Genomic DNA, 166,795 nt, shown 5'->3' on the forward strand with positions numbered 1-166,795 from the left:
TACCCCCTATAACAACACACATTAAAACCCACTCTTTCCCTACACTCCGCTCGCCCCTTGCCCGCTGGTCCCCCCTCCGGGGGCCCGGGGGCCGCGAGGCCCGGGGGGGGGGCCCGGGGGCCGGGTCGGGGCCCGGTACAGCGGAAGTCCGGGCGGATCTACGCGCCTACGCCGCAACGGCCGCCGTGGCGCGGCGGGTCAGCGCGAGCGACCTCCCATCCGATCCGGCAGGGCATGGACGGCACTTCAGGCCGCGAGGCCCAGCGCCGCCATCCGCTTGGTGTGGGCCTCGGTGATCCGCGAGAACATCTTGCCGACCTCGGCCAGGTCGAAGCCGTCGGCGACCCCGCCCACGAGCATCGTCGACAGCGCGTCGCGGTCCGCCACGACCCGCTGCGCCTGGCTGAGCGCCTCGCCCATCAGCCGCCGCGCCCAGAGTGCCAGCCGTCCTCCGACCCGCGGCTCCGCCTCGATGGCGGCGCGCACCTTCTCGACGGCGAAGGAGGCATGGCCGGTGTCGTCGAGGACGCGGAGCACCAGGTCACGGGTGTCGGTGTCCAGGCGGGCCGCCACTTCCCGGTAGAAGTCGCTCGCGATCGAGTCCCCGACATACGCCTTGACCAGGCCCTCGAGCCAGTCCGATGGAGCGGTCTGGCGGTGGAACTCGTCCAGTGCGGCCGCGAAGGGCGCCATGGCTTCGGTCGGGGAGGTCTCGATCGCCGCGAGACGGTCCCGCAACTGCTCGAAGTGGTGGAATTCCGCGGAGGCCATCTTCGCCAACTCCGCCTTGTCCTCCAGGCTGGGCGCCAGCTTGGCGTCCTCGGCGAGCCGCTCGAATGCCGCCAGCTCGCCGTACGCCAGGGCGCCGAGAAGGTCGACGACGGCCGCCCGGTACTGCGGGTCGGCGGATGCCTGCGCCCAGTTCCGGGCGGCGATTCCCGTGTGATTCCCTTCACTCCCGGTCTCGATTCCGGCGGGGGCGGTGGTCTCGTCAGGCGTCTCCATGAAGCGCACAATAGCCCGCTCGTGGCCGTGCGGAAGTCCCTGGTCAGGCAAGTGCGACACGGCGGGCTACACGAATGACCCAACACGTGTGCGCGAATCCGGGGTATGGTGGTAAAGAACCCACCGCGCATACGGTGGGTGCTCTGATGAATGCGGATGCCCGGTCGGTGGCCCGATCGGCTCCGACCGACAGCCCTCCCCGCGGGACGTGCACCGTGCGCGTACCGCTGAGCGAGGGGCCCGCTCGCGGTGCGAGTGGATGTGCGAGAGCCAGTGGTCCTGCGCCAATGACGGCCACCCACGGCCGACTGAATTCCGGGCGCGGTACGACCCTCCTCGCCTTCTGCCGCCGCGTTTCACAGAAGAGGCAAAATCCTGACTACGTTCCGAGAACTCGGGATCCTTTCCGAGACAGCCGAAGCCCTCGAGGCAGTCGGCATCACGACTCCCTTCCCCATCCAGGAGATGACGCTCCCCGTCGCGCTTTCCGGCAGCGACGTCATCGGCCAGGCCAAGACCGGAACCGGCAAGACGCTCGGTTTCGGCCTTCCGCTGCTGGAGCGCGTCGTCGTTCCCGCGGACGTCGAGGCGGGCCGGGCCGAGCCAGGCGCGGCCGGCGAGAGCCCGCAGGCGCTCGTGGTCGTCCCGACCCGCGAGCTGTGCCAGCAGGTGACCAACGACCTCCAGACCGCGGGCAAGGTCCGTAACGTCCGTGTGCTGTCGATCTACGGCGGCCGGGCCTACGAGCCCCAGATCGAGGCCCTGAAGAAGGGCGTCGACGTGGTCGTCGGCACTCCGGGCCGGCTGCTGGACCTGGCCGGTCAGAAGAAGCTGCGGCTCTCCGACGTCAAGGTGCTCGTCCTCGACGAGGCCGACGAGATGCTCGACCTGGGCTTCCTGCCGGACGTCGAGAAGATCATCCAGCAGCTCCCCGTCAAACGTCAGACGATGCTGTTCTCCGCGACGATGCCGGGCCAGGTCATCTCGCTGGCGCGGCGTTACATGTCGCAGCCCACGCACATCCGGGCCACCGCCCCGGACGACGAGGGCGCCACCGTCGCGAACATCACGCAGCACGTCTTCCGCGCGCATTCGCTCGACAAGCCGGAGCTGGTGACCCGCGTCCTCCAGGCCGAGGGCCGCGGGCTGTCGATGATCTTCTGCCGTACCAAGCGCACGGCGGCCGACATCGCCGAGCAGCTCTCGCGGCGGGGCTTCGCTGCCGGCGCCGTCCACGGCGACCTCGGCCAGGGGGCGCGCGAGCAGGCGCTGCGCGCGTTCCGCAACGGCAAGGTGGACGTCCTGGTGTGCACCGATGTCGCCGCACGTGGCATCGATGTCGACGGCGTCACGCACGTCATCAACTACCAGTCGCCCGAGGACGAGAAGATCTACCTGCACCGCATCGGCCGTACGGGCCGTGCGGGCCGGTCGGGTACGGCCGTCACTCTGGTCGACTGGGACGACGTCCCGCGCTGGAAGCTGATCAACAAGGCGCTGGACCTGCCGTTCGACGAGCCGGAGGAGACGTACTCCACCTCCGAGCACCTGTACGAGATGCTGAGCATCCCCCAGGGCATCACGGGCGTCCTGCCCAGGGCCGAGCGGACCCGCGCGGGTCTTGCGGCCGAGGAGATCGAGGACCTGGGCGAGACCGGCGGCCGCGGCCGGCGCGGCGGACGGGGCTCCGCCGCCGTGGAGGAGCGGCCGAAGCGCACGCGGACGCCACGGGCGCGCCGCCGTACGCGCGGCGGGCTCCCTGTGGGCGATGACACGGCGGCCGCCGTCCTCGATGCCGCGCATTTCGCCGCGCCGAAGGCCGAGGGCCCGGAGACCGGGTCCGCCGACTCACCGGACGACGCGCCCAAGCGTCCGCGACGCCGCCGTCGTACGCGCGGTGGTGCGGCCGCTGCCGAGGGCGCGGCCCCGGCCGCGGGGACGGCACCCGCGAAGGCGCCGGAGGCGAACGCGGAGGGCTCGGACGGCGAGGAGGCACCGAAGCCCCGTCGTCGCCGCCGGACCCGCTCCCGTGCCGCCACTTCGGAGAGCTGACCGCGCCGAAGTCGCATGTGTCGTCGGCCCGCACCCCGCCAAGGGGGTGCGGGCCGACGGCTGCCATGGCCCGTCACGGCCTTCACGGCCCTTCAAGGCCCGGCCGATCGCAACACGCCTTGGGACGAGCTTTCGGTGCCGCGCCCGCCCCGCACGGGCGCGGACGCCGGGGCGGACGCGGACGCGGCACGCAGCGACGTCGACGTCCCGGTGACGCCCTGCCGTCACATGAGCCGGATAGCCTCATCCGCATGAGCAGGCCGCCCTCTCTCGCCCTCCCCCCGTGCGCCCGCGCACACCGGCTCCGCACCTCCCGCGGCGACTTCGCCGTGCACGAGGCCATGCCCCCCGCCGGAACGCCCCCGCGCGGCCATGCGCTGCTCGTGCCCGGCTTCACCGGCAGCAAGGAGGACTTCATTGCGCTGCTGGAGCCGCTGGCGGTGCGCGGCTTCCACGTCGTCGCCGTGGACGGCCGCGGCCAGCACGAGTCCGAGGGGCCGCACGACGAGAGCGCCTACGCCCAGGAGGAGCTGGCGCAGGACGTCCTCGCGCAGACGGCGGCAGCATTCGACGGCGAGGAGCCGGTGCATCTGCTCGGGCACTCCCTCGGGGGCCTGATCACCCGGGCCGCACTGATCAAGGACCCGTCCCCGTACGCCTCGTTCACGATCATGAGCTCAGGCCCCGGGGCCATCGCACAGGACCAGCAGCAGCGCACCCGCATGCTCATCGGCGCCCTCGTCGATCCGAAGACAGACATGGAGTGGATCTGGCGCGCGATGCGTGCACTGGACCCGCCGGAGGCTCCCGAGGCGTCGACGCCGCGGGAGGTCGCCGAATTCCTCCACCGCCGCTGGCTGAACACCGTGCCCGAGCAGCTCGTCGCGACCGGCCGGCAGCTCATCGGCGAGCCGGACCGGGTGGTGGAGCTGGCCGCCGTCCCGCTGCCGAAGCACGTGCTGTCCGGGTCGGTCGACTACGCGTGGCCCATCGCGTGGATGGACGACATGGCGGTACGCCTGGGAGCCCGCCGCACTGTGATCGAGGGCGCCGAGCACTCCCCCGGCGCCGAGCGCCCGGAGCCCACGGCTCGCGCGCTCGCCGACTTCTGGGAGCGGCCCGGCCCTGCGGGAGCATCTTGAGGACCCCGCATCCTGGTGCCGCCCCGCCAGGCCCCGCTCGCCGCCCTGGCGCGGCCGTCCGCTGCGTTGCCGGACCCTCCGGGTAGGCCCACTGCGAGAACGATCCGGCGCCTGCATCCGACCGCCGCACCAGGACACCTCGCTACCGGGCGAACCTCGTCGGGGCGCCCTAGAGCTGAGCCTGCAGGTGCTCCCAAAAGCCGTCCCGCAGCGCCCGCCGCAGATCGGCATGGCCGCGCAGTGAGCGCTGGAGCAGCCCTTCGGCCTCGATCAGCAGCTCCTGGTCGGTCGTGCCGGGCAGGTACGGGTGGCCGGGGAGGAGTTCGGCGAGTGTGTCCCGGCCGCGCTCGAGCAGCCACTGGGCGGCGATCCGCGCCCCGACGAACCGCATGTCCTTGACGCCCGGCCGCGGCCCCGCCGCGCCCCCGGCCGCCGCCTCGTCGTACGGGGCGGTCCGCCGCGTCACGTACGGCTTGCAGAAGTCGAGATCGAACATCCGCTGACTGTCGACCTCCCAGAGCAGGGGGTCGGCCTGGTTGCGGCCGGTCAGCGCCTCGATGCCCCACAGATGCACCCGGGCGCCGTAGGCCTGCGCAGCCTCGACCGCCGACACCAGGTCCTCGTCACCGCCTATGAGGACGGCATCGCTGATGGCGCGATTGCGGGCGAGGGTCTCCAGGTCCGTACGGATCAGGGAGTCGACGCCCTTCTGCTGGTTGTTGGCGTTGAGGTTGCCCAGCCTGACCTTGACGTCGGGGAGCTCGGCGATCCGCTGCTGCTCGGTGGTGTGGAGGCGGCGCCGTGCACCGTCGTACCAGTACACGCGCAGCAGCCGGCTGTCGGGGAAGATCGTCCGGGCCTTGTCGATGAACGCCTCGATGAGTCCTTCGGCGTCGAGCTCGAACCCCCGCCGGTCCTCGTCCCCGGCGACGAGCCTGCCGATCGCCGCGTAGAGATAGCCGGCGTCCACGAAGATCGCGTGGATGGACGGGGTGGTCGACACCTTGGCGAGCACGCGCTGGAGCAGCTCGTTGGTCCGCTCGATTCCCGCAGCAACCGCGGAGAGGTCGGCATGGGGCCCCAGGGGCTCTGCGTTCGTCATGACGAGGCTCATTGTTCGGGCGGCCCGCCGATGACACAACCTGTCGCCCTACCGAAGGGTAGTTATACGGCTGAAAATTTTCGTTAGCGTAGGGAATTTTTGCATGGTGCATCTCGGTTGACACCTGCAGAACCTGCAACACAGATGTATGCAATCCATCCTTAACAGTCGGATAGCCACCCGACTCGGCGGAACTCACCGCGGACAACCGCCCAGCAGTTCTCCTGCAGGAGGAACGGACGAAGGGAAAAGCCATGCGCTTCGAGATCATGCGCCTCGACGACATCGACGGTGCCGCCGTCGACAGCACGGTCGTGGATGCCGCCTCCGTCGACCGGATCGTGCAGCAGGCCGCTGCGTCCGGCCAGCGCATCTACATCCGCCCGGCCGAGACCGTGGTCCGGTAACTCTCGAGTGATCAGCGCCGCAGCTCCATCGCACGACGACGCACGACGGGCCCGCGAACACGCAGCGACGAGCCCGGTGACGCACGACGACAGCGCCCCCGTACGACGGTGTACGGGGGCGCTCGCGGGTCTCCGCGGGCCCGGGGACCCGCCGGGCGGTGGCGGGTCAGGCGCCGCTTTCCGCGGGCCCGCGACCGCGCGGGCAGCGGCGGTCAGGTGCCGTTGATCACCTGTGTGACGCCGTTGATGATCTGCTGCACCGCCAGGGCCGACAGCATCATTCCGGCCAACCGCGTCACCAGCACCACACCGCCGTCCTTGATCACTCGGATGATCAGCAGCGAGTAACGCATCGTCAGCCACAGCACGATGTGCATCGCCACGATGGCCAGCCAGACAGACACCTGTTCCGCCGCACCGTCCGCGCGCTGCACCGCGAGGATCACCGACACGATCGCGCCGGGCCCGGCCAGCAGCGGCATGCCGAGCGGCACCAGCGCGGCGTTCACGTCCTTGGTCTGGGCGGGCTCCTCCGACTTCCCCGTCAGCAGGTCGAGCGCGATGAGCAGAAGCAGCAGACCGCCCGCGATCATCAGCGCGGGCACCGACACATGCAGATAGTCGAGGATCTGCTGCCCGCAGAGACCGAAGACCGTGATGACACCGAAGGCGACGGCCGCCGCCTGCAGCGCCATCCCGCGCTGGATCTTGGCCGGGCGGCCCGAGGTCAGGGCCAGGAAGATCGGGGTGATCCCCGGCGGGTCCATGATGACGAAGAGCGTGACGAAGAGGGATCCGAAGACGGCGAAGTCGAACACGATGATGTGGCCTTGCGATAACGGGGGTTCGCGGCACGCGCGCACCGCGGGCGGACAGATCGGGGGCAGAAGCGAGGAAGAAGCCGGGGGAGCAGCCGTTCAGGCCCTGCCGCCCGCGCCGGGTACGGGGAAGGCACCCGTCGCGCGGCGCACGATCTCGGCGTAGACCTCGGGGTCCGTCGTGAACTCCCCGAGGCGGCAGGCCTTGCGTTCGCCGTGGTAGTCGCTGGAGCCGGTGGGCAGCAGACCCAGGTCGGCCGCGAGGCCGTGCAGTCGCTCGCGCGTCGCAGCGTCGTGGTCCATGTGGTCGGCCTCGATGCCGTCGAGTCCGGCGGCGGCCAACTCCGCCATGGCGCGCTCGGGCACACACGCGCCGCGTTGGGCGGCGAGCGGGTGGGCGAAGACGGTGACCCCGCCCGCGGCCTTCACCAAGCGGATCGCCTCGAACGGGTCGAGCTCGTGCTTCTCCACGTACGCGCGGCCGCCCCCCGCCAGCCAGTCCGGCGTGAAGGCGTCGGAGACGCTGTCGACGACGCCCAGTTCGACCAGCGCGGTGGCCACGTGAGGGCGTCCGACGGCGCCGTCCCTCGCGATCTCGGCGACCCGCTCCCAGGTGACGGGCACCCCGAGGTCGCGCAGCTTGCCGACCATGGCCTGTGCGCGGGGCACGCGGTCGTCCCGTACGAGTTCGCGCTCGCGCGCCAGCTCCGGCTCCTCGGGGTCGAAGAGGTACGCCAGCATGTGCAGCGACACCCCGTCCAGGCGGCAGGACAGCTCCGCGCCCGTGACCAGCGTCAGCCCCTCGGGCAGCGCGGCAGCCGCCTCCGCGTGCCCGCCCACGGTGTCGTGGTCGGTGAGCGCGACGACGTCGAGCCCGGCCCCGGCAGCATGCCGTACGAGCTGGGCGGGGGTGTCCGTGCCGTCCGAGGCAGTGGAGTGGGTGTGCAGGTCGATGCGCACGGCACGGCTCCAAACTGCGAGGGACGGACGGGGACGCTCCAGGATAACCGCGCCGGGCCCGCCCCCGGCCGGCCGGTCCCAGCCCCTGACGCACGCGGGGACCGGGCAGGGCAAGCAGGCTGCGCGCGGCACCCCCGCGCGCTCGGTGGTCAGGAGTGGTCAGGAAAGGATGCGGGGCGAGAGCGCCCCACAGGGCACCATCTCGACCTCCGCACCGGCGTCGCGCAGATCGGTGAGAACCAGCTCGTCGTACAGCAGCAGGCCGGACTGCTCCGGCCAGAGGATCGCCCACAGCCACAGCCCCCTGGCCTCGCCCGCGAACACCGCACGGTTCGAGGGCGCGCTCTCGACGTGCCAGAGCGGCGTGGGGCGGCCGGCCGCGTGCACCTTCACATGGGGCGACCGGTCCACGGCAATGTGGGGTCCCGGGTCGGGACCCGGGATGCCGGCATAGCGCGCCCCGAGCCCGACACCCAACTCCTCGGCGACCAGCAGCATTTCACCCATGCCCCCGACCGGGCCGGGGCCGGAGCAGGCGACCGCGGTCGCACGGCCGCCGGTGCGGTCGTCGCCCGCGGTGGCCACACCGGTGAACAGCCAGCCGAGCGGCAGCGGCCAGGGCATCCAGACCGGCACCTCGGCCCGGTTCACGACGACGCCGAGCGCTTCGACGCTCGGCGGGATGACCGGCTGCAGCGGGTGCACCGTGCCGTGCACATCACACTGCCATGAATCGGAGAAGAGGCCGGGCGCGCGGACCCGGCCACCGCACTTCGGGCAACTGGGTTCGCCCCTCATAGGCCCCAACGGTCCTACCCCTCCGTGCTCGCGTCAAGGACGACCAGCGGTTCCGTCTCCGCGTCAAGAACGATCACCCGTCCGGAGCCCGGGGGCCGCCGGGACGCCCGTGGATTCAGTCCAGCGGCACCCCGGCGCGCAGCGGATCGCGCAGGTCTGTGCCGTACGTCAGCCAGCGCTTCTCCAGCGCGCCCGCCCCGTGGATCCGTTTCCAGGCAGCCTCGTTGGGAGTCATGGGCAGCAGCGGCAGGAAGCGGACGGGGTCCACCGGCGCGGGCATCTCCAGGTCCTCGACCAGGCCGCCGGATTCGGCCACGAGCACCGAGGTGAACTGCGCCTGCGGCCACAGCGGCTCACCCAGGTCGAGCGAGGCGCCGGGCGCCACGACGACCGCCTCGACCTGAGGCGAGGCGGCGAGGACGGCGAGGGGCCGGAGCACCTGGTCGGTGTCGACGCGACCGGCCCGTACGGACAGAAGCAACTCGGCGCGCGGGCCGCGGAGGGGGTCCGCGAGGGCGGCCGCGGGATCGGTCATCGGCTGGGCGGACATGCCGAGTGTGGCGTAGCGCACCACCCCGCCGTCGCCGGAGACATCCGTGAAGCGGAGGATCTCGATGCGATCGGTGCCGAGGAAGGTGACGGCCGCCCGCCCGTCCGGCTCGCCGAGTGCGGTGAGCAGCCGGGCCTCGACCAGTCCAAGAACATCTGACATGGCGTGAGCATAGAACGCGTATACAGGAGGCAAAGGAGCGACTGGGCGCCCGGTGGGCTGATACTGTTGACCGCTGGTTCAGGGCAGCACGCAGCGCATCGCTGACGGTCCTGCCGACCAGTCAGTCTCGCGGCGCGTCGCCGCGATCGGTGCTTCCCCTACGGGGGACCGGCCGGAGGAGGTGGGACTGCGGTGGATCCGAGTCGACCGTGCAGTACCAGCAGCCCTTCCGTGCCCTGCACCGTCACCGCACCCGCGGCCTGACCTACCCCGCAGCCCCGCGGCGAAACCACTGAGTTTCCACCGGGGCGCATCGGGATTCGCGGACGCCGGAAGAGCCATTCACGTCTCACACCGAACCAGCGTCACGCCGTCACCGCGGCGCAGCGGTGTCGTCCGCTTTGCCGACGTACGATGCCGTACGTCCGCATTCCGGGCGGCAGTGCCCGTCCGCCGCCGACGGCCGGCCCGTGAAGGAGCCAGCCATGTCGATGATCCGCGAACTGCGCGCAGTCGTCCGTCCCGCCCTGCGCCGGGGCCACACCGGCTACGGACCGGGCGCCGGCGACCCCGCCGGAGTCCTCTCCTCGGTGGTGGACTGCGCGGTCTACCGGGACGGTGCCCGCGTCAAGGACCACCTCACCCCGCACGAGGCGCTGGAGCGCGCGCGCTCGGACGGCGGCTTCGTCTGGATCGGTCTGCACGAGCCGAACGAGCAGGAATTCTCCGGTATCGCCGCCGAGTTCGGCCTGCACCCGCTCGCCGTCGAGGACGCGGTGCACGCCCATCAGCGGCCGAAGCTGGAGCGTTACGACGACTCTCTTTTCACCGTCTTCAAGACCATTCACTATGTGGAGCACACCGAGCTCACCGCGACCAGCGAGGTCGTCGAAACGGGCGAGGTGATGTGCTTCACCGGACGGAACTTCATCATCACCGTCCGGCACGGCGGGCAGGGCTCGCTGCGCGCCCTGCGCCACCGGCTCGAGGACGACCCCGAACTCCTCGCCAAGGGCCCCTCCGCGGTGCTGCACGCCATCGCCGACCAGGTCGTCGACGGCTACATCGCGGTCGCCGACGCCGTGCAGGACGACATCGACGAGGTGGAGATCGCGGTCTTCAGCTCGACGCCCGGCCGCGGTGCGGCGCGCGGTGCCGACGCGGGGCGCATCTACCAGCTCAAGCGGGAGGTCCTGGAGTTCAAGCGGGCCGTCTCCCCGCTGCTGCGTCCGATGCAGCTGCTGAGCGAGCGGCCCATGCGGCTGGTCGACCCGGACATCCAGACGTACTTCCGCGATGTCGCCGACCACCTCGCGCGGGTCAACGAACAGGTGGTGGCCTTCGACGACCTGCTCAACTCGATCCTCCAGGCCAACCTGGCGCAGGCGACGGTCGCGCAGAACGAGGACATGCGCAAGATCACCGCCTGGGCGGCGATCATCGCCGTCCCCACGATGATCTGCGGGGTCTACGGCATGAACTTCGACTACATGCCGGAGCTCAAGTGGAAGTACGGCTACCCGCTGGTGATGGCCCTGATCTTCACCATCTGCTTCTCGATCCACCGCGGCTTCAAGCGCAACGGCTGGCTGTAGTCGGCGAGTTCGTCCCGTGCGTGTGACGTGGTCGGTCCCTCACCTCTCCGTGCGAGGGACCGGCGGCGGGGTGCGGCGGCGGTCTCCCCTGATCACCAGCGCCAGCCCGGCGAGGATCACGGCGAGCGCGGGGTAGGCGGCGGCCTGCGGCATCTGGCCGAGCCACACCGCCGCGATCAGGGCCGCGCCCGGGGTCTCCAGCAGTACGGCCGTCGAAGTGACCGACGGACCGAGGCAACGGACAACCCGGTTGAGCAGCGAGTGGCCGAGGAACTGCGCGGCGACGGTGAGCAGGGCGAGTTTCAGCCATGCCCCGCCGCTGTACCCGGCGACGGCGGACCCGGACACCAGACAGGTCACCAGCAGCAGCGCGGCCGTCGTGGCGTAGCAAACGTAGGTGTACGCCGTGGTGCTGACGCTGCGCCGGACCGCGGACCCGATCAGGACGTATCCGGCCGCCGCCATGCCGCCGCCCAGCGCGAGCGCGTCGCCCCCGAGCGCGCGCGGGGACAGCGACAGATCGATACCGGTCAGGAGCACGACACCGAGGAACGCGACGGCCGTGCCCGCCCAGACGAGACGGGGCAGCCGGTGCCCGCGCATGCGCAGCAGGAGCGTGGTCCAGATCGGTGTCGTCGTCACCAGCGCGGTCGAGGAGGCCACCGAGGTGAGGTGGAGGCTGGGCAGCCACAGCCCGAAATGCACCGCGAGCAGGGCGCCCGAGGTTGCGGACAGCAGCAGCGTCCTGCCGCCCATGCCCCTCAGCTCGGCCCGGTGCCGCAGCAGCGCGACGGGCGACAGCGCGCCGACCGCCATCGCGTTTCGCCAGAACGCGATGGCCAGGGCGGGTGCCGCGGTCGCGGCGATGAGTGGCGCGGAGAACGAGATCCCGGAGACAGCGACCGCGAGGAGCAGCAGATCGAGCCGTGCCGGCGAGGAGAGGACGCCGGGCGTGGACAGGGTCGCGGGCGGCGCCTGATCACGCTGCTGGGCTGGGCTGCGGCGCACGGGCTCCTCGCGTGGGATCAGGGACGGAACCCCACCAGCGTAAGGGGCATGCCCGGGCCACGGAACTGACTGTCGGCCGCCTGGACGGCCCCCTGAGCCGTACCGCCCACGGGATGAGGGGCACACGTCCGGCGGGGCGGAGGCGAACACCCCGTCAGGGGCGGGGGTTTACGGCAGGGGCGGGGGTTTACGGCAGGGGCGGGGGTGTACGGCAGGGGCGGGGGTGTACGGCAGGGCCTTCCCGGGCGCGGCACCCCAGAAGCGCGAGCCCCGCCGGGCGGCCGGGCTCTCCGGGCGGCGGGCTCTTTGGACGGCGGGCGGCCGGGCTCTCCGGGCAGCGGGCAGCGGTCGGCCGGCCATCCGGGCGGCGGGCGGCGGGCGGCCCGCTCTCCGGGCAAGGCAGCGGGCAGCGGTCGGCCGGCTCTCCGGACGGCGGGCGGCGGGCGGCGGGCGGCGGGCGGCCGGGCTCTCCGGGCGGCGCGGCATAAGCTGAGCGCCATGACGCAGACGACCCTCATGGACCGTGCCCTCATCGAGGAGGCCACCAAGAAGTCCGGCCTCATCTGGGTCCAGGGCGACGGCGCCGAAGCGCCGCCGCGCGCCCTGTGGCACGTATGGCACGAGGGCGCCGCCTGCCTCGTGGGCGACGGCCCAGGCGAGCAGCCGTTCACCGGTCTCGCCCTCACCGACGGCGGGTCCGCCACCGTGACCGTGCGCAGCAAGGACAAGGGCGGCCGTCTGATTGCCTGGCACGCGCGCGTCAGCGAACTCGCCTCCGGTAGCGAGCGGTGGGAGGCCGCCGTGGCGGAACTCAAGGGGAAGCGGCTCAACACCCCGGACGCCGAGCAGGTGACCGAGCGCTGGGCCCGGGAGTGCCGCGTTCTGTGCCTGGAGCCGGACGGCTCCACCGCAGGACTGCCCGACGGCTCGCTGGCGGCCGCACCGGCCACAACCCCGGCGACCACGCGCAGGCCCATCCCGGCTGCCCTGCCCAGGCTGCTGCGCCGCGGGCGGGGGAAGCGCGCCTGAGGACCGGGCGCAGGGCGCGCCGCGCCGCCGAACGGCCCCCGCCCGCCGGTCAGTTGCCCGTCGTGATCTGCTTGCCGTAGTCGACGATGTGGTCCTTGTTCGGCGCCTTGAGGGTGAAGTCCCTGTTCCAGTCGGTGAGTTCGAGAACGCCGGCACCTCCCGCCCGCTGCAGCCGCAGGGGATACGGCGTCCCCTTCAGTGACACGTCGAGCGCACCGCCGTCCCCGTCCCCGTCCCCGTCCCCGACGGTGATGCGGACCGTACGGTACCCGGCGACCGTGCCGCGCTCGCCCGTCTCCAGGCCGCCGCGCAGCTCGAGCAGCCCGTCCATCAGCAACTCCATGTCGGTGAAGCCGCTGAGCTGCTTGTACGCGGGGTCGCCCGGGGGCACCTTGACGTACTTGTCGCCGAGCTTGCTGGCCGCCGCCTCGTCCGACTTGGAGGGCTGTCCGCCCCCCTCCTGACTGGCCCAGAAGTCGGCGTCGGCCTTCAGATAGAGATCGTTGCCGACCCGCAGCATCTCGAAGGTCTTGCCCTTGGTGGAGACCTGGCCTATGCCGCCGCCCTGCTCGCCCCGCTTCAGCCGCATGTCGAGCTTGTACGTGCGCCCCTGCGTGACGACGCTGCCCGAGAGCCGTACCGAACCCGCCCTCCCGGCCGCGGTGAGAGCCCTGTGCTCGATCTTCTGCGGCGACAGCTTCCCGACGCCGTTCGTCCCGGCGTCGGGGTCCTCCTCCGCACACCCCACGACCCCCACGGCGAGCGCCGTGCACACCGCTCCCACGAGCGCGGCGGTCCGTGTGCGGGGCAATGCAGTCACGTCGGTCATGCCTCCTGGTCGGCGGGGCCTCGGCAGCAGACGCAGCGTACCGGGGCAGTCGGAGCCGCACGGGGGCGACCGCCCCTCCGCCCGTTCCAGGTGCGTGACACTCGCCATATTCGGACCGACGATCACCCATCGCGCTTTCCGGAGGCCGCCTCCCGAGCCGTACCATCGGGGCATGGCTACCGACACACCCACAGGCTCCGCGCCCGCCGAGGACGCGGTCCGCGCCGCGCTCGCCACGGTGAACGACCCGGAGATCCACCGCCCCATCACCGACCTGGGGATGGTCAAATCGGTGGAGATCGCGGCGGACGGGGCGGTGGCTGTCGGCATCTATCTGACGGTGTCCGGCTGCCCTCTGCGCGAGACCATCACGCGCGAGGTCACCGACGCGGTCTCGAACGTCGAGGGCGTGACCGGGGTCAGCGTCGACCTGGACGTGATGAGCGACGAGCAGCGCCGCGAGCTGGCGGCCTCGCTGCGCGGCGGCCAGGCCGAGCGCGAGGTGCCCTTCGCCAAGCCGGGTTCGCTGACCCGGGTCTACGCGGTGGCCTCCGGCAAGGGCGGTGTCGGCAAGTCCTCGGTGACGGTCAACCTCGCGGCGGCCATGGCACGGGACGGGCTGAAGGTCGGCGTCGTCGACGCGGACATCTACGGCCACTCGGTGCCGCGCATGCTGGGTGTGGAGGGCCGTCCCACCCAGGTCGAGAACATGATCATGCCTCCGTCCGCGAACGGCGTGAGCGTCATCTCCATCGGCATGTTCACCCCCGGCAACACACCCGTCGTCTGGCGCGGTCCGATGCTGCACCGCGCCCTCCAGCAGTTCCTGGCCGATGTGTGGTGGGGCGACCTGGACGTCCTGCTGCTCGATCTGCCGCCGGGTACGGGCGACATCGCGATCTCGGTGGCCCAGCTCGTACCGAACGCCGAGATCCTGGTGGTGACGACACCTCAGCAGGCGGCGGCCGAGGTCGCCGAGCGCGCGGGTTCGATCGCCGTCCAGACCCACCAGAAGATCGTCGGTGTCGTCGAGAACATGTCGGGCATGCCCTGCCCGCACTGCGACGAAATCGTCGATGTCTTCGGCACGGGCGGCGGTCAGCGCGTCGCCGAGGGGCTGACGCGGACCATGGGCGCCGAGGTGCCGGTACTGGGCGCCATTCCGATCGATGTCCGGCTGCGAGAGGGCGGCGACGAGGGCAAGCCGGTCGTCATCACCGACCCGGACTCCCCGGCCGGCAGTGCGCTGCGCTCGATCGCGGGCAAGCTGGGCGGGAGGCAGCGCGGGCTGGCGGGCCTCTCCCTGGGCATCACGCCGCGCAACAAGTTCTGACCGCTGCTCCGGCGCTCGCGCCGGTCGGACGGAGGACGCACACACGAAGGGCCCGGTCCTGGGGAGGTTCCGGGCCCATCGTGGAGGTGCACGAGCGCTGGGGCGCGTGACTGCGCGGAGCACCCCCGCGTGCGCGTGCGGAGCGCAATGACGGCGGGGCGCGGGTGCACGCGGTGACCGCCCCCGCCCGGCGACCCGATCAGTGGTCGTACGCGGACAGGTCCTTGATCACCGAGAAACCCAAGCCGTATGCGCTCATCCCCCGCCCGTACACGCCGATGTGCACCCCGGTATTGCCGCCGCTCACCGAGCGGCCGTCGGCCGCGTCCGTCGAACCCGCAAGCAACCAGCCGAACTCGGACTCGCGGTAGTGGAATCGCGTCGGAACGCCGTCCACCGGCAGCGACAGGGTCGTCCAGTCGGACCCGTCGATGTCGTCGGCCAGCTCCCAGGCGGCCGCCAGCTGCTGCTCCAGCCATTTGTCCCGCAGATGGCGCTCGATCTGCGCGGGCCAGGTGCACGCGAGCAGTCCGGATCCCGCGAGCCAGGCCGCGGAGGAGACCGAGGTGGCGTCCATGACGCCCGTGCCGTCCGCGCTCTCGCGCACCGGACGCCCGGCGACCGTGACCACCACGGCGAAGCGCTGCTTGTCCTGCTCGCCGTCGGCGCGCAGGGCCGGCTCCTCACCGTGTCCGGTGGAACCGTGTTCGACCGTGCCGTCGGAGGCCGTGCCCACCTGCATCAGCCAGCGCGGCCCCGAGAACGCCTCGTCCAACCCGTACCAAGGGAAATCCGCGAGCAGATAGCCGTCAAGGCTTCGGCGAACGCCCGCCAGATCCTCCTGGGGCGTTCTTCCGGCCTCCACATCGTCGGACGTGCTGGGCGCACTGAGCGCGCCCCGCGCCCCTACCCGACCCGTCGTGTCCATGTGCGTGGTGCCTCCTCGTTGCCCCTCCGTCTGAGGGCGGACCGCACAGGCGGCGTCACCCCGGACACTGGGAGGATAGCCACACTGGTCGGTTCAGTCGGACATACGGTGGGATCAGGTGGCGTCGGCGTCGAAGGGCGGACGTTCGCCCGGATCGAGGTCCTGATGCTTACGCAGCAGGTCGGAACCGCCCGCCGACCCGCCCGACGATGACCCGCCTGCCGCAGAACGATCGCTCTCCCGGCCGTGCACCGCATCCGTCACCTCCGAGACCTCCTTGCGGAAGTCGAAGCCGTTCCGGATCTCCTTGAGGCCGAGGTCGTCGTTGTCCATGAGCTGCTTGCGGACGAACGTCCTGGGGTTGAGGTCCTCGAACTCGAAGTCCTTGAACTCGGGGCCGAGCTCGGAGCGGATGTCCGCCTTGGCGTTCTCGGAGAAGTGACGGATCTTGCGGATGAAGCCGGAGACGTCCTGGATCACCTTGGGCAGCTTGTCCGGGCCGAAGACCAGCACAGCAAGGATCACGAGCGCGACCAGCTCGAGTGTGCCTATGTCATTGAACACCGTGCAGCTCCTTGAGATGTCCGCGGCCTGCAGGTCGGTGAGGGCCCGGGCCCCGTCCACGGTACCCGGACCGGCGCGCCTGCCGGTACCACGGTGGATGGTACGGACACCGATACCACCGCATCAGCCTCCGCTCGCCGAGCCGAGGGTCAGCTCGAGCGAGCGCTTCCCGCCGTCCCGTTCCAGCGTCAGCTTCAGCCGGTCGCCGGGGCGGTGGCTGCGGATCTTCACGATCAGCTCCTCACCGCTGTGCACCCGGTCCCCGTCCACCTCCGTGATGACGTCCCCGGGTTCGACCCCGGCCCTGTCCCCCGGTCCGCCGCGCTTGACCGGGGTACCGCCGCTGCGCTCGGTCCGGACACGCGCGCCGTCGCCCGCGTACTCCAGGTCCAGCGTCACGCCGATGACGGGGTGAGCGGCCCGGCCCTCGTTGATCAGCTCCTCGGCAACGCGCTTGCCCTGGTTGACCGGGATCGCGAAGCCGAGGCCGATACTGCCGCCCTGGGCGCCGTCCAGATTGCCCGAGCCGCCGTCCGCGCCCCGGATGGCGCTGTTGATGCCGATGACGCGGCCCTTGGAGTCGACCAGCGGACCGCCGGAGTTGCCGGGGTTGATCGGGGCGTCGGTCTGCAGCGCGTCGACGTAGGCGATGTCGCTGCCGTCGCCCTTGTCGCCGCCCGCGGTGATCGGACGCTCCTTCGCGCTGATGATGCCGGTGGTGACGGTGCCCGCCAGGTCGAACGGAGCTCCGATCGCGACGACCGGATCGCCGACGCGTACGGCGTCGGAGTTCCCGAGCGGCAGCGGCTTGAGGCCCGAGACACCGCGAACCCTGACAACCGCGAGGTCGTAGCCGGAATCGCGGCCGACGATCTCGCCGCGGGCCACCTCGCCGCCGCTGAAGGTCACCGATATCTCGCCGCTCCGCGAGGCGGGCTCCACGACGTGGTTGTTGGTGAGGATGTGGCCTCGCTCGTCGAGCACGAAGCCGGTCCCCGTCCCCTGCCGGCCCGCCCCTTCGACATGGAGCGTGACGACACCGGGCAGCGCGGCCCCGGCGATCCCGGCGACACTCTGCGGATCGCGGTCGCGGTCACCCGGTTCGGCGGCGGCCTGCGGCAGTTCGACCTCGGCGATGCCGCCGTTGCGCTCGATGTACGCACCGATCCCGCCGCCGATGCCCCCGGCGACGAGCGCGAGCAGGACCGCGCCGATGAGGAGGCTGCCCCTGCGCGATGCCGGGCGAGGCGGCTCCGGCAGGCCGGGCCGGGTGGCGGAGATGATGCCGCCCGTACGGACGGGCGAGGCCGCCCACGGGTCGTAACTCTGCGACTGGTGCGGGCTGTTGGCGGCACCCGATATGACCTGCGGGGCGGGCGCGGGCAGTTGGGTGCCGTGGGCCGGGGTCCGCGAAGGAGCGGTGGGCGGGGGAAGCTGGACGTCGCCGCCCCGGGTGGCATGGGGCGCCTGGTTCTGATGATGCACCGGGGGCTTCCGGTCCTCGGGCCCCGGCGCCGGGCCCGAAGGGGGCAGGGGAGCCGTGGCGACGGGTGGTGCCTGCGTCCCCAGGGCGGGCGGCGGCAGTTGGTCGGGCACGGCTTGCGCGCCCACCATCGGGACCGGCGGGATCGGCGTCCCGTGGGCGGGTGTGGTGGCCGGGTGCTGCACGGGCGGCGCCGGTGCCCAGGGGCCTGGCTGTCCGTACGGCGGAGTTCCGTACGGGTCCGGTGCGTCGCGCGGCTGCGGTACGTCGGGGGCGGACGCGGGGGCACCACGCGCCGCGAAGGCCCCGGCTGTGGTGGCACCTGCCCCCGTCGGGGCATCCGCCTGCATCGAGGTTGCCTGCATCGGGGCGTCCCGCTGCATCGAGGCGTCTGCCGTGGAAGCGTCTGCCTCCGGAGCACCTGCTGTGGTGCCGTCGGCTGCCGGGTCACCTGCTGTGGTGGCATCTGCCGTGGGGCGCCCGGCAGTCGGGGAGTCGGTCGGTACCGCACCCGCAGCCGCCTCGGCGCTGCCGTCTGCGGGGTCCTGCGCCTGCGCGAGCCCGGTAGTGCCGGGCGAAGGGACGTCCGAGATGGAGCAGGTATCGCCGTTCCGCGGGGCCATGCTCCCGACGGCACGCGTCTCATCCGCGGCAGGCGCGGCCGGCACGCCGTCACCGCCCTCGTCAGGCACCTGCGCCTCGCCCGCTGCCGCCGCGCCGGCACCGCACTCCTGCGGGGTTGCGGCACCGGAGCCCTGAGCCGCCCTGGCACCCGGGGTACGCCGGGGCCGGCTCCACCACTTCGGCTTCGGTTCGGTGGCCTTCCCCTCGTCCGCGGCGCGGGCCGTCTCGCCAACTGGTCCGCACCAGCGGCACCGTGGCGATTCAATCAGGTCGCGCCGCGCCGGCGCAGGCACCCTGCACCGGAACGCACATGACCCGTACCGGGGAAACCCAGCTTCCGGTTGCTCGGCGCGTCGGTCAGTGCTCCGGAGTGGAGGACGGCAGCGCCACATGATCGTGTGCCGGCGCCGCGGGCGTGCCCGCCGGGGAGATCTGGAGGGCGGCGCTCCCCACGTCGCCGGCCGTCGGGGCGGCCAGTGGTGACAGGGCGGTCGTCATCGGCAGCATCGGCGGGAAGTAGTGGTGCACGCCGAAGAGCGGTTGGCCGGAGACCCGGGCACCAGACTCCATCGCGGGGGCGGACAGCAGAGAAGGGCGGCCGTCCGAAGCGGACGCCGCTAGCAGTGCGTCACCGCCCTGTACGGAGGCGGTGCCGTCCGCCCCCGCAGCGGCCGTACGCGCCGGAGTCGCGGTCGCGCCGGATCCCTCCCCCCGCCCCGAGGCGGACTCGACCGCCGCCTCCAGCGGCAGGGCACCACCGAGCGCGAGTGCGGCGAGCGACACCGCGCCGGCCGCGGCGAAAGCGAACCGCCTGCCGCGCGAAGCCGAGCGCTCGACGTCATGGAAACGGAAGGCACTGGCCCTGGCGCGTCCGTGGTCTCCCGCGGGCACATAGGCGAACCCGCCCGCGCGGACCCCGAAGACTCCACCGGAGCCGAACGAGCCCTCCGTCCCCGGACCACCCGGACCACCCGGAGGGCCCGGACCGTCGTCACCGGTGCCGGGAAGGCCCTGCAGCCGGGCGAGCAACCCCTCCGAGGGCGGCGGCGGAGCGGTCTGTGCGAAGACACTCTTCAACCGCCGCTGGGCGTCGGCCTCCGCTTTGCATTTCGCGCAGGTCGCCAGATGCGCAAGCACCCGCTCGCGCGCATCGTGCTCGAGCTCTCCGTCGACCAGCGCGGCCAGGCGGTCGCCCAGATGCTGCTCGGCGTGGCTCGTGCCGCCGGATCCGGTCACGCCGTCCCGCCCTCCTCGGTGACCCCCGGGACGACGGTGGCAAGAGAGCGCTGCTGCTCCGCACGAGCCTCGGGGGACCGGTGCTTGAGCGCCTTGCGCAGATGGGAGCGTCCGCGGTGGATCCGGCTGCGGACCGTGCCGAGCTTGACGCCCAGCGTCGCGGCGATCTCCTCGTAGGACAGCCCCTCGATGTCGCAGAGAACCACGGCGGCGCGGAACTCCGGCGCGAGGGTGTCGAGCGCCTGCTGCACATCGGCGTCGAAGTGACTGTCGTGGAAGTGCTGCTGGGGCGAGGGCTCGCGGCTGGCGAGCCGCTCGGCGGCGTCGTCGGCGAGAGCGTCGAAGCGGATGCGCTGGCGGCGCCTGACCATGTCCAGAAAGAGATTGGTGGTGATGCGGTGCAGCCAGCCCTCGAACGTGCCGGGCGTGTACGTGGACAGCGAGCGGAAGACCCGGACGAAGACCTCCTGGGTGAGGTCCTCGGCATCGTGCTGGTTCCCGGTCAGGCGGTAGGCGAGGCGGTAGACCCGTGCGCTGTGCGTACTGACGATCTCCTCCCAGGTGGGAGGCGTCCACGCCTGCGCAGCCGCCTCGTCACCGAAAGACGCTGCAGTGGAGAAAGTCGCGGTCGTCGGTGCGGAGTCGGTGGTGGCGCCGGAACGCTCAGCGGTGTTGGTCACGGATTTCGGCTCGCCGGCCGACCTGCGAAAGCGCCTCAGCACCCCTCGGTCACCCGCCGCAGCCGCACCTCCCCTGTCGGCTCTGGTGGTGTCCAGTAGAGCCCCTACCATATCCGCCTCGCCCGTTAGCTCCGGATAAGGATCTTTGACCCTCATTTTGGCCACTGCTCCCCCGTCCCTTTTCTTTTCCCCCGCCTCCTGTAACGCCCGGTGCCATCAGCGGGTTCCCGTGCCAGCGGATACAGTCACGGGTGCGTCAACTACGGGGACAGGAGAGGGTCATTACCGGCAACCGGCAGACGAGCTGGGCGTTCGCCGATGCGTTCGTCGCCGAGGACGAGGCTCTGCGCTGGGCCCGCGACCGGGCCAGGGAGGCAGGCCTGCGCTCGGTGTCGGCCGGCACCGGCGCTGCGCTGCGCCTGCTCGCCGCCGCCGCGGACGCCAAGGCCGTCGCCGAGATCGGGACCGGCACCGGGGTGTCCGGCATCCACCTTCTGCACGGCATGCGCCCCGATGGGGTGCTGACCACGGTCGACACCGAGCCCGAGCGGCAGCAGTTCGCGCGGCAGGCGTTCCGTGCCGCGGGCTTCGCCGGGAACCGCGCGCGCTTCATCCCCGGCCGTGCGCTCGACGTCCTCCCCCGCCTCGCGGACGGCGGTTACGATCTCGTCTTCTGCGACGGCGACCGGATGGAATGCCTCGACTATCTCGCGGAATCCCTGCGCCTGCTGCGGCCGGGCGGACTGGTGATCTTCGAGGGCGTCTTCGCCGACGGCCGGACCGTGGACTCCGCCGCCCAGCCCGCCGAGATCCAGCGGCTGCGCGAACTGCTCCGCGCCGTACGGGAGAGCACGGCTCTGCTGCCGTCGCTGCTGCCGGTCGGCGACGGCCTGCTCTGCGCGGTCAAGCGCGGCTGACGCCCCGCGCCGAATCGCGGGCGCGCACGCCGGGCAGCCGCCACCTGCGACCGGCCCGGCCCCGTAACCAGCCGACCGCACGAACGGCACGAACGTACGACGGGCCCGCCGCATACCGGACCGGGAGCACGGATGATTCCGCCGGGCAGGGACGACGCTGCCCCGGCGGACGCCGCACGTGTTTGCTCGGCATCCGCCGGGGCAGCGGAAGGTGGTGTGGCCCTGCGCCCTAGCCGACGACCTTCTTCAGGGCGTCGCCGAGCGCATCGGCCTCGTCCGGTGTCAGCTCGACGACGAGCCGACCGCCGCCTTCGAGCGGAACGCGCATGACGATGCCCCGCCCCTCCTTGGTCACCTCGAGCGGGCCGTCACCCGTCCGCGGCTTCATGGCCGCCATGCTCGTTCCCCTTCCTGAAACCAGCTCATCCCAGCCGACGGCCCCATGACAGGCAGCGTCACCGGCATCGAACAGATTGCTTCCAGGCCATTATCCCGCATGGCGGGACCCGATGACCAACATCGGTATGCATCCCTTCTGCAACGCGCTTTCACAAAACCACTCAATTCGGGGATCGAGCTGCGATACTTCGCGCCCCCGCCGCCCGCGTGCACCCCCGGCCGGTTTGACGGAGGTCACATGTCCGCCGCCGACGATCTCCGTCATGCTGTCCGTGACCGACCGCTCACGCCGTACGCCGCCCGAGCCGCAGGGGGCGGCACCACCGCTACGAAGGGGACTGACTCCATGGCCGACTCCGTGCTGTACGAGGTGACCGACGGGCTCGCGACGATCACGCTGAACCGTCCGGACGCCATGAACGCCCTGAACATCGAGACCAAGGTCGCCCTCCGCGACAGCCTGCGGCAGGCCGCGGACGACCCTGCCGTACGGGCAGTCCTGCTGATCGGGACGGGGCGCGCGTTCTGCGTCGGCCAGGACCTCAAGGAGCACATCGGCCTGCTGGCGACCGCTCACGAGACCGGTACCGGCGACACGATGACGACCGTGCGCGAGCACTACAACCCCATCGTCAGGGCGATCGCGGAGATGCCGAAACCGGTGGTGGCCGGGGTCAACGGAGTGGCGGCCGGCGCCGGGGCGGGCTTCGCCTTCGCCGCGGATCACCGGGTGGTCGCGGACACCGCCGCTTTCAACACCTCGTTCGCCGGGGTCGCCCTGACCGCCGACTCCGGAGTCTCGTGGACGCTGCCGCGGCTGATCGGCGCGAGCCGGGCGGCGGACCTGCTGCTCTTCCCCCGCAATGTGTCCGCCCGGGAAGCGCTGGAGATTGGCATCGCCAACAAGCTGGTGCCGGCGGACGACCTCGCCGCCGAGGCCACCGCCGTCGCCCGGCGCCTCGCCGAGGGACCGACCGCCGCCTACGCCGCGATCAAGGCCTCCCTCGCCTACGGTGCCGCGCACTCGCTGAGCGAGACGCTGGAGAAGGAGGACGAACTTCAGACGCGGGCCGGTGCGTCGGAGGACCACCGGATCGCCGTGGAGGCCTTCGTGAAGAAGGAGAAGCCGGTCTATCTGGGGCGCTGAACCACCGTCTGCGCGAAGGGGCTTGCGTCTGCTACGGGAGTCCCTTCGCGCATGAGATCCCCCTGTACGGCACCCGTGTGCGGCAGTGCGCGTCTCTCATGCGCTGCCGCCGCTGCCGCGTCGTGCCACGCAGTCCACGAGGTGATCGTCGACGAGCCCGCACGCCTGCATCAGTGCATACGCCGTGGTCGGTCCGACGAAGCGGAACCCGCGCTTCTTGAGGTCCTTGGACAGCGCGGTGGACTCGGGCGTGGTCGCCGGGACGTCCGCGAGCTTGCGGGGCGCCGGGCGCTTCGCCTGGTCGGGGGCGTACGACCAGATCAGGGCGTCGAGTTCGCCCGCGCCGAGCTCGGCCGCAACCCGGGCGTTGGCGACCGACGCCTCGATCTTGGCACGGTTGCGGATGATCGAGGCGTCACCGAGCAGCCGCTCGACATCGGCCTCGGTGAAGGCGGCGACGGCCGGGATCGAGAATCCCTTGAAGGCGGTGCGGAAGCCCTCGCGGCGGCGCAGGATCGTCAGCCAGGACAGGCCGGACTGGAACGCCTCCAGGCACAGCCGCTCGAACAGCGCGTCGTCCCCGTGCAGCGGACGGCCCCATTCCGTGTCGTGGTAGGCCACGTAGTCCTCGGTCGACAGACCCCAAGGGCAGCGCAGCCGGCCATCGGGTCCCGGGACGGCACCGGAGGGCGTGCTCACGCGTGGTTCCCCCCGTCGCCGCGGCGCTCGTCGGGCGTCGGACCGCCCCGGCCGAAGCCGCCGTGCTCATCCCGGCCGTACTCGTCACGGCCGTACTCGTCCTGCCCGTACACGTCCGGCCCCCCGTACTCGTCGTGGCCGCCGCGGGCGCCGTAGCCGCCCGCGCTGCCGTACCCGCCGTACTCGTCCCCTCCGTCGTGGTCCTTCAGCAGCGAGGTGCCGCCCATCGCGGAGGCCTGGGCGCCGGCGAGCGAGGCCTCCAGTTCGGCGATCCGCGCGTCGCGTTCGGCCAGTTCGGCGCCGAGCCGGCCGAGGACGTCGTCGACACTCGTCATGCGGTACCCGCGTACGGTCGTGGGCAGGCGCAGCGCCTCCAGGTCGGCGCGGGCGACGGGCCGGTCCTTGGGCAGTGTGTCGTCGAGCCGGTCCGGCTCCGCCTCGGGCAGCGCCACCCCGTCGTCACCTCCCACCACGACGAGCGTGACCGTGGCGACCACCGCGACCAGCGCGATGAGCAGGAACCAGAACACGACGATCTCCCCGCAGCAATCCGTACCGAACCTGTAGGGACGATCGTGCCACGCCGACCGGCCCCGCGGTCCTGCCGGGCGACGCGCCGGGGCAGGCGTTAGGGTCTCTCGCGGGCCGGGTCCCGAGCGTCGGGCGGCCCGAGGAGGTTGACGCGTGGTGCTGCGGCTGGGGACGCGCGAGTTCGGTGAGCACGATCCGGTGATCATGGCGATCGTCAACCGGACCCCGGACTCGTTCTACGACCAGGGCTCGACCTTCCGCGACGAGCCCGCGCTCGCGCGCGTCGAGCAGGCGGTGTCCGAGGGCGCGGCGATCATCGACATCGGCGGGGTCAAGGCCGGCCCGGGGGACGAGGTGTCCGTGGAGGAGGAGACGCGGCGCACGGTCGGCTTCGTAGCCGAGGTCCGCCGGCGCCACCCGGACGTCGTGATCAGCATCGACACCTGGCGTCATGAGGTCGGCGATGCCGCCTGCGAGGCTGGCGCGCATCTGCTCAACGACGCCTGGGGCGGGGTGGACCCGAAGCTCGCGGAGGTCGCCGCCCGCCATGGCGCGGGCCTGGTGTGCACGCACGCGGGCGGTGTCCGGCCGCGCACCCGCCCGCACCGCATCCGCTACGACGACGTGATGGCCGACATCCTCGAGGTCACGACCGGGCTCGCCGAGCGCGCGGCCGGTCTGGGGGTTCGGCGTGACGGAATTCTCATCGACCCCGGGCACGACTTCGGGAAGAACACCCGGCACTCGCTGGAGGCGACCCGCAGGCTCGGGGAGATGACGGCGACCGGCTGGCCTGTGCTGGTGTCGCTGTCGAACAAGGACTTCGTGGGCGAGACCCTGGACCGCCCCGTCAAGGAGCGGCTGACGGGCACCCTGGCGACCACCGCGGTCTCGGCCTGGCTCGGTGCGCGGGTCTACCGGGTGCACGAGGTGGCCGAGACCCGGCAGGTGCTCGACATGGTCGCCTCGATCCAGGGCCACCGACCACCGGCGGTCGCCCGCCGGGGTCTCGCCTGAGGCGCGCCGACCGCGCCCGCGGCGGAGGCGGCCGAGACGCCGAGCCCGGATTCGGAGCGGGGCGGGACCGGAAGCGGATCGGGGTTCAGAGGACCCCGGACTCCTTGGTCACCAGTGTGACGGCCTCGTCCACGTCGTCGGTGAGGTGGAACAGCTCCAGATCCCTCTCCGACGCCTTGCCCTCGGCGACCACGGTCCTGCGCACCCAGTCGACCAGGCCCTTCCAGTAGTCCGTGCCGAACAGGACGATCGGGAAGCGGGTCACCTTCTTGGTCTGGACGAGGGTCAGCGCCTCGAAGAGCTCGTCCAGCGTGCCGAAGCCGCCCGGGAGCACCACGAAGCCCTGCGCGTACTTCACGAACATCGTCTTGCGGACGAAGAAGTAGCGGAAGTTCACCCCGATGTCGACGAAGCGGTTGAACCCCTGCTCGTACGGCAGCTCGATGCCGAGCCCGACGGAGACGCCGCCCGCCTCGCAGGCCCCGCGGTTCGCCGCCTCCATCGCGCCGGGGCCACCGCCGGTGATCACCCCGAAACCGGCGCCGACGAGGGCCTTGCCCAGGCGGACCCCGGCCTCGTAGTCGGGCGAGCCGTCACGGGTGCGGGCGGAGCCGAACACGCTGATGGCGGGCCCGAGTTCGGCGAGTGCGCCGAAGCCCTCGACGAACTCCGACTGAATCCGCATGACCCGCCAGGGATCCTGGTGCACCCAGTCCGAGGGGCCCTGGGTGTCCAGGAGCCGCTGGTCCGTCGTGGTGGGCTGCATCTGGCCGCGGCGGCGCACCACGGGACCGAGGCGCTGCTCGTGCCAGGCCGCCTGCTGATCCGCCTCTTGCCGGCCCGGCTCCGGCCGCTCCTGCCGCGCCTTCTGCTGGAGGGCATCCTGCTCGCGGGCCTCACGGGCTCCCTCGGCGTTGTTCATGGTGTGCTCCCTCCGCATCGTGCCTCCTCGCCCTAGCGAGGTCGTTCAGTGCAGGGTACGCACCCGGACGTGACCTGCAGCGGAACTCAAGCGGTCAGCCAGGCGCGCAGCTTTCCCTCCGCTTCGAGTACGGCCGAGGTCGCCACGTGCTCCTCGCGGGTGTGGGCGAGCTTGGGGTCGCCGGGCCCGTAGTTCACCGCGGGCACCCCGAGCGCCGAGAAGCGGGCCACATCGGTCCAGCCGTACTTCGGGGCCGGGTCCGTGCCGATGGCCTGGACGAACGCCGCCGCGGCCGGGTCGGAGAGACCGGGCAGGGCGCCGGGGGCGGAGTCGGTGAGGACGACGCTGTAGCCGTCGAACACCTCCTGGACGTGGGCGAGTGCGTCCTTCTCGCTGCGGTCCGGCGCGAAGCGGAAGTTGACGGTCACGGCGCAGGAGTCGGGGATGACGTTCCCGGCGTGGCCGCCCTCGATCAGCACCGCGTTCAGGCCCTCGCGGTAGACGAGGCCGTCGATGTCCACGTGCCGGGGCTCGTAGGAGGAGAGGCGCGCGAGGATGGGCGCGGCCTGGTGGATCGCGTTCTCGCCGAGCCAGCTCCGGGCGGAGTGGGCGCGACGGCCGGTCGTCTCGACGCGGGCCCGCAGGGTGCCCTGGCAGCCGCCCTCGACCTTGGTGTCGGTGGGCTCCAGCAGGACGGCGAAGTCGGCGGCGAGCCACTCGGGGTGGTTGTCGGCGAGCCGCTTCAGGCCGTTGAGCTCGGCCGCGACCTCCTCGTTGTCGTAGAAGACGAAGGTCAGGTCACGGTTGGGCTCCGGGACCGTGGCGGCCGTGCGGAGCTGGACTGCGACACCGGACTTCATGTCGGAGGTGCCGCAGCCCCACAGCACACCGTTCGCGTCCAGCCGCGAGGGGACGTTGTACGCGATGGGCACGGTGTCGATGTGGCCGGCGAGCAGGACGCGCTCCGGGCGCCCCAGATCCGTACGGGCCACGATCGCGTCCCCGTCCCTGTCGACGGTCAGGTGCGGAAGCGCACGCAGCGCCGACTCGATCGCGTCGGCGAGTTCCTTCTCGTCGCCGCTCTCCGAGCGGAAGTCGACGAGCTGCGCGGTCAGGGCGGCGGCGTCCAGGGACAGGTCGAGCATCGGTCGGTCCATGCGCCGACCATAGTCCGTCGGCGGCGACCGTCACGGCACGGTATGTTCCCTGCCGGTACCGTGGGCCCGTGTCCCATCCGACCTCGACCGCCCGCCGCTCACGCCTCCTGCGTATCGGCGCGGCGTGTGCCGTCCTGCTGGCGTTGGCGGGCTATCTGATCGTGCAGCTCACCACCGGCGGACCGGGAGCGCCGCGCTGCACCGTCACGGGGCCGGGCAAGGACGGCGGCACGTACAGCATGCAGCCCGAGCAGGCGGTGAACGCGGCGACGATCGAGGCCGTGGGCTCCTCGCGCCGCCTCCCGGAGAGGGCGATCACGATCGCCCTCGCCACGGCGATGCAGGAGTCGGGACTGCGCAACATCGGCTACGGCGACCGGGACTCGCTCGGTCTCTTCCAGCAGCGCCCGTCCCAGGGATGGGGCAGCGCGCGGCAGATCCGGGACCCCGTCTACGCGGCGGGGAAGTTCTACGACCACCTGCTGAAGGTGGACGGTTACGCCGCACTTCCGCTGACCGAGGCCGCGCAGCGGGTGCAGCGCAGCGGCTACCCGCGGGCGTACGCCAAGCACGAGCCGGACGCCGCACTGGTCTCCTCCGCGCTGACCGGGCGTACGGCGGCGGCCTTCACCTGTACGACGGCCTCGGGCGGCACGCGCCCGGGCGACCCGGCGCGCGTACGGGCCGAGCTCGTCCGGGAGTTCGGCCCCGGTGTGCTCCCCGGCGCGCAGGCGGCGGCCGCGGAGCGGGCCGGCGGGTCGGGCCGCGCCACGAGCCGGGCGGGTGCCGACCCTGTGATCGCCGTTCCCGTCGGTGCCACCGTGGCCCGGGGCGGACCCGAGCGGCGCGGCTGGGAACTGGCCCACTGGGCGGTCGCCAACGCGTCCGAGCTGCGTATCGCACAGGTTTCCTACGCGGACCGGGTGTGGAAGGCACGGGAATCCGGAAAGGGCTGGCACGAGGCGGACGGAAACGCCGCCGGGGAAAAGCTCCGGAGTCCGGACGCGGCGGTACTCATCCGTACCGCGCAATAGTGCGACCGGGCCCCCGATGGCAGTACGGGCTTCTGGTTTCCGTTGAGGGAATTGCGGCCCGCTCCGCCGAATATCCCGCCTCTCCCAATTCCCTTGCACAGCAAGCGAAGTGACGATTCATCAACGCTCTCTCCGGCTTCGTTTTTGCCCGTTTTTATCCACAGCGGATAATGCGACCCATTGCCAACTCTTTACCCCTTGGCGCCGCAACCTTCGTGCTCCTCACGCGGTAGTCACTGCGTCCGCACCGCGGACACGCACCACCCGACAGAAGCGCAAGCCTCTCTCCGCCGAAGGAGCACCATGTCCCTCCCCCTCACGCGTCGGATCGCCCGAGCCGCGCTGCTGGTCGCAGCGGGCGCCGCTCCCCTCGTCGGCGCTGCCGGCTCGGCGAGCGCCGCCGACCTCGCGAGCACTCCCAACGTCGCGGGCGGGCTCACCAAGCTCGACGGTGCCAACGCGACCGCGGTCGTCGACGGCGCCACCGACAAGATCGGCAAGAAGGCGGACGCCGGTTCCAAGACCATGAAGACCCAGCTCCCCAAGGCGGGCAAGACCGTTGGCGGAATCGGCAAGGCCGCCGTCCCGGCGGTGAAGCAGGCGGCCGGCGAGGCGACCGGCTCCTCCACCCCGCTTCTCGGGGGCGCCACCAAGAGCACCAAGGGCACCCTCCCCAGCGGTGCCGCCACCCAGGGGCTGCCGCTCCAGGGCGGGCTGCCGCTCGGCGGCTGAGCCTCGCAAGCCCTGTTCCGCGTACGCGCGGACGAAGGGGCCCGGGGAGAGTCCGGCTCCCCCCGGGCCCCTTCGTGCGCCTCACGCCTTCGTAGGCTTCGGTCCCCCTCACCGCCTCCGGTTGAGCGATGGTCAGGTGAGGCGGCGGACCGCCTCCGCCACCCGCTCGTCGGTCGCCGTGAAGGCCACCCGCACGAACCGCTCGCCCGCCGCGCCGTAGAAGTCACCCGGCGCCACGAGGATGCCGCGCTTCGACAGATCGCCGACGGTGTCCCAGCACGGCTCGTCCCGCGTCGCCCACAGGTAGAGGCTCGCCTCGCTGTGCTCGATACGGAAGCCGTTGCCCTCCAGCGCCGTGCGCAGCGCAGTACGGCGGGCTGCGTAGCGGGCCCGCTGCTCGGCGACGTGTGCGTCGTCGCCGAGCGCCGCGACCGTGGCTGCCTGCACCGGGGCGGGGATCATCATGCCGCCGTGCTTGCGGATCTGGAGCAGTTCGCCGAGCACTGCCGCGTCACCGACGAGGAACGCCGCCCGGTAGCCCGCCAGGTTGGAGCGCTTCGACAGCGAGTGCACCGCGACGATGCCGTCGTACGAGCCTCCGCAGACGTCCGGATGCAGCACGGACACCGGTTCGCTGTCCCAGCCCAGTTCCAGGTAGCACTCGTCGCTGAAGACCAGCACCCCGTGCTCGCGCGCCCACGCCACCACCGCCCGCAGTTCGTCCTTCGCGAGGACCCGTCCCGTGGGATTGGAGGGCGAGTTGAGCCACAGCAGCTTCAGGCCCGCCGGCTCGACGGCCACCGGGTCGTCGTACACGATGGGTTCCGTACCGGCCAGCCGCGCGCCCACCTCGTACGTCGGGTAGGCCAGCCGCGGGTACGCGACGCGGTCGCCGGAGCCGAGGCCGAGTTGTGTCGGCAGCCAGGCGACCAGTTCCTTCGAGCCGACCACCGGCAGCACATTCGCATGCCCGAGGCCGTCGGCGCCGAGCCGCCGCCCCGCCCAGCCCGTGATCGCGTCACGCAGCTGCGGGGTGCCCCAGACGGTCGGGTAGCCGGGGCTGTCCGACGCGGCGGCCAGTGCCGAACGGATCCGCTCGGGGACCGGGTCGACCGGGGTGCCCACGGAGAGATCCACGATGCCGTCGGGGTGGGCGGTGGCGGTCGCCTTGTACGGCTCGAGCCGGTCCCACGGAAAGACGGGGAGACGGGCGGAGACTGCGGGCACGGTCCTCACTTCTCTCGGACTGCGGGTGGTGCGGGCGCGGACCGGAGGGACAAACACCTCGGTCCCGCACGGCCGGGAGCCGTACGGGACCGAGGCGGCGCTGCGCCGGCCCTGGGCTCCCAGCGGATGCCGGGGAGCCTTACTGGTTCTGCGGCGGCAGCGCGGCGATGAAGGGGTGGTCGCGCTCGATCAGGCCGAGCTTCGACGCACCACCGGGCGAGCCGAGCTCGTCGAAGAACTCGACGTTGGCCTTGTAGTAGTCCTTCCACTCCTCCGGGGTGTCATCTTCGTAGAAGATCGCCTCGACGGGGCAGACCGGTTCGCAGGCCCCGCAGTCGACGCACTCGTCCGGGTGGATGTACAAGGACCGGGAGCCCTCGTAGATGCAGTCGACGGGGCACTCCTCGATGCACGCCTTGTCCTTGACGTCGACACAAGGCTGCGCGATGACGTAGGTCACGCTGTCGTTCCTCCTCAGTAGGGCTGGCGGGCCCATCGCGGCTCCGCCATGGGCGCGCGGGAGCGCGGCGTCGTCGATGCCCGCACCTAGTATCTCCGTTCCGGGGCGCGAGACGAACAGGAGGGGCTGACTGAGCTGTGGATTTCACCACTGGCGGACGGTTCGAGGTCCGGATCACCAGCGCTGACGTGGGCAAAAGGGTATCGGTGCGGCGCTTGACGGAGGCTGGAGCCCCGAGTGAGAAATTCACCGACACGGTCGGCGTGCTCACATCCTGGGACAGTGGTGTGCTGTCCATCACACGCAGGAGCGGAGAGATCGTCCGGATCCCGGAATCCGTTCTCGTCGCGGGCAAGGTCGTCCCCGGCGCACCTGCGCGCAGACGGGGGCCCGCCGCGCGATGGGACGAACTCGACCGGGTCGCGGCCCGTGCCTGGCCAGCTGCCCTGAGCGCACGGCTCGGCGACTGGGAGCTGCGCTGGGCCGGTGGTTTCACCCGCCGGGCGAACTCCGTCCTGGCCGTCGGCGACCCCGGGGTCCCGCTGGACCGGGCACTGAAGACCGTCACCGCCTGGTACACCCAGCGGGGCGGGCCCGCCTACATCCAGGTGAGCACGGGCGGCGCGGGCGGAGCGCAGGAGCACCTCGCCGCCGAACTCGCCGCCCGCGGCTGGATCCGGGAGGTCTCCGCGCTCATCCGCACCGCCGCCCTATCGCCCCTCGCCGACGCGGCGGCGGACAGCGACGAGGAGGGCGCGCGCGTGGTGCTCACTCGCGCGATCGACGGGGCGTGGCTCTCCCGCTACCGCCGGTTCGAGGAGACGGCGCCCGAGGTGCTGAAGGTGCTGGGCGGAGGCCCTTCCGTATGGTTCGCCACCGTGCCCGCCGCGGAGGAAGGCGCACCACCCGCGGCGATCGGGCGGTGCGTGATCGACGGGCGCTGGGCGGGGTTCACGGCCATCGAGGTCGCACCGGGGCAGCGCCGGCAGGGCCTTGCCACCGCCGTGATGGCCGCGCTCGCCCGTAAGGCACAGGAGGAGGGCGCCTCTGCCGCCTACCTCCAGGTCGAGTCGGACAACGGCCCGGCCGGAGCGCTCTACGACGGCATGGGTTTCACCACGCACCACCAGTACCACCACTACCGAGGCCCGGAGGATGACGCCCGTTGAAGGGGTACGAGGCAGATATGCACGACATCACCGGCAGACGGCAGCGGTTCGCGGAGGCGGCGCGCGCCGAGCGCCCCGATCTCGCGCTGCTCTGCCTGCTCGTCGCCGCAGAAGCCGACCCTGCGGAGGGCGAGGCCGCCATCGACGAGGCGCAGATCGAACTCGACCGGCTGGCCGGACAGATGACGTTCCGGCCCGCGAGAGGCGCGCACGGCTGGGCCGGCGCCACGGCGGAACTGCTCGGCGTGCGCCACGGCTTCCACGGCACGTCCGCCGACTACCGCCGTCTGGAGTCCTCGCTGCTGCCGCACGTACTGCGCAGGCGGCGGGGACTGCCGATCCTTCTGTCGGTGGTGTGGATGGAGGTCGCCCGGCGGGCCGGCGGTCCGGTGTACGGGGTGGCGCTGCCGGGCCACTTCGTCGTCGGCTTCGGCGATCCGGCCGCCCCCGAAGGGCCGGTGCTCGCCGACCCCTTCGACCAGGGCCGCCTCATGACCGGTACGGACGCCGAGCTGCTCGTCACGAGCGGCACCGGCGCCCGGGTGACGCCCGACATGCTGGAGCCCGCGCCCCCGCTGGAGATCGTCCTGCGGATCCTCAACAACATCCGGGCGTGGGCCGCCGCCCGCCCGGAGCGTTCCGATGTCCAGCTCTGGGCACTGGACTTGTCGTTGCTGCTGCCGAGCCATCCGGCCAGGCTGCGCTACGACCGGGCCCAACTGCTCGTTCAGCGCGGGGACTTCACTCGCGGTGCGGCGGAGCTGGAGGCGTACGCGGAGGTGATCGCGCCGGTGGATCCCGGGGCGGCGGAGACGGTGCAGAGCCAGGCACTGGCCGCACGGGCGAAGCTCAACTGACGCTCGTGGAGGGCGCGTCGTGGGTCGCGTCGGGGAGGGCGCGTCGTAGCGGGCGCGTCGGGGAGGGCGCGTCGGGGCCCGTGCCCGGCGACCGACTCGCCGGCGCCGTTATCCGGGGTGAGTGCGAGCCGGAGCGTTCACGGCCCCGGTGTCTGTACCGGAGTCGGCCCGTGGCAGGCCGGGAAGCGCGCACGGCGAAGGCGCACGGCGAAGGCGCGTCCTCGCCGTGCGCCCGTCCGGTTTCCGAGCCCTGCCGATCCGCTTCCCCCTCAGAGCCAGCCCTTCTCCCGCGCCGCGCGGGCCGCCTCCGCGCGATTGCGCGTGCCCGTCTTCTGAATGGCGGTCGAGAGGTAGTTGCGGACCGTGCCCTGTGAGAGGTGCAGGGCTGCCGCCACCTCCGCGTTCGTCGAACCGTCCGCCGCCGCCCGCAGGACCTCCCGCTCGCGGTCCGTCAGCGGGCTGGCGCCCTCGGCGAGTGCCGCGGCCGCGAGCGTCGGGTCGATGACCCGCTCGCCGCGCAGCACCCGCCGTACGGCGTCCGCGAGTCGGGCCGCCGGTGCGTCCTTGACGAGAAAGGCGCCGGCCCCGGACTCCATGGCCCGGCGCAGGTAGCCCGGGCGTCCGAACGTCGTGAGGATGACGACCTTCACCGAAGGCAGTTGCTCGTTCAGGGCGGCGGCCGCGTCGAGGCCCGACAGGCCGGGCATCTCGATGTCGAGCAGCGCAACGTCCACCTCCTCCGCGCGGGCCGTCGCGACGACGTCGTCACCACTCGCCACCTGCGCCACCACCGCCATGTCGCCCTCCAGGCCGAGCAGTGCGGCCAGCGCCTCGCGCACCATGGACTGGTCCTCGGCCAGCAGGATTCTGATCACGCCGCGTCCCTCCCCGTAGCGCCGAGGGGCACTCGGGCCAGCAGGCTGAACCCGCGCCGTTGGCCCGGCCCCGTCCGGAGTGCGCCGCCTACGCTCTCCAGGCGTTCGGCGATGCCGGCGAGCCCGTTGCCGCGCACGGCCGCCCCCGGCCCGTTCCCGTCGTCCTCGACGGAGAGTTCGAGGACGGGCCCGTCGAGGGTGTTGCGCTCGGTCAGGGCGACCGTGCAGCGGGCGGCCGCGCTGTGCCGTACGACGTTGGTTACCGCCTCGCGCAAGGCCCAGGCCAGTGCGCCCTCCGCATCCGCGGGCGGCCGGGCCCCGTCCGGGGCGGTCTCGCCGGGCAGATCGGCCTCGATGCCCGCGGCGGTCAGGGCCGTGCGTGCCCCCGCGATCTCCACGGGGAGCGTGGGCATCCGGTAGCCGGACACCGCCTCCCGTACGTCCACGAGCGCCTGCCTGCTGACCCGTTCGATGTCCGCGACCTGCCGGGCCGCGTCGTCGGGGCGTGCCGGCAGCATCCGTCCCGCCAGCTCGCTCTTGAGCGTGATGAGCGAGAGCGAATGACCGAGCAGGTCGTGCAGGTCGCGGGCCAGGCGGAGGCGCTCCTCGTTCGCGGCGAGGTGCGCCACCGTCGCCCGCGCTTCGCGCAGTTCCCGCGTGGTCACGAGCAGATGGCGGATGCCGATCATCGCGAACCCGCCCAGCAGGCAGGGAACGACGAGCGAGGGCACCAGATGGTCCACCGCGTGCGTCACCTCGCCCATGCCGATCAGCAGCGCCGTGGCGATCGGGACGGCCCAGCGCGCCAGGGCGGCGGGCAGCGCGGCGCCGCAGGCTATCGCCGTGTAGACGAACAGCACCAGCCAGTCCGGGCCGAGGAAGTACGGAAGGACCAGGCAGAGGACTCCGGCCGACGCCAGCAGCGCGTACACCCGGGGCGGCGGGATGCCGCGGGTCGGCCGGACGACCAGGGCGAGGTACGCCCCGACGAACACCGCGAGTCCCGCCCAGCCGAGCACCGACGCCGCCGTGCTGTGGTCCCCGTCGAGCAGGTCGTCGACCGGCGCGCTCATATAGAACATCCACACCGAGATCCACAGCAGCTTCACGCCCGCCTGCCGGCGGTTATCGGGCGACCGGCCGTCGGGGGCCGGGCGGGGGTAGGTGCTCATGCCTTCCGGGTGTCCTTGCGGTAGAGCCAGGCCGCGCCGCCCGCGAAGAGGACGAAGTACGCGGCGAGGAGGGCCACATCCCGGGCGCGCGGTGCGCCGCCCAACTCGATGGCCTGGCCCAGCCCAGCGTACGCGTGCGTCGGCAGCCAGTCGCCGATGGTGCGCAGCCACTCCGGGTACACGGTCGTGGGCATCCACAGGCCGCCCAGGATCGACAGACCGAAGTAGAGGATCATGGTGACCGGCCGTACGGCGTCGCCGGAGACGAGGTAGCCGAGGGCGACGCCCAGCGCGGCGAAGACCAGGCTGCCCGCCCAGACCGTGCCGATGAGCGCGACCCACTGCCACGCCTCCATCCGTACGTCCTTCGCGGCCGCGGCGACAGCAAGGACGACGACGATGGACGGCAGGGTCACCACCGCCGACGACGCGATCTTCGCCAGCACATAGCCGCGGCCCGGCAAGGGAGTCAGGCGGAGCTGGCGCACCCAGCCCTTCTCCCGCTCCTTGGCGATCCGTTCGCTGTTGCCCATGAGGACGGCCGTCAGCGCACCGAAGGAGGCCATCGCGACGGTGTAGTAGAGCTGGAGGGTGAGACTGGTGTGCGGAACCTTCTCGCTGCTGCTCCGCGGCCCCGCGATCATCAGAAAGAGCGCGGAAGGATAGATCACCGAGAAGAACATGAACTTTTTGTTGCGCAGGGTGCGTACTATCTCGAGCCTGATGAGGGTGGTCATCGTCCGGCCTCCTCTGTGATGGCGATGAAGGCCTGCTCCAGACCGAGTCCGGTGACCTCCAGATTCCGCGGGTAGAACCCGAGCCCGTACAGCGCGTGCACCGTGGCGTCGGCGTCGCGGGACCTGAGGCGGACGGTGCGGCCGGAGACTTCCAGGTCGGTCAGGTGCGGGAGGGAGCGCAGGGCGGCGGAGGCGGCACGGATCGGTACGGAGCGGGCGGACGCATCCGGCCGGTCGAGCGCCGGGGCCCCGTCAGGGGTGTCCGGTCCATTGAGCGCGGGGTACTCCTCAGGGGTGTCCGGCCCGTCGGGCGCGTCGAGTTCAAAGGTGACGCGGCGCAGCCCGGCCTTCGCCTTGATCTCGGCGGCGGTGCCATCCGCGAGCACCCGCCCGCGATGCAGCACGATCACGCGGTCGGCGATCTCGTCCGCCTCCTCCAGGTAGTGGGTGGCGAACAGCACGGTGCGACCCGCTTGCGCCTCCTCGCGCATGGTGGCCCAGAAGCTCTGCCGGGAAGCGACGTCCATGCCGGTCGTGGGCTCGTCGAGGACGACGAGGTCGCAGGCGCCCGCAGTGGCGAGCGCGAACCGTACGCGCTGTTCCTGGCCGCCGGAGAGCCGGTCCACGCGGCGGTCGGCGATGGCGGTGAGTCCGGCGTGGGAGAGCACCCGGCTCACCGGGTGGGGGCGGGGGTGCAGATCGCAGGCAAGCGAGACGAGTTCGGTGACCGTCACCTCCTCCATGAGGCCGCCGCTCTGCAGCATCGCCCCCACCCGCCCGGAGACGATCGCCTCGCGCGGGCTCGTGCCGAAGACCCGGACGGTGCCGGTGTCCGGGGCGCGGAGCCCCAGCAGGAGGTCCAGAGTGGTGGACTTGCCCGCGCCGTTGGGGCCGAGAAGGGCGACGGTCTCGCCGGGGTGGAGGGCGAGGGACAGGTCCGTCACGGCGTGGACGTTCCCATAGGACTTGCCGACGTGCTCGAAGACGACGGCGGAGGGCCGGAGTTGTGTTGCGGTCATGGGGGAAGCCTGCCGCGGACGGATCGCCCCCCGGCAGTGTCGCCGGTCGTCAGTACGTCATGACGGATGTCATGCGGAGGCGCCGCGACGGGCACGGACAGGGCTGACCGGAACGTGGGGAGCCCCCTGCCCGGAGGCTCCTTCGGGAGGGGCGGGGCTCGGTCGGCGTGCGCGGCAACCGAGGGTTCACCGAGACTCCTCGGCGTGCCCCCGGCCGCGGCCGTACTCTGGCCGTCTACGCGTCGTAGAGCAGGGGGCAGGATGAGCAACGACCACATCGGCCGACGGATCCGACAGCTCCGCAAGGTACGGCAGTTGTCCGTAAGGCAGCTCGCCGACCGCGCCGCGGTTTCCGTGAGTGCGCTGGAGAAGTACGAGAGCGGCGATCGCAACCCGCCGCCCGGCGTTATCGCCCAGCTCGCACGGGCGCTGAAGGTCGGCCCGGACCGGATCACGGGACAGCCGTACGTCAACGGGGCCGAGAGCGAGGAGCAAGCCCAGGCAGTCATCCCCGAACTGCGCCGGATCCTCCTGACCTACGACAACCCCGACGATCTCGTGGTCGCTGCGCGTCCGTTGCCCGTACTGGCCGCCGAGATGGACCACGTCGCCCAGATGCGGCAGGACGGCAAGTACGTCCCTATGGGCCCGCTGCTCCCAGGTCTGCTCACCGAGCTCACGCACGTCGCCCTCTCGACGTCCGGCCGGGACCAGCAACAGGCGTATTGGTGGCTCGCTCGCGGCTACCGGGCGACGAACAGCCTCGCCCACAAGCTGGGATACCACGACCTCAGCCTCACCGCCGTTGAGCGTGTCCGCTGGGCAGCCGACCGGTCCGGCGACCCGCTCATGCAGGTCACCGCGGCCTACCTCAAGGCCGGCGCGATGGTGCGCATGGGCACCTTCTCCTCGGCCCGCCGGGTCCTGGAAGCACTCGAGGGGGAGATCGAACGCCTCGCCCCGGAGCACTCCATGACGGACGCCCAGCTCGCCCTTCACGGCGCGGTGCTGCTGAAGTTGGCGATCCTCGAGGCACGGGACGGCAACGGCGACCGCGCTCGGCAGCGACTCGACGAGGCCCGCCAGGCCGCCGCCCTGCTGCGCGCCGACACCACGCACTATGAGATGTCCTTCGGACCGACCAACGTCCGGATCCACGAAGTGGCCGCGCTCATCGACTCCGGCGACGCGGAGCAGGCGCTCGCCCGGCTCCGTGAGTGGGGCACCGAACAGGACCGGGACGAGTGGGAGTTGCCCGCAGGGATCGTCGCCGAGCGCGCGAGCCACCACCACATCGACGTCGCCGCGGCCAGGCTCGCCGAGGGCGATCGGACGGGCGCTCACCGGGACCTGATGGAGGCCCGACGGCTGTCGCCCAACCACGTCCGGTATCACCCCACGGTGAGGTCAACAGCGGCGACGCTGGTCCGTCTGGACCGCTCCTCGGACGACAGCCTCGCCGGATTTGCTCGCTGGGCCGGAGCCTGACGGCCTGTCAAGCGCATTCGGCAGAATTCATCCCCACACATTGTGGGGGCACCTGCACTACCTCGCGGCACGATCTCCTCACTGACAGCAACGTCGAGGAGATCGTGCCGTGTTCACTACCAGCGGCGTCGAAGCAGCCCGCGAACGGCTCGCCGCAGCAGACCCAGACCTCCCACACGCCGAGCGCTGGTTCGCCAACGTCGGCGTCGCACTGCTCCCCGTTGGCCGGTCCTGGGACGCCGTTCGCGTGGACGGCCCCCTCGCCAACACCGTGCTCAGTTCAGGCATCGCAGGCCCCGTCATCCGGGACCACGACAGCATGTACTTCCTCGTCCCCTCCGGCACCTCCGCCGCATGGGCCGTAAGAGGGAGCGCAGCCCTTGGGCCCGCCTGCTACGTCGCCGTGCCCTCACCGGAACGAACCACTGGCCCTGGCGTCCACTGGGCGCAGGCACCGGACGGTAGCGGCGCTCTCGTGAATGCCGCCGCCCTGAGGCTCGCCCTCGAGGGAGCCGCCCTGTGAGCCCCACGATCATCCGCGCCGCGGACTGGACTCTCAGCACGGAGACCGCCGAGGGGGCACCCCGCGAGCCGCTGTACGAGGCCGAGTGCACGATGTGCGGTGAGTCGTCGGCCGCGACCGAGGGCGACCGAGTCGGCCCTGAAATGTGGGCGCTCAAGCACACCGGCGCAAACCCCGAGCACCGCACGTACCGCGCACTCATCACCTCGTTCTGGCGCGTCGCCCCCGCCCCCGGCAACCCGCTGCGCGAAGAGGAGACCGCAACATGCTGAGGAACTGGTGCTCGTGGCACGGGGCTTCGGCCGGGACATGCGCCTCGTGAAGATCGTCGAGACCGGCTCCGGCCCTGGCGGCATGCTCTACGCCTGCGGCGACTGCCGCGGAAGCCACTCGCTCCCCGTGCTCGACGAGGAGGCGGCCGCAACCTCACCCACGCGGTGCACCTGAGACCGGGTGGCCGACGTGGCGGCGGATCCAATACACCGTCGGCCGCCCTGCACAAACCCACCCCGGAACCCGCGCCCCTGGCAGATCGGACGCCCCGGGGCAGGCCCACCGCACGCCAAATGCCCACACCATTCAGGGGGACCGTGTACTCGATCACTACACCGCCGGCCACGCCCGCCACCGACTGGACCGCGTTCCGCAACTTCGCGATGCTCAGAGGCCAGCTGCGGGTCTCGCTGACGCCTCGCTGCAACCTGAAGTGCTGGTTCTGCCACAACGAAGGCGACATCCCGCCACCCCTGCACCGCGCCGAACAGCCGCGCACGCGGGAGCTGTCCGCCGACGACTACGTGAACATCCTGCGCACACTCATCGAACGCGGGGGTCTCAAGCGTGTGTACTTCACAGGCGGAGAGCCGCTGGCATCGCCGCTCGCCCGCCCGGTTCTCACCCAGCTCCCCGTGCTGGCACCGGATGTGAACCACACCCTGATCACCAACGGCACGCTCGTGAGGGCCCATAAGGACTGGCTCAGCAAAACCCACCTGGACAAGGTGAAGGTCAGCCTGCACTACTTCTCGGACGAGTCGCTGCGCGCCATCGCCCGCACGCGGGTGAGTATCGGAGCCATCCTCGACGGCATCGAGGTTGCGAGGGAGATCTTCGATCGAGTCGAGCTGAACTGCCTACTGCAACGCGAGAACGCGCATGAGTGGCAGGACATCCTGACCTACGCCCTGAACCGGCGCATGTCGCTCCAATTCATCGAGCTGGTGGACACCGATTTCAACCTCGACCGTCAGTCGAGCGCAGTACCTGCACAAAGGATCACCGATCACCTTCGGACACTGACCAGCGAAGAAGAGGTCGAGATCTCGGGTGTCGGCCAAGGCCGACGTGTCTTCCGCGTGGACGGTGTCGAGATCGACGTCATCGAACGCGGTCTCGGCCGCCACCACGTCGGCCAGTGCGGCTCATGCCGCCTGCGGTCCAGTTGCGTGGAGGGCTTCTGGGCTCTGCGCCTGGATCACGCCGGCGGAATCCAGCCGTGCCTACTGCGGGATGACCTGCGTGTGGGCATCCGGCCGCTACTGTCCGACCCGGACAGCATTCCGGCGGCCGTTGCACAGCACGTGACCGCTTTCACGGAGGGAACTCTATGAGCTGGCTGACTGGTCCGTACAAGCCGGAAGAGGGGCAATGCAGCGGCCCGTTCATCGTCGTGGAAGGAGTGTCCGGCGTCGGCAAGTCCACGCTGACGCGGATCCTCGGTGAGAAGCTGAACGCGGCTACCCTCCACACACTGCCGGAGCCGCTGAGCCGGTTCGCCTCAGCGACGAACCGCGAGCTGCGCCCGCTACCACAGTTCGCTTTCTACCTTGCAGGAGCGCTGCACGCCTCGGACGTGATCCGCGAAGGCGGGGAGAAGGGGCCAGTTGTCGCCGACCGGTACGTGTCTTCCGTTATCGCCTGCCACGCGGCCGCGCACGGCGCGAGCATCGACCAAGTCACCCAGCTGCTGGAGCCGTTCCGGCCCTACCTCGTGACGCCGGACCGGACGTTCTACCTGCGCTGCTCGGAGGAGTTACTGCGGACGCGCATGAAGAGCAAGACGGATCTCAAGGCGGACGACACCGAGCTGTTCGACGTGCCCGGCCGACTGCCGACGCTGCTGGACAACTTCGAGGCTGTGGCCGCCGCGGACCCCACTGCGGTGGTCATGGACACCGACGGCCGCAGCCCCGATCAGCTCGCCGAAAACATCCTCGCCACCCTGGAGGCCGACCGTGCTTAACTCGATCAAGGTAGACGCGGTGATCCGCGACGACCGGGCCACCGGCACCTTCCCCAGCGAGATCCACGAAGGCGTGGGCTGGTGGGTAGCCTCCTGCTTCGTCATCGTGGCCAGGACCAGCGCCCTGGTCCTCGCGCACGACGGCAGCCCGGCCGGTGAGCTGTTCGTCGACCGGATGGGCAACGGCGCCACCAACGCGCAGCACTACGCCTGCCAGGTCTCCGTGCTCGGCCAGGCCGACGAGACGCAACTACTCGATGCGGCGCGCCAACTGGGCGGAGTGCCGGCCGCACGGGTGTCCGCCGACGGCACCACGGTGACGATCGATCTGTACGCGGAGGATGGCTCACGGATCACCGAAGAGACCGGCTGGGCGAAGATCCGTGATCAGATCCGGAACGACCAGGTGCCGCGGCCGGTCAACGACCAGGCCAAAGGCTGCGTGATCAATCGGGCGGACCTGCTGACGACGGCGACGGCAGCATGACGATCAACGCGCATCAGGTCATCGGCGAAGAGGGTCGCAGCATCCTGTTCGTCACCCTCGACTCGCTGCGCTACGACGTGGCCTGCGAGGCCCTGGCGGCCGGGCGGACTCCGCGCCGGGCCGGTTGGCTGCCCGGCGGGCAGTGGGAGGAGCGCACCACTCCGGGCACGTTCACCCTCCCGCGCATATGGCGTTCTTCGCCGGGTTCCTGCCGAAGCTGAAGCAGCCGGTGCAACCACCGCGGCTGTGGGAATGCCGGCCCCCGGCGATCAAGACGCCGCACCCGGACACGTTCGTCTTCGACGCGCCGAACCTCCTCGAAGGACTGGTGCAGCACGACTACCGCACGGTCTGCGTGGGCGGGGTCACGTACTTCTCCCGAGAACCCCCCCTGGGCAGCGTGCTGCCGGACCTGTTCCAGGAGGACCACTGGCGGCCGGAGTTCGTCTCCACCGAGTCCGACTCGACCCGGCATCAGGTAGACCAGGCGCTCGAGCTGGCCGTGAAGTACCAGGACCAGCCGTTGTACCTGTTCGTCAATGTGAGCGCGACTCACGTCCCCCACGGCCACTACATCGGGGAGTCGGAGGACACCGTGATGTCGCAGGCGGCGGCGCTCTCCTACGCGGATGCCCACCTGGGGCGGCTCCTGGACGGACTTGCCGTACAAGGCCGGTGGCTGGTGATCCTGTGTGCGGACCACGGCGACGCCTACGGCGATGACGGGTACGTCGGGCGGGGCATTGCACACCCGGCGGTTTGGACTGTCCCCTACGCCTCGATGACCGTTGGGTGACACCTGTCCCCGGGCCCGGTCGTCCGCTTCCCCGCTCTTGGTTGACCACCGCTCCTCGCGATGCCACCGGGCCGTGCGGCCGACGGGAGCGGCGCTGCTCGACGAGCCCAGTCGGCGGGGGTCGGGCGGCGTCCTCTCAGGGTCGGTGCTTCATGATCGTTCGTAGCATCGAGCTTGAGCCGACTGCCTGCTTGAGGCAGGAATGGAGGCTGCGGCGGACTTTTCCCGCGTCCGGGTTCCCACCGCTCCGCTCCATCCCTACCGTCAGCCGGGGTCGAGCGGGATGACGCCGATACGTTCCTCCGGGGTCTTGCCCCGCAGCGCCTTCGCCAGCGCCGCGGCGACGTCCTCCGGCGAAACGGGCTTCTTGCTGCCGTCGCCCTTGGTGATGAGGACGCCTTCGAAGGTGCTGCCGTACAGCTTCTTCAGCGCCGCGCGGTCGTAGACCTCCACCAGCCTGCCGTTGACCGGCTTCACCGACAGGATCTTGGGCAGCGACTTGTCGGGCCCGAAGGGGATCGACTTGCCGCCGGCCTTGATCGTGACCAGATCGGACATCGCCGGTTCGGCGAACTCCTTCATCTTCCGGTCGATCTCGGCTTTGCTGATCGACGGCTTCTGCATGCTGACGGGCAGGGCGAGCGCCGCGTTCCTCCCGGTCTCGGCCCGCTCGCGGTACGCCTCCTCGACGGCATCGACCGCCTGGTTCACGTCCAGCGCCTTGTGCGTCTTGCCCGGTACGGCAACGGCCTTGCCCGGCACGAACTTGATGGTCCCGTCCTGGCTGCCCGCGGCCTGGCCGGAGAGCGTCTTCAGGGCCGCGGCGAGCTTCTCCTCGTCGATCTCGATCGCGGGCGTGCCTTCGCGGGCGCCCCCGAAGAGCGAGCCGATCACGGAGACCGGGTTGTAGTCGCGTCCGGCGACATCGCGCACGGTCTTACGGGTGTCGAGGGCCAGGCCCGCGGCGGACGGCTTGAGCTGCCGCTCCTTGCCGTCGATGGTCACGGTCATGGGCCCGTTGATCCGGTCACCGAGGGCGCCGTCCAGCTTGGCGACGGCGTCCTCCTTCGTCATGCCGCCGATGTCGACGCCGAGGACGGTTGTCCCGTTCGGCACGTCCGCATGGTCGAGCACCAGGCCCGCCCCGTACGCGACGACGGCCAGGCCGGCGAGGCCCGCCCCGGCCAGAACGAGCTTGGAGCGGCCCTTCTTCGCGGGTGCGGACAGCGGTGCGCTCGGGACGTCGACCGGTGCCGGCGCCGGGGAGTCGTGCCCATCGGGTGCCGAGGGGCCGGAGGGGAAGGCCCGCTCGCCGGCGGCGGGGCTCCCGGGGAAGGGTGCCGCGGGACTCCCGGGAAACGGGGCAGCGGGGCTCCCGGGGAACGGGAATTCGTTGGACGACGGCACCCGCGGGATGCCACTCACCAGGGTGTCGCCCGAAATGCGCTCCGGTCCGCGCGGACCGCCCTCGCCTCCGGGGCCTCCTGGCCCTTCCTGTCCGCCCGGCACCTGGCCATTGCCAGGGCCCGCAACACCAGGACCGGGAGCAGCCGTACCGGGAACACCCGGGCCGGGACCACCAGGGCCGGGGCCGACCGCACCGATCCCGGGAGCCGGCGGGAGCTGCCCGGTGTCACCGAGCGCGGGAGTCTGCCGGGTGAGCCGGGCGGTGTCATCGCTCGCGCCCTGGCCCGGAGGATGCTGGAACCCGGGGGGCAGCAGAGGCATGTCACCGGTCATCGGCCCGGACGTCGGCCCCGCGGGACCGGCGGATCCGGGGTGACCGGGCCGACCCGGCGGGCCGCCGGAAGGCGGTGCACCGGCGGAGCCAGACCCGTACACGGGCAGGGGCCCGGTGCCGCTGTCACCGCTCCGGCCTCCGCCGTACGGGCCGGAGCCGTCGGCGCCGTACACAGGTGTGCTGCCGGTGTCACCCGGCCTGGGCACCTGCCCGGGACCATGACCCGGTCCCTGCCCGGGGCCTTGGCCCGCGCCGGGCCCGGGACCTGCCCCGGGCGCACCGGCTCCGGTGCCCGATCCGCCGGAGAAATACGGAAGGTCGGAACGCTGCCGCTCGCCCGAGGGCGGCGGGGTGGGCTCCGCCGGTACCGGCGGGGTGGCCGACGGTGGCTTGCGCGGCGCGAACCAGTCGCTCGTCTTCGCCTCTTCCCTGCCCTCTGCGCTGCCGCCGGGACGCGGCGCAGGCGTCTCGCTCCGCGGAGCGAGGGCGGGGAGACCGGCCGGCGGCGTGGGCGACGTGCCGGTGACGGAGGAGGTGGGTCCCGCGGCGGCGGGGTCCGAGTCCCCGTCCTCGACCGGCTTGCGCACGACGACCGGCGGAATGGGCCGGGAGCCCGGGATGTTGATCCGGATCCGGGTCGTCAGCGTCGTCTCGGTCCTCGGCTCCTCGGGCTTGCGCGCCTCGCCGTCGTTCGCGGCGGCGTCATCGCGCCCGGCATCCTGCGTGGGGTGCAGGGACGGGTACTGGCGGGTGCCGTACGGCGGGGTCCCCGACGGGTACGCGGCTCCGCCGCGGCCCTGGGGCCCGGAGGACGAACTGTCAGTTTCTCGGCTCAAGGCTGGTTCTCCCGGTTAGCTCCGCCACCCATGACCGTGCTCGGGCGGCTCGGCGGCGCGCTCCACCATACTGGGCAGCGCCGACGCCGACCCCTGGACGGCCGCAACGCCCACCCCGAAGGTGGTCCGGGCGCCCTGGGGGTTTGCCACGTCACTTGCCAAGTCGGGGGGCTTGCACGGCCGGTGGCGGCACATGGGGCAGGGTGGCACACATCACAGCCACAAAGAGCCCGCCCAGCAGGAACACGTACGACCCGGCACCCGCACCGAAAACGAAGTCGCCCTCGGGACGCGTGGCCGTGAGCAGCATGACGGTGATCAGCCAGCCGCCCGCCGGTACCGCAGCACCGACCCGGGAGTCGAGCACCTTCACACCGCCGTAGCAGACACCGGCGACGCCCAGCAGAGCGAGCACCAAACCGGCGGGAAACCAGGCCGCTTGGACGAGCGCGCCCGTCCCGCCGACGAGCGCGCCCAGCACGAACACGACGACGTACGCCGTAAGACGCCCGACGGTCACCGGTCCGCTCCCTTCACGTCCGCCGCGGAGGAGACACCGGCGAACAGGTCGGACTCGGGCGGCTTTCCGCCCGGTTCGCCCCGGACGAGCCGGTAATGCTCCTCGGTGAAGAGGGGCTGGCCGAGGTCGTTGGAGAGCGCGAAGAAGGGGCCGTCGACGGCGATCTGCGTGGCGTGCGCCCGCATGGCCGCCGCCTTCGCCGCCGAGTACGCCCGCCCGTCGATCCGGGCCGAGACCTCCCTGTCGTCGACCACACCCGGTACGTCCTCGGCCGTGGCGATGCCGTCGAAGCTCACGTCCGCCTCGCGCAGCCGGGCAAGTCCGGCTTCGGCGGCGGAGCGTGACAAGCAGTTCCAGTAGATCTTGGCGATCGTGTGCGCGGCGCCGAGGTCGGGGCGGAAGGCGGGATCGGCGGCCAGGTCGGCGGCGCGCATGGCGACGCGGTGGGCCTGGATGTGGTCCGGGTGGCCGTAGCCGCCGTTCTCGTCGTAGGTGACCAGCACCTGCGGCCCGATCTCCCGGATCACCGCGACCAGATGGGCCGCGGCCTCGTCCGGGTCGGCCTGCCAGAAGGCGTCGGGGCGGTCGTTCTGCGCCAGCCCCATCATCCCGGAGTCGCGGTAGCGTCCCGGACCGCCGAGGAAGCGGTGGTCCGTGACCCCCAGCTCGGCCATGGCCGCGGCCAGTTCGCCGATGCGGTGCGTGCCGAGGGTGTCGTCCCGGTCGGCGGCGAGATGGGCGAGGTCGGCGGGGATCACCTCGCCCTCCTCGCCGAGCGTGCACGTCACCAGAGTGACGTGGGCTCCTTCGGCCGCGTACTTGGCCATGGTGGCGCCGTTGTTGATCGTCTCGTCGTCCGGGTGTGCATGGACCAGCAGGAGACGGCGGCCGGGGAGATCGGTCATGCGTACAGCGTACGAGCCGGGCGCCGGCGTACGGGCCGGGCGCCCGGAGCGGTCAGAACTTGATGCCGCCGATCATGCCCGCGACATTCGTGGTCAGCTCGCTGATCGTCGGGGCGACGGACGAACTCGCCAGGTAGAAGCCCAACAGCATGCAGACCACCGCATGTCCTGCTTTGAGCCCGGCTTTCCGGACGAGCAGGAAGACGATGATCGCCAGCAGCACTACCGCCGAGATCGAGAGTGCCACGGCGGTTCACCTCCAAAGACGGGGCCGAATCAACGAGCGGATGATTTCGCACTGCCGCAGGCTTCTCGCCCACTGTGCGCAACTGATCATAACTTTCCGCTCCTGAGCATGGATCGGTGCACGGGTGCAGAGAAGGGGCGCACGGATCCGCCGCCGGGGGGCGCCCAGCGCAGGGCGGAAGCGCCCCGCCGCGGACGGCCCCGCCGCGGACGGTTCCGGGTCGGCCCGGGGGCGCCCGCCCCGCCCGTCGGAGCGACAGGAGATCGATGCGGTGTCCCGGGGGCGGGGCCGCGCATAGGGTCTGGGGGCATGACGGGACAGATCTCCTTTCCGCGCCAGCACGCCCGGACTCAGCGCTTCACGCTCGGTGCCCCCCGAGCCTTCACCGTTTCCCCGGACGGCGAGCGCGTCGCCTTCCTGCGCTCCAGGAGCGGCACCGACCGGGCGAACCTGCTCTGGGTGCACGATCCCGGCTCCGGCGAGGAGCGGATCGCCGCCGATCCCGAGGCCCTGCTGGGCGGCGCGTCCGAGGAGTTGTCCGCCGAGGAGCGGGCCCGGCGGGAGCGCAGCCGGGAGGGGGCCGCGGGGGTGGTCGGTTACGCGGTGGACGAGGCAGCCGAGTTGGCCGCGTTCGCGCTCTCCGGCCGGCTGTTCACCGCGGAGCTGCGCGCCGGTACCGCACGTGAACTCCCCGTCCCCGGACCGGTCGTGGACCCGCGGCCCTCGCCGGACGGGCGCCGCGTCGCCTACGTCGCGGGCGGTGCGCTGAGGGTCGTGGACGCCGACGGCGCAGCGGACCGCGCGCTCGCCGCTCCCGGTGACGGCGAGACCGATGTCACATACGGGCTGGCCGAGTTCATCGCCGCCGAGGAGATGGACCGGGCCCGGGGCTTCTGGTGGTGCCCGGACAGCGAGAGCCTGCTGATCGCCCGGGTCGACGAGTCGCCGGTGCAGCGCTTTTGGATCTCCGACCCGACCCACCCGAACCGGGCGCCGCAGGAGGTCGCGTATCCGGCGGCGGGGACGGCCAACGCCGACGTCCGCCTGCTGCTCGTCGGCCTCGACGGCTCCCGTACGGAGGTGGAGTGGGACCGCGCCGCTTATCCGTACCTCGCGCGCGTGCACTGGTCGCCGGCCGGCCCCCCGCTGCTGCTGGTGCAGGCCAGGAACCAGCGCGACCAGCTCTACCTCACGGTCGACACGGGGACCGGCGGGACGCGGATGCTGCACGCCGACGAGGATCCGGTCTGGCTGGATCTGTTCCCCGGTGTGCCCGCGTGGACCCCGGACGGACGGCTGGTTCGGATCGCGGACGAGGGAGGGGCGCGCGTGCTCGTCGTGGGCGCCCGCCCGCTCACAGGGCCGCAGTTGCACGTCCGGGCGGTGCTGGACGTCTCGGCCGACGACGTGCTGATCTCGGCGTCCGCGGGGCCGGAGGCGGACGACCCCGGCACCGGCGAGATCCATGTCTACCGCATCAACGAGCTGGGCATCGAGCGCCTCTCGGAGGGCCGCGGTGTGCACTCGGCCGTGCGCTGCGGATCCGTCCTGGTGCTCTCCTCGGCCTCGCTGGAGACGAGCGGCGCCACGGCCCGGGTGCTGAACGACAGCAAGGCCGTGACGGTCATCCCGTCGTACGCCGAGAAGCCGGTGCTCACGGCCGCGCCCCGGCTGGTCCGGGCCGGCGCGCGCCACATCCCGTGCGCCGTGCTGATGCCGACCGGCTACCGCGAGGAGGACGGTCCGCTTCCGGTCCTCATGGATCCGTACGGCGGGCCGCACGGCCAGCGCGTCGTGGCCGCCCACAACGCCCACCTCACCTCGCAGTGGTTCGCCGACCAGGGCTTCGCCGTGGTCGTCGCCGACGGCCGCGGAACGCCCGGTCAGTCACCGGGATGGGAGAAGGCAGTCGCGCACAACCTCGCGGGCGTGACACTCGACGACCAGGTGGAGGCGCTGCAGTCACTGGCCGGGAACCATCCCCTCGACGTCACCCGGGTCGCCATCCGCGGCTGGTCGTACGGCGGTTATCTCGCCGCGCTGGCTGTGCTGCGCCGGCCCGACGTCTTCCATGCCGGCGTGGTGGGGGCGCCCGTCACCGACCAACGGCTGTACGACACCCACTACACGGAGCGGTACCTCGGCCACCCGGACGAGCAGGGCGAGGTCTACGACGCGAACTCGGTCGTCACGTTCGGGGGCCTCTCGGGCGCCGCGGAGACCCACCGCCCGATGATGATCATCCACGGGCTCGCCGACGACAACGTCCTCGCCGCGCACACCCTGCGCCTGTCCTCCGCGCTGCTCGATGCGGGCCGGCCGCACGAGGTGCTGCCGCTGTCCGGGGTGACCCATATGACGCCGCAGGAGCAGGTGGCCGAAAATCTGCTGCTGCTTCAGGTCGACTTCCTCAAGCGGTCCTTGGGTCTGGACTGAGCCCGCGACGCTCCACGCCGACGCTCCCGCCCGCCGCGTGTGGCCCAGCTCCCGCCCGCAGCCGGCGTGGCAGACGCCCGCGCCCGCAGCCGGCGTGGCAGACGCCGGCGCCTGCCCCACTGGACGCGCCTGACTTCACCGGACGCGCGCCGCCCGCCCGCCCTTCGGGAGGGGGTGGGCGGACGCGTGCCGGGCGCCCCCGGCGGCTGTCACCAGTGCGGCGGACGGGCGGCGTACGGCTCGTCCTCCCGGTAGCCGTACTCGGCTGTGTCCGCTCCCGGCACCGGCCGCTCTCCGCGCCGCGCCAGCACCGCGAGCACCACGAATCCGGCGAAGGTCTCCAGGAGCGCTGTGCCCACGCTCAACTGCTCCTGGAGGGAGAGCTCGCCGAACTGCGCGAGCATCCGGCCGCGTTGCTGCGCGGAGATGCCGGTGAGCCCGCGGGCGAGCAGGACCACGGCCGCTGTCGAGCCGAGCGCCCGCGCGAACCCCGTGCGCCGGAGCGCGGCGACCGCGCCCGCGAGGCTCAGTGCGACGACCGTCCAGCCGAGCCATCCGTACGGCGGCTGGAGAAGTGCGTAGACATTCTGCGGACCGTCACCGAGGAGCACCTTCCGGTACGTGGTCCAGCCCCACTCGCCGGCCCTGTTGATCTGCCAGGCGGCTCCGCACACCGCGGCCGCGGCCAGCAGGACAGCGGCGGCGAGCGAGGCGCCCCTGCCCGGCCGGGGCGAAGGCGGTTCACCGGGCGCAGGGCGGCGCCCGGCTGCCACGGTCAGCAGCAGTAGGACCCCGATCACGACGCCCGCCGCGGCCGTCAGTGTTGCCCGTGACCGGAGTTCGTCGTCGATCACCCGCATCCAGTCGGAGCGGAGCATCCACAGGCTGGGGAGACGCAGGACCATCGTGGCGACCGCGGCGGATGCGAGTGCTCCGGCGGCGGCGGCCGCCGACTGGAGCGCGATGAACGCGGCCACGGCGTGAACGCAGAGGAGCACGGGATCGACCAGTGAAGTGCCCCAAATGCCCCCTTCCGCACGGGAGGGCATACCGGCCCAGAGCCACCACACGTCCACGGGCTCGGCGGCCGCCGTGAAGTCCTGGATGATCCACATCAGTTCGATCAACGCGAGCAGGGCACAGGCGAATGCCCCGAATAGGCGTGCTCCGCGCACGAGTGTGCGCCCCTGTCCCATGCCTGCGGTTCTACCCCGCAAGGCGGCCTTTCGACAAGCGACCGGCCGGGGAGGGCCCCAGCCCGCCCCGGCCGGTCTACGGCACCCGCACGGCCGTACGGTCTCCACGGTGGTGCGTCCGTATATCGGAGTTGCGTCAATGAAGTTGCTAGTACGTTAACGAAGTTGGTCAGGATTTATCCGCCATGTCCTGGCACGACGGACCGGTGTCAAGCACGCCGGGACGTCGATCTGCGAAATCTTCGCTCAAGAAGCGAAGAGTCGGACGTTCCCCACCGCTTTGCCTCTTGACGCGCGTTGATTAGCTCGTAAGAGTTCCGGTCAATCAACAGCGCGACCCGCTGCTCTTCTGTGTCAAACAATTTTCGCCTCCGGGGGCATGAAGCCAATGACGAGCCCAACCCAAGCTGCTGGTACGACCGCCGACGCAGCGACGGTTCCGACGACTCCCGAGAAAAGCTCGGGCAAGGACCCGTCCCTCACGGGCCGTTCCCCCGGCCAGTTGATGTGGCTGCGCTTCAAGCGGGACCGCACGGGCGTCATATCGGCGCTCGTGGTGCTCTTCTTCTTCGCCATCTCAGCCCTGGCCCCGGTCATCTCGATGCTCTACGGCAAGGACCCGTACACGTTCTACGGGCAGGAGCAGGCGGGCCTGCTGGACGAGTTCGGCGACCCGACGGGCGCCAACGGCGGTATCTCGAGCGAGTTCTGGTTCGGCCTCGAGCCGAACCTCGGACGTGACGTCTTCACCCAGCTCCTGTACGGGATGCGGACCTCTCTCTACACCTCCATCGTCGTGACGATCCTGATGGTGATCACCGGCGTGATCATCGGCCTGGTGGGGGGCTTCTACGGCGGCAAGGTCGACTACTGGCTCGGCCGGCTCACCGACTTCCTCCTGGCCTTCCCGGGCCAGCTCTTCTTCATCGCCACCATGCCGGTGATCACCGCGGTCTTCGTGGACCCGCAGGACGAGACGCCGACCTACATCCGGGCGCTGGCGATCATCATCGTGCTGTGGTTCCTCGGCTGGATGGGCATGAGCCGCCTGGTCCGCAGCTCCACCCTGTCGCTGCGGGAGCGGGAGTTCGTGGAGGCCGCCAAGGTGTCCGGCGCATCGCCGTGGCGGATCATCCGCAAGGAGCTGCTGCCGAACCTGGTCACGCCGATCCTCGTTCAGGCCACGTACCTGCTGCCCTCCACGATCCTCTCGGTCGCGTTCCTGTCGTACGTCGGCGTCGGTTTCCTGGAGCCGACACCGGACTGGGGCCGGATGTTCGCCATCGCCGGACGCATCTACGAGACCAACCCGACCTACATGTTCTTCCCGGGCATCGCCATGGTGATCTTCGTGGTCGCCTTCAACCTCCTCGGCGACTCCGTCCGGGATGCCTTCGACCCGAAGTCCGGACGGTAACCGTCCATTCGAGGGGGGTGGCTGCCGACCCTTCGCCGGGACCCTTCCGGACACGGCAGCGCAAATGGATCACAACCGACAGGAGCACCAGACGCCATGAACATTGGCTCTACGCGCAGAGCACGCGCTCTCGTGGTCGCACTCGCGGCAGGCTCGCTTGCGCTGGCCGGATGCAGCGGCGGCAGCAACAGCGGCAAGGACAAGTCCAGCACCCAGGAAGACGCGAAGGCCCAGTCCGAGGCCGTTGAACTCGGGGACGCCGCGGCGTCCGAGGGACCGGCCTCCGAGGTCAAGGGCGCCAAATCCGGTGGCACCGTCACCGTGTGGCAGACCGCCGACTTCTCGCACCTGGACCCCGGCCAGATCTACGTCAGTGACGCCGGTCTGCTGGGCCGCCTGATCCACCGCGGGCTCACGCAGCTCAACGAGGACGAGAACGGCAAGAAGACCGTGGTCGGCGACCTCGCCACCGACTCCGGCAAGTCCTCGGACGGCGGCAAGACCTGGACGTACACCCTCAAGGACGGCATCAAGGACTCCGAGGGCAACAAGATCACGTCCAAGGACGTCCGCCACACCGTGGAGCGTCTGTACGCGCCGTTCATCACCGACGGCCCGATCTACCTGCAGCAGTGGCTGTCCGGCTCCGGCACCACCTACCGCAAGGCGCTGCCCGACGGTCCGTACAAGGGCAAGCACCTGCCGGACTCCGTCCTGGAGACTCCGGACAAGAAGACGATTGTCTTCCACTTCAAGGAGGCCCAGCCCGACGTCCCGCAGATGCTGGCGATGCGCGGCTACTCCATCGTGCCGGAGAAGGCGGACACGAAGGAGAAGTACGACAACAAGCCGGTCGCCCTGGGCCCGTACAAGATCAGCGACTTCAAGCCCGGCAAGAGCATGCAGCTGGTCAAGAACCCCAACTGGGACCCGAAGACCGACTCGGTCCGCAACCAGTACCCGGACGGGTTCGACATCTCGTTCAACGTCCAGGACGCCGAGCAGACCAAGCGCATCCTCGCAGACCGCGGCGAGGCCAAGAACGCCGTCATGTTCACCGGCGCGGTGGACGTCAGCCAGGCGAAGAAGGTCGTCAACGACAAGAAGGCCTTCGCGCGCACGATCCGCGGTTACCAGCCGTACGTGTGGCAGCTCAACATGAACATGGACCGCATCAAGGACAAGAGGGTCCGTGACGCGATCACCTACGCGCTGCCGAACCTCCAGATCATCCGCCCCGACGGTGGCGCCTACGCCGGTGAGCCGGCCGGTGGTCTGCTCGCCCCGACCGTCCCGGGTTACGAGAAGGGCTACGACCCGTACGGCAAGATCGCCAAGCCGAACGGTGACCCGGAGAAGGCGAAGAAGCTTCTGAAGGAAGCCGGCAAGGACGGCATGAAGCTCGTCTACGCCTACGCCAACAACGACATCCGCGGCCAGCAGGCAGTGATCATCACCAACGCGCTGGAGAAGGCCGGCTTCGACGTCCAGAAGAAGGACATCGACGACGCCACCTGGTACGAGCAGGTCGGCAAGGTCAAGAACGGCTACGACGTCTACATGACCGGCTGGGGCCAGGACTGGGCGTCCGCCTCGACCGTCATCCCGCCGTCCTTCGACGGTTCGCAGATCCAGGACGGTGCGTCGAACTACACGCACCTGAACAACAAGCACGTCAACTCCGAGATCGCACGCATCGCGAAGATCACCGACCCGGAGAAGGCGACGGCCGAGTGGACCAAGCTCCACAAGTACATCGTGGAGAAGATCAACCCGGCGGCGCCGATCTACTTCACCAAGCAGTTCCAGATCTACGGCTCGAACATCGGTGGTGCCCGCTACAACTCGGACACCAGCTACACCGACATCAACCGGATCTTCCTCAAGAAGTAACCGCAGTACGTAGCTAGGAACCAGGGGGCGCCCGCCCCGGCGGAGCGGGCGCCCCCCTGGCAAGCCCACCTCCCAGCAGCCGCCGTCCCGAGAGCAGCGAACCGATGCTTCAATTCCTCGTACGCCGGACGTTCGGCGCCGTCGTGATCCTCATCCTGATCAGCGCGTTCACGTTCTTCCTCTTCTTCGCCATCCCACAGGACCCGGCCATGCTGGCATGCGGGAAGAACTGCACCCCGGGGGCGCTGAAGATCATCCACCAGAACCTGGGCCTCGACCAGCCCGTCCCGGTCCAGTACTGGGAGTTCATGAAGGGCATCGTCGCGGGGCGCGACTTCGCCGTCGGCCACTGCAGCGCCCCCTGCTTCGGCGTCTCCTTCAACAACAACCTGATGATCTGGGACACGATCATCGACCGCTTCCCGATGACCCTCTCCCTGACCGTCGGCGGCCTCGCGGTCTTCCTGACGGTCGGCCTCGGCGCCGGCATCATCGCCGCCCGCCGCAAGGGCACCATGACCGACAAGACGGTCAGTTCGGTCTCGCTCGTCCTGAGCTCGATGCAGATCTACTTCCTCGGCCCGATCGTGCTGGGCCTCCTCGTCTACAGCACGGGCTGGCTGGACAACCCCAAGTACGTACCCATCTCCGAGGATCCCGGCGGCTGGTTCATCGGGCTGCTGATCCCGTGGTGCGTGATGGCGGCGATCTTCACCGCGCAGTACACGCGTATGTCGCGCTCCACCCTGATCGAGCAGATGCAGGAGGAGCACGTCCGTACGGCGCGCGCCAAGGGCATGTCGAAGAACTACGTGTTCTACCGGTACACCTGGCGCGGCTCGCTCACCCCGATCGTCACCATCCTCGGCATGGACCTCGGCGCGCTCTTCGGTGGCGCCATCGTCACGGAGACGACCTTCAGCCTCGCCGGCATCGGACGCCTCGCGGTGCAGTCGGTGCAGAACAAGGATCTGCCGCTGACGATGGGCGTGATGCTCTTCAGCGCCGCGTTCATCCTTCTGTTCAACATCATCGTGGACGCCGTGTACGCCTACATCGACCCGCGCGTGCGCCTGTCCTAGGAGACCGACCCGTGACCACACTCACCAAGACCGAGGGCGAGCCCGTACCGACCGGGTCGGACGCCTTCCTGTCCGTGCGCGACCTTCACGTGCGGTTCTCCACCGAGGACGGCATCGTCAAGGCGGTCGACGGCCTCTCCTTCGACCTCGAGCGGGGCCAGACGCTCGGCATCGTCGGCGAGTCCGGCTCCGGCAAGTCCGTCACCAACCTGACGGTGCTGGGCCTGCACAACCCGGCCTCCACGACGGTCACCGGCGAAATCGTGCTCGACGGCCAGGAGCTGACGGGGGCGCCGGAGAAGACGCTGGAGAAGCTCCGCGGCAACAAGATGGCGATGGTCTTCCAGGACCCGCTGACGGCGCTGTCCCCGTACTACACGGTGGGCCGCCAGATCGCCGAGCCGTATATGAAGCACACCGGCGCCTCCAAGCGCGAGGCGAAGCGGCGTGCGATCGAGATGCTCGACAAGGTCGGCATCCCGCAACCGAAGCTGCGAGTGGACGACTACCCGCACCAGTTCTCGGGCGGTATGCGGCAGCGCGCGATGATCGCGATGTCGCTCGTCTGCAATCCGCAGCTCCTGATCGCGGACGAGCCGACCACCGCGCTGGACGTCACCGTGCAGGCGCAGATCCTCGACCTGCTCAAGGATCTGCAGCAGGAGTTCGGTTCGGCGATCATCTTCATCACCCACGACCTGGGTGTCATCGCCAACATGGCCGACGACATCCTGGTGATGTACGCGGGCCGCGCCGTGGAACGCGGCACGGTCAAGGAGGTGCTGCGCACGCCGCGGCACCCGTACACCTGGGGTCTCCTCGGCTCGATGCCCCGGCTGTCCTCCGGAACGGAGGAGCAGTTGCTCTCCATCCCCGGCAGCCCGCCGAGCCTGCTGAACCCGCCCAGCGGGTGCCCCTTCCACCCGCGCTGCGCGTTCGCCTCCGAGGTCGGCGGCGGACGGTGCTCCGGTGAGCGCCCCGTGCTGCCCGCGGGCCGCGGATCGGCCTGCCACCTGACGGGCGAGCAGAAGGAGACCATCTTCGTCGAGCAGATCAAGCCCCGGCTGGGCTAGGGAGATTCACCGTGACCGACAAACTCACCCTGCCCACCCCCCGCGGCGCCGCTCAGGCGCCGGGTGAGCCCCTGATGACGGTGGAGGGCCTGACCAAGCACTTCCCCATCAAGGGCGGATTCCCGATCAAGCGCACCGTCGGTGCGGTCAAGGCCGTGGACGGCGTCGACCTGATTGTGCACCAGGGCGAGAGCTTCGGCCTGGTGGGCGAGTCCGGCTGCGGCAAGTCCACCACCGGCCGGCTGCTGACCCGGCTGCTGGAGCCGACCGGCGGGAAGATCACCTACCGTGGGCGGGACATCACGCGGGCGGACCGCAAGAAGCTCGCCCCGATCCGCTCCGAGATACAGATGATCTTCCAGGACCCGTACTCGTCGCTGAACCCGCGGCAGACGGTCGGCACGATCATCAAGAGCCCCATGGAGGTCAACGGGATCAACCCGCCCGGGGGCCTTGAGAACCGGGTGCGCGAACTGCTGGAGACCGTGGGTCTGAACCCCGAGCACTACAACCGCTTCCCGCACGAGTTCTCCGGCGGTCAGCGGCAGCGCATCGGGGTGGCCCGCGCGCTGGCGCTGGAGCCGAAGCTGATCGTCGCGGACGAGCCGGTCTCCGCGCTGGACGTCTCCATCCAGGCGCAGGTCGTCAATCTGCTCCAGGAACTCCAGCGGGAGCTGGGCATCGCGTTCCTCTTCATCGCCCACGACCTCGCGGTGGTCCGCCACTTCTCGCAGCGGGTCGCCGTGATGTACCTGGGCAAGATCGTGGAGGTCGGGGACCGGGACTCGATCTACAACCAGCCCCGCCACCCGTACACGCACGCGCTCCTCTCGGCCGTGCCCGAGATCGAGTTGGACGACGAGACGCCCACGCGCGAGCGCATCCGCCTCGCCGGTGACGTCCCCTCGCCCATCAACCCGCCCTCGGGCTGCCGCTTCCGTACGCGGTGCTGGAAGGCGCAGGACAAGTGCGCGACGCAGGAGCCGCCGCTCGTGCAGATCGGTGGCAACAAGGAAGGGCATCTGACCGCCTGCCACTTCCCCGAGGACCCGACGATCGCGGCACGCGGCGAGGACGTCGTCCTCGACCCGGCGCTGGCGGCTCTGGAGGAGGAAGCGTAGGAGCCCCTCCCGCGATCCCGAGCAGCAGTGGGGCCCGTGCCACCCATGGCACGGGCCCCGGTGTTTCGCGGGCCTACGCAGGGTCAGCGGAGTCGGTCTTGTTGCCCGTGCTCGCCTCACGCCTCCGCGGGCCCCGCCACCACCCCCGTGACCGCCCGCTCCTCCGCGAAGTGGCAGGCGGAGGCGTGCGCCACCGGGCCCTCCGCCTTACGGAACGCCGGCGGTACGGCCAACCGCGGTGTCTCCCGCGCGCAGCGCTCCTCCGCCTTCCAGCAGCGCGTACGGAAGCGGCAGCCCGAGGGCGGGTCGGCCGGTGAGGGCACGTCGCCCTGCAGGAGGATCCGCTCGCGCCCTTCGCGTCCCTCCGGGTCGGGGACGGGTACGGCGGAGAGCAGGGCCTGGGTGTACGGGTGGGTGGGGTGGTCGTAGATCTCCTCGTCGGTGCCCGTCTCCACGACCCGGCCGAGGTACATCACCGCCACCCGGTCCGAGATGTGCCGGACGACCGACAAGTCGTGCGCGATGACGACGTAGGAGAGCCCGAACTCGTCCTGCAGCCGCTCCATGAGGTTGACGACCTGGGCCTGGACGGAGACGTCCAACGCGGAGACCGGCTCGTCCGCGACGATGATCTCCGGGCGCAGGGCCAGCCCGCGGGCGATGCCGATGCGCTGCCGCTGGCCGCCGGAGAACTGGTGCGGATAGCGGTTGATGTACTCCGGGTTGAGCCCGACGACGTCCAGCAGCTCCTGCACCCGCCGGTGCCGGTCCCCCTTGGGCGCCACTTCGGGATGGATGTCGAAGGGCTCGCCGATGATGTCGCCGACCGTCATCCGCGGGTTGAGTGAGGTGTACGGGTCCTGGAAGACCATCTGGATGTTGCGGCGTACGGCCTTCAGCGCGCGTCGCGACAGCCGGGTGACGTCCTCCCCGCGGTAGCGGATCTCGCCCGCCGTCGGACGCTCCAGGTTCACCAGCAGCTTGGCGAGCGTGGACTTGCCGCAGCCGGACTCGCCCACGATGCCCAGCGTCTCGCCCCGGTGGAGGTCGAAGGAGATCCCGTCGACGGCCTTCACCGCGCCGATCCTGCGCCTGACCACGACGCCTTGGGTGAGCGGGTAGTGCTTGACCAGGCCGCGCGCCTGGAGGATCGCCTCGGGCGCCTCAGGCATCGAGCGTCTCCTTCCAGAAGTGGCAGGCGCTCCACCGGTTTTCGGCGACCACCTGGAGCGCCGGTACGTCCTGGCGGCACATGTCGCGGGCACGGGGGCAGCGCGGGTTGAACGGACAGCCGGGCGGGATGCCCAGCAGGCTCGGCGGCATCCCCTTGATCGCGGAGAGTTCCCGACCCTTGCGGTCCAGGCGCGGGATCGAGTCCAGCAGGCCCCGGGTGTACGGGTGGGCGGGCCGCTTGTAGAGATCGTGGACCGGGGCGGTCTCCACGATCCGGCCCGCGTACATCACCGCGATCCTGTCGGCGACGTCCGCGACCACGCCCAGATCGTGGGTGATCAGGATGAGTCCCATCTTGTACTCGTCCTGCAACTCGGCGAGCAGATCCATGACTTGGGCCTGGACGGTCACATCCAGCGCGGTCGTCGGCTCGTCCGCGATGATCAGGTCGGGCTCCAGGGCCAGCGCCATCGCGATCATGATCCGCTGCCGCATACCGCCCGAGAACTGGTGCGGATAGTCGCCCGCCCGCTGCCGCGCCGCCGGGATGCGCACCCGCTCCATCAGCTCCACGGCCCGATCCCTGGCCTCTTTCCGGGGCGCCCCGTCGTGGACGCGGAACATCTCCGCGAGCTGATACCCCACGCTCAGCACCGGGTTCAGGGCCGAGAGCGCATCCTGGAAGATCATCGCCATCCGGGCGCCACGCAGTCTGCGCCGCTCCTCCCGGTCCATCGTCAGCAGATCACGCCCCTGGAACAGCACCTGTCCGCCCGTCACCCGGCCCGGCGGGCTGTCGAGGATCCCCATGATCGCCTGTGCGGTCACCGACTTGCCGGAGCCCGACTCCCCGAGCACGGCCAGCGTCTCTCCTGCGTCGACGCTGTACGAGACACCGTTGACGGCACGAGCCACCCCGTCGCGCGTACGGAACTCCACCCGCAGATCGCGTACGTCGAGCAGCGTCGTCATCTCCGGTCTCCTCAGCGCAGCTTGGGGTCGAGGGCGTCGCGCACCGCGTCGCCGAGCATGATGAACGCGAGCACGGTCACGCTCAGCGCGCCCGCGGGCCACAGCAGCATGTGCGGGGCGTTGCGGATCTGGGGCGCGGCGTTGGAGATGTCGATGCCCCAGGAGACGGTCGGCGGGCGCAGGCCCACGCCGAGGTACGAGAGCGTGGCCTCCAGCGCGATGTACGTGCCGAGCGCGATGGTGGCGACGACGATCACCGGCGCGACGGCGTTGGGTGCCACATGCCGCAGCAGCAGCCGGGTGTGGCTGGCGCCGAGCGCGCGGGCGGCCTGCACGTAGTCGTTCTCCTTGGCCGTGATGACCGCGCCGCGCGCGATCCGTGAGACCTGCGGCCAGCCCAGCAGCACGATGAAGCCGACCACCGGCCACACCGTGGAGCTGGTGACCACGGACAGCAGGACCAGTCCTCCGAGCACGACCGGGATGCCGAAGAAGATGTCGGCCGTACGGGAGAGCAGGGCATCGCCCCAACGGCCGAAGTACCCGCCGAGCCCGCCGAGCAGCCCGCCGAGCAGGGCGGCGCCGGCGGTGGCGCAGAGGCCGACGACGAGGGAGGCGCGGGCTCCGTGGACGGTCCGGGTGTAGACGTCGCAGCCCTGGGTGTCGTAGCCGAAGGGATGGCCGGGCGCGGAGCCCGCCTGCGATTTGGACAGATCGCACTGGAGCGGGTTGCCGCTCGCGATCGCCTGCGGCCACAGGGCGATGAACACCAGGAAGAGGATCAGCAGCCCCGAGACGAGGAAGACGGGGTTGCGGCGCAGGTCGCGCCAGGCGTCGGACCACAGGCTGCGCGCGGGCACGTTGGCGGAAGGGCACGGAACGGCGGTCCCGGGACCGCCGGGAGCCGGGGCCGGGCCGGTGGGACGCTCGATCGTCTCCTCAGACATAGCGGATCCTCGGGTCGAGTACGGCGTAGAGGACGTCGACGAGCAGGTTCGCCAGCAGGAAGACGATCACGAGGATGGTGACGAAGCCGACGACGGTCGGCGCGTTGTTGCGCAGGATGCCCTGGTAGAGCTGGAAGCCGACGCCGTGGATGTTGAAGATCCGCTCGGTGACGATGGCGCCGCCCATCAGGGTGCCGATGTCGGTGCCGATGAAGGTGACCACCGGGATCAGCGAATTGCGCAGCAGATGGCGGGTGATGACGCGGCGCCGCGGAAGTCCCTTGGCCACGGCGGTCCGTACGTAGTCGGCGGCCCTGTTCTCGGCGATCGAGGTGCGGGTGAGGCGCGTGACGTAGGCGAGCGAGACCAGGGCGAGCACGATCCCCGGCAGCAGCAGCTCGCCGACCGGTGCCTCGGGAGAAACGGACGGCCTGATGAGCCCCCACTTGACTCCGAAGAGGAACTGCAGCAGATAGCCGGTCACAAAGGTCGGTACGGAGATGACGACGAGGGTGAGGAAGAGAACGCCGGTGTCCACGGTGCGGCCCCGCCGCAGCCCTCCGAGGACACCGAGGACGACGCCGATGGCCAGCTCGATGGCCACAGCGACGAGCGTGAGCCGAAGGGTGACGGGCCAGGACTCGGCGATCAGTTCCGTGACCGGCTGGCCGTTGAACGCGGTACCGAACTCGCCCCGGAAGATCTGGCCCATGTAGTGCCCGTACTGCCGCCAGAGCGGCTGGTCGAGGTAGAGCTCGTGGCGGATACGGGCCGCGGTGGCGGGATCCGGTGCCCGGTCGCCGAAGAGGGCCGCGACCGGGTCGCCGAGCGCGTAGACCATGAAGAAGATCAGGAAGGTGCTGCCGATGAACACCGGGATCATCTGCAGCAGCCGCCGGATGACGTAGCGCCCCATGCGCTCAGCCGACCTCGATCTCTTCGTAGACGGGGACGCTGAACGGGTTGAGGACGACGCCGGAGAGCCGCTCGGTGTAGCCGGCGCTGCCGTTCTGGTACCAGAGCGGGATGGCGGGCATCTTCTCGGCGAGGATCTTCTCCGCGTCCTGGAAGGTGGCGACGGCACGGTCCTGCACGCCGTGTGCGTTGGCGTCGTTGACGAGCTGGTCGAACTTCTGGTCGCTCCACTTGCCGTCGTTGGACGAGGCGTCGGTGTAGTAGAGCGGCTGGAGGAAGTTCTGGATGAGCGGGTAGTCCATCTGCCAGCCGGTCCGGAAGGGGCCGGACATCTTGCCGCTGTGGATCCGGTTGCGGTAGTCGGCGAAGGTGCCCACCGGATCGACCGTGCAGGCCCGGTCGTTGCCCAGCACGTTGTTGATGCTGTTGCAGACGGCGTCCATCCAGGTGCGGTGCGAGCCGGTGTCGACATTGGAGGTGAGGGTCATCCGTCCGCCGGGGAGGCCGCCCGCCTCCTTGATGAGCCGTTTCGCCCCGGCCGGGTCGTATTCGCACGCCTCCCCGCACAGGCCCGCCTTGTACCCGCCCTGCCCGCCGAGGACGGGCGAGGTCCAGTCGCTGGCCGGGGTCCGGGTCTTCTGGAAGATCTGCTCGGTGATCTGTTTGCGGTCGATCGCCTTGGAGATGCCGATGCGCAGCTTCTCCTTCCCCGCGCCCCAGTTCTTGTCGTAGAAGGGGAAGGACAAGGTCTGGATGATGCCGGCCGGCTGGTTGATGTAGCGGTCGCCGAGGTCGCGCCGGACGTTCTTGAGCTGGGAGGCCGGGATGTCGTCGGCGAGGTCGAGGTTGCCGGCGAGCAGATCGGTGTACGCGGCGTTGTTGTCGGTGTAGACCCTCAGGTCCACTCCCGCGTTCTGCGCCTTGTCCTCACCCGGATAGTCCGCCCACTTCCGCAGGCGCATCGCGGAACCCTTGGTGTAGGACTCGATCGTGTACGGGCCGTTGCCGACGGGCTTGTCGAGCCAGGCGTCGTGGTCGTCGAAGAAGGCGCGGGGCAGCGGCGCGAAGGCCGGGTAGCCGAGGGTCTCGGGCCAGGTCGAGAACTTCTGGGTGAGCTTGACGGTGAAGGTCCGGTCGTCCTTCACACGCAGCCCCGACAGTGTCCTGGCGGTCGCCTTCCCGGATTCCGGATGGACCTTGTCGTAGCCGTCGATGTACTCGAAGAAGTACGCGTTCTTCTGCTGGTTGTCGATCAGCGCGCCGTAGTTCCAGGCGTCGACGAACGAACGGGCCGTGACCTTCTCGCCGTTGCTGAAGGTCCAGCCGTCCTTGACGGTGACGGTGAAGTTCCGCGCGTCGGAGGACTCGATGCGTTCGGCGAGCATGTTCTTCGCCTCGCCGGTCGTCGGGTCGTACCGCTTGAGCCCGCGGAAGACCATGTCGAGGACCTTGCCACCCTGCACCTCATTGGTGTTGGCCGGTTCGAGCGGGTTCTGCGGGTCGCCCCAGGAAGAACTCAGGACCGCCGGGCCGCCCGTGGAGCCGGCGCCGCCGCAGGCGGTCGCGGTGAGCGCGAGGGCCATCGCACCGGCGGCCCGTGTGGCAAAGGTGGCTCGGCGCATGGTGGTGCCTCCTCGTGCTCGGAGAACCGCAGTCACTGATAACGAAATAACACCCCAAGATGGCTCATACCGACCTTGGTCGGGGCTGCCCGCGCGGGTCGCGGCCCAGAACCCCCCGGATGCGTGAGCGGCCCTCCCTCACACAGGCCACGGGGAGCGGAAGGGACCAGGTCTCGTGCCGCCCCCGGCCGCCGTCACGACCGCGTGCCGTGCAACCGCCGAACGGCCAGCACCGCGATGTCGTCCCGCTGCTTTCCCGCCGAGTACCGGAGCACATCCGCGCGCAGCGCTTCGGCCAGCCGGTCGGGCCCGAGCCCCCGCCAGCCGTCCAGGCGCTCGCCGACGGGGTAGAAGACGCCGTCCCGATCGCGCGCCTCGGTGATGCCGTCCGTGAACAGCACCAGGCTCGCGTCGTCGGGGAACGCGAACCACTGGACCGTACGGGGGCGCTGGGACAGCGAGTCCAGTCCCAACGGCACCCCGGCTGCCTCGTCGAGCGCGACCGGCCCGGAGCCGTCGCGCAGCACCAGATACGGCTCCCCGTGGCCGCAGTTGACCACGTGTGCCGCCGCACCGGAGTCGATGCCGATGACGAGCGCGGTGACGAAGCGCTCGGCCTCGCCGGTCCCGGTGGCGAACGCGTTGTGCCGTACGACCGCGCTCTCCATGGCGGCGACGACCGCCGTGAGCGTCGGCTCGCGGTGCGCCGCCTCCCGGAACGCGCCGAGCACGGCGAACCCCGCCCCGATCGCGGGCAGCCCCTTGCCCTGCACGTCACCGATGAGCAACCGGGTCCCGTACGGCGAGGAGACGGCTTCGTAGATGTCGCCGCCCACCAGCTTGTCCTCCTCCAGCGGTGCGTAGAGCCCGTACACCACCACCTGGTCGGTGCGCAGCGGCAGGGGCCGCAGGAGCTGCTGCTGGAGCGCGACGGCGGCCGTGCGGACGCGCGACAGCTCGGTCTCCCGCCGCACGCGCTCGGCGGCGGTCGCGACGGCCAGCGCCCCGAGTCCGCCGGTGACGACGAACGCGGTGACGGAGTTGTTCTCGCCCCCGTGCGGGCCGACGAAGGAGCCCGAGACCAGCAGCGTCACCCAGACTGCGGCGATGGCCGTCTGGCGTACGGTGCCGACCCCGGCGGCATACGCGGGCAGGAAGACGAGCACGGTGGCCAGCCGCGAGACATGCCCGAGCGCCAGGCCCACGAGCATGATGACGGCGCTCAGCCCCACCATCCACAGGAGGAATGTGCGCGGGCTCGGCAAGTACGACCGCGTCCCCCGCGGAGTGCTCGCGCTCTCGGCCACCGCCCCAGTCCACCGCAGCACCCGTGCGCCTGCATTCGGAGGGCGCCCGACCGGATGGGCGGCCACGACCGCCGGCCCGCCCGATGCGATGCCGAAGAGGCCCGATCGAGGACCACTCCTTCTCACACGCCAGGCCTGCTCGGCTGATCCGGCAACGCGGCGGACGGCCGAGCCGGGGCGCGCGGCGGGGTCAGGCGTGCTTGGCGCGGGAGGCGGCCCGGGCCCGCTCCCGCTGGTCGAGAGCGACCTTGCGGATACGGACGGTCTCCGGCGTCACCTCGACGCACTCGTCGTCCCGGCAGAACTCCAGCGACTGCTCCAGCGAGAGCTTGCGCGGCGGGACGATCGACTCGGTCACATCGGCCGTCGAGGACCGCATGTTGGTGAGCTTCTTCTCCTTGGTGATGTTCACGTCCATGTCGTCCGAGCGGGAGTTCTCACCGACGACCATGCCCTCGTACACCTCGGTGCCCGGCTCGACGAAGAGCGTGCCGCGCTCCTGGAGATTGGTCATGGCGAACGCCGTGACCGCACCGGAGCGGTCGGCGACCAGCGAGCCGGACGCGCGGGTGCGCAGATCGCCGAACCACGGCTCGTGGCCCTCGTGAATGGAGTGCGCGATGCCGGTGCCGCGGGTCTGGGTGAGGAACTCGGTGCGGAAACCGATCAGCCCGCGGGAGGGCACGACGAACTCCATACGGACCCAGCCGGAGCCGTGGTTGGACATGTTGTCCATCCGGCCCTTGCGGGTGCCCATGAGCTGGGTGACCGCGCCCATGTGCTCCTCGGGCACATCGATGGTGATGCGCTCCACCGGCTCGTACGTCTTGCCCTCGACGTCCTTGGTGACCACCTGCGGCTTGCCGATGGTGAGTTCGAAGCCCTCGCGGCGCATGGTCTCGACGAGGATCGCCAGCGCCAGTTCACCGCGGCCCTGGACCTCCCAGGCGTCGGGGCGCTCGGTGGGCAGGACGCGCAGCGAGACATTGCCGACGAGCTCGCGCTCCAGGCGGTCCTTGACCAGGCGGGCGGTGACCTTGCGGTCCTTGACGGCGGCCTTGGCGTCGGCACCCTTGCCGGTGCCCCCGCGGCCGACGAGCGGTGAGGTGTTGGTGCCGATGGTCATGGAGATCGCCGGCTCGTCGACCGTGATGAGCGGCAGCGCGACCGGGTTCTCAGGGTCGGCCAGGGTCTCGCCGATCATGATGTCCGGGATGCCCGCGACCGCGCAGATGTCGCCCGGGCCCGCCTTCTCGGCCGGCTTGCGGGTCAGCGCCTCGGTCATCATCAGCTCGGTAATACGAACGCTCTGGACGGAGCCGTCACGCTTGATCCAGGCGACGGTCTGGCCCTTCTGCAGCTCGCCCTGCTCGACGCGGAGGAGGGCGATACGGCCGAGGAAGTTGTCCGCGTCCAGGTTGGTGACGTGCGCCTGGAGCGGGGCGGCCTCGTCGTACCGCGGCGCGGGAACGGTCTCCAGCAGCGTCGTGAAGAACGGCTCCAGGCTGGTGCTGTCGGCGGGGACGCTCCCGTCGTCGGGCTTGGTCAGCGAGGCGATCCCGTCGCGTGCGCAGGCATAGACGATCGGGAACTCGATCTGGTCCTCGTTGGCGTCCAGGTCCAGGAACAGGTCGTACGTCTCGTTGACGACCTCGTCGATCCGGGAGTCCGGGCGGTCGGTCTTGTTGATGCAGAGGATGACCGGCAGACGAGCCTGGAGCGCCTTGCGCAGCACGAAGCGGGTCTGCGGGAGCGGGCCCTCGGAGGCGTCCACGAGCAGCACGACCGCGTCGACCATCGAAAGGCCGCGCTCGACCTCACCGCCGAAGTCGGCGTGGCCGGGGGTGTCGATGATGTTGATCGTGACCGGGTCACCGCCCTCCTTGGGGTGGTACTTGACCGCGGTGTTCTTCGCGAGAATGGTGATGCCCTTCTCGCGCTCGAGGTCGCCTGTGTCCATCACCCGGTCGTCCACCTGCTGGTGGGCGGCGAACGCGCCGGCCTGCTTGAGCATGGCGTCGACGAGGGTCGTCTTGCCGTGGTCGACGTGGGCGACGATGGCGACGTTGCGGATGTCGTCCCGGGTGGATACGGCCTGCGCGGAGCGCTGTCCTTGAGGCATGGGTGGAGTGCGCTTCTCTCGGATCGTGGGATGCGGCGTCTGGATTCCTCGTACGCCCCGCCGGGCGGACCAGCCTCGGCTCGTCCCATGGTACGGGCCCCGCGCGAAACCCCGTTCGGCAGCCATGTGCAGCAGCGCTCCCGGCAGGTCCGTGGACCTGCCGGGAGCGCTCCTGTTCTCCGTCCTCCCGGCGGTGGACGGCGGGGAAGGCAGGCGGAAGGGTTTACTTCTTGAAGCCGATGTCCTCGTACCGCGGGGTGGCGAAGCCGAAGGCGCCCACGTTCACCAGGTCCGACTTGACCGCCACGAGCTGCGGCCGCTGGTAGAGCGGGATCGAGCCGGCCGCGGCCCAGATGCGGGCGTCGGCGCGGCGGATCAGCGATCGGGAGGCCGCCGCGTCCAGCTCGGTGACGGCCTGGTCGAAGAGCTGGTCGATGTGGTCGGTGCCGACACGCGTGTAGTTCTGCTCGACGATCAGGGAGCCGTCGGGCGCGGGCTGCGGCTTGGCGAAGATGGGGCGTGCGTCGGTGGCCGGGTAGGCGCTGGCGGGCCAGGTCCAGAGGGCGAGGTCGTAGTCGCCGGAGGCGATGTGGTCCTTGAAGTAGCTCTCGTCGGCGACCTTGGTCATCTCCGTACGGATACCGATCTTCTCCAGCATCGTGGAGATGCGGTTCCCGGCGGTGCGCAGCGGCTCGGTGCCGGGGCCGGTCGGCAGGACGAAGCGCAGCGTCAGGGGCTTGCCGTCCTTCTGCAGAGTGCGGACGTCGGCGGGCCCGGCGTTGTCGGCGCCCTTCTCCCCCGTGTCCCCCTTCTCGTCCTTCTTCCGGTCCTTCTCACTGCCGTTGTGCCCGGCGAGCCCGCCGCGGGTCTCGTGCCAGCCCGCCGAGGTGAGCAGCGCCTGGGCGGCGGCGGTGTCCCGGCTGCCGAGCGCCGCGCTGTTGTCCCGGTAGCCCTGCTGCCCGGCCATCATCACGTGGCTGCCGAGCGTCTGGACGGGCAGTCCGAGCGGCTGTAGCACGGCCTTGGCGATGGCCTGGCGGTCGATGGTACGGGCGATCGCGCGCCGTACCCGCTCGTCGGCGAGGGGGCCGGTGGAGCCGTTCAGCGCGAGCTGCGTGTAGGCGGGTTCGAGCGACCGCCGGACCGCGTAGCCGCTGAGAGCCGCGGCACGGGCCCGGCGGGCCCGGTCCTTGCGCTTGCCCTCCGCCCGCCGCTCGGTCCGCTCCCCTTCCTCTTCCTCCGCCTTGCCGTCCGTGCGCCCGTGCCGCGCGTCGTGGGCCCGCTCCTCGGAACCGGCCGCGCCTTGCTCGCTCTTCGGGAGGTGCTGGCCGCCGCCCTTGGGTTCGGAGTCCCCTTCGATCTGCTTCACGACGGGCCGGTCGACCTCGGCGACGTCCAGCCGCCCCTTGGCGAGCTCCTCGGCCCGCTTGTCGCGCGGGACGGCGGCGAAGACGAGCTTGTCGAGCTTGGCCTCGTCGCCCCACCAGTCCGGGTTCTTCACGAGCGTGACCGAGCCCTTCGCCTTGCTCTTCAGCTCGAAGGGGCCGGCGGTCGCCTCCAGCTTCTTGCGGGCACCGTCGTTGAAGGCGTCCGGGCTGCCCATGACGGCCTTCGGGTAGAGCGGTGTGAAGAGCGAGCGCCAGTCGGTGTAGGGCTTGGCGAAGGTGACCCGCACCTCCTGCGGGCTCTTGCCCTGCTCGATCCTCTCGATTCGGTCGTATCCGGCGTTGCGCGCGGTCCAGTAGGCGCGGTCCTTGCCGCTGAGCGCCTTCCACTGCGCCACGAAGTCGGCGGCGCCGAGCTTCCGTCCGTCGCTCCAGGTGGCCGCGGGGTTGAGGTTGTAGGTCACGATCTGCTTCGGCTCGCGCTCGGTGACCTCGGCGGCGGTGAGGTAGTTCTCGTTGCGCGTCGGCTTGCCGTGCTCGTCCAGGGTGAAGAGCGCGGGCAGCACCGCGCCCGCGATGCGGTCGCTGGCGGCGTCGGCGTCCGACTGGAAGGTGTTGAGCGTCGCGGGCACCGCGTCGATGGCCCAGCGCACCGTCCCGCCCTCATCGACCCTGCCGCGCCCGGTGACGGCGACGTCCTTCGGCACGGCCGTGGCGGTCGGCGTGCTGGGCGAGCTGCTGCACCCGGCCAGGACGGGGAGCGGGAGCAGCGCTCCCACGGCGAGCAGCGCGGTGGTACGGCGCCGGAACCGTGCGTCCGGTTCCCCTCGCGATGCGCGTGGTGCACGTGGGGTACGTGATGCCGCCCGGCCGCTGACGCCGTAGATGGACATGACCTGAAAACCTCCGTGCCGCACACTTTTGGGCGCTTATGCCGCTCATCACATCTATTCCTGGACCACTGAAATCGACTGGTTCCACTCGGGCACGGCGACACGTCACGGAACCCTGGATTCCCACCCGTACGGCGGCAGGCGGCACATGTGTCGCAACGGCTCACAGGGGGCGCACGGCAGCGCGGGGCCCCGACACGAAGGGCCAATGTTTGTGGATCCCTAGCCAAGGTAGGATGTGACGCGCGACACTCACAGGCGCATCAGCGTTGGCAAGCGTTGGCCCGCAAGCGCGGAAGTGAGGGCAAGCCATGTCCGTATCGGACGATCTGACAGCCGCACAGCGCTCGCTCGACGAGCTGACCCGATCTCTGGGACGGCTGGAGCAGCAAGTCGGCGGCAGCCTCGAAGTCCGCCGCGTGCGCACCGACGCGGACCACCTGCGCGAGAGCCTCGCCCTGCTGCGTGACAGCACAGGGCAAGGGCGGACCCAGGCGCCGGCCCGCCACCCGGAGATGGTGACCATCCCGGACACCCCGTACAACAGCGCCCTGTGGACCGATGCCGAGGACGAGGGCCTCGGCGCACGCGACCGTCACGCGCCCTAGCGCGTCCCGTGCGGTGCGACGGGCCCGCGCCGGGCCCTCGCACCGCCGTCACCCTCCGTCGTACGCGTTCACAGCCGACCCTCACTCCTACTCGGAGTCATCGAATTGGCCACTGGTACCGAACCCCGACCGGGCACCGACGAACCCAGTGACGCGCGCGGCGGAGTGCACTTCGCCACGCGCGCCGCCATCCCCGCGCGCCATCTGCGGACCGACCGCTGGTGGCTGACACCGGCCGTCACCGCCGCCGGGCTGCTGGCGTTCGTCGTCTACTCGACCTGGCGGGCATTCGCAAACGCCGACTATTACGCGGCGCCGTATGTCTCGCCCTTCTACTCGCCCTGCCTCGCGGAGAATTGCGAGACGATGCGCGGCGGACCGAACTGGGAGATTTTCGGGAGCTGGTGGGGCATTTCGCCCGCCCTGCTGATCCTGATCTTCCCGCTCGGCTTCCGCCTGACCTGCTATTACTACCGGAAGGCGTACTACCGCGGCTTCTGGGCGTCACCCCCGGCCTGCGCGGTGGCCGAGCCGCACCGGAAGTACTCCGGCGAGACCCGGTTCCCGCTCATTCTCCAGAACATCCACCGGTACTTCTTCTACGCGGCGCTGCCGGTGGCCGGGATCCTCACGTACGACACCGTGCTGGCCTTCCGGAACTCCGACTACGAGTGGGGCCACATGGGCCTCGGCACGCTGGTCTTCCTGATCAACATCGTGCTGATCTGGGCGTACACGCTGTCCTGCCACTCATGCCGGCACATCGTCGGCGGCCGTCTGAAGCACTTCTCGAAGCACCCGGTGCGCTACCGGCTGTGGGGCTTGGTCGGCCGGCTCAACGAGCGGCACATGCAGCTCGCCTGGGCCTCGCTGATCAGCGTGGCAATCGCCGACTTCTACGTCTATCTGCTCGCCACCGGCGCCTTCGCCGACCCGCAGATCTTCTGACCGCTTCTGAGAGGGATGCAAAAACGATGACGCAAGTCGACCGGCAGGCGTGGGACGTGGTCGTGGTCGGCGCCGGCGGCGCCGGCCTGCGCGCCGCCATCGAGGCCCGCGAGCAGGGCATGCGCACAGCGGTCATCTGCAAGTCGCTGTTCGGCAAGGCCCATACGGTCATGGCCGAAGGCGGTATCGCCGCGAGCATGGGCAATGTCAACGAGGGCGACAACTGGCAGGTGCACTTCCGCGACACGATGCGCGGCGGCAAGTTCCTCAACCACTGGCGCATGGCCGAGCTGCACGCGCGCGAGGCGCCGGACCGGGTGTGGGAACTGGAGACCTGGGGCGCGCTCTTCGACCGTACGGCCGACGGTAGGATCTCGCAGCGCAACTTCGGCGGTCACGAGTACCCGCGCCTGGCGCATGTTGGCGACCGTACGGGTCTGGAGCTGATCCGCACCCTGCAGCAGAAGATCGTGTCGCTGCAGCAGGAGGACTTCAAGGAGCACGGCGACTACGAGGCTCGCCTCAAGGTCTTCCAGGAGTGCACGGTCACCCGCGTTCTGAAGACCGACGGCAAGGTCTCCGGAGTCTTCGGCTACGAGAGGGAGTCCGGCCGCTTCTTCGTCATCGAGGCTCCCGCGGTCGTGCTCGCCACCGGCGGCATCGGCAAGTCCTTCAAGGTGACGTCGAACTCCTGGGAGTACACCGGCGACGGGCACGCACTCGCACTGCTGGCCGGAGCGCCGCTGATCAACATGGAGTTCGTGCAGTTCCACCCCACCGGGATGGTCTGGCCGCCGTCGGTGAAGGGCATCCTCGTCACCGAGTCGGTGCGCGGCGACGGCGGGGTGCTGCGCAACAGCGACGGCAAGCGCTTCATGTTCGACTACATCCCAGACGTCTTCAAGGAGAAGTACGCGCAGACGGAGGAGGAGGGCGACCGCTGGTACGAGGACCCGGACAACAACCGGCGTCCTCCCGAGCTGCTCCCCCGCGACGAAGTCGCGCGCGCCATCAACTCCGAGGTGAAGGCGGGCCGGGGCTCCCCGCACGGCGGGGTGTTCCTGGACGTTTCGACGCGTATGCCCGCCGAGGTCATCAAACGCCGACTGCCGTCGATGCACCACCAGTTCAAGGAACTGGCGGACGTCGACATCACCGCCGAGGCGATGGAGGTCGGCCCGACCTGCCACTACGTCATGGGCGGTGTCGACGTCGACCCCGACACGGCCGCCGCGCACGGCGTGCCCGGCCTCTTCGCCGCGGGCGAGGTCGCCGGCGGCATGCACGGCTCGAACCGGCTGGGCGGCAACTCGCTCTCCGACCTCCTGGTGTTCGGCCGCCGGGCCGGGCTCTACGCGGCGGAGTACGCGGCCGCACTCAGCGGCGGCGAGCGGCCCGCACCGTCCGCCCCGGACATCGAGGTGGCCGAGGCGGAGGCACTGCGCCCGTTCAGCGCGGAGGGCCCGGACGCCGAGCACCCGGACGGACGCCCGGCCGAGAACCCGTACACCCTGCACCAGGAACTCCAGCAGGCGATGAACAACCTCGTCGGGATCATCCGGCGGGAGAGCGAGATGAGCGAGGCGCTGCACCGGCTGGGCGGACTGCGCGCCCGGGCGCGCAATGCCGGCGTCGAAGGCCACCGGCAGTTCAACCCGGGTTGGCATCTGGCCATCGACCTGCGGAACATGCTGCTGGTCAGCGAGTGCGTGGCGCGCGCCGCCATGGAGCGCACCGAGAGCCGCGGCGGCCACACCCGTGACGACCACCCGCAGATGGACCGTGAGTGGCGGCGGATCAACCTGGTCTGCTCGCTCGCCGATCCGACCGGTTCGGTCGCCGCCTCCGACCCGGAGCGCGGCCAGATCCGGCTCGAACGGCGCGAAATGCCGCCCATCAGGGCCGACTTGCTGGGCCTCTTCGAGAAGGAAGAGCTGGTGAAGTACCTGACGGACGAGGAGCTGACCCAGTGAGTACGGACACCACCCCCCAGCAGACCGCCACCGGCGCGTACCAGGCGCACTTCAAGGTCTGGCGGGGCGACGCTGACGGCGGCGGTCTGGAGGACTTCCGCATCGAGGTGAACGAGGGCGAGGTCGTCCTCGACATCATCCACCGGCTCCAGGCCACCCAGGCCCCCGACCTCGCGGTCCGCTGGAACTGCAAGGCGGGCAAGTGCGGTTCGTGCAGCGCCGAGATCAACGGGCGGCCGCGACTGATGTGCATGACGCGCATGTCGGTCTTCGACCGCGACGAGACGATCACGGTCACACCGCTGCGGGCCTTCCCGGTCGTACGCGACCTGGTGACGGACGTGAACTTCAACTACGAGAAGGCGCGCGAGGTTCCGTCGTTCGTCCCGCCGCCGGACCTGGCGCCGGGCGAGTACCGGATGCAGCAGGAGGACGTGGGGCGCTCGCAGGAGTTCAGGAAGTGCATCGAGTGCTTCCTGTGCCAGGACACCTGCCATGTGGTGCGCGACCACGAGGAGAACAAGACCGCGTTCGCCGGTCCGCGCTTCCTGATGCGGATCGCGGAACTGGACATGCATCCGCTGGACGCGGCGGCGGAGTCCGGTCTCGACCGCAAGGCCACGGCCCAGGAGGACCACGGACTGGGCTACTGCAACATCACGAAGTGCTGCACGGAGGTGTGCCCGGAAGGGATCAAGATCACGGACAACGCCCTGATCCCGCTGAAGGAGCGGGCCGTGGACCGCAAGTACGACCCACTGGTCTGGCTGGGCAACAAGATCCGGCGACGGACCTGACCGCAGGCGGCGGAACGCGACCAACAGCAGTACGGATCGGCGGTGTCCGACCGGGCGGAAGCCCGGGAGGGCACCGCCGATCCGTACTGGCGTTGTTGGTGGATGCTGTTGCTCCGCTGCCCGTCCCGGAGCTTCACCATTGCCGAGGACCGCGCTCGGGCCAGGCACGGGTTCACGGAGTCGTGGGAAGAACCGCTCGAGAGGCTCGGGTTCGGCCGGATCGAGGTGGCCTCCCTGAGCGTCGACCACCGGACGCCGGAAGAGGTCAGGGCGGAGGCCGAGCCGGTCATCGGGGCCGTGCTCCCGGACGCCGATGTGCCGAGGTCGATCCGCAGCAGCGAGGTCCCCCTCGCTCCTGGCTCCGGCAGAGGCCGGCCCTAGTAGAGGCTCAGCAGGGCCTCGACCGGGTCCGCCGCCGGGGTTTCGCCGTCGGGTAGGACGAGTTCGAACCAGACAGTCTTGCCGCGCGGGGTGCGGCGGCTGCCCCAGCCCGCGCTGAGCAGTCCGACCAGTTGCAGCCCGCGGCCGCCCTCGTCCGTGTCGCGGGCGCGTCGGCGGCGAGGCTGGACCAGACCGCCGTCCCACACCTCACACACCAGCGTGGTGTCGAGCAGGAGCCGCAGACGGATCTCTCCGCCCGGCTCGCCGAGGGGGATTCCGGCGCCGTACCGCAGGGCGTTGGTGACCAGTTCGCTGACGAGCAGCTCGGCGGTGTCGACGAGTTGCTCCAGCCCCCAGGCGGTGAGCTGCTCCCGCGTCAGTTCTCGGGCGCGGGCGACCGACTTGGGTTCGGTGGGTAGTTTCCAATCGCCGACCGACTCCTCGGGCAGGCCCTGGACGCGGGCCATGAGGAGCGCGATGTCGTCCTCGCCGTGACGGGTGTCGAGGCTGGCGAGCACCCGGTCGCAGAGGCCCTCCAGCGGGCTGGAGTCCTGTCTTCCGGCGGACGGGGGCCGGTCGGTGAGGGCCGTACGGAACGCCTGCAGCCCCTCGTCCAGCGGGTGGTCGCGGGACTCGACGAGTCCGTCGGTGTAGAGCGCGAGGAGCGCGCCGTCCGGCAGGTCGACCTCGATCTCCTCGAACGGCTCGCCGCCGACGCCCAGGGGCATGCCGGTCGGCACTTCGAGCATCAGCGCGGACTCGCCGGGTTCGACGAGGACGGGCGGCAGATGGCCGGCGTTGGCGAATGTGCAGCGCCGGGTGACCGGGTCGTAGACCGCGTACACGCACGTGGCGAGGTAGACCTCGGAGAGGTCGGAGGAGCGAGAGGCGGCGGTGCCGCTGCGGCTGGTGCGGTGGTCCCCGTAGGCCCCGGCCGGGGAGCCCAGGCCGCGTGCGATCTCGTCGAGCTGCGAGAGCACCTCCGCGGGCTCCAGATCCAGGAGGGCCAACGTCCTTACGGCCGTGCGCAGTTCGCCCATGGCCACGGCCGCGCGAAGGCCCCGGCCCATCACATCGCCGACGACCAGAGCGGTGCGGTGCCCTGGGAGCTGGATGACGTCGAACCAGTCGCCGCCCACCTCGGTGGCGGTGTTGCCCGGCAGATAGCGGCAGGCGATGTCCAGCCCCGCGGCTTCGGGGTCGCCCGGTGGCAGCAGGCTGCGCTGGAGGATCAGCGCGCGCTCGTGCTCGCGGCGGTAGAGGCGCGCGTTGTCGATGCACACCGCGGCGCGGGCCGCCAGTTCGACGGCGAGTGCGGTGTCGCGCTCCCCGAACGGCTCGCTGCCCTTCGTACGGGAGAACTGGGCCAGCCCGACGACGGTGTCGTGGGCAACCATCGGTACGGCGAGGGTCGACTGCACGACAGCGGCGCCCAGTTCGGGCGCCTCGTCGCCGTGGCCGGGGACGACCTTGGGATGAGCGGTGCGCAGGGCGTCGGCCCAGGCGGAGTTGAAGGGGAAGCGGTGGACCGCTCCGACCTCGATGGCGTGCGGCTCGCAGTTCTCGTCGCCGACGCGAGCGGGGAGGGAGACGGGGGCATCGGCCACCGCGCTCGCGAAGGCCACGCGCCGCAACTCCGCGCTGCCGTCGGCGAGTCCCGACGGGGTCTCGTCGCCGGTGAGCAGCCCTTGGTAGAGGTCGACCGAGGCGAGATCGCAGAACTGCGGTACGGCGACGTCGAGGAGCTCGCGCGCGGTGGTCTCCAGGTCGAGGGAGTTGCCGATCCGGGCACCGGCGGCGTTGAGGAGGGCGAGGTTGCGGCGAGCGCTGGCGGCCTCGCGCTCGGCGTTGCGGCGCCGAGTGACGTCTGTGGCGAGACCGGCGACCCCGATCGGGCGCCCGCTGCCGCTGTGCAGCCGGTAGAGATTGACGGACCATCGGCGGCGTTCGGATTCGCCGGGGATGGTGCCCATGAGCTGAAGATCCGTCACCGGGCTTCCGGTGTCGAGGACTTTGCGGAGTGCGGCGTTGAGGCGGTCGGCCTCGACCGGTGTGAGGTAGTCCTTCGGGGCCCGGCCGCGGTGGGATTCCGCGGTGCCGCCGAACACGGCCGCGAAGCGTTCGTTGGCACGGAGGATCCGCAGGTCCGTGCCGAACAGCAGGAAACCCATGGGAGATTGGCCGAAAACGGCCTGCGAGGCCGCCAGGTCGGTCTCGATGCCGCGCAGGACCCGGGCGTCCACGACGATGCAGACCGCGCCGCGGCCGCCGCCCTCGGCCTCGGCGGGCATCACGTAGACCTCGGCGAGACGGGGGCGGGTGCCCTCGCTCGTACGGAAAGGGAGGAGGCCGACCCACTCACGGCCGTCGAGGATCTCGGCCACCTTGCGCTGGCCCTGATCGCTCAGTTCGGGAGGGACGAAGGCTTCGATCGGGTCCTTGCCGATGGCTTCGGAGGCGGGGATCCGCAGGAGCTCGGCTGCGCGCTCGCTCCACTGGTCGATGCGGCCGTCGGCGCCGAGAGAGAAGGAGGCGACCCTGATGTAGTCGTATATCGACCCGGGCGGGCTGCTCTGCCACACAGGGGCATCTGCCGTCTCATCGGGCGTCCCCGCCCCGGCTGGTATGTCGCTCACGCGCCCGTCCCCTCCAGCTCACCTTGCCCGGACCGGCCTCCGCCGAGTATCCAGCACCTCAGCCATCCGGAACACGGCCTTCACGATCACAGCACTGTCTCATTGGAGGGTCCGCGGTGAGCCCCCGGAAGGTCACAGCCACGCATCACGTCGGGAATCTGCGGCCCGGATCAGTCCCGTGATCAGCACTACTCCTTTCTTCTAACCGGGCAGGCCGAGCTCGAACCACACCGTCTTACCCGTGCTTTCCCGCCGCGTTCCCCAGCGGCGGGACGTACGCGACACAAGCTGAAGCCCGCGCCCCCCTTCGTCGTCGGGCCTCACGTCCCGTTCCCTCGGCAGATCGGGCATCGGGTCGGACACCTCGACGAGCAGTGCGTCGCTGCGGATGCGCCGGATACGGACACCGATCGGGCCGGTGGCATGGCGCAGCGCATTGGTGACGAGTTCACTGACCAGCAATACGGTCACGTCGCTGACTGCGTTCAGACCCCACTCATTGAGGGTCGAACGGACCAGGGCGCGGGCGGCCCGGACGGACCCCGCCTCGGCCGGGAAGCTCCACGAGGTCTCGGGCTCGGTCGCGGTGTGGGCGACAGGAGGTCTCGCGCGGGGAACCCCTGCAGAGTCGCTCACGCCGACCACTTCCAGATCACTGGCGGACCCCGGTGTCCGGTTTCGGGCGATTTCGGTGTCGCTACTGACGGCATACCCGATATCGATGTCCGCTATAGGCTCATTTGGCGCGCTGTGGCATGAAACGACTTATCGGACTAGCCTGTCGCCCGGCCGAGCAGTCGCACCGCTTCCGCGACCGCGGGCCGGTCCTCGTCCAGCCAGTCCACCTCGTGCACCCGGCCGGGTGTGAGCCACCGGAGCTCGTCGTGGTCCTCGAGCGGCCGCGGCTCGCCCGCGACCAGCCGGGCGGTCCAGACCCACAGCACGAGGCCCGGCTTGAGCGGCCACTCGCCGGGAATCCGTGCGAGCGGCTCCACTTCGACGCCCAGCTCCTCGCGCAGCTCGCGGACCAGGCCCGCCTCGGGCGTCTCACCGTGTTCCAGCTTGCCGCCGGGCAGTTCCCAGCGGCCGGCCAGCGCGGGCGGGGCATTGCGGCGGGCGGCCAGCAGCCGTCCGCCGTCCAGTACGGCGCCGCCGACCACGATCCGCGTCTCGTCTCCCGTCACCCGGGAACCCTACGACGGGTGCATGCCCCTCCCGCCCGGGCCGGCCCCGCGGGCACGGCGATCAGTCACCGCGCGGTCGTCGTACGGAAGCCCTGGGGCGGCGGGCGGAACCGCGCACGGGGGATGGGGGCCGAGGCACCATCAGGGGCTGGCGGTTGCGGAGGAGGAACGGGGTCCTCGCACGGTGCGCGGGGTCCCCGCACGGTGCACGGGGTCCTCGCACGGTGCGCGGGGCGCGGCCGTGGGCCCGCGTCGCGCGGCGGAGGCGAACTCGGCCCGGCGGAGGCTGGACCTCAGCCCGGCGGAGGTTGGACCTCAGCCCGGCGGAGTGATGCGCTCCGATATGCGAGTGCGACGCCCCGGGGGCGGGCCGCACGCGGGTCACGACGGGGTGCGGCGGCCTATCCGCTCCACCGAGTAGAGCTGCTTGCGGCCCCTCGACTCCAGACGCGCGGCGACCCGCTCGGCCTCCGCCCTGGTGGCATAGCGACCGACGCGATAGCGATTGCCGTTCTCGTCCTGACGTATGACGAGCCATGGCTGCACGGCGCCGCTGTCGGTCATCGCCTCGCCCCTCGCGCCGTCGCACATTTCCGCGCGCGCAGCGTCCTGGCCTGTGAGGAAATCGCGATCCGCATATGCCGAGCGTACGCCCGACCTTCACGCAACGGATACGGCTTTTCACAAAGAGGTACCGTTCCGGCCACGAGTTCGGGCCGACCGCTCCGCTCATCGCCGGATCCGGCCATGACCGGGCCCCGCAACCCGCCCCATTGCGGCAGCTGCCACGCCGGGGTGATCGCGAGCGCGGGAAACGGTACCGGTAGCCGCGGAACCGTCAGGGCGGGGGTCGACTCACCCCGCCCCGTGAGCCGACGTGACGCGGCGACGCCTACGGGCCGGGCGCGGCCCGCGGCGCACGGCCGCGCGTACGCGTACGGACGCCATTGCCGGAGCCCCGGATGCGGCAGCGGCCTCACTTGACCGGATTCCACCGCCCCTGCCCCTGCGCCACCTTGACCGCCTCGGACGGTACCCGGAAGCGCGCATGACGGCCTGTCACGATCAATGCTCAGGCGCCCGTCAGCGCCTCCTGACGGCCGCTCAGCCGTCCGGCGGTCGCGGGCCGCGGAGGCCTCGCCCCCGCACCCCGTCACCTCACGGGCAAGTGGTACGCGATGCGGTACCGATCCGCCGGAGCGACCACGTCCGCCGTCTCGACCGGTCTCCCGGAGGCGTAGAACGTACGGGCCACCACCAGCACCGGATGCCCCGGCACGCCCCCCAGCGCAAGCGTTTCCTCAGCAAGTCCGGGCCGGGCGCCGATCTCCTCCAGCACGTTGTCCACGATCACGTCGATCGCGGCCATCCGCTCCACCACCCCGCGCCCGGCCAGCGGTCCCTCCTCGGGGAGCATCACGGGCGTACGGCCGGTCACCGCCAGCGGTTCCCACGACGTGGAGAGCATGGCCGGCTCCCCCTCGGCCCGGAAGAGGTAGCGGGTGCGCATGACCCGCTCCCCCGGCTCGATGCCCAGCCGGGCGGCGATCGACGGGCTCGCGGCCTCCTGCTCACTGCTGGACTCCCACGTGCCTTTGACCCGCTCGTCGGCCTGCTCCTGACGGAACGGGGTGGAGTCGGCGGCGCACTGATAGCCGGAGCGGGCGATCCGGCGGGGCACGGGCCGCTCCCGCACATACGTCCCCGAACCCGAGCGGCCCTCGACGAGGCCCTCGGCCATGAGCACCTTGCGGGCCTCCAGCGCGACCGTGTCCGAGACGCCGTACTCCTGGCGGATGCGGGCTTGGGACGGGAGCCTCGTGTGCGGCGGCAGTGAGCCGTCGACGATCTTCTGCCGCAGGTCACCGGCGACCCGAAGGTACGCAGGCTGCTCACCGAAAGGCACGTGCCCCTCCCACAGTTTGACAGACTGCAACACCCTGGCAACCGAGGGTTGTCGATCGCAAGTGGGGGCCAAAGTTTCACCCGAAGTGCTGATCTTGATCAGTGCCCGGCATGAAGCCGCAGGAAGCGGGCCAGAACCGGCCGCGCGATCTGGGTGCCCCAGTTGCCCCAGTTGTAGTCGAACGCGTGGTCCGCCCAAGGAATCTCGACGTACTCGTGCACCGCACCGGCCCGCGCCAGCCGCGTGCTCAGCTCGCGCGCCTGCCTCACCGGTACGAGCCGGTCGTGGCTGCCGTGGAGCAGCAGGGTCGGCGGCACATCGCCCCGTACGAGCCGGACCGGCGAGCCGAGCCGGAAGCCCGCGGACGCCGTCATCAGCGAACCGCCCATGAAGCGGCGGACTCTGGGGTCGGCCCGGTTCGCGCCGCCCGCGATCATCCCGGCCATGTCGGTGGGCCCGTAGAACGACACCACCGCGCGGACGGAGGTGTCGCCGCGCGTCTCGCAGGAGGGGCGGGGCCGGTTGTCGCGGGCGGTGTAGGCGGCGGACAGGGCGAGGTTGCCGCCCGCCGAAGTGCCCGCGAGAACGATCCGGGAGGGGTCGACGGCGTACCGCGCCGCATTGCCCCGCACCCAGCCGATGGCGCACTTCACATCGCCGATCTGCTGGAGCTGGGTGGCGCGGGGCGCGAGCCGGTACTCGATGTCGAAGACGGCGTACCCGCGGTCGTTGAGCCACTCGTTCCAGCGCGGGGTCTGGCTGCGGTGACCCGACTCCCAGCCACCCCCGTGCACCCATACGACCGCGGGGCGCGTGGTCCGCGGTCGGCGGCCCCCCGGCAGCCACACGTCCATCTTCATCCGGTGCTTGCCCACGCGCGCGTACACCAGGGTGCGGTCGCGCGCCGGCTCCCGCGCGTAGTTGAGACCGGCGAACTGCGCTGCCAGGGACAGCCCTTCACCGTGCACGCGGGCGGTCGCCAGGGCGGCGGCGTACGGTGCCAGCGCGCTCGCCAGGGCGACGGCCGATGCGGAAAGAGCGACCCAGGCCGCCCAGCGGGTGGTGCGGACCGCCCGGGTACGCCACAGCGCGCGGACGAGGACCAGGCCGAGCAGAGCGGGGACACCGAGGACCGCCGTGCACCAGGACGTGGCGAGCACGGAGGCGGCGGCGACGAGCGGGCGCCGGGGCAGCGGCACGAACACCAGCACCAGGAGCAGGACTTCCAGGGCGGCGAGCAGGAGCAGCAGCGCGACGGTCAGCCACCGTCCGATCCCGCGCGCCACTGGCATGACCGACCTCCTCGCACAGGCCCACCACGGCCCAGCACTTCCCGGGCGGACCGAAGTCGTCCCGCCGGATGGTCCGTTCGGCGCAGCGGAGCGGCGTCGGAGGGGGGACACCCCGGCCCGGGGGGCCGGGCGCCGGGGCGCTTACGGCCGGCCGTTGCGGCCGCGCACACCAGGAGGGACGCTGAAGGGGGGCGCGATCGAGGCCCACCCTGAGCGCGTACGGGATGCGCAAGACCCCGGTCGGCCCGGAGTCGGAAGAGGTGAGTGGCATGCGCATGCTCATGAAGGCCCGGATGAACACCGAACGGGCGAACCAGGCGATCAAGAACGGCACTCTGGAGAAGACACTGCTCTCGGCGCTGGAGGGGCTGAAGCCGGAGGCGGCCTACTTCACGAACGAGGACGGCGTCCGGTGCGCCGTCGTGGTGTTCGACATGCAGGAGTCCTCGCAGCTCCCGACCGTCTGCGAACCGTTCTTCCTCGAACTCGGCGCAACGATCGACATCATGCCCGCGATGAACGTCGATGACGTGCAGAAAGGCCTCACGGACTTCATGGCGCACCGCTGAGGGGCGCGGGGAAAGGTTTCGGCCGCCCGCCGTCCGGCGTGGTCAACCACCGGTGCCTCCGGTGCCGTCGCCCAGGGCTGCGCCACCGGCGGCGTCGGGGCTCACGGACGTTTCCTCGGCCCGTGATGCATGATCGGCCGGCGGGGTCCCGCCGACGTACGCGGTGAGCAGCAGCGCCACGTCGTCGGGCCGCTCCGCGGCACCGCGGGCCTGCTGGACGACGCGCTCCGCCATGTCCTCCAGGGCGTCGGCCCCGGTACCGGAGAGGACGGTCCGTATCCGGTCCACACCCGCGTCGATGTCGTGGCCCGGCTGTTCGACGAGGCCGTCGGTGTAGAGGGCGAGGACGCCCCCGGCCGGCAGCCGGAACCGTGTCACCGGATACGCGGCGCCCGGATCGACGCCGAGCATCGTTCCGCCCGGCAGGTCCAGCACCTCGGTCGAGCCGTCGGGGTGGCGCAGCACGGGCGGCGGGTGGCCGGCGCGTACGGCACTGGCCACGCCCGTACGGGGGTCCAGTTCGATGTAGCAGCAGGTCGCGAAGACGCCGGCTTCGAGTTGGGCGAGCATCCGGTTCGTGCGGCTGACGACCTCCTGGGGGGAGCTGTCGCTGGAGGCGAACGCGTTCACCGCGCTGCGGAGCTGTCCCATGACCGCGGCCGCCGCCACGCTGTGGCCTTCCACGTCGCCGATGACGAGCGCGACGCCCCGGCTCGTCTCGATCACGTCGTACCAGTCGCCGCCGATCTCCATGCCCTGGGTGCCTGGGAGGTAGCGGCCGGCCGTGCGCAGCCCGTCGACCGGAGGGAGACGGTGCGGCAGGAGCGCGTCCTGCAGACCGCGGGCGAGGGTGAACTCGACGTCGTAGAGCCGGGCCCGCTCCAGCGCCTGCGCTGCCAGGCCGCCGAGGGCGGTCAGCGCGGCGCGCTCGTCCGCGGTGAAGCCGTGCGGGGCGTCGTAGCCGAGGATGAGCGAGCCGACGGCGTGGCTGGAGGCGATCAGCGGGAGGAACGCCCAGGCGTGCATCCGGTCCAGGGCTATGCCGGGGTACGCGGCGGACAGGTGGCCGGGGGACTCGAAGAAGATGGGGACCCCGGTGGTGAGCGCTTCGACGCCGGGGAGGTGGGCGTCGAGGGACACGCCCTCGAACCGGTCGAGGAAACCCTCGGGGTAGCCGGACTCCCAGGCGAGATACAGACGCCGGTCGCGTACGACGTAGAGCGCGAGTTCCTGACCGCCGAACGCGGGCAGCAGCTGCTCGGCGACCGCGACGCACACCTCGCGTACGGTCACGGCCTCGGTGAGAACGCTGGCCATCTGGACGACGTGGTAGAGGACGCCGGGGCGGGTGATGGCGACGGGCGTCTCGGGCGGGATGCGGATCCGGGGTTCCGGGGTGGCCTCCTCCACCCCCTCGGCGGCGCGGGGCGGCGGGTCGCTGGGGAAGATCCGGCCGGTCAGGCCGTGCACATCGGGATAGAGGACGAACCCCAGCCATTCGCCCGCGGGGTGGTGCACGAGGAACGACGTGGGCTCCTGCGACAGCATGGCGGCGCGGTAGCGGTCCTCGTACGCGGGGTCCGACAGCCAGGTCAGGACGTGCCAGGGGTGGCGGCCGAGCAGATCCTCACGGTCGCAGCGCAGCAACTCCTCGCAGTGGTGATTGACATAGGTGACGCGGCCGTCCTGGTCGAGCGAGAAGACCCCGTCGGGCAGGCGCTCGGCGGCCTCGGCGGCGGTGCTGCCGGACGCGGCGTCGAAGACGACGCCGACGAGGCGGATGGTGGGAGCGGGCAGGCCGCCGGGCTCTGACGGGGTGGCCGGCGCGGCCGGGCGCGGGGGCACGGTGCCCGGTCCGGCGGCGGGGTGGGGCACACCGAGGACAGCGGGCGGCCGGGGCGTGGCACCGGGGGGCTGGGCGACCGCGGGGGGGCGCCGGGGGAGGACGGCCCGGGGGTGCCGGGGCGGGGTGCGCCCGGTTGCGTGTCAGGGGGCCGGACAGGGGCGGCCGTACCGGGTGCGGGTCCTTCCACGATGCGGCCCCACAGCTCGACGGGCCGGTAGCGGACCTCGTTCTCCGTGACGTCCTGCACATCGCGCACATCGCGGACCCGGAACCTCCGCGCCCGGACCCAGCCTTTCTCGTCGGCCTCCACGGCGCTGGAACGCAGCTCGTGCAGATCATCGGGAATGATCAGGTCCTCGACGTCGGCGATCGTGCCGCCGAAGGTCTCCGGGGTGGTGCCGAGCACGGCGCAGGCGTCGTCGTCCGCGGAGAAGGCGCCGGTGCCGAGATCCCAGTCGACGAGCCCGACGCGTATGCCGGTGGTGATGGCCGCCGGGGGCCGTACGCTCACCGGCTCGTCGTCGTACTCCACCCGGCGGTCGTGGACGTCCAGCTCTCCCAGGGCGGCGCTGATCGACTCGACGGCCGCGAGGAGTTGCTCGCGGCACTCGGCGAAGGCGCCGGTGACCTGATCGCTCGTATCCGGGGCGACCGCGCCGCTCGTGCCGGCCGTTCCCGCGTCCGCCGCGTCGGCCGTTCCCGCGCCCGCCGCCTCGCGGTCCCCCAGGGGCTTCAGGACGACCAGCACGCCGACGACCTCGCCCTGGGCGCGCACGGGAAGGTAGGCGGAGGCGAAGGCGTACGGCAGTCCGGCCGCCATCTGCGGAAACCGGCGCATGGTCTCGCCCTCGTCCGACAGGTGGACGGGCTTCTCGGTGCGGTACGCCTCGGAGGTCGGGAGGGCACCGCTGACCGGCATCCGCCACCACGATTTGATCAGCGAGCGCGGCACCCCGGCGACCAGGGCGAGCACAAGGGAACGACGGTCCCGCGAGCGCAGGTAGATCCCGCCCCCGTAGCCGCCACCGGCCCGGATGGCCTCGGTCAGGACGGGTGCCAGGGGGGCGGCAAGGGCGCTCTCGCTGCCGGCCCCGCGATCAGGGGTCCCGGTGTCGAGCCTCGTCGCCCTCACCCCGGCCCCCGTCGGGGCTTCCTCGCCCACCATGTCGCGTCCTCCCGCTACGGACGCCCTCCACGTCGTATCACCAGGATGTGCCAACCCGGGCCCGACGGCGCGCCGGACGGAGTGCCCAATTCGCCGGCCGTCCCGGCGATGACGTACGGCCTGGGACTGGCGCGGCCGCCGACGTCACCTCGTCGCGCCGCGAGCGGTCTCGCTCACGACGCCGCGATCCATCGGACCTGTGAAGCTTCCGCCCCATCTGTCTCACTCGACTCCCACACCGCTTCGATAACCTGATCGAACTCACGATGAGCGCCCTCATCGTCCGTCGTTCACCGCAAAACCATGCCATTCAGCACGAAGAGTGACCAAAAGTGACCTATCCGGCCAACATCTAACAAATCGACCAAACAATTGATACCTATCTCATCACGAATATTTTCGCGAATAAACAGCAGAATTATGTCCTCCGCATGGCCTCGACCACGGGCGACGCTGTGGGCCGCGGCGGCCGTGGCGACCCTCGGATTCCTCATCACGCTGGAGATCGCCGCGCGTCACTACGGCCAACCGGGGCCGATCACCAACCAGGCGCAAGAGGTGCTGTTCGCCCCGAAATCGGGGCCCCTTTTGTACGCCGGTATGGCGTTGATGATGGTGGTGCTCACCTGGCGGCAGCGGTTCATCGCGGCTGGTGCCGCGATCGGCATTGATGCCGTCTTCTTGCTGGTTCGGTGGGCGGTCGACGCAAGGCTGACCGCCGGCCACCCCTTCGGCAACGGCGCGTTGTGGGTGATCCTGGGCTGTGCGGTCATCGCCGTCACGCGCCGCACAGGGCAGGAACGGGTCCTGCTGCTGAAGGGGGTCGGGCTGGGCCTGCTGCTGGTGGCCGGCCGCAAGACGGGCGACACCTGGCTGCTCATCACGTCGAAGACCCGCCCGGCGGTGCTCGACCAGTACCTGGCGACCGCCGATCAGGCGCTGGGCAACCCGTCGTGGCTGGCAGGCCGGATTGTCATGGCCACCGGCCCGATCGGCGCCCACGTTCTCGACTACGTCTACATTCAGCTTGCGGTGGCCGCGGTCGTGGTCACGCTGTACCAACTGCGCAACGTGGCGGCCGAGCACCGTTTCCCGGGCCATCACCTGGTGCGCACTTTCCTGGTCATCGGCCTCCTCGGGCCGGGCATCTACATGATCTTTCCGGTGGTCGGACCGATCTTCGCCTACGGCGCCGACGGCGGGCACTGGGCGGTGGCCGACGTGTGGCCGGACACGGCGCCACCGATCAGTACCCCGCACGAGATGCCATTCGACGGGATCACCCCACGCAACTGCATGCCCAGCCTGCACACGGCGTGGGCCACCGCGATCTTCATCCATTCCCGCAAAGCCCCACGGATTCTGCGCTTCGCAGGCTCGTTCTGGCTCATCGCCACGCTCGGCGCAACGCTGGGATTCGGCTACCACTATGGCGTGGATCTCCTTGCCGGCGTGGTGTTCGCCCTCACGATCGAGGCGGCATTGCGCTGCCTCGATCGCGGCTGGGACCGGGCGGGAATCCAGCTGGTCATCCACGGCGCAACGGTCTTCGTGGCGCTTCTGGTGTCGTATCGCTTTCTGTCGGTTGAGATGGGCGGACATCCGTGGGTGTCCGGACCAGTTCTCCTTCTGGCCATGACATCGGTGGTGCATGGCTATGTACGGACCACCAAACTGTGGGAACCGAAGCCCGCGCCGGCGCCGCAACCCGAACCACAACCTCAACCGGCCTGAATCGCGCTGCCTGCAGGCTTCCCACTCACTGCTGCGCGAGGATGTCGCCGGCCCAGGGCTCCCGTCTGCCCCACCATCACCCCCTGCACCGACGGGCGGCTTTACGGCGTCCTTCGCCCTGATCACCGCCGAAGGGTGTGGCGCGCCGCATTTATCACCTACGTCGTGGCGGTTCGGCGGGCGTGCGCTCTGCCGCGGGCGTGGCCCGCCGTGCCGGGCGCCCCATTCCACGGCCTACCTATTTGTGCGGTAATCGCTGGTCGGGGACGGGCTCGGGAAGACCCTCTATATGCCACATTGAGGTACGGTTTTTTCCTCGTCGGCCATTGACTCGACTTCTCCGGGCTACATAACATGTATGCACAACAGTGGCCCGACGGGATCCAGCGGCTCCCCCTCAGCGACTGCATCGCGTCGGACAAGGTCACGAGAGGCCGTCAGCGGCGCCCGTGACGCGTACCGCCGGGCGCGCGGATTGCAGCATCTGCTGAGTCGGACTTCGCCCGGGCCGCTGACAAGACCAGCGAGGCTTTCCATGGCTCCGGCACCTACCAGCTCCCCGATCGCATCACGTGCGCACCACCGCCCCGTCCCCCAGCGCGCCACCGCTCTGCCCCTGGCCCGGTGCGCGCCCGGTGAAGCGGTGTCACGTCACGTCGTGATTGCCGTCCGGGCCGAGGAATGCCAGGTCCGTACGGTCCGCCGATTCGCCTCGGCCCACATGTCCCGCTGGGGGCTGTCCCAGCAGGACCAGGACTGCATCGTCCTCATCATCGGTGAACTGGCCGGCAACGCAGCGCGCCACGGTGGTGCGGACATGGCCTTGAGCCTCTCCCTCAACGGCCGGGAGATCTGCATCGACGTCGTCGACACCGGCCATGCCGACCGGACTCCCCTCCCCCGCCTCACCGACACCGAGGACGAATGCGGCCGCGGCCTGGGCATCGTCGACCATCTGGCCAGCTGGACCGACTTCCGCGCCGAACGGGGCGGTTGGAGGAGCCGCGCCGGTCTGCGCGTGGCCCCGCCCGTCCCCGCCACGGCGTAGGCGTTCCGGCCCCTCAGTCCCCCGACGATCACAGCGAGTCGCTCAAGGTGTCCGCGAGGCGCTGCCGTACGGCACGAGCTGCCGGCAGTACGGAAACGGCGACCGCGCCCGCCACCGCGGCCGCACCGATCCCGAGCAGAACGGCCGGTGGGGGGTTCTGGGCGATCCCCGCGCCGATTCCGCTGGTACGGCCCTGGAGATCGATCAGCCAGTCCGCCGCCAGCACGCCGAGGACGGTTCCCACCACACCGGCCGCCAGCGCGATGAAGCCGGTGCCGGCCACGATCACGGCCATGATCTGGCGTGGAGTGAGCCCGATCGCCTTCAGGGCGAGCAGGTCGCGGCGCCCCTCCCGTACACCCGAGGCGATGGTCGTGGACAGCTCCGCGAGACCGATCAGCGCGAGCACGAAGATCAGACCGACGATCACGCTGCGCACCGACGAGAGCGCGTCGGCCGGATCCCCGATCTCCCGGATGTCGAGCCGGCCGTCCCCGATTCCGGCCAGATCGCTTCTCACCGCGCCGGGATCGGCACCCTCATCGAGCCTCAGCTGGTAGAAGTCGGGCCGCAGGGAGGGGTCGTCCTCGCGCAGCGTCTCGAGGGACGTGGAGATGACCCGTCCGCCGTCGTCCGTCTCGATGCTGCGCCCGACGATGTGCAGGACCTGCGGGTTTCCCTGGACCGTCATGCGCACCCAGTCGCCGACCCCGACATCGAGCAGATCCAGCATGCCCTGGCCCGCCACCGCCTCGTCCGGGCCGCGCGGCTCCTGTCCCTCCGCGACGGCGAACGGGTACGGGTCGCTCTCCGTGCCCAGGCCACGGAGCCTGATCGTGCCGGTCTGGCCCGGGACCAGGGCCGCCACCTCGGCGCCCGGATAGGCGGCCTCCACGTCGGGGTGATCGGTCAGCTGGCGTCGCGCGGACGCCTCGCCGACGGCGTCGCCCCGCACCGTGAGCGCGGCGGCGAGCCCCACCTTCTGCGGCCGGTGCTCGAAACCGTCGAGGGTGGTCCAGGCGCCCATCGCCACCGTGATCAGCAGCAGCGGCACGGCCAGTCGGCCGACGGCGGCAAGGGACCGCACCGGGCGGCTGAACGCACCGCGCCAGCCGAGCACGAGAGCGGGCGGCAGCCGCAGTCCGAGGGCTCGCCGTACGGTTCCGGAGATCCTGCGGCCCACCGGTGCCACGGCCCGGGCGGCGGGGACCGATGGCACACGCCCGGCCCGCCAGGCCGCCGACCCGGTCGTGACGGCGATCAGCAGCAGCGCGGCGGCCGAGATCGCCGCAGGCACCCAGGCGTGCTCGGGGAGGGCCTGCCACAACTCCATCGCCTCGCCGACCCGGCCGGGCAGACGCGGAGCCAGCAGCTCGGTGAGGACGGCCCCGCAGGCCACGCCGACGATCGCCAGGGCGAGGTGCTCCAACAGATACATCCGGACGAGGTGAGCCGGGGTGAAGCCGATGGCCTTCAGTACGGAGATGTCCCGCAGATGACCTCGGATCCTGGTGCTGATGGCGCCCGCCACGGCAAGGGCCGCGGCCAGCAACGCCCCGAGTCCGAACACTGCGAGGAGGAGTCCGAGGAGCCGGTCACCGCCCTCCGCGTCGGCCCGGGCCTGCTGCCAGGTGGAGACCTCGGTGACCTGGTCGGCGCCGAGTTCGGTCACCGCCCGCTGTACGGCGAAGTCGGTGTCCTCGGGGTTGTTCAGCTGCAGGCCGATGGCCTGTCCCTGGCGCGCGGGGTCGGGCGCGACGTGCCGGAGGGTCCCCGGCAGCACCCATGCGACGCCCGGATTCTCCCCTGCCCGGTAGCGCGGCTCCGCGGTGTCGGCGATGCCCGCGACGCGCAGCGTGCGTACCGTCCCGTCGACTCTGGTGCGCAGGGTGTCGCCGGGCTCGGCCCACAGTGCGCGGGCGACCGAGCTCTCCAGAACCACGGAGTCGCGGGCGTCACGGGTCAGCCAGTGACCGGAGGCGATGAGCGGGCGAGCGACGTCGGGCGGCCGCGGCCCGGTGGCGCGCAGCTCCAGCGTCGCGTCACTGCCCCCGTGCTCGGCGCCGGCCACGGCTGTGCGGAACGGCCCGGAGGATGCGTCGACCCCGTCGAGATCGGCCAGCGCCCCGGCGTCCGCGTTCGCCTTGGTGTGAATCCACACATGGGCGCCGGAGGACTGGGTGAAGACCCGCTGCCAGGGGTTCGCCGCATAGGTGAGGAAGGCTCCGGCGAGCAGCAGCGAGATGATGATCCCGGCCGTGGCGAGGACCATGAACAGCGCTTCGCCCCGCTGCACTTTGAGATCGGCGCGCACCCAGCGCACCGTGGCCCGCATCCTTCTCAGCCCTTCAACTCGATGGTGCCGGACACGCCGTCCGCACGCCGGGCACCCTCGCCGAGCGCGGCATCGTCGACGATCCGGCCGTCGAAGAGGTGAATCACCCGGTCCGCGGCACTGGCCATCCGGGCGTCGTGGGTCACCAGCACGATGGTCTGGCCGCGCTGGTGGAAGCGGCCGAGCAGACGCAGCACTTCCCGCGTGCCCTTGCTGTCGAGGCTCCCGGCGGGTTCGTCCGCGAGCAGCAGCGCGGGATGGTTGACCAGTGCCCGGGCCAGCGCCACCCGCTGCTGCTCACCACCGGACAGCTCGCCCGGCATGCTGCGCTCCTTGCCCTCCAGCCCGAGGTCGGCAAGGAGCTCGGTACGGCTCTCCCGCGCCCCCTTGGGCGTGGCCCCGGCGAGCAGCGCGGGCAGCTCGACATTATCGGCCACGGTCAGGGTGGAGACGAGGTTGAAGAACTGGAAGACGATGCCGATGCTGCGCCGGCGCAACACGGCCCAGCGGGCCTCGCTGTAGGAGTCGACCTCACGGCCCCCGAGCCAGATCCGGCCGCTGTCCGGCCGGTCGAGGCCCCCGAGCAGGTGGAGCAGCGTGGACTTGCCGGCGCCCGAGGGTCCGGTGACGGCGAGAAACTCGCCGCGTGCGACGCTCAGGTCGACGCCGCGTACGGCCTTGACGGGGCTGCCGTCGGCCTGGTGGGTCTTGACCAGGCCCTCGGCCCGCACGATGGGTTCGGCGTCGGCGGCAGTGGTACCGCCGGCCGCGGCGGAAGGGGCCTCACGGCTCATTCCAGCTCCTCCTGGCAACGCTCCAACCAGTCGAGGTCCGCCTGGAGATGGAGCATCGCGCCCTCGATCAGCAGCTGCGCGACGTGGTTGTCCCGGTCCTCGGTCGCAGCCAGCTTCGACAGGTCACGCATGGTGTTGAGATAGTGCCGCCGCTGGTTGTTGATCAGAGCGATCTGATCCCCAGGGGTGGGTGCGAGGGCGAGCTTCATGAAGAACTCGTCCCGTACCCGCGGCTCGTCCGTGGGCTCCTCGAACCACGCGGCCACCGTTTCGCGGCCCGCGGGGGTCAGCTGGTAGATGCGTTTGTTCGGCCGGGCCGACTGGCTGATGTCCTGGCCCTCGATCAGCCCGGCTTTCTCCAGCCTACCGAGGGTGACGTAGATCTGTCCGATGTTCGGCTGGGGGTACGCTGCACCCAGGAGGTTTTCCAGGGTCTGCTTGAGTTCGTACCCGTGAGCGGGTTCCTTCGCGAGCAGCGCCAGGAGGGGCAGACGCACGGTGCCGCCTCCTTCCCGACATGCCTTCTCGTTAGGTGAACGCTACGGGCAGCGGCCCGGACGTCATATGGGGCATACCGCGACATCAAGTATCCCGCATGCCTAACGCGTAGCCAGGGGCTCACACCGGGCAGTCGTCGGCGCCGAGGTGCCAGGAGGAACGTATGCGGTGGAGACTCGCCGCGAGCAGAGGGCTCCTGGCAGCCGCGCTGATCTTCACGGGCGTCGCAGGCGCGTGTTCCTCGACCGATGGGGGCTCGGACGACTCCGACGGCCGCGGTCAGCTCACTCTGGTGACGGGCGGGGACATCACCGGCTATCTGCGCAACATCCTCGAGGACTGGAACCGTGCGCGGCCCGCCGAGAAGGTGACGCTGGTCGAGCTGCCCGAGGCAGCGGACGAGGTCCGCGCGCAGATGTCCACGAGCCTGCGGTCGGGCAGCGACCGCTACGACGTCCTCAACCTCGATGTGGCCTGGACGTCCGAGTTCGCAGCAGCGGGCTGGCTCGCCCCGCTGAACGCCGACCGCTTCCCGACCAAGCGGTTCCTGCCGCCGGTGGTGAACACCGCTACCTTCGGCGGTCGGCTGTACGCCCTGCCCTACGTGACGAACGCGGGCCTGCTGTACTACCGCAAGGACATCCTGGACCGGGAGGGCGAGAAGCCTCCGCGCACCTGGGCGGACCTCGAGCGGTTGGCGAAAACGGTCGCACCGAAGTACGGCCTGGACGGATACGCCGGGCAGTTCCTTCCCTACGAGGGGCTGACGGTGAACGCCGCCGAGGCCGTGCAGTCGGCCGGCGGCTCGATCCTCGCCGGCGAGGGGTCCCGGGTCACCATCGACTCACCCGAGGCCAGGAAGGGGGTGGCCTTCCTGGCGAACGGCGTGCGGGACGGGTGGATCCCCGAGAAAGCCCTCGCATACAAGGAGGAGGAGTCCCGGAAGTCCTTCCAGGACGGGCGGCTGCTCTTCCTCCGCAACTGGCCTTACGTGCACACGCTGGCGAGCGGGAAGGACTCGAAGGTCGCGGGGAAGTTCGGGATCGTTCCGCTGCCCGGGCCGGACGGGCCCGCCGCGGGCATCCTCGGCGGCTCCAACCTCGCGATCAATGCGCACTCCCGGCACAAGCAGTCGGCGTCCGACCTCCTCACCTTCCTGACGAGCGAGAAGGTCCAGCGGCGGGTGCTCACCGAGGGCGCGCTGCCTCCCGTGCGGGCCGATCTGTACGGCGATCCCGCACTGGTGCGTCGCCTCCCGTATCTGCCGACACTGCGGGAGAGCGTGCTCGCCGCCAAGCCGCGGCCCAAGAGCCCGCGATACGAGCAGGTGAACCTGGCCATCCAAGCCGTCGTGCACGACGCCATGGCACAGCGGGAGACACCGGAACAGGCCGTCGCGCGTCTGGCGCGTGAGCTGGAGGCCATCGTCCGCCAGAACTGATGTGCCGCAATACGAGCAACCGGCAACTGCGCGGCACTCGCACGAATTGAGCCCTCGGCGGAAGCGTGAATCATTGCCCGCTGTCCTTATGCGATGGGCCAACTGAGCCCCGGACAGCGGTGGATGACTCTTTCCGTCACTGACCATTGCGGTCGGCGATGACGCACGCCACCTCTCTCGATGCACGAACGCCCATGCCGACCGGGCTGCTGACGCCCGAGCGTACGGGCGTCACCGGCCCGGTTCGCTCCCCGCCCGATCACGCGTTGATCATGCGAAAGAGCCTGCGGCGCCGTGCCGCGTGAGGAATCTTGGCGGCGGCAAAAGGCCCTTGCAAAGGGGCGATGTACTACGACGCCTCGTGGGTGCAGTCGGATCGGGGCCACGTTGAAAAGCTTTGCCGAGCGCCCGAACAGCGACTTCAAACCCACTAGGACGAGTCGTAAGTGATGTGCGTTACAGGGTTGCAGGCAATGAAGGAGAGGCGACTTACCCTATGAATTCGCGAGTGTGCACAGCGTACCGACCGGGTCAACTCACAGAGAATTGGCGGAAATTCAGGTTCTTCGTCTCGACTCTGTGAATTGGCAACCCACGCTGCTACGGTACCCGCGCAGGCGGCCCCCACCCGCGGCATGCGGCCCCACCCGCGACATTGAGCGAGCTATGCGGCAACGTTGCCGCTTCGGCGGTCGCCAGGTCTCCCGTACCCGAGGACATGCGATGGCACCACGGAAACATCGGTCGCACCGGCGCAGATCCCTGCTGACCTCACTACTCATGCTCGGCCTGATCCCCAGCCTGGCGCTGGTTCTCGTCTGGGCCTCGAATGCGTACAGCCTGCTTGCCGACGGTATGGAACTGAACCGTCAGGCGGAGCTGGGGCGTTCCCTCGACCCGAAGCTCGACGCCGTCCGCTGGAATGTCGAAAAAGAGATGCGGGTGAGCTCGGCCTGGCTGGCCGATTCCGAAGCGTCGCATGGGTCCCTGAAATCTCAGCGGAACAGGACCGACAGCTCCATCGAGGCGCTCGGCGACCTGCGGCAGAAACTCGAGGATGCCCCGGAAAACGTCCGCGCCGCACAAATTCCATTCGCGGACGTGCTGCGGAAGTTTCCGCTGTCGCAGCTTCGCACGCAGATCGATCGACGGGCGGTCGAGCCCCTCGAAGTCATGCAGAGTTTCAACAGTCTGATCGGCGCCGAGATAACCGCCCTGTTCGAGGCCCGCCAGGTGCCGCAGGGGTCGCTGGTGTCCAAGGCACAGCCGCTCTCGATGCTCACCATCACCTCGCAGGCAATCCACCTGGAGGACACCGTGATGGCCCAGGCGCTGGTCTCCGGGACCATGCGACCGGCGGAGCGGGTGGCATTCATGACACCGCTGGGACTGCAGAGGTCCATGCTGGCCGACTTGGAAGGCATCCAGTCGCCCTCGGAACAGGCCGCGCTGGACCGGCTGACCAAGAGCGCCGCCTGGAAGAGGATGGCGGCCACGGAAGATGCCGTCCTGGCTGCTCGCACGGATGAACGCGGGCGTATGAAGCTGCCCCCCACGGCTGCCCAATGGCGTTCCGACCTCGACACATTGGAACGGGGGCTGGAAGACCTGATCCGGGAGAGAACCGACAGGTTGCTGGCGTCGCAGACCGACACAGCACACGACACGTTGCGTCACGAAGGCGTGGTGACCCTTGCCGGGCTGGCTGCCGTCATCGTCTCCGCCACTCTCTCCTGGCGCGTGGCCCGCTCGTTGCTGCGCCGCATGGCCGGACTCCGAGCGGCCACGCTGGAGCTCGCGCAGAAGCGACTGCCGGCCATCGTCGAACGGCTGAACCGCGGCGAGAAGGTCGAGGTCGAATCCGAGGCCCTCGATCTTGATTACGGCAGCGACCAGGTCGGCCAGGTCGCCCAGGCGTTCAACGCGGTACAACGCACCGGGATCCACAGCGCCGTGGCACTCGCCGACGCCCGCCGCGGTTTCCAGAAGGCGATCCTGATCAGCGCTCGCCGCAGCCAGAACCTGGTCAACGGCCAGCTCGCGTTCCTGGACGACCTCGAGCGCAAGTACGAGAATCCGGGCGTCCTCAAGGATCTGTACCAGCTGGACTCCCAGGCCACGCAGCTGCGCCGGTACGAGGACAACCTGCTGATCATCAGCGACAGCCGGCCTGCACGCCACTGGAATGAGCCCGTCCCCCTCGCGGATGTGCTGCGCAGTGCCGTTGGCGAGGTCGCCGAGTACCAGCGGATCACCGTGAGCGCCGAGGACCAGGTCAGCCTGGTCGGCCGTGCCGTCGGCGACGTCGTTCACCTGCTGGCCGAGCTGACGGAGAACGCCACCAGGTTCTCGCCGCCAGTCTGCCCGGTCCTCGTCAGGGGCGACACCGTGGGCAAGGGGGTGGCTGTCGAGATCGAGGACCGCGGCGTCGGGATGAGCGAGGCGGAATACGCGTCGGCCAACCTCCGGCTTGCCGACCCTCCGCCACTGGACGTGCTGTCGTTGGGAGACGACGCCCGGCTCGGCCTGTTCGTCATCGCGCGGCTCGCCAACCGTCTGGGAATCACCGTCACCCTGCGGCCGTCGGTCTTCGGCGGGACATCCGCGGTGGTGCTCATTCCCGAGGCTCTGCTCGTCCGTCAACCGGAGCAGAAGGACGACCGGAGCGAGGCACCGGCGAACGGCGAAGCACGGGGCACCGGCCTGTCGCCCTCCCCGCGGGGCGGCTCGTCAGGCAAGCAGACCCCGGCGTCCGTCCCAACCGCGCCGGTAGCCCTCGCCTCGGCCGCCACTGCAGTACGGGCCGCGTCCAAGAACCCGGACGCGTCGGGCGGACCGCCGCCCCCGCTCCCGGAACGCGTTCCCCAGGCCAGCCTGGCACAGGAGCTGCGCCAGACCCCGGAGACCGAGACGCGCGAGGGCCCGGCGCAGCAGCCGCCGGCCACGGCCCAACGGGCCGCGCATTCCCTGTCGGCATTTCAGCGCGGTTCCACGCAGGCCAGGAAATCCGGCCCGGCAGGAGACCACGGCCCCGGTCGCTGAGCCCCGTCCCGTCCGCACCCCGGCACAACCGACGCTCCGGAGACCAGCACCCTCATGGACACGCCCCGCACAACCGACACTCACACCCCGCTCGACCTGCTCCTGACGGGCCTGGTCGACAAGGTCGCCAACGTGCGCCAGGCCGTCGTCGTCTCGAAGGACGGTCTGGTCGTCAGCAAGTCCACTTCCATCACCAGGCCCAATGCGGAGCGCCTCGCGGCCACGGCATCGGGCTTGATGAGCCTGGGACGCGGCGTCTGCGCCGACTTCGAGGGAGGAGCGGTCGTCCAGGCACTGATCGAGATGCAGAAGGGATACCTCATTCTCAGCTCGGCCGGCCTCGGCGCCTATCTGGCCGTCCTGTGCACGGCCGAAGCGGACGTCGGGGTCGTCGCATTCGAGATGAATCTCCTCGTCAAGAGGATCGGGGAGCATCTCAGCGTCCGACCGCGCAACCATGCGACCTCCGCCGATCCGCCCAACGGTGCAGCCACAGCATGAGCTGCGCACCCGGCTCACCCGCCCGCGACCGCGCGGGCGGGGGATGCCCTGCGAGGAGCCCCCGTGGGAGAAGGGGGCCGGCCCCGTGAGCGAGTACGGCCGCTTCGTACGGCTCTTCGCACTCACGGGGGGCCGGACCCAGCCCAGCCGCGATGTCTTCACCCTGATCACCTTGGTAACGGCGGTGGAACAGCCGGCGGCCGCGGCACCCGCCCACCTGCAGCCCGAACACCGGCGCGTCCTGCGTCTTTGCGAGCGCCCCACGGCCGTCGTCGAGATCGCCGGCCGCATGGATCTACCCGTATCGGTGGTCACGATCATGCTCTCCGACCTGCTGGAAGCGGGGAGGATCACCGCCCGACCGCCTGTCCAAGCGACCCCTGCTCCGACCGTCAGCCCGGACGTCGCACTTCTGCAGAGAGTGAGGGATGGCCTTGCCAGTCTCTGACACTGCCCCCGACCTCGTGAAGATCCTCATTGCCGGCGGCTTCGGCGTCGGCAAGACCACCATGGTGGCCTCCATCAGCGAGATCGTGCCGCTCCGCACCGAGGAAGTGCTCTCCTCGCTGCGTTCGGGCGTGGACGACCTCACCGGTGTCGAGCGGAAGACCACCACCACCGTCGCGCTGGACTTCGGGCGGATCACCCTCACCACGGACCTGGTTCTCTACCTCTTCGGGACACCGGGCCAGCAACGCTTCTGGTTCATGTGGAACGACCTCGCCCACGGGGCCCTGGGCGGTGTCGTCCTGGTCGACACCCGACGGCTGGAGACCAGTTTCGCGGCGATCGACTTCTTCGAGAACCGCGGGATTCCCTTCGTGGTGGCTGTCAACTGCTTCGACGGTGTCCAGCCCTACGCTTCCGAGCAGATCCGCGCCGCCCTTTCCCTCCGGCCCACAACCCACCTCTGCTTGTTCGACGCACGTGACCGCACTTCCTGCCGAGACGTCCTGATAGACCTCGTGGATCACGCGATCAACGCGGCGAACGCATCCACCGGGGCCAACGCATCCACCGGAGCCAACCCATCCACCGGGACCAACCCATCCACCGGAGCCAACCCATCCACCGGGACCAACCCATCCACCGGGACCAACCCATCCACCGGAGCCAACCCATCCACCGGAGCCAACCCATCCACCGGGACCAACGCATCCGCCGCGACCTGTGAGCAGGGGAAGACCTCACCCAGGACGGGGTGACCTGCGAGATTGCCCGGACGGCCGTCAGCCTCCGGTCAGCCCCTGGAGTCCTCCATGACCGGGCGGCGTCAGCGGCGTACCCGACTGCCGCGCAATCACCCCCGGCAGACCTGCCGGGTCCGAGCCGACCTTGCGGTAGACACCCGACAGCAAGCGGGCCACGGCCCTGTCATGCGTGCCCAGCGCATCGGCGATGCGTGTGTTCGGCCAGCCGCGGGCCGCCCACTCGGCCACGGTCCGCTCCTGTTCGGTGAGTGACTCCGTATCGCCTGTGCGCGGCTTGAGCAACGGCAGCCCGGCGACGTCGAGTTCGTCGCGGGCTCGCGTCGCAAGGCCGTCGGCCCCGCAGTGCACGGCACCCTCCAGACCACGGTGGAGCTGTTCGGCGGCTTCCTGCAGCAGTCCGGCACGGCGCAGGGCAGCGCCGTGGTCGACCAGGGCGCAGGCCAGGTCGTACCCGGACGGGGAGCGCTCCAAGTGCTGGGTGGCCTCCGCGAGCAACCTGATCCGCTCCTCACCGCGCACCAACGCCGCCGCCGCGCGCAAGGACTGTCCGATCGCCGACGGCGTACCGAACCGGCGGGCTCTCCGCACACTCTCGGAGGCGTACTCGAAGGCCCGCGCCGGGTCCGACTGTTCCAGGGCCTGGGCCAGATGAAGCTGCCAGGGGCACCACGCGGGGTTGCGCATCCCACGGGGCTCCAGCCGGTTGCCGACCTGCGTGAGCTGCTCCTCGGCCTCCCGCCGCATGCCGAGAGCGAGGAGCAACTCGCTGTACACCGTCTGGGAGTCGGGGTAGACGACGGCCCCGGGCACCACATCGCCGTAGCTGTACGTGGAGGCGAGCTCCTGGGCCTCCCCGGGCCGGCCGCGTGCGAGCAGAATCTCGATCAGGATGCCGATGGCGAACCACTGCGCGGGCACCTGGTGCCCCACACGATCGGCGATCCGAAGTCCACCGCGTACGAGCATCTCGGCATCGTCGAGGCGTCCGCGGCGATAGCGGATATACCCCAGAAGAGTGAATCCGAACGACAGATGGGCGCCGCGCCAGCCCTTGCTCTCGCATTCGGCGATGCCCTCGTTGAAGAGCTCCTCCGCTCGTCCCGGCTGGTCACAGTACATATAGGTGAGGGCGACCAGGACCGGGACCTCGAAGCCCCACTCCTCACCGGTCCAGCTCAGCCCCTCGCCGAGCGCCTCCTCGGCGTAGTGGAGCGCGGTGCTCGCGGGCTCACCGCGCACCATCGCGTCCCAGGCCCGCAGACCCAGAATGTACCGCTCGGCGATCCCGCGGCCGGTGAGATGCTCGGCGAGCCTGGCCAGCTTGCGCGAGCGCGCGGGAGAGTCCTGTTCATCGGCCCGGAAGGCATTCCACATGAACTGCTCCGCCTGCATGCGCAGCCGGGTGCGGGCGTTCGTCGCCTGCTGCGCAGCTTCGGTCACGGTCTCGGCGGCTTCCGCCATCCGGCCCGAGTGGCCCAGGGCCTGGGCCAGCCGGTACGTGATCGCCTCGCGCAGGGACGAGTCGAGCACGGGCTCGTCCAGCGCGGCCCTCAGATGGTTGACCGTGGTGGCGGGTTCGGTGAGCAGCGCGGAACATCCGAGCTCGAAGAGAACGACGGCCCGGTCCTCCAGCGCGGGTGGCTCCCGCAGCGCGCGGGCGAGACAACGCCGGGCGGCCTCGGGTGCGCCGGCCCGGAGGTACTCACCGGCTGCTTCCCGTAACTGCCGTACGACCCATGGGTCGCTCTCGGGATGCATCTCCAGCAGGTGCCGGGCGACCGACGTGGCGCCCAGGCCGGCGCTCGAGACGGTCGCCGCGGCCTGGCCGTGCATGGCCACGCGGAATGCCGCGGGGATCGCCCGGTAGACGGCGGTGGCGACAAGCGGGTGGAAGAACTCCAGGCGACCGTCGTCCGCGGGGTCGGTGGGCTCGGCGAGAATGCGTGCGTCGCGCAGCCGGGCAACGGCATCGGCGGACTCGGCGTCGCCCAGTCCGCCGATGTTCGCCGCCAGGGTCCGGGATGCCTCGGCGCCCAGCACGGCGGCACTCCACGCGAACCGGACCGCGGAGGGGCCGAGCTGCTCCAGGCGCTCGACGACATCGCTGCCCTTCACCGCGGAGGCCAGTTCGCGCAGTTCGGGAACGTGGGCGTCCTGCGGCTTCAGCCCTTGATCGGCGATCTTGGCGGTCAGTTCGACGGTCTCGAAGGGGTTGCCGCCGGTGACGGCCCAGGCCTCGCGGCAGAACGCCTCGTCGGCTTCCTCCCCCAGTGCGTCCCGGACGATCCGGCTCACCGCGCCGGGGGTCAGCGGTGCGAGGTCGAACGGCCGCGATCCCTGGCGGTCGGCGAGCTTCCCGAACGCCGCGGCGCCGGCGGGGAGTTCGTCCGGACGGTAGGCCACGACGAGCAGCATGGGGAGTTCAGTGGTCCGCGGCGCGAAGCCGGTGAGCCAGGTAAGTGACTCCGCGTCGGCCCAGTGGGCATCGTCGAGGATCACGACCAGGGGCGCGTGCTGCACGGCGAAGCGGGTGGCGATCCAGTCCAGGCCGTCCCGCACACCCTGCGGATCGGGCGAGCCCACGCCGTCCCCGGCCACCAGGCCGACGGCGGGCGCCACGATGTCGTACCAACTGCCCATGATCCGGCGGTGTTCCTGTTCGGTGCCGGAGGCGAGCAAGGGCTGGACGAGCTGGCGCACGACGTGGAAGGCCACTTCCTGCTCCTGCTCGCCTCCGCGCGCGAAGAGCACGGCGCAGCCGCGGTCGGCGGACCTTCTGCGCAATTCGGCGAGGAGCGTGGTCTTGCCCAGCCCGGCGGGGCCCACGAGTGCCAGGAATCCGCCGGACCGGGATGTGCCGGCCCCGGTCGGGGCCGCGCAGAGGTCCGTCAACACAGCGTCCAGGGCGTCGAGTTCCCGCTCCCGCTCGAGCAGCAGCCGGCGCGGCCGGCCCTGCCGGTCTCCCATGTCTCCCACGTCCGTTCCTTCGCTGGTGTGACCGCACCCTTCGCAAGTACCGCAGAGCGTACGCCCGTAGAGACTCCCTGTAATCCCGTGGGCAGGTTTTCCGCAAGGAGACGCAGGGATCTGGTAATGCCGGCAGCCGGCGTGCGGTTCCAACTCGCCTACGGGCGGCGCACGCGCAAGCCCGTACGCCGGGGTCGCACAACAGCGCACCCGCAGCACTGGGCTGTACGGGTTACGAATCGTTTTAGCCTCTGGGGCGCCGAGAACGCCTCGGAGCTGCGAACCCCGCGCCCCTGTGGGGACGTTGCGAAACCCAGGGGGACTCATGGCCAATGCTATGGATTCTGGCCCGCGTCCGATGCTGCCGGACCCCACCCGGCGCACCGCCACCATCAGGATTCCCTTTCCCGCTCGCCTCAGTCCGCACGCTGAACGCGCACGGCGGCATACGCTCCAGTGGTTGCCGGAGATGGGCATGCTGACCGGGGCAGCCGCGACAGTGGAGTACGACGCTCTGCGACTCGAGCGGCTGATGGCGTACTTCTATCCGGACGCCACGGGCACCGACCTCGAACTCGCTACTGATTTCAATGCATGGTTCTTCATCTTCGACGACCAGTTCGACGGCAGGCTCGGGATGCGGCCGGAGGACATCGAGCAGGTGGTGGTCTCCATCGACCGAACCATGGCGGCGGACGACTCGTCCTTCCGGATACCCGGCTCGTCGGCACCCCCTCTGGTCCAGGGTTTCCACAACATCTGGCGCCGCGCCACGGCCGGCACGACCACGGTCTGGCAACGCCGCTTCCGCAGCAACTGGCAGGCCTACTTGGCCGCCCACCGGGGAGAGGCACTCAACCGGACCGCCGAGCACCTTCCGTCTCTGCCCGAGTTTCTGAGTGTCAGACGGGCGTCCATAGGCGTCCAGCCGTGCCTCGACTTCACCGAGCGGTGCGGTGGTTACACCTTGCCGGAAGAACTGCACGGGGCCTCACCGCTGGCCGAGATGCGGGAGATCACCGCCGATGTGGTGATCTTCGTCAACGACATCGTCTCGCTCGTCAAGGAGCTGGCCGCCGGAGATGTGAACAACAGCGTCATCATTCACCGGGAGCGGACGGGCTGCACCATGGACCAGGCGGTCGAGCACATCGCCGCCCTCGCCAACGCGGAGGTCACCCGCTTCGTCCGACTCACCTCGACGCTCTCCAAGACCCTTGGCGAACTGGGCGTTCTTCCTGAGATCCGCGGGCACGTCGACCATTACGTGGAAGGCATGGGGAACCTCATGGCAGGGAATCTCGCCTGGTCCCTCGCGACCGCCCGCTACGACGAGACGGGAGTCGCCGCCGTGAGCCGCGGACGGCAGCGCCCGTGGGCGCATCTCGCCGAAGCGACGTGCAGGGACGTGTTGCGTTCCTGAACGCAAGCGCCGAGCAGTACACGTCCCGGCACGGGCGCCTCATCCCATCCCAGCACGATCCCAGCACGGTAGGGATGAGCAGGGGTGGTCACAGGTGACGAGGGGTCAGCCATCCCAGCACGGGAAAAACAAAGGGCCCGACTCCGAAGAGCCGGGTCCTTTGTGACCTGCACCTTTGCCAGATCAGCAACGTGGTGACATGTCAGCCGCTACACGTTGAAGCGGAACTCCACGACGTCCCCGTCCTGCATCACGTACTCCTTGCCCTCCATGCGGGCCTTGCCCTTGGCGCGGGCCTCGGGGACGGAGCCGGTTTCCACCAGATCCTCGTACGAGACGATCTCGGCCTTGATGAAGCCCTTCTGGAAGTCGGTGTGGATCACACCGGCCGCCTCCGGGGCGGTGGCGCCCTTCTTGATCGTCCAGGCACGGGCCTCCTTCGGGCCCGCCGTGAGGTACGTCTGCAGGCCCAGCGTCTCGAAGCCGACACGGGCCAGCGTGGCGAGGCCCGGTTCCTCCTGTCCCATGGCCTGCAGGAGTTCCAGCGCCTCCTCGTCGTCCAGCTCGATCAGCTCGGACTCGATCTTGGCGTTGAGGAAGATCGCCTCGGCGGGGGCGACGAGCGCGCGCTGCTCCTCCTTGAAGGCCTCGTCGGTGAGCTCGTCCTCGTCGACGTTGAAGACGTAGAGGAACGGCTTGGTGGTGAGCAGGAAGAGATCGTGCAGCAGCCGGCCCTGCTCGGACTCCTTGGTGATGCCCGCGGAGAAGAGCGTGCGGCCCTCCTCGAGGATCGCCTTCGCAGACTCGACGGCGCCGAGGACCGCGGCCTTGTCCTTCTGCAGCCGGGCGTCCTTCGTCAGCCGCGGCAGGACCTTCTCGATGGTCTGGAGGTCGGCGAGGATCAGCTCGGTGTTGATCGTCTCGATGTCGCTCTTGGGCGAGACTTTGCCGTCGACGTGGACGACGTTCTCGTCCTGAAAGGCCCGGATGACCTGGCAGATCGCATCGGACTCACGGATGTTCGCCAGGAACTTGTTGCCCAGGCCCTCGCCCTCCGAGGCGCCGCGCACGATGCCCGCGATGTCGACGAAGTCGACGGTGGCCGGAAGCTTGCGCTCGGAAGAGAAGATCTCGGCCAGCTTGTCGAGACGCGGGTCGGGAAGGCCGACGACGCCGACGTGGGGCTCGATGGTGGCAAACGGGTAATTGGCCGCCAGCACGTCGTTCTTGGTCAGGGCGTTGAACAGCGTCGACTTGCCGACATTCGGCAGACCGACGATTCCGATCGTGAGCGACACGTGGCGACTTCCCGTAGCGAGAATGTGTGAAGGGACCCGGCCCGGCGTGCGGGCCGGTCATCCAGTCTACGGGCGTGGGGAGGGCGCTTCGTACGGCGTCTCGTACGCAGTGGGGACAGGGCCGGCCCGGGGGCGCGAGCCGTGCCGTGACCGGGTGGGGGTCTGCCCGCCCAGGGGCGCGGAGCCGTGCGTGGGCCCGGGGGAGTGTCCCCCTCCCGGGGTCGCGGAGCCGCGCTTGGGCCCGGCTGGAAGGCCGCCGGCCCGGGGCTCGAGCCGGGCGTGGGGCCCGGGTGGAAGTTCGGCCTCCCCGCGGCGCGGAGCCGCGCCGTGGCCCGGGCGGTCCGGGCCACGGTCGAACGAAGGATCAAGGCCCGGCCAACGGCGTGTCCAACGGCGGTTTCCACCTGGGCCGCGACCTACGTTGGTCCCGTGGATCAACCCAGGACCCGTAAGCCCCAGGGCGAACCCCGCCTGCCCGAGCAGGAGTCGGCCACCGTCTACCGCGCAGCGCCCCCGCGGTCCGCGCCTCCCGTACTGGCCGCGCTGCGGCGGCTGCGCCGGCTCGAGCGCGTGCCCGGTCCCCGCTTCACCGGGCTGGGCTGCGGCCTGCTGTCGATGTTCGTCATGATCACCGCGGGAGCCCTGGACGAGTGGCTGCTCGACGGATCGCCCTTCGTCTACGGCCTGGTCTTCGTTCTCCTCTGCGTGGCCGCCGGTCTCTGGGTGCGCCCCGCCGACCTCGTCGGAGCTCCGGTCAGCGCGCCCATCGCCTTCACCGCCGGGCTGCCGCCCATCAGCGGGGGCGAGGGCGGCTTCGGCGGCCATGTGGTGGCGATGTTCACGCAGCTCGCGTTGCAGGCCGGGTGGCTGTACGGCGGAACGCTGGCGGCCTGTCTGACCGTCGCCGCACGCAAGGTGCTGCGCCTGGGGGACAGGGCGGCCCGCCGGGCGCAGAACACGCCCGCCGGCCCGCAGTCCGCCGAACGCGCCCAGCGCGCCTGACCGAGCGCGGGCCCGACCGAGCGCAGGCCCTACCGAGCACGGACCCGACCTGACGCAGGCCCTACCCAGCACGGACCCGACCGAGCACGCGCCCGACCGAGCCGCCGCGCCGGTCCGTTCACCGGCGCGGCCGGCCGGACGCGGCAGAGGCCGAGGCCCGGCCGAACCTCCGCACGCGCGTCGCCGCCCGCTACGCCACGTACGCCGTCCGCGCGTGCATGCCCCGGTCGGCCGCCGCCATGGCCGCGCCGACGATCCCCGCGTTGTTCTGGAGCTGCGCCGGCTCGATCGCGGCCCTGATGCCCTTGATGTGCGGCAGGAACTTGTCCGCCTTGCGGCTCACCCCGCCGCCGATGATGAACAGCTCCGGCGACAAGAGCATCTCCACGTGAGCGAGGTACTTCTCGACTCTCCGTGCCCAGTGGTGCCAGCCGAGGTCCTCGTCCTCCTTGGCCTTGGTGGAGGCGCGCTGCTCCGCCTCGTGCCCGTCCAGTTCGAGATGGCCGAGTTCGGTGTTCGGCACCAGCCGGCCGCCCGTGAAGACCGCGCTGCCGATGCCCGTGCCGAGGGTCAGCAGGATCACCGTTCCGGTGCGGCCGCGCCCGGCCCCGAAGGACATCTCGGCCGTCCCGGCGGCGTCCGCGTCGTTCAGTACGGTCACCGACAGCCCGAGCAGATCGGCGAGCATGCCCTCCGCGTCCCGGTCGACCCAGCTCTCGTCCACGTTGGCGGCCGTACGGGTCGTGCCGTCGGTCACCACGCCGGGGAAGGTCACGCCGACCGGTCCTGACCAACCGAAGTGCTCCACGACCTCCTTGACGCGTCCGGCCACGGCGTCCGGAGTGGCCGGGTGCGGGGTGAGCACCTTGTGCCGCTCCGCGCCGAGTCTGCCCCGGTCCAGGTCTACCGGGGCGCCCTTGATGCCCGTCCCGCCGATGTCCACGCCGAAAACATTCATGTGCACAACGCTACGGCGAGGAGCAGAAGCTCACGCGCCGGAAGCGGCGGAACCCCCGGAAGCGGACGGCGAGTCCGAGGAGCCCGGCGAAGCCACCAGCCCCGCCGCCTCGGCCCGCAGGTCCCGGCGCAACTCCTTCGGGAGCGAGAACGCGATGGACTCCTCCGCGGCCGTCACCGTCTCCACGTCCTCGTAGCCCCGCTGGGCGAGCCACTCCAGCACGCCCTCGACCAGGATCTCGGGGACGGAGGCACCCGAGGTGACGCCCACGGTCCGCACGCCCTCCAGCCAGCTCTCGTCGATCTCGTCGGCGAAGTCGACCAGGTGCGCGTCATTGGCGCCCGCGCCGAGCGCGACCTCGACCAGGCGGACGGAGTTCGAGGAGTTCCTGGAGCCGACGACGATGACGAGGTCGGCCTCGGCGCCCATCTGCTTGACCGCGGTCTGGCGGTTCTGGGTGGCGTAGCAGATGTCGTCGCTGGGCGGGGAGAGGAGGTTGGGGAAGCGGCCCTTGAGAGCGTCGACCGTTTCCATGGTCTCGTCGACCGACAGCGTGGTCTGGGAGAGCCAGACGACCTTGTCCGGGTCTCGGACCTCGACGTTCTTCACGTCGTCCGGGCCGTCGACGAGCTGGATGTGGTCGGGGGCCTCGCCGCTGGTGCCGATGACCTCCTCGTGGCCTTCGTGGCCGATGAGGAGGATGTCGTAGTCCTCGTTCGCGAAGCGGACGGCTTCCTTGTGGACCTTGGTGACGAGGGGGCAGGTGGCGTCGATGCTGGCGAGCCTGCCGCGCTCGGCCTCCTCGTGGACCACCGGCGCAACTCCGTGGGCCGAGAAGATCACGATGTTGCCCTCGGGGACCTCCTCCGTCTCGTCGACGAAGACGGCGCCCTTCTTCTCGAGGGTCTTGACGACGTACTTGTTGTGAACGATCTCGTGGCGCACATAGACCGGTGCGCCGTACTGCTCCAAGGCCTTCTCGACGGCGACCACGGCACGGTCCACGCCCGCGCAATACCCCCGCGGGGCGGCGAGCAGGACACGGCGCCGCTCATCGCGGTGCGAGACGTCTCCGCTGGGGGCGCTGGCGGGCGATGGGCTGGGCGTAGCAGTCATGCGCACCATCGTAAGGCCGCTCCGCCGAGGAGCCGGACCGGCTCGTATGCGGACCGGGACCGGGTCGCCACGGGTGGCGCAGGCAGTTGCCACGGGTGGGGGACGAGGAGGTACGAGGGCGGTGGCGGAGGAGGAGGAAGGACGAGCCGTAGCGGTCGCGGCGTTCGTCGAGCCTCCGGGCCGGCGCCGGCGGCGGGCGCGCCGCGGTGTCGGCGGGGGCGGCACTAGCCTGCCCGTATGGGTCTCAACACCTCGCCGGACGCGCCCATCCCCGTGGGCCAGGTGTCACGGCTGATCGGCGGATGGATCGACCGGCTCGGCTCCGTATGGGTCGAGGGTCAGATCACGCAGCTCTCGCGGCGGCCCGGCGCGGGCGTGGTGTTCCTGACGCTGCGCGATCCCTCGCACGACATCTCCCTCTCGGTGACCTGCTACCGCCTGGTCTTCGACCGGGTCGCGGACATCGTCTCCGAGGGCGCACGGGTGGTCGTGCACGCCAAGCCCGAGTGGTACGCGCCCCGCGGGCAGCTCTCGCTGCGCGCAACCGAGATCAGGCCGGTCGGGGTCGGCGAGTTGCTGGCCCGGCTGGAGCAGCTCAAGAAGGCGCTCGCGGCGGAGGGGCTGTTCGCGCTCGACCGGAAGCGGACGCTGCCCTTCCTGCCGCAGCTCATCGGTCTGGTCTGCGGCCGCGCCTCTGCGGCCGAGCGGGACGTACTGGAGAACGCGCGCCACCGCTGGCCCGCGGTCCGCTTCGAGATCCGCAATGTCGCGGTGCAGGGCGTGCACGCCGTGCCTCAGGTCGTCCAGGCGGTGAAGGACCTGGACTCGCAGCCGGAGGTGGACGTGATCGTCGTGGCGCGGGGCGGCGGCAGCGTTGAGGATCTGCTGCCGTTCTCGGACGAGCAGCTCGTACGGGCCGTCGCCGACTGCCGTACGCCCGTGGTCTCCGCGATCGGGCACGAGCCGGACTCCCCGCTGCTCGACCTCGTCGCCGACCTGCGCGCGTCCACCCCGACCGACGCCGCGAAGAAGGTCGTGCCGGACGTCGGCGAGGAGTTGACCCGGATCCGGCAGCTCCGCGAGCGGGCGCTGCGCACCGTCACCGGGCTGCTCGACCGTGAGGAGCGGGGGTTGGCCGCCGCATGCCACCGGCCCTGCATGGAGCGGCCGCAGCGCATGGTCGACGAGCGGGAGGAGCAGGTCGAATCCCTGCTCCACCGCGGCCGCAGAACGCTGGGGCACTTGCTGGACCGGGCCGACTCGGAGCTGGCGCACACCCTCGCCCGGGTGGTCTCGCTCTCCCCCGCCGCCACGCTGGAGCGGGGGTACGCGGTGCTGCAGCGGCCCGACGGCACCGTGATCCGGGCCGCGGACGAGGTCACGGCGGAGGAGAAGCTACGGGCGCGGGTGGCCGACGGAGAGTTCACGGTGCGGGTCACGCCGTGACCGGTCCTGTCACAGGCCGCCTCTAGGCTGGACGCATGACCACTACGGACGAGAAGGCCGGCGACGCGGGTGGGCCGGCCACGCCGCCCGACGGCGCGCTCGGCTATGAGCAGGCGCGGGATGAGCTGATCGAGGTCGTGCGCCGTCTGGAGGCAGGCGGGACGACGCTCGAGGAGTCCCTCGCGCTCTGGGAGCGCGGCGAGGAGCTGGCGAAGGTCTGCCGCCGGTGGCTGGAGGGTGCGCGGGCACGGCTGGACGCGGCCCTGGCGGAGTCCGGGGAAGGGGAAGGGGAAGGCGGGAGTGGGGAGACCGGGGAGGATGATGTGGACGGTGCCGGCGCCGCCGGCTGACCGACAGGCGTGCGGTCCCGCGCGTTCGCCGCGCCCAGCCCGGCCGCCCGCCGCACACGACGCTCGCCCTGCACATACGACGTGATCCCGGCGCGGACGGGCCCGCCGCGACATGCTGCTGCGGGCCCTCTGACATGGTGCGGCGGCAGCGGGCCCGCCGCGCTCGTCCCGCCCGTACGAAGGTGGTTCTTGCGCGTACGGCGCTCGTCCCGCCCGTACGGTTCCGACAGGCAGTGCCGATCGACGGCGACTCCGCACTGTGAAGCCGATCACACATCCCGTACTGGTTGAATACTCACCCAACTTGCGTGGTTACAGGGCTCAGAAGAGAACACCGAGCAAGCCTGGAGAGATGAACCCCCATGACCCTCGCCCTCGACACCGCCGCGCAGGACCTCCTCTTCCGTGAGGCCAGGACCGCGAACACCTTCACCGAAGACCCGGTGAGCGACGAGCAGGTCCAGGCGATCTACGACCTGGTGAAGTACGCGCCGACCGCCTTCAACCAGTCGCCGCTGCGCATCGTGCTGGTCCGCTCCCCCGAGGCCCGCGAACGCCTGGTCCGGCACATGGCGGAAGGCAACCGGCCGAAGACCGCCACCGCACCGCTCGTTGCCGTCCTGGCCGCGGACCACGAGTTCCACGAGGAGCTGCCCCGGCTCTTCCCGAAGTTCCCGCAGGCCAAGGACGTCTTCTTCGGTGAGCGCCCGGCCCGCGAGAAGGCCGGTTCCTTCAATGCCGCGCTGCAGGTCGGCTACTTCATCATCGGCGTCCGGGCCGCCGGACTGGCGGCGGGCCCGATGACCGGCTTCGACGCCGCGGGCATCGACAAGGAGTTCTTTCCCGAGGGCGACCACTCGGTGCTGGCCGTGGTGAACATCGGCAGGCCGGGCGTGGACGCCTGGCAGGAGCGCAGCCCGCGCCTGGCGTACGAGGAGGTCGTCACGACCGTCTGACGCCACAGGTCGCCCCGACCGCTGGCCACGAACCGCGCGGAAAGGCCGGAGGGCTCCGCCTCGCGAGAGCCCTCCGGCCTTTCACGTGCCCGCGCCTGTGCCCGCGCCTGCGCCCGCGCTTGTGCTTGTGCCCGCGCTTCTGCTTGTGCCCGCGCCTGTGCCCGCGCTTGTGCTTGTGCCCGCGCCTGTGCTTGTGCCCGCGCCTGTGCCCGCGACGGCCCGCGCCTCTACGACGCCTTGAGCGCGGCCGCCATCTTCGCGAGCTGCCCGTACGACGCGGTGCCGGTCACGACCGTGGTCACGCCGCGCTCCTCCCGCACCAGCGCGTCGTATTTCCTCCCCTCGTACCGTTCCCAGCTCGCGCCGCCGATCCGCTGCTCCCGGCCTGTCGCCTCGGCGCCGTGGCTGACCTTGGTCACGAACTTCGACGCCCGGCCGCTGCTCTGCTCCACCGCCACGTACTGGTCGTCGGGGTCCAGGAAGCCCAGGTGCCAGGCGGCGCCGTCCGGGTTGCCTCCGTCGTACCTGACCGAGGTCGCGCGCCAGGGCCCCGGCAAGCCCTCGGGAGCCGCCACCGGATAGGGCGCGGCGCGGCGTGCCGTGTCCAGCTCGACCCGGTAGCTGATGCGCTTGACCGGGTCCTTCGAGGGGTCGTGGGGGATGAAGAGATAGATCCCGGCGACGACGACCCCGATGACCGCCATCGAGAGGACCATGTCCCGAACCGTCTGGGTACCGCGCATACCTGCCACGCCGCCTATGGTCCCTCATCCCCGGAGGCACGATTCCGGCACCCCCTGCGGGGCACTCGGTCCTCACCACCGAAGGCGGCACCGGGACCGCCCTCACCGACGAACTTCCCGCCGTGCCCCTGAGCGCTCATGCGTGGGGCCCTCTGCTCACATTCGCGATGAGCGGATAAAGTCACAGGCACCCTCTTCAATCCGGCCGTCGTCGTACAGAAAGGTGCGCTCCGATGACCGATCATTCTCTGCCGTCCCAGCTCGAGGTGAGCCCGGAGGCTCCCGACCGCAACCTCGCCCTGGAGCTCGTCAGGGTCACCGAAGCCGCCGCGATGGCCGCGGGGCGCTGGGTGGGCCGCGGCGACAAGAACGGCGCGGACGGAGCCGCCGTCAACGCCATGCGGACCCTCGTCAGCACCGTGTCTATGAACGGCGTCGTCGTCATCGGCGAGGGCGAGAAGGACGAAGCCCCGATGCTCTACAACGGGGAGCGGATCGGTGACGGCACCGGTGCGGAGTGCGACATCGCCGTGGACCCGATCGACGGGACCACGCTCACGGCCAAGGGGATGCCCAACGCGATCGCGGTCCTCGCCGCGGCCGACCGCGGCGCGATGTTCGACCCGTCCGCCGTCTTCTACATGGACAAGCTGGTCACCGGCCCCGAGGCCGCCGACTACGTCGACATCACCGCTCCCCCGTCGGTCAACATCCGCCGGGTCGCCAAGGCGAAGCACAGCGCGCCGGAGGACGTGACGGTGGTCATCCTGGACCGGCCGCGCCACGAGTCCCTGGTCAAGGAGATCCGCGAGACCGGCGCCCGGATCAAGTTCATCTCGGACGGCGACGTCGCGGGCGCGATCATGGCCGCACGGGAGAGCACAGGTGTTGACATGCTCATGGGCGTGGGTGGCACGCCGGAGGGCATCATCGCCGCCTGCGCGATCAAGTGCCTCGGCGGCACCATCCAGGGCAAGCTGTGGCCGAAGGACGACGACGAGAAGGCGCGGGCGCTGGAGGCGGGCCACGACCTGGACCGCGTGCTGCACACCGACGACCTGGTCAAGGGCGACAACGTGTTCTTCGTGGCCACCGGTATCACGGACGGCGAACTGCTGCGCGGTGTGCGGTACCGCGCGGAGACCGCCAGCACCGAGTCGCTGGTGATGCGCTCGAAGTCCGGCACGATCCGGAAGATCGACTCCACGCACCGGCTCTCGAAGCTGCGCGCCTACAGCTCGGTCGACTTCGATCGGGCCCGCTGAGCCGCTGCCGACCCGCGCCGGGCCGACGGGAACCGTCGCGTACGCCGGGGGCGCCCCTGCTCGGAGCAGGGGCGCCCCCGGCGTCTGTGTCACCCGGCCGCTGCGATATGCGGAACGGCGGCGGAGCGCGCCGCTTTCTGCAGCTCCACATCCCGACGCCGGCGCCTGGCCAACACGACCCGGCGCTCGGCCGCGGTCAGCCCGCCCCATACGCCGTACGGTTCCGGCTGCAGCAGTGCGTGCTCCCGGCACTCGACCATCACCGGGCACCGGGCGCAGACCCGCTTGGCGGCCTCTTCACGCGACAGCCGGGCGGCTGTCGGCTCCTTGGAGGGCGCGAAGAACAGCCCGGCCTCGTCGCGGCGGCACACGGCCTCCGAGTGCCAGGGCCCCGCTTGACCCCGAGCGGGGATGCGCTGCGGCGGCACGGCGGCCTGCAGGGGCTGATGCGGCGGTTGCAGCACGGTCTACTCCTGACGACGGCATTCGCGAAAGAGTCACCCTTGCCCGTCTCCCCCATCGCACGGCCGTTTCCCAACCCCCATGCCGCACAAGAAGACGATGGGGCAGTCCCTACCCGCTGTGCGCGCGCCTATGCACACCGTTGCATTTTGCTAGTGCCCGAGATGTTTGGGCGGCGAACCCTCCACCCGATCGTGGGAGTGACCCCTGAGGCGGGCGTGCAGATCGCGCAGGCGCTTACCCCTCCTGGGGCGCGCCTCGATGCTGCCGAAGACCGCCCAACCCGTGACCACGACGACCGGGGCGCCAGGTTCCGCCGACTCCTGGGTGTCGACCTCGACGCTGCCGAAGACGCCCGTCCCCGAGCCGCGCAGCGTCACGTTCTCCGGGACCCGGACCTCCACGCTCCCGAAGACCGATGTCGCGTTGATGACGATCTGCTGCTGCTCGAAGACCGCCTCGGTGAGGTCGACCTCGACGCTGCCGAAACAGGCGAAGGCGTTCGTACGGCCGCCGACCCGCCAACGTCCGCGGCGCACCGAGGCGCTGAAGACGGCGGCGAGGTTCACGGTCGGCGCCGGGACTCCGCCCGGCACCGGACGAGCAGGGCCGGGAGCGTGAGTTTGCGGTGCGCCGGTCGGCAAGTCCCGTATGAGCGGCGCGAGTTTGCCGAGCGTCTTCGCGCGGTAGACGCCGTCGACCCGGTCGGAGTGCTCCTCCGGGGTCAACCGCCCCTCGGCGAGGGCCTCACGGAGGATGTCCGCGATCCGGTCACGGTCCGCGTCGGACGCGCGGATCTCCCCCTCGGCCAGAGGCCGGGCGGGGGCCGTCGCGGGCTTGGTCAATCGCACCGGCTGCTGCTCAGGCTCATTCACCGGCCCAGGGTACCGAAACGCGATAGATCGCGACTAGTGCCGGCCCCCGCCAAGGTTTGTCCGGTGGCGAGACGTCCTGGTGCAGTCGGAGGCCAAGCGCGCCGGATGGGCCTCGTAGCGGGCCCACTCGGCCGATCGGCAAAGCGGCGGACGGCAGGGGCCGAGTGGCGGGGCGGCGAACGGCAAAGCGGCGAGCGGCAGGGCGGCGAACGGAAGGGGCCGAGCGGCAAAGCGGCGAACGGCAGGGCGGCGAGCGGGCAAGCCTTGCGGGGCAGCACTTGAGTCCGGCCGCGGGAGTCTCCCGCACAGCCCGCCACTGAGCCTTACCTCACAGGCTCGGGCGCCCCGGCTCGTTCTACGCTTGTCTGCGCTGTCATCGAAGCCAGCCGCCCGTCTGCCGAGTGAGGATTTACCCGATGGCCCCCGTCTCCCGCCCGACCCGCCCCGCGTTCGCCTACACGGACCTGCTGCCCCTGGGCGAGGACACCACGCCGTACCGTCTGGTGACCTCGGAGGGCGTGAGCACCTTCGAGGCCGGCGGTCGAACCTTCCTCAAGGTCGAGCCGGAGGCTCTGCGCACCTTGGCGGCCGAGGCAATGAAGGACATTTCGCACTATCTGCGCCCGGCCCATCTCGCCCAGCTCCGCCGCATCCTGGACGACCCCGAGGCGTCCTCGAACGACAAGTTCGTCGCCCTTGACCTGCTGAAGAACGCGAACATCGCGGCCGCGGGCGTGCTGCCGATGTGTCAGGACACCGGCACCGCGATCGTCATGGGCAAGCGCGGCCAGAACGTGCTGACGGAAGGCGGCGACGAGGAAGCCCTCTCCCGCGGCATCCACGACGCGTACACCGAACTGAACCTGCGCTACTCCCAGATGGCGCCACTGACCATGTGGGACGAGAAGAACACCGGCTCCAACCTCCCGGCGCAGATCGAGCTGTACGCGACCGACGGCGGCGCGTACAAGTTCCTCTTCATGGCCAAGGGCGGCGGCTCGGCCAACAAGTCCTTCCTCTACCAGGAGACGAAGGCCGTCCTGAACGAGTCCTCCATGATGAAGTTCCTCGAGGAGAAGATCCGCCTCCTGGGCACGGCCGCCTGCCCGCCCTACCACCTGGCGATCGTCGTCGGCGGCACCTCCGCGGAGTACGCGCTGAAGACCGCCAAGTACGCCTCCGCGCACTACCTCGACGAGCTGCCCTCGGAGGGCTCCCCCACCGGCCACGGCTTCCGCGACAAGGAGCTGGAGGAGAAGGTCTTCGAACTGACGCAGAGGATCGGCATCGGCGCGCAGTTCGGCGGCAAGTACTTCTGCCACGACGTCCGGGTCGTACGCCTCCCCCGGCACGGCGCCTCCTGCCCCGTCGCGATCGCCGTCTCCTGCTCCGCCGACCGCCAGGCCGTCGCGAAGATCACCGCGGAGGGCGTCTTCCTCGAGCAGCTCGAGAAGGACCCGGCGAAGTACCTGCCGGAGACGACCGACGAGGAGCTGATGAAGGGCGCGGGCCCGGACCTGGAGGCCGTCGCCGTCGACCTCGACCGCCCGATGGACGAGGTTCTCGCCGAGCTGTCCAGGCACCCGGTCAAGACCCGGCTGTCGCTGACCGGCACGCTCGTCGTCGCCCGCGACATCGCGCACGCGAAGATCAAGGAGCGGCTGGACGCGGGCGAGGGCATGCCCGAGTACCTGAAGAACCACCCCGTCTACTACGCGGGCCCCGCCAAGACCCCCGAGGGCTACGCCTCCGGCTCCTTCGGCCCGACGACGGCCGGGCGCATGGACGCGTACGTCGAGCAGTTCCAGGCGGCCGGCGGGTCCAAGGTCATGCTCGCCAAGGGCAACCGCTCCAAGCAGGTCACCGACGCGTGCAAAGCGCATGGCGGCTTCTACCTCGGCTCGATCGGCGGCCCGGCCGCGCGCCTGGCCCAGGACTGCATCAAGAAGGTGGAGGTCCTGGAGTACGAGGAGTTGGGCATGGAGGCGGTCTGGAAGATCGAGGTCGAGGACTTCCCGGCCTTCATCGTCGTCGACGACAAGGGCAACGATTTCTTCAGCTCGCAGGAACCTTCTCAGCCGACCTTCACCAGCATCCCGGTGCGGGGTCCGGGCCTGGGCTAGACCGGCAGCGACACCCATGGAGAGCCCCTGGCGCATTGGCGAATTCGACGAATTGCCGGGGGCTCTGTCGTCTCGGCACAAGCAGTCGCCGACCCGGGACGCCGTCCGGCATCTGTACGATCGCCGACAGGTGACATCCTGCGCCGCATCGACGCTCGAGCCTGCGTCGACTGATGAGGCCTGCCGTGTGATCGACTCATGTCCTGGCGCTGGCCTCGGTCGGCAGCGCGCGTCGGGGAAGTCCAGCGTCTCGGTAGGCCACCGAGTACTTCGGCCGGCGTCCGACGCGCCACCCCGTGCCCCCGTCAAAGGATGGGCGCGCACCACCGCAGTGGGGCGGTCTTCTACTGGTCGGCCCGCGGCATCCGGACGACCGCGGCCCCTCCATCCAGGTCCACCGTCGTCGTCCGGTTCGGTGGCGCCCCGTCCTCCTCGTCGTCCCGCATGACCAGGGACGACTGCCGCTCCTTGAGTTCGTTTTGCTTCCCCGGCGAGAAGCTCGCGTGGAGCTGCTCAAAGCCGGTCGCCGATATCTGGCCCTGCCGGGCGCCGTTCCGCCACGGCAACAGGCCGGCACGCCCAGCCCGGAGAAGCAGCTGATCCGCGAAGGCCACGACGGTCAGCAGGATGACCAGTCCGGGCAAGGTCATGAAGACGGCGAACTCCATGACCCGAGTATCGGCTACGGGTGATGCCGTGAGATGAACACGTTGTCGACTTCTTCCAGGACCCGTCCCCCGTCCAGCCGTTCGTGATGATCATCCCGGTCCGCGGCCCCGGACGGTAGCCCCTGGGGCCGGCGCGCTACGCCGCGGCGTGGTGCGCCAGACGCGCGTGGGGATCCGGTTCGCCGGCCGATGCGGCCGGATCCGCGTGCACCAGGGCAGCGGTCAGCCGCGGTACGGCGTGCAGCAGGGCGTGTTCGGCCTCGACGGCGACGTGGTGCGCGGCGCGTACGCTCAGTTCGCCGTCCACAACGATCGCGACCTCGGCCCGCAGCCGGTGCCCGATCCAGCGCATCCGCAGCTCGCCCACCTCCACCACGCCCGGCACGCGGAGGAGCGCCGCCGCTGCCGCGTCCACGAGCGCGGGGTCGACGGCGTCCATCAGGCGCCGGAACACCTCGCGGGCCGCGTCCTTGAGGACGAGGAGGATCGCGGCGGTGATGAGCAGCCCCACGATCGGGTCGGCGAGCCGCCAGCCGATGGCGGCGCCGCCCGCACCGAGCAGAACGGCGAGTGAGGTCAGTCCGTCGGTACGGGCGTGCAGCCCGTCGGCGATGAGGGCCGCGGAGCCGATACGGCGGCCGGTGCGGATGCGGTAGCGGGCCACCCACTCGTTGCCGGCGCAGCCGATGACGGCCGCGGCGGCGACAGCGGGCAGATGTGCGACCGGCCGCGGGTCGAGCAGCCGGTCGACCGCCGCCCAGCCCGCCAGGACGGCCGAGCCGGCGATGGTCAGCACGATGACGATCCCGGCGAGATCCTCGGCGCGCCCGTACCCGTACGTGAAGCGGCGGGTGGCGGCGCGCCGGCCCAGCAGGAACGCGATGCCCAGCGGTACGGCGGTGAGGGCGTCGGCGGCGTTGTGGACGGTGTCGCCGAGCAGGGCGATCGAGCCCGATAGGACGACCACGACCGCCTGGAGCACGGCGGTCGTGGCCAGAACTCCCAGGGAGATCCACAGGGTTCGCATGCCCTCGGCGGAGGTCTCCATCGCGGAGTCGACCTTGTCGGAGGCGTGGTGGCTGTGCGGCGTGAGAAGGTGGGCGATCCGGTGCCGCGCCCGCGCCCATCCGCCTGAGGCGTGGTGGTGTACGGGGTCGTGCGGGTGCACGCCTGGGTGTGTGTGGGCATGCGGACGACCGAACGCCATCTCGTTCCTCCCGGTCCTCGATTCAGGGCTCACGCCGCCTATTATGTGCGTATGAACGCACGCATGCACCTATCACATGCGCATGGTGCGCCGATACCGGATGACCGCGAACGCCTGACCGTCGCGGCGGAGGTCCTGGCGCTGCTCGCCGACCGCACACGCCTGGCGCTCCTCGTCCGTCTGTCCGAGGGCGAGGCGGACGTGACGACGCTGACCGAGGCATGCGGCGCGGCCCGCCCGGCGGTCAGCCAGCACTTGGCCCGGCTGCGCCTTGCGGGAGTGGTGACGACCCGCAAGGAGGGCCGTCGCATGGTCTACGCCCTGGGCCACGGCCATCTGCGCCGGCTGGTCGAGGAGGCCCTGAGCGTCGCGGACCACCGGATCGGGCGCCTCCCGCCCCACGACTGACGCACCGCGGCCCGTCCCAGCCGGACTGCCTGCCCCCCGCAGGCGGGGCCCCACGGGGAACCGGCCGCGGGCGAGCGACTACGGACTGTGGATCTTGACAGCGTCGAGAGCCGGGCGAAGTGTGGGTGGTAGGCACTCTGTACGGCATTGACCTTTACCGTTCACCGCTCGCCCACCCGCTCATGTCGGATCGTCCCCGGTCCGGGCGACCGTTCGGGCCACCACCCCGATCGCCGGCCGACTCACCTCCGGAAGTGCCTCCGCCGGAGAGCAGGGGAGCCATAGGTCCGCAGCGGCGTCGGCAATGGGGGGTTCCGCTCCCCGGTACACCACCGACGGCTTGTCCGGTGCCCGTAATTCCGCGATGGGCCACCGGCGCGCGGGGGGCTCAGGCCCGCCCGGCGGGACCGGGCGGACGCCCTCCCGCACACATCGCGACTCCCGTGGGACTTCCTCCCGCACACATCGCGACTCCCGTGGGACTTCCTCCGCGGCCCCCGGCCCCGTGCCGGTCCGCTTGCCGCGCCCTGGCCCGGGCGCATGGGCATCCGGGGTCACCCGGCGGCGGCGAACGGCCCGAGAAGAGCGAGGCTCCATCATGACGGTGCCGAATATTCCCGACCTCACAAAGCTGAACGCGCACGAGCTGATGGAGACGAAGCTCGGCACGCAGGAGCTGGCGCACCTGGGCTCGCAGGGCGCGAGCGACCTTTCCCGCAACCTCGATCAAGGGGCTCGATTCGCCTGGAATCAGCTCGGCAAGCTCAACCAGCAGTTCTCTTCCCTGACCGACCAGATGGAACGGGCCACCACCGCGGGTGACGCGGTGGAGCGCCGCCGCCTCGTCCAGGAACTGAGAAACGTGAGGGGCGAGATCAGGACCGTCGGGCAGGGACTCCACAACATCCGCGACACCCAGAGCGCCCTCAGGGAGATGGCCCGGCTCCGTGCGAGCGGGGGCCAGGCCGCCCAGGCGCTGACGCAGCGAGTGGCCGCGCTGGGCGATCAGCCGTCGGTCTGGCAGCGCCTGGTGAACAGTCCGGTCGGCCAGTTCGTCCAGCGCATCGTGGACAAGGCCAGGGGTGGCCTCACCCAGACGGTCAGCACGGCGCGCCAGGGTTGGAACTCGGTGTGGAACAGCGCGAAGAACAACGCGCAGAGGATTTTCCAGGGTCTGGGGACTGCCTGGGTCTGGGCGAAGACCGTGGGGAAGAACGCCGTACGCGCCCTGCCCACCCTGCTGAGATCGGCTGCCGGGGCCGTCGTCCGCGGCTTCCCCGGGGGTGCGGTCGGGATCGCGATCGCCCTGGGAGTCGTGGTGCTGGCGGGTGCCGGGGCATGGGCATGGACCGCGTACAACTCCCCCGGCGAACCCGCCAAGCCGCCGAACGTGCCGGGGCCCGAGGAGCCGGGACGGAACCAGCCCCCACCGGGTGAACAGCCCCCCGCCGAGCAGCCTCCGCCGGGGGAACAGCAGCCCGGTGAGCAGCCGCCGGGTCAGCAGCCCGGTGAGGAACCGCCGCCCGGTGAACAGCCCCCCGCCGAGCAGCCTCCGCCCGGTGAGCAGCCGCCCGCCGAGCAACCGCCGCCCGGTGAGGAGGCCCCGGCGGAGGAGCCCCCGCCCGCCGAGCAGCCGCCCGCCGAGCCGCCTCCGCCGCATCAGGAGCCCGCGGAACCGCCGCCACCCGCCGAGCCGCCCGCACCCCATCAGCCCCCGGCGACTCCGTAGCCGACCGGCGCCGCCGGATGCGCCCCCGCGGACATGCCCCATGCGCCCCGGCGGACATGCCCGATGCGCCCCGCGGACATGCCCCATGCGCCCCGGCGGACATGTCCGATGCGCCCCGCGGACATGCCCGATGCGCCGAGGCGGGCGGCGTATGCGCCGCCCGCCCCGTTGCGAGCCGTACGTACGGCCTGCCCCTGCCGTACGTGCCTAGGCGAAGCGCTGGTTCGCCGAGTTGTCGCACTTCTGGAGGCGGAGCCGGTCCTGTGCCGACGCCAGCGTCAGGCACAGGCTCGTCGACGCCGCGGGCCGGATCGTGTCCCCGGTCCGTGCGAACTGCTGGTTGGTGCCGCCGTGACAGTTCCACAGCACCAGCGCCGCACCCGCCTCGTAGCGGCCGTCGGGCACGTCCAGGCACCGGTCGTGGGTGAGTTCGGTGCGCAGCGACCCGCGGCCGCTCTCGTACCACCAGGCTTGGTTGCGTCCGCCGTGGCAGTCGTGGCCCGTCACCGTGGTGCCGTTGCCCGTCTTCGCCCCGGTCACGTCGACGCACGCGCCGGTGCCGGTGTTCTTCAGAGGCGTGAACCGGTCGTCCCACGCGCCCTCGTACAGCACCGGTTTGTTCGTGCTCGCGGGGTCGGCACAGCTCGCCTCGCGCCAGTCGGTCGCGTAGAGCTGGGTCAGGCAGGAGGCGAAGGCGGCGTGGCCGCGGGCGTTGGGGTGGAAGGACTGGCGTACGGAGTTGGAGTCCGGCGGCCATGGGTTGGTCAGGTCGATCCACAGCCCCCGGGCCCAGGTCTCCTCCATGCACACCTCGTGGCCGTGGAAGAGGCGGGAGTTGTCGAGGTAGGTCGCCCCGGTGCGCTGGGCGACCTGCCGCATTCCGCGTTCGAAGAGGGGCACGGCGTAGTTGCGGCCCCAGACGGCGTCCGAGTCGTAGCCGGTGCAGCCACCGGGGAGCTTGCCCCAGAAGCCGGGGTTGTCACGGATGTCGGGGCCGATGGGGCTCGGATAGCCCATGACGACGAGCTTGTAGTCGCCGTCGGCGTACCCGGCGTCGCTCATGACGGTGCGCAGGTCCCGTACGGTCCGCTCGACCTTGGGGACGAGGCCGTCGATGCGGGCCTGCCAGCCGGGGGCGTACTTCGGCTCGCAGGCGCCCTGGAACAGGAACCAGCGGGTGACGCAGTCGGTCATCACGGACCCGAACTGCAGGTCGTCGTTGGCGCCGGCGACGAGCAGGATCATCTTGATGCGGGTGTTGCGGGCCTTGATGGCCAGATTGTCGCTCTGCACGAGTTCGTCCGCGTGCTGCTTGGTGCCGCCGATGCGGATGTTGTCGGTACCGGCGCCCGAGCACGCGACGTTGTACGTGACGTCGGCCGGGATGCCGGTGCGGTGGATGGCGGCGTCGGGCGAGCGGTGGCACCAGTTGTCGGGGCCGCTGGTGCCGGGTTCGTACGTCCCGACGCCCTCGCCGGAGATCTCGCTGTCGCCGAGCGAGATCAGGGAGGACTTGCGCTGGTCGACGGGGCGCTCCGCGGGGTGGCCGTAGAGCTTCGTCGCCTCGGTGGCGCGGATCTTCTCGAGGTCGGGCGGGAGGGGTGTCGATGCTGTGGCGGTGCGGGTGGTGACTGCGGCCGCGGCGGGTGCCGTGGCCGTGAACCCGCCGAGCGCCGCCGCGAGGGCGGCGGTGACCGCGACGCTGCATCGCACCCAGGTTCTTCTGGGTTGCATGGCGCCTCCCGTGTCTTTTGTTGTTACCCGCGGTATTTACTGGCACGGGGAGCTTCTTGGGAACATCGTGATCCGGACAAACGCTGTGCATCCCAGGAGGTGCGTGACGATGACCGACGCAGGCGCGGACGACTACCGCGTCGAGCACGACTCGATGGGCGAGGTGCGGGTCCCGGCCGCCGCGAAGTGGCGTGCGCAGACCCAGCGGGCGGTGGAGAACTTCCCCGTCTCCGGACAGCGCCTGGAGCGCGCGCACATCGAGGCGCTGGCCCGTATCAAGGCGGCCGCGGCCAGGGTGAACGCCGAACTCGGCGTGCTCGAACGGGATCTGGCGACCGCGATCGCCCAAGCGGCGGCGGAGGTCGCCGAGGGCGCCTGGGACGACCATTTCCCGGTCGACGTCTTCCAGACCGGCTCCGGTACGTCCTCCAACATGAACACCAACGAGGTCATCGCGACGCTCGCGAGCGAGCGCCTCGGCGCTCCCGTGCACCCGAACGACCATGTCAACGCCAGCCAGTCGTCCAACGACGTCTTCCCCTCCTCCGTCCACATCGCGGCGACCGCGGCCGTCACCCACGACCTGATCCCCGCCCTGGAACAGCTCGCCGCGTCCCTGCAGCGCAAGTCGGCGGAGTTCGCCGAGGTCGTGAAGTCCGGCCGTACGCATCTGATGGACGCGACGCCGGTGACGCTGGGTCAGGAGTTCGGCGGCTACGCGGCGCAGATGCGCCACGGCGTCGAGCGCCTCACCGCCTCGCTCCCCCGCCTCGCCGAACTCCCCCTGGGCGGTACGGCGGTGGGTACCGGCATCAACACCCCGCCCGGCTTCTCCGCCGCGGTCATCGCCGAGGTCGCCCGGGTCACCGGGCTGCCGCTGACCGAGGCGCGCGACCACTTCGAGGCCCAGGGCGCCCGGGACGGACTGGTGGAGACGTCGGGTCAGCTCAGGACCATCGCGGTCGGACTGACCAAGATCGCCAACGACTTGCGCTGGATGGCCTCGGGACCGCGCACCGGGCTCGCCGAGATCAATCTGCCCGATCTCCAGCCCGGTTCCTCCATCATGCCGGCCAAGGTCAACCCGGTGGTCCCCGAGGCGGTGCTCATGGTGGCCGCCCAGGTCATCGGCAACGACGTCACGGTCACCACGGCCGGCGCCTCGGGCAACTTCGAACTCAACGTGATGCTCCCGGTGATGGCCAGGAATCTGCTGGAGTCCGTCCGGCTGCTCGCCAACGCCTGCCGCCTGCTGGCCGACCGCACCGTGGACGGCATCACGGCGAACGCCGACCGCGCCCGGCAGTACGCCGAGTCGTCCCCGTCCGTCGTCACACCGCTCAACCAGTACATCGGCTACGAGGAGGCGGCGAAGGTCGCCAAGAAGTCCCTGGCCGAGCGGAAGACCATCCGCGAGGTCGTGCTCGAGTCGGGCTATGTGGACCGGGGAGACCTGACGCCCGAACAACTGAACGATGCTCTGGACGTCTTGCGCATGACACGCCCGTAGGGTCCGTGACGAGGCTCCGAGGAGCCCGTCGGCGCCGCGCCCGCGCGGGCCGGAGCCCCGGCCGGTCCGGGCCCGTGCGACGTCCCCCGGTACCGCGGGTCACGGCGCGAACACGGTCCCGCACCTAGGATCTGCCCATGACAGCGGAGACCACGGGAACGACGGGCGCGGCGGAGACGGGATCCTGGCAGCGGGGGGACCACATCCTCTGGCGCTACCGGAGCAACGGCTCCGACCGCGTCCACATCTGCCGTCCCGTCACCGTCGTCGAGGACACCCCGGAGTTGCTCGCGGCCTGGATGGCGCCGGGGACGGTCTGTGTGAAGCCCGTCCTCAGCGACGGCACTCCCGTGCACCGCGAACCGCTGGCCACCCGCTACACCAAGCCGCGCTCCACCACCCTCTCGCGGTGGTTCGGCACCGGTGTGCTCAAGCTCGCGCGCCCCGGGGACCCGTGGTCCGTCTGGCTGTTCTGGGAGAACGGCTGGCGCTTCAAGAACTGGTACGTGAATCTGGAGGAGCCGCTGCGGCGGTGGGCACGCGGCGTGGACTCCGAGGATCACTTCCTGGACATCTCCGTGCACCCGGATGGCAGTTGGGACTGGAAGGACGAGGACGAGTTCGCCCAGGCGCAGCAGGCCGGTCTGATGGACACCGGGCAGGCCGAACGCGTCCGGGCGGCCGGCCGCGCGGCCATCGAACTCATCGACGCCTGGGGCTCCCCGTTCCGCGACGGCTGGGAGAACTGGCGGCCGGATCCTGCCTGGTCGGTGCCCGAGCTTCCGGCCGACTGGGACAGTGGGGCGACGAGATTGCGGCCCTGACCCCGCCCGCGGAAGGAATCTTCCCGTTGGAGACCCTTGATGTGCCCCTGGACACCAACCGTAGGATCGTCGTCCGCAAGACTGCGCGCTGCGCGGGACAGGGACAACTCCTGAATCTCCGGAAAGGTTTGACCGTACGTCACAGTCACACGTCACACTCATCTGGAGTGCTGGAGGGTGGAAAGGTGAAGTCGTGAGCGGAGACGGCTACGACGGGTACGACCGGTTACGGATCGACCGGACCGGGCAGGCAGAGGCATTCGACGCGATCGGGGACCGCTACGACGACGCGTTCCCGCACAAGGAGGGGCAGCTCACGTCCGGCCGCCGGCTGGCCGAGTCGCTCCCCGCGGGCTCGCGCGTCCTCGACGTCGGATGCGGCACCGGGCTGCCCACTGCGGCGCAGCTCACCGAGGCCGGGCACCGGGTGATGGGCATCGACCTGTCGCCCACGATGGTCAAGCTCGCCCGCGACAATGTCCCGGGCGCCGAGTTCCGTGTGGCGGACGTGGCGGATCTGCCGGGTCTCACCGACCTGGCCGACCCGGCCGTCACGGCGGAGGAGGCGGCCCAAGGACCGCCGGGTCCGGGCCTGTTCGACGGCATCGTGGCCTACTTCTCGCTCCTGATGCTCCCCCGTGCGGAGATCCCGTACGCCTTGCGTACGCTGCACGGACTGCTGCGGCCGAAGGGGCTCCTCGCCCTGGCGATGGTCGAAGCCGATGTGGACGACTTCGCAATTCCGTTCCTGGGCCGCACGATCCGGGTATCCGGTTACGTGAGGGACGAATTGCGCCAGGTCGTGCTCGATGCGGGATTCGAGGTCGCCGGGGAGGACAGCTACGCGTACGCCCCGGCCAGCACGGACGTACCGCCCGAGATCCAGCTCTTCCTCAACTGCCGACGACGCGCCTGACCAAGCGCGCCCGACGCGCAGCCCCGGACGGATGGAACCCTACGCGTGACGGAGTACCCGACCTCACACAGCGGCCGCCAGGCCGCTGCCTCAGCGCCCGCGGCGGGCCAGGCCCCGCGGGACCACGAGGATGCCCCCAGCACGGCCGCCCCCGACCCGCGCCGCGCCATGCAGCAGGCCGCGAGCGGCTCCCCGGCCCCCGAGTCCGGGAGCCGGCGGCGGACCTCACGCCGCTCCGCGGAGCGGGACGGCACCATAGGCCGGCCCCGGCCGCCGGCCGACGGCATTGCCGCGGCCGCCGACGGCCGGGGGCACAGCCCCGCGGCGCCCGACGCACCCGCAGGACGGTCCGAGACGGCTCGGGGCGGCGCGCCGCACCCGACCGAGCCGGACACCTCGAGCGCGGACCGCAACGCCGCACGGGGCGCCGCCCGGCGCTCGGGCCGCGCGCAGGGCGGCGGCGCGTCGCGCCAGGAGCGCGGCGCCGGCGCGGCGTCCTCGGTGGCCAACCGCCGCAGCCGCGCAGGCGCTTCGGCCTCCACGGCCGACCCGTCGCAGGGAGTGCCGCACCCCACCGACGCGGACAGCCGCCGGGCCCCGGAGCGCAAGACCGCCACGGCCTCGTCGCGGCGCGCGGCGCGGGCGAAGGCCGCCGAGCCGAGCGGTTCGCTCGGCCACCAGCGGGCCGCGTCCGAGCCGATGACCGGCGCCGCCAGCTTGGGCGGACGGGCCGAGACCGTGGCGGACCCGGTCGAGCCCGTGCCGGACCGGCCGCACGGGGAGACCGGCACAACCTCCCGTACGGGGGACCGACTGCGGTTCGTCGGCGCCGCGACGCGCCGGATCGCCCGCGGCATCGACCTGGACGAGATCGTGCTCGGGCTGTGCCGGGCCACCGTTCCCACGTTCGCCGACGTCATCCTCGTCTACCTCCGCGATCCGCTGCCCGTCGGCGACGAGCGGCCGGTCGCCCCGGTCGTCCTCCGGCTGCGCCGCACCGACCGGATTCCCGAGGAGCAGGACACCGACGGCGGCCGGATGCCGTCCCTCAATCTGCAGACCGAGTTCCCGCAGGCCGCCGAGCTGGCGGAGGTGCGGCCCGGCGGACCGCTGGCCGAAGTCCTGCGCGGCGTACGGCCGGTGTTCGGCGATTCCGACGCGGCTCGTGCCGCGCTCCCCGAACTCCTCGGCCCGCACCACGCGGTCCCGGACAACCAGCGCGCGATCCTCGCGCCGCTGCGCGGCCGGCGCCGGGTGATCGGCGCGGCCGTCTTCTTCCGGCGCCCCGAGCGGCCGGCCTTCGAGGCGGACGACCTACTGGTCGCCGCGCAGCTCGCCACGCACACGGCGCTGGGCGTCGACAAGGCGGTGCTGTACGGGCGTGAGGCGTACATCGCGGACGCGCTGCAGCGCACCATGCTTCCCGAGACTCTGCCGCAGCCCACCGGCGTACGGCTGGCCAGCCGCTATCTGCCGGCCGCCGAGACCGCGCGGGTGGGCGGCGACTGGTACGACGCGATCCCGCTGCCCGGCAGCCGGGTCGCCCTCGTCGTCGGCGACGTCATGGGCCACTCCATGACCTCCGCCGCGATCATGGGCCAGCTGCGTACGACCGCCCAGACCCTGGCCGGGCTCGATCTGCCGCCGCAGGAAGTGCTGCACCATCTCGACGAGCAGGCGCAGCGGTTGGGCAGCGACCGGATGGCCACGTGCCTCTACGCGGTCTACGACCCGGTGGCGCACCGCATCATGGTGGCCAACGCCGGTCATCCGCCGCCCGTGCTGCTGCACTTGGGCGGTCGGGCCGAGGTGTTGCGCGTACCGCCGGGCGCCCCGATCGGCGTCGGCGGGGTCGACTTCGAGGCCGTGGAACTGGACGCTCCCGCGGGCGCCACGCTGCTGCTCTACACCGACGGACTCGTCGAGTCCCGGCTGCGCGACGTGTGGACCGGGATAGAACAGCTCCGCGAGAAGCTGACGGCGACGGCCCGGCTCACCGGGCCGGACCACCCGCCGCCGCTGGAGCCGCTGTGCGACGAGGTGCTCGACATGCTCGGCCCGGGCGACCGGGACGACGACATAGCACTGCTGGCCGCCCGGTTCGACGGGATTGCCCCGAGCGACGTCGCGTACTGGTTCCTGGACCCGACCGAGCAGGCGCCGGGCAAGGCGCGCCGGCTGGCCCGCCGAGCGCTGGACCGCTGGGGTCTCGCCGACCTCAGCGACTCCGTCGAGCTGCTCATCAGCGAGGTGGTGACCAACGCCGTGCGGTATGCGGAGCGACCGATCACGCTGCGCCTGCTCCGTACGGACGTGCTGCGCTGCGAGGTCGGTGATGACGTGCCGCAGCTGCCACGGCTGCGTCAGGCCCGACCTTCGGACGAGGGCGGGCGCGGGCTGTACCTGGTCAACAAGCTGGCGCGGCGCTGGGGCGCGACCCGGCTGAGCACCGGCAAGGTGGTGTGGTTCGAACTGGGCAGCCCGCCCCGCGGCTGAGGCATGCCGGCCTTGAGCCGGCCCTCGCCGGACCCCTGTACCCGGGCCGTCGCGGTCCTGCGCTCATGACCGCGGCGGCCCGGTCGCACGCCCGGCCGGCGGCGGCCCCGCGAGGTCACGGCGGACGATCGGGGTCCGCAGGGAGCCGGTTGCGGACACCGGCCGTACGCGGCCGGGAGCGCCCGGGGCCGTCCCGGCCCGGGGCGCTCCGGTCCGTCACTCCCGCCGCGGGGACAGAGGCTGCGGATCGTCGTCGTCGCCCGGACCCGGCGGTTCCGTCGGACGGGGGCTCGGCTTGGGCGGGCGTGAGCTCTCCGGCGGCGAACTCGAGGGAACGCTCGGCGAAGGGTCGTCCGGCGTGGAGGTGCTGGGCGACGGCTCGTCCGGGCTCGCCGTCCCGTCCGAGGGGGTGGGCGTGGGGTCCGGGTCGGGGTCGGCCGTGCCGGAGGAGCCGGTGGGCGCGGGGGTGATCGCCGCGCCCTGGTCGGTGTCCAGATCGAACTCCGCGGGGTCCTTTCCCTGTAGCGCGCTCTTGGTGTACGCGGCCCAGATTTCTGCCGGATAGCCACCACCGTTGACGCGACCGCCGCCGGCCGTGCCGCTGAGGGTGACGTGCCGGCCGTTCTCCGGGTCCTCGCCGAACAGGCCCACGGAAGTCACCATGTCCGGGGTATAGCCGGTGAACCAGGCGGATTTGTTGTCGTCCGACGTACCGGTCTTGCCCGCGATCTCCAGCCCGGCCGACCGCGCGGCCGCACCCGTACCGTCCTCGACGACACCCGTGAGCACGGACGTGACGCTGTCCGCGGTCGTCCGCTCGACGACTTGTTCCTTCTCGGGCTCCGGCAGTTCGGCCTTCTGCTCGCCGCGCTCTGCGGACTTCACCAGCCGCGGGGTGACCTTCTGGCCGTGGTTGTCGAGCGTCGCGTAGACGCCCGCCATGTCGAGCGGGCTCGCGCCCATGACACCCAGCGACATGGAGGGACGTACGACGAAGCCGCCCGCCTTCTCGTACATGCCGAGCCCGACGGCGGTGTCCTTGACCTCCTGGAGACCGACGTCGACACCCATCTGCGCGAACACGGAGTTGATGGAGTTGTTCATGGCCCGCTGGACCGTCACCTGGCCGTAGCTCCGGTTGTCCTCGTTCGGCGGGGCGAACGGGGTGGGGCTGCCCTTGACGGGGCGTTTGCTCGTGCCGTCGTAGATCGTGTTCGCCGCGATGGGCCTGCCGTCCTGGGTCTTGGCGCCGTTCTGCAGGGCCGATGCGAGGACGAGCGGCTTGAAGGTCGAAGCGGCCTGGTAGTCGCGGCGGGTGGCGTTGCTGATCTGGTGCTTGACGAAGTCCCGGCCGCCGTAGAGCGCGAGCACCCGGCCCGTCCTGGGGTCGACGGACGCGGCCCCGGGCTGGACGTGCCGGTCGACCTTCCGCTCCTTGGGGTCGAGGTCCGCCAGGAGCCGGGTCTTCACTGCCTTCTCCAGGGCGCGCTGCTTCTTCCGGTCGATGCTCAGGGTGATGTCCCACCCGCCCCCCGCCTCGAGTTCCTGCTCGTCGACTCCGGAGGCGAGCAGTTCGGCCTTCGCGGCCCGCACGAGATAGCCGGCCTGGCCCTGCAGGCCGGGGGCGGGCTTGGGGGCGATCGGCTCGGGGAACTTCAGGCCGTCGCGCTTGCCCGGGTCGATCCAGTCCATCTCCGCCATGTTGTCCAGGACGTAGTTCCACCGCTGGAGGACCCGGGTGCGGGCGGTTCCGTCGGACTTGGCATTGGTCCAGTCGTACTGGGTCGGGGCCTGGAGCAGGGCGGCGAGATACGCGCCCTGACCGACCGACAGGTCCTGGGAGTCGACGCCGTAGTAGGCGCGGGCGGCGGCCTGTATGCCGTATGCGCCGCGCCCGAAGTAGCTGGTGTTGAGGTAGCCCTCGAGGATCTCGTCCTTGGTCTTCTCCCGGTCGACCTTGAGCGAGATGATCAGCTCCTTGGCCTTGCGGGTGACCGTCTGCTCCTGCGTCAGGAAGTAGTTCTTGACGTACTGCTGGGTGATCGTGGAGCCGCCCTGCTTGCCCTTGCCGGTGACGGTGTTGAGCAGGCCGCGGGCGGTCCCCTTCAGGTCGACACCGCTGTCGCTGTAGAAGGACTTGTTCTCGGCGGCGACGAAGGCGTGCTGGACGTCGCGCGGCACCCTGGTCAGCCTGACCGACTCGCGGTTGACCTGGCCCTCGCGGGCGATGACCGTCCCGTCGCTGTACCGGTAGGTGTTGCTCTGGAGCTGCGCCTGGGCGTTGGCTCCGGGGACGTCGACGTAGAGGTACAGCGCAATGAAGGCGCCGATGAAGAGGGCGCACACGGCGAGGAAGCCGCCGAGCAGCTTCCGCCAGGTGAAGAAGCGGCGTATACCGCTCTTGGACCTCGCGCGGCGTGCGCCGCGTCCCCGCGCCCGACGCGCGTCAGCTCGTCCCATTTCCGCCCATGCTCCAGTTCCGTCGCCCCCGCAAACCCAACGACGCTAACACCGCAACTCGGGTGAAACATCAATCGATCTCGGTTTTTCGGGACGTGACAATCAGCACCCACCTACATGGAACTGACATGTGAACCGCCCGGAGGGTTGCCTCATCCGCATAATGTGCTATCACTTTGATAGAGGACGCGGAGTGGCCGCGCCGCACGACACGAGACGGGGGGACACCATGTCCGACGCACCGCAGATGCCGAAGCCACAGGTCCGCGAGGTCGCCGCGCACGACATCGGAGGCGGGCTCGCCCTGCTGCTGGGGCTGATAGGACTGCTCGTCGGGGCCGGTACGGTCATCGGCGGCGCCGCCGTGTCCAGCGACGGCCCCGCCGCGGTCGGCGTACCGCTGATCCTCCTCGGGGTGGTGATCGGCATCACCGCGATCTTCGCCATGTGCGGCCTGAACATGGTGGCTCCGGGCGAGGCCCGCGTGGTCCAGCTCTTCGGGCGCTACGTGGGGACCATCCGCAACGACGGCCTGCGCTGGGTGAACCCGCTGACCTCCCGCGAAAAGATCTCCACGCGGGTCCGCAACCACGAGACCCCCGTCCTGAAGGTCAACGACGCGTACGGCAATCCGATCGAGCTCGCCGCCGTCGTCGTCTGGCGGGTCGAGGACACCGCCCAGGCCGTCTTCGAGGTGGACGACTTCCTGGAGTTCGTCTCCACCCAGACCGAGGCGGCCGTCCGGCACATCGCGATCGAGTACCCCTACGACGCCCACGAGGAGGACGGCCTCTCGCTGCGCGGCAACGCCGAGGAGATCACAGAGAAGCTCGCCGCCGAACTGGCCGCCCGCGTCGAGGCCGCCGGCGTGCGGATCGTGGAGTCGCGCTTCACGCACCTCGCGTACGCGCCCGAGATCGCCTCGGCGATGCTCCAGCGGCAGCAGGCGGGCGCGGTCGTGGCCGCCCGGCGCCAGATCGTGGACGGCGCGGTCGGGATGGTGGAGGCGGCGCTGGCCCGGATGGCCGAGCACGAGCTGGTGGAACTCGACGAGGAGCGCAAGGCCGCGATGGTCGGCAATCTGATGGTGGTGCTGTGCGGAGACCGGGCCGCCCAGCCCGTCCTGAACACGGGCACGCTCTACCAGTGACGGACGTCCAGTGACGGACGAGGAAGTCCCCCGCGACACGGGGGGCGGCGACGGGCACCGGAAGCGGCGGCCGCAGCAGCGAAAGCAGGTGCTGCTGCGGCTGGACCCGGCCGTGCACGACGCGATCGCGCGCTGGGCGGAGGCGGAACTGCGCAGCGCCAACGCCCAGATCGAGTACCTGCTGCGGCGGGCGCTGGCGGAGACCGGCCGCCTGCCCCGCACGGCCGGGCCGATGCCGCGGCGCGGCCGTCCGCCGAGGGCCACCGGCCGTACGGTGGAGGCAGGCGGGGAACGGCGCGCGGCTGAGGCGGGTGGGGAACGGCGCACGGCTGAGGCGGGCGGGGAGCGGGAAGCCGGGCCGCGGCCGGACTGACTCCGGGCAGCGCTGGACCGGGCAGCGCTGGACCGGCAGCGATGACGGGGGCCGCGGTCATCGGGGCCGCGTCGGGTGATGGGAACCGGCCGAGGGGACCGGACCTCCGCCCACAGACCGGCCTCCCACCGCCCGGCCTCCGCCCCCGGACTCCGCCGAGCGGCGCGCACTCCCCGGCCACGGCCCGAACGCCCCAACATCACCACCGCACCGCCCTGACCTGCGAGAAAAGGCCATTCAGTACGTCTATACACCTCGCGTATACGCATGGTGTAGAGTCGCCGCCATGTCCATCGGCCACACCCTGCTCGGGCTCCTGGAGTCCGGCCCCCGCCACGGTTACGACCTGAAGCGCGCCTTCGACGAGCGCTTCGGTCACGATCGCCCGCTGCACTACGGGCAGGTCTACTCGACCATGTCGCGCCTACTGAAGAACGGACTCGTCGAAGTCGACGGGATCGAGCCAGGCGGCGGCCCCGAGCGGAAGCGGTACGCGATCACCGACGCCGGGATCACCGATGTCGAGCAGTGGCTCGCGCAGCCCGAGAAGCCCGAGCCGTATCTGCAGAGCACCCTCTACACCAAGGTCGTACTCGCCCTTCTGACCGGCCGCAGCGCCGCGGATCTGCTGGACTCCCAGCGGTCCGAACATCTGCGGCTCATGCGGGAGCTGACCCGCCGCAAGTCCTCCGGCGACATCGCCGACCAGCTCATCTGCGACCACGCGCTCTTCCATCTCGAAGCGGACCTCAGATGGCTCGAGCTGACCGCCGCCCGACTCGACCAGCTCGCGAAGGAGGTCCGCTCGTGACCCCCACCGGTGCCCTGCTCTCCGCCTCCGCCCTGCACAAGGCGTACGGCCCGACCCCCGCCCTCGACGGCGCGGACTTCCATATCCACCCGGGCGAGGTCGTCGCCGTCATGGGCCCCTCCGGCTCGGGCAAGTCGACGCTCCTGCACTGCCTGGCCGGGATCGTCCGGCCCGACTCGGGCGCGGTCCAGTTCCGCGGCCGTGAGCTGACGGCGCTCTCGGACGCCGAGCGGAGCGCACTGCGCCGCGGCGAGTTCGGCTTCGTCTTCCAGTTCGGCCAGCTCGTCCCCGAGCTGACGTGCGTGGAGAACGTCGCCCTGCCTCTCCGGCTGAACGGCACGAAGCGCAAGCAGGCCGAGGCCCGTGCGCTGGCCTGGCTGGAGCGTCTGGAGGTCGACGATGTGCGCGCCAAGCGCCCCGGCGAGGTCTCCGGTGGTCAGGGCCAGCGGGTCGCGGTCGCACGCGCGCTGGTCACGGAGCCGAGCGTGCTGTTCGCGGACGAGCCGACCGGCGCCCTGGACTCCCTCAACGGCGAGCGCGTGATGCAGCTCCTCACCGATGCGGCGAGGACCACCCGCGCCGCGGTCGTGCTCGTCACCCACGAGGCACGCGTCGCCGCGTACTCCGACCGCGAGGTCGTCGTACGGGACGGGCGGGCGCGGGACATGGCGGCCGTCGGATGAGCGGCACCCTGACCGGCCCCCCGGCCGGCACGCGCACCGCCCCGGGCGACGCGCCTGCCCGCGCGGGCTTCGCCCGCTGGGCCGGCGACCTCGCGATGGGGGCCCGGTTCGCGCTCACGGGAGGGCGCGAGAGCTGGGCGCGCACCCTGCTCACCGCGATAGGCGTCGGCCTGGGCGTCACGCTGTTGCTGACGGCGACCGCCGTCCCGTCCATGATCGCCGCCCGGGACGCCCGTACGGATGCCCGCTCCACGGTCAGCGGCTGGGGAGAGGAAATCAAGCCGGGCCCGGACACGCTCCAGGTCCTCGACCTCACCACCACCTTCCACGACAAGGACGTCCTCGGGATGGCCATCCACCCGGAAGGCCCCAACGCGCCCATGCCGCCGGGGATCTCGGAGTTCCCGGGCCAGGGGGAAATGACGGTCTCCCCCGCGCTGGCCGACCTCCTGAACTCGTCCGAGGGCAAGCTGCTGCGGGAGCGGCTGCCCGACCGCATCACCGGAACCATCGGCAAAGAAGGGCTGAGCGGGCCCGGTGAACTGCTCTACTACCAGGGCGCGGCGAAACAGCCGTCGACGGACCGGGTCTATCGCATCGACCACTTCGGAAGGCCGGACGCCACCGACCCGCTCCCGCCCGAACTGCTGCTGCTCGTCATCATCGCCTGTGTCGTCCTGCTGCTGCCCGTGGCGATCTTCATCGCGACCGCGGTGCGCTTCGGCGGTGAGCGGCGGGACCGGCGCCTGGCCGCGCTCCGGCTGGTCGGGGCGGACGCCCGGATGGTCCGCCGGATCGCCGCCGGCGAGGCGATGGTCGCCTCCGTCGCCGGACTGGCCGTGGGATGTGCTGTGTTCCTGGTGGCGCGGCAGTTCGCCGGCTCGGTGTCGCTCTGGGACATGACCGTCTTCCCCTCGGACGTGACGCCCGCCCTGTCCCTGGCGCTGCTGATTGCCGTCGCGGTTCCCGTCTCGGCGGTGCTGGTCACCTTGTTCGCGCTCCGCGGCGTCACCATCGAGCCGCTGGGTGTCGTACGCATCGCCTCGACGCGCCCCCGGCGGTTGTGGTGGCGGCTGGCGATTCCCGCGCTCGGGCTGGCCCTGCTGCTTCCGAAGGTGGGCGGCTTCACCGGGAGCGGTGACCTGGAGACGTACCAAGTCGCCGCGGGGGCAGTGCTATTGCTCATCGGGGTCACGGCCGTACTGCCCTGGCTCGTGGAAGCCGTCGTCAACCGGTTCACCGGGGGCCCGCTGCCCTGGCAGCTCGCGACCCGCAGGCTCCAGCTCAGCAGTGGTACGGCGTCCCGTGCGGTCAGCGGCATCACCATCGCCGTCGCCGGCGCGATCGCGATCCAGATGCTCTTCGCAAGCGCCGAGTCCAACAACACCATGGCCACCGGCCAGGACACGAGCTGGGCCCAGATACAGGTGTCCACCTCGGCCGACAGCCGGGAGGAGGCGGACCGGGTCTTCGACCGGATCCGCGACACCCGTGGGGTGAAGGGGGCCTCCCCGGAAGTCCGCGGTCAGGTCTCGGAGGCCCGTAAGCCGAAGAACGCCGAGGCCCGCTCCGACGAGATCACCGTTGCGGACTGCTGGGTTCTGCGGCGCCTTCTGCGCATCTCCGCGTGCCGGGACGGGGACGTCTTCGTCACGCCGCAGGAGGAGGACTTCGGTTTCGCCGAGCCGGGCATGACGGTGGATCTCACGGGCCGGTTGTCCGCGTCCGGAAAGCCGGAGCCATGGAGGATCCCCGCCTCCGCCCCTGTGGTGGAGGCCAGGGTGGGGCCGCTCGGATACCCGCCATCGGGCATCTTCGCCACTCCCTCCGCCGTGGACGTCGGGAAGTTGCGCGAGGCATCGGCGACCATCCTGGTGCGGCTCGACCCCGACGAACCGGAGGCCGCTGAGTACGTCCGCAACACCGCTGCCGCGATCTCCACGGCGAGCAATGTGATGAGGCTCAGCGAAACCGCCGTGGGCAACGACTTCGCCACCATCAGGCGCGGACTGTTCATCGGGGCGACCGCGACGCTGGTGCTGATCGGGGCAAGCATGATCGTGTCGATGCTTGAGCAACTGCGCGAGCGCAAGCGGCTGTTGTCCGTCCTGGTGGCCTTCGGGACGCGCCGCCCGACCGTCGGCTGGTCGGTCTTCTGGCAGACGGCCGTACCGGTCGCCCTGGGCCTCGGCCTGTCGGTCGCAGGCGGGGTCGCGCTGGGGGCGGTGCTGCTGAAGCTGGTCAACGAGCCGGTGGCCGTCGACTGGTCGAGCCTCGGCACGATGACGGCTTTCGGGGCGGCGGTGATCCTGCTGGTCACCCTCGTCAGCATGCCGCCCCTCTGGCGGATGATGCGCCCGGACGGCCTGCGCACCGAGTAGCCCCCCGAGCCGGACGACGAACGCGTCCCCCGCCGCGGCACCTCCCAGCGGCGGGGGACGCACTCCGTGTTGCCGGACCCGATCAGGAGCCATACGGCGGGTACGAGCGCCCATGAACGCCTGGGGCGCCCGTACGAGCCGGGCGGTTCAGCGTACGAAGTCCCGTGTCACCTGGGAGACATGGTCGCTCACGAGCAACCAGGCGTGCTCGACGCATCCGACGTCCGTGTTGGAGGCTCCGTCGAGCAGGGTGCTCTCGTCCGGGTTGATGAGCTCGTCGCAATGCGACCAGAAAGTCCCGTAGTTGACGTCCCCCGGGGTCTCGTCCCCGGCGTTCAGCTCGGCCAGGAAGGTGCTGTCCGCCTTCATCTCCTTGCAGGACGTGATGGCCCACGAGCAGACCCCGGCGATGCCGGTGCCGTGGTTCGGACCCCCCAGGGAGACCCAGTCGTCGACGTACTGATCGCCCCCGAGGAACTTGATGTAGTAGCGGGACCCGAGGCCGCCCATCGAGTGGGTCACGATGTCGACCTTCTCCGCACCGGTGCGGGCGCGCAGGGCGTCGACCTCGTTGCGGATCTGCTCGGCGGTGGTGACGTTGGACTGGAAGGGGTTGTACGACATGGCCTCCAGCCGGTCGGCCGGGTAGCCGGCGTCCTCGAAGTCGCTCTTCATGTCGAACCAGTTCCATGCACCGCCCTTGTAGCCGTGCACGAAGAGCACGGGGTCCGGTTCGTCCGCTTGCGCCGGCGGTGCGGCGACCAGCGGGGTCAAGACCAGGGCGAGTGCCGCGGCCAGGGTGGAAAGGGTGCGTCCGCTGATGCGCATGGGCGGCTCCATGTCTGCTCGGAGTGCAACAGGAGGCTGACGGCGCACACCGGACGCGGGCGGCGGTCGGTCCGGACCCGTCCCCGTTTGCCGTCGGCCACACCGGTCCGCGTCCCGAGCGGGCCGGTGTGACACTGGTTACTCTCAATTGATGGCCATGCCTTAACAAGGAGTAGCGATACTCAACTTGGCGCGTAACAGGGCCTGATGACGCCCCTGCGATGGAGCGGCGCGAGCGCTGTGCGCGAAGCCCGCGGAGAGGCGCGGAGGAGTGCGCGGACAGCGGCGCCCGTACGCCGGAGTGCCGCGCGGACTCGGAAGCCGTACGGACCGGAACGTCCGTACGGCCGGATGCCCCTCCGGCCGGAAGCCCCCACGGCCGAGAGGCGTCCACGGCTGCCTCGGCTGCCGGACCGGTCTCGACGGGTCGAGCCTTACCCGGACGGGGCCTTACCCGGACGGGGCCTTACCGGACAGGGCTCGACGGGCGGGACTCGACGGGCCGGGCCTTACCGACGGGGCTGGACGGGCGGGACTCGACGGGCCGGGCCTTACCGACGGGGCTGGACGGACCGGACCGGACTCGACAGGCCAGGCCTTGCCGGATCAGCCCCCTACGCCCCGCAGATCTGCACGGGCAGCGGCCGGAGCGCCTCGCGCAGCCCGGCGGCGAGCATTCCGAACTCGTCCGCCCGCGCGGCCCCTGAGCGCATGGCCAAGGCTATGCGGCGCGACGGGGCGGGGTCGGCGAAGGAACCGGTGGCCAGGCGGTCGTTGCCCGAGGTCTCGACACGCAGCGCCGTGCGCGGCAGCAGCGTCACCCCGAGTCCACCCGCGACGAGCTGGACCAGCGTCGAGAGTCCGGCCGCGCTCGTGGCCAGCTGAGCGCTCTGCTCCCGTCCCACTTCCCGGCAGATGTCGAGGGCCTGGTCGCGCAGGCAGTGCCCCTCGTCCAGGAGCAGCAGGTCGAGTTCGCGCAGCGCCTCGCGCGGGATGTCGTCCCGCCCGGCGAGCCAGTGGTCCACCGGCATCGCCAGCACGAAGTCCTCGTCGAACAGGGGGAGTTCGGTCACTCCGGGCGCGCCGAGCGGCACGGCGAGCAGCAGCACGTCCAGGCGTCCGTGCGCGAGCCCAACGAGCAGCGAGCCGGTCTGCTCCTCGTGCACCTGGAGCTCCAGCTCGGGGTAGCGGTCACGGACCGTGCGCAGCACGGTCGGCAGCAGATAGGGCGCAACGGTCGGGATGACGCCGAGCCTGAGCACGCCGGTGAACGGCGCCCGCACCGCCTCGGCCTCCTCCAGCAGCCCGCCCACGGCGTCCAGCACGGTACGGGCGCGCCCAGCGAGCCGCTCCCCCGCCGGAGAGAGCAGCACCTTGCGCGTGGTGCGTTCCAGGAGCTGCACCCCGAGCACGTCCTCCAGTGCGGAGACGGCTCCTGAGAGCGCGGGCTGGCTCATGCCGATGGCCGCTGCGGCGTCGCGGAAGTGGAGGTGCTCGGCGACCGCGGCGAAGGCGCGGAGCTGGGCGAGGCTCGGCTGTCGTACGCCTCCCCCGGTCCGCCCGGGGGTTCGCCCGGTCGCGCCACCCACGGCCACTGATAACCACCTCCGATCAACATCAACAAGTCTACCGATTTCCGTGATCAATCCGCGGCCCAGGGGCGCACGCGCAGCGGCTCCAGCTCCGGGAGGCTGCTGCGGCGCCGGCAAGAGTGCACGAGGGTGCGGAGCTACGGGGGTACGGGCGTGTGGTTGATGTCGTCCGCGCTGGTGGTGGTAGTCGGTGCCGCTGGCGGTTCCGGCAGCAGCCGCGCTCTTGGTGGCGGACTGGCCCAGCGCAGCAGGCCGACGGGTTGGACCCCGGGCCGGCTGGATCGAATGCGGTCAGCTTGGGGTGTCGGGCGTGAAGCGGTAGCCGATGCCGGGTTCGGTGATCAGGTATCGGGGGGTAGAGGGTTCTGGTTCGAGTTTGCGGCGCAGGTTGGCCAGGTGGACGCGCAGGTAGTTGGTTTCTGTCTCGTATCGCGGTCCCCATACCTCGTGCAGGAGCTGGCGCTGGGTGACCAGGCGTCCGGGATGACGGACGAGGATTTCCAGCAAGTGCCATTCCGTGGGGGTGAGTCGGGTCTCCCCGTCGCGGGTCGTGACGCGTTTGGCGGCCAGGTCGATGGTGAAAGCGGCGGTAGTGACCACCGGCTGGTCTTCCGCGGGGGTGGCGCGGCGCAGAGCGGCGCGGATGCGGGCAAGGAGTTCTCCCATGCCGAAGGGTTTGGTGACGTAGTCGTCGGCGCCGGCATCCAGGGCGTTGATCTTCGCGGTCTCGTCGTGGCGGGCGGACAGGACGATGATCGGGACGGTGGACCAGCCACGCAGGCCCTCGATGACCGCGATGCCGTCCAGGCCGGGCAGGCCGAGGTCGACCACGGCCAGATCGGGCGGGTTTCCGGCGGCGGCGTTCAGGGCGGTGGTCGCGTCCGGTGCTGTGGTGGTGGTGTAACCGCGGGCGGTCAGGCTGATGGTCAGTGCGCGCAGGAGGTGGGGATCGTCGTCGACGACCAGGAGGCGTGTCATGGTGCCGCCGGAAGGGTGAGCGTCATGGTCAGGCCTCCGCCGGGGGTGTCGGTGGCCATGAGCGTGCCATCCATGGCTTCGGTGAAGCCGCGCGCGATGGCCAGGCCCAGCCCCAGGCCGCGAGTGGTGCTCTGGTCGTCCAGGCGCTGGAAGGGGGCGAAGATGCGGTCGCGGTCGGCGGCGGGGACGCCGGGGCCGTGGTCGATGACCTGTAGCTGGATCCTCTCGCCTGCGGTCCTGGCATGCAGGTGGACCAGCCGGTCGGGCGGGCTGGCACGGAAGGCGTTGGCGACAAGGTTGGCGATCACTCGCTCCAGCAGACCGGGGTCGGCCAAGACCAGAGGGAGGTTGTCGGCGATTTCCAGGTCCGGCGTCCGGCCGCGCGGTGCGGGAGTGTGCAGGAGGGCGGCCGCGATCACCTCGTCCAGGGTGACGGGACGTGGGTGCACGCTCAGGCCTCCGGCCTGCAGGCGGCTAAGGGCGAGCAGGTTCTCCACCAGGTCGCCCATCTTGTCAGCCGCGGCGTCGATGGTCTCCAGCAGTTCCGCCTGCTGTCCCAGGGCGAGATCCAAGTCGGGTTCGCGCAGGCTGGACACCCCTGCCTTGATGCCGGCCAGGGGCGTGCGCAGGTCGTGGCCCACAGCGGCGAGCAGGGCAGCGCGTACCTTGTCGATCTCGGCGAGCTCGCGAGCGCGGGCAGCCTCGACAGCCAGGCGCTCGGCTTCAAGGGCGCGGGCAGCGGCCGTGGCCAGCCGAGCCAGCAGACGGTGATCGGCGGCGAAGACATCGGGTCCGTCAGCGACCAGCCGCAGGCCCTGGCCGACTGGCGCGGAGAGCGCAGGATGCGGCGAGGGCGACTCGCCCACGACGGCCATCGCCTTCTCGCTGCCTTCGTCGCCCTCCAAGAGGGCGGCACCAGTCATGCCGAAGGTGTCACGGACATGCTCCAGCACCGTGGTCAACGGACGCCCCTGCAGGGGCGCTTCGGTGATCTTGGCCAGCAGGGCGGCCTCGACCCCACTGCGGGCCGCGGCGGCCCGCTGCCGGGCTGCCAGATCGACCGCGACGCTGACGGTGACCGCCACCGCCACATACACCACCAGCGTGATGACAAGGTCCCGGTTCTCCACGTCCAGGGTGTGGAACGGGGGGACGAAGAAGAAGTTGACCAGCACATCCGAGGCGAATGCGGCCGCCAGCGCCACCCACACCCCGCCGGTGGCGGCCACCACGACCACCGCCGCAAGGAAGATCAGGACAATACTTGCCAGCGATAGCTCGCCCCGGGCAGGCACCAGCGCCGCCGTGAGCACCGCCAGCCCCGCTGCTGCTGTACCGGCCACCAGCAGTCGGCGGACCGCGCTCGGTCTGCGCGTGCCACTGCTGCCGAGCGGTGAGATGCGCCCCTTCATGATTGAAAACGCTAGTCGACCGTGGAGGAGCTGCCTCGCTCCGGCTTCGGCGGCTGGGCGTGCCTACCGTCGGTGGAGTCCAGCTGCCAGGGCACGCTGGTGACCATCACCCCGCGCTGGAACAGCAGGCGCGCCTTGAGCCGCAGCGCGGACTGGTTGTGCAGAAGATGCTCCCACCAATGGCCGACCACGTACTCGGGGATGTAGACGGCGATCAGATCGTTGGGGTGCTCATGGTGGAGGCGGGCGATGTAGTCCAGCACGGAACCGGTGATGTCGCGGTAGGGGGAGTCCATCACAGTCAGGGGAACCGGGATCTCCCGCTCGGCCCACTCGGCGCGCAGTGCCTCCTCCTCTTCCGGTGTGATCTTGACGGTGAGCGCGGTGAGCGTGTCCGGTCCGGTGGCCTTGGCGTAGCCCAACGCCCGCAGGGTGGGGCGGTGCAGCTGGGAGACCAGCACAACCGCATGGACGCGGCTGGGCAGCACCACTCCGCCCGGCTGCGGGCTCAGCTGGCGGGCCACCTGGTCGTAGTGACGGCGCACCGCGCGCATCATCGCGTACAGCACCGGCATGGCGATGACCACCAGGTAGGCACCATGCGAGAACTTCGTGACAAGGACGACGACCAGCACGAGCGCCGTCAGGCAAGCACCGCTGGCGTTGATCGCCCGCGCCCGGTGGATACGGCGACGCTCCCGCAGATCGACCACGTTCGCGAGTTGGCGGTTCCAGTGCCGCACCATGCCTGCCTGCGAGAGGGTGAAGGAGGTGAACACGCCCAGGATGTAGAGCTGGATCAGCCGAGTCACCGATCCGTCGAAGGCGTAGATCAACGCGCTGGCGACCACGGCCAGCAGCAGGATGCCGTTGGAGAAGGCCAGCCGGTCCCCGCGGGTGTGCAGCTGCCGGGGAAGGTAGCGGTGCTGTGCCAGGATCGAGCCCAGCAACGGGAAGCCGTTGAAGGCGGTATTGGCAGCCAAAATGAGGATCAGCGCGGTAGCGGTTTGGATGTAGAAGAACATCACCGAGTCGCTCCCCCCGAACACCGCCGCAGCGATCTGGGCAATTACCGTCCGCTGCGCGTCGGTGGCGCAGTTGCCGGGGAACCCCACCAGGTGGCAGGCATCCTCCACGTAACGGACATCAGCGATCAGCGCCAGCGCCGTGATCCCAGCGAACATGATGATCGACAGTGCGCCCATCATCGCCATTGTCTTCGCCGCGTTCTGCGGTTTCGGAGGCCGGAAGGCCGGCACCCCATTGGAGATCGCCTCCGCCCCGGTCAGCGCCGTGCACCCGGAGCTGAACGCCCGCAGCGCCAGCAGTACCAACGCCATGCTGGTCAACCCGATTTGGCCGGGTTCCGGCTCGACCCGCCAGCCGGCGCTCTCGGCCACCGGCGTGTGACCGAAGGCCGTTTGCAGCATGCCGACGAGGATCATCACCAGCACTCCGGCAATGAACAGATAGGTCGGCACCGCGAACAGCCGACCCGACTCGCGCACCCCGCGCAGGTTCATCGCCGTCAGCAGCGCCACGAAGCCCAGATTGATCAGAACCCGGTGGGGATTCAGCACCGGGGCGGCGGAGATGATGTTGTCCACCCCGGCGGCCACCGACACCGCCACGGTCATCACGTAGTCCACCATCAGGGCCGCGGCTACCACCAGGCCCGCCGACGGCCCCAGATTCCGGGAAGCCACCTCGTACGAGCCGCCCCCGGACGGGTAAGCCTGTACCACCTGCCGGTAGGACAGCACCACCACCGCCAGCAGCACCACCACGGCAGCGGCCACCCACGGCGCCAGGTGCAGATACGCCAGGCCACCCAATGTGAGCACCAGCAAGATTTCCTGCGTCGCGTACGCCACCGAGGACAGGGGGTCACTCGCGAAGATCGGCAACGCGATCCGCTTGGGCAGCATCTGCTCACCCAGACGATCGCTACTGAGCGGGCGGCCCACGATCAGCCGCTTGAACGGTATGGACACAACCGGCAGTGAACGCTCACGCCCTTCGGCCACCCGAATCTTTGCGCCCTCTTCACGCCCCCAACGACGATCTTGACGCATTCTTGGCACGCGGGCTGCGTCCCGGTCGCATCGTGAACTTCGATCAGCACCCCGGGCGCCCGCAGACAAAAACCGAGTCTCGATCTGTCGTCCATCACGCGCGCGTGTTGCACATCGTTCGTGAGGAGTTCGGAGAGCACGACCATCGCCGCGTCGTCCAGCACGGTAAGGCCCGGTTGGCCGGTGTCCGCTGGACGCAGCGGAAATGCCGACGCTGTGGATGAACGATCTACGTCGCCAGCCACGCCACTGCACTGATAGCCAACTTCGATCAACGCCGACCGATGCCGCGATTTCTGCGATCAGTTCCGTTGTGACATGTTGGTGCCACCGATCCAACGATCTTGGAGTCAGCAAGACCATGCTCACCATTGGTGACAAGTTCCCCACGTACGAACTGACCGGCGTCACAGGCCCGGCGGGCGCCATGGAGTTCAAGACCTTCTCCAGCAAGGACCGTGATAAGGGTTGGTCAGTCGTCTTCTTCTGGCCCAAGGACTTCACCTTCGTCTGTCCCACCGAAATCGCCGCGTTCGGCAAGCTGAACGAGGAGTTCGCCGACCGCGACGCGCAGATCCTCGGTGTCTCCGGTGACTCGGAGTTCGTCCACCACGCCTGGCGCAAGGATCACGACGACCTGCGCGATCTGCCCTTCCCGATGCTCGCGGACTCCAAGCACGAGCTGATGCGCGACTGCGGCGTCGAGGGCGAGGACGGCTTCGCGCAGCGGGCGGTCTTCGTCGTGGACCCCAACAATGAGATCCAGTTCACGATGGTGACCGCCGGCTCCGTCGGCCGTAACCCCAAGGAGGTCCTGCGGGTGCTCGACGCGCTGCAGACCGACGAGCTCTGCCCCTGCAACTGGAGCAAGGGCGAGGACACCCTCGACCCGGTCAAGCTGCTGGCCGGTGAGTGACCATGTCACTGGCTGACCTGAAGTCCGCGATACCGGACTACGCCAAGGACCTGAGGCTGAACCTCGGTTCGGTGATCGGCAACTCCGAGCTGCCTCAGCAGCAGCTGTGGGGCACGGTGCTCGCCTGCGCCATCGCCGCGCGCTCGCCGCGCGTGCTGAAGGAGCTGGAGCCGGAGGCGAAGGCCAACCTCTCGGCCGAGGCGTACACCGCCGCCAAGTCCGCCGCCGCGATCATGGCGATGAACAACGTCTTCTACCGGACCCGGCACCTGCTGTCGGACCCGCAGTACGGCACGTTGCGCGCGGGGCTGCGGATGAACGTCATCGGCAATCCGGGCGTCGAGAAGACCGACTTCGAGTTGTGGTCGCTCGCTGTCTCGGCCATCAACGGCTGCGGCCAGTGCCTGGACTCGCACGAGCAGGTGCTCCGTAAGGCGGGCGTGGACCGCGAGACGATCCAGGAGGCCCTCAAGATCGCCTCCGTGATCCAGGCCGTGGCCACGACGGTGGACGCCGAGGCCGCGCTGGCCGGATAACGGCGGGCCGTCCGGCGCCGCGACAGCGCCGTCTCACATGGGCGGAGCCCCGCGGGCCACACGTCCGCGGGGCTCTTCGGCGTCTGCGCCGGCCACGGCACCTACGCGGTGGCTCCGGGCTGCGCCGTCGTGGGCGAGGCCGCCGACGGGGCAGACGGGGCCTGTTCGGCGGGCTCGTCGGTGGGTGTCCCCGCCGGATCGACCCCGCCGGCCGGCTGCGGGACCACGGCGGCGCGCAGCGCCTGTTCACGGGAGTACGTCCGCAGATAGCCGACGACGGTGTTCGTGACGGCGACCAGCGGCACGGCGACCACCGCTCCGCCGATACCGGCCACCAGGCTGCCCGCGGCCACCGACAGCACCACGGCGAGCGGATGCACCCGTACCGCGCGGCCCAGGATGAACGGCTGCAGCACATGCCCCTCGATCTGCTGCACCGCGAGCACCACGATCAGGGCCATCAGCGCGGTGAACACCCCCTGGGTGACCAGGGCGACGATCACCGCCAGGGCGCCCGAGACCACCGCGCCCACCAGCGGGACGAACGCGAAGAGGAAAATGAACACGGCCAGCGGCACGGCCATGGGAACGTCCAGGACGTAGAGCCCGAGCCCGATGAAAATGGCGTCGATCAGCGCCACCAGGACCGTGCCCCGCACATAGGCGGTGAGCGTCCGCCAGGCGCGCGGGCCCGCGCCGGCAACCCCGGGCCTGGCCGCGCTCGGTACGAGCTTCAGCGCCCACTCCCAGATCCTGCGCCCGTCGTAGAGCAGGAAGAGCGTGCTGAACATCGCCAACAGGATCCCGGACAGTCCCTCGAGGATCACCGTGACCCCTTCGAGTCCGGCTGATGTCAGCTCTTCCGTGTTGGAACCGATCGCGTCCCGAAGGCTGTTGGCGATCTCGCTGATCTGGTCCTCGGTGACATGGAACGGGCTCTTCAGGAGCCATGCCTGCAACTCGTCGATACCGTCCTGGACGCGCTTGGCCAGGGTGTCGACGTTCTCCATGACCTGCCAGGCCACGAACCAGCCCACCAGGCCCATGATCACGAAGCCGGTGATGAAGGTGAGGGCGGTGGCCAGCCCGCGCGGCAGCCCCACCTTGCGCAGCCGGGCCACGGTGGGCTGCAGCAGCGCGGTGATGAGCAGCGCGGCGACGAACGCCAGCACCACGAGCTGGACGGCGCTGATGACGCGCATGAGCACCCAGAGCGTGCCCGCGAGGACCAGCAGCCGCCAGCCGGCCTCGGCAGCCACCCGCACACCCCAGGGGACGGCGGCGGCGGGATCGGGTTTCGCGGCGACGGCGGGTGCGTACGCGGGCGGGGCCGGTACGTGGTCCGCGGCGCGCGGCGCGTCCGCATCCTCTCCGGGATCCGGGGCACCCTCCCCCGTCGGGGAACCGGATACCTTCCCGTAGTCGTCCTGCTCGGCCGACGCCGCCGCGGCGGCGCGGCGCTCGTCCATGCGCCTCACGGCGCGACCCAGACGCGAGCCCCACTCGCCCAGCCTCTGCGGCAATGCGGACATCTCTTCCCTCAACCCCCAGTCCCCGGCGTCATACCGCATGACGGTACCCCGTGGGGAGGACACGACGGAGCCCCCGACCCGTCGATGGGCCAGGGGCTCCGGTCTACGCGATGCCGCTCCTGGTCAGTACCAGTGGTTGGCCTGCCAGAACTCCCATGCGCCGCACGGGCTGTCGTAGCGGCTGTTCATGTAGTTCAGGCCCCACTTGATCTGAGTCGCGGGGTTGGTCTTCCAGTCGGCACCCGCCGAGGCCATCTTGGAGCCCGGCAGCGCCTGGACGAGACCGTACGCGCCCGAGGAGGGGTTGCTCGCCTGGTAGTTCCAGCCGGACTCGTGGTCCACGATGTTGCTGAAGCACTGGAACTGGTCGGACGGCATCATCTGCCGGGCCATGCTCTGGACCTCGGCGATGGTGTACGAGGCCTGCTGCGGGAAGTCGGTGCGCGATGCCGAACGGGCCGCCTTCAGCGACTCCGCACGCTCCTTCGCGGCCTTCTCCTCGGCGGCCTTCTTCGCCGCCGCCGCCTTCTTCTCCGCCGCGTCCTTGGCCGCCTGCTTGCGCGCGGCTTCCTCGGCGGCCTTCTTCGCCGCCGCGTCGGCAGCGGTGGACTGCGCGTCCGCCTGCTCCGTCAGCGACGCGGTCTGCGCCTGCGTCTGGTTCCCAGCGGAAATGTCCGCGAGGAGCGTCGCGTCGGCAGCGGTCGGCTCGGCGGCCTCAGCCGCCCCGCCCTGGGTGCTGCCCGAGGCGACGCCGACGACGGCGCCGACTGTGGTGACCGCGGTGGCGGACGCCACCGCGAATCCCCGGACCGAGATCCGGCTCACACGGTTTCCTTCCAGCATCGCCCGCTTCAGGTGACCTCGCGGACGCAATCGTGCCCCTGGCGCTGGCCTCCCCTTGTTCCGGACCCGGTCTTACAGGTGGGACCGACTGGCCACGGGAGGCACTGACCCGGTGCGAACTCCCATGGGAGTTCCGCGTGGTGCTCGGGCGGCATACGGCGAACGCGTGTTGAGTTGTGTGGTGCAACACCGCTGGGGGTGCTGGTGTGCCGTATGCGGGGCCTGACAGGACCCACACCCTGCCCGACGCCCGCGTCCGGAGGCAATTCCGCGTTGGGTGGGAAAGCTCACACCCGGTTTGGACCACGGGTTTTATGGAAAACCCCGCACAGCACAGCGCCGCACAGCTAAGCTCTTGTGCTTAACTGCGCGGCGCCAAGTGGCCCCAGATCAGGATCTAGTGGGATTCGGTTGCACTCATTGCGCGCTCCCTGCCGTCCCGGTCTAAATGCGGGTCTCCTCGAGCATTTCGGTCACGAGCGCGGCGATCGGCGAACGCTCCGAGCGGTTGAGCGTGACGTGCGCGAACAGCGGGTGCCCCTTCAGCTTCTCGACCACCGCGACCACTCCGTCGTAGCGCCCGACCCTGAGGTTGTCGCGCTGCGCGACGTCATGGGTCAGAACTACCCGCGAGTTGGCACCAATACGGGACAATACGGTCAACAGCACATTGCGTTCGAGCGACTGCGCCTCGTCGACGATCACGAACGCGTCGTGCAGCGAACGGCCGCGGATGTGCGTGAGGGGCAGCACCTCGAGCATGCCCCGGCCCACGACCTCCTCTATGACGTCGCGCGTCGTCACCGCGGAGAGCGTGTCGAAGACGGCCTGCGCCCAAGGGCTCATCTTCTCGGCCTCGGTGCCGGGCAGATAGCCCAACTCCTGCCCGCCCACCGCGTACAGCGGACGGAAGACCATCACCTTCTGGTGCTGACGGCGCTCCAGTACGGCCTCCAGGCCGGCGCAGAGCGCGAGTGCCGACTTGCCGGTACCGGCCCGGCCGCCCATCGAGACGATGCCGACGTCCTGGTCCAGCAGCAGATCCAGCGCGATCCGCTGCTCCGCGGACCGGCCGTGGATGCCGAACGCCTCGCGGTCGCCGCGGACGAGACGGATACCGCCGTCGGCCGTGACCCGTCCGAGCGCCTTGCCGCGCTCGGACTGCAGCACCAGACCGGTGTGCACAGGCAGATCCCCCACCTCGGGCACGTGCACGACCTCGGAGGCGAAGAGCTCGTCCACCTGCTCGGCCGTGATGGCCAGTTCCGACATTCCGGTCCAGCCGGAGTCGGTGATGGCGAGCTCGGCGCGATACTCCTCGGCGAGCAGCCCGACGGACGACGCCTTGATGCGCAGCGGGAGGTCCTTGGAGACGACCGTGACGTCGTACCCCTCGGCCTGGAGGTTCCTGGCCACGGCGAGGATCCGGGTGTCGTTGTCACCCAGGCGTCCGCGCTCGTTCAGGAACGAGGCCGGAAGAACGGCGGGGTCGGAGTGGTTCAGCTCGACCCTCAGCGTGCCACCCAGCTCCCCGATCGGGATCGGCGCGTCGAGCCGCCCGTACCGGATGCGGTAATCGTCGAGCAGGCGCAGCGCCTGCCGTGCGAAGTACCCGAGCTCCGGGTGGTGCCGCTTGGCCTCCAGCTCCGTGACCACGACGACGGGAAGCACCACTTCGTGCTCGTCGAATCGGGCCATGGCCATTGGGTCGGCCAGCAGAACGCTGGTGTCGATGACGTAGGTGCGCCGGTCGTGCGTGCGGCGCTTTGTGCTGGTCACCACGGGTGGACGAACCCCCTCGCATGAGGTCGGGGCGCGACGGCGTCGCCGGGGAATGGACCGGGCTCGGGCCGCGATGCGCGGGCCGTGCACCGGCCCTCGGCGTTGTCCGCGACAAACGCGCGGTCGTCCGTGTGCAAAGGGCCTCCCGGGCGGGCGACCCCATGCCACCCGCTGGTCTGCCGGACGCCCGTGGACCGGGCATCGACTTGAAAGGGATATTCCCTCGAACGTAGGCCGCCATGCCACGGCATATGACGGCCCGTATGTGAACTTTTCGCAACGCCGGACGCTCCGAGGCGCTTGATTCCGGGGAAGAAAGCGGGGCATATCAAACATTCCGAACTGCGCCATTGGAGCTACCCATCAAGATCACCCCCGCCCCGAATCGAAGGTGATGCCCGCCGGGCGGGGTGGTCGCTCGGGTCGGCCGCACACGGCGGTCGCCCCGGGGCGTGCGCGTGGAGCGGTCGCCCGCGGGTGGGGTGGAGCGGTCGCCCGCGGGTGGCGTGGCCGGTCGGGCAGAGAGCCCGTCCGGCGAGGCGAGTGCCCGGCCGGCGGGACGGCCGGACGTGGAACCGGCGCACCTGGGCCCCGCCAAGGCTTGCCGGGCGCGGTGGACCCCGGCGCGGAGCGGCCTCCGCGGCGAGGGGTCAGGCTCCGTACCGCCGGTGCCGCGCCGCGTAGTCCCGCAGCGCGCGCAGGAAGTCCACCTTGCGGAACGCGGGCCAGAAGACCTCGCAGAAGTAGTACTCGGAGTGGGCGCTCTGCCAGAGCATGAAGCCGGAGAGCCGCTGCTCTCCGCTGGTGCGGATCACCAGGTCCGGGTCCGGCTGGCCCCGGGTGTAGAGGTGTTCGGCGATGAGATCGATGTCGACGATCTCCGCGAGCTCCTCGAAGGACGTGCCCTTGCGCGCGTGCTCGAGCAGGATCGACCGCACCGCGTGGGCGATCTCCTGGCGGCCTCCGTAGCCGACGGCCACGTTCACGAGTATTCCGTCGATGCCGACCGTCCTCTGCTCGGCCTCCTTGAGGACGGCCTGCGTCCGGCCCGGCAGCAGGTCCAGGGTCCCGACGTGGTGGACGCGCCAGCGGCCGTCCGCCGCGAGGTCGCGCACCGCGTCCTCGATGATGCCGAGCAGCGGTACGAGCTCCTCCTCGGGCCGGTCGAGGTTGTCCGTCGACAGCAGCCAGAGCGTTACCACCTCGACATCGGTCTCGGCGCACCAGCCCAGCAGCTCGCGGATCTTCTCCGCTCCCGCCTGGTGCCCCTGCTCGGTGGTGCCGCCCGCAGCCCTGGCCCAGCGCCGGTTGCCGTCCAGGATCACGCCGATGTGCTTGGGGACCTGGGCATGGTCGAGGCGGCCCTCCACCCGGCGTGCGTAAAGCTTGTACACCAGGTCGCGCAGGTTCATCGCCTTCTCCAGCCCCTCCGTACAAAACGGCCCCCAAGTCTTGCACCCTACTGCGCTCTCCAGGCGCCGACCCAACCCGGGAGCCAGGGGGTACGTCAGCGTCGCGTGATAGGGAAGAAGCTGTGACAGACACCTTTCCCTACTGCGCCGCCGACGAGCGCTACGGCTCGATGGCGTACCGCCGCTCGGGCCGCAGCGGCCTCAAGTTGCCCGCCGTCTCGCTGGGCCTGTGGCACAACTTCGGCGACGACCGGAGCCTCACGTCACAGCGGTCGATCCTGCGCCGTGCCTTCGACCTCGGCATCACGCATTTCGACCTGGCGAACAACTACGGGCCCCCGCCGGGCTCGGCGGAGCTCAACTTCGGCAAGCTCTTCGCCCAGGACTTCCGCCCGCACCGGGACGAACTCATCCTTTCCACCAAGGCGGGCTACGAGATGCACCCAGGCCCGTACGGCGAGTGGGGCTCGCGCAAGTACCTGCTGTCCTCGCTCGACGCCTCGCTGAAGCGGATGGGCGTCGACTACGTGGACATCTTCTACTCGCACCGCTTCGACCCGGAGACTCCGCTCGAGGAGACGATGGGCGCGCTGGCCTCCGCCGTCCAGCAGGGCAAGGCGCTGTACGCCGGCGTCTCCTCCTACACCTCCGAGCAGACCGCGGAAGCGGCGCGGCTGCTGCGCGGTATGGGGGTGCGCCCGCTCATCCACCAGCCCTCGTACTCCATGATCAACCGCTGGACCGAGGACGACCGGCTGCTCGACACACTGGAGGCCGAGGGCATGGGGTGCATAGCCTTCGCCCCGCTCGCCCAGGGATTGCTGACGGACAAATACCTGCAGGGGATCCCCGAGGGTTCGCGGGCCTCGCAGGGCAAGTCGCTCGACCCGGGGCTGCTGACCGACGAGGTCGTACGGCGGCTGCGCGGCCTCAACGACATCGCGCGGCGTCGCGGTCAGTCGCTGGCCCAGCTGGCGCTCAACTGGGTGCTGCGCGACGACCGGATGACCTCCGCCCTCATAGGCGCCTCCAGCGTGGCCCAGCTCGAGGCCAACGTCGCCGCCCTCGACGCGCCTCCGCTCACTTCCGACGAGCTGACGGACATCGACGAACTGGCGCGGACGACGGAGGGCGTGAACATCTGGGCCGGCCGGAGCTGAACACCGGCCGCCGTCGGGGCACCGGCGCGGGCAGCGGCTGGGGGCCGCCGGCCCGCGCCGCTCCGTTCAGGCAGATCCGTCCCGGGACTCAGGCGGGCACGAAAACGGGCCGGTCCGTGGGGGGGATGACGGACCGGCCCGAGGGGGGGGACCCCCACCATAACCGCTGGGCCGGGGTGGACCCGGCATCTGCGGGGGTGACGGAATCGGCGTGTGCTGACGCCCGGACCGCCGTTACCGCTCATGTGTCCGATCAGTTCGGCGGTGCGGTCCTGTCAGGCCGCGCCGAGTCCACCGAGCATCAGACCGAGCAGCGTCCCGGCAATCATGAAGGGACCGAAGGGCAGAGCGGTTTTCCGGCTCGCACGCCGGGTCAGCAGCAGCCCAGCGCCGTAGAGCGCCCCGAAGAGAAAACCGGCGAACGCACCCGCGAACAGCAGCGGCCAGCCGTACCACCCGAGGGCGACCCCCAGCGTGAGCGCCAGCTTGACGTCCCCGAATCCCATGCCGCGGGGATGGATCAGGAACAGCACCAGGTACGCGGCGCCCAGTCCGAGTCCGCCCAACACGGCGCCCGTCCAGGAGCCCGCGTTCCCGGGCAGCAGCGCGGCCGCGCCGAGCAGGGCGATGGCCGCCGCGGGGAGGGGCAGGGTGAGGACGTCGGGCAGCCGGTGCACGGCGAGGTCGACGAGCGTGAGGACGCCGAGGAACGGTACGAGCAGCAGCCACAACGCGAGTTCGGGACGCGCACCCGTGGTGGCGGCGAGCCCGCCGCACACGAGGGACGCCGCCGCGGCGGTCAGGGCGCCGGCCGGTCCGTAGCGGCCACCGGGTCGCGGAGGCCATGGGTTGTCGGCCGCGGCAGGGGCCTCGCCGGCGGCACTGGCGTGGGGAGCCTCAGCACCGGGGGCACTGGGGTCGAGGGGCACTGCACCGAGGGCACTGGCACCGGGGCCACCCGCGTCGGAGGGCGGTGGCTCCTTCTCTCCGGGGGCCGAGGGCCCCACCTCGGCCGGCAGGGTTGCCCCGGCCGTGGCTACCTCGGCGGGAAGGACATCTCCCGCGCACTCCCGGCACCGGGCCGGGCCCAGCCAGCCGCGTGCGGGGCCGGTGATCTCATGCCCGGCCGGACACCGGGCGCGCCATCGTTCCTCGGGCTCCACGGCCAGGCGGAACACGGCCCGGGGAACGAGCAGTCCGCAGACGGAGCCGTACGCGGCGGCAAGGGCTATCAGCAGCAGGTGCACCCCCCGACCCTACGGACTGTGGTCGCCGCGGTCACCGGCCCGGTCCCCGACGGGCCCGGCTGCGGGTGTGGTCCCGTGCTCGTTGCGGACGGCGTCCGCGCGGGCCGGCGACGGCGGCCCGGACGAGGTCTGGACGACGGCGCAACCCCGCCCGTGCCCGGACGAGGTCTGGACGACGGCGCAACCCCGCCCGTGCCCGGACGAGGTCTGGACGACGCGCGCAACCCCGCCCGTGCCCGGACGAGTTGGTCCCGGGGTTCAGTGCCCGGCCAATGGGGTCGGCCGTCTTGCCCGCCCTCGCCGCACGTAGAAGGCTCGTCGCGGAGGGGCCAGGTGCGTGGCCGCATGGTGCATGAGGGGGGTCTGGGGAGTGTGCATGCACGACGGCGTAGCCCTGCTTCGTATCGCGGACGGGGCGGCGGGGAGCCGGTCGGGGGACTCGGCGGTGGAGGCGGCGGACGCGGGGGCGGCGACTGGGACGGGAGACCCGGGCGGGATTCCGCTGGAGATCGCCGCCTCCTACCGGGCCCGTACGCGCGGGCTGCTCGGGCGGGATGGCCTGGAGGGGGCGATCCTCCTCAGCCCCGCGACGAGCGTGCACACGTTCCGGATGCGGTTCGCGATCGATGTGGCGTATCTCGACCGGCGCCTGCGCGTTCTCGCCGTACGGACCATGCCGCCCCGCCGGCTCGGGCTTCCGCGGCTGCGCTCCCGGCACGTGCTCGAGGCGGAGGCGGGAGCGATGGAGCGCTGGGGGCTGCGGGCGGGGACGCGCGTCGAGATCGTCCCCGCGGCTTCGCCTCCCGAGTCGTAGCCGCTCCCGCCGACCGCCCTGGCACGGCGGGTGCTGGCCGGGGCGCGCTCCGCCCTCCGCGCCCTGGCCGCGGTCGCGTTCGGTGGCCCTCTGCCTGCCGGTGCCTAGCGGCGTGTGCGTGGGGACGGGTCCGTGCCCGGCGCCCGCGCCCCGCCCGCGCGGGCCGCGAGGAAGTCCTCGAACGTGCCGCGGCCGACGGCATGGTCCGGTGTCAGGTTCTCTCCGCGGCGTACGGCGTTCAGCGCACTGCCGGGCAGCCACAGCGGCACGACCCTGCGGCGCCGCCCCAGCGAGACGAGACAACTGCGCGCCAGATCGGTGTGCGTACGGACCTCGGGGCCGCCCATGTCGGGGACGCGGCCGGCCGGTTCCCCCGCGGCGAGTTCGACGAGACGATCGGCCACCTCGCGTACCTCGACCGGCTGGAAGCGGACACCCGACAGCGACAGCGTGACCGGCAAGCGCCGCTGCGCCTCCGTGATCATGGCGATCAGGTCGTGGAACTGGGTCGTACGGAGCACCGTCCATGGCAGACCCGACACCTCGATCAGCCGCTCCGTCTCCAGCTTGGCCCGGTAGTAGGGGTACGGGATCCGGTCGATGCCGACGATCGAGATGTAGACGAGGTGCGGGCTGCCGCCCTGTCTGCGCACGGCATCGACCAGCAGGCGCGTGCCCTCCACATCGCCCCGCCGCCCCACGGTCGCGCAGTGCACGATCGTGTCCGCGCCAGCCACGGCCCTGTCGATCCCGGCACCGGTGCGCATGTCGCCCATGGCCCACTCGTACGGGGTGGTGTCGTCGGCCGGTCGCGGCCGTCGGCTCAGCACCCGTACGGTCCGGCCGTCGTCGAGGAACCGACGGACAACGGGGCGGCCGAGCGTGCCGGTTCCGCCGGTCACGAGAATCGGTCCGTCCACGTTTCACACCTCCTGGCGGGTCGTCGTCGCGCGCCGACGCCGCTCCGTCCACGGGCCGGGGGCCGCTCTCGGCCGGCCCGGCCGCTACGTACGCATGTCATCCGATGTGGACGAGGCTCACCACCCAGGTGTGACACCCGGGTGGTGAGCAGACCGCTCAGTGCGTCAGCAGCTGGAGGTCCAGGTGTGGGAGTCGCCCCTGTCGTTGGCGGTCGCGTTGTAGCCGACCTCCTGTCCGGGAGTCAGGCAGATGGTGACGCCGCCGCCCTGCCAGGCGCTGGCGTAGACCTTGACGTGGTCCTTGACGCCCGGGCCCGAGACGCCGTGGTTGGCCCACGAGCTGTCCTGGTCGGCGATGTTGCCCTCCCACCAGCCGTCGTCGCCGGTCCAGCCCACGGCCAGGCCGCCGAAGTTGGCGTCGGTGAAGGCGCAGAAGCTGCCGGAGGAGCAGGGGGCGGCGGCCTGGGCCGTGCTCGGTACGGCGGCAAGGGCAGCGCCGGCGGCGAGGACCAGGCCGGCCGCGGTGATGAAGGTCTTGCGCATGATGTCGATCCTTTCGATGAGAACCGCCGGGAATCGGTGAGGTATTCGGACTCGGCGAAGTCCGCGGACTCCACGTCATCGGCTATTCCGGTAATTCCGGCGATTTCCGGGATTTCAGTGATGCGGTTGATTCGGTGTTCGGTGTTCGGTGTTTTCAGTGATTCGGTGGTGCGTTGATTCGGTGATTCGGTGAGTGAGACCGAGTGGCCCCGGAAGGGACGCACTCGCTGACCCGGTGGTCCGCCGGCCGTCGGCCGGTAGGGCTCCGGGAGCTTGTGGAAGTGGTGCGGGCCGCGGACAGGACAGGTCCGGCTCTGACGTGATGAGGCGTCGGCCGGGCCGGCGCAGGAACGGCGGCCGGAGACTCCACCTCAGGGGTGCCGCGCCGACCGGGGCGGCGGCCCCGGTGCCACCGGCCGTGGCGCGGGTCCCCCGCCGCGCCGGCCGGGGCGGCAGGCGCGGCGGTGAGCGCGGTCATCGCCGTACGTCCCGATCGGCGGCAGGGGCGGCCGGGGGAGGCGCCTCAGAAACCGGCCCGGACCGCGACGCGCAGCCCGCGCTCGCGCATCCGCCGGTGGTCGGCGATCTCCTCCGCGAACTCGGCGCGTACTTCGGCCGCGTGGCGCTTCTCCAACCGGGCGCCGGTGCGGGCGAGGTCCGTGCTCCGTACGCACCGTGCCTCGGCCACGGCGTACCGCCGCTGCAGTCCGGTGGCCTCACGGGGTCCGAGATCACGGGCGCGGCGCTGCCACGCGCTGCGCAGCTCCCCCGGGTCCTCGACCTCCCGCACCGGGGCGATACAGCGCGCCCAGCGGGCGAGCGCGGCACGGTACGCGGGATCCCGGGTCACGCGCTGGTGGGCCGCGGCTTCGAGGTTGTTGACGGCGACCTCGGTGCGGAACCAGCGGGCCTGGTCGCCGTAGAGGTCGCGCTGCGCTTCGGCGAGACAACCGTCGCTGTTGGCCCTGACGACGTATCCGGTGGCCGTCCGGGTGGACAGTTCGCGCCGCCCGGTGCCGAACAGCGCGTCGGACAGCCGCCGTTGCTCCGCTACCGCCTTCTTCCCGGACTGTTGTCCCCGCGGGGCCGACCCGGCCCGCTGGGTCCGCCGTGCGTCACCCGTTCCGCCCCCGCGGGCCGGGCGTCCGGTCCCCGCCGCGCTCCCGAAGCCGTGCTCAGCGGCCCAGGCAGGGTCGTCGATCCCGTACGGGAATTGGCGCTGCGGTGCGGATTGCGGATGCTGCGCCGCGCGGCTCCCGCGCCCACTTCCGGTTCCGGCCCGGCTTCCGGTTCCGGCCCCCGTGGCATCCCCGTCGTCGGCGGGAGGCGTGGGCGGAGCCACCTTTCGCCCCGTCAGGCAGCGCCGTACGAGCGCGGATTCGGCGCCCCTCAGCAGATCGTCCTGGGCAGTGGCGGACCGCGGTACGCGCCGCGACTCCCCCGCATCCTTCCGGTCCGCGCCGTCCGCGCAACCGGCCACCGTGGCTGCCATGCACATCGACAGCGCCACCGTGGAAACGAACCTCGCAGCCCGCACCGTGGCCACCCCCTGCCCGTCCGGTCCTGCTGGACCGGATCAGCCGTCTTCCGACTCCCCCGTCGGCTTGGCTCCCATTAGAGAGGAGAGGGGGGCGGTTGTGACCCTCGGACCTCAGAGGGCGGGGTGGTGGGGGGCCTATCCCCCGTTGCCGCGAGGGAACGAGACCTCGACGCGCCGGTTCTTCTTGCGACCTTCTTCGGTGCTGTTGTCCGCGATCGGGTACTGCTCACCGTAGCCGCGGATCTCGAAGGCGATTCCGGCGCCCAGGCTCCTGGCGAGCTCCTTGTGGACGGCGTTGGCGCGCCGCTTGGACAGGACATCGCCATGGGCCGAGGACCCGAGGTTGTCGGTGAACCCGAAGATGCGCACCTTGTCCGAGTCCTGTGCCTTGATCTCCTCGGCGATGGTCTCGATGCGCCGGTGGGCCTCGTCGCCGAGTTTCGCGCTGTCCTTGCCGAAGAGCACTTCGGCCTGGAGCGCGAACTTGACGTCGGAGTTGGTGTCCTCGCGGCGCTCCTCGCCGCCGAGGTCCTCGACGACGGATTTGATGTCGAGGACCTTGGCGGGGGCCAGGGTTCCGCCGTCGACCATCTTCAGGTCGGGGTCGTTCCCGTCGATCTCCACGGGCGCTGCCGGTTTGGTGATGCTGCCCGGCGGCACGTTGGGCTCGTCGTCGGCGTACGCGACGGTGGCCGGGAAGCCGGGCACGCCCAGGAAGCATCCCGTGACGAGCACCGCACCGGCAACGACGTGGACGACGACGCGCGGAAGGCGCACCGGGCGCGCGGACTGACCCTTGTGCATGGCCCCGGGGGACGCCGTCGTGGTGCGTTCGCGGTCCGAACGGCCCCCGGAATGCGCATCGTTGCGGTGTGTTCGCTGTGGGCCCGCAGACTGGGCGGCGCAACGGTGCGCGGGACGCGGCTCGTTGGGAGTCATCGGCCGCTCACCCCGAGATCTTGATCGGGGCGCTGGGGAAGGTCGGCATCTGGAAGTCCACCTCGGTGGTGGACTCCGGCGGCGCCGGGAACTGCATGAAGACGGCAAGCGACTTGCCCGCCTCGACCTTGGTCAGCCCGGTCGTGCACAGGCAGCGCCCCTCGGTGTCCCGCAGCACGTAGTACCGCTTCTTGCCCTTCTGGTCGACGAGCATCGCGCCTCCCACGGAACGGCCGCTGCTGCGGACGATCTCCTGCTCGTAGCCGCGCCAGGCGCTGACGCCGTAGAACGACTCGTTTCCTTCGTTCTTGACCTCGGCGTTGACGGTGACGAAGCCGCCGGAGTCCCGCCGGGCGGAGTGGACGGTGAGGACCAGGTCGTCGGACCCCTTGATGACGGCCAGCGTCTCGTCGGCGTCCGGCACTTCGTTCCGCGGGGTCTTCTCCCGGCCGCCCTCGCCCTTGCCGCGGTCGGGGGAGGACGAGGCGGCCCGGGCGCGTCCGTCGCCCGCGTCCTCTCCACCGCCACCGCAGCCGACGGCCGTGCATGCCAGTACGGCGGCGACGGCCGCCGCGGCCGCTTCCCTGCGGGCCACCCTGAAGTGTCGGGTCCTCATCTGTGCTGCTTCCTTCGGTCGTCGCTCGCGGCTCAGTCGGTCAGGTGCACGGAGAACAGGTCGGACGCGCTGGGCAGGAGACCGCCGTCGTCACCGGGGTCGAGGGTCCAGTCCCTGCCGTCACAGGTGAATGCGGCCCGTGGCGCGTCCCCGTGGCCGTGACCGCCGTCGCCGCCGGTGTCCTCACCGCTGCCGCCCCCACCGCCGCTGCCGCCCCCACCGCCGCTTCCGGCGCCCGCGACGTCACCGGAGCCGCCGCCGGGACCGTCACCCGTGTCGTCGCCGGGATCGTCATCGGTGACGAGACGGCAGCGCGGTTCGATGACCGCGGTGGCCTTGGCCGTGCCGTACTTGCTCTCGGTGCCGGGGATCACGGACCGGCCCACGGGGTATTCGGTGCGGACCTCGACGGTGAATTCGGGCCGCAGCCCCACGTCGGCGCCGCAGGAGGTGACATCGGCTCTGTTGCGGTCCGCGAAGTCATGGGCGCCCGGACAGTCCGCCGCGCCGAAGGGGCCTTCGCCGTTCAGCCAGTCCTCCCAGGGCTCCCCGTTCTCCACGGCGTCGAGCAGCCCTGTTCGCAGCTCGTCCCGCACGTCCTGGGCCCAGGCGAGTGAGGCCGCGTCCGCCGCCGTCTGCGCCCCGTTGCGCGTCGCCGACGCCTGCCCGACTGCAAAGAATGCGAACGCGAGAAAGAGCAGGGCCCCCACCACTGTGACGTAGATGGGGAACGCCTGCCCTCGGTCGCCTGAGCGGCGTACGGCGGTCAGCCCGCCTTGATCTTGTCGATCTGCTCGATGATCTTGTCCGTGATGTTGCCGCCGATATCGGTGCCCACGATCGCGCCGATGATCACGACGACCACCAGAATGATGCCCAGGTACTCGAACGCCGTCTGCCCCCGGTCGGAACGGACGGTCATCGCCCTGACGGCGGTGTTCTTCCAGAACATCGGGTTCCTCTCCCGGGTCGGCCGAGTCGATACCCGGAACGTACGCCTGGGCGGCCCGCTGCGCAGTGGGCCCCGAGGCCCAATTCCGGGCCCAAAGTCCGAGTCGGGCCCACCGTGATGTCCGCCGCCGCCTCATGACCGCCCCTCGCTCAACCACGTCAGTATGGCTTCACTGCGGCTGCCCGAGCCCAGCTTCGCGAAGATCCGGTTGATGTGGTTCTTCACGGTCTTCTCGCTGATGAAGCAGGCGGCGGCGATCTGCTGATTCGTCATACCGGACGCGATCAGGTCCATGACCTCCCCCTCCCGCCGGCTGAGCCCGAACTCCTTCCGGGCACGGCCCCGTTCATTTCTCGACTGTCCCACAGCGGATTGCGTTTGCGAAGACGTTGGGTGAATTTCCGCCGGAGGTACGGGCCGTGCACTGGCCACGGGTGTGCCCGCGTCGAGCATGGCGTTCGGTGCGGGCGGGACGGGCGGGACTGCTCGTACATGCGCGACCAGTGCGTCGACGGCAGTCGACGTCAGATGGGCACGGCCCGCCCTGATGTCCCGTACGGCTTCGGCGAGTTCATCGGCGCTGAACTCGCCGTGGACGAGATAGCCGCCCGCGCCCAGACGCATCGCCTCCTGGACGGTCTCGCTCTCGCGGCTGTAGGTGAGCATGAGGACCGGCGCGTAGCGGACGAGGTGCGGCAGGGCGGTGAGGCCGTCGACGCCGGGCATGCGGACGTCGAGCAGCACCACGTCCGGGCGCTTCTCCCGGGCCGCCTGCAGGGCCTGCTCGCCGTCCGCCGCCTCCGCGACGACGTCGATGTCGTCCCGGCCCCCGAGGAGCGCGGTGAGCCCGGCCCGGACGACCGGGTTGTCGTCCGCGACGACCACGCGCAGAACCTGGTCCCGGGGGCTGACCGGGGCGCGGGGGGCCACCTGGTCCCGGGGGCTGACCGGGGCGCGGGGGGCCATCGGCCGCAGCGGGTCTCCCGGGCTCGCCGGGTTCACGGGGCCCTCCCGCTTCATCGGGCCCGTCCTCTCCGCAACAGCAATGCGGTAACGGGCAGTTCGAGCCGAACCTCGGTGCCGGAGGTCCTGGGCCCGGTGCCGATGCGGATGCGGGCCCCGATGGCGGCCGCACGTTCGACCATGCCCACCAGGCCGAAGTGCCCGGCCCTGCGGAGCTGCCCGAGGTTCGTGCCCGCGGGCAGTCCGCGGCCGTCGTCGACGACGCTGACCCGCAGCGTGCCGTCGGCGATGCCCGCCTCGACGCTGACGTGGGTGGCCCCGGCATGGAGATGGGCGTTGTCCAGCGCCTCGGACACGATGGTCAGGAGCTGCCGGGCCACGGCGTGGGGGACGGACGGGACCGGTGCGGTACCGATGCGTTCGAAGACCGCGGGCAGTCCCGTTCGGCGCGAGAAGTCCGCCACACGAGCGGGGAGTTCGTCCGTGACCTGGACGCCGGAGCCGTCGAGACCCGACTCCCGCCGCAGGTCCGAGAGCAGCTCCCGGGTCTCCGCGGCGGCCCGGCGCGCCGAGCGCGCGACGAGTCCGGCCTGGCGGCGTACGGTCGCCATGTCCGCCCATGCGCCCGGGTGGACGGTGCCGCTGTCACGGTGGGCCCCGCCAACGCCGCCGTCGCGCCGCGCGTCACTGCCGCTCCGTTCCCCCTCGATCCCGTGCGTTTCACCGACGTCCCGACGCCGTTCCCCGTCCTCCCGGCGCCCCTCGCCGTCCCTCGGTTCCGTGCGCACCGTGTCAACCGGCCCGGTCCAGGGCTCCGTCCCGGCCGCCCGCTGTGCGGCTTCGGCGCGGTCCGCGGATGCCGCGAGGCCGTCCGCGGCGAGGGCCAGTCCGTGCAGGGTCTTGGCGACGGAGTCGTGCATCTCCCGGGCCAGCCGCGCCCGTTCCTCCGCGATCGCTTCCGCGACCGCCAGGCGGGCGCGGGCCTCGGTGAGCGCGTGCGTCGCCGCGCCGAAGCGGAACATCAGGTTGCGCAGGGAGACCCCCACCGCCCCGGCGACGACGCAGAAGCCGGGCAGCAGCAGGAACCCCGGGCCCGCGGCCTCCAGATCGGGGTCGGCGGCGTAGACGCCCACGAGGATGAGGATCTGCAGTCCCGCGAAGAACCCCGCGCCTGTCCCTCCGTAGACGAGTCCCGCCAGGAGGGGGGTGCAGATGGTGACGAAGGCGAGGGTGGACTCGGGCGTCGCGGTGACCAGCAGCAGTGCGCCGAAGAGCATGTCGGCGGCGAGAAGGGACGGGTGCCGCAGCAGCATCGGCCCGAACCGCTCCCAGTCTCGGAAGAGCACGTACGAGACCATGAAGGTGACCACGACCGCCGACCCGACCAGCCAGGTCGAGGGGCCGGGTTCGGTGCGGCCGAGCGCGATCGGCGCCGCCAGAGCGATCATCGCCAGCCTGAAGCCGAAGACCTGACGGCACAGCGCCTGAAGGGCGTTGAGCCGGATCTTCAGCGTCGGCTCGTCACGCGCCCCGTCCGCCGCCGGGGCGACGTCCGCGGCCCCGCCCTGGACGAGGCCGCGCCGCCCGAACCCCCAGCGCCGGGCGTCCCACGGCCGCCGCTCCCCGGCAGGACGGCCGTGCGGACGTTGGCCGCCGCGCAGCCGGTTCAGACCCGGCAGGCCCGGAAGGCCGGGAAGGCCGGGAAGGCCGGGAAGGCCGGGAAGGCCGGGCAGTTCGGGCAGGTTCGGCCGCCCCAGCAGGCCCGCCCCCGGCGCGGACGAAGGCCCGTACGACGACCCGTACGAGGGGTCATACGAGGGCCCGTACGACGACCCGTACGAGGGCCCATACGTCACCGTCGCGCCCGGATGCCCCGGCGTCATGCGGACACCCGGCAGCACCGCCGGGCCCGGTAGTCCGGACCGTCCCGTCACCCCCGGCCGCCCTCCCGAGCCCCACTCCCTGGCCATACGTCCCTCCCCTCGCCCCCGTCAGCCCGCAATCGATCCGAAGTCCACGTCCGCCCCGAACACGAAGCCCGCCACGAGCAGCAGCAGGGTGCCCGGGAGCATGAACGTGGTGATGGTCAAGGTCGCCTTCGGCACCGCGCGCGCCGCCCGCCGCCGGGCGTTCTGCGCATCGGCCCTCCGCATGTCCGCGGCGATCTGGATGAGCGTGTCGACGATCGGCGCACCGAGTTCCTCGCCCTGCTGGAGGGCCGTGACGAACATGGCCACCTGCTCGGAGTCGTTGCGGCGGCGCAGCTCCCCGAACGCCTGGCGGCGGCTCACGCCCATGTCCATCTGGCGCAGCGTGATGCGCAGTTCGTCGGCCCATGGACCCTCGTACTTCTCCGCGACCCGGTCCAGCGCCTGCCGGAAGCCGAGGCCGGCGCTGACGACGACGGCGAGGACGTCGAGAAAGTCCGGAAGGGTGCGCTCGATGGCGGCCTTGCGCTGCTGGACGGCCGCCCAGATGCCGACCTCCACCCACAGGAAGCCGAACGCCACGAGCAGGGCCGCAAGGACTGGCCGGCCCCGCAGGATCAGAACGAACGCCCCGAAGAAGCCGAGGAATCCGTAGACCGCGCGGCGGGCGGCGTACCGGTTGAGGGTCAGTCCTCCGGGGTTGCCCGCGAGGTCGATACGGCGCCGGACCCTCCCGGCGCGCTGCGGGCCCATCATCCGCAGCACCGCGGGCGCATAGCGCATGCCGAGGCGGTCGATGAGCGACCCGACGGCGCCGGTGCGGGTCGCGCCGACTTCGAGCGCGAGGGCGAGGTCGCCGGGGAGCTTGGTGTCGCGGCGGAAGAGCGCGATGCCGTGGGCGATCCCGGCGACGGCGAGGCCGGTGAGCAGAGCGAGCAGCAGTCCCATGTCCGTGGCCCCCTCAGATGTCGATCTTCGACAGACGGCGGACCAGGAAGAAGCCCACCCCGTACAGGCCGATGGCCACGATCACGGCCGCCTGTCCGAGGAGCGAGCCGGTCATACGGTCCAGGGCGCCCGGCATCACGCGGTCGAGCAGCAGCAGCGCGCCGACGCCGAGCGCGGGGACGGTGTACGCGGTCACGGTCACCTGGGAGAGCTGGGTGCGGATCTCCCGGCGGGTCTCCTTGCGCTCCTCCAGGGTCCGTGTGAGGTTCCGCAGGGACGCGACGACCGTGCCTCCGGCGCGGTTGGAGAGGACGAGCGTGGTGACGAGGACGACGAGTTCGCGCGACGGCAGTCTTTCGGCCAGCTCGTCGAGGGCCTCCTCGATGGAGTGGCCGAGCGCCAGCCGGTCGGCCACCCTGGCGAGTTCGGATCCCGCGGGGTCGTCGAGCTCCTCGGCCGCCATGGCGAGGGCGGTACGCAGGGCGAGCCCAGCCTGGGTGGCGTTGGCCAGCACACGGGCGAGTTCCGGGAGCTGATTGATGAACTTCTCGATCCGCTTGCCACGCTGCCAATTGAGGAAGGCGAACGCCGCCCAGAGTCCGATGAGGGCGGCCACCGGGCCGAAGAAGGCGGCGAGGAAGGAGCCCGCGATCAGCCACATCCCGGCTGCCCCGGCGACCGTGAACACGACGAACTCGCCGGGGGTGAGGTCGAGTCCGGTGGCCGCCAGGCGCAGTTCGAGCCGCCGGCCCCACCGCGTACGCCGCAGCCTCCGGTCCAGCCCGGCGAAGCGGCGGTGCGGCAGGTCCGGGGCAGGGCCGGTCTGAGAGAGCCGGTCGACCAGGGCCTGGCGCTGCGACCGGCCGGAGGCGTACGCGTGCAATCCCGCCACCGCGAGCGCCCCGCACAGCAGGGTGACGCCGAGCGTCAGCATCGGCAGGGAGCCGTCGAAGGTGTCCATGGATTGCTACTTCGCCTCTCTCGTGGCGAGCTGGTCGTCGGAGGCGGCGACGCCGAAGGCCTGTGGCACGGGCTCGCACGCCAGATGGAGCCGTTCCGCGATACGGCGGGGCAGGGGGAAGTACGCGTGGTGGCCGTGCACCGTGCGGTCCGCGCCCAGGGGCCGGGCGTTGAAGCGGCAGACCGTGGCGATCCGGTAGGTCTCGCGTCCGCGCGAGGCGAGCATGACGATCTCGCTGACCTTGCGGGAGCCGTCGGTGTGCCGGGTGAGCTGGATGATGCAGTCGACGGCGCTGTTGATCTGGTCCCGCAGCGCCTCGAAGGGGATCTTGACCTCCGACATGGAGGCCAGCGTCTGCAGCCGCATCAGGGCGTCCTCGGCGCTGTTGGCGTGGACCGTGGCCAGCGAGCCGTCGTGTCCGGTGGACATCGCCTGGAGCATGTCGAGGGTCTCGCCACCACGGACCTCGCCCACGATGATGCGGTCGGGGCGCATGCGCAGCGAGTTGCGCACCAGGTCCCGTACGGTGATCCGCCCCTTGCCCTCGACATTGGGCGGCCGGGTCTCCAGCCGGATGACATGGCTCTGCTGGAGCTGGAGTTCGGCCGCGTCCTCGACGGTGATGATGCGCTCCCCGTCGGGTATGAGCCCGGACAGGGCGTTCAGGAGCGTGGTCTTGCCGGAGCCGGTCGCCCCGGACACGATCACGTTGAAGCGCGCCCTGACCAGCCCGGCCAGCAGCATCAGCGTGGGCTCGTCGAGGGTGCCGAGCCCGATCAGCTCCTGGAGGGTGTACGAGCGCGGGAAGCGGCGAATGGTGAGCGTCGCGCCGGTCAGGGACAGCGGCGGGATGATGACGTTGACGCGCTCCCCGCTGGGCAACCGGGCGTCGACCATCGGATTCGCCTCGTCCACACGGCGGTTGACGGTGGAGACGATGCGCTCGATGGTCTGCATGAGCTGGTCGTGGGAGGCGAACCGTACGGGCACCTGCTCGACGCGCCCGCCGCGCTCGACGTAGACCTGGTCGGGCCCGTTGACCATGATCTCGGTGATGGAGGCGTCCTCCAGCAGCGGTTCGAGCACGCCGAGGCCGAGTGCCTCGTCGACCACGCGCCGGATGAGCTGGGCGCGTTCGGTGGTGGAGAGGACCGGCCCCTCGCGGCTGATGATGTGCCCGAGGACGCGTTCGAGCCTGGCCCGGCGCTCGCCGGCGGCCAGGGCGGACATCTCGGCGAGGTCGATCTCCTCGAGCAGCTTGGCGCGGTAGACGGCGACGAGATGGCCGTCCTCGCGCATCCCGCCGGTCTCCTCGGGGGCCGTGACACGGGCCCGCAGACTCATCGCAGACTCCCCGCAGGGCACCGGGCCGCCTGGACCGAACGTGCACCGGCTGCCGGGGATCGGTTCGCGCCGCCTGCCGGATGGCTGGTCGTGCTCATGGTGTGCTCTCCTCGTCGCGCGGCATGACGGCCGACCGCTCGGCCGTGCCGAAGTTCCCCACGCCCGGGACGATCGACGGGATCTCGACCCGTGCGGTGGCCTTGGCCTCCCCGGGACCGCGTCCCACGGTGATGTCGGCCCGGTCGGCCATCCAGTCGCTCATCGCCGCCCGGCCCGCGCCCTCCCCGTCGGTGTCCGATTCCGCGTAGGACTCCGTGCGGGCCGCGGCGCGTGCGGCCGTGCCCGCCTGGGAGACGGCGTACGCGGCGATGCCGAGCTGGATGGTGGCCAGGCCCAGGAGCAGGAGGATCGGGACGAACCCGATCAACTCCAGAGCCACCTGGCCGCGTTCGCGCGTCGATGGCCACGGGGGTCTGCCCAGAGTGTGCCCGGGCCCCGGCCTCCGATTGCCGCCGGACCCGCTGCCGGCGGAAAGCGGGTGCGGCGGGGCGTCCCCGCAGGCCGGCGAAGAACGGCCGGACATTCGACGGGACATCCGCCCGCTCGCGGCTCTTGGGGGCACCTCCGGCGGTAGCCGTGCGAGAGACACCCCCCGGCCCCGGTCCACGACGGACGCCGCGCCCTGCCCCCCGACTGCGGTCCACGCAGCGCAGTCGGCACGTCGCACCCGTAAGACCCGAGCCATGGGTCACCCCTCCTCCGCCGCTCCGGCCTCGCCCCGGACGGTGATGGGGAAGTCCACCACCCCCGGGAACAGCACCGGAACTTTCAGCCCGACCTCGGCCTTCCACAGGCCGGGCTCCGGGAAACAGTTGATCTCCGGGCCGCTGTCCCGCCAGGCCTGCGGGAGTTCCGCCGCCGCCTTCTCGCGGCAGGGGCCGGCAGCGTCCGCCGCGGTCGCGGCCCGCGCCGCCTCGTCGGCCGCATTCCCCGCGAGGGTGTAGGTGTAGCCGAGCAGCGCGCACTGCCACACCAGGATCAGCACGAGTGCGATGAGCGGCACCATCCCCAGGAACTCGACGGCGACCTGGCCGCTGTCCCCGCCCGCGGCCCGCCGCCGCACTCCCGAGGGGCCGCGGTCGCCCCGGTACCTGCCCGCCCGTCCGCCCCGCGCGCCCTTCTCGGCGCGGCCCGCGCGGTGGCCGCGGGGGCCGTCCGCCTCCGTCCCGGCGAGCAGGTCCAGTTCACCGGCCAGCGCCCGCACCGCCTGCTTGACCGTGGACCGGCCGTCAAGGTCCTGTATTCGGCCCGAATTCACCACGGGCTGCAGCTCCTTGAAGTTGGACGGCACGGCGGCCCGCGCCACCCGCGTACCGGTGATCTTCTCGATCAGCGACGGCTGGATCTCGCTGTGCCGGGTGTGCCGGTTGACCACGGTGACGGTCTCCTCCGCCTTGCGGATCTGCAGCCGGTCCCACAGCCGTACGAGCCTCTTGGCGCCCCGTACGGCCACCACGTCCGGCGTGGTGACCATCAGGGGGACGTCCGCCATCTCGACGGCCGCCGCGTTCGCGCTGTTCATCTGGGAGCCGCAGTCGATGACCACGACCTCGTACCGGGTCCGCAGGGCGCTGACGATCCGGCGGACGGCCCGGTCGGGGACGTCCTCGCCGCGCTCCCCCTCGGCCGGCGCCAGCAGCAGCCCGAGCCCGGTGGGATGGGCGAACAGCGCGTCCTGCAGGACGCGCGGCGAGATGTCGCTGATCCCCGCCAGGTCCGCGATGGAGCGGCGGAACTGCACATCCAGGTACGAGGCCACGTCCCCGGACTGGAGGTCCAGGTCGACCAGCGCTGCGGTCAGCCCCGACGCCCTTGCTGCGAGCGCGAGTTGGACGGCGGTGACCGTGGTACCGACCCCGCCCTTGGCGCCGCTGAGGGTGACCACCCTCCCGCCGGGGCCGCTGAACGAGTCGGCGCCCGCGCCGAGATGGCGGCGGACGCCCGCGGACCACTGGGCGGCGCCGTGGACGCGTGCCGCCAGTTCCTCGTACGACAGCGGCAGCGCGATGAGACCGCGCGCACCGGAGTCCATCACCGCGGAGAAGAGCCCGGGGCTGGAATCGGCGGTGACGAGCACGACGCCGACCGCGGGGAAGCGCAGCGCCACTTCCCTGATGAGTTCGAGGGCGGGCACGGGGCCGATGCGCTCGTGGACCAGGACGACCTCGGGCAGCTCCTCGACGGACTCGGCGGCGAACCGGGCGAGCGCGTCCAGCAGGGTCGTGGAGTCGGCGACCGGGGGGGCGGGTTCGGCGTCCGGGAGCTGGCTCAGCAGGGTGGTGATGGAGCGGGCGGCGTCCGGGTCGGCGGCCGCGGTGAGAATTCTGATCGTCATCCGTTACCCCCCTTGTCCCCGTCGAGGGTGTAGGTGCGGCTGTCCGGGGAGACCGGCGAGCCACCGCCCGGGGCGACCAGGGCCAGCCGTACGTGCGAGGCGAACGATTCGGCGTAGGCGACGCGCTGGGCGTCGAGCGTGCCGAGGCCGAACGTGATCGGCACGGCCTCGGTCGTAGCGCGTCGGCGCTCGTCCTGGTCGGGGTCGAGGGGGGTGAGGCGGCCTACGTCGATGACCTTGGCACCGGTGACGATGACCTTCGACTGGGGCTTGGCGCCCGACGTCTCGCGGTCGAAGGTGGCGTAGATGTTGACCGTCGCGCCGGGGCGGATCTTGCCGGCCACTCCGGTCGCCGCGTCGATCATGATGGCGATCTCCTGCTCGCCCTTCTCCAGCGCCGGGCGGTCCACGACCATGTCGCTCTGCAGCAGGGACCCCTTGCGGAGCGGGGTGACGGCTATCTTGCCGTCGATGCCGCGGAGGTCGGTGACCGCGGTCTCCGGCACCCAGCGCTCGGGTATCTCCACCTTCCTGAACTGGCTCTCGGACAGCTCCTCGTACGGCTTCACATCGGCCGCGAGTTCGTACGCCGTCGTCTCCGGCCCCACCTTCGACTCCACGTCACTGATCACCGAGAGCACCCCGGCGAAGGCGCCGAGCGCGCACAGGACGGACAGCAGGATGAGGATGACGCCGCGGCGCTGGCGTGAATTCATGTGACGGACAACCTCGTTCAGGAACGTATCCGGGTCGGGACGGACAGTAAGCGATGAACGCTACGGCGCATCCGCCCGGGGCCCGGGCGGCGGCCTGGCGGCGGGAGGTCAAGAGGCGGTGAGCGCGAGCCGGGGCCTCGGGGCGGGGGGTGGCGCGACGGGCGCGGAACAGAACGCGCAGCGGTCGCCGATGAGGTGCAACCCGCACCAACGGCACTCGTCCCTGCGGACCGAGGCGACGACCTGGTAGAGCACGGAGAGGTCCCCGATCGCGGCAGCGAATTCGACGAGCCGGGACGTGCCCCACCAGCGCGAGGACTCCTCGGGCAGCTCCGCCTCGCGCACCTCCTGCACCCGCCATGCGGAGGCGAGGCCGGAGGCCACCCAGTCGGACTGCAGCCGGCCCCGCGCGAGCAGCAGTTCGGTGGCGAACTCGGGCCCCTGCAAGGGTGCTTGGGACGCGCCGCCCACCTTGATGAGCTGCTGGGCGGGATTGAGCAGCACCCCGAACTGACTGCCCGGCACCCAGGAGGTGGCGTGGGAGGCGAGACCGACCGGGATGCGGTCGAGCCGGGACACCGAACCGAGCAGTGCACCCGCGTAGACATAGTGGGCGAGCAACCGGGCCGCGGAGGCGAGCACACCGGGGCTGAAGTCGCAGACGGAGAGCCGCCGGAGCTGGAGGGCGAGCACGGCGACGGCCAGCGGCGGCAGCTCCAGGCCGAGCAGGGCGATGCGATCGCTCTCCAGGACGGAGCGGATGGTGTGGAGCCGCTGGTGGGTCTCCCGCTGCGGATCGCCCGCGGGATGGAGCACGATCAGATAGCCGTGCTGCTCCAGGAGCCGGTGGGTGTCCGCGAGCGCGGCCTCCAGGGGTTGCGCCTGCGGTGGCGGGATCACGGCGGCAGGCGGGGTCTGCGGGTCGGGCGACGGAAGCACCAGACCCGGGCTGGTGACTGCGATGGCGATGGGCACGTCGGTCTCCCCGTTCCCCTCCGGTCGCCGGTCGCCGGGGGGCCGGCGGCCGCAGATCGACACTGCGCTGCGCTCCTGCACGAGCACTGTATCCACCAGTTGAGATGGAGTGAACAGTTCGCCGGTATCAGCGGAGTTGATCCCGGGAAGACCCGTATCCAGAAGTCCTGACGGCCCCCGTGGGCCGGGGCGGGGAGGCGGCGCGGGCGGGGTTGGCAACAGGACTGCGGCGGGCGGGCGTACGGACTCGGGGTCGCACGTGCCGTCGGGCGATAGCCGCACTGCGGACGTTTCCTGCAGTCCGCGTGCCGGTCGCGGCACTCGGAGCATCCCGACTACAGCCAACGCGCAGCGCCGCCGCCTTCGCGGTGGCGCTGCGCACGACGTACGTGCCGGGGCGGAACCCCCGGTGTCACCAGGGGAGTTCGCGAACCTGCTGGACGCACAGCACGAGGAACAGCAGGCCGGCCGCCGCCAGCGTCCCGTTGCTCAGCAGGCCGTTGCGCCACTGACGGGGGGTCCGGTCGGAGTTGAGCAGCCAGATCAGGGTCAGCGCCAGGAACGGCATGAAGAAGGCGCCGAGAACGCCGTAGGCGATGACGAGCCCGAAGGGCTGGTCGAGCCAGAGCAGGCCCATGGGCGGGAACGTCAGCCACAGCATGTACGTCCGGAAGGGCCACGACTTCTCGCGGCGTCCCTCGGCGACCTCGGCCACCGCGTCCTCGGACTCGCCCCTGCGGACCCGCTGTACGCGCTCGTAGAAGTCCGCGAAGAGGAGGCTGACGCCGTGCCAGACGCCGACGAGGGCGGAGAAGGAGGTCGCGCAGAAGCCGACGAGGAACAGCTTGGCGGTGAAGGTGCCGAAGCGGTCCTCGAGGATGGAGCCGAGGTCCACCAGGCCCTTGTCGCCGGAGGCGAGCGCGATGTTGGACGCGTGCAACAGCTCGGCGCCGACGATCAGCATCGCGACGACGAAGACGCCCGTGGTGAGATAGGCGACGCGGTTGTCCAGCCGCATCATCTTCATCCACGAGGCGTCCGTCCAGCCCTTGGCGTTGATCCAGTAGCCGTACGCGGCCATGGTGATCGTGCCGCCGACACCGCCGATGAGGCCGAGGGTGTAGAAGAACGAGCCGTCCGGCAGGACGGGCAGCATGCCCGTGAGGGCGGCCGGGATGTCGGGGGCGACGCGGACGGCGACGTAGACGACGATCAGGAACTTGACGCCGATCAGAACGGTCATCAGCTTTTCGAAACCGGCGTACCGGTTGAACCAGACCAGGACGAGACCGATGAGACCGGCGATCACGGCGAACGCCTTGAGCCCGCCGGGGAAGCCGGGGAAGAGCGCGGCGAGCGGGAGGGCCGTGGAGGACATGGCGGTCGCGCCGTAGACGAATCCCCAGACCACGATGTAGATCCCGAAGTAGACCGAGGTCCAGCCACCGAGGCTGCGCCAACCGTCGAACAGCGTGCGACCGGTGGCCAGATGCCAGCGGCCCGCGGCCTCCGCGAGCGAGATCTTCACCAGGCAGCCAACGACGGCGGCCCACATGAGGGTGTAACCGAACTCGCTGCCCGCGATCAGGGTCGCGACGAGGTCACCGGCGCCGACACCGGTCGCCGCGACGACGATCCCGGGGCCGATGTAGCGCCAACTCGCCTTGCGCGGTTGCCCGACGACCTCACCTGAACCGCGCTGACTGGTCTCCGCCATGGGCTGCCTCCGCTCTCGTCCCCGGGGCCGACCCGCGGAATTGAATCCGCCCGGTGCGCCACCGCACAAGGGGCCGTACCCCGTCGGACCCCGGGGCCGCGGCTGCCGTGGGAGCGAAACCGCGGCCGTCGAACGGGCCCCGCCGACGAGCCCGGCGGGGGGGGTGTCCCTATGGGTTTCGTCAACCTGTGGGGGCGGGCTTGGGGTCGTAGAAGGTGCCGTCGCGGAGCATGGCGAAGAGCACGTCGGCTCG

General features: G+C 70.9%; 145 protein-coding genes and 4 pseudogenes. 63 read left to right on the forward strand and 86 right to left on the reverse strand.

Annotation, left to right across the window (positions count from 1 at the left end; all coding sequences use genetic code 11):
* Positions 1 to 246: 246 nt before the first annotated feature.
* A complete protein-coding gene (locus tag AB0M26_RS12285; RefSeq protein ID WP_365259030.1) occupies positions 247 to 1,014 on the reverse strand; it encodes a ferritin-like fold-containing protein in 768 nt (255 codons plus the stop codon).
* Between the two features lie 303 nt (positions 1,015 to 1,317).
* Here AB0M26_RS12285 and AB0M26_RS12290 point away from each other — a divergent pair.
* Together AB0M26_RS12290 and AB0M26_RS12295 are read left to right on the forward strand one after the other, a co-directional pair.
* Positions 1,318 to 3,054, forward strand: a pseudogene (locus AB0M26_RS12290) (DEAD/DEAH box helicase); the annotation flags it as partial.
* Positions 3,055 to 3,308: 254 nt separating this feature from the next.
* Complete coding sequence (locus AB0M26_RS12295) at positions 3,309 to 4,199, forward strand: alpha/beta hydrolase (RefSeq protein WP_365258650.1); 891 nt, start codon at positions 3,309 to 3,311, stop codon at positions 4,197 to 4,199.
* A gap of 169 nt (positions 4,200 to 4,368) precedes the next feature.
* Here the strand turns inward: AB0M26_RS12295 and AB0M26_RS12300 are convergent, their stop codons facing one another.
* Positions 4,369 to 5,301, reverse strand: coding sequence for an NYN domain-containing protein (locus tag AB0M26_RS12300; RefSeq protein WP_365258653.1), 933 nt, complete (start codon positions 5,299 to 5,301; stop codon positions 4,369 to 4,371).
* Positions 5,302 to 5,555: 254 nt separating this feature from the next.
* Between AB0M26_RS12300 and AB0M26_RS12305 the strand changes: the two genes are divergently transcribed.
* Entirely contained in the window at positions 5,556 to 5,708 is a 153-nt protein-coding gene (locus AB0M26_RS12305) for a hypothetical protein (protein WP_365258657.1), read from the forward strand.
* 212 nt (positions 5,709 to 5,920) lie between these two features.
* Here AB0M26_RS12305 and AB0M26_RS12310 read toward each other — a convergent pair whose 3' ends face one another.
* The 4 genes from AB0M26_RS12310 to AB0M26_RS12325 form a co-directional block, all read right to left on the reverse strand.
* A complete protein-coding gene (locus AB0M26_RS12310) occupies positions 5,921 to 6,526 on the reverse strand; it encodes a MarC family protein (protein WP_365258660.1) in 606 nt (201 codons plus the stop codon).
* Positions 6,527 to 6,625: 99 nt separating this feature from the next.
* The gene (locus tag AB0M26_RS12315) at positions 6,626 to 7,486 is read right to left on the reverse strand and encodes a PHP domain-containing protein (RefSeq protein WP_365258663.1); all 861 of its coding nucleotides are present in this window, start codon (positions 7,484 to 7,486) and stop codon (positions 6,626 to 6,628) included.
* A gap of 159 nt (positions 7,487 to 7,645) precedes the next feature.
* Positions 7,646 to 8,284: a DUF6758 family protein gene (locus AB0M26_RS12320; protein WP_365258666.1), complete on the reverse strand. Its 639-nt coding sequence runs from the start codon at positions 8,282 to 8,284 to the stop codon at positions 7,646 to 7,648.
* A gap of 115 nt (positions 8,285 to 8,399) precedes the next feature.
* Positions 8,400 to 8,996: a suppressor of fused domain protein gene (locus AB0M26_RS12325; protein ID WP_365258669.1), complete on the reverse strand. Its 597-nt coding sequence runs from the start codon at positions 8,994 to 8,996 to the stop codon at positions 8,400 to 8,402.
* 485 nt (positions 8,997 to 9,481) lie between these two features.
* Here AB0M26_RS12325 and AB0M26_RS12330 point away from each other — a divergent pair, with 485 nt between their 5' ends.
* Positions 9,482 to 10,591: a magnesium and cobalt transport protein CorA gene (locus AB0M26_RS12330; protein ID WP_365258672.1), complete on the forward strand. Its 1,110-nt coding sequence runs from the start codon at positions 9,482 to 9,484 to the stop codon at positions 10,589 to 10,591.
* A gap of 39 nt (positions 10,592 to 10,630) precedes the next feature.
* Here the strand turns inward: AB0M26_RS12330 and AB0M26_RS12335 are convergent, their stop codons facing one another.
* Positions 10,631 to 11,551 carry a DMT family transporter gene (locus AB0M26_RS12335; RefSeq protein WP_365259033.1) on the reverse strand — a complete coding sequence of 307 codons (921 nt, stop codon included), beginning with the start codon at positions 11,549 to 11,551 and terminating at the stop codon, positions 10,631 to 10,633.
* Between the two features lie 546 nt (positions 11,552 to 12,097).
* Here AB0M26_RS12335 and AB0M26_RS12340 point away from each other — a divergent pair.
* A complete protein-coding gene (locus tag AB0M26_RS12340; protein ID WP_365258675.1) occupies positions 12,098 to 12,628 on the forward strand; it encodes a hypothetical protein in 531 nt (176 codons plus the stop codon).
* Between the two features lie 49 nt (positions 12,629 to 12,677).
* On the opposite strand, the gene AB0M26_RS12345 is transcribed toward AB0M26_RS12340, so the two are convergent.
* Positions 12,678 to 13,457: a hypothetical protein gene (locus AB0M26_RS12345; RefSeq protein WP_365258678.1), complete on the reverse strand. Its 780-nt coding sequence runs from the start codon at positions 13,455 to 13,457 to the stop codon at positions 12,678 to 12,680.
* Between the two features lie 172 nt (positions 13,458 to 13,629).
* Here AB0M26_RS12345 and AB0M26_RS12350 point away from each other — a divergent pair, with 172 nt between their 5' ends.
* Positions 13,630 to 14,790, forward strand: coding sequence for an Mrp/NBP35 family ATP-binding protein (locus AB0M26_RS12350; protein ID WP_365258681.1), 1,161 nt, complete (start codon positions 13,630 to 13,632; stop codon positions 14,788 to 14,790).
* A 199-nt stretch (positions 14,791 to 14,989) separates the two neighbouring features.
* On the opposite strand, the gene AB0M26_RS12355 is transcribed toward AB0M26_RS12350, so the two are convergent.
* From AB0M26_RS12355 to sigE, 5 genes are all read right to left on the reverse strand, one after another.
* Positions 14,990 to 15,718 carry a hypothetical protein gene (locus tag AB0M26_RS12355; protein ID WP_365258684.1) on the reverse strand — a complete coding sequence of 243 codons (729 nt, stop codon included), beginning with the start codon at positions 15,716 to 15,718 and terminating at the stop codon, positions 14,990 to 14,992.
* A gap of 114 nt (positions 15,719 to 15,832) precedes the next feature.
* Complete coding sequence (locus tag AB0M26_RS12360; RefSeq protein WP_365258687.1) at positions 15,833 to 16,282, reverse strand: sec-independent translocase; 450 nt, start codon at positions 16,280 to 16,282, stop codon at positions 15,833 to 15,835.
* 123 nt (positions 16,283 to 16,405) lie between these two features.
* The gene (locus tag AB0M26_RS12365; protein ID WP_365258690.1) at positions 16,406 to 18,388 is read right to left on the reverse strand and encodes a trypsin-like peptidase domain-containing protein; all 1,983 of its coding nucleotides are present in this window, start codon (positions 18,386 to 18,388) and stop codon (positions 16,406 to 16,408) included.
* A gap of 358 nt (positions 18,389 to 18,746) precedes the next feature.
* On the reverse strand, positions 18,747 to 19,625 hold the full coding sequence (locus AB0M26_RS12370) for a zf-HC2 domain-containing protein (RefSeq protein ID WP_365258693.1): 879 nt from the start codon (positions 19,623 to 19,625) through the stop codon (positions 18,747 to 18,749).
* Positions 19,622 to 20,416: an RNA polymerase sigma factor SigE gene (sigE, locus tag AB0M26_RS12375; protein WP_365258696.1), complete on the reverse strand. Its 795-nt coding sequence runs from the start codon at positions 20,414 to 20,416 to the stop codon at positions 19,622 to 19,624. Before sigE ends, AB0M26_RS12370 begins: the two co-directional genes overlap by 4 nt.
* A 140-nt stretch (positions 20,417 to 20,556) precedes the next feature.
* Here sigE and AB0M26_RS12380 point away from each other — a divergent pair, with 140 nt between their 5' ends.
* Positions 20,557 to 21,222: an O-methyltransferase gene (locus AB0M26_RS12380; protein WP_365258699.1), complete on the forward strand. Its 666-nt coding sequence runs from the start codon at positions 20,557 to 20,559 to the stop codon at positions 21,220 to 21,222.
* A gap of 229 nt (positions 21,223 to 21,451) precedes the next feature.
* On the opposite strand, the gene AB0M26_RS12385 is transcribed toward AB0M26_RS12380, so the two are convergent.
* The gene (locus AB0M26_RS12385) at positions 21,452 to 21,619 is read right to left on the reverse strand and encodes a DUF3117 domain-containing protein (RefSeq protein ID WP_003966491.1); all 168 of its coding nucleotides are present in this window, start codon (positions 21,617 to 21,619) and stop codon (positions 21,452 to 21,454) included.
* A gap of 348 nt (positions 21,620 to 21,967) precedes the next feature.
* Here AB0M26_RS12385 and AB0M26_RS12390 point away from each other — a divergent pair, with 348 nt between their 5' ends.
* Positions 21,968 to 22,768: an enoyl-CoA hydratase-related protein gene (locus AB0M26_RS12390; RefSeq protein ID WP_365258702.1), complete on the forward strand. Its 801-nt coding sequence runs from the start codon at positions 21,968 to 21,970 to the stop codon at positions 22,766 to 22,768.
* Between the two features lie 96 nt (positions 22,769 to 22,864).
* On the opposite strand, the gene AB0M26_RS12395 is transcribed toward AB0M26_RS12390, so the two are convergent.
* The gene (locus AB0M26_RS12395; protein WP_365258705.1) at positions 22,865 to 23,467 is read right to left on the reverse strand and encodes a DNA-3-methyladenine glycosylase I; all 603 of its coding nucleotides are present in this window, start codon (positions 23,465 to 23,467) and stop codon (positions 22,865 to 22,867) included.
* On the reverse strand, positions 23,464 to 23,997 hold the full coding sequence (locus AB0M26_RS12400; RefSeq protein WP_365258708.1) for a cell division protein DivIVA: 534 nt from the start codon (positions 23,995 to 23,997) through the stop codon (positions 23,464 to 23,466). Before AB0M26_RS12400 ends, AB0M26_RS12395 begins: the two co-directional genes overlap by 4 nt.
* A 205-nt stretch (positions 23,998 to 24,202) precedes the next feature.
* On the opposite strand from AB0M26_RS12400, the gene folP reads away from it, so the two are divergent.
* Positions 24,203 to 25,015, forward strand: a complete 813-nt coding sequence (gene folP, locus AB0M26_RS12405; RefSeq protein ID WP_365259036.1) for a dihydropteroate synthase — start codon at positions 24,203 to 24,205, stop codon at positions 25,013 to 25,015.
* An 85-nt stretch (positions 25,016 to 25,100) separates the two neighbouring features.
* Here the strand turns inward: folP and AB0M26_RS12410 are convergent, their stop codons facing one another.
* Positions 25,101 to 25,955, reverse strand: a complete 855-nt coding sequence (locus tag AB0M26_RS12410; RefSeq protein ID WP_365258711.1) for a TIGR00730 family Rossman fold protein — start codon at positions 25,953 to 25,955, stop codon at positions 25,101 to 25,103.
* A 68-nt stretch (positions 25,956 to 26,023) separates the two neighbouring features.
* Positions 26,024 to 27,094, reverse strand: a complete 1,071-nt coding sequence (gene dapE / locus AB0M26_RS12415; RefSeq protein ID WP_365258714.1) for a succinyl-diaminopimelate desuccinylase — start codon at positions 27,092 to 27,094, stop codon at positions 26,024 to 26,026.
* A 68-nt stretch (positions 27,095 to 27,162) separates the two neighbouring features.
* Between dapE and AB0M26_RS12420 the strand changes: the two genes are divergently transcribed.
* Both AB0M26_RS12420 and AB0M26_RS12425 read left to right on the forward strand, forming a co-directional pair.
* Positions 27,163 to 28,128, forward strand: a complete 966-nt coding sequence (locus tag AB0M26_RS12420) for a hypothetical protein (protein WP_365258717.1) — start codon at positions 27,163 to 27,165, stop codon at positions 28,126 to 28,128.
* 303 nt (positions 28,129 to 28,431) lie between these two features.
* Entirely contained in the window at positions 28,432 to 28,860 is a 429-nt protein-coding gene (locus AB0M26_RS12425; protein ID WP_365258720.1) for an ATP-binding protein, read from the forward strand.
* A gap of 132 nt (positions 28,861 to 28,992) precedes the next feature.
* On the opposite strand, the gene dapC is transcribed toward AB0M26_RS12425, so the two are convergent.
* Together dapC and fdxA are read right to left on the reverse strand one after the other, a co-directional pair.
* Positions 28,993 to 30,087, reverse strand: coding sequence for a succinyldiaminopimelate transaminase (dapC, locus tag AB0M26_RS12430; RefSeq protein WP_365258723.1), 1,095 nt, complete (start codon positions 30,085 to 30,087; stop codon positions 28,993 to 28,995).
* Between the two features lie 139 nt (positions 30,088 to 30,226).
* Positions 30,227 to 30,547: a ferredoxin gene (fdxA, locus tag AB0M26_RS12435; RefSeq protein WP_018089397.1), complete on the reverse strand. Its 321-nt coding sequence runs from the start codon at positions 30,545 to 30,547 to the stop codon at positions 30,227 to 30,229.
* Positions 30,548 to 30,684: 137 nt separating this feature from the next.
* Here fdxA and AB0M26_RS12440 point away from each other — a divergent pair, with 137 nt between their 5' ends.
* Entirely contained in the window at positions 30,685 to 31,716 is a 1,032-nt protein-coding gene (locus tag AB0M26_RS12440; protein ID WP_365258726.1) for a GNAT family N-acetyltransferase, read from the forward strand.
* Between the two features lie 17 nt (positions 31,717 to 31,733).
* Positions 31,734 to 32,573, forward strand: a complete 840-nt coding sequence (locus AB0M26_RS12445; RefSeq protein WP_365258729.1) for a transglutaminase-like domain-containing protein — start codon at positions 31,734 to 31,736, stop codon at positions 32,571 to 32,573.
* 269 nt (positions 32,574 to 32,842) lie between these two features.
* Here AB0M26_RS12445 and AB0M26_RS12450 read toward each other — a convergent pair whose 3' ends face one another.
* From AB0M26_RS12450 to AB0M26_RS12465, 4 genes are read right to left on the reverse strand one after another with little or no spacing between them, the layout of a single operon-like run.
* Positions 32,843 to 33,415, reverse strand: coding sequence for a response regulator transcription factor (locus tag AB0M26_RS12450; protein WP_365259039.1), 573 nt, complete (start codon positions 33,413 to 33,415; stop codon positions 32,843 to 32,845).
* 29 nt (positions 33,416 to 33,444) lie between these two features.
* A complete protein-coding gene (locus tag AB0M26_RS12455; RefSeq protein WP_365258731.1) occupies positions 33,445 to 34,620 on the reverse strand; it encodes a sensor histidine kinase in 1,176 nt (391 codons plus the stop codon).
* Positions 34,617 to 35,357, reverse strand: a complete 741-nt coding sequence (locus AB0M26_RS12460; protein ID WP_365258734.1) for an ABC transporter permease — start codon at positions 35,355 to 35,357, stop codon at positions 34,617 to 34,619. The genes AB0M26_RS12455 and AB0M26_RS12460 overlap by 4 nt, the downstream gene beginning before the upstream one ends.
* Positions 35,354 to 36,376: an ABC transporter ATP-binding protein gene (locus AB0M26_RS12465; protein ID WP_365258737.1), complete on the reverse strand. Its 1,023-nt coding sequence runs from the start codon at positions 36,374 to 36,376 to the stop codon at positions 35,354 to 35,356. The genes AB0M26_RS12460 and AB0M26_RS12465 overlap by 4 nt, the downstream gene beginning before the upstream one ends.
* Before the next feature lie 261 nt (positions 36,377 to 36,637).
* Here AB0M26_RS12465 and AB0M26_RS12470 point away from each other — a divergent pair, with 261 nt between their 5' ends.
* From AB0M26_RS12470 to AB0M26_RS12510, 9 genes are all read left to right on the forward strand, one after another.
* Positions 36,638 to 37,864 (forward strand): helix-turn-helix transcriptional regulator, encoded by a 1,227-nt coding sequence (locus tag AB0M26_RS12470; protein WP_365258740.1) that lies wholly within the window; start codon positions 36,638 to 36,640, stop codon positions 37,862 to 37,864.
* Between the two features lie 109 nt (positions 37,865 to 37,973).
* A complete protein-coding gene (locus AB0M26_RS12475; protein ID WP_365258743.1) occupies positions 37,974 to 38,387 on the forward strand; it encodes a hypothetical protein in 414 nt (137 codons plus the stop codon).
* On the forward strand, positions 38,384 to 38,659 hold the full coding sequence (locus tag AB0M26_RS12480) for a hypothetical protein (RefSeq protein WP_365258746.1): 276 nt from the start codon (positions 38,384 to 38,386) through the stop codon (positions 38,657 to 38,659). Before AB0M26_RS12475 ends, AB0M26_RS12480 begins: the two co-directional genes overlap by 4 nt.
* Positions 38,660 to 38,672: 13 nt before the next feature.
* Positions 38,673 to 38,834 carry a hypothetical protein gene (locus tag AB0M26_RS12485; protein ID WP_365258749.1) on the forward strand — a complete coding sequence of 54 codons (162 nt, stop codon included), beginning with the start codon at positions 38,673 to 38,675 and terminating at the stop codon, positions 38,832 to 38,834.
* 119 nt (positions 38,835 to 38,953) lie between these two features.
* Complete coding sequence (locus AB0M26_RS12490; RefSeq protein WP_365258751.1) at positions 38,954 to 39,997, forward strand: radical SAM protein; 1,044 nt, start codon at positions 38,954 to 38,956, stop codon at positions 39,995 to 39,997.
* Positions 39,994 to 40,629: an AAA family ATPase gene (locus AB0M26_RS12495; protein WP_365258754.1), complete on the forward strand. Its 636-nt coding sequence runs from the start codon at positions 39,994 to 39,996 to the stop codon at positions 40,627 to 40,629. Before AB0M26_RS12490 ends, AB0M26_RS12495 begins: the two co-directional genes overlap by 4 nt.
* Positions 40,622 to 41,116, forward strand: a complete 495-nt coding sequence (locus AB0M26_RS12500) for a hypothetical protein (RefSeq protein WP_365258757.1) — start codon at positions 40,622 to 40,624, stop codon at positions 41,114 to 41,116. The genes AB0M26_RS12495 and AB0M26_RS12500 overlap by 8 nt, the downstream gene beginning before the upstream one ends.
* Positions 41,113 to 41,337, forward strand: a complete 225-nt coding sequence (locus AB0M26_RS12505; RefSeq protein ID WP_365258760.1) for a hypothetical protein — start codon at positions 41,113 to 41,115, stop codon at positions 41,335 to 41,337. Before AB0M26_RS12500 ends, AB0M26_RS12505 begins: the two co-directional genes overlap by 4 nt.
* Positions 41,304 to 41,912, forward strand: coding sequence for an STM4013/SEN3800 family hydrolase (locus AB0M26_RS12510; RefSeq protein WP_365258763.1), 609 nt, complete (start codon positions 41,304 to 41,306; stop codon positions 41,910 to 41,912). Before AB0M26_RS12505 ends, AB0M26_RS12510 begins: the two co-directional genes overlap by 34 nt.
* Before the next feature lie 264 nt (positions 41,913 to 42,176).
* Here the strand turns inward: AB0M26_RS12510 and AB0M26_RS12515 are convergent, their stop codons facing one another.
* The 4 genes from AB0M26_RS12515 to AB0M26_RS12530 form a co-directional block, all read right to left on the reverse strand.
* Positions 42,177 to 44,489 (reverse strand): hypothetical protein, encoded by a 2,313-nt coding sequence (locus AB0M26_RS12515; RefSeq protein ID WP_365258766.1) that lies wholly within the window; start codon positions 44,487 to 44,489, stop codon positions 42,177 to 42,179.
* 151 nt (positions 44,490 to 44,640) lie between these two features.
* A complete protein-coding gene (locus AB0M26_RS12520; RefSeq protein ID WP_365258768.1) occupies positions 44,641 to 45,009 on the reverse strand; it encodes a DUF6113 family protein in 369 nt (122 codons plus the stop codon).
* The gene (mshB, locus tag AB0M26_RS12525) at positions 45,006 to 45,914 is read right to left on the reverse strand and encodes an N-acetyl-1-D-myo-inositol-2-amino-2-deoxy-alpha-D-glucopyranoside deacetylase (RefSeq protein ID WP_365258771.1); all 909 of its coding nucleotides are present in this window, start codon (positions 45,912 to 45,914) and stop codon (positions 45,006 to 45,008) included. The genes AB0M26_RS12520 and mshB overlap by 4 nt, the downstream gene beginning before the upstream one ends.
* A gap of 52 nt (positions 45,915 to 45,966) precedes the next feature.
* On the reverse strand, positions 45,967 to 46,161 hold the full coding sequence (locus AB0M26_RS12530; RefSeq protein WP_360851860.1) for a hypothetical protein: 195 nt from the start codon (positions 46,159 to 46,161) through the stop codon (positions 45,967 to 45,969).
* Between the two features lie 309 nt (positions 46,162 to 46,470).
* Between AB0M26_RS12530 and AB0M26_RS12535 the strand changes: the two genes are divergently transcribed.
* Entirely contained in the window at positions 46,471 to 48,597 is a 2,127-nt protein-coding gene (locus AB0M26_RS12535; RefSeq protein WP_365258774.1) for a prolyl oligopeptidase family serine peptidase, read from the forward strand.
* Between the two features lie 209 nt (positions 48,598 to 48,806).
* Here the strand turns inward: AB0M26_RS12535 and AB0M26_RS12540 are convergent, their stop codons facing one another.
* On the reverse strand, positions 48,807 to 49,793 hold the full coding sequence (locus AB0M26_RS12540; protein ID WP_365258777.1) for a hypothetical protein: 987 nt from the start codon (positions 49,791 to 49,793) through the stop codon (positions 48,807 to 48,809).
* 388 nt (positions 49,794 to 50,181) lie between these two features.
* Between AB0M26_RS12540 and AB0M26_RS12545 the strand changes: the two genes are divergently transcribed.
* The 5 genes from AB0M26_RS12545 (at position 50,182) to AB0M26_RS12565 (ending at position 56,379) form a co-directional block, all read left to right on the forward strand.
* Positions 50,182 to 51,210 (forward strand): ABC transporter permease, encoded by a 1,029-nt coding sequence (locus AB0M26_RS12545; protein ID WP_365258780.1) that lies wholly within the window; start codon positions 50,182 to 50,184, stop codon positions 51,208 to 51,210.
* A gap of 96 nt (positions 51,211 to 51,306) precedes the next feature.
* Complete coding sequence (locus AB0M26_RS12550) at positions 51,307 to 53,103, forward strand: ABC transporter substrate-binding protein (protein WP_365258783.1); 1,797 nt, start codon at positions 51,307 to 51,309, stop codon at positions 53,101 to 53,103.
* Positions 53,104 to 53,207: 104 nt separating this feature from the next.
* A complete protein-coding gene (locus AB0M26_RS12555; RefSeq protein WP_365258786.1) occupies positions 53,208 to 54,185 on the forward strand; it encodes an ABC transporter permease in 978 nt (325 codons plus the stop codon).
* Between the two features lie 11 nt (positions 54,186 to 54,196).
* A complete protein-coding gene (locus tag AB0M26_RS12560; protein WP_365258789.1) occupies positions 54,197 to 55,258 on the forward strand; it encodes an ABC transporter ATP-binding protein in 1,062 nt (353 codons plus the stop codon).
* Between the two features lie 11 nt (positions 55,259 to 55,269).
* Entirely contained in the window at positions 55,270 to 56,379 is a 1,110-nt protein-coding gene (locus AB0M26_RS12565) for a dipeptide ABC transporter ATP-binding protein (RefSeq protein ID WP_365258792.1), read from the forward strand.
* Between the two features lie 116 nt (positions 56,380 to 56,495).
* Here AB0M26_RS12565 and AB0M26_RS12570 read toward each other — a convergent pair whose 3' ends face one another.
* The 8 genes from AB0M26_RS12570 to AB0M26_RS12605 all read right to left on the reverse strand — a co-directional run bounded on the left by AB0M26_RS12570 (position 56,496) and on the right by AB0M26_RS12605 (position 67,715).
* A complete protein-coding gene (locus tag AB0M26_RS12570) occupies positions 56,496 to 57,551 on the reverse strand; it encodes a dipeptide ABC transporter ATP-binding protein (RefSeq protein ID WP_365258795.1) in 1,056 nt (351 codons plus the stop codon).
* Positions 57,544 to 58,524, reverse strand: coding sequence for an ABC transporter ATP-binding protein (locus tag AB0M26_RS12575; RefSeq protein WP_365258798.1), 981 nt, complete (start codon positions 58,522 to 58,524; stop codon positions 57,544 to 57,546). The genes AB0M26_RS12570 and AB0M26_RS12575 overlap by 8 nt, the downstream gene beginning before the upstream one ends.
* An 11-nt stretch (positions 58,525 to 58,535) precedes the next feature.
* Positions 58,536 to 59,471 (reverse strand): ABC transporter permease, encoded by a 936-nt coding sequence (locus AB0M26_RS12580; RefSeq protein ID WP_365258801.1) that lies wholly within the window; start codon positions 59,469 to 59,471, stop codon positions 58,536 to 58,538.
* Complete coding sequence (locus AB0M26_RS12585) at positions 59,464 to 60,387, reverse strand: ABC transporter permease (protein WP_365258804.1); 924 nt, start codon at positions 60,385 to 60,387, stop codon at positions 59,464 to 59,466. Before AB0M26_RS12585 ends, AB0M26_RS12580 begins: the two co-directional genes overlap by 8 nt.
* 4 nt (positions 60,388 to 60,391) lie before the next feature.
* Positions 60,392 to 62,008: an ABC transporter substrate-binding protein gene (locus tag AB0M26_RS12590; RefSeq protein WP_365258807.1), complete on the reverse strand. Its 1,617-nt coding sequence runs from the start codon at positions 62,006 to 62,008 to the stop codon at positions 60,392 to 60,394.
* Positions 62,009 to 62,202: 194 nt separating this feature from the next.
* Entirely contained in the window at positions 62,203 to 63,243 is a 1,041-nt protein-coding gene (locus tag AB0M26_RS12595) for a PP2C family protein-serine/threonine phosphatase (protein WP_365258810.1), read from the reverse strand.
* Positions 63,244 to 63,505: 262 nt separating this feature from the next.
* Positions 63,506 to 65,437, reverse strand: coding sequence for a translational GTPase TypA (typA, locus tag AB0M26_RS12600; protein ID WP_365258813.1), 1,932 nt, complete (start codon positions 65,435 to 65,437; stop codon positions 63,506 to 63,508).
* Between the two features lie 223 nt (positions 65,438 to 65,660).
* Positions 65,661 to 67,715: an ABC transporter family substrate-binding protein gene (locus AB0M26_RS12605; protein WP_365258816.1), complete on the reverse strand. Its 2,055-nt coding sequence runs from the start codon at positions 67,713 to 67,715 to the stop codon at positions 65,661 to 65,663.
* Between the two features lie 311 nt (positions 67,716 to 68,026).
* On the opposite strand from AB0M26_RS12605, the gene AB0M26_RS12610 reads away from it, so the two are divergent.
* The 5 genes and pseudogenes from AB0M26_RS12610 to AB0M26_RS12630 form a co-directional block, all read left to right on the forward strand.
* Positions 68,027 to 68,323 carry a hypothetical protein gene (locus tag AB0M26_RS12610; RefSeq protein WP_365258819.1) on the forward strand — a complete coding sequence of 99 codons (297 nt, stop codon included), beginning with the start codon at positions 68,027 to 68,029 and terminating at the stop codon, positions 68,321 to 68,323.
* A 105-nt stretch (positions 68,324 to 68,428) separates the two neighbouring features.
* Positions 68,429 to 69,271 carry a hypothetical protein gene (locus AB0M26_RS12615; RefSeq protein WP_365258822.1) on the forward strand — a complete coding sequence of 281 codons (843 nt, stop codon included), beginning with the start codon at positions 68,429 to 68,431 and terminating at the stop codon, positions 69,269 to 69,271.
* Positions 69,272 to 69,297: 26 nt separating this feature from the next.
* Entirely contained in the window at positions 69,298 to 71,244 is a 1,947-nt protein-coding gene (locus tag AB0M26_RS12620; protein WP_365258825.1) for a fumarate reductase/succinate dehydrogenase flavoprotein subunit, read from the forward strand.
* Positions 71,241 to 72,041, forward strand: coding sequence for a succinate dehydrogenase/fumarate reductase iron-sulfur subunit (locus tag AB0M26_RS12625; protein ID WP_365258828.1), 801 nt, complete (start codon positions 71,241 to 71,243; stop codon positions 72,039 to 72,041). Before AB0M26_RS12620 ends, AB0M26_RS12625 begins: the two co-directional genes overlap by 4 nt.
* 57 nt (positions 72,042 to 72,098) lie before the next feature.
* A pseudogene (locus AB0M26_RS12630) lies at positions 72,099 to 72,392 on the forward strand (hypothetical protein); the annotation flags it as partial.
* Between the two features lie 26 nt (positions 72,393 to 72,418).
* On the opposite strand, the gene AB0M26_RS12635 reads toward AB0M26_RS12630, so the two are convergent.
* The 6 genes from AB0M26_RS12635 to AB0M26_RS12660 all read right to left on the reverse strand — a co-directional run bounded on the left by AB0M26_RS12635 (position 72,419) and on the right by AB0M26_RS12660 (position 79,440).
* Entirely contained in the window at positions 72,419 to 75,058 is a 2,640-nt protein-coding gene (locus tag AB0M26_RS12635; RefSeq protein ID WP_365258831.1) for a SpoIIE family protein phosphatase, read from the reverse strand.
* A gap of 201 nt (positions 75,059 to 75,259) precedes the next feature.
* Positions 75,260 to 75,694 (reverse strand): ATP-binding protein, encoded by a 435-nt coding sequence (locus AB0M26_RS12640; protein WP_365258834.1) that lies wholly within the window; start codon positions 75,692 to 75,694, stop codon positions 75,260 to 75,262.
* Positions 75,695 to 75,831: 137 nt separating this feature from the next.
* A complete protein-coding gene (locus tag AB0M26_RS12645; RefSeq protein ID WP_365259042.1) occupies positions 75,832 to 76,221 on the reverse strand; it encodes a (deoxy)nucleoside triphosphate pyrophosphohydrolase in 390 nt (129 codons plus the stop codon).
* A gap of 402 nt (positions 76,222 to 76,623) precedes the next feature.
* Entirely contained in the window at positions 76,624 to 76,806 is a 183-nt protein-coding gene (locus AB0M26_RS12650) for an SPOR domain-containing protein (RefSeq protein WP_365258837.1), read from the reverse strand.
* A 589-nt stretch (positions 76,807 to 77,395) separates the two neighbouring features.
* Positions 77,396 to 78,148: a GntR family transcriptional regulator gene (locus AB0M26_RS12655; protein ID WP_365258840.1), complete on the reverse strand. Its 753-nt coding sequence runs from the start codon at positions 78,146 to 78,148 to the stop codon at positions 77,396 to 77,398.
* Between the two features lie 98 nt (positions 78,149 to 78,246).
* Positions 78,247 to 79,440: an alpha/beta hydrolase gene (locus AB0M26_RS12660; protein WP_365258843.1), complete on the reverse strand. Its 1,194-nt coding sequence runs from the start codon at positions 79,438 to 79,440 to the stop codon at positions 78,247 to 78,249.
* A 269-nt stretch (positions 79,441 to 79,709) separates the two neighbouring features.
* On the opposite strand from AB0M26_RS12660, the gene AB0M26_RS12665 reads away from it, so the two are divergent.
* On the forward strand, positions 79,710 to 80,009 hold the full coding sequence (locus AB0M26_RS12665) for a hypothetical protein (RefSeq protein ID WP_365258846.1): 300 nt from the start codon (positions 79,710 to 79,712) through the stop codon (positions 80,007 to 80,009).
* A 42-nt stretch (positions 80,010 to 80,051) separates the two neighbouring features.
* Here AB0M26_RS12665 and AB0M26_RS12670 read toward each other — a convergent pair whose 3' ends face one another.
* Together AB0M26_RS12670 and AB0M26_RS12675 are read right to left on the reverse strand one after the other, a co-directional pair.
* Positions 80,052 to 81,854 (reverse strand): SpoIIE family protein phosphatase, encoded by a 1,803-nt coding sequence (locus AB0M26_RS12670; protein WP_365258849.1) that lies wholly within the window; start codon positions 81,852 to 81,854, stop codon positions 80,052 to 80,054.
* A gap of 749 nt (positions 81,855 to 82,603) precedes the next feature.
* Positions 82,604 to 83,020 (reverse strand): annotated as a pseudogene (locus tag AB0M26_RS12675) (phosphatase); the annotation flags it as partial.
* A 420-nt stretch (positions 83,021 to 83,440) separates the two neighbouring features.
* On the opposite strand from AB0M26_RS12675, the gene AB0M26_RS12680 reads away from it, so the two are divergent.
* The gene (locus tag AB0M26_RS12680; protein ID WP_365258852.1) at positions 83,441 to 84,754 is read left to right on the forward strand and encodes a phosphatase PAP2 family protein; all 1,314 of its coding nucleotides are present in this window, start codon (positions 83,441 to 83,443) and stop codon (positions 84,752 to 84,754) included.
* A 643-nt stretch (positions 84,755 to 85,397) separates the two neighbouring features.
* Complete coding sequence (locus tag AB0M26_RS12685) at positions 85,398 to 85,802, forward strand: ATP-binding protein (RefSeq protein WP_365258855.1); 405 nt, start codon at positions 85,398 to 85,400, stop codon at positions 85,800 to 85,802.
* Between the two features lie 28 nt (positions 85,803 to 85,830).
* Here the strand turns inward: AB0M26_RS12685 and AB0M26_RS12690 are convergent, their stop codons facing one another.
* The 3 genes from AB0M26_RS12690 to AB0M26_RS12700 are packed head-to-tail and all read right to left on the reverse strand — an operon-like array spanning position 85,831 to position 89,428.
* A complete protein-coding gene (locus AB0M26_RS12690; protein WP_365258858.1) occupies positions 85,831 to 88,137 on the reverse strand; it encodes an FtsX-like permease family protein in 2,307 nt (768 codons plus the stop codon).
* A 5-nt stretch (positions 88,138 to 88,142) separates the two neighbouring features.
* A complete protein-coding gene (locus AB0M26_RS12695) occupies positions 88,143 to 88,931 on the reverse strand; it encodes an ABC transporter ATP-binding protein (RefSeq protein WP_365258860.1) in 789 nt (262 codons plus the stop codon).
* Entirely contained in the window at positions 88,928 to 89,428 is a 501-nt protein-coding gene (locus AB0M26_RS12700; protein ID WP_365258863.1) for a PadR family transcriptional regulator, read from the reverse strand. Before AB0M26_RS12700 ends, AB0M26_RS12695 begins: the two co-directional genes overlap by 4 nt.
* Positions 89,429 to 89,592: 164 nt before the next feature.
* On the opposite strand from AB0M26_RS12700, the gene AB0M26_RS12705 reads away from it, so the two are divergent.
* From AB0M26_RS12705 to AB0M26_RS12725, 5 genes and pseudogenes are all read left to right on the forward strand, one after another.
* Complete coding sequence (locus tag AB0M26_RS12705) at positions 89,593 to 90,870, forward strand: ABC transporter substrate-binding protein (RefSeq protein ID WP_365258866.1); 1,278 nt, start codon at positions 89,593 to 89,595, stop codon at positions 90,868 to 90,870.
* A gap of 780 nt (positions 90,871 to 91,650) precedes the next feature.
* Positions 91,651 to 93,912 carry a nitrate- and nitrite sensing domain-containing protein gene (locus tag AB0M26_RS12710; protein ID WP_365258869.1) on the forward strand — a complete coding sequence of 754 codons (2,262 nt, stop codon included), beginning with the start codon at positions 91,651 to 91,653 and terminating at the stop codon, positions 93,910 to 93,912.
* Positions 93,913 to 93,966: 54 nt separating this feature from the next.
* Positions 93,967 to 94,413 carry a roadblock/LC7 domain-containing protein gene (locus AB0M26_RS12715; RefSeq protein WP_365258872.1) on the forward strand — a complete coding sequence of 149 codons (447 nt, stop codon included), beginning with the start codon at positions 93,967 to 93,969 and terminating at the stop codon, positions 94,411 to 94,413.
* Between the two features lie 85 nt (positions 94,414 to 94,498).
* Complete coding sequence (locus tag AB0M26_RS12720) at positions 94,499 to 94,861, forward strand: DUF742 domain-containing protein (protein WP_365258875.1); 363 nt, start codon at positions 94,499 to 94,501, stop codon at positions 94,859 to 94,861.
* Positions 94,842 to 95,402, forward strand: a pseudogene (locus AB0M26_RS12725) (ATP/GTP-binding protein); the annotation flags it as partial. The gene AB0M26_RS12720 and the pseudogene AB0M26_RS12725, both read left to right, overlap by 20 nt.
* Before the next feature lie 240 nt (positions 95,403 to 95,642).
* On the opposite strand, the gene AB0M26_RS12730 reads toward AB0M26_RS12725, so the two are convergent.
* Complete coding sequence (locus AB0M26_RS12730; protein WP_365259045.1) at positions 95,643 to 98,591, reverse strand: AAA family ATPase; 2,949 nt, start codon at positions 98,589 to 98,591, stop codon at positions 95,643 to 95,645.
* A gap of 358 nt (positions 98,592 to 98,949) precedes the next feature.
* Here AB0M26_RS12730 and AB0M26_RS12735 point away from each other — a divergent pair, with 358 nt between their 5' ends.
* Positions 98,950 to 100,014, forward strand: coding sequence for an isoafricanol synthase (locus tag AB0M26_RS12735; RefSeq protein WP_365259048.1), 1,065 nt, complete (start codon positions 98,950 to 98,952; stop codon positions 100,012 to 100,014).
* Between the two features lie 209 nt (positions 100,015 to 100,223).
* Here the strand turns inward: AB0M26_RS12735 and ychF are convergent, their stop codons facing one another.
* The gene (gene ychF / locus AB0M26_RS12740; protein WP_365258877.1) at positions 100,224 to 101,312 is read right to left on the reverse strand and encodes a redox-regulated ATPase YchF; all 1,089 of its coding nucleotides are present in this window, start codon (positions 101,310 to 101,312) and stop codon (positions 100,224 to 100,226) included.
* 429 nt (positions 101,313 to 101,741) lie between these two features.
* Here ychF and AB0M26_RS12745 point away from each other — a divergent pair, with 429 nt between their 5' ends.
* Entirely contained in the window at positions 101,742 to 102,314 is a 573-nt protein-coding gene (locus AB0M26_RS12745) for a DUF6542 domain-containing protein (protein ID WP_365258880.1), read from the forward strand.
* A gap of 190 nt (positions 102,315 to 102,504) precedes the next feature.
* Here AB0M26_RS12745 and ppgK read toward each other — a convergent pair whose 3' ends face one another.
* Both ppgK and AB0M26_RS12755 read right to left on the reverse strand, forming a co-directional pair.
* Positions 102,505 to 103,272 carry a polyphosphate--glucose phosphotransferase gene (gene ppgK / locus AB0M26_RS12750; protein ID WP_365258883.1) on the reverse strand — a complete coding sequence of 256 codons (768 nt, stop codon included), beginning with the start codon at positions 103,270 to 103,272 and terminating at the stop codon, positions 102,505 to 102,507.
* A 30-nt stretch (positions 103,273 to 103,302) separates the two neighbouring features.
* Positions 103,303 to 104,388, reverse strand: coding sequence for a 4-hydroxy-3-methylbut-2-enyl diphosphate reductase (locus tag AB0M26_RS12755; protein WP_365258886.1), 1,086 nt, complete (start codon positions 104,386 to 104,388; stop codon positions 103,303 to 103,305).
* 237 nt (positions 104,389 to 104,625) lie between these two features.
* On the opposite strand from AB0M26_RS12755, the gene xseA reads away from it, so the two are divergent.
* From xseA to AB0M26_RS12770, 3 genes are all read left to right on the forward strand, one after another.
* Complete coding sequence (xseA, locus tag AB0M26_RS12760) at positions 104,626 to 105,834, forward strand: exodeoxyribonuclease VII large subunit (RefSeq protein WP_365258889.1); 1,209 nt, start codon at positions 104,626 to 104,628, stop codon at positions 105,832 to 105,834.
* Positions 105,835 to 105,869: 35 nt separating this feature from the next.
* Positions 105,870 to 106,184 carry an exodeoxyribonuclease VII small subunit gene (locus AB0M26_RS12765; protein ID WP_365258892.1) on the forward strand — a complete coding sequence of 105 codons (315 nt, stop codon included), beginning with the start codon at positions 105,870 to 105,872 and terminating at the stop codon, positions 106,182 to 106,184.
* Between the two features lie 362 nt (positions 106,185 to 106,546).
* Positions 106,547 to 107,140 (forward strand): malonic semialdehyde reductase, encoded by a 594-nt coding sequence (locus AB0M26_RS12770; protein ID WP_365258895.1) that lies wholly within the window; start codon positions 106,547 to 106,549, stop codon positions 107,138 to 107,140.
* A gap of 227 nt (positions 107,141 to 107,367) precedes the next feature.
* Here AB0M26_RS12770 and AB0M26_RS12775 read toward each other — a convergent pair whose 3' ends face one another.
* The gene (locus AB0M26_RS12775; protein ID WP_365259051.1) at positions 107,368 to 107,883 is read right to left on the reverse strand and encodes a DUF4245 domain-containing protein; all 516 of its coding nucleotides are present in this window, start codon (positions 107,881 to 107,883) and stop codon (positions 107,368 to 107,370) included.
* A gap of 233 nt (positions 107,884 to 108,116) precedes the next feature.
* On the opposite strand from AB0M26_RS12775, the gene glpX reads away from it, so the two are divergent.
* Positions 108,117 to 109,148, forward strand: coding sequence for a class II fructose-bisphosphatase (glpX, locus tag AB0M26_RS12780; protein ID WP_365258898.1), 1,032 nt, complete (start codon positions 108,117 to 108,119; stop codon positions 109,146 to 109,148).
* Positions 109,149 to 109,237: 89 nt separating this feature from the next.
* Here glpX and AB0M26_RS12785 read toward each other — a convergent pair whose 3' ends face one another.
* Positions 109,238 to 109,612: a WhiB family transcriptional regulator gene (locus AB0M26_RS12785; protein ID WP_365258901.1), complete on the reverse strand. Its 375-nt coding sequence runs from the start codon at positions 109,610 to 109,612 to the stop codon at positions 109,238 to 109,240.
* Between the two features lie 150 nt (positions 109,613 to 109,762).
* On the reverse strand, positions 109,763 to 110,461 hold the full coding sequence (locus tag AB0M26_RS12790; protein ID WP_365259054.1) for a DUF1707 domain-containing protein: 699 nt from the start codon (positions 110,459 to 110,461) through the stop codon (positions 109,763 to 109,765).
* A 440-nt stretch (positions 110,462 to 110,901) separates the two neighbouring features.
* Here AB0M26_RS12790 and AB0M26_RS12795 point away from each other — a divergent pair, with 440 nt between their 5' ends.
* A complete protein-coding gene (locus tag AB0M26_RS12795) occupies positions 110,902 to 112,608 on the forward strand; it encodes a fumarate hydratase (RefSeq protein WP_365258904.1) in 1,707 nt (568 codons plus the stop codon).
* Between the two features lie 344 nt (positions 112,609 to 112,952).
* On the opposite strand, the gene AB0M26_RS12800 is transcribed toward AB0M26_RS12795, so the two are convergent.
* Positions 112,953 to 113,276, reverse strand: coding sequence for a DUF6191 domain-containing protein (locus tag AB0M26_RS12800; RefSeq protein ID WP_365258907.1), 324 nt, complete (start codon positions 113,274 to 113,276; stop codon positions 112,953 to 112,955).
* Between the two features lie 136 nt (positions 113,277 to 113,412).
* The gene (locus AB0M26_RS12805; RefSeq protein WP_365258910.1) at positions 113,413 to 114,444 is read right to left on the reverse strand and encodes a cation diffusion facilitator family transporter; all 1,032 of its coding nucleotides are present in this window, start codon (positions 114,442 to 114,444) and stop codon (positions 113,413 to 113,415) included.
* Positions 114,445 to 114,546: 102 nt separating this feature from the next.
* Here AB0M26_RS12805 and AB0M26_RS12810 point away from each other — a divergent pair, with 102 nt between their 5' ends.
* Positions 114,547 to 114,891 (forward strand): metalloregulator ArsR/SmtB family transcription factor, encoded by a 345-nt coding sequence (locus AB0M26_RS12810; protein ID WP_365258913.1) that lies wholly within the window; start codon positions 114,547 to 114,549, stop codon positions 114,889 to 114,891.
* Positions 114,892 to 115,489: 598 nt separating this feature from the next.
* Positions 115,490 to 116,620, forward strand: coding sequence for a hypothetical protein (locus AB0M26_RS12815; RefSeq protein ID WP_365258916.1), 1,131 nt, complete (start codon positions 115,490 to 115,492; stop codon positions 116,618 to 116,620).
* A gap of 207 nt (positions 116,621 to 116,827) precedes the next feature.
* On the opposite strand, the gene AB0M26_RS12820 is transcribed toward AB0M26_RS12815, so the two are convergent.
* The gene (locus tag AB0M26_RS12820; RefSeq protein ID WP_365258919.1) at positions 116,828 to 118,354 is read right to left on the reverse strand and encodes a ricin-type beta-trefoil lectin domain protein; all 1,527 of its coding nucleotides are present in this window, start codon (positions 118,352 to 118,354) and stop codon (positions 116,828 to 116,830) included.
* Positions 118,355 to 118,463: 109 nt separating this feature from the next.
* Here AB0M26_RS12820 and AB0M26_RS12825 point away from each other — a divergent pair, with 109 nt between their 5' ends.
* From AB0M26_RS12825 to AB0M26_RS12840, 4 genes are all read left to right on the forward strand, one after another.
* Positions 118,464 to 119,864: a class II fumarate hydratase gene (locus AB0M26_RS12825; RefSeq protein ID WP_365258922.1), complete on the forward strand. Its 1,401-nt coding sequence runs from the start codon at positions 118,464 to 118,466 to the stop codon at positions 119,862 to 119,864.
* Positions 119,865 to 120,001: 137 nt separating this feature from the next.
* The gene (locus AB0M26_RS12830) at positions 120,002 to 120,688 is read left to right on the forward strand and encodes a DUF402 domain-containing protein (RefSeq protein ID WP_365258925.1); all 687 of its coding nucleotides are present in this window, start codon (positions 120,002 to 120,004) and stop codon (positions 120,686 to 120,688) included.
* 193 nt (positions 120,689 to 120,881) lie between these two features.
* The gene (locus AB0M26_RS12835; RefSeq protein WP_365258928.1) at positions 120,882 to 121,604 is read left to right on the forward strand and encodes a class I SAM-dependent methyltransferase; all 723 of its coding nucleotides are present in this window, start codon (positions 120,882 to 120,884) and stop codon (positions 121,602 to 121,604) included.
* Positions 121,605 to 121,859: 255 nt separating this feature from the next.
* Complete coding sequence (locus AB0M26_RS12840) at positions 121,860 to 124,100, forward strand: SpoIIE family protein phosphatase (RefSeq protein WP_365259057.1); 2,241 nt, start codon at positions 121,860 to 121,862, stop codon at positions 124,098 to 124,100.
* 216 nt (positions 124,101 to 124,316) lie between these two features.
* Here the strand turns inward: AB0M26_RS12840 and AB0M26_RS12845 are convergent, their stop codons facing one another.
* Positions 124,317 to 126,560 (reverse strand): transglycosylase domain-containing protein, encoded by a 2,244-nt coding sequence (locus tag AB0M26_RS12845; RefSeq protein WP_365258931.1) that lies wholly within the window; start codon positions 126,558 to 126,560, stop codon positions 124,317 to 124,319.
* Positions 126,561 to 126,789: 229 nt separating this feature from the next.
* Between AB0M26_RS12845 and AB0M26_RS12850 the strand changes: the two genes are divergently transcribed.
* The 5 genes from AB0M26_RS12850 (at position 126,790) to AB0M26_RS12870 (ending at position 131,958) form a co-directional block, all read left to right on the forward strand.
* On the forward strand, positions 126,790 to 127,710 hold the full coding sequence (locus tag AB0M26_RS12850; RefSeq protein ID WP_365258934.1) for an SPFH domain-containing protein: 921 nt from the start codon (positions 126,790 to 126,792) through the stop codon (positions 127,708 to 127,710).
* Positions 127,711 to 127,720: 10 nt separating this feature from the next.
* Positions 127,721 to 128,083 (forward strand): hypothetical protein, encoded by a 363-nt coding sequence (locus tag AB0M26_RS12855; RefSeq protein ID WP_365258937.1) that lies wholly within the window; start codon positions 127,721 to 127,723, stop codon positions 128,081 to 128,083.
* Between the two features lie 286 nt (positions 128,084 to 128,369).
* Positions 128,370 to 128,894 (forward strand): PadR family transcriptional regulator, encoded by a 525-nt coding sequence (locus tag AB0M26_RS12860; RefSeq protein WP_365258940.1) that lies wholly within the window; start codon positions 128,370 to 128,372, stop codon positions 128,892 to 128,894.
* Complete coding sequence (locus AB0M26_RS12865) at positions 128,891 to 129,577, forward strand: ABC transporter ATP-binding protein (protein WP_365258943.1); 687 nt, start codon at positions 128,891 to 128,893, stop codon at positions 129,575 to 129,577. The genes AB0M26_RS12860 and AB0M26_RS12865 overlap by 4 nt, the downstream gene beginning before the upstream one ends.
* Positions 129,574 to 131,958 (forward strand): FtsX-like permease family protein, encoded by a 2,385-nt coding sequence (locus tag AB0M26_RS12870; RefSeq protein ID WP_365258946.1) that lies wholly within the window; start codon positions 129,574 to 129,576, stop codon positions 131,956 to 131,958. The genes AB0M26_RS12865 and AB0M26_RS12870 overlap by 4 nt, the downstream gene beginning before the upstream one ends.
* A gap of 147 nt (positions 131,959 to 132,105) precedes the next feature.
* On the opposite strand, the gene AB0M26_RS12875 is transcribed toward AB0M26_RS12870, so the two are convergent.
* The 5 genes from AB0M26_RS12875 to AB0M26_RS12895 all read right to left on the reverse strand — a co-directional run bounded on the left by AB0M26_RS12875 (position 132,106) and on the right by AB0M26_RS12895 (position 138,696).
* Positions 132,106 to 132,786, reverse strand: a complete 681-nt coding sequence (locus AB0M26_RS12875) for a triacylglycerol lipase (RefSeq protein ID WP_365258949.1) — start codon at positions 132,784 to 132,786, stop codon at positions 132,106 to 132,108.
* A gap of 614 nt (positions 132,787 to 133,400) precedes the next feature.
* Positions 133,401 to 134,381 carry a LysR substrate-binding domain-containing protein gene (locus AB0M26_RS12880; RefSeq protein ID WP_365258952.1) on the reverse strand — a complete coding sequence of 327 codons (981 nt, stop codon included), beginning with the start codon at positions 134,379 to 134,381 and terminating at the stop codon, positions 133,401 to 133,403.
* A 288-nt stretch (positions 134,382 to 134,669) separates the two neighbouring features.
* Positions 134,670 to 135,356 (reverse strand): response regulator, encoded by a 687-nt coding sequence (locus tag AB0M26_RS12885; protein ID WP_365258955.1) that lies wholly within the window; start codon positions 135,354 to 135,356, stop codon positions 134,670 to 134,672.
* Positions 135,353 to 136,768, reverse strand: a complete 1,416-nt coding sequence (locus tag AB0M26_RS12890) for an ATP-binding protein (RefSeq protein WP_365258958.1) — start codon at positions 136,766 to 136,768, stop codon at positions 135,353 to 135,355. The genes AB0M26_RS12885 and AB0M26_RS12890 overlap by 4 nt, the downstream gene beginning before the upstream one ends.
* Before the next feature lie 11 nt (positions 136,769 to 136,779).
* Complete coding sequence (locus tag AB0M26_RS12895; protein WP_365259060.1) at positions 136,780 to 138,696, reverse strand: APC family permease; 1,917 nt, start codon at positions 138,694 to 138,696, stop codon at positions 136,780 to 136,782.
* Between the two features lie 508 nt (positions 138,697 to 139,204).
* Between AB0M26_RS12895 and AB0M26_RS12900 the strand changes: the two genes are divergently transcribed.
* Both AB0M26_RS12900 and AB0M26_RS12905 read left to right on the forward strand, forming a co-directional pair.
* On the forward strand, positions 139,205 to 139,759 hold the full coding sequence (locus AB0M26_RS12900) for a peroxiredoxin (RefSeq protein WP_365258961.1): 555 nt from the start codon (positions 139,205 to 139,207) through the stop codon (positions 139,757 to 139,759).
* 2 nt (positions 139,760 to 139,761) lie between these two features.
* The gene (locus AB0M26_RS12905) at positions 139,762 to 140,295 is read left to right on the forward strand and encodes an alkyl hydroperoxide reductase (protein ID WP_365258964.1); all 534 of its coding nucleotides are present in this window, start codon (positions 139,762 to 139,764) and stop codon (positions 140,293 to 140,295) included.
* A 101-nt stretch (positions 140,296 to 140,396) separates the two neighbouring features.
* Here the strand turns inward: AB0M26_RS12905 and AB0M26_RS12910 are convergent, their stop codons facing one another.
* From AB0M26_RS12910 to AB0M26_RS12925, 4 genes are all read right to left on the reverse strand, one after another.
* On the reverse strand, positions 140,397 to 141,827 hold the full coding sequence (locus tag AB0M26_RS12910) for an AI-2E family transporter (RefSeq protein ID WP_365258965.1): 1,431 nt from the start codon (positions 141,825 to 141,827) through the stop codon (positions 140,397 to 140,399).
* Positions 141,828 to 141,950: 123 nt separating this feature from the next.
* Entirely contained in the window at positions 141,951 to 142,670 is a 720-nt protein-coding gene (locus AB0M26_RS12915; protein ID WP_365258968.1) for a transglycosylase SLT domain-containing protein, read from the reverse strand.
* A gap of 444 nt (positions 142,671 to 143,114) precedes the next feature.
* A complete protein-coding gene (locus AB0M26_RS12920; protein WP_365258971.1) occupies positions 143,115 to 144,452 on the reverse strand; it encodes a PhoH family protein in 1,338 nt (445 codons plus the stop codon).
* Positions 144,453 to 145,102: 650 nt separating this feature from the next.
* A complete protein-coding gene (locus tag AB0M26_RS12925; protein ID WP_365258974.1) occupies positions 145,103 to 145,864 on the reverse strand; it encodes an isoprenyl transferase in 762 nt (253 codons plus the stop codon).
* A 122-nt stretch (positions 145,865 to 145,986) separates the two neighbouring features.
* Here AB0M26_RS12925 and mgrA point away from each other — a divergent pair, with 122 nt between their 5' ends.
* Complete coding sequence (mgrA, locus tag AB0M26_RS12930) at positions 145,987 to 147,024, forward strand: L-glyceraldehyde 3-phosphate reductase (RefSeq protein WP_365258977.1); 1,038 nt, start codon at positions 145,987 to 145,989, stop codon at positions 147,022 to 147,024.
* A 275-nt stretch (positions 147,025 to 147,299) separates the two neighbouring features.
* Here the strand turns inward: mgrA and AB0M26_RS12935 are convergent, their stop codons facing one another.
* Positions 147,300 to 148,271 (reverse strand): A24 family peptidase, encoded by a 972-nt coding sequence (locus tag AB0M26_RS12935; RefSeq protein WP_365258980.1) that lies wholly within the window; start codon positions 148,269 to 148,271, stop codon positions 147,300 to 147,302.
* Positions 148,272 to 148,647: 376 nt separating this feature from the next.
* Between AB0M26_RS12935 and AB0M26_RS12940 the strand changes: the two genes are divergently transcribed.
* Positions 148,648 to 149,085 (forward strand): DUF192 domain-containing protein, encoded by a 438-nt coding sequence (locus AB0M26_RS12940; protein WP_365258983.1) that lies wholly within the window; start codon positions 148,648 to 148,650, stop codon positions 149,083 to 149,085.
* Between the two features lie 104 nt (positions 149,086 to 149,189).
* Here AB0M26_RS12940 and AB0M26_RS12945 read toward each other — a convergent pair whose 3' ends face one another.
* The 17 genes from AB0M26_RS12945 to AB0M26_RS13025 form a co-directional block, all read right to left on the reverse strand.
* The gene (locus AB0M26_RS12945; protein ID WP_365258986.1) at positions 149,190 to 150,005 is read right to left on the reverse strand and encodes an NAD(P)H-binding protein; all 816 of its coding nucleotides are present in this window, start codon (positions 150,003 to 150,005) and stop codon (positions 149,190 to 149,192) included.
* A gap of 165 nt (positions 150,006 to 150,170) precedes the next feature.
* Positions 150,171 to 150,548: a peptidase inhibitor family I36 protein gene (locus AB0M26_RS12950; RefSeq protein ID WP_365258989.1), complete on the reverse strand. Its 378-nt coding sequence runs from the start codon at positions 150,546 to 150,548 to the stop codon at positions 150,171 to 150,173.
* Between the two features lie 523 nt (positions 150,549 to 151,071).
* Entirely contained in the window at positions 151,072 to 152,085 is a 1,014-nt protein-coding gene (locus tag AB0M26_RS12955; protein WP_365258992.1) for a hypothetical protein, read from the reverse strand.
* Positions 152,086 to 152,223: 138 nt separating this feature from the next.
* On the reverse strand, positions 152,224 to 152,892 hold the full coding sequence (locus AB0M26_RS12960) for an OmpA family protein (protein ID WP_365258995.1): 669 nt from the start codon (positions 152,890 to 152,892) through the stop codon (positions 152,224 to 152,226).
* Positions 152,893 to 153,034: 142 nt separating this feature from the next.
* Positions 153,035 to 153,643, reverse strand: a complete 609-nt coding sequence (locus tag AB0M26_RS12965) for a hypothetical protein (protein WP_365258998.1) — start codon at positions 153,641 to 153,643, stop codon at positions 153,035 to 153,037.
* A gap of 32 nt (positions 153,644 to 153,675) precedes the next feature.
* Complete coding sequence (locus AB0M26_RS12970; RefSeq protein ID WP_365259063.1) at positions 153,676 to 154,413, reverse strand: pilus assembly protein TadG-related protein; 738 nt, start codon at positions 154,411 to 154,413, stop codon at positions 153,676 to 153,678.
* Complete coding sequence (locus AB0M26_RS12975; RefSeq protein WP_365259000.1) at positions 154,410 to 154,595, reverse strand: hypothetical protein; 186 nt, start codon at positions 154,593 to 154,595, stop codon at positions 154,410 to 154,412. Before AB0M26_RS12975 ends, AB0M26_RS12970 begins: the two co-directional genes overlap by 4 nt.
* A 132-nt stretch (positions 154,596 to 154,727) precedes the next feature.
* Entirely contained in the window at positions 154,728 to 155,561 is an 834-nt protein-coding gene (locus tag AB0M26_RS12980; protein ID WP_365259067.1) for a response regulator transcription factor, read from the reverse strand.
* Between the two features lie 50 nt (positions 155,562 to 155,611).
* Positions 155,612 to 157,528, reverse strand: a complete 1,917-nt coding sequence (locus AB0M26_RS12985) for an ATP-binding protein (RefSeq protein ID WP_365259003.1) — start codon at positions 157,526 to 157,528, stop codon at positions 155,612 to 155,614.
* Positions 157,529 to 157,549: 21 nt separating this feature from the next.
* Positions 157,550 to 158,434: a DUF5936 domain-containing protein gene (locus AB0M26_RS12990; RefSeq protein WP_365259006.1), complete on the reverse strand. Its 885-nt coding sequence runs from the start codon at positions 158,432 to 158,434 to the stop codon at positions 157,550 to 157,552.
* 13 nt (positions 158,435 to 158,447) lie between these two features.
* Positions 158,448 to 159,395, reverse strand: a complete 948-nt coding sequence (locus tag AB0M26_RS12995) for a type II secretion system F family protein (RefSeq protein ID WP_365259009.1) — start codon at positions 159,393 to 159,395, stop codon at positions 158,448 to 158,450.
* A gap of 6 nt (positions 159,396 to 159,401) precedes the next feature.
* Positions 159,402 to 160,739 carry a CpaF family protein gene (locus tag AB0M26_RS13000; protein WP_365259012.1) on the reverse strand — a complete coding sequence of 446 codons (1,338 nt, stop codon included), beginning with the start codon at positions 160,737 to 160,739 and terminating at the stop codon, positions 159,402 to 159,404.
* Between the two features lie 94 nt (positions 160,740 to 160,833).
* Positions 160,834 to 161,178: a TadE/TadG family type IV pilus assembly protein gene (locus AB0M26_RS13005; protein ID WP_365259015.1), complete on the reverse strand. Its 345-nt coding sequence runs from the start codon at positions 161,176 to 161,178 to the stop codon at positions 160,834 to 160,836.
* Positions 161,179 to 161,487: 309 nt separating this feature from the next.
* Positions 161,488 to 163,134 carry an AAA family ATPase gene (locus AB0M26_RS13010; RefSeq protein ID WP_365259018.1) on the reverse strand — a complete coding sequence of 549 codons (1,647 nt, stop codon included), beginning with the start codon at positions 163,132 to 163,134 and terminating at the stop codon, positions 161,488 to 161,490.
* The gene (cpaB, locus tag AB0M26_RS13015; RefSeq protein ID WP_365259021.1) at positions 163,131 to 163,850 is read right to left on the reverse strand and encodes a Flp pilus assembly protein CpaB; all 720 of its coding nucleotides are present in this window, start codon (positions 163,848 to 163,850) and stop codon (positions 163,131 to 163,133) included. The genes AB0M26_RS13010 and cpaB overlap by 4 nt, the downstream gene beginning before the upstream one ends.
* Positions 163,851 to 163,958: 108 nt before the next feature.
* The gene (locus AB0M26_RS13020) at positions 163,959 to 164,825 is read right to left on the reverse strand and encodes a hypothetical protein (protein WP_365259024.1); all 867 of its coding nucleotides are present in this window, start codon (positions 164,823 to 164,825) and stop codon (positions 163,959 to 163,961) included.
* A gap of 412 nt (positions 164,826 to 165,237) precedes the next feature.
* Positions 165,238 to 166,542 (reverse strand): Nramp family divalent metal transporter, encoded by a 1,305-nt coding sequence (locus tag AB0M26_RS13025; RefSeq protein WP_365259027.1) that lies wholly within the window; start codon positions 166,540 to 166,542, stop codon positions 165,238 to 165,240.
* Between the last annotated feature and the right edge of the window lie 253 nt (positions 166,543 to 166,795).

Origin of the sequence: Streptomyces sp. NPDC051776 (genome assembly GCF_040681345.1) — a bacterium.
Lineage (GTDB): Bacteria > Actinomycetota > Actinomycetes > Streptomycetales > Streptomycetaceae > Streptomyces.

Coding starts and splice junctions, on each gene's coding strand:
- AB0M26_RS12295 (WP_365258650.1), top strand. CDS start 3,309: ATGAGCAGGCCGCCCTCTCTCGCCCTCCCCCCGTGCGCCCGCGCACAC.
- AB0M26_RS12300 (WP_365258653.1), bottom strand. CDS start 5,301: ATGACGAACGCAGAGCCCCTGGGGCCCCATGCCGACCTCTCCGCGGTT.
- AB0M26_RS12305 (WP_365258657.1), top strand. CDS start 5,556: ATGCGCTTCGAGATCATGCGCCTCGACGACATCGACGGTGCCGCCGTC.
- AB0M26_RS12320 (WP_365258666.1), bottom strand. CDS start 8,284: ATGAGGGGCGAACCCAGTTGCCCGAAGTGCGGTGGCCGGGTCCGCGCG.
- AB0M26_RS12325 (WP_365258669.1), bottom strand. CDS start 8,996: ATGTCAGATGTTCTTGGACTGGTCGAGGCCCGGCTGCTCACCGCACTC.
- AB0M26_RS12330 (WP_365258672.1), top strand. CDS start 9,482: ATGTCGATGATCCGCGAACTGCGCGCAGTCGTCCGTCCCGCCCTGCGC.
- AB0M26_RS12340 (WP_365258675.1), top strand. CDS start 12,098: ATGACGCAGACGACCCTCATGGACCGTGCCCTCATCGAGGAGGCCACC.
- AB0M26_RS12345 (WP_365258678.1), bottom strand. CDS start 13,457: ATGACCGACGTGACTGCATTGCCCCGCACACGGACCGCCGCGCTCGTG.
- AB0M26_RS12350 (WP_365258681.1), top strand. CDS start 13,630: ATGGCTACCGACACACCCACAGGCTCCGCGCCCGCCGAGGACGCGGTC.
- AB0M26_RS12355 (WP_365258684.1), bottom strand. CDS start 15,718: ATGGACACGACGGGTCGGGTAGGGGCGCGGGGCGCGCTCAGTGCGCCC.
- AB0M26_RS12365 (WP_365258690.1), bottom strand. CDS start 18,388: ATGGCCCCGCGGAACGGCGATACCTGCTCCATCTCGGACGTCCCTTCG.
- sigE (WP_365258696.1), bottom strand. CDS start 20,416: ATGGTAGGGGCTCTACTGGACACCACCAGAGCCGACAGGGGAGGTGCG.
- AB0M26_RS12385 (WP_003966491.1), bottom strand. CDS start 21,619: ATGGCGGCCATGAAGCCGCGGACGGGTGACGGCCCGCTCGAGGTGACC.
- AB0M26_RS12390 (WP_365258702.1), top strand. CDS start 21,968: ATGGCCGACTCCGTGCTGTACGAGGTGACCGACGGGCTCGCGACGATC.
- folP (WP_365259036.1), top strand. CDS start 24,203: ATGGCGATCGTCAACCGGACCCCGGACTCGTTCTACGACCAGGGCTCG.
- AB0M26_RS12410 (WP_365258711.1), bottom strand. CDS start 25,955: ATGCGGAGGGAGCACACCATGAACAACGCCGAGGGAGCCCGTGAGGCC.
- dapE (WP_365258714.1), bottom strand. CDS start 27,094: ATGGACCGACCGATGCTCGACCTGTCCCTGGACGCCGCCGCCCTGACC.
- AB0M26_RS12425 (WP_365258720.1), top strand. CDS start 28,432: ATGTCCCTCCCCCTCACGCGTCGGATCGCCCGAGCCGCGCTGCTGGTC.
- AB0M26_RS12445 (WP_365258729.1), top strand. CDS start 31,734: ATGCACGACATCACCGGCAGACGGCAGCGGTTCGCGGAGGCGGCGCGC.
- AB0M26_RS12450 (WP_365259039.1), bottom strand. CDS start 33,415: ATGGTGCGCGAGGCGCTGGCCGCACTGCTCGGCCTGGAGGGCGACATG.
- AB0M26_RS12455 (WP_365258731.1), bottom strand. CDS start 34,620: ATGAGCACCTACCCCCGCCCGGCCCCCGACGGCCGGTCGCCCGATAAC.
- AB0M26_RS12460 (WP_365258734.1), bottom strand. CDS start 35,357: ATGACCACCCTCATCAGGCTCGAGATAGTACGCACCCTGCGCAACAAA.
- AB0M26_RS12465 (WP_365258737.1), bottom strand. CDS start 36,376: ATGACCGCAACACAACTCCGGCCCTCCGCCGTCGTCTTCGAGCACGTC.
- AB0M26_RS12470 (WP_365258740.1), top strand. CDS start 36,638: ATGAGCAACGACCACATCGGCCGACGGATCCGACAGCTCCGCAAGGTA.
- AB0M26_RS12490 (WP_365258751.1), top strand. CDS start 38,954: ATGCCCACACCATTCAGGGGGACCGTGTACTCGATCACTACACCGCCG.
- AB0M26_RS12495 (WP_365258754.1), top strand. CDS start 39,994: ATGAGCTGGCTGACTGGTCCGTACAAGCCGGAAGAGGGGCAATGCAGC.
- AB0M26_RS12505 (WP_365258760.1), top strand. CDS start 41,113: ATGACGATCAACGCGCATCAGGTCATCGGCGAAGAGGGTCGCAGCATC.
- AB0M26_RS12510 (WP_365258763.1), top strand. CDS start 41,304: ATGGCGTTCTTCGCCGGGTTCCTGCCGAAGCTGAAGCAGCCGGTGCAA.
- mshB (WP_365258771.1), bottom strand. CDS start 45,914: ATGACCGATCTCCCCGGCCGCCGTCTCCTGCTGGTCCATGCACACCCG.
- AB0M26_RS12535 (WP_365258774.1), top strand. CDS start 46,471: ATGACGGGACAGATCTCCTTTCCGCGCCAGCACGCCCGGACTCAGCGC.
- AB0M26_RS12540 (WP_365258777.1), bottom strand. CDS start 49,793: ATGGGACAGGGGCGCACACTCGTGCGCGGAGCACGCCTATTCGGGGCA.
- AB0M26_RS12545 (WP_365258780.1), top strand. CDS start 50,182: ATGACGAGCCCAACCCAAGCTGCTGGTACGACCGCCGACGCAGCGACG.
- AB0M26_RS12550 (WP_365258783.1), top strand. CDS start 51,307: ATGAACATTGGCTCTACGCGCAGAGCACGCGCTCTCGTGGTCGCACTC.
- AB0M26_RS12555 (WP_365258786.1), top strand. CDS start 53,208: ATGCTTCAATTCCTCGTACGCCGGACGTTCGGCGCCGTCGTGATCCTC.
- AB0M26_RS12570 (WP_365258795.1), bottom strand. CDS start 57,551: ATGCCTGAGGCGCCCGAGGCGATCCTCCAGGCGCGCGGCCTGGTCAAG.
- AB0M26_RS12575 (WP_365258798.1), bottom strand. CDS start 58,524: ATGACGACGCTGCTCGACGTACGCGATCTGCGGGTGGAGTTCCGTACG.
- AB0M26_RS12580 (WP_365258801.1), bottom strand. CDS start 59,471: ATGTCTGAGGAGACGATCGAGCGTCCCACCGGCCCGGCCCCGGCTCCC.
- AB0M26_RS12585 (WP_365258804.1), bottom strand. CDS start 60,387: ATGGGGCGCTACGTCATCCGGCGGCTGCTGCAGATGATCCCGGTGTTC.
- AB0M26_RS12590 (WP_365258807.1), bottom strand. CDS start 62,008: ATGCGCCGAGCCACCTTTGCCACACGGGCCGCCGGTGCGATGGCCCTC.
- AB0M26_RS12595 (WP_365258810.1), bottom strand. CDS start 63,243: ATGGTGGGGCTGAGCGCCGTCATCATGCTCGTGGGCCTGGCGCTCGGG.
- typA (WP_365258813.1), bottom strand. CDS start 65,437: ATGCCTCAAGGACAGCGCTCCGCGCAGGCCGTATCCACCCGGGACGAC.
- AB0M26_RS12605 (WP_365258816.1), bottom strand. CDS start 67,715: ATGTCCATCTACGGCGTCAGCGGCCGGGCGGCATCACGTACCCCACGT.
- AB0M26_RS12610 (WP_365258819.1), top strand. CDS start 68,027: ATGTCCGTATCGGACGATCTGACAGCCGCACAGCGCTCGCTCGACGAG.
- AB0M26_RS12620 (WP_365258825.1), top strand. CDS start 69,298: ATGACGCAAGTCGACCGGCAGGCGTGGGACGTGGTCGTGGTCGGCGCC.
- AB0M26_RS12650 (WP_365258837.1), bottom strand. CDS start 76,806: ATGACCGACAGCGGCGCCGTGCAGCCATGGCTCGTCATACGTCAGGAC.
- AB0M26_RS12660 (WP_365258843.1), bottom strand. CDS start 79,440: ATGCCAGTGGCGCGCGGGATCGGACGGTGGCTGACCGTCGCGCTGCTG.
- AB0M26_RS12665 (WP_365258846.1), top strand. CDS start 79,710: ATGCGCATGCTCATGAAGGCCCGGATGAACACCGAACGGGCGAACCAG.
- AB0M26_RS12680 (WP_365258852.1), top strand. CDS start 83,441: ATGTCCTCCGCATGGCCTCGACCACGGGCGACGCTGTGGGCCGCGGCG.
- AB0M26_RS12690 (WP_365258858.1), bottom strand. CDS start 88,137: ATGCGGGCCACGGTGCGCTGGGTGCGCGCCGATCTCAAAGTGCAGCGG.
- AB0M26_RS12695 (WP_365258860.1), bottom strand. CDS start 88,931: ATGAGCCGTGAGGCCCCTTCCGCCGCGGCCGGCGGTACCACTGCCGCC.
- AB0M26_RS12705 (WP_365258866.1), top strand. CDS start 89,593: ATGCGGTGGAGACTCGCCGCGAGCAGAGGGCTCCTGGCAGCCGCGCTG.
- AB0M26_RS12710 (WP_365258869.1), top strand. CDS start 91,651: ATGCTCGGCCTGATCCCCAGCCTGGCGCTGGTTCTCGTCTGGGCCTCG.
- AB0M26_RS12715 (WP_365258872.1), top strand. CDS start 93,967: ATGGACACGCCCCGCACAACCGACACTCACACCCCGCTCGACCTGCTC.
- AB0M26_RS12730 (WP_365259045.1), bottom strand. CDS start 98,591: ATGGGAGACCGGCAGGGCCGGCCGCGCCGGCTGCTGCTCGAGCGGGAG.
- AB0M26_RS12735 (WP_365259048.1), top strand. CDS start 98,950: ATGCTGCCGGACCCCACCCGGCGCACCGCCACCATCAGGATTCCCTTT.
- ppgK (WP_365258883.1), bottom strand. CDS start 103,272: ATGAATGTTTTCGGCGTGGACATCGGCGGGACGGGCATCAAGGGCGCC.
- AB0M26_RS12755 (WP_365258886.1), bottom strand. CDS start 104,388: ATGACTGCTACGCCCAGCCCATCGCCCGCCAGCGCCCCCAGCGGAGAC.
- xseA (WP_365258889.1), top strand. CDS start 104,626: ATGGGTCTCAACACCTCGCCGGACGCGCCCATCCCCGTGGGCCAGGTG.
- AB0M26_RS12765 (WP_365258892.1), top strand. CDS start 105,870: ATGACCACTACGGACGAGAAGGCCGGCGACGCGGGTGGGCCGGCCACG.
- AB0M26_RS12770 (WP_365258895.1), top strand. CDS start 106,547: ATGACCCTCGCCCTCGACACCGCCGCGCAGGACCTCCTCTTCCGTGAG.
- AB0M26_RS12775 (WP_365259051.1), bottom strand. CDS start 107,883: ATGCGCGGTACCCAGACGGTTCGGGACATGGTCCTCTCGATGGCGGTC.
- glpX (WP_365258898.1), top strand. CDS start 108,117: ATGACCGATCATTCTCTGCCGTCCCAGCTCGAGGTGAGCCCGGAGGCT.
- AB0M26_RS12795 (WP_365258904.1), top strand. CDS start 110,902: ATGGCCCCCGTCTCCCGCCCGACCCGCCCCGCGTTCGCCTACACGGAC.
- AB0M26_RS12800 (WP_365258907.1), bottom strand. CDS start 113,276: ATGGAGTTCGCCGTCTTCATGACCTTGCCCGGACTGGTCATCCTGCTG.
- AB0M26_RS12810 (WP_365258913.1), top strand. CDS start 114,547: ATGCACCTATCACATGCGCATGGTGCGCCGATACCGGATGACCGCGAA.
- AB0M26_RS12815 (WP_365258916.1), top strand. CDS start 115,490: ATGACGGTGCCGAATATTCCCGACCTCACAAAGCTGAACGCGCACGAG.
- AB0M26_RS12820 (WP_365258919.1), bottom strand. CDS start 118,354: ATGCAACCCAGAAGAACCTGGGTGCGATGCAGCGTCGCGGTCACCGCC.
- AB0M26_RS12825 (WP_365258922.1), top strand. CDS start 118,464: ATGACCGACGCAGGCGCGGACGACTACCGCGTCGAGCACGACTCGATG.
- AB0M26_RS12830 (WP_365258925.1), top strand. CDS start 120,002: ATGACAGCGGAGACCACGGGAACGACGGGCGCGGCGGAGACGGGATCC.
- AB0M26_RS12845 (WP_365258931.1), bottom strand. CDS start 126,560: ATGGGACGAGCTGACGCGCGTCGGGCGCGGGGACGCGGCGCACGCCGC.
- AB0M26_RS12850 (WP_365258934.1), top strand. CDS start 126,790: ATGTCCGACGCACCGCAGATGCCGAAGCCACAGGTCCGCGAGGTCGCC.
- AB0M26_RS12860 (WP_365258940.1), top strand. CDS start 128,370: ATGTCCATCGGCCACACCCTGCTCGGGCTCCTGGAGTCCGGCCCCCGC.
- AB0M26_RS12870 (WP_365258946.1), top strand. CDS start 129,574: ATGAGCGGCACCCTGACCGGCCCCCCGGCCGGCACGCGCACCGCCCCG.
- AB0M26_RS12875 (WP_365258949.1), bottom strand. CDS start 132,786: ATGCGCATCAGCGGACGCACCCTTTCCACCCTGGCCGCGGCACTCGCC.
- AB0M26_RS12885 (WP_365258955.1), bottom strand. CDS start 135,356: ATGACACGCCTCCTGGTCGTCGACGACGATCCCCACCTCCTGCGCGCA.
- AB0M26_RS12890 (WP_365258958.1), bottom strand. CDS start 136,768: ATGAAGGGGCGCATCTCACCGCTCGGCAGCAGTGGCACGCGCAGACCG.
- AB0M26_RS12895 (WP_365259060.1), bottom strand. CDS start 138,696: ATGCTGCCCAAGCGGATCGCGTTGCCGATCTTCGCGAGTGACCCCCTG.
- AB0M26_RS12900 (WP_365258961.1), top strand. CDS start 139,205: ATGCTCACCATTGGTGACAAGTTCCCCACGTACGAACTGACCGGCGTC.
- AB0M26_RS12905 (WP_365258964.1), top strand. CDS start 139,762: ATGTCACTGGCTGACCTGAAGTCCGCGATACCGGACTACGCCAAGGAC.
- AB0M26_RS12910 (WP_365258965.1), bottom strand. CDS start 141,827: ATGTCCGCATTGCCGCAGAGGCTGGGCGAGTGGGGCTCGCGTCTGGGT.
- AB0M26_RS12915 (WP_365258968.1), bottom strand. CDS start 142,670: ATGCTGGAAGGAAACCGTGTGAGCCGGATCTCGGTCCGGGGATTCGCG.
- AB0M26_RS12925 (WP_365258974.1), bottom strand. CDS start 145,864: ATGAACCTGCGCGACCTGGTGTACAAGCTTTACGCACGCCGGGTGGAG.
- AB0M26_RS12940 (WP_365258983.1), top strand. CDS start 148,648: ATGCACGACGGCGTAGCCCTGCTTCGTATCGCGGACGGGGCGGCGGGG.
- AB0M26_RS12950 (WP_365258989.1), bottom strand. CDS start 150,548: ATGCGCAAGACCTTCATCACCGCGGCCGGCCTGGTCCTCGCCGCCGGC.
- AB0M26_RS12960 (WP_365258995.1), bottom strand. CDS start 152,892: ATGCACAAGGGTCAGTCCGCGCGCCCGGTGCGCCTTCCGCGCGTCGTC.
- AB0M26_RS12965 (WP_365258998.1), bottom strand. CDS start 153,643: ATGAGGACCCGACACTTCAGGGTGGCCCGCAGGGAAGCGGCCGCGGCG.
- AB0M26_RS12975 (WP_365259000.1), bottom strand. CDS start 154,595: ATGTTCTGGAAGAACACCGCCGTCAGGGCGATGACCGTCCGTTCCGAC.
- AB0M26_RS12980 (WP_365259067.1), bottom strand. CDS start 155,561: ATGGCCCCCCGCGCCCCGGTCAGCCCCCGGGACCAGGTGGCCCCCCGC.
- AB0M26_RS12985 (WP_365259003.1), bottom strand. CDS start 157,528: ATGGCCAGGGAGTGGGGCTCGGGAGGGCGGCCGGGGGTGACGGGACGG.
- AB0M26_RS12990 (WP_365259006.1), bottom strand. CDS start 158,434: ATGGGACTGCTGCTCGCTCTGCTCACCGGCCTCGCCGTCGCCGGGATC.
- AB0M26_RS12995 (WP_365259009.1), bottom strand. CDS start 159,395: ATGGACACCTTCGACGGCTCCCTGCCGATGCTGACGCTCGGCGTCACC.
- AB0M26_RS13000 (WP_365259012.1), bottom strand. CDS start 160,739: ATGAGTCTGCGGGCCCGTGTCACGGCCCCCGAGGAGACCGGCGGGATG.
- AB0M26_RS13010 (WP_365259018.1), bottom strand. CDS start 163,134: ATGACGATCAGAATTCTCACCGCGGCCGCCGACCCGGACGCCGCCCGC.
- cpaB (WP_365259021.1), bottom strand. CDS start 163,850: ATGAATTCACGCCAGCGCCGCGGCGTCATCCTCATCCTGCTGTCCGTC.
- AB0M26_RS13025 (WP_365259027.1), bottom strand. CDS start 166,542: ATGGCGGAGACCAGTCAGCGCGGTTCAGGTGAGGTCGTCGGGCAACCG.